Raw genomic sequence first — 229815 nt, forward strand, 5'->3', positions numbered from 1 at the left:
CGGCACCTCGATCGCCGATGCGGGTTCGTCGCTCTGGCTCGTCGCGAGCGCGACGCACGCGGGCATCGGCTGGGCGGTGTCGGTTGCGGGCGGCGTATTGCTCGCGCTGGCGACGGCGACGAGCCGTCCGTTGGGTTCTGCCCGCGTGGCCGTCGCCGTGCTCGGCGCGTTGATCGCGGCATCGGGGAAAGCGGCGATCGGCCATGCCGCCGATGCGGGCGCGTTCTCCATCGCGGAAGCCGTGCAATTGCTGCATTTGCTCGCGACGGGCGTGTGGGGCGGCGTCGTGATCGCGGGCGCGGTCGTCTTGCCCGCGCTCGACGCATCGACTGCGCGCGCGGCGCTACTGCGCGTCGTCGCGCGCATGTCGAGCGTGGCGACGGTCGCGGTGGCGGTCGTCATCGCGACGGGTCTTTTCAACGCATGGCGAGGCACCGGCGGATCGGCTGAAGCGCTGACGCAAAGCGGCTGGGGTCACGCGCTGATCGTGAAACTGGCGTTCGTCGCGGCGGCGCTCTTGCTCGGCGCGCTCAACCGCTGGTCGGCGCTACCGCGCCTGCAACGCACGGCATCGACGACGGACGCGCACACGGTCATCAACCTGATGCGCGTCGAAGCGGTGCTGATGGTGGGCGTATTCGTGGCGGCGTCGGTGCTGTCGCACAGCTTGCCGGGTTTCGCGATGGGCGGTTGAGCGGTTGAGCGGGTGAGCGTGCTGAGCGCCGTCTCACTCGTAACCGAGTTTATGGCTCACGATAGGCGCGCAAAACAGCGCGAGCGCGCATCCGGCCGCTTTGCCCTGAAGCTCGACAAAAGCGGCATGCGAATCCGCGACGAAGAGCACGTCGACGATCTGCGGCAAGCAGAACGCCACCGCGAGCACGATGAACCCGCGCGTCACCATCGAGATGCGCCAGCCGTGCTGCGCGCCCAGCACCGCCGCGAGCACGCGCGCCACGCCGAGCGCCACGAACGCGCCGATAGCAAGCTGCGCGCGGACGGTTTCATCGGGAAGGACGTGCCACATGGTCTTTCTCGCTCCTGGCTGACGGTTCACCCTAGTGTGCAAGAAGCTCGCCAGTTCGGTCTGTTCGTGACAGCGCTTACGGGCGGGCGGTACGGCGCCAAGCAAAAAACGAAAACGATCAGAACGTGTGCTCGGGACCGGGGAAGCTGCCGTCCTTTACCGCGTTCACGTAGGCTTCGACCGCCGCGAGAATGCTCGGCTGGCCCTGCATGAAATCCTTGACGAAGCGCGGACGCTTGCCCGGAAAAATGCCGAGCATGTCGTGCAGAACCAGCACTTGTCCCGAACAATCGATGCCCGCGCCGATGCCGATGGTCGGAATCGCGAGTTGTTGCGTGACCTCGCGCGCGACGAGCGTCGGCACCGCTTCGATCACGAGCAGTTGCGCGCCCGCTTGCTGAAGCGCGAGCGCATCGCGGCGCATCTGTTCCGCGGCCGCTTCTGACTTGCCCTGCACCTTGAAGCCGCCGAATGCATGGACCGACTGCGGCGTGAGCCCGACGTGGCCGCACACCGGAATCGAGCGCTCGACGAGAAAGCGCACGGTATCCGCGAGCCACTCGCCACCTTCGAGCTTCACCATGTGCGCGCCCGCGCGCATCAGCTTTACCGCATTCGCATACGCTTCTTCGCGCGATCCGATGGTGCCGAACGGCATGTCCGCGACGATCAGCGCGCTCTTGGTGCCGCGCGCAACGCATGCCGTGTGGTACGCGATGTCGTCCAGCGTCACCGGCAACGTCGTGCTGTGGCCTTGCAGGACGTTGCCGAGCGAATCGCCGATCAGCATGACATCGACGCCCGCGCGGTCGAGCAGCGCCGCGAAGCTCGCGTCGTAGCACGTGAGCATCGCGATGCGCTGGCCCGCCTCGCGCATGGCTTGCAGCTTCGGAACGGTGATCGTCGAGCGGCTGGTTTCCTGCAGATACGTCATGATGATTTCGCTTGAAATGGCGCGCGGGCATGCAGCACGAACATGAAGTTCGAACTCACACCGAGACGCCTTTGACAAAGAATTCCTTGCGCCCGCGCATGGTCTCGATTCGCTCGACGAGCAGTTCGAGATCGTCGTCCGATGCGACGGGATTCAGATGCTCCGCGTTCACCGTGAGCAGCGGCGTCGCGTCGTAGTGATAGAAGAAGTCGTTGTAGGCGTCGGACAGCGCGCGCAAGTACGAGTCGGAGATTTGCAGTTCCATCGGCAGCGCGCGTTTCTGAATGCGCGAGAACAGCACTTCCGGGCTCGCCTGCAGATACACGACGAGATCCGGCGCAGGCGCGCTCGCGCCGATGCGCGAGGCGATATCGCGGTACAGGTTGAACTCGTCGTCGGGCAGCGTGAGGCGCGCGAACAGATCGCTCTTCTGCGTGAGAAAGTCGGCGATGAGCGGCGTGTTCTGCGTGAGCATGTCCGCCACTTCCCGCGTTTGCGCGACCCGCTGCAACGCGAAACTCAGTTGCGTCGAGAGCGCGTGCCGCGTCGTGTCGCGATAGAAACGCTCGAGGAACGGGTTGTCCTGCGGGCGCTCGAACAGCGTGCGCATGGACCAGCGTTCGGCGAGCCGCGTGGCGAGCGTCGTCTTGCCGACGCCGATCGGCCCTTCGATCGCGATATAACGATGCGGCGGCCGCAACTGCGGCGCCGTGACGGTGAGAGGCGGATTGCTCATCGGCAATTGGCTTTGGTGGAGGCGGTGGAGGCGCTGGAGGCTTGCGCCGCTGCCGGCTGCGCGGCGGGCGCCGCGCACTGGCACAGGGCGACTTTCTCGATGCGCTGGTCGGCGACGCCCGCGACGAACGCATCGGCGCGGCCGCGTTGCGGGATGATGAGATCGGGTTCGAGTTCGATGAGCGGCACGAGCACGAACGCGCGCTCGGTCATGCGCGGATGCGGCACGACGAGATCCATGTCGTCGATGCTGAACGCGCCGTACAGCAGGATATCGAGGTCGAGCGTGCGCGGCGCATTGCGATACGGCCGCTCGCGCCCGAACTGTTCTTCGATGACATGGCACAGGCGCAGCAGCGCGCGCGCAGGCAGCGTCGTTTCGAGCTTCACGACGCAATTGAAGTAATCGTCGCCGGATGCGTCGATGGGCGCGGTGCGATACAGGCTCGACTTGGCGAGCACGGTGATCGTGTGCTGCTGCGCGAGACACACGACTGCGTCTTTCAGCGTTTGGCGCGCATCGCCGAGATTCGCTCCGAGGCCGAGATAAGCAATCGTCATGGCAGAAGTCCTACGCGTAGGTCCTGGGCGAAGCGCGTCGAGGCATCCAAACACATCGAAACGCCGGCACATTGCCCGGGTGCTAACCGTTATCCGCTACTTTAGCGAAAACCGGCTTTATTCGTTGTCTGCGTCTTCGTTTTTCCGTGGCGCGCCGGCTTCATTCGTCACGCGGCGTGGTTCGGGCTCGCGCTCGCCGTCCGCCGCGCCGAGTTCTGCGCCTTCACCGCTTTGACCGCCTTCGCCGCTTTCACTGGCTTTGCGCTTCGCATTGCTGCGCCGGCGACGCTTCTTCGGCGCTGCACGCTCCTTGCCGCCTTGCGAGAGCAGGGCTTCGCGCGTGGCGTGATCACCCTCGATGAAATCGGTCCACCATTGGCCGATGGCCGCATCCAGCTCGCCCGACTCGCAACGCAGCAGCAGGAAATCATAACCCGCACGGAACCGCTGGTGTTCGAGCAGCTTCATCGCGCTGCGGCCGCGCTTTTCCAGCCGATGCTGCAAGCCCCAGATCTCGCGCATGTCGGCGGAATAACGCTTGTGAATGGCGAGTTTTTCCGTCTGCATGTCGAGGACATCGTCCATCGCGCGGTTCAGCGCCGGCACCGGATAATCGCCTGCGGCCGTGTATTTCTGCCAGCGCGTCTGCACGTCGTGCCACAAAAGCGTGGCGAACAGGAAGCTCGGCGAAACCGGCTTGCCCGCGCGCACGCGCTCGTCGGTGCTCGTGAGCGCGAGCGTCACGAACTTCTCGCCGTGTGGCTGTTCCAGCACGACATCGAGCAGCGGCAGCACGCCATGATGCAGCCCTTCCTGACGCAAACGCGTGAGACACGCGAGCGCGTGGCCGGACAGCAGCAGCTTCAGCATCTCGTCGAAGAGACGCGCGGCCGGCACGTTGTCCATCAGATCAGCGAGTTCCTTGATCGGCGCGCGCGTCGCTTCATCGATCTCGAAGCCGAGCTTGGCCGCGAAGCGCACGACGCGCAGCATGCGCACCGGGTCTTCGCGATAACGCGTGGCCGGATCGCCGATCATGCGCAGAAGGCGCGCGCGAATGTCGGCCATGCCGTCGTGATAATCCAGCACCGTTTGCGTTGCCGGATCGTAGTACATCGCGTTGATGGTGAAGTCGCGGCGCGTCGCGTCTTCGTGCTGCTCGCCCCACACGTTGTCGCGCAGCACGCGGCCGCTCGCGTCCACCGCGTGCGTGCGCATGTCGAGCTCGCCGCGCCGGTAGCGTCGCGGCGCTTCGGCGACCGGCTCGGGCGGCGCGTCGACGAGCGCGCGGAACGTGGACGTTTCGATGATCTCCTGCCCGAACTGGACGTGGACGATTTGAAACCGCCGCCCGATGATGCGCGCCCGGCGAAAGAGCCGCTGCACCTGATCGGGCGTGGCGTCGGTGGCGACGTCGAAATCTTTCGGCGCGACGCCGAGCAGCAGATCGCGCACCGCCCCGCCGACGATGAACGCGCGGTGCCCGGCCTGCTGCAAGCCTTCGGTCACGCGGATGGCGTTCTTCGAGATGAGCGACGGATCGATGCCGTGGATGTCCGACGACAGAATCACCGGCACATTCGGGTCGCGCTTGACCGGCGCGGCGGCTTTCTTGCGCGGGGCACGCGTGCTCTTGCGGGCGGCTTTCGCTTCGGTGGCTTCGGTGGCGCCGGTGACATCGGCAGCGGATGCGCCCGGCGTGTCGTTCGAGGCGCCTTCGCTGGATGCGGCGCTCTCTTGTCCGAACAGCTTGCGGATGAGTTTTTTAATCACGTGTATCGAAGAGGTTCAGGATGCGCCAGCCTTTGGCTTGCGCATGCGCGCGCAGGGTGTCGTCCGGATTCGTGGCGATCGGGTCCGTGACGCGCTCGAGCAGCGGGATGTCGTTATGCGAGTCGCTGTAGAAATAGCTGCGCTTGAAGTCACCGAGCGTCTTGCCGAGCGACGCGAGCCATTCCTCCACGCGCACGATCTTGCCCTCGCGATAACTCGGCGTGCCGCGCGGCCTGCCGGTAAACGCGCCTTGCGGATGATCGCCGACGGTTTCGACTTCGCATGCAATCAGCGTGTCGATGCCGAACGCTTCCGCGATGGGCGCGGTGATGAACGCGTTCGTCGCGGTCACGAGGCAGCACAGATCGCCGTTGTCCTGATGCTCGCGCACGAGCGTGACCGCGGCCGGCACGATGCGCGGATTGATGACCTCGTGCATGAACTGCGCGTGCCAGTCGGCGAGTTGCTCACGCGAGTACTTCGCGAGCGGTGCGAGCATCGCGTGCAGGTAAGCGTTGATGTCGAGCACGCCCGCTTTGTAGTCGGCGTAGAAGGCGTCGTTCTGACGCGTGAATTCCGTCGCGTCGACGATGCCGAGCTTCACCATGAAGCGGCCCCATTCGTGGTCGCTGTCGGTGGGAATGAGCGTGTGGTCGAGATCGAAGAGGGCAAGGTTCATGGGAGCGCATTCTACTCGAAGCGGGTGGGAACGTTGTCCGGTGCGGCGTCGGCGTCGGGCGCGCCGGCAGGCGGGGCGGCGCGGTGCTCGCCGTCCGCGTCCTGCGGCGTATCAGGGGCCACGGCCACGAGCGGCGTCACGCGCCCGGTTTGCGAGAGCATCGAGCGCAAAAGCGCGCGCGTGACTCTGCGCTTCTGTTCGAGCGAGAAGCGGTCGAGATCGTCGAAAAGCGCCATCAGGCTCGGCATGTCGCGGCGGAAATGCGTGAGCAGATAGGCGGGGACGTCCTCCGCGAGCACGATGCCGCGCTCGTGCGCCGCGTGCTTGAGAACCGACGCCTTCGCTTCGTCCGAAAGCGGCAGCAGGTGGAAGACGAGGCCCCAGCCGAGACGCGTGCGCAAGTCTTCGCGCACGGCGAGCGTCATCGGCGCGGCGTTGCCGGTGGCGACGAGCGCGCTTGCCGGGTACGCGCGCACTTCGTTGAACAGGTTGAAGACCGCGATCTGCTGCGCGGGCGAGAGGCGGTCGCAGTCGTCGACGGCATACAGCGCGACCTGCGGATCGAAGCCGAACGCATGCAACGCGCTCTGCGGGCTCAAGTAACGCGCCCGGCTGCCCGCCTCATAAACGAGCGCGTGCAGCAGATGACTGCGCCCGCTGCCGGGCTCGCCCCAGACATAGAACGTGCGATCCGCGACCGGGCCGGCCGCGAGCGCGCCTTCGAGCTCGCGCAACCGCGTGACCAGTTCGTGGTTGCCGGCGGCGAAGAAATTGTCGAAGGTGGCGGGCGGCGGGGTGCCGAGGTCGAGCGTCAGTTGGCGTTGCACGGGGAATGGATGTCGTCGGCTGGATGCTGCGTTCTCTCGAAAACAGGCGGCGCGGGCTCGCCGATGCGCGCGAGGCCGCCTGTGGCAAGCGGCCGGGCGCTCGGGCGCGTTTCGTCGGCCGGGCCGTTCTGTCTCGAAAAGGCGCTGCCGCGCGGCGGACAAAGCTGCCGGGCGACCGTCCTCGTATCATCATCGGGTAAAATCGCATTTTACCGACCTTCTCGCTCTCCCCCCATGAATCAACCGAAATCCGCCCCGGACACCCAAGGTTTGTCGTATCGCGATGCAGGTGTCGACATCGACGCGGGCGATGCGCTCGTCGACCGGATCAAGCCGTTCGCCAAGAAGACCTTGCGCGATGGCGTGCTGGGCGGAATCGGCGGGTTCGGCGCGCTCTTCGAGGTGCCGAAGAAGTACAAGGAGCCGGTGCTCGTGTCGGGAACGGACGGCGTCGGCACCAAGCTGCGCCTCGCGTTCCAGTTGAACCGGCACGACACGGTCGGGCAGGATCTCGTCGCCATGAGCGTGAACGACATTCTGGTGCAGGGCGCGGAGCCGCTCTTCTTCCTCGATTATTTCGCGTGCGGCAAGCTGGACGTGGACACCGCGGCGGACGTGGTCAAGGGCATCGCGCAGGGCTGCGAGTTCGCCGGCTGCGCGCTGATCGGCGGCGAGACGGCGGAAATGCCGGGCATGTACCCGGACGGCGAATACGACCTCGCGGGCTTCGCGGTCGGCGCGGTGGAAAAGAGCAAGATCATCGACGGCAGCACCATCGCTCCGGGCGATGTCGTGCTCGGGCTGGCGTCGAGCGGCATTCACTCGAACGGGTATTCGCTCGTGCGCAAGATCATCGAGCGCGCGAATCCGGACCTGAACGCCGATTTCGACGGCCGCTCGCTCGCCGACGCGCTGATGGCGCCGACGCGTATCTACGTGAAGCCGCTGCTGTCCGCGATGCAGAGCATCACGGTGAAGGGCATGGCGCACATCACGGGCGGCGGGCTTGTCGAGAACATTCCGCGCGTGCTGCGCGAGGGTTTGACGGCGGAACTCGACCATCGCGCGTGGCCGTTGCCGCCGCTGTTCGCGTGGCTGCAAAAGCACGGCGGCGTCGCGGATGCGGAGATGCATCGCGTGTTCAATTGCGGGATCGGCATGGCGGTGATCGTCGCGGCCCAGGACGCCGATGCGGCAGCGGGCCTGCTCTCGGCGGCGGGCGAGCAGGTGTGGAAGATCGGCGTCGTGCGCGAGAGCCGCGAGGGCGAGGCGCAGACGGTGGTGATTTAAGCGTCGCCGGTCGCTTTCGAAGACAGAAAACCCTCGCGTTGCGCGAGGGTTTTTTTTCTCAAGCGGCAGCGGTCGGAATAGCGCTTCGACTCCCAGCTGTGGTCAACTCAATAGGGGCAGCTATTAACGAAAGCACCGGCCTGCACATTCTGATAACAATCGGTAGGCCGGTACACGACGTTGTGCGTCTGCGCGGGCGTAGAGCCGAGTTGCCTTGTGAGAAACGCGGCGGCGATCTTGTTGAACGCGGGGCGCGGAGCCGTCAGGTGCTTGCGTCCCTCCGTCGTGACCGGCGAGCTTAGACGATCTCCAGCGGAAATCACTTCGGCCCGATAGACCTTCCCCTGATATTCGGCGACATAATGCCCGTCCATTGTGTCGAAGAAACCGCTACCCCAGCCAGTGCCCACTAGCGCGGAATATTGGTAGCCGCCGAGCGTCATGATTTCTCCAGCCAAGGGAATCCCGGAGCGCTTCAGGATCGGGTCCTGGATGCTACCGTCAAACCAGAGCTTCGAAAGGTCGATGCGAAGGAAAGTCGTCTGTGCCGTGTAAGTTGGCACGAAGACCTGCGAGCCGGCCGGCATGAGCGTGGTGTCCGAGGAAGGAAACACGAGCCGTGGCATGTTCACAGTCAGCGGATTGGCGATGTAGTCCACTGTGGGCCGAACGCTATCGACAGTGATGAGCGGCAGCAGCACGCTCGGCGGGGGAGTGTAGGTGACCGGATCGCCTCCCTGAAACAACTTCACGACGGACTTCACCGATTGACCCGCCACGTCTCGCACATCGAGCGTCACGCGATAAAGCGGCGCCGACATGCCTTGCACGCCGAAATCGAAGCCGTCCGGCAAGCGCTGAAAGATCTTCGTGTGTGGCCCGAGATCGTCGTAAGGCAGGCTGTCGGCCGGAAACGCGCCCTCGGCCGTGATGTACACCATCTTGCTGTATTGCAGCGCGTCGGTTCCGGTAGTCGGAACGTACGATTCGCGTAGCGTGGTGTCGGAACCGTCGATCACGCCGAACCGTGTACGCGTGATGCCCGTGTCGCCGTGCGCGCCGCCGGTCTCGGGGTCCAGTATCGAATTCCACCCGAATATGTAGTAGCCCGAGCCGGACGTGGTGTTGAAGATTCCATCGAAGAAGCTCGCGGACGCGCCCGACGGCGCGCTCTCGCTTTTTGCCACGCTCGCCACGTCGGCAGTTGCGCCCCCGTCCGAACCGCCGCACGCGCTCAGCGCGGAGACGATCGCAGACGCTGCCATTGTGATGACGACCGCGCGTGCCGCGCGTTTCCCATACAACCCGTTTCTCGCCAACATCGTTTTTTTCCTTTTGACTGCTTTTGAAATCTGCCTCGAATCGTTGCCCAACGACATCTAATTCGGATGACTAAATAAACCGGGCAACATCGCGTGCTCAAGGCCGAGCGACCGCCTACGATGTTAAGCGTTCGTAAGGTCGGCCCGCAAGATTCAGCCTCTTTTTTCAGACTTTCGCAGTTCTTTTTATCGCTTCGACTGCCTGCTGCGTCGCATCGGGCGCGCAGCAATCCACCACGACGCGCTCCGGCATCGCGCGCAGCCACGTCAACTGGCGCTTGCACAACTGCCGCGTCGCGAAGATGCCCTTGTCGCGCATCTCGTCGTAGCCGGTCAGGCCGTCGAGGTATTCCCACGCCTGCCGATAGCCGACGCAGCGCATCGACGGCATCGACACATCGAGATCGCCGCGCGCGCGCAGGCGCTTCACTTCGTCGATGAAACCGTGCGCGAGCATCGCGTCGAAGCGCGCCGCGATGCGCGCATGCAGCACCGCGCGGTCCGACGGTTCCAGCGCGATCGGCACGAAGTCATATGGCGCTTCCTGGTCCAGCACGCGCGGCGCGGCGAGCAGCGCGGACATCGGCTGGCCGGTCAGCAGATAGATTTCGAGCGCGCGCTGGATGCGCTGCGAATCGTTCGGCGCGAGGCGCGCCGCGGTTTGCGCATCGACCGCCGCGAGCCGCGCGTGCAGCGCGGGCCAGCCGTCGCGCGCGGCGTCGGCATCGAGCGTGGCGCGCACGGACGGATCGGCGGGCGGCAAGTCGTTGAGGCCCTGCGTCAGCGCCTTGTAGTACAGCATCGTGCCGCCGACCAGCAGCGGCACGTTTCCCCGCGCGACGATCTCGCCGACGAGCCTGAGCGCATCGGCGCGAAATTGCGCGGCCGAGTAAGCGTCGGCCGGATCGATGATATCGATCAGGTGATGCGGCGCGGCCGCGCGCTCCGCCGCGTTCGGCTTGGCCGTGCCGATATCCATCTCGCGATAGACGAGCGCCGAATCCACGCTCACGATTTCCACCGGCCGCGCCGACGCCGCCGCGAAGGCGAGGGCCGCCGCCGTCTTGCCCGACGCCGTCGGCCCGAGCAGACAGGCCACGCGCGAGGCCACGTGCAACGCGGGATTGATCATTGTCCGCGCATGAAGAGGCGGTCGAGGTCCGCGAGCGTCAGCTGATACCACGTCGGGCGGCCGTGATTGCACTGATCGGCGCGTTCGGTGGCTTCCATCTGACGCAAGAGGGCGTTCATTTCGTCGAGCGTGAGGCGGCGATTGGCGCGCACCGCATGGTGGCAGGCGAGCGTGCCGAGCAGTTCGTGCTGACGCTCGGTGAGCACGCGCGATCCGCCGTACGCGTGCAGATCGGCGAGCACGGCGCGGGCGAGCGCGACGAGGTCCGCGTCTTTCAGCAGCGCGGGCACCGCGCGAATCGCGATGGAAGTCGGCGACAGCACCGCGAGATCGAAGCCGAGCGCGTCGAGCGTCTCGCGTTCTTCATCGACGATGCCGATTTCCACCGGATCCGCCGTCATCGAGACGGGAATCAGCAGCGGCTGCACGGCGATGGAGCGGTCCGCGAGCGCGTGCTTGAACTGCTCGTAGAGGATGCGTTCGTGCGCGGCGTGCATGTCCACGATGACGAGTCCGCGCGCGTTCTGCGCCAGCACGTAGATGCCGTGAATCTGCCCGACGGCAAAGCCGAGCGGCTGCTCGTCGGCGTGTGCGTGGCTCGCGGCGGCGTAGGCGGGCGCGCTGTCGTCGTTGGCCCACGCGACGGCGGGCGACGCCGCTTCGACGGGCGTGACCGTCGCGCTTGCGTCCTTGCGCCCGAACAACGCGTCGTAGAGCGCGAGCGGCTGCGCGACCGGCAGCGACCCTTGCGTCATGCGCGACTGGCGCATCCACGTGGTGCCGTTGTCGTTCCTGGCTACCGGTCCCGCGCTCGCGACAGGCCGCGCGCTGAACGATGCCGGCCCGGTCGGTTCGAGTTGCGCCGCGTGCCCGCCCGCTGTCGTTTCCGGCGACGCGCCCGCATGCCGCGCCAGCGCGCGCTGCACCGCGTGAAACACGTACTGATGAATCGAGCGCGAATCGCGAAACCGCACTTCGATCTTCGACGGATGCACGTTCACGTCCACCGACTCCGGCGGCAAGTCAAGAAAAAGGACGTACGCCGGATAGCGGTTGCCGTGCAGCACGTCCTCGTAAGCGGCGCGAACCGCGTGCGTGAGCAGCTTGTCGCGCACGAAGCGGCCGTTCACGAAGAAATACTGCTGGTCCGCGCGTCCGCGGCTCGCGGTCGGCAGGCCCGCGCAGCCGTACGCCGCAAGCGGCCCGGCGCGTTCGTCGAGCGGCAGATGCGAGGTCTCGAACACTTCGCCCAGAATTTTGGCGACGCGCGTGGCCGGATCGCTCGCGTTCCAGTGCTCGACGGCCTTGCCGTTATGCATCACGGAAATGGCGACGTCGGGCCGCGCCAGCGCCACGCGGCGAATGACTTCCAGGCAATGCCCGAGTTCGGTTTGTTCGCTTTTCAGGAACTTTCGGCGCGCCGGCGTGTTGAAGTAAAGCTCGCGCACGTCGATGGTCGTGCCGACCGTGCCCGCCGCGGGGGAAATGACGCCCGTTTGTGCGTCGATGCGCGTTGCGTGCGGGCAGTCTTCTGTGCGGCTCGTGATGAACAGCTCCGCCACCGATGCAATCGACGCGATCGCTTCGCCGCGAAAACCGAGCGTGGCGACGGCTTCGAGATCGGCGAGCGAGCGGATCTTGCTGGTCGCGTGCCGCATGAGCGCGAGCGGGAGTTCCTCGGGAGGCATGCCGCAGCCGTCGTCGGCGATCACGATGCGCTTCACGCCGCCTTCGTCCAGCGTCACGCGCAAGCTGCGCGCGCCGGCATCGAGCGCGTTTTCCAGCAGTTCCTTGACCACGGACGCCGGCCGCTCGACCACTTCGCCCGCGGCAATCTGGCTGATGAGCTGGTCGGGAAGCGGGGCGATGGCGCGCGAACGGCGCGCGACGGCGGCGGTCGAAGCGCCGGCGGAGAGTTCGTTGAGGTCGGCCATGCCGAAATTATAGCCATTCGTATCGGCCGCTTTTGGGGCGCGCATTGTTCCGACAATGCGTCGCAAGATGGCGGCTCGATGCGTGCTTTTTAACCGACGCGCCGGGTCACTTCGGTATCATGGCGCGACCCTCTGCTTCTTGCCGGCTCACTTCTTCGAGGACAGTTTTTTGGACACGCTGCTGCATTTCCTGGGACTCATCCTGCACATCGACAAATCGCTCGGTGACTTCATTCATACGTATGGCGCGTGGGTGTACGCCGTGCTGTTCCTGATCGTGTTCTGCGAAACGGGGCTCGTGGTTTTCCCGTTTCTGCCGGGCGATTCGCTGCTTTTCATCGGCGGCGCGTTCGCGGCCACGCACGAGATGGATCTTGGCGCGCTCATCGCGCTGCTGCTCATTGCGGCTGTCGCGGGCAACACGGTCAATTACTGGATCGGACGCGCCATCGGCCCGAAGGTGTTCGATACGAACATACCGGTGCTCGAGCGTTTTCTGGATCGCAAGGCGCTGCAAAAGACGCATAACTTCTACGATCGTCACGGCGGCAAGACGATCGTGATCGCGCGCTTCGTGCCTGTCGTGCGCACCTTCGCGCCGTTCGTGGCGGGGGCATCCGCGATGAACGCGACGCGCTTCCAGCTCTTCAACATTCTGGGCGCGGCCATCTGGGTGCTGCTTCTCGTGCTGCTCGGCTACTTCTTCGGGAATATCCCGTTCATCCGGCAATATTTGAACGTGATCGTGCTGGTCGGCATTGGCGCCGCCATCGTGCCGATTGCGCTGGGCGCGCTGTGGAAGATGAGCCGTCGCGGCTCGAAGGTGTGAGCGCAGCGGGAGGAGAATTCGGCCGGGCCGGCGCTTTGCATAGCGCGAAGAAACCCGGCCCGACATGCCGATGCGCCCTTACGCGCGCCGGAACAGGCGGATGATGAAGAGCAGCACCACCGCGCCGATCACCGCCGTCAGCAGCGAACCGAGCAAGCCGCCGCCGAGCGAAATGCCGATTGCGCCGAAGAGCCAGTTGCCGAGCACGCCGCCCACGATGCCGACGAGAATATGCACGAACACGCCAAAGCCCGTGCCGTTCATGATGAGGCCGGCGAGCCAGCCGGCGATGCCGCCGATGATGAGGCTGACGATGATTCCATGATGCAGAATTTGCATGCGCTAGTACTCCGGAAAGATGAGGAAAGTGCAGGACTGCAGGAGGCTCCCGCTTTCGAGCGCAGTGAATGTAGCCCAAAGCGCGGTGCCAAAAGCGCGCAAAGTGTCAAGGATTGTGGATTGTCTGTTTGGCTTAGGGCGTGCGAATCTATGGCGTGCCGCGACGTCAACGCGCGGGCGGGCAGAATCGTGAAAAATTTAGAATCCCAAAGGATCGGGCGAAGTTTCGCCTAAAGTGTCTCGTCGACTGGCCTGAGGAAGTGGATTCTGTAATGTTTTATGCTGTCGGAGTTTCGCCCGAAGCGAAGGCGAAACGCGCGGGCGGCCGCGGATCGCGGCTTGCGGTCATATCGTTTTGCGCGCTGGCGCTTTCGCTGCTGCCGGGCTGCGGCATCGTCGGATGTGTCGGTACTTCGGTGTATGGCGTCGGCTTGACCGTGTGTTAGCGCGGCGGCCGGCGGCGGGAAAATCAAAGAGCATTGCACTAGATCAAGACAAAAGCATGGGAAAGTTGGAGTCGATGCACACAGTTGTCATGGGACCGCGCACTCGGGTGGTCATCGCGAGTTTCGGGCTCGCCGCATCCGTCGCGGCGGGTCTTGCCGGATGCACGTCGACGCCGCGCACGCCTGCGCCCATCGTCGACAATTCGATGTCCCCGCCGCCGCCCGTCGTCGTGAGTTCGCCGGTCAGCACGGCGCCCGTTCCCGCGGCGCCGGCAGCGTCGGCATTCGCGCCGGTGGAGGCGGGTTTCTATCGCGTGAAGCCGGGCGACACGCTGTACGGCATCTCGCGTCAGTACAAGCAGAAGCCGGCCGATCTCGCTGCGTGGAACAACCTGCCCGAGAGCAAGCAGGTCAACGTTGGGCAGGTTCTGCGCGTCGTGCCGCCGGGTGCGTCCATGTCGACGGCGGCTGCGGCGTCGAGTTCGTCCTCGAAGAACCTGCCGCCGCTTCTGCCGACGCCGGGCAAGCAGACGGCCGAGAAATCGGGCGAGAAGGCGACCGAGAAATCGACGGAAAAAGCTGCCGAGAAGGCCGCCGCGACGGCGTCGGCGGGCAAGGGCACCTTCGTCTGGCCGGTGAAAGGCGAGATCGTGCGCGGCTTCGGGGCGAGCGGCAGCAAGGGGATCGACATTGCCGGCAAGGTCGGCGAGCCCGTGAAGGCGGCGGCGCCCGGCAAGGTCGTGTATGCGGGAAGCGGCTTGCGGTCGTACGGGCGCATGATCATCGTCCGGCATAGCAACGACTATCTGACCGCTTACGCGTACAACGACAAGCTCCTTGTGCGCGAAGGCGATACGGTCAAACAGGGCGCGACGATCGCCGATATGGGAACCGGCCCGAGCGGGTCGCCGGTGCTGCATTTCGAAATCAGAAAGGCGGGCGCCGCCGTCGATCCCGTGCCGCTGCTCGGCGCGGGCAGTTGAGTCGAAGGAGCCGTATGAAGAGAATCATGTGCGCGGCGTTCGTCGCGGCGTCGTTGCTCGCAGGCTGCGACCAGCAACAGAGCGGGGAAGCGATGAACAAACTCAGTTCGTTCTTCAACTCGGTGAAGCCGGACACACTGCTGCTGAAAGATCTCAAGCCCGGCGTCACGAACGAAGCGCAGATCCGCAAGCAGATGGGCGAGCCGGAAACCGAGCGCACCTACACGGACGGCTCGAAGCGCCTCGAATATCCGCGTGGCCCGGCCGGCACGAACACCTACATGGTGGATCTGGACCCGGATGGCCTGCTCGTTTCGGTCACACAGGTTCTGACGGCCGAGAACATCGCGAAAGTGCGGCCGGGCATGACGCAGGACGAAGTGCGGCGGCTCCTCGGCAAGCCGACGACGGTCGCTGAATACCGGCTGAAGCAGGAACGCGTGTGGAGCTGGCATTGGCTCGAAGACGGCGTGAATCGCGACGCCATGTTCAACGCGCATTTCGGCCCGGACGGCACGGTGGTCACCACATCGCGTTCGGAGGCGGAGGGCGGCGGACGGCATTGACGACAGGGCGTCAGAAGGGGCGAAGGCGTTGAGGCAATGAGCGAACAATATATCGGCAAGAGACAACGCGCATTGATGAACGAAGCGTTGCGATACCGCGAGCGCGCATCCGCGGAAGCGAACGACGACGCGTTCGTCCGCTGGGCATGCACGCGCGGGCATGACTGGGATGACGCGCTCGATGCGTCGCAGAACGTGCGCTGCATGAACTGCGCGACGCAGCGGCGCGAGGCCGAAATGACTCGGGCGCGCGCAATCGCGGAAGTCCGTGGCGGCGCGCTCCTGCCGTCGCGTCACGCGGGCGCGGCGTCGTCGCTGACGTGGCAATGCGCGTTCGGTCACGTCTGGCAAGCGGATGCCGATGCGGCCCAGCGTCGCTGGTGCGACGAGTGCGCGCGGACCATCTTCGCCCGTTACCGCTGAGCGCACGACTCGCGAAAAAGAAAAAGCCGGCGATTGCCGGCTTTTAACTTCGTTGTCGGGGCGATGGCTGTTCACTTCTTCGCCTGCTACTCGCCGGGACGTTGGCAAAGACCTGCGCGAGACATCGCGCCCATTCTTTACCCACGGCTCGGTCGAGTGCCGCCCGTCTTCTTGGTCTCTCGTTGCGCGCTGAAACATCCCCCGTGCGCAAAAACAGTATCGCGCCGGGCGAATTGTATGAATGTACGGTGAGCAACATTTCGTGCCAGATCAGGTTGGGGATGGCGCGAGTTCGCGGGGAGTTGCGCGCGCGGTCATCAGCGATTGGGTGACGGCGCTCGCTTGCGCCCGGGCGATGTGTTCGAGGGACGCGGCGTCGAGCTGTGCTGCGAAGAGCGCGAGGGCATCGCACAGGCGACGATGCGCGGCGGCGTCGAGGTTCCACTGCGAGGTCGCGGCGCGAGAGGCGTCGAGCGCCGTCAGCGTTTCTTCTGCGCGTTCGAGCTCGTTCACGCGTTCGCTCGCATAACCGATGCGAGCAAGTTCCCGCGCAATTAGCACATGACTGCGCAGGGTCGTCAAAAGCGCATGTGATCCTTGCGCGCGGCAGAATGCGTCGAGAGCGGCGTAGCACTTCAACAGCATCAGATCGATGACCGGCTCACGGGCAACTCGGCTCTGGCTGAGCGCTCGCATAAGCGGTGACAGGGTAGGGCGCGCGGCGTGGCGGATCGGCGGTGTCTTTCTCACGGATAAGCTCCCGAAGAAGTTGCATGCGGACCGGTGCGAATGGCTGCGGGCCGCTGGCTGCTTGACGTCGACACCATGATGGCATCGAAGACTTAGCGGCGTATTAAGACGCTTCGGCTGATTCTGCGGGAAGGGCGGCGTTGCAGCGGATGCGGACGACAAAAAAGCCGCTGTCCTTGTGGGAGCAGCGGCTTTTTCTTGAAGCTGGTGGCGAATCAGGGACTCGAACCCCGGACCTGCGGATTATGATTCCGTCGCTCTAACCGACTGAGCTAATTCGCCGAAAGAAGCCGAGATTATGGCGGCGGTTGAAACGTCTGTCAACCCCTGCCGCGCGTTTTTCCTGACACGGCGGCAGGGCAGACTAAACCCGCGCCATCAATCCTCGTGGTACACGTTCGACTTGCGCGTGTCCTTCACGAACAACATGCCGATGACGAACGTCGCGAGCGCGATCACCACCGGGTACCACAAGCCCGAGTAGATGTCGCCGCGCGCCGCCACGATCGCGAAAGCCGTCGCAGGCAGGAAGCCGCCGAACCAGCCATTGCCGATGTGATACGGCAGCGACATCGACGTATAGCGAATCCGCGCCGGGAACATCTCGACGAGCATCGCGGCGATCGGGCCGTACACCATCGTCACGAAGATCACGAGGATGGTCAGAATCACAATCGCCATCGGCCAGTTGATGAGCGCCGGATCGGCCTTCGCCGGGTAGCCCGCGCTCTTGAGCGTGCCGGCGAGCGTCTTGTCGAACGCCGCGCCTTGCGCCTTGGCGTCGGCGGCCTTGCCGTCGTAGGTGTTCACGACCGTTTCGCCGACCTTGATCTGCGCCAGCGTGCCGGCGGGCGCGGCCACGTTCTGATAGTTGAGGCCGGCCTTCGACAACGCGCTTTTCGCGATATCGCACGACGACGTGAACTTCGACGTCCCCACCGGATTGAACTGGAACGAGCACTCGTCCGGATTGGCGATTACCGTGATCGGCGACTTCTGCGTCGCGGCTTCGAGCGTCGGGTTCGTGTAGTGCGCCAGCGCCTTGAAGAGCGGGAAGAAGGTCAGCGCCGCGATCAGGCAGCCCGCCATGATGATCGGCTTGCGCCCGATGCGATCCGACAGCGATCCGAAGAACACGAAGAACGGCGTGCCGATGAGCAGCGCGACCGCCACCATGATGTTCGCGCTCGTGCCGTCCACCTTCAGCGTCTGCGTGAGGAAGAAGAGCGAGTAGAACTGGCCCGTGTACCACACCACCGCCTGGCCCGCCGTCAGACCGAACAGCGCGAGCAGCACGATCTTCAGGTTCTTCCATTCGCCGAACGCTTCCGTGAGCGGCGCCTTCGACGTCTTGCCTTCGGACTTGATGCGCTCGAACACCGGCGATTCGTGCAGTTTCATGCGAATCCAGACCGACACCGCGAGCAGCAGGATCGACACGAGGAAGGGCACGCGCCACGCCCACGCGCCGAACTGCTCTTCGCCGGTCGCCGTGCGTACGGCCAGAATCACGATCAGGGAGATGAAGAGGCCGAGCGTCGCGGTCGTCTGAATCCACGCGGTCCACGCGCCGCGCTTGTTGGCGGGCGCGTGTTCGGCCACGTACGTCGCGGCGCCGCCATACTCGCCGCCGAGCGCGAGCCCTTGCAACAGGCGCATCGCGATGAAGATGATCGGCGCGGCGATGCCGATGGTCGCATAGCCGGGCAAAAAGCCGATCAGAAACGTGGAAAGACCCATGATGACGATCGTCACCAGAAACGTGTACTTGCGGCCGACCATGTCGCCGAGCCGCCCGAACACGATCGCGCCGAACGGACGCACGGCGAAGCCCGCCGCGAAGCCCAGCAAGGTGAAGATGAAGCCGGCCGTCGGGTTGACGCCCGAAAAGAACGTCTTGCTGATGTAGATCGCAAGCGAGCCCGCGAGATAAAAGTCGTACCACTCGAACACGGTGCCGAGCGACGAGGCGAAGATGACCTTCCGCTCCTCGTTCGTCATCGGCGCGTGCGAAATGCGCCCTTCGACCGTTGCCATGAATCGTCTCCTTAGGTTTTCCGTCTGATTCCCGATTCCATCGGGCCGCACGCGCGGCGCCGGTGCAAGGATTATTGGAACGAAAACTTACGGCGTTCTGACTCGGGCTATTTGGGTTCTTGGCGTGGGCGGACCGTTGAAATTCTGCTACTGGTCGATAAAGCGCTGAGATCGGCAGGCAAACCGCGCGTATCGCGCTGATTCATCGGCATGTGTCAGGATGCGCGCTCAGGGTTTGTCCCGGGCAGGATAAACCCGCTGCAAGCTGACGCGAACCAGCGTTCCGGCGAGCCGCGGCGCTTCCTGATAGACGTGATCCTCGATGGCGAGCGTGCCGCCGTGAATCGTCGCGATCTCCTTGACGATGGCAAGGCCGAGGCCGCTTCCATCGCCTTCGCGGCCGAGAATGCGATAGAACCGCTCCACCACGCGCTCGCGTTCGGCCGGCGGAATGCCGAGGCCGGTGTCTTCCACTTCCAGATGCACGAGATCGAGATTCGTGTCGTCGGCCCGCACGCGCACGGTGATGCGCCCGCCGGTCGGCGTGTAGCGGATCGCGTTGTCGATCAGATTGGAGAGCATCTCGCGCAACATCACCGCGTTGCCTTCCACTTCGACCGGATACGGCGGCTCCTCGTAGCCGATGTCCATGCGCTTGGCGAGCGCCGCCTGCACCCAGTCGCGCACGGCGAGGCGCGCGAGATCCGTCAACTCGACGTGCGAGAAGATCTGCCCGTTCGCGCGATTTTCCGCGCGGGCCAGCGCGAGCAGTTGCGTAACGAGCCGCGCGGCGTGTTCCGAACTGGTCGCAATCTGTTCGAGCGAACGCTGCACTTCGTTCGACACGTCCTGCCGCAGCGCGAGTTCCGCCTGCATGCGCAGGCCGGCGAGCGGCGTTTTCATTTGATGCGCGGCATCGGCGATAAAGCGCTTCTGGAACTCCATGTTCTGTTCGAGTCGCGTCAGCAGATCGTTGAACGACGCGACGAGCGGCGCGATCTCGGGCGGCGCGCGGCCGGCTTCGAGCGGCGAGAGATCGTCGGGGCGGCGAGCGCGGATATTCGATTGCAGCGCATGCAGCGGCGCGAGCCCGCGCGACAGCCCGAACCAGACGAGCACGATGGCGAGCGGCAAGATCACGAACTGAGGCAGGATCACGCCCTTGATGATGTCGTTGGCGAGCTGGCTTCGCTTGTCGAGCGTTTCGGCCACTTGCACGAGCACCGGCTGCGCGTTCTGGGCGTCGAGTGCGGGGAGGTCCACGGTCGTGTAGGCGACGCGAATATCGTTGCCGCGCAGCACGTCGTCTCGAAACTCCACGACGCCCGGCTGCGGCCGGTCGTCTTCGTGCGGCAAGGGCATGTCGCGGTCGCCGCCGACCAGCTCGCCGCGCGTGCCGAGCACCTGAAAGAACACGCTGTCGACGTTGTCGGCGCGCAGAAAATCACGCGTCGCGTCGGGCAGGCGCAGTTCCGCGACGCCGTTGACCGGCTGGATCTGACGCGCGATGACATAGGCATCCGCTTCGAGCGCGCGGTCGAACGGTCCGTTCGCGATGGACTTCGCGACCAGATAGGTCACCGCGATGCTCATCGGCCAGAGCAGCAGAAGCGGCGCGAGCATCCAGTCGAGAATCTCGCCGAAGAGCGAGCGCGGATGCGTCTCGCTGTCCGGTTCCAGCTCGTCCTGCGGGGCGAAGGGATTGGCGTAGCGCGCGTCGCGCAGCGCGTCGGAATCGGCCGTGGCTGCGTTGGCTGCGGTCGCGGACGAGGGCGGCGTGCGCGCCGGCTCGTCTGCGCGTTCGCTGGAAACGGGCGAGGCCATGCGTTGCCGGCTCAGTGATGACCCGGCAACGGCGCGCTCGCGCCCGGCCCGGTTACGCCGCTCGACGCTTTTTCGAGCGTGTAGCCGAGCCCGCGCACGGTGATGATGCGCGCGCCGCTCGGCTCGATCTTCTTGCGCAGCCGGTGGACGTAAACCTCGATCGCGTTGTTGCTGACTTCTTCGCCCCATTCGCACAAGTGATTGACGAGCTGTTCCTTCGACACGAGGCGCCCGGTCCGCTGCAGCAGCACTTCGAGCACGCCCAGCTCGCGCGCCGACAAGTCGATTACCTGATCGCCGATATGCGCGATGCGTCCCACCTGATCGAACGACAGCGAACCATGCTTGACGACCGTCGGCCCGCCGCCCGCGCCGCGCCGCGTGAGCGCGCGCACCCGCGCTTCGAGCTCGTTGAGCGCGAAGGGCTTGGCCATATAGTCGTCGGCGCCGAGATCGAGGCCCTTCACGCGCTCGTCGACGCTGTCGGCGGCGGTCAGGATCAGCACGGGCATCTGCGAATTGCGCGCGCGCAGCCGGCGCAACACTTCGAGGCCGGGCATGAGCGGCAGCCCGAGATCGAGAATCAGCAGGTCGAACGGTTGAAGCGTCAGCGCGGTGTCCGCCTCGACGCCATGCTTCACATGGTCGACGGCGTATCCCGATTGGCGGAGTGATCGGACGAGGCCGTCCGCGAGTATGCTGTCGTCTTCGGCAATGAGGATTCGCATCGTCTGTGCGCCTGATGCGCGGTAGCGCATTGCCGGCACCGCATTTCGCCCGGCGCGGCGGTCTCCAGGGTGTTGTGCGGTTTTTGCGCGGTTCGGGCGACGTGGAAAAACGCCACGTCGCCGCAATCGGGCTTGCAAAAACTACTGTTTTTTTATACAGTGTCTGCATCTGTGCGAAAAGCGGGCGAAAGTATGCGGAATCCGCATCACAGCCCGTAAGCACAAGCCTCAGACGCCGTTCATCATAGCAAAGGACGATTCATGGAAGAAAGCAAGAAAGGCCCGGCTGGCATGACTGCGGAAAAAAGCAAGGCCCTCGCTGCCGCGCTCTCGCAGATCGAGAAGCAATTCGGCAAAGGGTCGATCATGCGGCTCGGCGCGGGCGAGGCGGTCGAAGACATTCAGGTGGTGTCCACCGGCTCGCTCGGACTGGATATCGCGCTCGGCGTGGGCGGACTGCCGCGCGGCCGCGTCGTCGAGATCTACGGTCCGGAATCGTCGGGCAAGACCACGCTCACGCTGCAGGTGATCGCCGAAATGCAGAAGATCGGCGGCACGGCGGCATTCATCGACGCGGAACACGCGCTCGACGTGCAATACGCGCAGAAGCTCGGCGTGAACGTGCAGGAACTGCTTATCTCGCAGCCGGACACGGGCGAACAGGCGCTGGAAATCGCGGACGCGCTGGTGCGCTCGGGTTCCATCGACATGATCGTGATCGACTCCGTCGCGGCGCTCGTGCCGAAGGCGGAAATCGAAGGCGAAATGGGCGACTCGCTGCCGGGTCTGCAAGCTCGCCTGATGTCGCAGGCGCTGCGCAAGCTCACCGGTACCATCAAGCGCACGAACTGCCTCGTGATCTTCATCAACCAGATCCGCATGAAGATCGGCGTGATGTTCGGCAACCCGGAAACCACCACGGGCGGTAACGCGCTGAAGTTCTATTCGTCGGTGCGTCTGGACATTCGCCGTATCGGGTCCATCAAGAAGAACGACGAAGTCATCGGCAACGAAACGCGCGTGAAGGTGGTGAAGAACAAGGTGTCGCCGCCGTTCCGCGAAGCCATCTTCGACATTCTGTATGGCGAGGGCATTTCGCGTCAGGGCGAAATCATCGATCTGGGCGTGCAGGCCAAGCTCGTCGACAAGGCGGGCGCGTGGTACAGCTATAACGGCGATCGCATCGGTCAGGGCAAGGACAACGCGCGGGAATTCCTGCGCGAGAACCCGGACATTGCACGCGAGATCGAGAACAAGATACGCGAATCGCTGGGTGTGGCCGCGCTGGCAGATGGCGTCGCCGCGGGCGCAGCAGTCGCGGACGACGAATAAGCGTCGCGCCGCACCGTCGATGTTCAAGCGCCGGTTCGGATCGAAGGCTGGCAGCGCCGATGTTCGGCGGGGCCGTGCGGGCCGGTCTGACGGCGCGGGCGAATCGGGCGACGATGCTGCGTTCGAGTCTTCTGCGCGCGGCGTCGGTGAGTCGGCCGATCACGCCAATGGCATCGACCGTTACGAGCGCAGTAGCGAGCGGCGCGCCGTAGCGACGAAATCACGCTGGTCCACTCGAAGCACTACATCACGCGCCGACGCGAAGCCATTCGCGCCGGCGCGCGGTGTATCTGGAGCGGCGCGAGGGCTCGTAAAGGAACCCGAGCGGGCACCGGCAACGGAAACATTCGCGACGGTCCAGTCGCCGCGCTCGGCTGCCAAGTCGCCAAAGACCGCAAACCCGACGCTCGATGCGAATCCGGGCGCGCCAGCACGCGCCGCACGTGAGCCATTCGCGGCGCAAGACCCCGACCGCGCCGCGCGTCTCGCGCAGGCGCGCTCGCTTCTCGCTCAGGCCACGACGCAACCCGTCCAGAAGCTCGACGCGCCGCCCAAGCCGCCGAAAGAGGCCCGCTTACCGGACGACAGCGCCGATCCCTTCTCCAATCCCTTCGAAGACGCCGATCCGTTCGAGCCATTCGAGCAGTGCGCGCCCGAACCACCATCAGACCCGGCGTACAGCCGCTCGACCGAACGAGCGCGCAAGGCACCGGACGCGAACAACCCAAGACGGCCTCAACGCTCGCTGAAAGGCCGCGCATTGGCCTACCTTTCGCGCCGCGAATACAGCCGTGCGGAGCTGTCGCGCAAACTGCGTCCGTACGTGCAGGAAGCCGACTCGCTCGAAAACACGCTCGACAGCCTGGAGCGCGACGGCTGGCTGTCCAACGAACGTTTCGTGGAGAGCGTCGTTCATCGTCGGGCGCCGCGCATGGGCGGCAGCCGGATCATCAACGAATTGAAGCGGCACGCGGTGGGCGAGGCGTTGATCGGCGAGACGGCGGACAAGCTCGCGCAAACCGAAACCGCGCGCGCTCAGGCCGTATGGGAGAAGAAGTACGGCGTCGTGCCCGAGACGCCCGCCGAGCGTGGAAAACAGGCTCGCTTTCTCGCGGCGCGCGGTTTTTCGGCCAGCACCATCGGAAAAATACTGAAAGGCGGCGACGAAGACTGGATCGACGAGCCAAGCGACGATTGACGCACCCTGCACGCCACGCCACGCGCCGTGCGCCGGCATCCGCCAATCATCAGGCGCATGCACGGCCCGAAATACTTGCTATGCTAAAATTCAACGGTTTCCCCGTTCCGGCTTTGGTCCCATGCCTCTTTCTCCGCCCGTTTCCCGACAGTTGCGCCATCGTCGCGCGATTCGGCTGGAAGCGTTCGAGCGGGACGACGGCCTGTGGGACATCGAAGCCTGTCTAACCGATGACAAGCCCCGCGACTTTCCGCTCGCGGCGGGCGTCCGGCCGCAAGGCCTGCCGATCCATGAACTCTGGCTGCGCATCACCATCGACCGCAAGCTCACCATCGTCAACGCCGAGGCGTCTTCCGAATGGGCGCCTTATGCGGCGTTGTGCGCCGAGTCGAATTCCGCGTATCGCGCGCTCATCGGACTCAATCTGCTCCAGAACTTTCGTCGCGAAGCCGGCGCGCGCCTGCGCGGAACGGCGGGCTGCACGCATCTCACCGAGCTGTGCGCCGTGTTGCCGACCGCCGCTATCCAGGCGTTCTCCGGCGAAGTGTGGTCCATCGAGAGCGGCAGTCCTTTCGCGCAAGGCGGAGCCGAGGCGACGTCGGCTCAGCCGCCGTTCCAGCTCGGCCGCTGCCACGCGCTGCGCTTCGACGGCCCGGCCGTGCGCGAATACTATCCGCGCTGGTTCGGCCATGAGCCATCGCGGGCGGAAGATCGTGGCCAGGCGGAACGCGAAAAGCCGGACACCTGACGCGCGCGCGTTCCCAACGCGGAACGCTCCCGGCAACCGGACAAGAATCAAACAATCAGCGGTTCAAGCAATTCGAAATCGAAGAAGTTCACTCCAACTCTCAGACTGAAGGAATCACGCATGAAGATTCACGAGTACCAGGGTAAGGAAATCCTGCGGAAATTCGGCGTCGCGGTCCCGCGCGGCAAACCCGTGTTCTCGGTGGATGATGCGGTCAAGGCCGCGGAAGAGCTGGGCGGCCCGGTCTGGGTCGTCAAGGCGCAGATTCACGCGGGCGGCCGTGGCAAGGGCGGCGGCGTGAAGGTCGCGAAGTCGATCGAGCAGGTTCGCGAGTACGCGAACCAGATCCTCGGCATGCAGCTCGTCACGCACCAGACCGGTCCGGAAGGCCAAAAGGTGAACCGCCTCCTGATCGAAGAAGGCGCGGACATCAAGAAGGAACTGTACGTCGGCCTCGTGCTGGACCGCGTTTCGCAGAAAATCGTCGTGATGGCGTCGAGCGAAGGCGGCATGGACATCGAGGAAGTCGCGGAAAAGACGCCCGAACTGCTGCACAAGTTCGCCGTCGAGCCGTCGACCGGCCTGCAAGACAAGGACGCGGACGACCTCGCGCGCAAGATCGGCATTCCTGACGCATCGATCCCACAAGCCCGCGCGATCCTGCAAGGCCTGTACAAGGCGTTCTACGAAACCGACGCATCGCTCGCCGAAATCAACCCGCTGATCCTGACCGGCGACGGCAAGGTGATCGCGCTCGACGCCAAGTTCAACTTCGATTCGAACGCGCTCTTCCGTCACCCGGAAATCGTCGCGTATCGCGATCTGGACGAAGAAGATCCGGCTGAAGTCGAAGCGTCGAAGTTCGACCTCGCGTACATCTCGCTCGACGGCAACATCGGCTGCCTCGTGAACGGCGCGGGCCTCGCGATGGCGACGATGGACACCATCAAGCTGTTCGGCGGCGAGCCGGCGAACTTCCTCGACGTCGGCGGCGGCGCGACGACCGAAAAGGTCACCGAAGCCTTCAAGCTGATGCTGAAGAACCCGAACCTGAAGGCGATTCTCGTCAACATCTTCGGCGGCATCATGCGCTGCGACGTCATCGCGGAAGGCGTGATCGCGGCGTCGAAGGCCGTGGACCTGAAGGTGCCGCTCGTCGTGCGCATGAAGGGCACCAACGAAGACCTCGGCAAGAAGATGCTGGCGGAGTCGGGACTGCCGATCATTTCGGCCGACAGCATGGAAGAAGCCGCGCAGAAGGTCGTCGCGGCTGCCGAAGGCAAGTAAGCGCGCTTCGCTTACCGAGCCTAAGAGAGCGTTCCACCAGATACGAATGGCGGCGCAAGGCAACTGCTTTGGCGACGCCAAACGAACAGAGGTCACTACATGTCGATTCTGATCAACAAAGACACGAAGGTCATCACGCAGGGCATCACCGGCAAGACCGGCCAGTTCCACACGCGCGCGTGCCGCGAATACGCGAACGGCCGTGAAGCGTACGTTGCGGGCGTGAACCCGAAGAAGGCCGGCGAAGACTTCGAAGGCATTCCCATCTACGCGTCCGTCAAGGAAGCGAAGGCGGAAACCGGCGCGACCGTTTCGGTCATTTACGTGCCGCCCGCGGGCGCAGCCGCCGCGATCTGGGAAGCCGTCGAGGCCGATCTCGATCTCGCCATCTGCATCACGGAAGGCATTCCGGTTCGCGACATGCTCGAAATCAAGGACCGCATGCGCCGCGAAAATCGCAAGACGCTGCTGCTCGGACCGAACTGCCCCGGCACGATCACGCCGGACGAACTGAAGATCGGCATCATGCCGGGTCACATTCACAAGAAGGGCCGCATCGGTGTCGTGTCGCGTTCGGGCACGCTGACGTACGAAGCAGTCGGCCAACTGACGGCGCTCGGCCTCGGCCAGTCGTCGGCGGTCGGCATCGGCGGCGATCCGATCAACGGTCTGAAGCACATCGACGTGATGAAGATGTTCAACGACGATCCGGAAACGGACGCCGTCATCATGATCGGCGAGATCGGCGGTCCGGATGAAGCGAACGCCGCTTACTGGATCAAGGACAACATGAAAAAGCCGGTCGTCGGCTTTATCGCGGGCGTGACGGCGCCTCCGGGCAAGCGCATGGGCCATGCTGGCGCGCTGATCTCGGGCGGCGCGGACACGGCGGACGCCAAGCTCGAAATCATGGACGCGTGCGGCATCAAGGTCACGAAGAATCCGTCCGAGATGGGCCGCCTGCTGAAGTCGGTGATCTAAGGCAGTCGGGCGCGCAACACGAGGGTTTGGTACTCTTACTGAATCCTTTCGTTAAAGCCGAAGAAAAAGCGAGGGAGCGTTGGCTTCCTCGCTTTTTTGTTTCCGGTCACAGCTCGTTCTGCCCATGCTCGAATTCTTCTCGACGCTCCATTGGGGCGCGGTTCTGCAAATCATCGTCATCGACATTCTGCTCGGGGGCGACAACGCCGTCGTGATCGCGCTCGCCTGCCGCGATCTTCCCGCCACGCAGCGCACGCGCGGCATCGTGCTCGGCACGCTCGGCGCCATTGTTCTGCGCGTCGTGCTGATCGCGTTCGCGGTGTTCCTGCTCGATATCCCGTTCCTCAAGTTCGTCGGCGGCTTGCTGCTTCTGTGGATCGGCATGAAGCTCCTGCAACCCGGCCACGACGAGCCTCACATCAGTTCGTCGGACAAGCTCTGGGCCGCCGTCAAGACGATCATCGTCGCGGACGCGGTGATGAGTCTCGACAACGTGATTGCGATCGCGGGCGCGGCCGAGACCGCGGACCCACAGCACCGCTTCGTGCTTGTGATTTTCGGGCTCGTCGTGAGCATTCCGCTGATCGTGTGGGGCAGCACGCTGGTGCTGAAGCTGCTCGACCGCTTCCCGATCGTCGTGCTGCTCGGCGCGGGCTTGCTCGGATGGATCGCGGGCGGACTCATCATCGACGATCCGTTCATCGACCGCTGGCCCGCGCTCAACACCGAAGTGGCGGGGTATGCCGCGCGCCTCGCCGGCGCGGCGCTCGTGATCGCGGCGGGCTGGCTGATGAAGCGCCGCGCGCTCGCGAGCACGGGCTGACTTCCCACCCACGCCGGCGTTAGCCGAATGGCCGACTGTCGCGGCCTGCGCGCCCTCCCTACCATCGAAGCGTTCGGTTCGCATATCGCGGCCGACGCTTCGTGTCTTTCAGGGAGTGGCAATGACGAGCATGGTTTCGGATGTAAATGCGCCGCGCGAGGGCGACGGCTTCGGTGCATGGCTGAAACGCGCGCAGGCAGGCGCGCGTGGTTTCACGCTGATCGAGTTGATGATCGTGCTGGCGATCGTGGGCGTCGTCGCGGCTTACGCGATTCCCGCGTATCAGGATTATTTGTCGCGTAGCCGCGTGGGCGAGGGCATGTCGCTCGCGTCGTCTGCGCGGCTCGCAGTGGCCGAGAATGCCGCGAGCGGCGCGGATCTGGCGAGCGCGTATGCGTCGCCGCCGGCCACGCGCAATATCGAATCCATCCACGTCGACAGCGACACCGGCCAGATCACGATCGCCTACACGACGCGCGTCGCGCCGGCCGGATCGAATACGCTGGTGCTCGTGCCTTCGGCGCCCGATAACGCCGATACACCGACGGCTCGCGTCGCGCTGACGCGTGGCTCGGTGCAGGCGGGCACGATCACGTGGGAATGCTTCGCGGCAGGCAAGGCCGCTTCGTCGCTGCCTGCGCCGGGCGCGGGACCTGCGCCCACGCAAGCCGCGACGCTGCCGGCGAATCTCGCGCCGCCGGAGTGCCGCGCCTGAGCGACGTGCATGCGGTAAACGGGAGGCGTGAGCGCGGCGCGGGAACCGGTGGATTTCGTAGCATTTGCGGGTGCGCGGCGCACAGCGGACGCAAAGTTTTGTATAGTGCGCCGGTTCCCGACGTTCCCAGCCCCTCATGCCTTCCCAATTCGCGCGCTACCTTTGCTTTGCCGTTCTGTGTCTTGCGTTGACGATTCCGTTCGGCGTCGTCAACCATACGTATCCGATCCCGACGTTCTACGCCGAATACAGCGCGTTGGCCTTGTATCTTGCGCTCGGAGCCACGGTCGCCATACTCGTGCGCGTTTCGGAACCGCGCGTGCCGTTCGCGTCGCCGGTGGTCGCGCTGATGCCGCTCGCGTTCGGCATCGTGCTCGTCGCGCAGACGGTGCTGCTGCCGGTCGCGCAGCCTTCGATGAACTGGCTCGGCGGCGCCTATCTGCTCGCATCGTTCGTGGCCGTGCATACGGGGTTCGGGCTGGTGCGCGCGGGGCTGTCGGAGAAGGCGTTGCGCATCGGCGCTGCCGCGTTGCTGGCGGGCGGCCTTTTCGCGGTGTTCTGCCAGACCGTGCAGTTGTTCCATATGGAAGCGCGATTCGCGCCTTTGGTCGTGGCCTACAACGTCGCGACGGAACGGCGGCTCTTCGGGAACATGGCGCAGGCGAACCATCTCGCGACCGTCATCTCGTTCGGCCTGGCAGGGGCGATGTATCTCGTGCAGACGCGCCGCATGCCGCTCGTGATCTGGCTCGTGGTGTCGGCGGTGCTTTCGTTCGGGCTCGCGCTCACCGTGTCGCGCGGACCGTGGCTGCAAACGGCGGTGATCGTCGTCGCCGGATTGTGGATGGCCTTCATCCGCCGACGCCCCGGCGCGGCTGACGACCTCGACGGCCCGACCGGAAGCGAAGGACGCGAGGGGCGCGACCTCCGCGCATGGGTCGTGCCGTTCGTGCTTGCCGTGCTCTTCGTGGCGGTGAATGCCGTGGTGCGCTGGGTGAACGTGCGCTATCAACTGGATCTCGCGCAATCGGCGGCGGAGCGCATGCAGGACGCCAATCAGATCGCGCCGCGTCTCGCGCTGTGGAAGTATGGCTGGACGATGTTCAAGACGCATCCGCTGCTCGGCGTCGGCTGGGGCGAGTTTCCGCGCTATCAGTTCGACATGGTGCGCGAGCTCGGCGGCGTCGAGATTGCGAACAACGCGCACGATATCTTCATCGACCTGTTGGCGAAGACCGGGCTGCTCGGCGTGGCGGTGCTCGTGGCGGGCATCGTCTTGTGGCTGATCCGCGTGCTGCGGGCGCCGCACACGCCGGCGCGCGTCTTCGCGCTTTCGCTGCTCGGCGTGCTGATGATGCACGCGCTCGTCGAGTATCCGCAGCAGTACATGTTCTTTCTAATGCCCGCGATGCTCGTGATCGGTCTTCTCGAGACGCGGCCGCTGCGGCTCGTGGCGCGGCCGGTCTCGTACGGCGGTTACGTCTTTCTCGTCGTGGCGGGTCTGATCGCGCTGTATCCGACGATGCGCGACTACAACCGCGCCGAGGTGCTGTACTACGGCTCGCGGCCGGCGGAGCAGTATCGCGACGATCCTTCGTTCCTGTTCGGCGCGTGGGGCGAGTATGGCGCGGCGACGCTGCTGCCGATGAACGCGCAGGACATCGAAGCGAAGCTGGCGGCGCATCGGCAGGCCATCGCGTTGTTGCCCGGCGAGACGGTGCTGCGCCGTTACGCGGTGTTGCAGGCGCTCGCGGGTCAGCGCAGCGAAGCAATGGATACGATGGCGCGTCTGCAAATCTTCGCGACCCAACTCCATGACTGGCCGACGCAGCTTGCGTCGGTGTATCGATCCGTCGATGAAATCGGTGCGCCGTTGGCGGGCTTCAGGGCCGATCTGGTCAAGCGGTATGGGGCGCCGGAGGGAACGGATTCCTCGACGGACGACGACGCCGACGAGTAAGCGCCGGCCCGGGCGCGATTCAGGCGGACGGCTGCGAGTCCGCGACCCAGTCCCCGGATTTCCCGCCGTGCTTTTCCATCACGCGCACGTTCGTGATGGTCATGCCGCGATCGACGGCCTTGCACATGTCGTAAATGGTCAGCAGGCCGACTTGCACGGCGGTGAGGGCTTCCATCTCGACGCCCGTGCGCCCCACGGTCTCGACGCGCACTTCGCAATGCACGCCGGGCAGCGCGTCATCGACGGAAAACTCGACGGCCACGCGCGTCAGGGCAAGCGGATGACACAACGGGATCAGATCGGCGGTGCGCTTTGCGCCCTGAATGGCGGCGATGCGCGCGACGCCGAGCACATCGCCCTTTTTCGCGCGTCCTTCGCGGATCAGCGCGAGCGTGTCGTCGCGCATGACGATGGAGCCGCGTGCCACCGCGATGCGCCGCGTCTCGTTCTTGCCGCCGACATCGACCATGTGCGCCTCGCCGGAGGCATCGAAATGTGTGAGTCCGGACATAGCGTCTCCTTGCAGTGGGCGCTTATCTTACCAGCGGGGCCTTCGGCAAAAACGGCGCGAAGCCGTGTCCACAGGTACCGCCGGGCGCGCAACACTTGATACGATAAGCGCGTTTCCGTCCTCACGCTGACCGCCGGCGACGCTCCGGCTTCGCGCCATGTTCCTGAATCGTCCGAGCCGCGGGCTCGTGTTCGCGTTGTGTCTCAGTCTCGCCATGCCGCCGTTCGCTGCGGCGCAGGGGGGCGCGGTTGAGGGTCGCGGGACGAACGCGACGAACTCGACGAACTCGACGAACGCGGCGAACGCGGCGAACGCGACGAACCCGACGAACGCGACGAACGCGGCGAACGCGGCGAACGCGGCGAACGCGTCGAACGCGTCGAACGCGTCGAACGCGGCGAACGGGGCGAACTCGACGAACTCGACCAACGCGGCGAACGCGACCAACGCGACCAACGCGAAGACCGCGACGAACGCGGAGAACGAGGCGAACGCGACTAGTTCGACCAATGGGGCAAACGCGGCACACCCGACCAACGCGAAACGTCCGGGGAACGTGTCAATCGCGGCGACCGCGACCAACGCGACCAGTTCGACCAGCGGAGCAAACGCAGCGAACTCGACCAACGCCAAATATCCGGGGAACGTGTCAATCGCGGCGACCGCGACCAACGCGACCAGGTCGACCAACGGAGCAAACCCGACCAACGCGAAATATTCGGGGAACGCGCCGATCGCGACGACCGCGAGGAACACGACGGCCGCAGCAAGCGTGGCAACCGCAGCAACCGCAGCAAGCGGATTGAACGGACAAGTTGGCGGAAACGCACCAAACGCGAAGAACGGGCCAACTGCGGCAAACGCAATCACCGACCCACCCGCAACCTCCACCGCCACCACGCCACCCAACACCGTCGCCGACGGCATATTCGGCGTCTACGGCGGCGCGGAAAGCCGCTTCGCCAATCGGCCGGGCGCGATGGCCGGCCTGCGCGCGCCGCTTTCGTCCGTGCAACTGCCGGATCTGGGCGACGGCTCCGGCGGCACGCTCTCGCCGCAGGCGGAGCGCAAGCTCGGCGAGCGCATGATGCGCGAAGTCCGCGCCGATCCCGACTACCTCGACGACTGGCTGATCCGCGATTACCTCGACTTCATCGCATCGAAGCTCTCTGCCGCCGCCGCGACGCAGTACCTCGGCGGCTATCGTTCGGACTTCGAACTCTTCGCCGTGCGCGATCCGCAGATCAACGCGTTCTCGATGCCGGGCGGCTTCGTCGGCGTCAACACGGGGCTGATCTCGGCGACGCAGACGGAATCGGAACTGGCGTCCGTGGTCGGCCACGAGATGGGGCACGTGCTCCAGCGTCACATCGCGCGCATGATCGGCGCGCAGGAAAAAAGCGGGTACGCGGCGCTAGCGGCCATGCTCGCCGGCCTGCTGGCGGGCGTCATGACGCACAGCGGCGATCTCGGCATGGGCATCGCGATGGGCGGACAGGCCTTCGCCGTCGACAACCAGCTGCGCTTCTCGCGCGCCGCCGAGCACGAGGCCGACCGCGTCGGCTTCCAAATGCTCGCGGCCGCCGGCTACGACCCGTACGCGATGACCGCGTTCTTCGAGCGGCTCGACCGCGCGTCGATGGCCGACAACGGCGTGCCGGCTTACGCGCGCACGCATCCGCTGACGACCGAGCGTATCGCCGACATGGAGGATCGCGCGCGACGCGTGCCGTACCGGCAGCCGCGGCAGTCGCCGGAATATGCGTTCGTGCGTGCGCGCTCGCGCGTGCTTCAGGTGAACTATGCGAGCGACTATCGCGAGGTCGCGAGCCGTCTGAAGTCCGAAATCGACGATCAGACCGCGCTCAATCCCGCCGCGAACTGGTACGGCATCGCGCTCGCGCGTTCGCTGACGGGCGATTACACCGCCGCGAACGATGCGCTCGCCAACGCGCGGCGGCTCTTCGAAGGCGAGGAGGCGAGCGCGGCGGCGGCTTCGGTTGAGGCGCGGCGCGAACTGGCGCAGACGGTCGAGGGCGGTCAGAGCCGCGATGCGCCTTCCGATGACAAGCGCCACGCGCAGCAGCAAAAGCCTGCGTCGAAAGCGCAAGGCGAAAGCCTTGGCGCATCGCTGCGCGGCGTGCCGGGCTCGGCGGCGAGCACTCGCGCGGGCGTTGGATCTGCGCCTGCGCGTGGCGACGAAGCGCCGTCTTCGCAAGCAGCCAATATGCAAGGCACGTTCGCCTCAACGACGAATGCACGCGCCGGAAAGGAAGTATCACCTGCGCGTGGCGACGGACCGCTCTCCGCGCAAACGTCCACCATGCAAGGCGCGTCCAAGGACAACGCCAACCCGCACTCGACGCCACGAACCGCGACCCCCTCCGCCCCGGCCGTCTCGATGTCCTCGCTCCTGAGCAGCAGCGCATACGGCGCGCTGAACGCAGATGCCGCCGCGCCCGCCGCGGCAAGCGCGCCCATCGCGCTCCCGCCCGTGCGCGTGACCGCCCAGCAAGCCGCCCGCAGCACGCCCAGCCTCGACGTGCTCGCCGCCGACATCGCGCGTCGCGCGGGCCGTTACGACGACGCCGTGCGCCTCGCCGACCTCGCCCAAACGCGCTGGCCGAACTCGCACGCGGCGATCGACGCGCATCTGCAAGCGCTGATGGCCGCGCATCGCTACGAGGAAGCGCAGACGCTCGCGCGCCGCGAAACGCGCGCAGAACCGCAGCGCGCGGACTGGTGGCTGTATCTGGCGCAGGCGAGCGCGGGCATGAACGATCCGCTGGGCCAGCATCAGGCGATGGCCGAGAAACTGGCGCTCGACGGCGCCTGGCCGTCCGCCATTCGCCAGTTGAAGGAAGCACGCGATGTCAAAACCGCGAGCTTCTACGATCTTTCGACGATTTCCGCGCGGCTGCGCGACTTCGAAGCGCGCTACAGGGAAGAGCGCGACGAGGAGAAAAAGAGCTGACGCCTCAGGCTTTCGACGCCGCGCGCGCAGCCGGACTGGCGACGAAACCGAAACGCGTCTCGACGTCGGCGCGCGCGATACGCTGTAAAGGCAGATCGGTTCCATCGCGCCAATGGAAGACGCCGCCGCCCGACGCGTCATCGAACGTCGCGTGGCTCGAGAACAGATCGAGATCGTGATCGTGCAGGGCGGCTACGCGCGGCGGCGTGGCATCGTCGGAAAAGAGCAGGGCGCCTTCGTCGTCGAGAAATGCGTGCGCCGGCTCGAACGGCGCGCCGGTGTGATCCGTCAGCCGCAATGCGCCGTCAGTCACGGAAAGACGCACGATCCACGGCGTATAAGCCAGTTCGACATACACGCGCTGCGGCCCGTTTTGGAAGAACCACTGGCCGTCGGCGTCGCGCTCGTAATTGCGGTTGATGAAGCCGATCAGCGCTTCATGGCGAATGGCATCGCCGAGCGCGCCCGCGGCCTGCGCCGCCTCGTCGCGCATGCGCCACTGACCGCGCCGGTCCAGCAACAGCCAGCCCGTACAATGCGGAACGTTCGGCCACTTGGCCAGCGCCTGCTTGACGATCTCATCCATGATTCATTCGCACGGAAGAAAATGTTCGAGGTAGCCGAACACGCGCGACGACAGCCAGTCGATGCGTCCCGGAAACGGGCCCGTCATGAAGCCGACATGGCCGCCGTGGTTCGGCTGATCGAGCGTGACAGAGGCCGACACTTCGGCCTGCGAAGGCAGCGCGCGCTCGGGCAGGAACGGATCGTTGCGGGCGTTCAAGACGAGCGCCGGCACTTCGATGCGGTTCAGATGCGCGCGGATGGTCGCCGTCGTCCAGTAATGGTCGGTATCGCGAAAACCGTGCAGCGGCGCGGTCACGACGTTGTCGAATTCATAGAGCGTGCGCGCGGCGAGCACGGCGTGGCGGTCGTACAGACCCGGATACTGGTCGAGCTTCGCGAGCGCCTTCTTCTTGAGCGACTTCAGGAAGCTGCGCGTATAGACCATGCCGAAGCCTTGCGAGATCGCGTGACCGCCCGCGTGGACATCGAGCGGCGCGGAAATGGCGGCGGCGCCGCTGATCATCGAAGCGTTCGTGCCGCGCTCGCATAGCCAATGCAGAAGCACATTGCCGCCGAGCGACACGCCCGCCGCGACGATCGGGCCCGCATGCCTTTCGCGCAGACGCCGCAGGATCCAGTCGACCTCCGCACTATCGGCGAGGTGATAAAAGCGCGGCAGCCGGTTCATCGGCCCGCTGCAACTGCGAAAGTGCGGCACCGCGCCGTGCCAGCCGCGCGCCTGGGCGGCCGCCATCATCGTGCGGGCGTAATGCGAGTCGGAGTTGCCTTCGAGGCCATGAAACAGCACGAAAAGCGGAGCGGTCGATGCCGGGCGAGCCGCGTCATCGTGCGCGAGCCAGTCGACATCAATGAAATCGCCGTCCGGCGTATCCCAGCGTTCGCGCCGGTAACGGACCGCCGGCTTGCGCCCGAAGAGCGCGGGCACGATGGTTTGCGCGTGACTCGTCGGCAGCCAGCGCGGCGCGCTGTAGAGCCATTGCGAGACGGGTTCGGCGAGCACGCTGCCTGCGGCTTGCGCGGTTTCCTTCAGCGCGACGGCGGGCGCCTTGTCCACGAACGACGAATCGTGTTTCAACAACGGATCGCGCTTCATGGCCTTCTCCCCGGCGAACGTCTTTCTATGCTTCGTGACTGCGGTATTTCAGTGCAACGGTCCCTGCCCGTGACGCAGCTTTGCGGCGAACTGGCCGGCCGCTTCCATCGGCATCTCGCTCGCGTGAATATGCGCAATGCGCCATTCGCCGCGTTCGTGAACCATCACGTAAGTCGAAAAAATCATGCGCGGCGCGGCGGTGCCCGCCGGCTGATGCGCCTCCGCGATGGCATAGACCACCGTGCCTAAGCTGTCGTACACGCGAATATCGAGCGGCTCGATGCTGACGGCCTGCGCGCCGAACTGCTTGCCGAGGCCCGCGCGAATGCTTTCGAGGCCATGCAGATGCGTGCCGTCCGCGCAGATGCAGGTGGCGAACTCCTCGTCGATCCAAAGCGACATCACAGCGTCGATGCTGTTGTCCGCGACAGCCTGATAGTAAGCGTTGAGAGTGTCGGCGGCGGCTTCGAATAGGCGGGCGAAACGTGGCATGGGCTCGTGGGTCTCTGGCATTCGCGCGCAACGCCGTGTCACGATGGCGTGCCGCATCGGTCATGGTTCAAAGCATGCCTCCGTTCGGAGACACTCGCGTGTCCGCGCCCGCACACGAAAATGCCGATGCCGCCGCAAAGCCGCCGCTGCAAGGCAGGCGTGACGCCTCAGCGATGCGCGAGCAACATGCCGCGCAGATCGGCGAAAACCTGTTCGGCAGAGAGTTCGCGCAGGCAGTTCAGATGGCCGAGCGGACACTCGCGGGAAAAGCACGGACTGCACTCAAGGTGAAGCCATTGTACCTTTGCGACGTCGGACAAGGGCGGCGTGTGGCGCGGATCGGTGGAGCCGTACACCGCGACGAGCGGACGTTTGAGCGCCGCCGCCACGTGCATGAGCCCCGAGTCGTTGGTGACGACGGCGCTCGCCCGGGCGATCAGCGCGCACGCTTCGCCGAGCGATGTCTGGCCGCACAGATTGCGCACGTTCGGCGCGCGGTCCGCGATGGCCTGCGCGACCGCCGAATCTTTTTTCGACCCGAGCGCGACGATGCGGGCATACGGAAACGACTGCGCGACGAACTGCGCGAGCGACGCGAAGTGCTCGGGCGGCCAGCGCTTGGCCGGGCCGTACTCCGCGCCGGGGCAGAACACGACGAGCGGCGCGCGCGTATCCAGATTGAAGCGCGCCGACACGCGGGCCGCTTCGTTCGGATCGGCTTCGAGGCGCGGCACCGGCAACAGCGGCGCGTCGCTTGCCGCTGCGTCGTGAGCTTGCGCGTATCGGTCGATGAACGGCAGCTTCGCGCCCGGCGCATAGGCGAGGGCGGCATACTGCGCGGTCATCGGCGGGCGCTCGGTCTTCGGCGGATTCGGGTGGCGCACGTTCAAGAGCCCGTAACGCGCCTCGCCCTTGTAGCCGATGCGCAGCCGGATGCCCGCCATCCACGGAATGAGCGCGGACTTGGCGGAATTGGGCAGCACGTACGCCGCGTCGTAGCCGACATCGCGCAGGTCGCTCGCAAGCTGCCAGCGGCGCAGCAGTTGCAGCTTGCCGTGCGCGAGATCCGTCGCGTAGACGTCGCGGATTTCCGGCATGCGTTCGAGCACGGGCGCGACCCAACTTGGCGCGACGGCATCGATCGCGATGCGCGGATGGAGCTTTCGCAAAAGCGTGAACAGCGGCTGCGCCATCAACGCGTCACCGATCCAGTTCGGTGCTATAACCAGCGCACGGCGCATCAGTCGTTTTCCGGTCTCAAAATAGTGGCGGCTCGCCGCATCGGGCGGCGGGGCGTCGGTCGTGTGGTGTCATGGCGCGGCGGCCATGCGGCAAAAACAAGCGAGAGCGAACGAAAGCGCGCGCTCGGGACGAGCCCGAAACGCGCGCATCGACGAGGCTCGGAGAGTGCTTCGGCGAGCTTAGTGGCCTTTGACGACTTCGCCGTCCTTCAGCTTGTACCGCGTGCCGCAATACGGGCAGCGCGCTTCGCCGTGCGTGACGTCGAGAAACACGCGGGGATGCGCGCTCCAGCGTTGCATCTTCGGATTCGGGCAGAACGCGGGGATATCTTTCGCCGACAATTCCACCAGCGGCATTTCCTTCAGGTCGCTCATTGCTATCTCTTTCAATGTCGTTCGTTGCTGTCGTCTGTCGCGCGAGGGCAGCGGAGCCCTCGCAGCCTCAGACTTTCGCGAGCCAGCTCGCGTACTTTTCGTTCTTGCCGCCGACCACGTCGAAGAACGCGCTTTGCAGCTTCTCCGTGATCGGGCCGCGCTTGCCCTCGCCGATCGTGCGATTGTCGAGTTCGCGGATCGGCGTGACTTCGGCGGCCGTGCCGGTGAAGAACGCTTCGTCGCACGTATAGACTTCGTCGCGCGTGATACGTTTCTCGATGACCGGGATGCCGAAGTCGCGCGCCAGCGTGATGACCGTGTCGCGCGTGATGCCGTCGAGGCACGACGACAAGTCCGGCGTGTACAGCTTGCCGTTGTTCACGAGGAAGAAGTTTTCGCCGGAGCCTTCGGACACGTAGCCGTCCACGTCGAGCAGCAGGGCTTCGTCATAACCGTCGGTGACGGCTTCCTGATTCGCGAGAATCGAGTTCACGTACCAGCCGGACGCCTTCGCGCGCACCATCGACACGTTGACGTGATGGCGCGTGAACGACGACGTCTTCACGCGGATGCCCTTCGCGAGCCCGTCTTCGCCGAGATACGCGCCCCACGGCCACGCGGCGATGGCCACGTGAATGGTGTTGCCCTTGGCCGAGACCCCGAGCTTCTCCGAACCGACCCAGATGATCGGGCGGATATAGCACGATTCGAGCTTGTTCTCGCGCACGACTTCGAGTTGCGCGGCTTCGAGCGTCGCGTGATCGAACGGGACTTCCATCTGGAAGATTTTCGCCGAGTTCAGAAGGCGCTTGGTGTGCTCCTTCAGGCGGAAAATGGCCGTTCCCTGGGCGGTCTTGTACGCGCGCACGCCCTCGAATACGCCCATGCCGTAGTGCAGCGTGTGCGTCAGAACGTGGATGTTAGCGTCTCGCCAGTCGATGAGCTTGCCATCCATCCAGATCTTGCCGTCGCGGTCGGCCATTGACATACGGTTCTCCTAGCTGTCTCGTTCAGAAATTCGATGAATCCGGGTGAATCTCCGGGTGAATCTTCCTATTCCGCGCGTTGCCGGCGCTGCCGGCTGCAAGAGCGGTCAAAGTTCGTCATTTTAGCGTCTTTTCGCGACCAAACCGGATAGGAAGCGCCTTTCACGCGGCTATACTTTGCCTTTCGCCGCGAACCGGCAAAGCCGCCCGAAAGCGTCGTGCCGACCGGGCAAGCGGCAAGCTGCGCCGAGTCGTCCGTTTCTTCGACGCCGGCGCGCGGCGTTTCCCCCGTTTCCCCATTTCGTCATCGCGGCAACCCGGCCGCGCACCCTTGCATGCTCCACCGGCTATCCGACACGAATCGCCGCGCATTTCTCGACGGTGCCCGCGCTTTCTCTCCCGCCGTCATGGCGACGTTCTCGTGGGGACTCGTCACCGGCGTCGCCATGACGAAATCGGTGCTCACCGTGCCGCAGGCGCTCGGCATGTCGCTCGCGGTGTACGCTGGGTCGTCGCAACTCGCGGTGCTGCCGCTCTTGGCCGCCGGGCTGCCGCTCTGGACCGTGCTCCTCACCGCAGCGATGGTGAATCTGCGCTTCGTCATTTTCAGCGCCGGGCTCGCGCCGCACTTCTCCTATCTGCCGATGTGGCGGCGCCTCGCGATCGGCTACTTCAACGGCGACATCATCTATCTGATGTTCTCCGCGCGGAATTTTCCCGTCGGCCGGCAGCCCGGGAAGGAAGCGTTCTTCTGGGGACTCGCGTTCACGTGCTGGCTCGCGTGGCAGGCGTCGTCGGTGGCGGGGATTCTGCTCGCGAGCCTCATCCCCGACAACTGGGGGCTGGAACTGGCGGGAACGCTGGCGCTGATTCCGCTGATCGTCTCCGCGATCGCCACGCGCTCGACGCTCGCCGCGGTCGTCGTCGCGAGCGTGGTCGCGCTGCTCGCGTTTCATCTGCCGTATCGCTTCGGCTTGCCGCTCGCGGTGCTCGCCGCGTTGCTGGCCGGCACGCTCGCCGATCTGATCGCGGAAAAGGCGCGCCCGGCCGCTCTGCTTTCCGGCGACGCCGAAGCGCCCGCCGCGCCGGATGCAGCGGCCGAGCCCGAACCCGCGAGGCCCGCGCGATGACCACGCTCCAAATCTGGCTCGCGATTCTCGGCATGGGCGTGGTGACCGCGGCGACGCGCGCGTTCTTCCTGATCGGCGGCGAGCGCACCGTGCTGCCGCCGCGCGTGCAACGCGTGCTGCGCTACGCGCCGGCCGCCGCGCTGGCGGGCGTCGTCGTGCCCGATCTGCTCGAAACGTCCGCGGGCTTCTCGATCGCGTTCTCGAATCATGCGGTGTGGGCGTCGCTCGCCGGCCTCGCGTATTACGTGTGGCGGCGCGGCATGATGGGCACCATCGCGGTCGGCATGATCGTCTTCACGCTGCTGCGCCTCGCCGCGTGAGGCGCGCTGCGCGTCAAATACGCATCATCAAGAATCACCGGCTAATAGCGGGCGGGGTGATCGGTTAAAATGTCGGTCTTTCCTGTCGCATGGAGCGAGGTCGAAAGTGAGTCCGGCAGTCACCGCAACGGTTCCGAAGCTCGCCGCCTCCGGCTTGTCCGCTGCGTCCGTGTCTGCGCGCTTGGCGCGTATCTTTCTCCGCGTCTCACTCCACTCGACCCTCGGCACGTCCGCGCGACAGACGCTGTCCGCTCGTTTCGCTTGCGCGTCTTTCAGTTCCCAGTTTCGGTTTTCAGGCCTCGCGCCAAACTCTCAACGAACCGGCCGGCGCTCGTCCGGCCATCTTCGCCCGAACCGCTTTTCTGACTAACGTTGACTCCCATGACGAAAGTACTGCGTTTCACCGATCTGATCGCCGAAGGCAAAGTCTCCGGCAAGCGCGTGTTCATCCGCGCGGACCTCAACGTGCCGCAGGACGACGCCGGCAACATCACCGAGGACACGCGCGTGCGCGCCTCGGTCCCGGCGATCAAGGCAGCGCTCGACGCCGGCGCGGCCGTGATGGTCACGTCCCATCTGGGCCGCCCGACCGAAGGCCAGTTCAAGCCGGAAGACTCGCTCGCGCCGGTCGCGGCGCGCCTGTCGGAACTGCTCGGCCGCGACGTGCCGCTCGTCGCCGACTGGGTGGACGGCGTCGACGTGCAGCCGGGTAATGTCGTGCTGCTCGAAAACTGCCGCTGCAACAAGGGCGAGAAGAAGAACGACGACGGCCTCGCGCAGAAGCTCGCGAAGCTCTGCGACATCTATGTCAACGACGCCTTCGGCACCGCGCACCGCGCCGAAGCGACCACGCACGGCATCGCCAAATACGCGCCCGTCGCGTGCGCCGGCCCGCTGCTCGCCGCCGAACTCGACGCGCTCGGCAAGGCGCTCGGCAACCCGAAGCGCCCGCTCGTGGCCATCGTCGCGGGTTCGAAAGTGTCGACCAAGCTCACCATTCTGAAGTCGCTCGCCGAGAAGGTCGATCAGCTGATCGTCGGCGGCGGCATCGCGAACACGTTCATGCTGGCGTCGGGCCTCAAGATCGGCAAGTCGCTGGCCGAAGCCGATCTCGTCGGCGAGGCGAAGGAAATCATTGAGCAGGCCCGTGCGCGCGGTGCCTCGGTGCCCATTCCGAGCGATGTCGTGACCGCGAAGGAATTCGCCGCGATCGCGAAGGCCGAAACGAAGCCCGTCGCCGATATCGCCGACGACGACATGATTCTCGACATCGGCCCGGATACTGCCAACGCGCTCGCCGCGCAACTCGCGACGGCGGGCACCATCGTGTGGAACGGCCCGGTCGGCGTGTTCGAATTCGACCAGTTCGGCAACGGCACGAAGACGCTGGCGCAGGCCATCGCGAATTCGTCGGCGTTCTCGATCGCGGGCGGCGGCGACACGCTCGCGGCCATCGCGAAGTACGGCATCCACGACAAAGTCAGCTACATCTCGACCGGCGGCGGCGCGTTCCTCGAGTTCCTCGAAGGCAAGACGCTGCCGGCGGTGGAAGTGCTCGAGTCGCGTGCGTAACGCCCGGTGACGGCCCGAGACAATCCGGCGAAAGCAGCAAGGAAGGGCGCGCAAGCAGCCGGCGGCGCGCAAGCGGATGTGATCGGTAACGGCAGTCAACCCGATGCCGCCGCCGTTGCTGCTTCGATCATCGAGGAGGCGGCTCTGAGCGAAGAGCCGCATTTGGAAGAACAGACGGCTGCTGTCGTCACCATAGGCGGCATGCCCGTTCATGCCGCGCAGCCCATCGATAAAGCGACGCCGGCACGAACCGGCGCGCGCGCGCAGCCAGTGAGCAACACGTCACTGCAAGCGCAACGTGCTCGCAGCCTGGTTACGGCCGTTCCCAAAGAGACGAGGAAAGACATGCATCGCGCCACCAAGATTGTCGCCACCATCGGTCCGGCGTCGAGTAATCCGGAAATCCTGCTGCAGATGATGCAGGCCGGGCTCGACGTCGTTCGCTTCAACTTTTCGCACGGCACCGCCGACGATCATCGCCAGCGCGCCGAGTGGGTGCGCGAGGCGGCGCGGCAGGTCGGCCGCGAAGTCGCGATCATGGCGGACCTGCAAGGCCCGAAGATTCGCGTCGGCAAGTTCGAGAACGGCAAAACCATGCTGGTCGCGGGCAACACGTTCATCCTCGATGCCAACTGCGAGATGGGCAACAACGATCGCGTGGGCCTCGACTACAAGGACTTGCCGCGCGATCTGCGCGCGGGCGACGTGCTTCTGCTCAACGACGGCCTGATCGTGCTCGACGTGACGCGCGTGATCGGCGAGGAGATCCACACGACCGTGAAGGTCGGCGGCGAGCTGTCCAACAACAAGGGCATCAACCGGCAGGGCGGCGGCCTGACCGCGCCCGCGCTGACCGAGAAGGACATGGAGGACATCAAGACGGCGATGTCGCTCGGCGCGGATTTCGTCGCGGTGTCGTTCCCGAAGAACGCGACGGACATGGAAATGGCGCGGCAACTGGCGAACATCGCGGGCGCGCCGTACGGCATCAAGCCGAAGATGATCGCGAAGATCGAGCGCGCCGAGGCCATTCCGGCGCTGCAAGGCATTCTGGATGCCTCCGACGGCATCATGGTGGCGCGCGGCGATCTCGCGGTGGAAGTCGGCAACGCCGCGGTGCCCGCGCTGCAAAAGCGCATGATCCGCATGGCGCGCGAGTCGAACAAGCTCGTGATCACGGCCACGCAGATGATGGAATCGATGATCCACGCGCCCGTGCCGACCCGCGCCGAAGTCTCCGACGTGGCGAACGCCGTGCTCGACGGCACCGACGCCGTCATGCTTTCCGCCGAAACGGCGGCGGGCAAATACCCGGTCACGACCATCGAAACGATGGCCGCCGTGTGCATCGAAGCCGAGAAGTCCGAGGAATCGCAACTGGACCGCGATTTTCTGGACCGCACGTTCACGCGCATCGATCAGTCGATCGCGATGGGCGCGTTGTTCACCGCATTTCATCTGGGCGCGAAGGCCGTTGTCGCGCTGACGGAATCCGGCTCGACGGCGCTGTGGATGTCGCGTCACTGGACCCATGTGCCGATCTTCGCGCTGACGCCGCGCGTGGGCAGCGAGCGGACGATGGCGCTGTATCGCAACGTCACGCCGCTGCATCTCGACACCAACATGGATCGCGACACGGCGCTGAATCAGGCGCTCGAAGTGGTCGTGTCCAAAGGCTATGCGGCGCGCGGCGACATGGTCGTGCTCACCGTCGGCGAGCCGATGGGACAGGCGGGCGGCACGAACACGCTGAAGATCGTGCGCGTCGGCGACCATTTCTGATCGGCGCGTTTCAACGCATGGCAAGGCGTTCGCGGTCCGATCCGCGAACGCCCAAGAGCGCGCTGGACGATTCGAACGCAAGTCGTCGCCACGAAGAAGGCGGAAGCTGCCAAAGATGCTGACGGGAAGCAAAGAGCAGAACCGTGCGCGCGAAGGATTTCGTTTCACATCCTGGAGTTTCTCAATGCCTCTCGTATCAATGCGTCAATTGCTGGATCACGCAGCCGAACACGGCTACGGCCTCCCGGCATTCAACGTGAACAATCTGGAACAGGTGCAGGCCATCATGTCGGCGGCGAACGAAGTCAACGCGCCCGTCATCATGCAGGCGTCGGCCGGCGCGCGGAAGTACGCGGGCGAAGCGTTCCTGCGGCATCTGATCGAAGCGGCGGTGGAGTCGTATCCGCACATTCCGGTCGTGATGCATCAGGACCACGGACAGTCGCCGGCCGTGTGCATGGCGGCGATCCGCTCCGGTTTCACGAGCGTGATGATGGACGGCTCGCTCGAAGCGGACGGCAAGACGGTCGCGTCCTACGAGTACAACGTCGATGTGTCGCGCAAGGTGGTCGAGTTCTCGCATTCCATCGGCGTCACGGTCGAAGCCGAACTCGGCGTGCTGGGCTCCTTGGAAACCATGAAGGGCGACAAGGAAGACGGCCACGGCGCGGAAGGCACGATGACGCGCGAGCAGTTGCTGACCGACGTCGAGCAGGCCGCCGACTTCGTGAAGCTCACGCAGTGCGATGCGCTTGCCATTGCCATCGGCACGTCGCACGGCGCGTACAAGTTCTCGAAGAAGCCGACCGGCGATATCCTCGCGATCGACCGCATCAAGCAAATTCACCAGCGCATTCCGAACACGCATCTCGTGATGCACGGGTCGTCGTCGGTGCCGCAGGAGTTGCTGGCCGAAATCCGCGAGTTCGGCGGCGACATGAAGGAAACCTACGGCGTGCCGGTCGAGGAGATTCAGGAAGGCATCAAGCACGGCGTGCGCAAAGTGAACATCGACACGGACCTGCGTCTCGCCATTACCGGCGCGATACGCCGTTATCTGTTCGAAAATCCGTCGAAGTTCGATCCGCGCGACTATCTGAAGCCCGCGCGCGAGGCAGCGAAAGAAATCTGCCGTCAGCGGTACATGCAGTTCGGCTGCGAGGGCATGGCAGGCAAGATCAAGCCCGTCACGCTCGACAGGATGGCCGACAAGTACAAATCCGGCGAACTCGCGCAGATTGTCCGGTGAGCGGCGCAGGTCTGAATTAAGCTCGCTTCATTTGTAAAGTAAAATCAACGGGTTCCGGCAACGGGACCCGTTCGCTTTTTTTCCATCGCCGCCGCGCAAGGCTCGCGGCGGCGATTCACTTTTTTCGGCACCTCTTCGGTACATGACGATGTCCACGCTCTACGAATCCACGATCAAATCGCTGCCGCTCCTCGGCCGTGGCAAGGTCCGCGACAACTACGCCGTCGGCAACGACAAGCTGCTGATCGTGACGACCGACCGCCTTTCCGCCTTCGACGTGGTGATGGGCGAGCCGATCCCGAACAAGGGCCGCGTGCTCAATCAGATGGCCGATTTCTGGTTCGAAAAGCTCGGCCATATCGTGCCGAACCACAATACGGGCATCGATCCGGCTTCGGTGGTCGCGCCGGACGAAGTCGAGCAGGTGAAGGGTCGCGCGGTCGTCGTGAAGCGCCTGGAACCGATTCTCGTGGAAGCAGTGGTGCGCGGCTATCTCGCGGGCAGCGGCTGGAAGGACTATCAGGCGACGGGCGCCGTCTGCGGCGTGCAACTGCCGCCGGGCCTGCAAAACGCCGAGAAGCTGCCCGAGCCGATCTTCACGCCGGCGGCGAAGGCCGAGATGGGCCACCACGACGAAAACATCACCTACGACGAGATGGAGCGCCGCATCGGCACGGAACTGTCGGCGACCATCAAGCGCATCTCCATCCAGCTGTACAAGGAAGCGGCCGAGTACGCGGCCACGCGCGGCATCATCATCGCGGATACGAAGTTCGAGTTCGGCCTCGACAACAAGGGCGAACTGTTCCTGATGGACGAAGTGCTCACCGCCGATTCCTCGCGCTTCTGGCCGGCGGACGGCTACACGGTCGGCACGAATCCGCCGTCGTTCGACAAGCAGTTCGTGCGCGACTGGCTCGAAACGCAGCCGTGGAAGAAGGAACCGCCCGCGCCGAAGCTGCCGGACGACGTGATCGCGAAGACGTCGGAGAAGTATCAGGAAGCGCTGCAACGCATCACGGGCAAGACGCTGTCGTAATGTCGGCACGCGCGCCGTGGCACCGACACCGGCACGGCGCGCTCGGATCGAGGGAAAAGCAATGAGCGAAGTACAGACCGGAGCGCATGCGCACGATGCGCCGCTCGTCGGCGTGTTGATGGGCTCCAGTTCCGACTGGGACGTGATGAAGAACGCGGTCGCGATCCTGCAGGATTTCGGCGTGCCGTACGAGGCGAAGGTCGTCTCCGCGCACCGCATGCCCGACGAGATGTTCGCCTACGCGGAAAGCGCGCGCGAGCGCGGACTGCGCGCGATCATCGCGGGCGCGGGCGGCGCGGCGCATCTGCCGGGCATGCTCGCTGCGAAGACGACGGTGCCGGTGCTCGGCGTGCCGGTGGCGAGCAAGTATCTGAAGGGCGTCGATTCACTGCATTCAATCGTGCAGATGCCCAAGGGCGTGCCGGTCGCGACGTTTGCAATCGGCGAGGCGGGCGCGGCGAATGCGGCGCTCTTCGCGGTGTCCATCCTGAGCGTGACGGATGCGCGCTATGCCGAAGCGCTCGCCGCGTTTCGCGCAAAGCAGAATCAGGCCGCGCACGCCATGACGCTGCCGCCGCTCTGAGCGTTCCGTCGGCCGGGCCGCGCGTCTCGTGCGCGGCGTCGGCGAAACTCCCCATACAGGTTATCCGCCAGTCCCACGATGAACCCACAAAACTCCCCGAATTCCCCCATTCTGCCGGGCGCGTGGCTCGGCATGGTCGGCGGCGGCCAGCTCGGCCGCATGTTCTGCTTCGCGGCGCAATCCATGGGCTATCGCGTGGCCGTGCTCGATCCGGACGAAACCAGCCCGGCGGGCGCGGTGGCGGATCGCCATATCCGCGCGGCGTACGACGACCAAGCTGCGCTCACCGAACTCGGCCGTCTGTGCGCGGCGGTATCGACGGAATTCGAGAACGTGCCGTCCACGAGCCTCGATTTTCTGGCGTCGCTCACGTTCGTGAGTCCGGCGGCGAGTTGCGTCGCGATTGCGCAGGATCGTGTCGCCGAGAAGCGTTTTATCGCGCGAGCCGGCGTGCCGGTCGCGCCGCACGTGGTGATCGAATCGCCGGAAGCACTCGCCGCGTTGTCCGACGATGAAATCGCCGCCGTGCTGCCGGGCATTCTCAAGACCGCGCGCCTGGGCTACGACGGCAAAGGCCAGGTAAGCGTGCGCAACGTCGACGAAGTGCGCACGGCGTACGGGTCGCTTTCGGGCGTGCCGTGCGTGCTGGAAAAGCGCATGCCGTTGAAATACGAAGTGTCCGTGCTGATCGCCCGTGGCGGCGACGGCAAGTCCGCCGTGTTTCCGCTCGCGCAGAACTCGCACGTGAACGGCATTCTCGCGAAGACGGTGGTGCCCGCGCCGGACGCGTCGGACGCGCTCGTCGCGCAGGCGCAGGACGCGGCGCTCACCATCGCCGCGAAGCTCGGCTACGTGGGCGTGCTGTGCGTCGAATTTTTCGTGCTGGAAGACGGCACGCTGATCGCGAACGAAATGGCGCCGCGTCCGCACAATTCCGGCCACTACACGGTCGATGCCTGCGCCACGAGCCAGTTCGAGCAGCAGGTCCGCGCGATGACCGGCATGCCGCTCGGCGACACGCGCCAGCATTCGCCGGCCGCCATGCTGAACCTGCTCGGCGATATCTGGTTCGACGATGGCCAGGACGACAAGCCGCGCCCGCCCGCGTGGACCGAGGTCGTGGCGATGCCGGCGGCGCGGCTGCATCTCTACGGCAAGGAGGAAGCGCGTCCGGGCCGCAAGATGGGGCACATCAACTTCACGGCGGCGACGCTCGAAGAAGCGCGCACGGCGGCGCGCGACTGCGCGCGCATGCTGCACATCGCGACCGACTGAACTCTCAGGCAACCCTTAAGCAGTAGTTAGGCAATGACCATCATTTACCCGAGCGCGGCGCAGATCGACGAAGCCGCGGCTCTGCTCGACGAGGGCGAACTCGTCGCGTTCCCGACCGAAACGGTGTACGGCCTCGGCGCCGATGCCGAGAACCCGGAGGCGGTCGCGCGAATCTATGCCGCGAAGGGCCGGCCGGCGAATCATCCGGTGATCGTCCACCTCGCGCCGCAGGCGGATCCCGGCTACTGGGTGCGCGAGTTGCCCGCCGATGCACAAAAGCTCATCGATGCCTTCTGGCCCGGTCCGTTGACCTTGATTTTGAAGCGTGCCGCGCATATTCCGGCGGCGGTGAGCGGCGGGCAGGACTCGGTCGGGATTCGCTGTCCTTCGCATCCGGTCGCGCAGCAGCTTTTGTCGGCGTTTCATGCGCGGCGTCAGGGATCAGGCAGGCAAGCGGGCGTGGCCGGGCCTTCGGCGAACCGCTTCGGCCACGTCAGCCCGACTACCGCGCAACACGTCCGCGATGAGTTCGGCAGCGCGGTGCATGTGCTCGATGGCGGCGCGGCGGATGTCGGCATCGAATCGACCATTCTGGATTTGTCGCGCGGCTTTCCGGCGTTGCTGCGGCCGGGGCATGTGAGCCCGCAGGCCATTGCCGACGTGATCGGCACCGCGCCGCGTCTGCCCGATGGCGGCGATGCGACCGCGCCGCGCGCGTCGGGCACGCTCAAGGCGCATTACGCGCCGCGCACGCCGCTGGCGCTGTTGCCGTTCGCGGCGATCGAGCCGCTGCTCGCGGCGTTCGATCGCGCGGGTGGAGGGAAGCTTGCGTTGGTCGCGCGGCCGTCGAGCGCGGGGGAGTGGGCGCATGCGCCGCACGTGCATTTCGTCGCCGCGCCGGAAGACCCACAGAGCTATGCGCGCGAGCTATACGGCTTGCTGCGGGCGCTGGACCGGGCGAATGTCGAGCGCATCTTGATCGAGAAGTTGCCCGAGACGGCGGAGTGGGTCGCGGTGAACGATCGGCTGGGAAGGGCGGCCGCGGCGTTCGAGGCGCAGGAATAAATCGGCGCTTCGAATATTTTATCGGGCGATAAAACAACCGTCTGCCGCGCGCAACGCGCGGCTGCGTGCTGACATCCATTATGTCGGCCAGTTGATTCAGCGCTGCTGATCGGACCTTTCTGATAAGCGGTTGTCTTGGCGCAAAGTAATCACTCGTTGACTTGATTAACAGCGGCAATATCGCCGATAAAAGCGCATCGCTCGGAAAAAAATCGCCAGTCTGCGTGAATCGAGTCCTTCGGTCACGCGGTAATATCACGCACTGCGAAAGGATCATGAATTCCCATTTCGCTTTCTCGCGTGCGTTAAAAGCATCTCGTCCGCTTTAGCCGAATCAACAACCTTACCCGCTGCTGGTACTCGATGAACCCTGCCGATTCATTTCTGGACTCGACCGATTTCATCAAAATGAGCGCCGAAGTCGTGGAAGCGCGACGCATGTATAACGGACGCCGGCTCTGGCGCGCGACGAACGGTATTGTTCAACATGGACTTCTCAAAGGCTACTTTCTCGGTGAACGCGCCACCTGGCGTTACGAAGACACCGGAACGAAACTGCTCGGACTTTACGAACTCGAGGTCTGTGAACTCATCGGCAGGATTCATGGTGGCCGCAGCACATTCATCGACCTCGGCGCGGCCGACGGTTTCTACGGGATAGGACTCGTCTCCACGGGCCTCTTCGAGCGTTCCATTTGCTACGAGATCGATCAAGCGAGCCGCGACAACCTGCGACACCTCGCCATCGAACGCGGAATCGCGAACCGGGTGGATATTCGGGGCGCCGCCACTTCCGGTTTTGCCGACGAACTCGCCGCACAAGGCGTCGATTTCAAAGACGCGGTGGTGCTTTGCGATATCGAAGGCCATGAATTCGAGACGCTCACGGGAGAATGCCTTCGCACGCTGAGGCATGCGCATGTCATCGTCGAGATTCACGACTTTATGATCGTGGGCCCGCAGCGGCACGAATGGCTGCCGAGTCTCATCGCCCGCGCAAGCGAATTTTTTGATGTCGCCGAGATCAAAGCCGGCGCCCGCGACTTGTCGCGCATTCCGCTAATTGCCGATCACTGGACCGACTCCGACCGTTGGCTCCTATGTTCGGAAGGGCGCGCAAAGCCGATGACCTGGCTTCATTTCGCACCGAAGCCGGATTCACAATTCAACTGACCGATTGATTTTCGCCACACGAAACTTCACTGCATTCGGGCGCCCTGGCCGGAAGCCGAAACGCAGTGAAACGAGGAGGTACGCACGCATCGTACATTGTAAGGAATAGTTGATATGAATAAAACCAATTTCCCGCTTAAACCCATTCTCGTCGCTCTCGCCACAAGTTTCGCAGGTTTAGCGATGAACTCGGCCTCCGGACAAGCCATCATTGAAGGTAATGGAACGACGACCGCGAATACCGGCGTGCTGATCGGTAACAGCGGGACGCATAACAGCATCGAGGAAAGCGTGGTCGTCGGGGATGGCGCAATCGTGGACGGGGGAAATCAGGCGCCAGCGCAAGCCGCCGTCGCGATCGGCTTCGGTGCGCGATCGCAGGAGAACGGCGTGGTGATCGGCCGCAACGCAATCGCGATGAATAATCAGGCGACCGTTATCGGCGATAACGCCAACGCGGGCTTTCGCGCGCTCGCCTTGGGCATCGATTCCCAAGCGGCGGACGCGGCCGTTGCGGCCGGCGCAGGCAGCACCGCATCGAACGCCGCGGTTGCAGTAGGGCGCAATGCAAGCGGAAGCGGCAGCGGTGCGGTAGCGATCGGCAGCAATGCCTACGGGCAGGGCGCGACGTCGGTTGCCATCGGCAACGGTACGACCTCGGCCGGACAGAGCTCGGTGGCTATTGGCAACTATGCGTTCGCGAAAGGCCAGAACTCCGTGGTTATCGGCGCGAGCAGCTACGACGGCGGCCAGAGCAATGTCGTGAGCGTCGGGCGAGCCGGGGCCGAGCGACGCATCATCAATGTGTCGGCCGGCACGCAAGGCACGGACGCAGTCAACGTGAACCAGCTGCTGCTCCTGGCGGATGGCACGGCGTCGGCACTGGGCGGCGGCGCGGCGGCGCTGCCCGATGGAAGCATCATGGCGCCGTCGTATGTCGTCAACGGCGTCACGTATCGCGATGTCGGCAGCGCGCTCAACGGCGTGGACAGTTCCCTCACGAACATCAACACGGCCATTGCGAACATCGCGAGCTCGACGAACGGCGCCAACGGTGCAGCGCAAGCGACGGACACCGGCGCCGTGCGATACGACACGAAGGGCGGTTCGTCGCCGGATTTCGACAACGTGACGCTCGGCGGGGCGAATGGCACGGCGATCCACAACCTCGCGGCCGGTTCGGCCGACATGGACGCCGTGAATCTCGGCCAACTCGACTCAGCGATGTCCGCGATCAGCAGCAGGATCGCGAATCTGTCGGTGGCGGGCGGCGGCAATCCGCTGTTCGCGGCTGACGGCAACGCATCGACAGAAGCGGCCGTCGCAAGCGGCATCCATGCGACGGCAATGGGCGCGAACGCGACGGCGTCCGCCGATAATTCGGTCGCGATCGGCGCGAACTCGCGTGCGGATCGCGCGAATACCGTTTCCGTCGGCTCGGCGGGTGACGAGCGGCAGATCGTGAATGTGGCGGCCGGCACCCAAGGCACGGATGCCGTCAACGTCAATCAGTTGAACGGCGCGGTGCAGCAGGCGAACGGCTATACGGACCGAGCGGTGTCGGGCGCGAACGCTTACACGGACAGGGCAGTCGCGGCGGGCGTCCAACAGTCCAGGAACTACACCGACAAAGCCGTGGCGACGGTTCTCGCCATGCCGAGCATTCCGATGCTCCAGGCGGGCGAAAAATGGGTGGGGACGAGCGTGGGCGCGTATGGCAGCCGCGTCGGCATCGGCGTGGCGGCGGCGTATCAGGCGTCGGCGAATCTGAACGTCGGAATGGGCGTTTCGACGACCGATAGCGGATCGGCGGGCATCAAGGCGCAAGTCGGATACCGCTGGTAAGCGGACGGATGATATCAACGCGCTTCTTCGCTCTACTTATTTAGTATCCCTGACGAATAGCAGCGCTTGAGGTGTAACGGCAGAGAGAGCTAGCTGACTTCGCATTCGACCGCGTGCGTAAAAGCGCTGAAAAGCAACAAGAAACAGAGCCGCCCAGGCCGAAACCAGGGCGGCTCATTAAAGCGCATCAACGCGAGACGTTATTTCCCCAGTCCCGACTTCGCGATCGTCTGCTCGGCAGTCTGCGCGTAAAGCGCATGCAGATGCGTCGTCGGATGCACGGTATCGGCGTACATGTACGTCTGGTCCGCGCCGGCCACGGTCTGCGTCTGCGGCGAGCAGAACAGCGACGTGGCGAACGCCTGCGGATTCGGCTCGCCGAACTTCTGCGCCGCCGCGGCCATCGCCTGAAGGTTGCACGCGGTGCCCGTATTCGACACCGCGAACCCGTACTGCTGATAGTTCGCCGTGATATTGGCGAGCGCCGGCACGATGTCGAGATAGATCACCTTCGACATGAGTCCGGTTTGCGTCAGCGCGCCCGCGAGCACCTGATTGAACCCGAGCGATGCCTGCGTGAGCAGCGCGCGCGTCGACGCATTGCTCGCCACGCCCTGCGGCGTCGCGCCGATATCCGGCACATTCGACACCAGCACGTGCGTCGCGCCGCTCTGCACGATCTTGCCGATCACGCCCGCGAGATCGATCGCCGCCTGTCCGATCGCCGCCTGCGCCTGCGCGGGGCTGATCTGCCCGGCCTGCACCGCGGTCAGGTTGTAGAGGATGTCGTTCGCGCCGCCGTTAACGATCACGAGCTGATTCGAATTGAAGCTTCCATGCGACGACAGATAGTTCGTCACCTGCTGCACGACCGGCACCGTCAGCGCGCCCGCGTAGTTCGCCGGGTCGGTGCTCTGATGGCCGACGCCGATAGGATTCGTCACGCGCGATCCGCCTTGCGCGTAGCCGAAGCCGGTGAGCGTGGTCGGCGGCGCGCCGAAGCCGCCGCTCATCGCGGGCGTGAGCGTGTCGCCGTAATACTTCGCGACGTCCTGCACCCAGATTTCGCCGGGGTTCGTCGTGAAGCGCCCGCCGCCGAAATTCGCGGCCGCGACCGGCGAATACGTGCCGACATCGGAGAGGCTGTCGCCGAAGGACACGACTTGCAGCTTGATGCCGCCCGCGGGCGTCGAATTGTTGTTGTCGCCGCCGCCGCCGCACGCTGCGATGAAGGCGAATGCCGCGCTCGCGGCCGCAATGCGCGTGGTGCGTACGAATGCGGCGCGCATCGAGAGTTGCTTCTTCATGGACCTCGTCTCCGTTTTCGGTGTTTTGTATTTGTTTCTCGCGGCGCTCGCGGCCGCGTTGCTGCTGTGTCACTGCCGCGTCTCATTGTGCCGCAAAGCAGGCGAATGTCGAGCGATGCGGCCGGCGGCTCATTCATCCGCTCAGCCAGGACGCGCGACCGGCGACGCGCGCCGTCCCGACAGCGTACACGGCGCGCGAGCCCCGGCGCGCGCGACTTCGTAGAAGAAATCTTCGGCTCTCGCGCACGATCGTTCGCGAAATCGCGGGTTTTGCAGGATTGCCGCTCCCGCGACGTCGTGCATGCCCGCCTAGTCTTCGATGCCCGGCTTGCGCGCGCCTTCGTAGACCCATTCGAGCAACGCGTCATGGGCAGCGCGCGCCGCTTCCGCGCGCGGATCGTTGATGAAGCTCACCACGACATAGCTTTCGCCGTTGGCCGCGCCGACGTAGCCCGCGATGGCGCGCACATCTCGCAGCGTGCCGGTCTTGATGTGCGCGTTGCCGCCCGCGCCCGCGTTCGTCAGGCGGTTGCGCATGGTGCCGTCCACGCCCGCGATCGGCAGCGATTCGACGAAGACCTGCGCGACCGGGCTGGCGTTCGCGGCCTGAAGCACGTCGGCAAGCGACGTCGCGGAGATTGCTTCGTCGCGCGAGAGTCCCGAGCCGTTGTCGAGCGAAAGGCCGTCCATCGGCAGCGCGCTGCGGCGCAGGAAGGTCTGGATGGCCTGCGCGGACTTCGCGGTCGTCGCGGGCGGCTTCGACTGCACCGCGCCGATGGTCAGGAACAGGTTGCGCGCCATCACGTTGTTGCTGAACTTGTTGATGTCGCGCACGATGTCTGACAGCACCGGGCTGCGATGCGTGCCGACGAGCCGCGCGCTCGAAGGCGTCGGGCCTTCGCGCGTCGCGCCCTGGAACGTGCCGCCCGCCTGCTTCCATAACGCGAGAAAGCCGCCCGCGAAGAAGGTCGAGTGATCGAGCGCGGCGACGTTGATGGTGCGCGAGCCGCAGCGCAGCGGATAGTCGCCGATGAACGACGCCTGCACGAAGCCGCCCTGCGTCTGCGCGACGCTCGGCGACGCCGCCGGCAGCGTGCCCGCGCACGCGCCGCGCGTGACGCGCAGTTCGTTGTCGATCTGAAGCTGCGCGAGTTGAGGCAGCACGTCGATGGACACTTGCCCGTCCGGATTCGGCGTCAGCGTGAACGAGAGCGACTTGAACGCATACAGCAGCGGATCGGGGCCGACGTTGTACGGCGCGGCTTCGTCGCTATCGAAGGCGGGCAGATCGCGCGTGGAGGCGTCGAAGTAGCGCTTGTCGAGCACCAGCGTGCCGTCGATGCCGGTGATGCCGTTCTTGCGAATCTGCTCGACGAGATCGATCAATTCTTCCGGCACGAGCTTCGGGTCGCCGGTGCCCTGAATGTACAGGTTGCCGTGCAAGACGCCTTGCGCGTCCACGTCGCCGTCGGCGTAGGCGGTCGTCTTCCAGCGGTAGTCCGGCCCGAGCAGCGAAAGGCCCGCATATGTAGTAACGAGCTTCATCGTCGAGGCCGGGAGCATCGGCCGGTCGGCGTTGATCGCGACGAGCGGCTCCGGCGCGCCGATTCGCTGCACGACGACGCTCATCGACGAAAGCGGCACATGCGCGTGGGCGAGCGCGCTCATCACGGAGGCGGGCAGCGGACCGGCCGGCGCGACGCGTGCAACCTTCTCCGCCTTGGCGCTTTTCTTCGCGCCGAAAGCGCCGCGCGCCGCGCGCTCGGGCGCGTGCTTCTGCGAGTCGGACCGCGTGCCGCCGCGGGCGTGGGCGTCCGGTGCGTGGGACAGTCCGGCGCAGGCGAGCGCCGCCGCGAAAGCGAGCGTCGACAGACGCGCGGAAAGTGAACGGGGAATAGCGGAAAAGAGCGGCATACGGACGTGCGTTCTTGGTGTGAGTTCTGAGACTGCCCCGCGCGGCTGGGCCGGGCCGCGCGGGCGAAGCGGCTATTGTAGACAAGCCGGCTTGCGGAAATCGTACGCGGCGGGCCGAGCGCGCTTGCCGTTAAGTCCGGCTTAAGCCTGCCGCCGAGCCGCGCGGCTAAAATGAGCCGCACACCAATCTTCCCGAATCACCATGCGAATCCTGCTAGTCGAAGATGACCGGATGATCGCCGAGGGCGTGCGCAAGGCGCTGCGCGCGGACGGCTTTGCGGTCGATTGGGTGCAGGACGGCGAGGCCGCGCTCACGGCCGTCAGCGGCGAGGCCTACGACCTGATGCTGCTCGACCTCGGCCTGCCCAAGCGCGACGGCCTCGACGTGCTGAAGACGCTGCGCGCCCGCGCGAACGCGCTGCCGGTGCTGATCGTCACGGCACGCGATGCCATCGCGGATCGCGTGAAAGGTCTCGACGCCGGCGCGGACGATTATCTCGTCAAGCCGTTCGATCTCGACGAACTCGGCGCCCGCATGCGCGCGCTGATCCGCCGTCACGCGGGCCGGGGCGAATCGCTCGTGCGGCATGGCAATCTCACGCTCGATCCGGTCGGTCATCAGGTGACGCTCGCGGGTGCGCCCGTCGCGCTCTCGGCGCGCGAGTTCGCGCTCCTCGAAGCGTTGATGGCGCGGCCCGGCGCGGTGCTCTCCAAGAGTCAGCTCGAAGAAAAAATCTACGGCTGGGGCGAGGAAATCGGCAGCAACACGGTCGAGGTCTACATCCATTCGCTGCGCAAGAAGCTCGGCGCCGATCTCATCCGCAACGTGCGCGGCCTCGGCTACATGGTCGCGAAGGACGCCTGATGCGGTCGATTCGCCGCCAGCTTCTCGTCTGGCTGCTCGCGCTCGTGCTCGTGGGCGTGGGCTTCGCCGGATGGCTCATCTACCGGCAGGCGCTCGCCGAAGCCAACGAACTCTTCGATTATCAGCTGCAACAGATCGCCGCGGCGCTGCCTTCCGAGCCGTTCTCGTCGGTGCTCAGTTCGCGCAGCGAGACGGACGAGGGCGTCGTCATCCAGATATGGAACCGCAACGGCGTGCTGATGTACTACTCGCACCCGCGCGTGCCGCTTGCGCCGCATGCCGAACTGGGCTTTTCCACCGAGATGACGCCGCGCGGCGAGTGGCGCGTGTATAGCGCGATCGTCGGCGACAACGTAGTGCAGCTCGCGCAGCCGCTGTCGATCCGAAACCGTGTCGCGGCGGGCGTCGCGTGGCGCACGCTATGGCCGCTCGTGCTGCTGTTGCCGCTGCTCGGGCTCGCGATCTGGATTATCGTCGGGCGGGGACTCGCGCCGCTGCAACGCGTGACGCGCGCGCTCGACTCGCGGCATCCGGAGGCGCTCGATCCGCTGTCGGACCAGCGACTGCCGCAGGAAGTGCGGCCGCTCGTGCGCGCGCTCAATGCGCTGCTCGCGCGGCTTTCCGCAGCGCTCGACACGCAGAAGGCCTTCGTCGCGGATGCCGCCCACGAACTGCGCACGCCGCTCGCCGCCGTGAAGATTCAGGCGCAACTCGTCGGGCGCGCGCAGGACGACGCCGCGCGCCGCGAGGCGCTCGACGATCTGAACGAAGGCATCGGGCGCGCGACGCGGCTTGCCGAGCAACTGCTCGCGCTCGCGCGGTCGGAGCCGGACGGCAAGGCGGTCGCGTCCGCCTTCGACCTGCGCGCGCTCCTCGACGATTGCGTGCGCGCGTACGTGCTCGTGGCGCAGGAACGCGGCGTCGATCTGGGCGTCGAGGCGAGCGAGCCGGCGACGGTCATCGGCGATCCGAATTCGCTGCGCGTGATGTTCAACAATCTCATCGATAACGCGATCAAGTACACGCCGAAGGGCGGGCGCGTCGACGTGTGCCTGAAGGTCGCGGCAGGGCGGCCGGTCGTCGAGATCGCGGATAGCGGGCCGGGCATTCCCGAAGAAGAACGCGAGAGAGTGTTCGACCGGTTTTATCGCGTGGGCGGAGGCGTGAATCGCGCGCGTACCGACGTGGCGGGCAGCGGGCTCGGGCTCGCGATCGTGCGGCGGATCGCGGTTCAGCATGGCGCGGTCGTGTCGCTGGGCGAATCGGTTGCGGGCGGGTTGAAGGTCACGGTCGAGTTCGCGGCGGGAATGCACGGGCGGGATTGAGGGGAGTTTGCTCTGCCTTGGCGCGTGCTGGAGCGGCAGCATCGGCGTCGGTCGGCGGCAGGAGAATTCCTTGTTTGCAAGCACGAACCTTGAGGGACATCGGTAGACCTTCTGGAAACAACGGAATATGCGTGTAGGCTTCGTCGTGCTTACGCTGCCCCGAGGCTTTGTTTGCATTCCTCATATTGCGAGGTGGCAGCGTCCGCGCCCGGTCGATTCGATCTTCGCGCAACGAACGTTCAGCCGGGCGTCCACGGCATGGACGCGCACAAGCCTGATCAGATGAACGCGGTGCAAACTGCGCCGACGCGACTGCGCAGCACGCGTGGCCGTTGTCACGCTGGGCATGCAAACGTTCAGGTCGAGCCTGCCAGACAGCGGTAGTCGTCGGCGACAATGAATTACGGCGACGGGCTTGATGCCACGTATCGGTTTCAGCGACAGCCAATGGCCCGTGAACGATGCCGCGCCGCTTACGCAGCACCGCGAAGTTCATGGGAGCGGTCCGTTCGGCTCTAAACGCCATCGCAACCGAAGCGGACAAAGGGGCGAAGCGGCCCGCGCGACCGCACCGACCCGAGCAGCGCAAGCGGGTAGAGAACCCAAGAGCCCAACCAACGAGTCATCCGAACTGATTGCCGCTTCTCACCGCGCCTCGAACCTCGCCACAACCGCAGCAGCCACGACAGCAAAAGCAAACCCATCTCACGCCATTTGAACCATTTAAGAGACGTTTAAGCCACGCCCCGTAATCTTCGTTCATCCCACTGCGCGAACTTCACAAGCGCATTGCAATCCGTCAGGAGCACACGATGAAAGCGAAGATCCTTACCCGCAGCGCCGTCGCAGCCGCCGTCGCCGTTGCCTTGTCGGCAGGCTATGTCGCCGGTCACAACAACATGCCCGCGCCGCAGGTCATTGCCCCCGCGCAAGCCGCGATGATGCCGGCGGAAGCCGCCGCCAAAACGGGCGTGCCCGACTTCTCCGGCCTCGTCGAAACGTACGGCCCGGCCGTGGTCAACATCAGCGCGAAGCATCTCGTCAAGCAGACGTCCGCGCGCCGCAGCCAGAACCAGTTGCCGATGGACCCGGACGACCCGTTCTACCAGTTCTTCAAGCGCTTCGGCGGCATGCCGGGCTTCGGCGGCGGCGACAACGGCCCCGGCGCGGACCGTCCGAGCGAAGGGCTCGGTTCGGGCTTCATCGTGAGCAGCGATGGCTACATTCTGACGAACGCGCACGTCGTCGATAACGCGAACGTCGTCACCGTCAAGCTCACGGACAAGCGCGAGTATCGCGCGAAAGTGATCGGCTCCGACAAGCAGTCCGACGTCGCCGTGCTGAAGATCGACGCCAAGAACCTGCCGACGGTCAAGATCGGCGATCCGAACGGTAGCAAGGTCGGGCAGTGGGTCGTGGCGATCGGTTCGCCGTACGGCTTCGACAACACCGTGACCTCCGGCATCATCAGCGCGAAGTCGCGCGCGCTGCCGAACGAAAACTACACGCCGTTCATCCAGACCGACGTGCCGGTGAATCCGGGCAATTCGGGCGGGCCGCTCTTCAACCTGCAAGGCGAAGTGATCGGCATCAACTCGATGATCTACTCGCAGACGGGCGGCTTCCAGGGCCTGTCGTTTGCGATCCCGATCAACGAAGCCATCAAGGTCAAGGACGCGCTCATCAAGACCGGTCATGTGGACCGCGGCCGCCTGGGTGTCACCGTGCAGGCGATGAACCAGACGCTCGCGAATTCCTTCGGCATGAAGTCGCCGCAGGGCGCGCTCGTGAGCTCGGTCGAGCCGGGCGGACCCGCCGCGAAGGCCGGCCTGCAACCGGGCGACGTGATCACCGCGCTCAACGGCGTGCCGGTGACGGATTCGACCTCGCTGCCGTCGCAAGTGGCCGGGTTGTCGCCGGGCAGCTCGGCGAAGGTGCAGGTGTGGCGCGACAAGAGCTCGAAGGATTTGACCGTGACCGTCGGCGCGCTCAAGGACGCGAAAACCGCCAGCGCGGACGCGAACGGCGATCAGGGCGGCGGGTCGCAGGATGCGCGGCTCGGCGTCGCGGTGCGGCCGCTCACGCCGGACGAGAAGCAGCAGGCTTCGCTTTCGCGCGGACTCGTCGTGCAGCAGGCGAGCGGCGCGGCGGCGAGCGCGGGCATCCAGCCGGGCGACGTGATTCTCGCGGTGAACGGCCAGCCGGTGACGAGCGTGCAGCAACTCAAGTCGATGATCTCGCACGCCGGCGACAGCATCGCGCTTCTGATCCAGCGCGACGACGCGCAGATCTTCGTTCCGGTCGACCTCGGCTGACGCAGCGACGCGCGATCCGGGCACGGAGCATGCTCGAACGCTCGCCGGGGCCCCATCGCGTGTCACCGCGCATCGGGCGTGACGCCGCTGCGCCGTGGCGCGGCGGCATCGGATAAAGGAGCCAAAAAGATGAAGAGCAAAACGGGCAAACTGGCCGCGACTTTTATCGCGGCCGCATTGAGCGTCGGGCTGGCTGGCGGCGCGTGGGCGCAGCAGTCCGCGGATTCGGCCAATGCAGCGAGCGCGGGCACGAGCGATACCGGCAGCGCCGGCAACGCGAACGGCGGCGGCCTGCCGCAAATCCAGCAACAAGGCGATGTTTCGTACACGTCGGGCGGCGTGGGGCTCGACGAATCGCGGGCGCTGTTGCGCGAACAGGCGCACTGGCCGCTCTCGTTGCGCTTCACGGGACCGACCGCCGATTATCTGTCCGGCGTGACCGTGCGCATCGTCGGCGGGAAGGGCGGTGAAGTGCTGAACACCGAATCGATGGGGCCGTACATGCTCGTCAAGTTGCCGCCGGGCAGCTATACGGTGTACGCCAAGTACAAGGATCAGGAAAAGAAGCAGGCCGTCAACGTGTCCGGGCCGGGCCGGGCGAAGGCCGCGTTCCACTGGAGCATTCAATGACGCGGTAGTCCGCGCATCGAACGCCGCCTCTGTCTCGCGGCGAAAACTTGTCTCATAATGAAGCCACGAGTCGCTCCCGGCTCGTGGCTTTTTTGTGAGCGAGGCGCCACCGCGCCCGCGATTCTCTCGACCGCAGCGCGGAGGACGCACGATGAGCACGGACCTGAACCACGGCCAGGAGGCGCGCCGCATCGAGATCAAGCCGAACGCGCGGCGCTGTCGCGTGATTCATCAGGGCGTCACGTTCGCGGACACGCATGCGTCGATGACGCTCATCGAAAAGGGGCACGAGCCCGTTCATTATTTCCCGCGCGCCGATGTCAACATGGCGCGGCTCCAGCGCTCCGCGCACACCACGCACTGCCCGTTCAAGGGCGAGGCCACGCACTACCATCTGCTGACGGAAGACGGTCCGGTGGAAAACGCGGCGTGGAGCTACGAAAACCCGTTCGACGCTGCCGCGCAGATCAAAGGCTATCTGGCGTTCTATCCGTCGCGCGTGGACCGCATCGACGAGACGGCTTAGCGGCCCGGCCAACAGACGCAATCTTCCCGGCGTGCGATAAAGCACGCAGACGCGTTTCTTGTCCCGGAGGCTCGGATGGAAGTCACCGAAGCGTTGCGCGTGCCGCTCGAGCCGGCACATGTCGAGGACGCGCTCGGCGATCTCGCGTTGTTGCGCGCGAGTCTCGACAATTGCGAATCCTTCACGCGCACGCCGGCCGGCGAGTACGCGCTCACGCTGGTCGTGCCGCTAGGCGCGCTGCGCGCCCGGTACGACGTGCGCGCGCATCCGGCCGGCCGCACGCGGCAGGGCGATGCCGAACAGGACGACGACCGCGCCTACGCCCGCACGCTCAGTTTCAAGGCGCGCGGCGAGGGCGTCGGTTCGTTGCGCGGACAGATCGCCGTGGCGCTCAATCCCGGCGACGGCGGCGAATCGACGTGGATCGAGTACACCGTCTGGGCGACGGTCTCCGGGCCGCTCGCGGGCTTGCCAGCGCGCCAGATCGAAAATGCGCTGCGCGAAGGCGCCGACGATTTCTTCGCGGAATTCTGCGAAGTCGTGCGCGCGAAACACGGCCTGCCGTCGATGCGCGCGGCCGGCGACCGTGCGCGCCGTCACGTGTTCCTGCGCCCCGGCGGCATGTCGGCGGCGTTCTCGCGCCGCGCAGGGGCGACCGCGCGGGCGGTCCACGGCGCGCCGGGCGATGCCGCGCCGAGCGGCGTGCTGCGGCATCGGCTGGGCGGGCATCCGTTCGCGCATCGCGAGCGGCATCACAATCACCATCACGAGCACGATCCGCATCCGTTCGGGCTGCCGGGCTGGGCGTGGGCCGCGATGCTCGTGTTCGTCGCGCTGCTCGCGTTCTTCGCGGAGCGCGCAAGCCTGCAATAAAGGGCGATCGGCGCTAGAGTGCTGCGTTTCTCCCCGACGTTTTCGGAAGGAATCCACCATGCCGCGCCGCGCCCTGATCGTCATCGACGTGCAGAACGAGTATGTCACCGGCAATCTGCCGATCGAATATCCCGATGTGAACGTGTCGCTCGCCAATATCTCGCGCGCGATGGATGCCGCCGACGCCCACGGCGTGCCGATCGTCGTCGTGCAGAACTTCGCGCCCGCGACCGCGCCGATCTTCGCGCGCGGCTCGAAATTGGCAGAGCTACACGAATCGGTCGCGGCGCGCCCGCGCGCTCACTATGTCGAAAAGGCGCTGCCGAGCGCCTTCGCCGGCACGGACCTAGGCGACTGGCTCACCGCGCACGACATCGACACCATCGTGATCGCCGGCTACATGACCCACAATTGCGACGATTCCACGGTGCGGCACGCGGTGCACGCCGGTTTATCGGTCGAATTCCTGACCGACGCCACCGGCGCCGTGCCGTACGAGAACCGCGCGGGGCAGGCGAGCGCGGAGGAAATTCATCGCGTGTTCACGGTCGTCATGCAGTCGCGCTTTGCCGCCGTGCTGACGACGGACGAATGGATCGCGGCGCTCGCAAGCGGCGAGGCGCCGCCGCGCGACAACATCTACGCGTCGAACCAGCGGGCGCGTGGCCGCTGAGCGCAGCGCTCAGACGCTGGCGGTCGTGAGCAGCGCGGGACTCGCGCGCAGCGCGTCGAAACAGGCGTCGATGAGCGCTTCAGCGTCCTTCGACGGATCGACGCGCTCGGGCATCATCAGCGAATCGTGCAGGATGCCCGTGAAGAGCGCGTGCAGGAGCGTCGTGGCGCGGCGCACGTCGAGCGCGGCGGGCAGTTGCGCCTTGTCGATGGCATTGCGCAGCGCCCGCGCGATGCGTTCCATGCCGTCGCGCATGTTGTTTTGCTGGCGCTCGCGCACAGGTCCCATTTCCTCGACGAATTCGCACTTGAGAAACAGGATGTCGAACACGCGGCGGCGTTTTTCGTCCTCGGTGATATTGCGCATGCACCAGATGAAAATCTCGCGGATGCGCGCGAGCGGGTCGGGTTCCTTGCCGTCGAGCGTGGCTTCGACGAGTTCGTCGAGCGGCAGTAGGCTGCGCTCGAACATCGCGTTGAAAAGATCGCCTTTGTTGGTGAAATGCCAGTAGATGGCGCCGCGCGTCACGCCCGCCGCCTGCGCGATGTCCGCGAGCGACGTGCGAGACACGCCTTTTTCATAAAAAACGCGCTCGGCGGCGTCGAGAATGCGGTTGCGCGTCTCCTGCGCTTCTTCCTTGGTTCGTCTGACCATATCCTGGGAATGACGGCTTTCCGCGAGCAAAAATAAATCGCAATGCGGGGTGTGAATGCGGTGAACGAAAAGCTGTACCTTTTTTGTCCAACGGCGGCGCGGGAACGTCTCGTTACGGCCGTAATCTTCGCGGTATCTTATTTTTACATCCATTCGTGAATGTATTTATAATACCAGCCCACACGACGTCAAGACGCAAGCATTTGTCGGCTCGTCAGTTTCGTCATCATCGTTATTCAGATTCGCGTGTGGCGCCGCCGTCGTTCTGATGCGCGCCAGATGCTCGCTCATGTGCGCATCGCCGTTCGAGATAGAAGTGCGTCTCATCACTGAGACGCCGTTCCGGCGATGCGCGTGTTTTTTTCGCTATCAGTCACACACAGAGGTCGCTCCATGCGCTTCGAAAGGGTTCCGTTTCACCTCGTCAGTGCCGCGACGGCTGCCATCCTGCTGGCGGCGTGCGGACAAAAACAGTCGGCGCCGCCGCCGCAGACGCCCGAAGTCGGCGTCGTGACGATCCAGTCGACCGCCGTGCCGGTCACGTCCGAATTGCCGGGCCGCACGAGCGCGTATCTCGTCGCGCAGGTTCGCGCGCGCGTGGACGGCGTCGTGCTGCGTCGCGAGTTCACGGAAGGCAGCATCGTTAAGGCGGGCCAGCGGCTCTATAAGATCGATCCGGCGCCCTACATCGCGCAGTTGAACAACGCGAAGGCGTCGCTCGCGAAGGCGCAGGCGAACCTCGCATCGACGACCGCGCAGGCGAATCGCTACAAGGTGCTGGTCTCGGCGAACGCGGTCAGCAAGCAGGACTACGACAACGCCGTCGCCGCGCAAGGTCAGGCCGCCGCCGACGTGGCCGCCGGCAAGGCCGCGGTCGATACCGCAGCGATCAACCTCGGCTACACGGATGTCGTTGCGCCCGTGACCGGCCAGGTCGGCATCTCGCAGGTCACGCCGGGCGCGTACGTGCAGGCGAGCCAGGCGACGCTGATGGCGACCGTCCAGCAACTCGACCCGATGTACGTCGACCTGACGCAATCGAGCCTCGACGGCCTCAAGCTGCGCCAGCAGATCCAGCAAGGCCGCCTCACGACGAGCGGCCCGAACGCAGCCAAAGTCTCGCTCGTGCTGGAAGACGGCCGCGTGTATTCGGAGAAGGGCAAGCTGCAGTTCACCGACGTGACCGTCGATCCGAGCACCGGCTCGGTCACGGTCCGCGCGATCTTCCAGAACAAGGACCGCGTGCTGTTGCCCGGCATGTTCGTGCGCGCGCGCATCGAGGAAGGCGTGAATCCGAACGCCATCGTCGTGCCGCAGATCGGCATCACGCACGACCAGAAGGGCACGCCGACCGCGCTCGTCGTCGGCGCGGAGAACAAGGTGGCGCTGCGCCAGCTCGTGACGTCCGGCACCTACGGTCAGAACTGGGTGGTCGATAGCGGTCTTGCCGCCGGCGATCGCGTGATCGTGCAGGGCGTCGACAAGGTGCGTCCGGGCATGGAAGTCAAGACCGTGCCCGCGCAACTGCCCGCGGCGCCCGCAGCCGGAGCGTCGCAGGCGAGCGATGCGCAAGCCGCGCAGCCCGCCTCGTCCGCGCAGCCCGCGTCTGCTGCGTCGGGCGCGTAAAACCAGGAGCCCGCCTCATGGCAAAGTTCTTTATCGATCGCCCGATTTTCGCGTGGGTGATCGCCATCGTTTTGATGCTCGCGGGTATCGCGTCCATCTTCACGCTGCCGGTCGCGCAGTATCCGACCATCGCGCCGCCGGCCGTTCAGATCAGCGCGACGTATCCGGGCGCATCGGCGAAGACGGTGGAAAACACCGTCACGCAGGTGATCGAGCAGCAGATGAGCGGTCTCGACCACTTGCTGTATCTGTCCTCCACGTCCGATGACTCCGGCACCGCGACCATCACGCTGACGTTCGCGCCGGGCACGAACCCGGACATCGCGCAGGTTCAGGTCCAGAACAAGCTTCAGCTCGCCACGCCGCTCCTGCCGCAGATCGTGCAGCAGTTGGGCACCAAGGTCACGAAGTCGAGCAACAGCTTCCTGCTCGTGCTGGCGTTCGTCTCGCAGGACGGCAGCATGAGCAAGTACGACCTCGCGAACTACGTGGCGTCGCACATTCAGGATCCCGTGAGCCGTCTGGACGGCGTCGGCACGGTGACGCTCTTCGGCTCGCAGTACGCCATGCGCATCTGGCTCAACGCGAACAAGCTGAACAACTTCGGCCTCACGCCCGTGGACGTGCAGGCGGCGCTCACCGCGCAGAACGTGCAGGTCGCGGGCGGCTCGCTCGGCGGCACGCCGTCGGTGCCGGGGCAGTTGCTGCAGGCGACCATCACGGAAGCGACGCTCCTGACCACGCCGGAACAGTTCGGGAACGTGCTCCTGAAGGTGAATCAGGACGGCTCGCAGGTGCGTCTGAAGGACGTCGCGCGCATCGAGCTCGGCGGCGAAAACTACAACTTCGACACCAAGTACAGCGGCCAGCCGGCGGCGGGCTTCGGTATTCAGCTCGCGACGGGCGCGAACGCGCTCGCCACCGCGAAGGCCGTGCGCCAGAAGATCGACGAGCTCTCGAAGTACTTCCCGAACGGGCTCGTCGTGAAGTATCCGTACGACACCACGCCGTTCGTGCGGTTGTCCATCGAGGACGTGGTCAAGACGCTGATCGAAGGCATCGTGCTGGTGTTCCTCGTGATGTATCTGTTCCTGCAGAACCTGCGGGCCACGCTCATTCCGACCATCGCGGTGCCGGTGGTGTTGCTCGGCACGTTCGCGATCATGGCGGCGGTGGGCTTCTCCATCAACACGCTATCGATGTTCGGTCTCGTGCTCGCGATCGGCTTGCTGGTGGACGATGCGATCGTGGTGGTGGAGAACGTCGAGCGCGTGATGGCGGAGGAGGGCTTATCGCCACGGGAAGCGACTCGCAAGGCGATGGGCCAGATCACCGGCGCGCTGGTGGGCGTGGCGCTGGTGCTGTCGGCGGTGTTCGTGCCGGTGGCGTTGTCGGGCGGCTCGGTGGGCGCGATCTATCGACAGTTCTCGCTGACGATCGTCTCCGCGATGGTGCTCTCCGTGCTGACCGCGCTGATTCTCACGCCGGCGCTGTGTGCGACCATCCTGAAGCCGATTCCGCAAGGGCATCACGAAGCGAAGAAGGGCTTCTTCGGCTGGTTCAACCGCACGTTCGACAAGAGCCGCGAGAAATACCATTCGGGCGTCTATCACGTGATCCGGCGCTCCGGGCGCTGGCTCGTGATCTATCTGGTAGTGATCGTCGCGGTCGGCTTCCTGTTCGTGAAGCTGCCGAAGTCGTTCCTGCCCGACGAAGACCAGGGCACGATGTTCGTGCTCGTGCAGACGCCGGCCGGTTCGACGCAGGAAACCACGGCGCGCGCGCTGAAGGATGTCTCCGACTATCTGCTGAATCAGGAAGCGTCCATCGTCGAATCGACCTTCACGGTCAACGGCTTCAGCTTCGCGGGCCGCGGACAGAACGCGGGTCTCGTGTTCGTGCGCATGAAGGACTACGCGCAGCGCCAGAAGGGCGACCAGAAGGTGCAGGCGCTGGTCGGCCGCTTGTTCGGACGCTTCTCGGGCTACAAGAACGCGGTGGTGTTCCCGGTCAATCCGCCGTCGATTCCTGAACTCGGCACGGCCGCGGGCTTCGACTTCGAGTTGCAGGACCGCGCAGGCGTGGGCCACGACGCGCTGATGGCCGCGCGCAATCAGCTGCTCGGCATGGCCGCGAAGGACCCGACGCTCGCGCAGGTGCGTCCGAACGGCCTGAACGACACGCCGCAGTTCAAGGTGAACATCGACCGTGAGAAGGCGCTCGCGCTCGGCGTGACGGCGGCCGCGATCGACCAGACGTTCTCGATCGCGTGGGCTTCGCAGTACGTGAACAACTTCCTCGATACGGACAGCCGGATCAAGAAGGTGTACCTGCAGGCCGACGCCCCGTTCCGCATGACGCCGGAGAACATGAACGACTGGTACGTGCGCAACGGATCGGGCGGGATGGTGCCGTTCTCCGCCTTCGCCACCGGCGACTGGACGTACGGTTCGCCGAAGCTCGAACGCTACAACGGCATCTCGTCGGTCGAAATCCAGGGCGCGGCTGGCCCCGGCAAGTCCACGGGTCAGGCGATGCAGGCGATGGAAGCCATCGCGGCGAAGCTCCCGGCGGGCATCGGCTACGAATGGACGGGACTCTCGTATCAGGAAATCCAGTCGGGTTCGCAGGCGCCGATTCTGTACGGCATCTCGATTCTCGTCGTGTTCCTGTGTCTCGCGGCGCTGTATGAAAGCTGGTCGATTCCGTTCTCGGTCATCATGGTCGTGCCGCTCGGCGTGATCGGCGCACTGCTTGCCGTCACGTTGCGCGGTCTGGAAAACGACGTGTTCTTCCAGGTCGGTCTGTTGACCACGGTCGGCTTGTCGGCGAAGAACGCGATTCTGATCGTGGAATTCGCCCGCGAACTGCAGATGTCGGAGAAGATGGGCCCGATCGAAGCGGCGATGGAAGCGGCGCGGCTGCGCTTGCGCCCGATCCTGATGACCTCGCTCGCGTTCATTCTCGGCGTGATGCCGCTCGCGATCAGCAACGGCGCGGGTTCCGCGAGCCAGCACGCGATCGGTACCGGCGTGATCGGCGGCATGTTGACCGCGACCTTCCTCGCGATCTTCATGGTCCCGATGTTCTTCGTCGTGATCCGCGCGCAGTTCAGCGGCGAGAAGGAAAATCCGGAGACGGCGCTCGAGCACTACGAGCAGCATCATCCCGATGAGCACCGTCCGCGCGATGGCGGCGGCTCCAACGAAGGACATTGAAATGCGTAGACTTTCCTTGATTGCAGCGGCCGTCGCCGTGCTGGCGGGCTGCTCGTTGGCCCCGAAGTACGAGCGTCCCGCGCCACCGGTCTCGTCGACGTTCCCGACCGGCGGCGTGTATGCCACGCAGCCGGGCGCGGCGGATGCCGGCGCGCGCAGCGCGAACGGCGTCGCGGGCGCGGAGATCGGCTGGCGCGATTTCTTCGTGGATGCGCGTTTGCAGCGGCTCATCGACATCGCGCTGAAGAACAACCGCGATCTGCGCGCGTCGGTGCTCAACATTCAGGCGGCGCAGGCGCAGTACCGCATCGTGCGCTCGGAGCTGTTCCCGTCGATCACGGCGCAGGCGGATCAGTCGAAGCAGCGCACGCCGCGCAATCTGTCGTTCTTCGACCGGACCATCTCGAACACGTATTCGGTGGGCCTGAACGCGTCGTGGGAACTCGACTTGTTCGGCCGCGTGCAGAGCCTGAAGGATCAGGCGCTCGCGCAGTATTTCTCCACGGCTTACGCGCGCAAGGCGTTCGAGATTTCGCTCGTGTCGCAGGTGGCTTCGCAATATCTGCAGGTGCTGCAGGCGGACGACCTGCTGCAAGTCACCGAGCAGACGCTCAAGACCGCGCAGGAGTCGTACAACATCGTCAAGCTGCAATTCGACAACGGCACGGCTTCCGAGCTGGACCTGTCGCAGTCGCAGACGGTGGTGGAAACGGCGGCGGCGAACTTGCAGGCGCAGCAGCGCGCGCGGGCGCAGGCGGTGAACGCGCTGGCGCTCCTGATCGGCGAGCCGATTCCCGACGATCTGCCGACCGGCATGCCGCTCAACGAGCAGGACTTGCTGACGGACATTCCCGCTGGCTTGCCGTCGGACCTGCTCACGCGTCGTCCGGACATCATGGAAGCCGAGCAGAACCTGCTCGCGGCGAACGCGAACATCGGCGCGGCGCGGGCGGCGTTCTTCCCGAGCATTTCGCTCACCGGCAGTTTCGGCACGCTCAGTCCGACGCTCGGCGGCTTGTTCAAGCCCGGTTCTGCGGCGTGGAGTTTCGCGCCGACGATCACACTGCCGATCTTCCAGGGCGGTCAGAATCAGGCGAATCTGGATCTGGCGAACATTCAGAAGAACATCCAGATCGCGGCGTATGAGAAGGCGATTCAGTCTGCTTTCCGCGATGTCGCCGACGGCCTCGCCGCGCGCGGCACCTACGATCAGCAGATCCGGGCGCTCGAACGCGACACGGCGGCCGAGCAGCGCCGGCTCGACTTGTCGACGATGCGGTATCGGCAGGGCGTCGATAGCTATCTGAACGTGCTGACCGCGCAGCAGGACCTGTACTCCGTGCAGCAGACGCTCATCACTGTGCGCACCGAGCGGCTCGCCAACCTCGTCAATCTGTATCAGGCGCTGGGCGGCGGGTGGATCGAGCATACCGGCGATGCGCCGCGCCCGGCCGACGCGCCCGCTACGCCCGCAGCGCCCGCCGACGTCGGCGCGGCGAGTACGCCGCAGGCGGCGTCGGCTGCGGTGGCGGGGTGAGTGGTTTAGTTGATTGTTCGGAAGCCCGGCCGATGTGCCGGGCTTTTATCGCTTAGGACGCCGGCTCGTCCGGCATCACTGACTCTGGCGCAACGGTCGAATAGCCTCTCGCAGATACTCCGCCGTGCGACTCTCCTCGTGACCCGCAACCACGCGCGGTTCGCCCGCGACGAGTATCCGGCCGCCATCCTCTCCCGCGCCCGGACCCATGTCGATGACCCAGTCGCTATCCGCTGCGACGCGCATGTCATGCTCGACAACCACCACGGTATTGCCTGCATCGACGAGCCCTTGCAGTTGCGCCATCAGGCGGTCGACATCCGCGGGGTGAAGGCCGGTGGTCGGTTCGTCGAGAATGTAAAGCGTGTCCGCGCGATGCGCCCGCTGTAATTCGGTTGCGAGCTTGATGCGCTGGGCCTCGCCGCCCGACAGTTCCGTCGCGGGCTGGCCGAGACGCAGATAACCGAGCCCGATGTCGCGCAACACGGTGAGCGCGCGCATCACGGCAGGCTCGGCGGCGAAGAATGTGCATGCGCTATCCACGCTCATCGCAAGCACGTCCGCGATATTCTTGCCTTGCCATTCGATCTCCAGCGTCTGCGGGTTGTAACGCGATCCGTGACACGTCGAGCACGAGGTAAAGACGCTTGGCAGGAAAAGTAGTTCGACGCTCACGAAGCCTTCGCCCTCGCACGTCGGGCAACGCCCCTGCGCCACGTTGAACGAGAAGCGGCCCGCGCCGTAGCGGCGTTTGCGCGCGGCAGGCGTATCGGCGAAGAGCTTGCGCACGTGATCGAAGAGGCCGGTGTAGGTCGCGAGGTTGGAGCGCGGCGTCCGGCCAATCGGCTTCTGGTCGACGCGCACCAGTCGCTTCACGGTTTCCATGCCTCCCGCGATATGTCCGTCCGCGGGCGTTTCCACGCGCGCGAGCAGCGGGTCCTGCTCTTCGTCGCCTTCGTCGTCGAGCAGCCGGCCGAGCCGCGCGGCGACGAGCTCGGGCAGCGCCTGACTCACGAGGCTCGACTTTCCGGAGCCGGATATTCCTGTCACGGTCGTGAAGCAGCCGAGAGGGAACGCGACATCGATTCCATGAAGGTTATTCCGCGTGATGCCCGCAAGCCGCAACCAGTCGCGCGCGGCACGCGGCCGGCGCATCGCGGGCGAACCCTCGGCGAACAGATGCCTTCGCGTCTGCGATGCCTCTATCGCGGCCAGTCCTTGAGGTGGCCCGCTATACAGCACTTCGCCGCCCGCTTCGCCGGCTGCGGGGCCGACATCCACGAGCCAGTCTGCGCGCCGCATCATGTGCAGATCGTGTTCGATCACGAAGAGCGAATTGCCCGCCGACTTCAGGCGCTGCAACGCGACGAAGAGCGCCTCGCTGTCGGCGGGATGCAGGCCGGCGGAAGGCTCGTCCAGCACATACACGACACCGAAAAGCTGGGACGCAAGCTGCGTGGCAAGCCGCAAGCGCTGCAACTCGCCCGACGAGAGCGTGGGCGTCGCCCGATCCAGCGACAGATAGCCGAGCCCCAGATCGGTGAGCGTGACGAGGCGCTCTAACAGATCAGCGGCGATGCGCTCGGCGGCCGCGCGTTTTTCGTCCGAGAGGTTCGGCGTTCGTCGCACGTCCGGCGCCGCCTTGTGCGCCGAACCGCCGGCGGCAACGCGTTTCGCCGTCGCCGCGCGCCGCGCGTCTTCGTCGAGCACATGACCGTCACGGTCGATCTCGGGCCACGTGCCGCGCGCGATCGGTTCGAGCAGTTCAGCTAGCCGGTTGAGCGACAGCCGCGAGAATTCGGCGATATCGAGTCCGGCGAACGTCACCGACAGCGCCTCTTGCTTCAGCCGTTTGCCGTGACACGCGGGGCAATCCTTGCCGACCATGAAGCGCGACACCCGCTTTTTCATCAGCGCGCTTTGCGTGTGAGCGAAGGTGTGCAGGACGTAACGGCGCGCGCTGGTAAACGTGCCCTGATAGCTCGGCTCCGCGCCGCGTTTGAGCGCCGCTTGCGTCTCCTTCGGCGTGAGGCCCGCATAGACCGGTACGGTCGGCTGTTCTTCGGTGAAGAGAATCCAGTCGCGATCCTTCTTCGGCAAGTCACGCCACGGCTTGTCCACGTCGTAGCCCAGCGTCACCAGAATGTCGCGCAGATTCTGCCCGTGCCATGCGGGCGGCCACGCGGCCACGGCGCGCTCGCGGATGGTCAGCGTATCGTCGGGGACCATCGACTTTTCCGTGACCTCGTAGACGCGTCCCAGGCCGTGACAGACCGGGCACGCGCCCTGTACCGTGTTCGGCGAGAAGTCCTCGGCGTAGAGCATCGGCTGCCCGGCCGGATAGCTGCCCGTGCGGGAGTAGAGCATGCGCACGAGACTGGACAGCGTCGTGATGCTCCCCACCGAAGAACGCGCATTAGGCGCGCCGCGCTGCTGCTGGAGCGCGACGGCGGGCGGCAGACCTTCGATCGACCCGACTTGCGGCACGCCGACCTGCTCGATCAGACGGCGTGCATAAGGCGCGACGGATTCGAAGTAACGACGTTGCGCTTCGGCGTACAACGTGCCGAACGCGAGCGACGACTTGCCGGAGCCCGATACGCCCGTGAAGACGACGAGCGCATCGCGGGGAACGTCGACATCGACGTTCTTCAGGTTGTGCTCGCGCGCGCCACGGACGCGCACGAAGCCCGTCAGAACGTCGCTCCCGTCGCTTTTCGGCGACCGCGTCTTCGTCAGTGTTTTAGTCGCTGGCATCCACTCTTTGGAGAATCCGGGAAGCGGGTGATGAAACGAGTCGGCAGCATGTGTCGTGCCATCGTCGAAGGGCAGAGCGGGTCGACTACTCGTGACAAACGGCACACCGGTTGCTGCCATTGTTGTCCCGCCACGCCGTCGTAGCGGGCTCAACGTCACGGTGGTGCGCATATGGGAGTGTTCGGCCAAATCGTCGGCGCCGCGATCATGATCTGCACGCTCGCCGATATCTTTCTCACGATCCTGTACGCGCGCGTCGGTCGGGGACGAGCCAGGCGGCTCGGCGCCGGACTCATCAGCCTTGCCATCGCACGGGGAGTCTGGGCGGCCTTCCGTCGCCTGCCTCTGAAGGACGGCCCGAAGCGGGAGGCGCAGTCATTCGCGGGCCCTTTGATTCTGGTGCTGTTGCTTGTGACCTGGACGCTTTGCCTGACGCTCGGCGATGCGCTGCTGTTGTGGCCCGCGCTGGGAGACAGCGTGCGCTCCAGTTCGGGGCCGACACCGACGGGATTCTTTGCAGCCGTGTACGCCGCGGCGACGAGCCTGTCGATCACGGGCTCCAGCGACTTGATCCCGCACACGAACGGGTACAGGATGGTCTACCTGACCGGCTCGTTCATCGGCACGGCCGTCGTGACTTTGACGCTGTCGTACTTGTTGCAGCTATACGGTGCATTGCAGCGGCAGAATACATTGGGGCAGCAGCTCTTCTTCCTCACGCGAGAAACAGGCGACGCAGTCGAGCTTATTCACGGGCTGGCGGTCGGGCAGCATCCGGAGACGGCCTATTCGATGCTTGCCGACGCTGCCCAGTCGCTGTCGTCGGTGCACGAGTCGCTGAGGATTTACCCGATCACTTTCTTCTTCCGCTATCCCGAGCCGCACTTCTCGCTGGCTGCGATCTGTTTCATGGTGCTCGAGACGGTGTCACTGCTCAGAGCCTGCCTGCGCGACGACGCCTCCGACTTGCTAAGGCATGGCGGTGCTGTAGAAGTGCTTTGGCGGGCCGCGTTGGCCACGCTGGACACGCTGGATGGCGCGTACGTGCACTCGGACCGCCGCGCTCGGGGCTGCGGCACAGAGTTGAGCGATGACACGCGTGTCGCATGGGCCGACCATTTCGGGCGCGCGGCACAAGCGCTGCGCGCTGCGGGACTCAAACAGCTAATCGATGATGGCGGAGCCGACGAGTACGTTAGACAGCGTGCCGTCTGGAATGGCCTGGTGATGAGCATCGCGCAGTATTCGGCGGTGGATCTCGATAATCTCGGCGCGTCGTCAGAGCAGTCGACGGCGGTAGGGCGGGTGGTGTCGTGATGTACGCCGATGCTAATTGCTATCCATCATGGGCTGGCTCGATGGTCTTGTCCGATGCATTCGCTCGTACCGGCATAACTAATTAGTATTTCAAACTGAAATGCGAGCGGTCGCGTTGCTACCGCCCCGGTTGAGCAGCGCTAAAGGCAGTCATGAGACTGACGGACTCGAGGGAGTCGCGATGGTGACAGGGCGGACCTGCAGGTCTGTGATACCGACTGCTGATGCAGTCGATCAATCCTTCTTATAGGGGCTCCACTAATCCTTACATTCCGCCTTTGAACCGGCGAATGACGGCATATTGCTTCGCTCCAACAAAACTGGAATACGCCCGTTGTCGGTTGTGCAGCAAGGCTTTGGACCACTAGTCGTACGACTGCGAATACGCGCCCGCAGCTTACGGTCGACCACCACCGCCGAGTCCAAAAACACATCGAACAAACGCTTTATATAGGGCGCGATTCATAAAACGGGACACGCGCCGTTATCCCATCAATGAAATTGGTATGTGAACAAAACCTCAACGAGCTGTAACTTTGAAAATGTCTTTCGCGAAGAAACTCTGGCTTCCTCTCATCCTTAGTCTGCTCTGCCTGGTCGGCCTTTCCCTTGCAGACGCTTATCACACACGTAACTTGCGGATCGAGGAGCGCCAACTAGACCTCCAGCATGCGTCACAGGTGGTCGACAGCATTGTGAGGGCGTACGCGAGGCGCGTGTCGGCAGGGACGATGACTGCACAGTCGGCGCAAGCCGAAGCGCTCGAAAGCATTCGCCAGGTCCACTACGGCGCCAGCGGCTATTTCACCGTGCTGGACTACAGCGGCAAGATACTCACGCACGGCACGAAACCAGAGATCATCGGTAAGCCGATGCTCGACTTCCGCGATCCCGACGGCGTGTACATTTACCGCGATGCGATCGAAACAGCCAAGCGCGACGGCAGCGGCTATGTCCGTTATGCCTTCTCGAAACCCGGCACAGGCGAACTCGTTCCCAAGTTGTCGTTCGTGCTGGGTTACCAACCGTGGGCCTGGGTCTACATGACCGGCGTGTACATGGATGATATCGACGCCGCGTTTCACGCAACGGTCGCCTGGAGCCTTGCGGCAGTGCTGATCGTGGCGCTCAGCCTGTGTGTCGTTGTCGCACTGCTCAACCGGAGCATCTTGCGCTCGCTTGGCGGCGAGCCGGGCGTCGCGGCGGCGCTCGCAAATCAGATCGCAGACAACAACCTGTCCGTCGCTGTGCAGACCGCCGCCGGTGACGACGCGAGTCTGATGGCGGCCATGTCGAGGATGCAGAAGCAACTGCTCGCCGCTGTCAGCACCGTGAAGCAGTCGGCAAACGCCATCGCCAACGCGAGCAAGGAAATCGCCTCGGGAAACACGGACCTTTCGTCGCGCACGGAACAGCAGGCGGCGTCACTCGAGGAAACGGCTGCAAGCATGGAGGAACTGACCGCGACCGTGCGGCAGAACTCCGAGAACGCGCGACAGGCGAGCGGCTTGGCAGAAAACGCGCGCAGCGTGGCGGAGGAAGGCGCTGAGATCGTTGGCGACGTCGTCAACATGATGGCTTCGATCGAGGAAAGCTCCAGCAAGATCGCGGAGATCATCGCGATGATCGAAGGCATCGCCTTTCAGACGAACATTCTTGCGCTGAACGCAGCGGTGGAAGCAGCGCGCGCGGGCGAACAAGGCCGCGGTTTCGCGGTGGTAGCGAGCGAGGTTCGCAGCCTCGCGCAACGTTCGTCGAGTGCGGCAAAGGACATACGCGCTCTGATCGAAAGCTCGACGAGCCGCGTGCACGTCGGCACTGAACTGGTCGCGAAGGCGGGCGAGACGATGCAGAAGATGACGTCCGCGGTGCAGCGCGTGACCGACATCATGGATGAAATCGCGTCCGCTTCCCAAGAGCAGAGCCGCGGTATCGAACAGGTCAATCAAGCCATCAGCGAGATGGACGAGGTCACACAGCAGAACGCTGCGCTCGTCGAACAGGCCGCCGCAGCCGCTGCCTCGATGGAGGAACAAGCGGCGCATCTGCGAAGCGCGATGGCTGTCTTCAAGACGTCGGAAAGGGATGAGCCGGCACAGCAACTCCCGCCCGCGGTCACTACCGAAGAGCGCGGCCGGTCGACGGGGCGCCAGCGGGCCAAGGCAGCAGCGCTTGCGACGCCACATCATGCGGAAGTCACGGTGAAACCTTCGCGACAGGTCGAGCCCTCGCTGCCGGGCGACTGGTCCGTCTTCTAACAGAGTCGCGCGACGTCGCGGCGCACTGACCGGGAGAGTGCGACCGCGCCATCACGACGCCAGACCTCCGGTTGAACCACATCACGAAGTCATGACGAAGCATAACGACAAACAAGACTCGCGACGGCGGGACGTGTTTCGCTTCACTGGCGGACATGTCCACGGCACCAAAGACGCGGACGGCTTCCACCTGCTGGACCACATCACGGACGGCGTGATGCTGCTGGATCGACAGTGGAGATTTCGCAGCGTCAACGGCACTGCTGCGCGGCTGCTGCAGCTTCCGTCGGCGGAGCTGATCGGTCGTGGCATCTGGGCTGCCTATCCCGAGCTTCTCGGGACAGGTTACGAAAAGGCGTATCGGCAGGCGGCCGAGACCGGGCTGCCTACGACAGTGACCGAGTTCTATGCGCCCCTCGACGCCTGGTTCGAAGCGCGGGCGTTTCCGTGCGAGGACGGCATCACCGTGCTGGTCCGCGATGTCAGCGAGGCACGCAGGATGTCGGAGCGCTTGTCGAATCAAGCCGCGCACGACGCGCTCACGGGCCTCATCAACCGGCGCGAGCTGTTGAACCGCCTGAGCGATCTCGTCGATGGACGCATCGCCCATTCCGTCGATCTGCTCTTCATCGACCTGGACCGCTTCAAGGAGATCAACGATTCGGTCGGCCATGCGGCTGGCGATGAAGTCTTGCGCGTGATCGGCCAGCGCGTGTCGGCTTCGATGGGCGAGCGCGCCCATGCGTCGCGCATCGGTGGCGACGAGTTCGTGGTCTTTCTCGTTGACGCGCCTGATGGCGAAGCCGAGCGCGTCGCGAGCGACATCATCGCGCGCATGCGAGAGCGCATTGACACTCCGTCGGTGCGCGCTTCGGTCAGTGCGAGCATCGGCGTAGCTCGCTACCCGGTGTCGGCCGGCAATGCGGACGAGTTGCTCCGCAATGCCGACACTGCCATGTATCACGCAAAGCGGCTGGGCGGCTCGCGTGTCTGGTCGTTCGGCAGGGAAGACGCACAGCGTCTCTCGACTCGCCTGCGGCTGCGCGCGGACCTGGAAAATGCCAGCGCGACAGGACAGTTCGAACTGCACTATCAGCCGCAACTGGACCTGGCCACGGGCTGCATGGTCGGAGCAGAAGCGCTCCTGCGATGGAACCATCCCGAGCTGGGACTTTTGACGCCAGCCGATTTCCTCGATGTACTGCTCGGGTCGCGAGCGCACGAGGCCACCGGGGAGTGGCTGCTTTGTCTGGCGTTACGCCAGGCGGCGCAATGGCAGGCGTCGGACCGCATGCGGTTCAAGGTCGCCGTCAACCTCTCGGCCGCCACGATACAAGACGCCGATCTCGCTGCGCTGGTCGCGAAGGCCGCCGAGGCTGCCGGCGTGTGCGCTTCGGCGCTTGATATCGAGGTGACGGAGGCGGTCGTCGTCAGCGATTTCCTGGCCGCATCGCGATCGCTTGCGGCGGTGCGAGAACTCGGCGCGACCGTCTCTCTCGACGACTTCGGCACGGGCTATTCGAGCCTCTCGTATCTTGCCCGGCTGCCGGTCGACCGCATCAAGATCGATAAGTCGTTCGTGCAGCAGCTTACCGTTGACGAAACGCGCCGCCAGGGGCGGGCGATGATCGAGGCGATGGTGGCGCTCGCCCGCGCGCTCGGCATGCAAACGGTCGCTGAAGGCGTCGAGAGCGAGAGGCAATTCGCTCTGGTACGCACGCTCGGGTGCGATGCTGCGCAGGGATATTTCATCGGCAGGCCAGTTCCGGCTGCCGCGCTGGACCTTAATCGCACACGCAGCTTCGCGGCCGCGCATGCGTCGTCGTCGCGTGCTTCCCTGGGCAGACAAGACGCGGCACGATAACCTCGTTGTGGCATCGAAGTTTGTCTTCAATGGCAATGTCGACGCCTGCCTCCGCTAGACAACAGAGCGCTTTTCTCGTCCGTCGCCCCGAAGGGCCCAAACAAAAAAGCGCCGCGATTCCCACCGCGGCGCCAACCCGTCACCACCCGCAAGCACTTCCTTCAAGCCATCACTGCACTTCCGATGCGCGCGCCGCGCCGTCGAAATCATGCCCGGCCTGTCGAATCTCGCAGCGCGCTTCGCGTTCCTTGCGCACGCCGTTGAACACGATATTGAGCACGACCGCCGATACCGACGCCAGCAGAATGCCGCTATGAAGAATCGGCTCCAGCGCGTGCGGCAGTTGCGAGAAGAACTTCGGCGCGACCACCGGCACGAGCCCGAGGCCGACGCTCACCGCGACGATAAACAGGTTGTGGTGATTCTTCACGAAGTCCACTTTCGACAGCACCTTGATGCCGTTCGCCGCGACCATGCCGAACATCACGATGCCCGCGCCGCCGAGCACGAACGGCGGCACTGAAGCGACCACTTGCGCCATCTTCGGAAAGAGGCCGAGCACGACGAGAATCACGCCGCCCGTCGCGCAGACGAAGCGGCTCTTCACGCCCGTCACGCCGATCAAGCCCACGTTCTGAGAAAACGACGTATGCGGAAACGAGTTGAACACGCCGCCGATCAGCGTGCCGAGACCATCCACGCGCAAGCCGCGCACGAGCGCTTTCTGATCGACCGGACGCTCGACGAGATCGCCGACCGCGAGGAACATGCCCGTCGATTCGATGAACGTCACGAACATGACGATCACCATCGTCGCGACGGAGAGCGCATCGAAGTGCGGCATGCCGAAGTGAAACGGCAGCACGATGCCGACCCACGGCGCATGCGCGACGCCGTCCATGTTGACGCGCCCGAGCATCGCGGCGATCACGAAGCCCGCGACGATGCCGAGCAGCACCGAGATGTTCGCGATGAAGCCGCGCGCGAACTTGTTGATGAGCAGAATGAGCGAGAGCACGACGAGCGACAGCAACAGATACACCGGATTGCCGTAATCGGGATTGCCGACGCCGCCTGCTGCCCAGTTGATGCCCACGCCCATCAGCGACAGGCCGATCACCGCGATCACCGTGCCGACCACCACCGGCGGAAAGAAGCGCAACAGCTTGCCGATCATCGGCGCGAGAAAGATGCCGATGACGCCGGCCGCGATCGTCGCGCCGAACACATCGAGAATGCCGAGCGACGGATTCGTGCCGATGGCGACCATCGGTCCGACCGCCGCGAACGTGCAGCCCATGATGACCGGCAGCCGGATGCCGAAGATCCACAGGCCGAGCGTCTGGATCAGCGTCGCGACGCCGCAGGAGAACAGGTCCGCGCTGATGAGGAACGCGACCTCATCCTTCGACAGATGCATGGCCGCGCCGAGAATGAGTGGCACCGCGACGGCGCCCGCGTACATCACGAGGACGTGCTGTATGCCGAGCGTGAGCAACTGGCCGGTCGGCAGCCGTTCGTCGCACGGATGAACCTTCGGGTGGCTCGTGCTCGATGCCATATGTGTCTCCTTGATTGCCTTTCCATTTGAATGGCCTCCAAGGTAAGTGCGACAAAAAGCGCGAACAAGACCACGCGGCGCTATACATCGCGTTCGCGGGGCGATATGGAAACGGCGCGATGAGCAGAGCCGAAGCGCGCGGAGGCCCTTGCTGCAAGGGACTTGACGCATCGCGAGGGATTTTTGTCGGCTGCTGCAAGGCCGCCTGAAGGGGCGCGTCGTTATGATGTTCATCACGGCGCGCGTATAGTCCGTTTTTCGTTCATCGCGGCGAGCGGCGGGGTTAACCCGCGTGATTCCGCGCTTACCGCGTTTTCCCTAACGTCTTTTCGAGCGGCTCATCCATGCGTTTTCTCGGCATCGATCTCGGCACGGGTTCCGTGAAACTGGCTATCGTCGACGAATACGCGCGCGAAGTCGCAGCGTCGAGCGCGGCGTATGCGGTGACGAGCGCGCAGCCGGGCTGGGCCGAGACATCCGCCGATGCGTGGTATGCCGCTGTCGTCGATGCCGCCTCTCGCCTGCCCGCGCACGAACGCGAAGCCGTGAGCGCGATCGGCTTCTCAGGGCAGATGCACGGCGTGGTGCCGACCGCCGCCGATGGCCGCGCGCTGCGCCCCGCCATGCTCTGGCCGGACACGCGGGCCCGCGCGCTGCTCGACGCGTGGCCGGAACCGCAGCCGAACCCGGTCGCGCCGGGCATGGCCGGGCCGCTCCTGCGCTGGCTCGCGACGCACGAACCGGCGCTCGCCGGCGACATGCGCTGGGCGTTGCAGCCGAAGGACTGGCTGCGCGCGAAGCTCGGCGGCGCGTTCGTGACCGATCCGTCGGACGCTTGCGCGACCGCGCTCGCTGCCCCATCGGGCGAATGGGACGCGGCGCTCATCGAGAGGCTCGGCTTGTCGCGCGAGTGGTTCGCGCCGCTTGCGGCATCGGATGCGCCGGCGGGCGCGTTGTCCGCCGCGGCCGCTTCGGCGCTCGGCTTGCGCGCGGGCATTCGGATGGCCGTCGGCGCGGGCGATACGCCGTGCGCCGCGCTCGGCAGCGGCCTCATCGCGGATGGCGACGCGCTGCTGACCACGGGCAGCGGCGGGCAGATCGTCGTGATGAGCGACGAAGCGCCGTCGCCGGTGCGCGGACTGCATACGTATCGCGGCGCGGCCAGCAGTGGCGCGCGCTGGTATCGCATGGCGGCGATGCAGAACGTGGGCGTCGCGCTGGAGACGGTGCGCGGCTGGCTCGGCTATGCAGCGTGGCCCGCCGCTTACGAGGACGCCTTCGCATCGGATGCGAGCGCGTCCGTGAGCTTCCTGCCGTACCTGAGCGGCGAGCGTTCTCCGTGGATGAACCCGGCGGCGCGCGGCGGCTGGCTCGGCCTCGGCCTCGACGACACACGCGGCTCGATGATGCGCGCGGCGTTCGAAGGCGTGGCATTTGCATTGCGTGCGGGACTCGACGCGATCCGTGCGAGCGGCACGCCGTTGTCGTCGATGCGGCTTGCAGGCGGCGGCTCGATCGACGCGCGCTGGCGTCAACTGCTCGCCGATGCGCTGCATGTCGAACTGCACGCCTGCGATTGCCCGAACGCGGCGGCGCGCGGCGCGGCGATCATCGGCGGCATGGCGGCGGGGCATTGGCGCGCCGATGACTTGCCGGCGCTTGCGCCTGCCAGCACGCGCGTCGCGAGTCCGCGAGGCGACGCCGCGTTCGACGAAAGGCACGCGCGTTTCATCACGCTCTACGAGCGCGTCGAAGACTGGTTCTGACGTCTTGCGCGCGAGCCCTTAAACTGACGTGCGATTCACATCGGCTTCAGGCAAGGGCCTCGCCGTCGGCTCATTACAACATCAACGACATCCGCTATGTCCGCATCCGTCACGCCGCAACCCGATTTCCGCTCGCGCCAGTTTTTGCTGGATCACGCGCTGCGCACGATGATCTTCTATCACCCGCACTGCATGGACCCGGCAGGCGGCTTCTATCACTTCTACAAGAACGGCGGCACCATCTACGACCGCAAGTCGCGTCATCTCGTGTCGAGCACGCGCTTCGTCTTCAACTACGCGATGGCGTACAAGCACTACGGCCTCGACGAGTATCGCGGCGGCGTGCGGCACGGCATCGACTATCTGCGTGAGGTTCATCGCAATCCGGAAACGGGCGGCTATGCGTGGACGCTCAACGGCCGTGAAGTGACGGATGCGACGAACCATTGCTACGGCCTCGCGTTCGTCGTGCTCGCATATGCAAAGGCAGTGGAAGCGGGCTTCGACGAGGCGCGCGCCTATCTCGACGAAACGTGGAACCTGATGGAGACGCACTTCTGGGACGCGCCGCACGGGCTCTACAAAGACGAGGCGAGCGCGGACTGGAACGTGTCGGACTATCGCGGGCAGAACGCGAACATGCACGCATGCGAAGCGTTTCTCGCCGCGTTCGAAGCGACCGGCGAGACGCGTTATCTGGATCGCGCGGCGCTTCTGGCCGACAACATGGTGAACCGACAGGCCGCGCTCGCGGGCGGGCTCGTGTGGGAGCACTACAAGCCGGACTGGTCGATCGACTGGGACTACAACAAGGGCGACCGCAGCAACATCTTTCGTCCGTGGGGCTTTCAGCCGGGACATCAGACGGAATGGGCGAAGCTGCTGCTGATTCTCGACCGGCATCGGCCACAAGCGTGGCATGCAGAGCGCGCGAGGGAGCTGTTCGATCGCGCGCTCGAACTCTCATGGGATCATGAACACGGCGGCATGGTCTACGGCTTCGATCCGGACGGCAAGTTCTACGACGAAGACAAGTACTTCTGGGTGCAGGCGGAATCGCTCGCGGCGGCGGCGCTACTCGCCGATCGCGCGGCTCGCGATGGCGATCAGTCGGCCGCCGCGCGCTACTGGAGCGATTACGACCGGTTGTGGGCCTATAGCTGGACGCATTTCGTCGATCACAAATACGGCGCGTGGTATCGCATCCTGACGCGCGACAACCGCCAGTACAGCGACGAGAAAAGCCCCGCCGGCAAGACCGACTATCACACGATGGGCGCATGTTACGAAGTCCTGAACGTCTTGCGCTGAACGAAACACTGCCATTGAAACGAGGAACCGAACGATGAAGACAAAAGCCGCAATCGCATGGAAAGCAGGCCAGCCGCTCACCATCGAGGAAGTCGATCTCGAAGGGCCGCGCGCCGGCGAAGTGCTGATCGAAGTGAAGGCGACGGGCATCTGCCATACCGATTACTACACGCTCTCGGGCGCGGACCCGGAAGGCATTTTCCCGGCGATTCTCGGCCACGAAGGCGCGGGCGTGATCGTGGACGTGGGGCCGGGCGTCGGCACCGTGAAGAAGGGCGATCACGTCATTCCGCTCTACACGCCGGAATGCCGCCAGTGCAAGTTCTGCCTCTCGCGCAAAACCAACCTGTGTCAGGCGATCCGAGCGACGCAAGGCAAGGGCCTGATGCCCGATGCGACCTCGCGCTTCTCGCTCGACGGCAAGCCGCTCTTTCACTACATGGGCACGTCCACGTTCTCGAACTACATCGTGGTGCCGGAGATCGCGGTGGCGAAAGTGCGCGAGGACGCGCCGTTCGACAAGATCTGCTACATCGGCTGCGGCGTGACGACGGGCGTGGGCGCGGTCGTGTATTCGGCGAAGGTCGAAGCCGGCGCGAACGTGGTCGTGTTCGGGCTCGGCGGCATCGGCCTGAACGTGATTCAGGGCGCGAAGATGGTGGGCGCGGACAAGATCATCGGCGTCGATATCAATCCGGGCCGTGTCGAGCTGGCGAAGAAGTTCGGCATGACGGATTTCATCAACCCGAACGAGGTGGACAACGTGGTCGATCGCATCGTGCAATTGACCGATGGCGGCGCGGACTATTCGTTCGAGTGCGTCGGCAACGTGAAGCTGATGCGTCAGGCGCTCGAATGCACGCACAAGGGCTGGGGACAGTCGTTCATCATCGGCGTGGCGGCGGCGGGCGAGGAAATCAGCACGCGGCCGTTCCAGCTCGTCACGGGCCGCGAGTGGAAAGGCTCGGCGTTCGGCGGCGCGCGCGGTCGCACGGACGTGCCGAAGATCGTCGACTGGTACATGGAAGGCAAGATCAATATCGACGACCTCATCACGCATCATCTGAAGCTCGATCAGATCAACGACGGCTTCGACCTGATGAAGAAAGGCGAGTCGATCCGCTCGGTCGTCATCTATTGAGCGAGGAGGACGCCATGCTCGAACTCGTCGAGGAACACCGTTGTTTCGATGGCGTGCAGCGCATCTATCGGCACGAGTCGCGGTCGATCGGCCTGCCGATGCGCTTTTCGGTGTTCTTGCCCGCCGCTGCGTCGGCGTCGAAAGTGCCGGCGCTCTTCTATCTCGCCGGTCTCACGTGCACCGAAGAGACGTTTTCGATCAAGGCCGGCGCGCAGCGGTACGCGGCCGAGCATGGCATCGCGCTGATCGCGCCGGATACGTCGCCGCGCGGCGCGGACATTCCCGGCGAGAAGGACGCCTGGGACTTCGGCGTCGGCGCGGGCTTCTATGTCGATGCGACGCGCGAGCCGTGGCGCGACCGGTATCGCATGTATTCGTACGTGACGCAGGATTTGCGCGAAGCGGTGCTGGCCGAATTGCCGGTGCGCGAGGACCGGCTCGGCATTTTCGGGCATTCGATGGGTGGGCACGGCGCGCTCGTGCTCGCGCTGCGCAATCCGGATGTGTACCGCAGCGTGTCGGCGTTCGCGCCGATTGCGGCGCCTTCGCAATGTCCGTGGGGCGTGAAGGCGTTCACCGGCTATCTCGGCGACGACCGCGACGCGTGGAAGCAGTACGACGCGAGCGAGCTCGTGAAGGGCGATGCAGCGTCACGCTTCGAAGGCGGCATTCTGATCGATCAGGGGCTGGCCGATCAGTTTCTCGCCGAGCAGTTGCATCCCGATGTGTTCGAGCGCAACGCGCGCGAGGCGGGGCATAGCGTCACGGTGCGTCGTCACGAAGGGTATGACCACGGGTACTTCTTCATCTCGACGTTCATCGGCGAGCACATCGCGCATCATGCGCGGGTGCTCTGCCGTTGAGCGCGGCGCGGTAGCGGCAGCAGTCGGTCAGCTTCCGCGCCGCGCCACCAGGCTCGCCGCATAGACCACGGCGGCGAGCATCGTGATCCAGAAGCTCGTCGGCCAGTCGGTGTAATAGGCGAGCGTGAGGCCCGCCCACGCTTGCCCCAGCGCGAAGAGCGCGGCGAGCAGCAGGCCCGTCGACAGGCGCGTGGTCACGTTCTGCGCCGCCGCTGCCGGCCCGACCATTAGCGCGAACACCAGCAGCACGCCGACGATCTGCGTGCACGCCGCCACCGCGAGCGCGGTGATCGCGAGAAACAGCACGGAGACGAGGCGCAGCGACACGCCTTTTGCCTCGGCCAGCTCGGGTTGCAACGAAGCGAAGAGCAGCGGCCGCATGATGACGCCCAGCGCAACGAGACTCACCGCCGCGAGTCCGGCGAGTACGACAAGCGTTTCGTGACTCACGCCGAGCACGTTGCCGAACAGGAGCGCGGTGGCTTGCGTCGCGTACGCGGTGAAGAAGTGCAGAAACAGCAGCCCGAAGCCGAGCGACAGCGAAAGAATCACGCCGATGGCCACGTCGCGCCCCGACAGCCGCTCGCCGAGCGCGCCCATGCCGACGCCCGCCGCGAGCGTGAAGCCGACCATGCCCCAGATGGGCGACACGCCGAGCAGCACCGCGCCCGTCGCGCCGGTGAAGCCCACGTGCGACAGCGCGTGTCCCGCGAACGTCTGCCCGCGCATCACCAGAAAATACCCGACGATCCCCGCCAGCACCGCGACGATGCCCGACGCCGCGAAGGCGTTCACCATGAAGTCGTATTCAAACATCGTGCGTGTGCTTTCCCTTCTTGCCGTGGCTGTGCGTATGAGCGTGGTCGTGCTGGTGCTCGTGTTCGTGCTGATGCCCGTTGCCGTTTTCGTGCGCGTGATCGAGCTTGTCGATTTCCACATCGCCCGACATCACGAAGATGCGGCCGTTCACGCGCATGACGTCGATGGTCGAGCCGTAGAGACGCGAAAGCACGGGCTTCGTGATGACTTCATCGACGGTGCCGAGCGCCGCGCGCCCGTTGCCGAGATACAGCACGCGATCGAGCGAATTGAGCAGCGGATTCAGTTCGTGCGCGGAGAAAAGCACCGTGATGTTGAGTTCGCGCTGCACGCGCCGCACGAGTTCCACGACGCCCGTCTGATGGCGCGGATCGAGGCTGATGAGCGGCTCGTCGAGCAGCAAGAGACGCGGGCTGCCGAGCAGACACTGCGCGAGCAGAAGCCGCTGGCGCTCGCCGCCCGATAGCTCCGACAACGGCCGCGCCGCGAGTTGCCGGGCGCCGACGAGATCGAGCACGCGCTCGACGTCGGCGCGGGTGCGCGCGTCGCGATGCGGCAGGCCCCAGCGATGCCCGTCGGCGGCCATCGCGACGAAATCGCGCCCGAGCACGCGGCGATTGGCGAGCCCCGCGCGAATCTGCGGCATGTAGCCGATGGACGGATTGCCGCGCACGACCGCTTCGCCGTTCACGCGAATCGCGCCGGACGCGACGGGCACGAGGCCGAGCAGCGCGCGCATCAGCGTGGTCTTGCCCGCGCCGTTCGGTCCGAGCACGCCGATGAACTCGCCGGTGTGAACGGCGAAGCTCGCATCCTTCAGAATCGCGCGTCCGCCGAGCTCGAGCGTCACGCGATCGACTTCGAGCGCGGCCTTCGACTCGCGGATCATTGCTGCCATCCTTGCAGCGCGCCCGCGAGCGCGTCGAGCTGCGTTTCCATCCATTGCTGATACGTCTTGCCGGCGGGCAGCGTCTCGGTCACGCTGATGCTCGGCACATGTCCGTCTTTCGCGATGCCGAGCAGACGCCGCGTGAGCGCGCCGGTCGCCTGGCTGTTGTAGATCAGGATGTGCACGCGCCGTTCGCGCAGATCTTTCTCGAACGCGGCGATATCGGCCGGGCTCGGCTCCGTCTCGTTCATCGCGGCGGTCTGGAACCGCTGGTTGCGCATTTCGAAGCCGATGGCATCGGCCGTATAGCCGAACACCGGCTCCGTCGCGGTCACGGGCACGCCGCGATAGCGCGACTTCAACTGCGCGATGCGCGCGTCGATGGGCTTCAGCGACGCCAGAAACGCGGCGAGGCGCGCGTCGTAGTCGCTCTTGTGCGCCGGGTCCGCGCTCGCCAGATACGCGCTCACCGCTTTCGCGACGGCGGGCATCGTCGGCGGGTCGTACCAGAGATGCGGATTGTCGCCGGACTTCTTGCCGGTCAACTGCGCCGCGACGATTACCGTGCGCTTGCCGCTGCCCTTGCCGCTACTTTTGGATGCCGCGAGCAGCTTGTCCATCCACGGATCGTAGTCCGCGCCGTTATAGACGACGAGCGCCGCATGCTGCAGCGCGCGCGCCGTCTTCGGGCTGGCTTCGAAGAGATGCGGGTCTTCGTCGGGATTGTTGAGAATGCTCGTGACCTCCACGTGATCGCCGCCGAGCTGGCGCACGACGTCTCCATAGAAGTTTTCGGCCGCGACCACCGGCACGCCAGCGGCATGCGCCACGCTCTGGCCGATGCAAAGCGCGGCCACCATGCAACTCAGGATGTACGCGCGTTTCATCGGCTTCCTTCCGTGTGAGCGTGATCGTTCGCGTGATGCTTGCGCTGGCAGTCGCTGCACAGGCCGCTCAGTTCCACGACCTGATGCCGCAACTGAAAGCCGTGCGCGGGCGGGCTCGCCGACAGCGACGACGCGAGTTCGCGTCCCTGAATTTCGAGCGTCGCGCCGCATTCGTCGCAGATCAGGAACTGGCTTTCGTGCGGGCGGCCGGCGTCGCAACACGCGACGAACGCGTTCTTCGACTCGATGCGATGCACGAGCCCGTTTTCGACCAGAAAGTCGAGCGCGCGATAAACGGTGGTCGGGGGCACGCGCGCGCCGCGCTGCGGCTCCAGCGCGTCGATGAGGTCGTACGCGCCGATGGGCTTGTGCGCCTTCAGCACGAGTTCGTACACGTGCCGGCGCAGCGGCGTGAGCGCGAGGCCGCGCTCGTCGGCTAACGCCTCGGCGCGGGCGAGCATGGTTTCGATTGATGCGGTCATGTCATCGTGGCCGCGCGAGGCGGCGCTATGAGCGAGTGGCGATGATATAACGTATCACGGTGGTTTGCACGTCGGCTTTCCGCTGTGCCCGAAGCGTCCGGCGCGGTGCTGGCCGACCGTTCGTCGAGAGAGCAGGGACTAAGGCTGCGAGAGGGCGCCCGAGCGGGCGTCGCGCATGATCGCGTCGATGAGGGGGTCGTTCGTCACGCGGATCCGACCGGTCTGCGTGATTCTTCCGCCGGTCTGCGTGATACCCATCACGAACTGACAGTCGACATAGCAGGTCAGTGTTCCGGTGCTCGGTCCGTCCTGATAGCGAACGACAGGCTCGTTGCCTTCGCTCACGCCCACATACCAGACCAGAACGGGCGTTTCGGTATCCGCGCCGTCGACCGAGGGTTTTTCGTAGACGAACGCGTCTCCTTGCCTCCCGACGTATGAGCGTTCGGGTCGAGGCGTCGGCGCAACTCTGCCTGCTCGATCCAAATGGAACTCATCGGGCGCAGCGAGCCAATGTGAAACAGCCGCGCGGACAGTGAAGAGAAGGCAAAAGACGGACAAGAACTGTGAGAAACGACGACGGCCTGTGCTCATCGTTTGGTGCTTCGCGAATGAGGCGGCGTCGACTCAGGCGGCCCGCCAAGACTTTTCGCATCGAGGTCGATATTGCTGGCCTTCAGAAATTCCGCCTTCGTCCGCCATTTGACCTTTCCATTCGGCAGCCCGAAAACGAGTTCGGCATCTTTGGGCGTAGCGTATCGGTCCGGCGCCACTAGGAAGCGTGTCTTGCGCCAGGCCAACGCGACCAGTGTCTTGTTCCCGGCGGGCGATACCTTGAACACACGTATCCATGCAGGATGTGCGTCGACCGTGGACGGCTCGGTTGTATCCTCGTCATCTTTTGCCGTGGACGATGTCCAGCCGACAGTGACGATTTCCACCGCCTTGCCGGTTCGGTCGAGCACTTCCTGACGCTGCACTTGCTTGCCAAGTAGCTGGAATCGCACGACCGGCACGTGTGACCCCGCGCGGAAGTACTCGGCAATGACCCAGTCTCCCCCGGAAGAAACAATAGGGACGTCGCGCCGACGATCGTAGCGGTAAATGTCAGTCAGGTTCGACAGCACGGACTGCGGCACGCGAGCTTCAGGGAACGAATACCGTGCGGGCTTGAAGTCTCCGGTCTCTGATCTAATCGAGTTCGCGGCGTTCATGTCGAGCCGCAAGCGCAGCGGCGGCAGCGCAATGGACATCAGATTCCCGTCCGCCACGTTGGCGACATAGGGCGGGTGCGAGGACTGAACCGTCTCGACCGGATGGGCGGCATGTGAGGCGCCGAGCGCCGCGTTCGCAATGAGGGGGAAGGCGAGCGCTATTACGTTCGGTGCGAATCTCGAGCGAGCCAGCAAGTCTACGAGTTGATTGCCATTCATGTGCGGCTAAACCTGCACGGTCCAAAGTGGGTCGCCGGATTCTCACGTCGTATGAGTACGCACAGCGCAGCGCATCAGGTTCCGTCGCAGTGATTCCGGGAAGAAGAGGGTCAAGAACTTAAAGCCGTAGCCGCAAACGCGTCAATGGACGTTTTCTGAGATTCAGCGACTCAAACTTCCGAAGTGATGCCCGCACACGAATCAGCGGCCTGGGATTGCGCATTGCAGCATCGAAACCGCGAAACCACGCCTTGACACGCGCCTCCGCAACACCGATCATTCGATCAAACATAGAGCAATTGATCGGCCGTCGAGCGTTCGCTCACTTTCGCGCCGGTCGGGCAGAGAATCGGAGACATCGGTGAGACTGAAAGACAAGGTCGCGGTCATCACAGGCGCCGCGAGCGGAATCGGCGATTCAGTCGCGCGGCGTTATCTCGACGAAGGCGCGAAGCTCGTCGTAGTCGACGTGAAAGACGCGCAAGGCATGGCGCAGCGTTATGAAAACGCCGCCGGCCGCGTGCTCGCGCTCGAAGCCGACGTCACGCGCCGCGAAGACATCGAGCGCATCGTGGCGAGCGCCGTGGAGCGCTTCGGCGGCATCGACATTCTCTTCAACAACGCGGCGCTCTTCGACATGCGCCCGATCCTCGACGAGTCCTGGGACGTCTACGACCGCCTCTTCGCGGTCAACGTCAAGGGCATGTTCTTTCTGATGCAGGCGGTCGCCCGGCGCATGGTCGAGCAGGGACGCGGCGGCAAGATCATCAACATGTCGTCGCAGGCCGGACGGCGCGGCGAAGCGCTCGTCTCGCACTATTGCGCGACGAAAGCGGCCGTCATCAGTTATACGCAATCGGCGGCGCTCGCGCTCGCGAAATCGCGCATCAACGTGAACGGCATCGCGCCGGGCGTCGTCGATACGCCGATGTGGGAACAGGTCGATGCGCTCTTCGCGCGTTACGAAAACCGGCCGCTCGGCGAAAAGAAGCGCATCGTCGGCGAGGAAGTGCCGCTCGGACGCATGGGCGTGCCGGACGACCTGACCGGCGCGGCGCTGTTCCTCGCATCGGCGGATTCGGATTACATCACCGCGCAGACGATCAACGTCGATGGCGGCAACTGGATGAGTTGACCCGGCGCGTGCGCCTTGCAGCATGAGGCGCACCGTCTATAGTGAAACGGCGTCGCGGCGAAGCATACGCGGGCACGCCTACGAAAACGAGCAACCACGCGGTTCCCAGCGCAGCAGAATCAGGCAGCGGCACAGACGGCACGTGCGCCATGCATGCACGATCCGCTGCACCGTGCAAACGAAAAAGGAGACGAACCCATGAAACGCACCCAACGCACCGTCCAGCCCCAGCCGCGCACGCGGCGTTCCATCGCGGCGGTCTCGGCCGCGCTTGCCGCCGCCGCGCTCGCGCCGCTCGCCGTGCACGCCGCGACGACCATCACCATCGCCACGCTCAACAATCCGGACATGATCGAGCTGAAAAAGCTCTCGCCGGCGTTCGAGAAGGCCAATCCCGACATTCAGCTCAAGTGGGTGATTCTCGAAGAGAACGTGCTGCGCCAGCGCGCGACCACCGACATCACGACCAACAGCGGCCAGTTCGACGTGCTGACCATCGGCACGTACGAAGCGCCGCAGTGGGGCAAGCGCGGCTGGCTGTCGCCGATGTCGAATCTGCCTTCGAACTACGATCTCGACGATGTCGTGAAGACGGCCCGCGACGGTCTCTCGTACAACGGCCAGCTTTACGCGCTGCCGTTCTACGTCGAAAGCTCGATGACGTATTACCGCAAGGACCTGTTCCAGGCCGCGGGCCTGAAGATGCCGGATCAGCCGACCTACGACCAGATCAAGCAGTTCGCCGACAAGCTCACCGACAAGTCGAAGGGCCAGTACGGCATCTGTCTGCGCGGCAAGGCGGGCTGGGGCGAGAACATGGCGTACGTCTCGACGGTCGTGAACACGTTCGGCGGCCGCTGGTTCGACGAGCAGTGGAAGGCGCAGCTCGACACGCCGGAATGGCACAAGGCCGTGTCCTTCTATGCGGACCTGCTGAAGAACGACGGCCCGCCGGGAGCGAGCTCGAACGGCTTCAACGAAAACCTCACGCTGATGTCCTCGGGCAAGTGCGCGATGTGGATCGACGCGACGGTGGCCGCGGGCATGCTCTATAACAAGCAGCAGTCGCAAGTGGCCGACAAGATCGGCTTTGCCGCCGCGCCGACGCAAGTCACGCCGAAGGGCTCGCACTGGCTCTGGTCGTGGTCGCTCGCGATTCCGAAGACGTCGAAGCAGCAGGACGCCGCGAAGAAGTTCGCCGCGTGGGCGACGTCGAAGGAATACATCGAGATGGTCGGCAAGGACGAAGGCTGGGCCTCTGTGCCGCCGGGCACGCGCAAGTCGACCTACGCTCGCCCCGAGTACAAGCAGGCCGCGCCGTTCGGCGACTTCGTGTTGCAGGCGATCGAGTCCGCGAATCCGAACGACGCGACGCTGAAGAAGGTGCCGTATAGCGGCATCCAGTTCGTCGGCATTCCGGAGTTCCAGTCGTTCGGCACGGTGGTCGGGCAGTCCATCGCGGGCGTCGTCGCCGGACAGACGAGCGTCGACAATGCGCTGAAGGCTGCCAACGCCACCGCCGATCGCGCGGTGAAACAGGCCGGCTATCAGAAGTAAGCGGCAGATAAGCAGCAAGCAAGCGGGCTGTTCACACAGATCGGCCCGCCGGCATCATCGAGAGGTGACACGATCATGCGCCAACTGAATCCCCCCATCGCCGATCACTTCGACGTGTCCGCCGCCGAGCGCGACAAGAAGCGCGCGAAGTCGGTCCGCTGGCTGATTACGCCGTCGTCCGGGCTGCTGTTCCTGTGGATGGCCATTCCGCTCGCGATGACCATCTGGTACTCGTTCTCGCGCTACAACCTGCTGAATCCCGATGTCAAAGGCTTCGCGGGGCTCGACAACTTCCAGTTCCTCGTCACCGATCCCGCGTTCGGGCCGTCCATCGCGCATACGCTGACGCTGATCGCGTCCGTGCTGGCGATCACGGTGATCGGCGGGGTGCTGCTCGCGGTGCTGTTCGACCGCAAGTTCATCGGGCAGGGCATCGCGCGGCTGCTCGTCATCGCGCCATTCTTCGTGATGCCGACGGTCTCCGCGCTGATCTGGAAGAACATGATCCTGCATCCGGTGTACGGCCTCGTCGCCTCGCTGATGCGATCTCTCGGCATGCAGCCCATCGACTGGTTCGCCGAGTATCCGCTCTTCGCGGTAATCGTGATCGTCGCGTGGCAGTGGTTGCCGTTCGCGTTCCTCATTCTGTTCACCGCCATTCAGTCGCTCGATCAGGAGCAGAAGGAAGCCGCGCGCATCGACGGCGCGGGTCCGTTCGCGATGTTCTTCTTCATCACGCTGCCGCACCTGAAGCGCGCGATCGCGGTCGTCGTGATGATGGAAACCATCTTCCTGCTGTCGATTTTCGCGGAGATCTACACGACGACGGGCGGCGGCCCCGGCACCGCGACGACCAACCTGTCGTACCTGATCTATGCGCTCGGCCTGCAACAGTTCGATGTCGGCCTCGCCTCGGCAGGCGGCATTCTCGCGGTGATTCTCGCCAATATCGTCGCGTTCTTCCTCGTGAGAATGCTCGCGAAGAACCTCAAAGGGGAGTACGAGTCATGAGCACGCATCCCGTTACCTCCACGACTTCGGTGCCCGTGCTGGATCATGTAAAGCGCATCGTGCCCGGCGTCCTCGCGTGGCTCGTCTCCATCCTGCTGTTCTTCCCGATCTTCTGGATGACGATCACCGCGTTCAAGACCGAGCAGCAGGCGTATTCGTCGTCGCTCATCTTCTCGCCGACGCTAGACAGCTTCCGCGAAGTCTTCGCGCGCAGCAACTACTTCGGCTTCGCGTGGAATTCGGTGCTGATCTCACTCGGCGTCACGGTGGTCTGCCTGTTGCTCGCGGTGCCGTGCGCCTACGCGATGGCCTTCTTCCCCACGCGCAAGACGCAGAAGCTGCTCTTGTGGATGCTTTCCACGAAGATGATGCCGTCGGTCGGCGTGCTCGTGCCCATCTACCTCTTGTGGAAGAACTCGGGGCTGCTGGATACGGTAAGCGGTCTCATCATCGTGTACACGCTCATCAATCTGCCGATTGCCGTGTGGATGGCCTACACGTACTTCAACGAAGTGCCGAAGGACATTCTGGAAGCCGGCCGCATCGACGGCGCGACGACATGGCAGGAGATCGTCTACCTGCTGATGCCGATGGCGCTGCCGGGCCTCGCATCGACCGCGCTCTTGCTCGTGATCCTCTCGTGGAACGAGGCGTTCTGGAGCATCAACCTGTCGAGCTCGAATGCCGCGCCGCTCACCGTGTTCATCGCGTCGTATTCGAGTCCGGAAGGGCTCTTCTGGGCGAAGCTCTCGGCGGCTTCGCTGCTCGCGGTGGCGCCGATCCTGATCGTCGGCTGGCTCTCGCAGAAGCAGCTCGTGCGCGGTCTCACCTTCGGCGCGGTCAAGTGAGGGCGGGCTCGTGAACCTGACTTTCCCACACGACCGCCTGATGATCTGCGATTGCGACGGCGTCTTGATCGACAGCGAAGCCGTGGCGGCGCGCATGCTCGTCACCGAATTGCAGGCGCTGTGGCCGGGCGTCGATGTCGAGCCGGTGGTGCTGCCGCTGCTCGGCCTGCGCATCGAGGCCGTGCTCGCGAGCGCCGCCGACAGCGTCAATCGTACCTTGACGCCGGAGCAGGTCATCGCGATCCGGCGTTCGGTCGAGGCGGCGGCGGTGCAGGCGCCGCCCGTCGCGGGCATCGCCGAGGCGCTGGCCGCCGTGCCGCTCACGAAAGCCTGCGCGAGCAACAGCTTCTCGTCGTACGTGGATACCGCGTTGCAACGCACCGGCCTCGTGCGCTTCTTCGGCGAGCGGCGCTTCTGCGCGGACATGGTCGCCAATCCGAAGCCCGCGCCGGACGTGTATCTGGCGGCGGCGCGCGCAATGAACGCCGAGCCGTCGATGTGCCTCGTCGTCGAAGACAGCGTGACGGGCGTCACGGCGGCGCGGGCGGCGGGCATGCCGGTGCTCGGTTTCATCGGCGGCGGACACGCGACCGAAGGGCAGGTGGACACGCTCAGGCGCGCGGGCGCGGCACTCGTCTTCGACGACATGGCGCGCCTGCCCGCGCTCGTCGATCGCTGGCTGCAACACGCGTCGTTCGAAACGAATTAGCGCGCACAGGCACACGTGCGCCGCACATGACTCGGCGAAAGCAAGGCCGACAGGAGACACATCATGGCTAGCCTGACGTTACGCAACATCAACAAGCGTTATGAAGACACGGAGGTGATGCGCAGCGTCAACCTCGATATCGAAGACGGCGAGTTCGTCGTGTTCGTGGGGCCGTCGGGCTGCGGCAAGTCCACGCTCATGCGCATGATCGCGGGTCTCGAAGACATCAGCGGCGGCGACCTGATGATCGACGGCGCGCGCGTGAACGACCTGCCGCCCGCCAAGCGCGGCATCGCGATGGTGTTCCAGTCGTACGCGCTCTATCCGCACATGACGCTGTACGACAACATGGCCTTCGGCCTGAAGCTCGCGGGCGAGAAGAAGCCCGCCATCGACGCAGCCGTGAAGCAGGCCGCGAAGATTCTGCATATCGACCATCTGCTCGACCGCAAGCCGAAGCAGTTGTCGGGCGGTCAGCGCCAGCGCGTGGCGATCGGCCGCGCGATCACGCGCAAGCCGAAAGTCTTTCTCTTCGACGAGCCGCTCTCGAATCTCGACGCCGCGCTGCGCGTGAAGATGCGCCTCGAATTCGCGCGCCTGCACGATGATCTCAAGACGACGATGATCTACGTGACGCACGATCAGGTCGAAGCGATGACGCTCGCGGACAAGATCGTCGTGCTGTCCGCGGGCAACGTCGAGCAGGTCGGCACGCCGAACACGCTGTATCACGCGCCGGCGAACAAGTTCGTCGCGGGTTTCATCGGTTCGCCGAAGATGAACTTCCTGTCGGGCACGGTCGCGCTGGTTCAGAGCGACGGCGTGCTCGTCAAGTACGAAACCGGTGAGACGCAATTGGTCGGCGTGCTGCCGGGCAACGCGAAGCCGGGCGATGCGGTGACCGTCGGCATTCGTCCGGAGCACTTGCAGCCGATGCCCGCCACGAGCGACTACGGCGTGTCCGCGAGCACGATGACCGTCGAAACGCTCGGCGATGCCGCTTATCTCTATGCGGAAACGTCGGTGGCGCCGGATGGCCTCATCTCGCGGATTCCGCCGCTGGAAAAGCACGCGCGCGGCCAGAAGCTGAAGCTCGGCGCGGAGCCGGACCACTGCCATATGTTCGACGCAGCAGGGCAGGCGTTCGCGCGCAATGCGGTGCAGGCGTATCTCGCGGAGCATCCCGAGGTAAAGATGCCGCGCGTGCAAAGCGCGTCGGCGTGACGCGGCGCGTGTTTTCTTCGCATGTCGGCAGGCGATAATGCGGCTCCTCCCGCCACCGCACCGACACGCGCCATGCACGTTCTGAACGAGCTCTACGTTTATCCGATCAAGTCCTGCGCCGGCATCGCGCTGCAACGCGCGATGCTGCGGGAAACCGGTCTCGAATACGACCGCAACTGGATGGTCACCGACGCGTCGGGCGGCATGCTGACGCAGCGCGCGCATCCGCGCATGGCGCTGATCCGCACGGCGTTCGATGGCGGCGATCTCGTCATCGACGCGCCCGGCATGCCGACGCTGCGCACGCCGCTGGATGCTGCCGCGCTGTCGATTGCCGAACCGATGCGCGCGACCGTCTGGCGCGATACCGTCGATGCGCTCGACACCGGCGCGCAGACCGCGCAATGGTTCAGCGAACTCCTCGGCATGCCCGCGCGCCTGGCGCGCTTCGCACCGCAGGCGCGGCGCAACGTCGATCAAAAGTGGACCGCGCCGCTCACCACGCACACGCGTTTCGCCGATGGCTTTCCGCTGCTCGTGCTCGGTCAGGCATCGCTCGATGATCTCAACGCACGGCTTGCGCAGAAGGGCGCGCCCGCCATTGCCGCGAACCGTTTCCGCCCGAATCTCGTGATCGGCGGGCTCGATGCCTATGACGAAGATTTCGTCGAAGACATGCTGATTCGCGCGGACGGCCGCGACGTGCAATTGCGCCTCGTGAAGCTCTGCACGCGCTGCCCGGTGCCGACCATCGACCAACTCACCGGCGCGCCGAATCCCGATTGGCCGCACGAACCGCTCGACACCATGAGCGCGTATCGCGCAAGCGCGCAGCACGACGGCAAGCTCACGTTCGGCAAGAACGCGATGGTGGTGGAAGGCGAAGGCGCGATGCTCGAAACGGGCCAAGCGGTGGACGCGCAGATCGCGTTCTAACGGCTCAGGCGTCGAGCGCGGCTTTCGCGCACAGCTCATCGGTCACGAGTCCCGACAGCCACTGACCTTTGAGCGCCGCGATCAACGCTTCGCGCTTGCGCTCGCCGCCCGCGAAGCCGATGGTCGGCCGCTTCGGCGGCGCATCGAGCTTCAGGCTCGTGACGCGCGCGCCGGTCTTCGACTGCACGCGCTTGCCGTTCACGTCGATCGGCAAGCCGAGCCATTCCGCGACCGCGCCGGCCTTCATCATCTCGTCCACTTCGGCGCGCGTGATGAAGCCGTCCTGATGCAGCGGGCAATTGACGCCCACATTGCCGATGCCGACGAACGCCACGTCCGCTTTCTGCGCGAGCTCATCGACGATACGGTACAGCCGGTGATTGACCCATTGCGCGCGCTCGGCTTCGTTGTCGGCCATGAGCGGCGCGGGCAGCATGAAGTGCTTGCCGCCGGTCTTCTCCGATAGCTGTTGCGCGACGTCATAGCGATTCGATGATCCGTCCTGCGCGATGGCGCCGACCATCGACACGAATCGATGCTGCGGGCGGTCGATCTGTCCGATCTGCTCGACGACCGCCTTCAGCGTGCGCCCGCTGCCGATGGACACGACGATCGGCTTCTCATCGACCAGATAGCGCTCCATCACCTGCGCGCCCGCGACGGCGAGCTTGCGGTCGACTTGTTCTTTCGAATCGCCGTCGATGGGCACCACTTCGCACATCGCGAGGCCGTAGCGGTCGCACAGTTGCTTCGCGAGCGACAGGCAATCCGCGATGCGGTGATCCACCCGCACGCGGATCAGATTCTTTTCCACCGCGAACGCGACGAGCCGCTGCGCCACGGGACGCGAGATCTGGAGCTTTTCTGCGATCTCGTTCTGCGTGTTGCCGGCGACGTAGTAGAGCCACGCCGCGCGGGTCGCCAGGTCGAGTTTTTCGGTTGATTTAGGCACTGAGGTCTTTTCTTTTCCTTCGCGAATTCGCTGGTTCGTCAGTGCGCGGCGTGGCTGGCGCCCTACGTCAGCTACGCCAGGCGAGGGCGCGCCGGATCGAACAGCGGCCGCACGTGCTGATACAGCTCCCGGAAGCTCTTCAGCCGCTGTCGCAAGGCCTGATGCCGCTCGCCGTTCGGCGTGAACTCCTGCTTCACCGCCGGTTTCGCGAGCACGACCGACGGATCGCCGCCCGCCGCGAGCCAGCCGAGGCGCGCCGCGCCCAACGCCGCGCCGGTTTCCCCGCCGCCGTGCGTGCGCGTCGGGGTATCGAAGGCATCGGCGAACATTTGGCCCCAGTATGCGCTTCTCGCGCCGCCGCCGAGCATCGACAATGCGCGCGTTTGCGTGCCCGCCGATTGCAGCGCATCCAGCCCGTCCGTGAGCGCGAGCGTCACGCCTTCGAGCACCGAATAGCCGAGAAGCGCGCGGTCCGTTGCGTGCGTCATGCCGAAGAACACGCCTTGCGCGTACGGGTCGTTGTGCGGCGTGCGTTCGCCGCTGAGATACGGCAGAAAGAGCGGGGCGGTCGCGAGCGCGTCCGGAGGCAACGCCTCGACTTCGGCGAGCAGCGTGGGCTCGTCGGTGGACGTCAGCTTGCAGACCCAGCGCAGGCAGCTCGCGGCCGACAACACCACGCTCATCTGATGCCAGCGGTCCGGAATCGCGTGGCAGAACGCGTGCACGGCGGACGCCGGATTCGGCCGGAAGCGGTCGCCGACCACGCACAGCACGCCGGACGTGCCGAGCGACAGGAAGCCATCGCCCGGTTCGGTCGCGCCGATGCCGACCGCGCTCGCCGCGTTGTCCCCGCCGCCCGCCGCCACGACGACGTCATCGCGCAAGCCGAGTTCGGCCGCGAGTTCGGGCCGCAGCGTGCCCGACGGCTCGCTGCCTTCGGCAAGCGACGGCATCTGCTGACGCGACATGCCACACGCGGCGAGCAGTTCGTCGGACCAGTCGCGGCGCGCGACATCGAGCCAGAGCGTGCCGGCGGCATCCGATGGATCGGACACCTTCGTGCCCGTCAGATGCATGCGCAGATAGTCCTTCGGCAACAGCACGCACGCGGTCTGATGGAAGATGGCGGGTTCGTTGTGCGCGACCCACAGCAGCTTGGGCGCGGTGAAGCCGGGCATCGCGAGATTGCCGGCGATTTCATGCAGGTTCGGCGCGCGCTCGTACAACTCGGCGCATTCCTTGTCGCTGCGCATGTCGTTCCAGAGGATCGCGGGACGCAGCACGCGATCGCTCGAATCGAGCAGCACCGCGCCGTGCATCTGACCGGACAGGCCGATGCCGCGAACCTGCGCGAACTCCGACGGAAACTTCTCGCGCAACTGGACGAGCGCGGCGCGCGTGCCTTCCCACCAGTCGAGCGGATTCTGTTCCGACCAGCGCGGCTTCGGACGCGAGACGGTGAACGGCGTGCCCGCCGTGCCGATGACGCTGCCGTCGCTCGCGAGCAGCAGCACTTTCACTTCGGAGGTGCCGAGGTCGATGCCTAAGTACATGAACGAGCCCTTGGTCGTTGCCGGAGCGCATGTCCGGCGAAAACGTGAAATTTACCGCCCGGCGCGACGGCGCGCCATGAGCACAATACCGGAGCTTCAGGTGCTTGCGGATGAACTCATGGACGGTTCGCGAGCCACGCATCGACGCGCGCGATGGCCGCGCGCATCACGCGCTCGAGGCTCTCGCTCTGCGCCATGCTGCCCCAAAGCAGCTTGTCGCCGGTGAACGCCTTGATCGGATCGGCTGCCGTGAAGAAGCCGTGCGCGACGGCCGGGTCCATCACGCCGTCCTGATACGTGTACGGCAGCTTGCCTTCGTGCCAGCGTTCGAGGAAGCGGAAAAAGAGCGCGGGCAGCATGGCCGTCGCGTTCGGATCGATGCCGCGCGCGAAGCATTCCGAGAGCGTCGGCGCGATGAAGCCTGGCAGCTTCGAGAAGCCGTCGGCCGCGACGCGCTGGTTCGTATCCTTGATATACGGATTGCTGAAGCGGTCGAGCACCACGTCGCGATACTTCGCGAGGTCGATCGGGCTCGGCGTGAGGCACGGAATCACGTCTTCGGTGACATAGGCTTCGGCGAGCGCGCGAATCTCCATGTCCTGCGTGCCTTCGTGAATGTATTGCAGGCCGACGAGCGTGCCCGCCCACGCGATGCAGCTATGGCTCGCGTTGAGAATGCGGATCTTCGCCTCCTCATACGGATGCACAGACTGCACCATCTCCGCGCCGACCTTCTCCCACGCGGGACGCCCCGCGCAGAACTTGTCTTCGATGACCCACTGGATGAACTTCTCGCCCATCACCGGCGCGCGATCGTCGAAGCCGGTGGCCGCCTTCACGCGCTCGGCGACATCGGGCGTGGGGCGCGGCGTGATGCGATCGACCATCGCGTTCGGACACGACGTGTTCGCAATCATCCAGTCGCGCAGCGCCGTCTGTCCGCGCCGTTGCAGGAATTCGAGCATGCCGGCCTTGAAGCGGTCGCCGTTGCTGCGCAGGTTGTCGCAGTTCTGCAGCGAGACCTTGCCCGCATTGTCTTGCATGCGCGCTTCGAGGATGGCGGCGAGCGCGCCGTAGATGGTCGTTTTCGCGCCGTTGAGGTCGGCGGCGAGATCGGGGTTGGCGGTGTCGAGCTTGTCGTGCTCGTCGAGGTAATAGCCGCCTTCGGTCACGGTGAACGAGACGATCTTGCAGGCGGGCGCGGCGCCGGTCGCGATCAGTTCGCCGAGATCGGCCGACCACGGCACGACCTTCTTGATCGAGCGCACGACTTCGTACTCGCGCTCGCCTTGCGGCGTGACCGTCTCCAGCGTGTATTCGCCGTGTTGCGCGGCGAGCGCGTCGAGCACGGCGTTCATGTCACCGCGAATGTTGCCGACGGCGAGCGACCATTGCGCATCGCCCGATTCGATCAGCTTGTGCAGATACCACGCCTGATGCGCGCGATGAAACGACCCCGCGCCGATATGCAGGATCACGTTCGCGCTCGCCGTGCCTTCGCTGGATACGCTGCTCATGTCTTGTCTTCCTCTGATTGGCTGATGCGCCCGTTCTGCGCGGACGGTTCGTGAGCATTTGCTCGATGGGTGGTCGAATGATCGTATTCGCCCGGTTGAAAGTCAAGGCGCGCGGCGGGCGCGTCGTCGCTGCGGTGCGGCGTGGATCGCCGCGCTATGCCATGCGCGCGAGCTTCGCGGGGCGCGTTGCAATGCACCATCGAACGCGGGCAGACGGATTGGGACATACCCGGATAGTCAACGCGGCTCGCATTGACGGAAGGTGCATGCGGCTTCGACGAAACCAACAGCAGCGGCAGCGGCAAGCACAACCATAACGCGAGACACGGACATGGACTATGTGATCGGCATCGACATCGGCACGCAGAGCACGAAGGCGCTCGTCGTGGATACGGAAGGCGCGATCGTCGCGCAGCATTCGAGCGCCTATCATCCGGATACGCCCAAGCCGCTCTGGGCCGAGCAGTGGCCGTCCGTCTGGTTCGATGCGGTGACCGAGTGCATCGCCGGATGCGTCGAGAAGACGAAGGCGCAGGGCATCGACGCGCGGCAGATCAAGGCGCTGTGCGTGAGCAGCCTCTACGGCGGCTCGGGCATTCCGGTGGACGAGCATATGGAGGCGCTTCATCCGTGCCTGATCTGGATGGATCGCCGCGCCACCGCCGAAGTGAACTGGGTGCGCGAAAAGGTGGACGTGCCGCGCCTCGAAGCGATCACCGGCAACGGCGTGGACAGCTACTACGGCTTCACGAAGATGCTGTGGCTGCGCGAGCACAAGCCGGATGTCTGGCAGAAGACGCGCTATTTGCTGCCGCCCAACGCCTTCGTGATTCAGCGGCTCACGGGCGAGCTTGCCGTCGATCACAGCTCGGCGGGCAATCTCGGCGGCGTGTACGACGTCAACGCGCGCGCGTGGTCACATGAAGCACTGGGGATGCTCGGCATTCCCGTTTCGATGATGCCCGAGCGTCTCGTAGAATCGTCGGAGGTGGTCGGCGGGCTTCTGCCGCAATGGGCCGACAAGCTCGGGCTCGCCGCGAACACGCCGGTCGTCGCGGGCGGCGTCGATGCGGCCGTCGCCACGTTCGCCGCGGGCGTCACGCAAGCGGGCCACCACGTCGCGATGATCGGCACGAGCATGTGCTGGGGCTACGTCAACCAGAGCGTCGATGCGCGGCACGGCCTCGTTTCCATGCCGCACGTCTACAACGGCAAGCGCGATCTCTATGTGTTCGGCGGCGCGAGTACGGCGGGCGCGTGCGTCGCGTGGTATCGCGACCAGTTCTGTCAGGCGGAAATCGAAGCCGCGAAAGCGACGCCGCACGGCGACCCGCATCGGCTGCTGGAGGATGCGGCAGCGAACGTGGCGGCGGGCGCGGACGGCGTCGTGTTCCTGCCGTATCTGATGGGCGAGCGCAGCCCCGTGTGGGACGCGCACGCGAGCGGCACGTTCGTCGGCCTGAATCTCTTTCATACGCGCGCCACGCTGTATCGCGCGGTGCTGGAAGGCGTCGCGTTCGCGCTCAGGCACAACATGGAAGCGGGGCGGCGCGGCGCGCAATCGCTGGATGACCGGCTGATCGTCGTCGGCGGCGCGGCGCATTCGGATCTATGGATGCAGATCATCGCGGACGTGACGGGCTTTCCGGTCTTGTCGATCGAACAGGAAGTGGAAGCCGCGATGGGCGCTGCGCTGCTCGCGGCGCTCGGCGCGGGGCTGATTTCGCGCGAGACGGCGGAGGGCGGCTGGGTCACGCTCGTCGAGCGCGCGAAGCCCGATGCCGCGCGACAACGCGTGTACGACGCGCGGTTCGGCGTGTACCTCGACCTTTATCCCGCGCTCAAGGACGCGATGCATCGGCTGCGCGACGCCTGACGCCGGCCTTCACGTTCACGGCTCGCGCATCTGCGTCGGATGCGCGTCGAACACCGGTCCCTGCACGAAGTGGACATCGAACTGTTGAAGCGCGTCGAACTGCGCTTCGTCGGACACGTTCGAGAAGATGAGCGGAATCTTCAGCCGGTGCGCATACGCGACGAGATGCTTCACGACCGAATCGCGCAACGCGGCCCCCGCATCCATCTTGATGAAATCGAGCCGCGCCATCTCCGATACCGCCATGATCTGCCCGGCATTGGGCAGATTGCCCGCCACCTTGAATCCGTAGCGCTGATAGCTCTTGGTCAGATAGCCGAGAAACGTCTTGTGCGCGACCGCCGCCGCGGGCAGCTCGATCACCACGCGCGCCGGGTTCATGCCGAACTTGCGCAGCACCGACGAGAAAACCAAGCCGTGGTCGTACTTCACGCTTTTGAGAAGCCGCTCGTGCACGCGCAGGAACAGCAAGCCCGGCCGCTGCGGACCGAAGAAATTGAACGCATGCAGCGCGCGCGATAGACGGTCCAGCGTGACGAGCTCGTTGTCGTCTTCGAGGTGCGCGAACGGATCGCGCGGCATGTCGCCCTGAATCAACGTCAGCGCCTGCAAGCCGAGTTCGTCGCCGAAGCGTTGCGCGCTTTCGGCCGATGCGGACAGCGTTTGCGGAAAGCTGTGCGTGCCGACATCGAAGATCGGTTCGTACGCGCTCGCCACCGTCAGTTCGCCGTAGCGCGCGATGGCCTGCCGCGCCTGTCCGTCGCCGTCCAGCACGATATGCGCGCCGAGAAACGGATGTTCGGCGGCGCGGGCGACGAGTTCCGGCAGGGACGGGGAGATCATGGATGTGGGTTCGGGTGCGGGCCGACCGGACGCTTGTGATTATTCGGATGGTATCAGCGCGCGCGATGGCCGCTTGCACCGAACTGACATATTGATATGCCGCCGGGTCGCATCGAATCAGGGTATACGAGCTATTTCACTAAACGTAATCGGTTTAACATTCGTAAAACCTTGTCGAGGAGATCCGTCGATGCCCCCGTTCGACACGCACACCGACGCGAGCCGGCACTATCAGTCCGGCTTCGCGAACGACTTCGCCACGGAAGCGCTGCCCGGCGCGCTGCCTATCGGCCGTAACTCGCCGCAGCGCGCGGCGTACGGCCTCTACGCCGAGCAGCTTTCCGGCACCGCGTTCACCGCGCCGCGCGCGCACAACCGGCGCTCGTGGCTGTATCGCATCCGGCCGGCGGCGGTTCACAAGCCGTTCACGCGGGTGAGGGACAACGCGCGGCTGGTTGCCAATTTCGCCGACGTTCCGCCGACGCCGCCAAATCAATTGCGCTGGGACCCGCTGCCGATGCCCGACGCGCCGACGGATTTCATCGACGGCTGGGTGACGATGGCCGGCAACGGCGCGGCCGAGTCGATGACCGGCTGCGCGATTCATCTGTACGCGGCCAACCGCCCGATGCGCGACCGCTTCTTCTACAACGCGGACGGCGAACTGCTGATCGTGCCGCAGCAGGGACGGCTTTCGATTGCGACGGAACTCGGCCGCCTCGATATCGCGCCGTTCGAGATCGCGGTGATTCCGCGCGGCGTGCGCTTTGCCGTGACGCTGCCCGACGGCGAGGCGCGCGGCTACATCTGCGAGAACTTCGGCGCGTTGCTGCAACTGCCGGATCTCGGGCCGATCGGCTCGAACGGGCTCGCGAACCCGCGCGACTTTCTCACGCCGCACGCCGCCTACGAGGACCGCGAGGGCGACTTCGAACTCGTTGCGAAGCTGAACGGCGTGCTGTGGCGCGCGGATATCGGCCATTCGCCGCTGGATGTGGTCGCGTGGCACGGCAACTATGCGCCCTACAAGTACGATCTGCGGCACTTCAACACCATCGGCTCGATCAGCTTCGATCATCCCGATCCGTCCATCTTTCTCGTGCTGCAATCGCCGAGCGACACGCCGGGCGTCGATTCCATCGACTTCGTGATCTTTCCGCCGCGCTGGCTCGCCGCCGAGGACACGTTCCGGCCGCCGTGGTTTCACCGCAATGTCGCGAGCGAGTTCATGGGCCTCGTGCACGGCGTGTACGACGCGAAGGCGGAAGGCTTCGTGCCCGGCGGCGCGAGCCTACACAACTGCATGTCCGGACACGGACCGGACGCGGATACGTTCGAGAAGGCATCCGCGAGCGATACGTCGAGGCCCTCGAAAGTCGGCGACACGATGGCCTTCATGTTCGAAACGCGCACGCTCATCAAGCCCACGCAGTTCGCGCTCGAAACCGCGCAGCTGCAGGCGCATTACTACGAGTGCTGGCAGGGCCTCACGAAACATTTCAACCCGGAGCAACGATGAACGATGCGCTAAAGGCGACGCTCGCCCCGACGCTCAAAAGCTGGATCGAATCCGCGAACGATCCCAGGAGCGACTTTCCGATTCAGAACCTGCCGTTCGGCGTCTTCAGCGACGCGGTGAACGAGCGGCCGCGCGCGGGCGTGGCGATCGGCGACTGGATCGTGGATCTGGCGGCGCTGAAAGACGCGCGGCTGATCGACGCGCACGGCACATTCAGCGAGCCGCGCCTGAACGCCTTCATCGCGCTGGGACGCGAGTCGTGGCGCGCGGTCCGTGTCGCGCTCTCCGCCTTGCTTGCGCGTGATACGCCGACGCTGCGCGACGATGCCGCGCTGCGCCGCCGCGCGCTCGTGCCGCGCGAGACGGCGACGATGCATCTGCCGGTCGAGATTCCCGGCTATGCGGACTTCTATTCGTCGAAGGAGCACGCGACGAATGTCGGCTCCATGTTCCGCGATCCGAAGAACGCACTCCTGCCGAACTGGTCCGAGATGCCGATCGCCTATAACGGACGCGCGTCGTCGGTCGTGGTGAGTGGCACGCCGGTGCGCCGGCCCAACGGCCAGTTGAAGCTGCCCGACGAGCCGCGCCCGATTTTCGGCGCGTGCCGCAAGCTGGATATCGAGCTGGAGACGGGCTTTATCGTCGGGCAAGGCAATGCGCTCGGCGAACCGATCCCGTGCGAAGAAGCCGAGGCGCATATCTTCGGCATGGTGCTGCTCAACGACTGGAGCGCGCGCGACATCCAGCAATGGGAATACGTGCCGCTCGGCCCGTTCAACTCGAAGACGTTCGCGACGACCATCTCGCCGTGGATCGTCACGCTGGATGCGCTCGAACCGTTTCGCACCGCGACGCCCGCGCAGGAGCCAGAGCCGCTCGCGTATCTGCGCCATGCGGGCGATCACGCCTTCGATATCGAGCTGTCCGTTGACCTGCGGCCCGAAGGCGCGGCCACCGCGACGACCATCTCGCGCACCAACTTCAAGCTGATGTACTGGTCGATGGCGCAGCAGTTGGCGCATCACACGGTATCGGGCTGCAACACGCGCGTGGGCGACCTCTTGGGCTCCGGCACGATCAGCGGGCCGACGCCCGACTCGTGCGGCAGCCTTTTGGAAGCGACATGGAATGGCCAGCGGCCCGTGCGGCTCGAAGAAGGCGGCGAGCGCGCGTTCCTTCAGGACGGCGATGAAATCACGCTGCGCGGCTGGTGTCAGGGCGAGGGTTATCGCGTGGGCTTCGGCGAGTGCGTGGGGCGCATCCTCCCGGCGCGTTCCTTGACGTGAGGCATAGAACATGACGAAGACGACAATCGACGTCGAGCGCGCGCTCGGCGATGCGCACCGGCCCGCGTTTCACTTCATGCTGCTCGCGCTGTGCGGGCTGTGCCTCGTGATCGACGGCTTCGACGCGCAGGCGATGGGCTACGTCGCGCCGGCCGTCATCGCCGAATGGGGCGTGCCGAAGTCCGCGCTCGGGCCGGTGTTCAGCGCGAGCCTCTTCGGCATGCTGCTCGGCGCGCTCGGCTTGTCCGTGCTGGCCGACCGCATCGGCCGACGGCCGGTGCTGATCGGCGCGACGCTGTTCTTCGGACTCACGATGATCGCGACCGCCTTCACGCACAGCCTGCCGGTGCTGACCGCGCTGCGCTTCGTGACCGGCCTCGGCCTCGGCTGCATCATGCCGAACGCGATGGCGCTGGTCGGCGAATTCTCCAGCACGCAGCACCGCGTCAAGCGCATGATGCTGGTCTCCTGCGGCTTCACGCTCGGCGCGGCGCTCGGCGGTTTCCTGAGCGCGGCGCTGATTCCGTCGCTCGGCTGGCGCTCGGTCTTCTGGGTCGGCGGCGCGGTGCCGCTCGTGCTCGCGCTCGCCATGTTCGTCGGGTTGCCCGAATCGCTGCAGTTTCTCGTGCTGAAGGGGCATGAAGCCCGGGCGCGCGCGTGGCTCGCGAAGTTCGATCCGTCGCTTCGAATCGACTCGACGACGCGCCTCATCGTCCGGGAAAAAGGCGGCGAGGGCGCGCCGGTGGCCGAGCTTTTCCGCTCGGGCCGTGCGCCTGTCACGCTGATCTTGTGGTCGATCAGCTTCATGAATCTGATCGACCTGTACTTCCTCTCGAACTGGCTGCCGACCGTCATGCGCGATGCGGGGTATTCGCCCGGCATGGCGGTGCTCGTCGGCACGCTGTTGCAGACGGGCGGCGTGCTCGGGACCTTGCTGCTCGGCTGGTTCATCGAGCGCTTCGGCTTCGTGCGCGTGCTGCTCGGGTGCTTCTGCGTCGGCGCGGTTTGCGTCGGGGTGATCGGCGGCGTCGCGCACGTCCAGATGTGGCTCTTCGTGGCCGTGTTCGCCGCTGGCTTTTGCATCGTCGGCGGCCAGCCTGCCGTCAACGCGCTCGCCGGCCATTACTATCCGACGACGCTGCGTTCCACCGGCATCGGCTGGAGTCTGGGCATCGGGCGCGTGGGATCGGTGATCGGACCGCTCGTCGGCGGGCAGATGATCGCGCTCGGATGGAGCAACGTCGAACTGTTTCACGCGGCGGCCGTGCCGGTGTTCTGTTCGGCGATGTTGGTGGTGCTGCTCGCGGTGGTGCGCAGGGAACGGGGTAGCGTGGTGACGGCAGCCTAGTCGGGCAAGGCTGTTCCATCAATCGAAAAAGACAGCCGCGCGATACGCCGATTCGTGCTTGAAAACGCACGGTCGGTAGCCAACAATGAAGTCATCTACACAGCCGGGCGCAGACCCGGCTGCGTCGTATCAATGCCATGCCGTGACGCAACGCGAAACATGCGCAAGCAAGAGCGCATGAGCGCGATGCATTGAGCCGGCCCAGTCGACCTCGGTTTTTCCGGAAAGTGAACATCGAACGCGATTTGGCGTTCGCTTAGTAGTACGTAGGTCATGCATAGCAATGCCTCGTCGAATCACATTAACAAGGAAAAAGATGAAAACCGACCGCATGAGAAAGGCGCTCATTATGGCTGCGGCTGTCGTCGGCATGGCGTTCATGCCGATAAGCGGCATGGCTGGCAATCCCACGCCGAATCCGTATTTATCCGCGCCCAAAGGCGCAATGACACACTTCGATCCCGCGCAAACCGATGCCTTCACGCAAGCGATACCCGCCGGCACGCGAACCGCTTATGGACCGCTCGGCGTCACCCCGCAAGCATCGAATGGATTTCTGAACTTCGTCACGCTCAAATCGACTTCGCCCGATCATGTGTGGGCGGTTTCGAGCACAGGCGTGTCTTATCTCAAAGTCGCGAAGGACGCCGTGACGCAAATGGGCACAACGCTGGCTTTTCCGGGCGCCGTCGTCGTTGCGCAGAATCTATTGACGGCCGTATTGACGCAGCCTTTCACGACCGTGCAGCAGGTTCAGGCCGCGCTTCAGTCGCTCGGGCTTTTGACGGCGGGACAATCGCTCGGTCCGGCTTATAGCCTCGTGGACGCGGACAACGTGCTGTATTCCGGTGCGGTCAACAGCATTGTCGCGGTGGGCCTGATTTCGCCAGATGTGCCCGCGTTGGGCGTCCGCATATTGCGCTCGATGCCGTCATCCGCATTCGTTCAGTCGGGCGAGTCCGTCACGGGGCTGTCGCTGACTTACGACGGCAAACTCGTCGTGCAGGGAACGCGTTCCGTTTCCGTCGTGGATCGCAATTTCAATTCGACGCCGCAAACGCTTCGCTTCGGCAGCGACGAAACCATCTCCAATTCACTGGCCATCGACGAGAATAACGGCATCTATATCGTCAGCGACAAGAAGATGCACAAGGTTGTCTGGACCGGCAGCGTCTTGTCGAATCAGTCGACCGACGGCGCGTGGGAATCGCCGTATCCGACGGGTGATACGTATCCCACGCTATTCGGTTCAGGCTCCGGTTCGACGCCCACGCTCATGGGATTCGGCAGCGATCCGGACAAACTCGTCGTCATTACGGACGGCCTCAAGCGCATGAGTCTCGTCGCATTCTGGCGAGATGCCATTCCGTCGGGATTCACCAATCGCATCGCGGGGCAAATTCCAGTGACGGCAGGCTTGCCGCCCGATACGCAGTACATCCAGTCCGATCAATCCGTCACGGTGGATGGTTATGGCGCTTTCGTCGTAAATAACGTGGGTCCGGGCGGACTGCGAGACACCATAGGCACCATCATTCCCGATGCGATTGCGCGCGGGCCCATTCTCGATTCGCCGCTGGGCGTCGAGCGATTCGAATGGAATCCGTCGACGCATACGTGGGCTTCGGTTTGGGCGCGCGGCGATATCTCGTCCAATACGATGATTCCGGGAAAGAGCATCGCGTCCAATACGGTTTTTGTCAGCGGCTATTACCGGACGAACAATAGCGGATGGGAAATCACGGGGCTCGACTGGAATACCGGGCAAACCGTGCATCGCACGATTCTCGGCACCAGCATTTACGGGAACGGAATGTATGCGCCGATCGAGTTTCTGCCGGACGGCGATTTGTTCTTCAACGGCATTCTCGGCTTCATTCGCGTTCAGTTGCCAAGCGGTCTGGTTTATCCGGCCGGTTTGCCGCTCTGATTCGCGAGGGCGCGCATCAACTCACGCTGGCGGTCGCTCGCCGTTCCCACGCGGCCGCCGCCACGAACGCGAGCGCCGCGGCGAACAGCACCGCGATCAGCGCGTTTGCGCCCGCGCGCCGCATCAAGGTGCCCGCGACGATCGGCCCGCCGAAACTCGCGACGCTCCACGAAGCGCCGACGATCGCCGTCGCCGATACGAGCGCCGGGCCGCGAAAGCGCTCGCCGCACGCGACGATCGAGAGCGTGTAGACGCTGCCCGCCGCCGCGCCGACCACGAACAGCAGCGGCCAGCAGAGCCACGGATACGCGATGGCCCACGGCAGCGCCGGCAGCAGCGCGACGACCACCACGCCCGCGCCCATGTGCACTTTCGCGCGCCCGATGCGATCGGCGAGCCAGCCGATCGGGAACTGCATCGTCGTGTCGCCGAGCAGGATCGCGGAGGCGAACAGCACGCCGGTAGTCGCGCTCACGCCATGCGAGATCGCGAACAGCGGCAACAGCGAAAGCGCGAGCGTGTCGAAGAGCGCGAAGAAGCCCGTGCCGATCACGAGCGCCGGCATGCGCGGCAGCACGCGCCGCCAGTCGCTGTGTCCCGCGTGCTCGATGCCGTCGGCACCTAGGCCCTGCGGCGACACGCGGATCGTCCCGAGCGCGGGCAAGGCAAGCAGAAAGATCGCGCCGCACAGGGCGAAGCGCGTCGACTGCCAGCCGCCCGCCACGCTCACGAGCACCGGCCCGGTCATCTGGAACAGCGTGAAATTCGTCGCGTAAAGCGCGACGACGCGGCCGCGCGTGGAATCGTCCGCGAGCGCGGCGACCCACGCCTCGCCGATGGTGAAGAGCAGCATCAGCGCCGCGCCGCACGCAAAACGCAGCGCGGCCCAGAGCCGCAGGTCGATGGAAAACTGTATCGCGATGGTCGCGAGCGCCGCGACGACGACCGCGCCCATGATCGTGCCGCGCGCGCCGTATCGCGACGCGATGCGGCTCGCGAACGGCGCGACGACGAGTCCGCCGCCGGCCTGCATCGCCGTCATGATGCCGACGACGTCCGACCCGTAGCCCGCCTGCGTCAGCGCGAGCGCGGTGAGCGGCAGCGTCGCGCCGAGGCCCAGGCCCACCACCGCGACGCTCGAAATCAGCGCGAAGAAGTCGCGCGAGAGGACGCCTCTCATCGACCGCGGGCAGCGAGACTCAGGCAGCCTGCCCGATGGCGAGACGGCGCGCGCGCTTGTCGAGCGTCGCGGAGAGCAGCGTCAGCCCGAACGCGCCGCACGCCATCGCGACGCCGACCCACGGCAGCGAGGTCAGCGGCGCGCCGGCGCTGATCGCGCAGCCGCCGAGCCACGCGCCCGTCGCGTTGCCGAGGTTGAACGCGCCCTGATTGAGCGTCGAGGCGAGATTCGGCGCATCGCTTGCGCGGTTGACGATCAGGATTTGCAGCGGCGGCACGATGGCGAACGCGAGCACGCCCCACAGGAAGATGGTGATCATCGCGGAGATCGACTCGTGCATCGTCGCGGCGAACACCGTCAGGATCACCACGATCGACAGCAGGAACGACAGCAGCGAGCGCAGGAGCTTCCAGTCGGCGAGCTTGCCGCCGAGCGTGCTGCCCACCGTCAGCCCGAGGCCGAAGAGCAGAAGCACGTAGGTGACGGCGTGCGGCGAAACGCCCGTCACGTCTTCGAGGATCGGCGTGATATACGTGAACACCGAAAAGAGGCTCGCCGAAGCCAGCACGCTGATGCCGAGCACCATCAGCACTTGTGGGTTCCTGAGCACGTTGAATTCGCGCAGGATGCTGGTTTCGCGCATCTCGATGTGCTTCGGCAGGCACACCGCCAGCGCGCCCGCCGCCGCGATGCCGATGAGCGTCACGACCCAGAACGTCGCGCGCCAGCCGGCGGCCTGACCGAGCGCGGTGCCGAGCGGCACGCCGAGCACGTTGGCGAGCGTGAGGCCGGTGAACATCAGCGCGATGGCTTGCGCGCGACGGTTCGGCGCGACGAGATCGGCGGCGACCACCGAGCCGATGCCGAAGAACGCGCCGTGGCAGAACGCCGTGACGATGCGCGCGCCCATCAGCACCCAGTAGTTCGGCGCGAGCGCGCACAGCAGATTGCCGACGATGAACACGCCGATCAGGCCCATCAGCGCCTTCTTGCGCGGCATCTTCGCGGTGACGATGGCGAGAATCGGCGCGCCGATGGTCACGCCGAGCGCATAGCCCGAGACGAGCATGCCGGCGGCGGGAATCGACACGGCGAGATCGCGCGCGACGTTGGGCAACAAACCCATGATGACGAATTCGGTCGTGCCGATGCCGAACGCGGCAATTGCAAGAGCGAGGAGAGGCAAGGGCATGGCAAAAGGCGGGCAAATGGGCGCGCCGGCCTGCATGGCGACGCAAGGAAGGCTCGAATTCTACCGAAAGGTGATTTTTGGTGCTGGTAGAAACCCTGAGATTGCGCCGCGCCGACAATGCCGGATCATGAGCGGTTCGTTTTATGATCGGCCCGCGCGGCGCAGGATTCTGCATGATTCGGAGTTAGCGGCGCCGCCCAAGTTCTGCATTCTTGCCCGGCACGCGCGAATCGTTGCGCGGCGCGGGTGTTGGAAAAACACAGCACTGACTGAAGAGATATGTCGCCTTTGCAAACCTGCCTGCGCGCGGCCATCGCCTGCGCGGTCCTGCTTGCCACGCACGTTCACGCCCAGAGCGATGCCGCCGGCCCCGTCGCAACGCAAGCGGGCACCGTCTACTTCCTGCGCGACGAGTCGGGCTTCGCGGCGATGCTCGGCACCCAGGCGTTCGACCGCTTCGACGCCCGCCGTCTCGCGCATTTCGATGAAACGGGCAGCAACGGTTCCATCACGCGCGCCCTGATGCAGACGGACGCCGGCCCGGTGCTTTACGACTTCCGCCGCAATCCGCCGCTGGTTCAGCGCGCGGGCAAGCGCATGACGGTGCAGCGCGTGTTCTGGCAAGGCGACGAAGTCGTCATGCAGACGACGGCGGGCTGGTACAAGCTGGAACGCGGGGCGCTGACGAAGCTGCAATCTTCGACGAAGACGTATCACTGAGCGTACGCGGTCACGCGGTCAGGTCCGCACGCCGAACACGCGCTCGCCCGCGACCACGTACACGGCTTCGTTCGCGCGGCGCACGGCGTCGTTGACTTCGAAGCCGCCGGTGAACGCGCCGAACGCCGGCAGCACGCCCGCGCGGCGGCCGAACCGGAAGCACGGCAGCCGCACGCTGTCGACCCGTGTCGCGAGCCGATACACCGGGTGCTCGTGACCGGCGAGCGCGTAGCCGTCGTCCACGTTCTGCGGGTGATGGCACAGCGCCCACGGTCCGAGCCGATACGGCTCCTGCACCAGTTCCACGCCGAAGCGCGACGGCAATTGGCCCGCATGCCGGTCGTGATTGCCCTCCACGAGAATCAGCCGCAACGCTCGATGCGTCACGCGCCACGCATCGAGCGCGGCGAGGGTTTCTTCGGCGTGGGATTCGCGTGCGTGCAGCAGGTCGCCGAGAAACACGATCGACTCCGGGCGATGCGTCGCGATGAGCGCATCGAGCCGCGTCAGATTGTCGGCCGTGGCGCCCGCCGGCACCGGAATGCCGCGCGCGCGAAACACGGCGTCCTTGCCGAAATGCGCATCGGCGATGAAGAGGCTCTTTTCGAGCGGATCGAATGCGGCTCGCTCGGCTGAGAGCACGAGCGCGTGGCCGTTCACATCGATGGTCAGGGCTTCTACTGCCATTGTCCTCGTAGATTCAAGAGCCGGAACTGAACGGCGACTCGGGCGCGGCGCGCAGCGTCTCGCCGAGCAGCTTGCCCATTGCCGCGCCGCATTCCTGCGCCCGGCGCGCGGTCAGAAAACACGCGTCGCCTTCCGCGCGCATTTCGTAGATCGGGATCGTCTTGATGCTCGTGCCGGACGGCTTTCCGTCGATGGCCGCGAATCGCCTGATCGACACATCGGCGACTTCGAGCACCCAAGTGTAGCGGACCGGCATCCCATTCACCGACGAACTCGCCGATGGCGCGATGCGGATGAGATGGCTCGGGCGCATATCGATGAGCGTTTTCGCCGGAGGGCGGCTGTCCGTCGTCGCGGTGCTATCGAGGAGCTGAGTTAGCATGGGCGTGAGCGCTTCCTGCACGGCCTCGCTCATGGACTGCGTGTAAGCGTGGATTTCGTCGGTCAGCGTCGGATCGCTCACGGCTTTGCTATCCACGACGATGAGCACCTTCGTCGCGGGCCTCTTGGCGGATTCATAGAGCGCGTGCTGATCCAGCAGGCGCGGATCGCTGGCGCAGGCGGCGGTGGCGAAAGCGGTGAGCGCGAGAGCGAGCGTACGTATTGTTCTTTTCATGTTGGATGAAGCGTGGTTCGACTGAGAAGCCGCGGCTCGAATGCCGCTGCACGGCCGAAGCGGCCAGCGCGACAGCGTAAAGGCCGATGCCATCGCACGTCATTCGAAGGAGTTCGAAATGTCTCGCAGCGGCCGAGTCAAAGACCGTCCGCACGATGCTTCAGGCTTGCGCCGCCTTCTCCAACTCCGCCAGCATCCGCTCGACGCGATCCGCGAGCTTCTCCGTGCTCACCTTTTCCCGCAGCCGCCCGACGATCAGCGGGAACGCGAACGGCGTCGGCTTCTTCGGATGCGTGAGCGCGAGGCGGCTTTCGCTCATCCGCACGAGCGCGTGGCGCAAACGGCTCAATTCGAGTTCCTGAAGCATCACTTCCTGATCGGCTTGCGTGAGCAGCAGATTGCCGCTGTCGTGCTTGCGAAAGACTTCGTAGAAGAGGCCGCTCGACGCCTGCAATTGCCGCGCGCTTTTCTGCTGCCCCGGATGGCCCTGATAGATGAGCCCCGACACCCGCGCGATCTCGCGAAAGCGCCGCGCCGAGAGTTCCGATGCGTTCAGGCTCGCGAGAATGTCGTGCTCCAGATTGTCGGGCGAGAAGAGTCCTTCCGCGATCAGCGTTTCCCAGTCGAACGGACGCGCCGACAGCAACTCGAAGCCGTAATCGTTCATCGAGATGGAGAACGTGCTCGGCTGATCGCGCGCCACGCGCCAGCCGATCAGCGATCCCAGCCCGATATGCGCCATACGCCCCGCGAACGGATAGCAGAAGAAGTGATGCCCCTCGCGCGATCGCACCGTCTCCACGACCAGCACGCCCGGTCCCGGCAGCGCGGACCACTTCGCCTGCAAGTCGAGCAGCGGCTTGACGGCCTGCATCTCGGGCTCGTCGTAGATGCCGTCGTTCGCGCGGGCGAGCATCACCAGCGCGGCTTCCGCCAGTTCGGACGACAGCGGCATCTTGCTGCCTGCCCATTGCGGCATGGCGCCGCGCGAGGACGTCGCGCGCTTCACGTAAGCGGTCATGTCGCGCACGCGCACGAGTTCCAGCGCGCGTCCGCCGAACGTGAACACGTCGCCGGGCTTCAGTCGCGAGATGAACGATTCCTCCATCGCGCCGATGCGCCCGCCCGTCATATACGCGACGTTGATCGTGGCGTTCGCGACGATGGTGCCGACATTGTTCCGATGCCGCCGCACGAGGTCTTCGCGCGGCACGCGATACACGGCGTCATCGCCCAAAACGACGCGGTGATAGTCCGGATACGCCGCCAGAGAAGCGCCGCCGCGCTCGACAAATGCGAGCGCCCAGTCGAATTCGGCTTGCGTCAGATCTCGATACGCGTAGGCGGTGCGCACTTCGTCGAACATCTCGGCCGCCTTGAATCCGCCGCCGATCGCCACCGTGACCAGATGCTGCACGAGCACGTCGAGCGGCTTCAGCGGCATGTCGCGCCCTTCGATGCGATGTTCGCCGATCGCCCAGCGCGCCGCCGCCGCTTCGACCAGTTCGAGCGCATGCGTCGGCACGATCGTCACGCGCGACACGCGGCCCGGCGCGTGGCCGGAGCGCCCGGCGCGCTGCATCAGCCGCGCGACGCCCTTGGGCGAGCCGATCTGGAACACGCGATCCACCGGCAGAAAATCGACGCCGAGATCGAGGCTCGACGTGCAGACGACCGCCTTCAGTTGTCCGTTCTTGAGCCCGAGTTCGACCCAGTCGCGGACTTCCTTGTCGAGCGAGCCGTGATGCAGCGCGATGAGCCCCGCCCAGTCTGGCCGCAGATCCAGCAGCGCGCGATACCAGATCTCCGACTGCGACCGCGTGTTGGTGAAAACGAGGGAGCTTTGCGCATGTTCGATTTCGTCGGCGACCGGCCCGACCTGTCGCACGCCGAGATGCCCGCCCCACGGAAAGCGTTCGATGGTCTCGGGAATCAGCGTATCGACGACGAGCGTTTTCGGCTGCGCGCCCTGCACGACGACGCGCGGCGTCTTCACCGGATGCAGCAGCGCGTCGTGGGCGAGCGCGAGATTGCCGAGCGTCGCGGACAAGCCCCAGATTTGCAGATCGGCCCGCCAGTGCGCGAGGCGCGCGAGCGCCAGTTGCGTCTGCGTGCCGCGCTTGTTGCCGAGCAGCTCGTGCCATTCGTCGATCACGACGAGCCGCACGTGCGCGAGTTCTTCGCGGGCGTTCGCGCGCGTGAGCATCAGCGTGAGGCTTTCGGGCGTCGTGACGAGCGCGGACGGCATGCGGCGGTTTTGCCGCGCGCGTTCCGTCGACGACGTGTCGCCCGTGCGCAACCCGACGGTCCACGGCACCGCCAGCGCGCTGACCGCGGTTTGCAGGGCGCGGGCGGTGTCGGCGGCGAGCGCGCGCATCGGCGTGATCCAGAGCACGGTGAGCGGGGCGGGGAGCGGCGTCTTTGCGATGTCGGCGGTCGAGTCCGTGGGCTGCGTATCTTGGCGGCGCTTGCGGTTTGCCTTCCCCTTCGGCGGGCCGGCGAACGCGCTCAACGCGCCGAGCCAGATCGCCCATGTCTTGCCCGCGCCGGTCGTCGCATGCAGCAGGCCGCTCGCGCCACGCTCGACCTCGCGCCACACTTCGCGCTGAAATGGAAACGGCTGCCAGCCGCGCGCATCGAACCAGCGCGCGATGCGTTCGTCCATCGGCTTCGCGGCTTCTATCGCGTCGTAGACGAACGGCGCGGGCCGGAAGAGCTCGGCGGCGGCATCCAGCTTGGCTTGCGCGGCCTGCGTGCGCGGCACGCGGCGGGGGCGCGGGGCGCGGCGTCTGGCGCGGGCCGCCGGTTCGGGCGGTTGCTCGTCGCCATATTCGGTTGAGAGTTGATCGTCGCGATTCATGCGGCCGCCTCGCTCGCGTATTCGAAGCGATCGGAAACGCGACGGTCGCCGGGAACGCGAAAGCACTCGCGAACGCGAGAGCCGTCGCGAATGCGAAAGCCGCCGGGAACGCGAGAGCCGTCGCGGACGCGAAGCTCCCTACGAACGCCAGCGCAATCGCGAATGCGAGACACGCTGCGAACGCGAAGCCCGCCACGAACGCAAGAGCCGTCGCGAATGCGGAAACCGCCAAGAACGCGCACGCAATCCCAACCGCCAAACCCACGACAAACGCGAACCCCTCCGCCCGATGCCGTCGCATGCGACGACCTTCCGCGCTTCCCCGCCTCGTCACATGAACAGCGCCCGCTCATGCCATCGCCTCGTTCAAAAAGCCTTTGAGCATGTCGAGCGTATCCGCATCGTCGATGCTTTTATCCGTCCGCCAGCGCAACATGCGCGGAAAACGCACCGCGATGCCCGACTTGTGACGCGGGCTCGCCTGAATGCCTTCGAAGCCGATCTCGAAGACGAGCGTCGGCGTCAGGCTGCGCACCGGCCCGAACTTCTCGACGGTCGTCTTGCGCACGATGGCATCGACCTGGCGCATCTCCTCGTCGGTCAGGCCCGAGTACGCCTTCGCGAACGGCACCAGCGTGCGCACGCCGTCCGCTTCGTCCCAGACCGCGAAGGTGAAATCCGTGTAGAGGCTCGCGCGCCGGCCGTGGCCCGGCTGCGCGTAGAGCAGCACGGCATCGACGGAATACGGGTCGATCTTCCACTTCCACCACGTCCCGGACGCCTTCGTGCGGCCGACGCCGTACATCGACGCGCGCTCCTTCAACATGAGCCCTTCGACACCGCGCGCCCGGCTCTCGTCGCGCAACGCGGCGAGCGCGTCCCAGTCCGAAGCTTCGACAACGGGCGACACGCGCAGCAGATCGACCGCGAGCGTCGACGAAAGCGTATGCGCAAGCGCATCGAGCTTCGCGCGGCGCGCGTGTAGCGGCTCGGTGCGCAGGTCGCGTCCGTCGGCTTCGAGCAGGTCGTAGGCGAGCAGCGCGGCCGGGGAATCGGCGAGCACTTTCTTCGTCAGCGATTTGCGCGTGATGCGCGGCTGAAGACGCGCGAACGGCAACGGCATGGTGGCGCCCGGCTCCCACGCGAGAATCTCGCCGTCGATCACCGTGCCGTCCGGCAGCGCCGCGCCGAGCGACGCCAGTTCGGGAAAGCGCTCGGTCAGCAGATCCTCGCCGCGCGACCAAATCCACACGCGGCCGCTGCGCTTCACGAGTTGCGCGCGAATGCCGTCCCACTTCCATTCGGCGATCCAGTCGGCGGGCGCGCCGAGCGTCGCCGGATCGGCCTGCAACGGATGCGCGAGAAAGAACGGATACGGCAAGCCGATGTCGCTTTCGTGCGGCGTGTCGATGTCGTCGCCCTCGGCCGCCGGCGCGATCAGCCGAAGATAGCGCGCGGCGCTCGGCGCCTGCCGCGAATCGGTCCAGCCGACCATGCGTTGCGCGATGCGCTTGTGATCCACGCCCGCCACCTGCGCGAGCGCGCGCACGACGAGCTGCCGCGCCACGCCCACGCGAAACCCGCCGCCGATCAGCTTGGTCAGCAGGAACCGCTCGCTCCAGTTGAGTTCGTCCCAATAGCCGAGCATGCGCTCGCGCAGCTCGACGGGATTCGCGCCGCGCAGCGTCAGCACGCGATCCTCGATCCATTGCGCGAGGCCGAGCTCCGATTCGCGCTGCGGCGGCGGCAGCACATGCGCGATGGTTTCCGCAAGATCGCCGACCGCCTGATACGACTCTTCGAAGAGCCATTCCGGCAAGCCCGCGCGCTCGCGCGCGAATTCGATCAGAAGACGCGTCGGCACCGACTGGCGCGGCTTGCCGCCCGCGAGAAAGTACGAGGCCCACGCCGCGTCTTCCGGTTCCGCGCCAGAGAAATACGCGATCAGCGCCTCGAGCTTCTCGTTGGTCGAAGTCGTCGCGTCGAGCGCGGCATAGAGCGTCGCGAAGCGTCTCATTGCGACGGCGTCTCCGTCGTGGTTTCGGTGGGCATGTCGGCTTCGATGGTGTCGTCGCCGTATTCGGTCTTGAACGCGCCCGCGTCGAGCCCTTGCTCGCACAGCCAGCGCACCATCGGCTCGATCTGGCCGTGCGTGACGATCACGCGTTGTGCGCCCGTCGCGCCGATGGCCGTTTGCAGTCCGGGCCAGTCCGCGTGATCCGACAGCACGAAGCCGCGATCGACGCCCTTGCGCCGCCGCGTGCCGCGCAGGCGCATCCAGCCGGAGGCGAACGCATCGCTGTAATCGCCGAAGCGGCGCATCCACGTGCTGCCCTGCGCGGACGGCGGCGCGACGATCAGCGCGCCTTGAAACGCCGCCTTGTCGCGCGCGGCGATCTCGCTCACGAGCCGCGTCTCTGGCAGCGCGACGCCCGATTCACGGTACGCGCGATTGAGCGGCTCCACCGCGCCATGACAGAAGATCGGACCGATGCCCGCGTCGATGCCCGCGAGCAGCCGCTGCGCCTTGCCGAACGAATAGCAGAAGAGCACCGACGCGCGGCCTTCTGCCGCGTTGTGCCGCCACCATGAATCGATGCCTTCGAACACGGCGCGCGACGGTTCCCATCGGTAGATCGGCAGGCCGAAGGTCGATTCGGTGATGAAGGTATCGCAGGGAACGGGCTCGAACGGCGCGCAGGTCGGATCGGGCTCGACCTTGTAATCGCCGGACGCGACCCACACGCGCCCGCCGTGCTCCACGCGCACTTGCGCCGAGCCAAGCACATGCCCCGCCGGATGAAGCGACACCCGCACGCCGTTTACATCGATGCGCTCGCCGTAAGCGAGCCCTTGCACGTCGATGCCCGGCAGCCGCGAGAGCAGCACGCCGAGTCCCGCTTCGGCCGTGAGATAGCGCGCGTGACCGAAGCGCGCGTGATCGGCATGGGCGTGCGTGATGACCGCGCGCTCGACGGGCCGCCACGGATCGATATAGAAGTTGCCCGGCGGACAGTACAGGCCCTCGGGACGCGCGACGATGAGATCGGCGGATGTGTTCACGGGCTTTTCGGTCGTGCTCCTGAGAAGTGTCGTGCAGGCAACAAAGCACGTGACATGCCCGTCATGGCGCTTTCATGAAGAGCGACTACGGTGTAAAAGGTTTGTTCAGCATCGTCTTATTTTCGTCCGAGAACGAAGGAGCCGGTTCGAGCCGCGAGGCTCGTTGCAATGCCTTGTCTCACGTGATCTTCCGCTGGTGTTTTGGAATGAAGCCGAATATGGACACGATGGTTGCGTCGACTGCCGCAGAGGCGGTCTGGATTGTCAGGCTCAGGAGCCATCCGCAGTATGACTTCGTGCGTCTGAAGCGGGTGTTTGCCGAGCCCGGGTCGCGCCATCAGGTCGTGCTCGTGGATGTCAAACGGCTCCTGCAATGCGCCGACCGCGACGACACCGACTACGTGCTCAAGGCCGTCGACGACTGGCACGCGGGCAAGGTGCGCGGCATCCGCGAATTCCTCGACCCGGACAACCCGCGCGTGCCCGAAATGCCGTACGTGACCATCAGCGTGCGGCGCGCGGAAGGCTTGCTCGGGCTGATCGGCGTGCATCGGGAGGGCGTCGTCGCGTTTCGCAACGGACAGCATCGCGCGCGCTACATGGCGCACGCCGGCGCGCTTTGCATGCCGGTGGAAGTGCACGAACGCGAGGCCGATCTTTTGCGCGCGATGTGCGCCGCGCCGGGCGATGCGGTCGCGGAGTACGGCGAGGTCTGATGCCGTGGCGATGTGTCACGCAGGCGACGCGTCGACGACATTACGCGGCGCGCCGTCTGCCCATGCTTTCACGTTGCCGAGCGTCGTCGTCGCGATTTCGATGAGCGCCTCGCGCGTGAAGAACGCCTGATGCGCGGTGATGATGACGTTCGGAAACGTGAGCAGCCGCGCAAGCACGTCGTCCTGCAAAAGGCGGTCCGAGTGGTCCTCGAAAAAGAGGCCGCCTTCTTCCTCGTACACGTCGAGCCCCAGATGCCCGAGCTGGCCGCTCTTGAGCGCGCCGACGAGCGCGTTGCTTTCCACGAGCCCGCCGCGGCCGGTGTTGATGAGCATGGCGCCGCGCTTCATGCTGGCGAGCGCGCGTTTGTCGATCAGGTGATACGTCGAAGGCAGAAGCGGGCAGTGCAGCGACACGATATCCGAGTTCGCGAGCAGTTCGTCGAGCGACACGTAGCGCGCGCCGCGCGCGAGCAGGTCTTGCGCGGGCGGGCCGGGATCGTACGCGAGCACTCGCGTGCCGAAGCCCGCCATGATGTTGCCGAACACGCGCCCGATGATGCCCGTGCCGATCACGCCGACAGTCTTGCCGTGCAGATCGAAGCCGAGCAGGCCGGTGAGCGAGAAGTCGCCTTCGCGCGTGCGGGCCACCGCGCGATGCAACCGGCGATTGAGCGTGAGGATCATGCCCACGGCGTGTTCCGCCACCGCATGCGGCGAATACGCGGGCACGCGCGTCACCGTGATGCCGAGGCGCTTCGCCGCGTTCAGATCGACGTGATTGAAGCCCGCCGAGCGCAACGCGAGCAATCGCGTGCCGCCCGCGTGCAGCTTTTCGAGCACGGCTTCGTCCACGCTGTCGTTCACGAACGGGCACACGGCCGTGTAGCCCTGCGCGAGCACGGCCGTCTGCGCATCGAGATGCGCTTCCTGAAAGTCGAGTTCGATGCCGAAGGCTTCGCTCGCCTGCCTGAAGGTGTCGGCGTCGTACGGTCGCGCGCTGAAGAGAATGAGGCAGTGCGGGTTCGGGCGGGTGTTTGTTGTGGTCATGTCGGGCCGGCTGCGTTCAGGTTGAGGGAACGCGCGCCGGCCCGGAATGCCAGGAGCCGGCGGTGCGCGTCAGTGCGTCGTCGGGCTGCCGGAGGTCAGGCCAACGTTTGCGCCGGCGGTCTGAAAAGCGGCCGGCGTCTGTCGATAGATCTCGTCGGGCTTGTTATTGGCGGCGTTGACTTCCTTGGTGAGTCTTTCGAGCGCGTAGTCGATAAAGAAGCGCGTCTTGGCGGGCAGATACTGCCGCCCCGGATAGACGATCGACAGCTTCATCTCGGGGTCGTCCACGGAATAGTCCGGCAAGAGGCGCACGAGCGTGCCGTCGTTGATGTCGCCCGCCACGATGCCTTCCGGCAGGATCGAAAAGCCCATGCCGCGCAGCGTCGCGAGACGCACCATCAACGCGCTGTTGACCGAATAGACCGCCGAGAGCGTCACCTGTTCCGATGACCCGTGGCGGTGCCTGAAGTGCCACGACGAACTGCGGATCTCATTCGGAAGCGCGACGCACGGCATGCCTTGCAGGTCGGCCGGCGAGGCGGGCATGCCGTGCTCGGCCACGAAAGCCGGTGTGGCGACCGGAATGAGCGCGCTCACGCCGATGGGCCGTTCGACGAGCGCCGTGCTCGACACCATGAACGCCGCGACGATACCGACGTCGTATCCGTCCTCGACAAGATCGACGTGACGCTCGGCAAGCGTGAGGCGCACGTTGACTTTCGGATACAACTTGCGGAAGCCGTCGATGAGCGGCGTCAAAGTAAGAAGCGAAAGCGCGCTCGATGCGACTACGCGAAGCGTTCCGCTCGGCTCGCCTTCCGTATGCGTCACCGCGGATTCCAGATGATCGAGTTCTTCCAGTAATGCGCGGCAGCCCTCCAGATAACGCGTGCCGGCTTCAGTCAACGACAGATTGCGAGTCGTGCGGTTAATAAGGCGTGTCCTCAGATGCGCTTCAAGCATCGCAATTGCGCGAGTAACGAGCGCATTCGAAACGTCGAGTTGCTGTGCCGCGCGCCGAAAACTTTCTGTGTCGGCAACACGGACAAATACGCGCATAGCATGAATTTGGTTCATCTGAATGCCCTCTCTCTCTGTTGTGCCACGGTGACGTGGGCTGATAAATCTCCCCGTTTCACGCCCACTTTTCGATGTACCACCACTGCATAATATTGACAGAATGAAGAAGTTGCAATATCAGAATAAATAATCGGTCCCGCCGAGGAAATAGTTTCCGGATCCAGAGGATTTTAGTCGTGATTGTGCTAGCTATGGTATTCCATACTGACAGCATTGATATTTGTGGTAGTTCTTTTTAAATCTTGTTCGCGCATGGCGTCGCTGTCGGCTTTCCCATGGGGAAAACGATATAAGAGCAGCGTATTTATACGGATGTGCTTAATTAGTCCGGTTATTGCGCTACTGGTTTATCGGTTGCTTAATTAAAACTCATCGGGCGCGAAGCGAGCAAAGCTTTTATCAATGGCGCGCTAGATATTTAGGCGCGGCCGTTGTTTCAGAAAGCGCGGCCTTATCCTCCAAAAGCCGAAAGGATGAACCGACTCATGCTATGGCACCTTCTTGCGACACAACCGGAAATCGCGCTTTTCGCCAGTTTGGCCATTGGTTTTTTTATCGGCTCGTTCAAGTTCGGTCCCATTCAGCTTGGCGGTGTCTGCGGCACGTTGATCGTCGCGCTGATTCTCGGTCAGAGCGGCGCGCGCATATCGCCGGATCTGAAAAACACTGCCTTCGCGCTGTTCATTTTCGCGCTCGGTTTTACGGGCGGTCCGCAGTTTTTCGCGAACATCGGGCGCGGCTGGCGGTACGGCGCGCTGTCGCTTGTCGAGGTCATTGTCGTGGTCGCGCTCGTGCTCGGCATCGCGGCGATGCTCAAGCTCGATCCGGGCACGGCGGCCGGTCTGCTCGCGGGCGGCGCGACGGAATCGGCGGTGATCGGCACGGCGTCGGAGGCGGTCGCGCGGCTCGGCTTGCCCGCCGCCGAGACTGCGCGCCTTCAGGCAAATATCGTCACCGCGTACAGCGTCAGCTATCTCTTCGGGCTCGTGACGATCGTGCTTTTCGCGAGCCAGTTCGCGCCGCTCATCTTGCGCGTGAATCTGCGCGACGAAGCCGAGCGCGCCTGGCGCAAGCTCGGCGGCGACGGCGCGCTCGCGGAAGGGCAGACGCCCGCCATCATGCCGCTCGCCGCGCGGGACCTGAAGGTGACGGCCGCGGCCGGCAGCAGCATCGGTGAGCTGGAGAAGCGCTTCGGCCACAACATCAGCGTGCAGCGCGTGGTGCGCGACCGTTCGGTCATCAAGGGGCAGCCTTCGGTGACGCTGAAAGCGGGCGATCGCATCGTGATCGCGGGGCGGCGCGAGGCGCTCGTCGAGGCGATTCCGTGGGTCGGCGAAGAAGTGTTCAACGGCGGCGGCTCGGATTACTTCGTCGAAAAAGTCGACGTGATGCTCACGAACCGCGCGCTGCACGGACTCACGCTCGCGCAGGCGCGCGCCCGCGCGAATCCGGCGGATGGGCGCGGCGTGTTCGTCGCGGCCGTGACGCGTCTGGACAGCACGGTGCCCGCGCTGCCCGGCACGCAGGTGCAGCGCGGCGACGTGCTCACGCTCGTCGGCAGCAAGGAAGACGTGACGCGCGGCGCGGCGAAGCTCGGCTACATCATTCGCGCGACGCAGAAGACCGACTTCGTGTTCCTCGGGCTCGGCGTGCTGGTCGGCATCGGCATCGGGCGGCTGTCGGCGCACGTCGGCGGCATCGACCTGTCGCTCGGCACGGGCGGCGGCTGTCTGCTCGCGGGGCTCGTATTCGGCTGGATCCGCTCGCGCTATCCGGTGATCGGCTCGCTGCCGTCGGCGGCGGCGCAAATCCTGAAGGACTTCGGGCTATGCACGTTCATCGCGGCGGTCGGCCTCTCGGCGGGCGCGGACGCGCTGCGGCTGATCCGCGAATTCGGCATCGCGCTGCCGCTGGCGGGCATCGTCATCACGCTCGTGCCGGCGCTCGCGTCGCTCGTCGTCGGGCGCGTGCTGCTCAAGCTCGACGTGCCGATGCTGCTCGGCGCGATCGCGGGCCAGCAGTGCAGCACGCCGGCGATCAGCGCGCTCGTCGGCGTGACCGGCAACGCGACGCCCGTCATCGGCTACACCATCACCTACGCCGTTTCGAACGTGCTGCTGCCGCTGCTCGGGCCGCTCGTCGTCGGACTGGTGAGCAAGCTCGGCTAGAACGATGAACATCGGGGGTTCAATGGACTGGCTCCACGCGATCTTCGCGAAGTCACCCGAAACGGCGCTGTTTCTGTCGCTCGCGACGGGCTATCTGATCGGCCAGATCAACTTCGGCAAATTTCAGTTGGGCGGCGTCGGCGGCTCGCTGATCGCCGCGGTCGTCGTGAGCCAGGTCGGCGTGCAGATCGACAACGGCGTGAAGTCCGTGATGTTCGCCGTATTCATCTACGCAGTCGGCTACGACTCGGGGCCGCAGTTCTTCAACTCGCTGAACCGGCAGACCTTACGCGAGATCGCGATGGCCGTTTTTCTCGCGGTGACGGCGCTCGTCACGGTGATCGTCTGCGCGAAGGTGTTCGGCCTGAACAAAGGACTCGCGGCAGGACTGGCGGGCGGCGCGCTCACGCAGTCCGCGATCATCGGCACGGCGGGCGACGCCATCGCGCGGCTCGGCTTGCCCGCCGCCAAAACGAAGGCGCTGCAGGGCGATGTGGCGATTGCCTACGCGGTGACGTACGTGTTCGGCTCGCTCGGCGCGATCATCGTGTGCGTGAACATCCTGCCGAAATTCATGGGGCAGAGCCTGAAGGACGCATCGATCGAGGCGGAGAAGTCGCTTGCTGGCGATGCCGGTCCCGCGCCGGGGCAAGTCTCTGCGTTGCCGCCGCTCGTCGGGCGCGCGTATCGCGTGACGGCGGCAGGCGCGGCGGGACGCACGGTCGCGCAGATCGAGATGGCGGAGCAGGATCTGATCACCGTCGAGCGCGTGCGGCGCGCGGGCCACGCGCTGGAACCGCGCCCGGACGCGACGCTCGAAGCGGGCGATATCGTGCTCGTCGTCGGGCGACGCGAGGCGATGGCCGGCGCGGCGTCGCACATCGGCGACGAAGTCGCGGACAGCGACGGCATCAGCATCGTGATGCAAAAGCGCCAGGGCGTGTTCGCGCGGCGCGGCATGAATCACACGACGATCGCCGCCGTGCGCGCGACGGTCGACCGCGAGATGCGCCACGGCGTCTATCTGCAGGCGATTTCGCGCGCCGGCATGCCGCTGCCCGTGCTGCCGGAAACGCGGCTCGAACATGGCGACGTGCTCACGTTCTACGGCTCGCCGCAGGACACGAAGCGCGCCGTCGACGCAGCCGGCTACGAACTGCCGTACAGCAACAAGACCGATTTCATCTATATGGGCGTGGGCATCGTGATCGGGCTGTTGCTCGGGCTCGTCGTCGTGCGCGTGGGCGGCATTCCGATCACGCTCGGCTCGGGCGGCGGCTGCCTGCTCGCGGGTCTCGTCTTCGGCTGGATGCGCGGCAAGCATCCGATGTACGGCGTCATGCCGCCTGCCGCGTCGCAGTTGCTCAAGGACTTCGGCCTTGCGGCGTTCGTCGCGGTGGTTGGACTGAACTCGGGCTTGCAGGCCGTCGTCACGGTGAAGCAGAGCGGCCTCACGATCTTCCTGCTCGGCGTGTTCGTCACGCTGTTTCCGCTGCTCTTGACGATGCTCTTTGGCCGCTACGTGCTGCGCTACGACAACGCAGCGGTGTTCGCGGGCGCGCTGTCCGGTTCGCGCAGCGCGAACCCGGCGTTCGGCGGCGTGCTCGACAAGGCGGAAAGCCCGGTGCCGACGGCCGCCTTCGCGGTCACGTATGCGCTCGCGAACGTGCTGTTGACGCTGCTCGGGCCGCTCGTGGTTGGGCTGGTGTAGGGGCTGGTGTAGCGGCTCGGGCGTGCTCCTTGCGCCATCATCGGCGGGCGAACAAGGAGGCATTTCATGGCGAATACCTTACCCGTCGTCACGCTGCCCGACGGCGAAGCGATCCCGAAACTCGGTCAGGGCACATGGGAGATGGGCGAGCGTCCGAACGCGCGCAAGGCGGAGATTGCGGCGCTGCGTGAAGGCGTCGAACTGGGGATGACGCTCATCGACACCGCCGAGATGTACGGCGACGGCGAGAGCGAGAAGCTCATCGCCGAGGCGCTGTCGGACGTGCGCGACGACGTATTTATCGTGAGCAAGGTGTATCCGCATAACGGCAGCGAGCGCGGCGTGCAAGCGGCGTGTGAGCGCAGTCTGAAGCGGCTGAAGACCGATCGCATCGATCTGTACTTGCTGCACTGGCGCGGCGGCGAAGATTTGCAGGGCGTGGTCGCGGGCTTCGAGAAGCTGCGGCGCGACGGCAAGATTCGTCATTGGGGCGTGAGCAATTTCGACACCGACGACATGGAGGAGCTTTTCTCGCTCGATGGCGGCGATGCCTGCGCGACCGATCAGATTCTCTACAACGTCGCGCGACGCGGGCCGGAGTTCGACTTGCTGCCGTGGCTGCGCGAACGCCGGCTGCCTGCGATGGCGTACAGCCCGGTCGATCATGCGCGGCTGCCGCGCGGCGGCGTGCTCGAGAAGATCGCGGCGGCGCGCGGCGTGTCGGCGTTTCAGGTGGCGCTTGCCTGGGTGCTGCAACAGCCCGAGGTGTTCGCGATTCCGAAGGCCGCGGATGTCGCGCATGTGCGGGAGAATCGCGCGGCGGTGGACTTGCGGTTGTCGGCGGAGGAGTTGGCGCAGATCGACGGCGAGTTCAGCCCGCCCACGAGAAAGAGGGGGTTGGAGATGCTTTAGTGGCGATATCGGCGTTGCTAAAGAACAGCAGCGAGCAGAATAGTCGGTCATCCCGACTATTGCTCGCTGGCTGTGATGAGACGTGATTGCCTCCGCGGGCCTTCCCAGAGCGGCCGCTAACCGCCCCTAATCACGAACACGCATGATGCGCATGCACCGACCCCAGCACCGCCACTTCGGCCGGCGTGCGCCTGAGATCCGCCTCGCTGACCTGCTTAGCGTCGGAAAGAAAATCATCGACGATCGACGACACCGTCGTATCCGTCAAACACAGCGACACGCGCCGCGTTTCGTTCGCCGGCATCGACGCGCGTTGCGACAGGAACAGCACGCCGTACTGATACCCGCGCACGATGCCCCGCACCGCGCCGACGCATTGTCCCTGCGCGGCGTTGTCGCCTTTCTGGCCGCACTGCTGCGCGAGCGACCACGCGGAAAAGCTCGGATCCGATGCGCCGGGCGTCGGCGCGGACTGCGCGTGAGCGGCCGTGGCTACGCAAAGCGCGAGGGAAGCGGCGAGCGAGAGAGCGCGTTTCATCGTGGGTATCCTCTTGTATGAACAGTGAACCGTTGAGAGGCGAAGCGGCGCGCTTTGGTTCCGGCGACCGTTTGCTTCAGGTCACGTTTTCGCGCGATCGCAGCGTTCGCAGTTCGGCCACGGGAATATGGCAATGGATGACGTGGCCGTTTCCGGCATCGCGGCTGGGCGGCGTCTCGCGCTCGCAAATCTCGCCGATCTTGCGCGGACAGCGCGTGTGAAACACGCAGCCCGACGGCGGATTCGCCGCGCTCGGCAATTCGCCCGACAGCCGGATGCGCTGATGCGCCGCGTGTGTGTCGTCGAGCGATGGCGCCGACGACAGCAACGCTTCCGTGTACGGATGCTGCGGGCCGTCGAACACATCGGCGGCGCGGCCGATTTCCATGATGCGCCCGAGATACAGCACGGCGATGCGGTCCGACAAATAGCGCACGACATGCAGATCGTGCGAGATGAACACATAGCTCACGCGGCGCTCGCGCTGCAAATCCGCGAGCAGATTCAGAATCGCGGCCTGCACGGAGACATCGAGCGCGGAAGTCGGCTCGTCGCAGACGACCACGCGCGGATCGCCCGCGAAGGCGCGCGCAATCGCGACGCGCTGCTTGAGTCCGCCCGATAGTTGCCGCGTGCGCGAGCCGAGGTAACGCTCGGGCAGCCGCACCGCCTCGGTCAGCGTATGCAGCCGCCGCTCTTTCGCTTCGCCGTGCAGCGCGCCGAGCTTCGCGAGCGACCGCGCAATGAGCCTGCGCACCGAATGCGCGCGGTTCAGCGCCGAATCCGGATTCTGGAAGACGATCTGCAGCGACTTGACCTGCTCGCCGCTGCGCCGCGTGACGCGCTCGGCGAGGCGCTGGCCATCGAGTTCGAGCGTCGCGCCTTCATCCGGCGAGACGAGGCCGAGCAGCAGTTTCGCGAGCGTCGTCTTGCCGCTGCCCGACTCGCCGACGAGCCCGAGCGTTTCGCCCTGCGCGAGATCGAGCGAGACATCGTGGACGGCGCGCACGTCCTCATCGCCGACACGGAAGGTCTTCGACACGTGACGGGCCGACAGCGCGAGCGGCGCGTCGTCGCGCGGCGGCGCGGGCGGCGGCGTTTCGCCGGTCGAGCGGGGCAACAGGTGCGCGCGCTCGTGGTAATGACAGCGCGACATCTGATCGCCGTGAAGCGATGCCACGCGATACGGCGGCGGCGCTTGCTTCACGCAGCGTTCGTCCGCCATCTTGCAGCGCGGCGCGAAAATGCAGCCTTGCACGACCGATCCCGGCAGCGGCAGCGAGCCGGGAATCGTGTCGAGGCGGCCGGTTTCCTTCGTGCGCGTGCTCGTCGGCAGGCAGCGCAAGAGGCCGACCGTGTACGGATGGCGCGGCTTCGCGAAGACGTCGGCGGTCGCGCCTTCTTCCACGAGCCGGCCCGCGTACAGCACGCCGACGCGGTCGCACATGCGCCCGATCACCGCGAGGTTGTGGCTGATGAACAGCACCGCAGTGCCCAGTTCCGCGCGCAACTGGGCGATCAGATCGAGCACTTCGGCTTCGACGGTGGCATCCAGTCCGGTCGTCGGTTCGTCGAGAATGAGCAGTTCGGGATTGCACGCGAGCGCCATCGCGATCACGACGCGCTGCTGCATGCCGCCCGACAATTGATGCGGATAACTCTCCATCACCCGCTCCGGCGACGCGATGCGCACGCGGCGCAGCATCTCGACGGTACGGGCGAGCGCGTCGTCGGCGGAGGCGCCCGCTGCTTCGAATGCTTCGGACACCTGACGCGCGATCGTCAGCGATGGATTGAGCGCGCGGCCCGGGTCCTGATAGACCATCGACACGGCGTTGGCGCGCAGCACGCGAAGCGCTTCGGCGGGCAGCGACGCCACGTCGTGTCCGCCGACCGTGATGCGGCCCGCCTTCACGCGGCCGTTGCGCGGCAGATAGCGCAGGATCGCGAGCGCGGCCGTCGATTTGCCGCAGCCGGATTCACCGACGAGCCCGTACGCTTCGCCGCGCCGCACGCGCAGCGTCACGTCTTGCAGGACATCGCGGTCGTGCCAGCGCGTGCGATACGCGACCGTCAGGCCGACCACCGTCAGCGCGTCCGTCTCGCTGCCCTTGGCCGCGCCGAACGCGGGGAAAGCCGATGGCGGCGGTCCGTTCATCGGTCGAGCACTCCTTGCACGGCATCCGCGACTAGATTCACGGCGACGACGAGCGACGCGATCGCCGCCGCGTCGAACACGACCGTCCACCACGCGCCGCCCGCCATCAGCGTGTAGCTTTCTGAGAGCGCCAGGCCCCAGTCGGCGGAAGGCGGCTGAATGCCGAAGCCGAGAAACGACAGCGTCGCGACCGCGAAGATCGCGTAGCCGAGGCGCACCGTCGCTTCCACGATGATCGGCGGCAGCACGTTCGGCAGAATCTCCGCGAACATGATGTAGAAGGCGTTCTCGCCGCGCAGTTGCGCCGCGAGCACGTAGTCGAGATGCCGCTCGCCGAGCACGGCCGCGCGGACCGTGCGCGCGGTGATCGGCGCGAACGTGAGGCCGATGACGAGAATCACCGTCGTGTTGCTTGCGCCGACCGCGGCCAGCGCGAGCAGCGCCACGATCACGAGCGGCAGCGCGAGCAGCGCGTCGATCGCGCGGCCGACCACGGCATCCACCCAGCCGCCGAAATAGCCGACCACGAGCCCGAGCGCCGTGCCCGCCGCCGTGCCGAGGAGCGTCGCGAGCGGCGCAATGGTGAGAATGTCGCGCGAGCCGACGATCACGCGGGCGAACACATCGCGGCCGAGTTGGTCCGTGCCGAACCAGTGTTCCGCGGAAGGCGGGGTGAGCGAATTCAGCGGGTCCGACGCGTACGGATCCTGCGGCGTGAGCCAGTGCCCGAACAGCGCGCACGCAACCCAGAAGAGCAGGATCAGCACGCCGACGTCGAACGTGGCCGAACGCGCGAGCGCGCCGAGGGCGTCGAACCGCTTCGGTTTGACGGCGGCGACCGTGCTCATCGCGCGCCTCCGGTGCGAAGGCGCGGATTGAGCACGACATAGAGCGCATCCGCGATCAGATTCGCCGCCGTGTAGATCACGCCGATGGTCAGCACGCCGGCTTCAAGCATCGGAAAGTCCTTGGCCTTCGCGGCGTTGTAGATAAGCGAGCCGATGCCCTGATAGTGAAACAGCGTCTCCACGACGACGAGCCCGCCGATCATGTAGCCGAGCTGCGTCGCGGCGACCGTGACCGTCGGCAGAAGCGCATTGCGCAGCACATGGCGCAGGATCACGACGCGGCGCGGCAAGCCTTTGAGAATCGCGGTGCGCGTGTAGTCGGCGTCGAGCGCCTCGACCGTGCCTGCGCGCGCCATCCGCGCGATATAGCCGAAGAACACGAAGACGAGCGGCAGCACCGGCAGAATCAGATGCTTCAGTTGCACGAGCGCGCTCGCGTTGGCGGGCGCGCTCGCTTCGATCGGCAGCCATTGCAGCCACACGCCGAAGATCAGAATCAGCACGATGGACGACACGAACTCCGGCACGACCGTCGCCGTGAGTCCGCCGATGCTGATGAACCGGTCGATCCAGCGCCCGGCGTGCAGCGCCGCGTAGACGCCGCCCGCGATGCCGAGCGGCACCACCACCACGAACGCGAGCGCGCCGAGCTTCGCCGAATTCCACAGCGCGCCGCCGATGAACGGCGCAACCGGCGCGCGAAACGCGTAGGACTCGCCCATGTCGCCGCGCAGAAAGTGCGTGATCCAGCCGGTGTATTGCGTGAGAAGCGGCCGGTCCACGCCCAGTTGATGATTGAGCGCCGCGACGGCGCGCGCATCGGCGAGCGGGCCGAGAATCGCGCGGCCCACGTCGCCGGGCAAGAGTTGGCCGCCCGCGAACACGATCATCGACAGAAGCCACAGCGTGACGAGCGCGAGCAGCACGCGCACGCCGACGAAGCGCAGCACGCGCCGCGCCTTCGCCGTGCCGTTGCGCTTGCCGCCGATGCCGGCCGGTGACGTGATCGTGCTCAAGCGGCCACCGTCGCGCGGTCGAACCACATCTGCGAAATGGCGTTGAAGCGCACGCCCGACACGTTCGCGCGCGTGACGATCAACTGGTCGTAGAAGTACGGAATCACGACGGGCGTTTCGTCGAGCAAGAGCCGCTGAATCTGCCCGGAGAGCTTCTTCTGCGAGGCGACGTCGAGCGCCGCGACGAACTGCGCGACGAGTTTGTCGTATTCCGCGTTCTTGAAATGCGCGGCGTTCCACGTGCCGCTGCTCGTGAGCGGCGCATTGAGAAACACGTTCGGCACGCCGCGATGTCCGTAATCCGTGATGCCGAGCGGCGAATCCAGCCAGTCCGACTTGCCGAACGTGCCCGAGCCGTAATACAGATCCTGGCTCTCCACCTTCAGCGCGATGCGAATGCCGATGGCCTTCGCCGCGTTCTGCACGACCACGGCGAGGTCGGGAATCTCCATGTACTTTTCGGTCGTGAGCGTGATGTCGAAGCCGTTGGCCGCGCCCGCTTCGCTCATCAGCTGCTTCGCTTTCGCGATGTCGAGATGCCGCTGCGGCACGGTGAGATCGCTCGACGGGAAGACCGGCGCGAACGGGCTGTCGTTGCCGACGACCGCCCGTCCGCGAAACAGGCCCTTCACGATGACTTCGCGATTGATCGCGAGCGCGAGCGCCTGACGCACGCGCTTGTCCTTGAACGCGCCCATGTCGCAGCGCATGTGGATCTGCCGATGCGAACTCGACTTCGCGCCCAGCACCTTGAACTGCGGGTTCGACAGCATCGAGACGCCGCCCTGCACGGTGAAGTCGCCCATCACGTCGGCCTGGCGGCCTTGCATCGCGAGGAGTTGCGCCTGCTGGTCGGCGTAGAACGAGAACTGCACGCGGTCGGGCAGCGATTTGTCGCCCCAGTAGTCCGGATTGCGCACGAACGACGCGCCGACCTTCGGCGTGTACTTTTCCAGCTTCAGCGCGCCCGTTCCCATGAACGACTTCTCGTACGGGCCGCTGAAGTTCGCGGGCAGAATCACCGCGTTGTAGTTGTCGGAGGAAACGTAGTACGGGAAATTGCCGTTGGGCGCGTCGAGATGGAACTCGACGGTGTGGTCGTCGACCGCTTTCGCCGAATCCTTCGACAGCACGCCCTTCAGCACCGAGAGTGCCGCCGAGCCCGCGCCCGGATCGGCCAGACGATTGAAGGTCGCCGCGACGTCTTTCGCGGTCATCGGCTGGCCGTCGTGGAACTTGACGTTCGGGCGCAGCTTGAACGTCCAGACATCGCCCGTTGCGTTGGACGACCACGAGAGCGCGAGGGCAGGGCGCAGCGTGAGCGTCTCGCTGTCGTCGTCGATCAGGAATTCGCCCGTCTGGTTGATGAGCACGAGACCGGCCGCATCGGTGACGGTCAGCGGATCGACCGCGCCCGCCGGCGTCATGTGCGCGACGCGGATCGTGCCGCCGGGCTTGCCCGCGCCCTGCGCGCGCGCCGCCGGCATGCCGAAGAGCCCGCCCGCCGACAGCGCGAAGCCGAGCACGCTTGCGTGCCGCAGCAGTTCGCGCCGCGTGAGGCGGCCGGCCATGAACTCGTCGATCGCGTGATTGCCCAGCTCGCCCGCGTTGCCGCGCGCAAGCTCCAGGTGATGCGCGCCCGTCGATGCTTTCTTCATCGGTGATCGTTTCCTGTGCGTGTTGTCGTGTTGTCGCGATGTCGTTGTCTGGCGCGCTTCGCCGATGTCACGCGAAGTCAGCGCGTCTCGGCGTGGAAGCAAGGAACGCGCCGCTTAGTTGCGCGGCGCCTCAATGCTCGTGCGGATGCTTGTGGATGGGATCGACCCAGAAGACTTCTTCCGGCGTTTCCACCGCGTCGATGTTCAGGTTCACGACGACCGCTTCGTTGTCGCTGCGCACGAGCACGCATTCGAGCGGCTCATCCGTGCTCGCGTTGATTTCCTGATGCGGCACGTACGGCGGCACGAAGATGAAATCGCCCGGACCAGCTTCCGCCGTGAATTCGAGGTGCTCGCCCCAGCGCATGCGCGCCTGGCCGCGCACGATGTAGATCACGCTTTCGAGCGCGCCATGATGGTGCGCGCCGGTCTTCGCATTCGGATGAATGGTGACCGTTCCCGCCCAGATCTTCTGCGCGCCGACGCGCGCGGCGTCGATGGCGGCCGCGCGGTTCATGCCCGGCGTCTGCGGCGTGTTGGTGTCGAGCTGATCGCCCTTGATGACCTTGACGCCGTTCTCGCGCCAATCGATATGATGTGCGTCGCTCATGGTGCCTCTGGTCTCTCGGATAGACAAAGTCCGTTGCCGCCGACACCGCGCGAGCAACGGACTTCCGATATTACACGGCGAAGCGCCTCAACCGGGCGGCGATCATTTCCCCTTCGAGTTGATGATCGCTTCCGACACGTTGGTCGGCGTCTCGGCGTAGTGCTTGAACTCCATCGTGTAGGTCGCGCGGCCTTGCGTCAGGGAGCGCAGCGACGTCGAGTAGCCGAACATCTCGGCAAGCGGCACCTCGGCGCGCACGATCTTGCCGCCGCCGCCCGCGATGTCTTCCATGCCCTGCACGATGCCGCGCCGGCTCGACAAGTCGCCCATCACGTTGCCCATGAATTCCTCGGGCGTTTCCACTTCGACGGCCATCGTCGGTTCGAGCAGCACGGGCTTCGCGCGACGCATCGCTTCCTTGAAGGCCATCGAGCCGGCCATGCGGAACGCGTTTTCGTTCGAATCGACATCGTGATAGGAGCCGAAGGTCAGCGTCACTTTCGTGTCGACGACCGGATAGCCCGCCAGCACGCCCGACTTGAGCGATTCCTGAATGCCCTTGTCCACCGCCGGAATGTACTCGCGCGGAATCACGCCGCCCTTGATGGCGTCGACGAACTCGTAGCCCTTGCCCGGGTCCGGTTCCAGCGTGATGACGGCGTGTCCGTACTGGCCGCGCCCGCCCGACTGCTTGACGAACTTGCCTTCGACATCCGTCACCTTGTTGCGCACGGTCTCGCGATACGCCACCTGCGGCTTGCCGACCGTCGCCTCCACGCCGAACTCGCGCTTCATGCGGTCGACGAGAATTTCGAGGTGCAGCTCGCCCATGCCGGAGATGATCGTCTGCCCGGATTCCTCGTCGGTCGTGACGCGGAACGACGGGTCTTCCTGCGCGAGTCGATTGAGCGCGATGCCCATCTTCTCCTGGTCGGCTTTCGTCTTCGGCTCGACGGCCTGCGAGATCACCGGCTCCGGGAAGATCATCCGTTCGAGGATGATGATGTTGCCCGGATCGCACAGCGTATCGCCGGTCGTGGCTTCCTTCAGGCCGACCGCCGCCGCGATGTCGCCCGCGCGCACTTCCTTGATTTCCTTGCGTTCGTTCGCGTGCATCTGAAGGATGCGCCCGAGCCGCTCTTTCTTTTCCTTCACCGGGTTGTAGACCGTATCGCCCGAATTCACGACGCCCGAATACACGCGGAAGAAGATCAACTGGCCGACGAAGGGGTCGGTCATGATCTTGAACGCGAGCGCGGAGAACGGCTCGTCGTCGCTTGGGTGGCGCTCCGCTTCCTGGTCGTCTTCGGTGTGGCCGAGAATAGCCGGGACGTCCACCGGCGAGGGCAGATAGTCGATGACTGCGTCGAGCATCGCCTGGACGCCCTTGTTCTTGAACGCGCTGCCGCACAGCATCGGCACGATTTCGTTCGCGATGGTGCGCTTTCTGAGCGCCGTCTTGATCTCTTCCTCGGTCAGGCTTTCGTGGTCCTCGAGATACTTTTCGAGCAGTTCTTCGCTCGATTCCGCTGCGGCCTCGACCATCTTTTCGCGCCATTCATGCGCGACATCCTTGAGATTGTCGGGAATGTCTTCGTACGTGAACTTGATGCCCTGGCTCTCGTCGTCCCAGACGATCGCCTTCATCTTCACGAGGTCGACCACGCCCTGGAAGTGCTCTTCCGCGCCGATTGGAATCTGGATCGGCACCGCGACGCCTTTCAGACGCTCGCCGATCTGCCGCTGCACGCGGAAAAAGTCCGCGCCGACGCGATCCATCTTGTTGACGAACGCGATGCGCGGCACCTTGTACTTGTTCGCCTGACGCCACACGGTTTCCGACTGCGGCTGCACGCCGCCGACCGAGTCGTAGACCATGCAGGCGCCGTCGAGCACGCGCATGGAACGCTCGACTTCGATGGTGAAGTCGACGTGTCCCGGCGTATCGATAATGTTGATGCGATGTTCCGGATAATTGCCGGCCATGCCTTTCCAGAAGGCGGTCGTCGCGGCGGACGTGATCGTGATGCCGCGTTCCTGCTCCTGCTCCATCCAGTCCATCGTCGCCGCGCCGTCGTGGACCTCGCCGATCTTGTGCGTCACGCCGGTGTAGAAAAGGATGCGTTCGGTAGTGGTCGTTTTGCCGGCATCGATGTGGGCGCTAATACCGATATTGCGATAGCGCTCGATGGGAGTCTTGCGGGGCACGTGAACCTCCTGTGTGGTGTGTCGACCGCAGTTAGGGCTTCAGCCCTTACTGCGGTCCCATGCAAAGCTGTCGACCGCAGTCAGGGTTCAGGGTTTCAACCTCTACTGCCGTCCCATGCAATCCTTTTAGGATAGCGCGTAGACCAGCTTCTTGCAGGAATCTTGCCAGCCCTGCCGAACGTTGCGACAAACGGTTCGTACTGTCCCGCCGCGCCCCGCGCGGGCGAAAAAAAACGGCGCGTCAGGCGACACGCCGTTTGTATCGTTCAGGCAGACTTGCGCTTACTGCGCGCCCGGCAATCCCTTGATTTTCATGCCGGGCTTGATTCCCTTCGCCGTAAACCATCCCTTGCTCATCTCCAGCGCGTAGACGCCGTTGTTGCGCGGGCAATGGTTATTCGTGGTTTCGGCATCCATTTCGTCGATGTCGGTGATCGTGCCGTCCGCGCGAATGAACGCGATCGACAGCGGGATCAGCGTGTTCTTCATCCAGAAGCAATGCACCGCATTTTCATTGAAGACGAAAAGCATGCCTTCGTTCGCGGCGAGTTGCGTGCGATACATGAGACCCTGCTCGCGATCGGCGTCGTTGGCGGCCACGGCGGCGTCGATCACGAACATGCCGGCGGTGAGCTTCGCGCGCGGAAACTCCGACGGCTGCTTCGCGCCGGGCGGCATCGTCTGGGCCTGCGCGAGCGAAAGTGCGGCGAACGGCAGCAGAATCGCGATGACGAGCGTGCGTAGTCGTCGAATGACGGTCGCGCGGCGAATCGATTCAGCAAAAAGAAATGGCACGCGCAACGCGCGCAGAGAAAGCAACAGCGAATTCACACGATGCTCCTTGGATATCGGTCGTCCGCGCTAAGAAAGAAACAGCAGCCCCGCGCATGTTACTTGAAGCGCGACGCGAATGTAAAAAGCGCGGGCGAAGGCGGCGAACGTAGCTCACGGCGCAAATACGAAACGATGCAAAGGCCGGATGCAAAACAAAAGGGCAGATTGCCATTCGGCCATCTGCCCTTTAACGCCGTGAAGACGGCGGTAATGCTCGTTTTTAGCTTCGCTATACCGCGTCTTACAACGAACTTACTGAGCTGCGGAAGCAGCTTCCGGTGCCGAAGCGGCAGCCTTGTGCGACTTCTTGTGCGAATGCTTCTTGTGCGAATGCTTCTTCGCAGCCTTGTGAGCCGGTGCCGATGCCGTTGCCGACGCAGCAGCCGGAGCAGCCGCTTCCGGAGCCGAAGCTTGTGCGAATGCAGCCGTTGCGAACAGGCCAGCGACGAGAGCAGCGATCAGTTTGTTCATTTGTGAATCCTCAGCTTGAGTTAATTAACCAAACGACCCGGTCATTGAGTCATGTCGGTAAACGAGCCATCCACCTTTCGGTTGACAGTCGTATCGGCAAAAACTCGATACGGCTGTGAACGCTTGTTCCTTTCAAAAAGCCTGGAGCACACAGGATAATCGAAAGGGTGTTTCGTTCATGCCGGATAGCTTTGTGCGGCATCTGAGGCCCTTAACGCCTTGCCGAAAGAGTCGGTTGACGCGATTTCGCAGCGATTCACTGCCGAGATGCAAAAAATCTTCGCGGGTAGGTACGGGGCTAATCCGCGCATTTCACACAAGCGCCTGGCGCGATAGGTGATTCCGATTCAACGCACGGTTTTCCATGGAGATTGCGCCGGCACTTCGACGCTTTCGCCGGGCGCGAGTCCGAGCGAAAACACGTCGAGCGCGCCGATCGACACGCGCACGAGCCGCAGCGTCGGAAAGCCGACGGCCGCCGTCATGCGCCGGACCTGGCGGTTCTTCCCTTCGGTGATGGCGAGCTCGATCCACGTCGTCGGGATGGCGGCGCGGTAGCGGATCGGCGGATTGCGCTGCCACAGCCGCTCGACGTCCTGCTCCGCGACGAAGGCCGCCTTGCATGGCCGCGTCACGTAATCGCCGAGATCGACGCCTTTCGCGAGACGCGCGAGCGTATCGTCGCCGGGCGCGCCTTCGACCTGCGCCCAATAGCGCTTGATGAGCTTGTGGCGCGGCTCCGCGATGCGCGCCTGCAACGCGCCGTCGTCGGTGAGCAGCAGGAGGCCCTCGCTGTCCGCATCGAGCCGGCCCGCCGGATAGACGCCCGGCACCTTCACGAAGTCGCCGAGCGACGCGCGCGTTTCGTGCGCGGAGAACTGGCAGATCGTGCCGAACGGTTTATTCAGAGCGATGAGCGGCATCGGCAGACGAGCGGAACAGGTGGCAGGCGTGCGCGCCGCGCGGCAGGGCGGCGGGGCGTGAATGCGGCATCTTAATGCATAATGGATCGCGATCCGTTTCTCTCATTGCCGCGCCGGGCGAGGGCCTTCCGTGCGCCCGCCGTGGCTAGAATGAAAGCGCTGGCGCAGCGAGCGTCCGCGCAACCAATCATCAAGTCCGGCCTTCATTGGAGTCGACCATGTCGTATCAGCACATCCAGGTTCCGGCGGGCGGTGAAAAAATCACCGTCAACGCGGATTTCTCGCTCAACGTTCCGGATCAGCCGATCATTCCGTACATCGAGGGCGACGGCACGGGCGTCGACATCACGCCGGTCATGCTCAAGGTGGTGGATGCCGCGGTCGAGAAGGCCTACGGCGGGAAGCGCAAGATTCACTGGATGGAAATCTTTGCCGGCGAAAAGGCCACGCGCGTCTACGGTCCGGACGTCTGGCTGCCGGACGAAACGCTCGATGTCGTGAAGGATTACGTCGTTTCGATCAAGGGACCGCTCACGACGCCCGTCGGCGGCGGCATCCGGTCGCTGAATGTTGCGCTTCGGCAGCAACTCGACCTGTATGTCTGCCTGCGCCCGGTGCGCTACTTCAAGGGCGTGCCGTCGCCGCTGCGCGAGCCGGACAAGGTCGACATGGTGATCTTCCGCGAGAACTCGGAAGATATTTACGCGGGCATCGAATGGCCGGCCGAATCGGCGGAAGCGAAGAAGGTGATCGCGTTCCTGCGCGATGAAATGGGCGTGAAGAAGATCCGCTTCCCGGAGTCGTCGGGGCTCGGCATCAAGCCGGTGTCGCGCGAAGGCACCGAGCGGCTCGTGCGCAAGGCGATCCAGTATGCGATCGACAACAACCGGCGCTCGGTCACGCTCGTGCACAAGGGCAACATCATGAAGTTCACCGAAGGCGCGTTCCGCGACTACGGTTACGCGCTCGCGCAGAAGGAGTTCAACGCCGAACTGATCGACGGCGGCCCATGGATGAAGGTGAAGAACCCGAAGACGGGCGCGGACGTCGTCGTGAAAGACGTGATCGCCGATGCGTTCCTTCAGCAGATCCTGCTGCGTCCGGCGGAATACGACGTGATCGCCACGCTCAACCTGAACGGCGATTACATCTCCGATGCGCTCGCGGCGCAGGTCGGCGGCATCGGCATTGCGCCGGGCGCGAACATGTCGGACTCCGTTGCAATGTTCGAGGCCACGCACGGCACCGCGCCCAAGTACGCCGGTAAGGATTACGTGAACCCGGGCTCGGAAATTCTGTCCGCCGAAATGATGCTGCGCCATCTGGGCTGGACAGAGGCGGCGGATCGCATCATCGCGTCGATGGAGCAGTCGATTCTTTCGAAGCGCGTGACGTACGACTTCGCGCGGCTGATGGAAGGCGCGACGCAGGTGTCGTGCTCGGGATTCGGCGAGGTGATGATCGAGAACATGTGACGCCGCGCTGGCGGCGCGCATTCTACGGTTGAGCAAGCATAAAAAACCCGGCGCGAAGCCGGGTTTTACGGGCTCATGGCACCCGAACGGTCAGGCTGCGTCCTGGATGTTCGATGCCTGCTTGCCCTTCGGCCCCTGGACGATCTCGAAAGTGACCTTTTGGCCTTCCTTGAGCGTCTTGAAACCGTTCATCTGAATCGCCGAGAAATGTGCGAACAGATCCTCGCCGCCTTCGTCGGGCGTGATGAATCCGTAGCCTTTCGCGTCATTGAACCACTTGACCGTACCAGTAGACATTCGTACTTCCCCTCTAACTCTCGTCGCAACCAGAGCACGCTCGAAAAGCTCGACGGCCCACCCCACAGCGAACCGCCCCCTCCTCACTGCTCCCCTCGGCCTTTTTTGCCCGATGCCCCCGGAAAAAAGTGCCAGTTTGATTGTTAAATCTCTTAAATCGAGTGTCAAGGAATTTTTGGGATGGCCGATAAGCTCGTTGCAAAGTCCACATTCGTAGGGTAATTCCTGCTTTCGCATGTGCGCCGCCGTCCAAGCAAGGCATCTTGAAAAGTCGCATAATCGTCTCACTTGTGTGATACGCCGGCAGCGCGCCACCGTCGTGCGGTTTGTTTTTTTTGAAGCTGTGCGATACTGGATTCGACGAGGTGCAAGCGGGCCGCGCCGAAGGTTGGGCGCCGGCAGGATTCGATGGACGGTCGCTGCGCGACGCGTGTTTTCCAGCCATACCATAGGGCCGTGCGGCCAGTGCTGGAGCGGCAATTGCGAAGGCGTCCGTGTTGTTTAGAATGGGTGTATGGCGATAAATCCCAACAAGCAGGATGGCACGGTACTCGAGCGGCAGGAGCAGAAGCTCAAAAAGCCGGCGATGTACAAGGTGGTGCTGCTGAATGACGACTTCACGCCGATGGAATTCGTCGTGATGATCGTGCAGGAATACTTCAATAAAGATCGTGAGACTGCGACGCAGATCATGCTGAAGGTTCATCGCGAGGGCAGGGGAGTTTGTGGGGTCTATACGCGGGATATTGCGTCGACCAAAGTTGAGCAAGTCGTTAGCCATGCACGGCAAGCGGGGCATCCGCTGCAGTGCGTGATGGAGGAAGCATGATTGCCCAGGAACTGGAAGTCAGTCTGCACATGGCGTTTATGGAAGCACGTCAGGCGCGGCACGAGTTCATAACGGTCGAGCATCTCTTACTGGCCTTGTTGGACAATCCGACCGCGGCTGAAGTGCTGCGCGCCTGCGCAGCAAATATCGAGGATTTGCGTCAGAACCTGCGCAATTTCATTCATGACAACACGCCGACCGTGCCCGGCACGGACGACGTCGATACCCAGCCGACGCTTGGTTTCCAGCGCGTGATTCAGCGCGCGATCATGCATGTGCAATCGACTTCGAACGGCAAGAAGGAAGTGACGGGCGCGAACGTGCTCGTCGCGATCTTCGGCGAGAAAGACTCGCACGCGGTCTACTACCTGCAGCAGCAGGGCGTGACGCGTCTGGATGTCGTGAATTTCATTTCGCACGGCATCGCGAAGACGAACAGCGGCGACGCCGCGAAGGCGAACAGCGAAGCGAATCCGGAATCGGAAGACGCCGCCGCCCAGAAGGAAACGCCGCTCGCGCAGTTCACGCAGAACCTGAACCAGCAGGCGAAGGACGGCAAGATCGATCCTTTGATCGGCCGCGAGCTGGAAGTCGAACGCGTCGTGCAGGTGCTCTGCCGCCGCCGCAAGAACAATCCGCTGCTCGTGGGCGAAGCGGGCGTCGGCAAGACGGCCATCGCCGAAGGTCTCGCCTGGCGCATTACGCGCGGCGAAGTGCCGGACATCCTCGCGGATGCGCAGGTCTACTCGCTCGACATGGGCGCGTTGCTCGCGGGCACGAAGTATCGCGGCGATTTCGAGCAGCGTCTCAAGACGGTGCTGAAGGAACTGAAGGAGCGTCCGCACGCCATTCTGTTCATCGACGAAATTCACACGCTGATCGGCGCGGGCGCGGCATCGGGCGGCACGCTCGACGCATCGAACCTGCTGAAGCCGGCGTTGTCGTCCGGACAGCTGAAGTGCATCGGCGCGACGACGTTCACGGAATATCGCGGCATCTTCGAGAAGGACGCGGCGCTGTCGCGGCGCTTCCAGAAGGTGGATGTCACGGAGCCTTCGGTCGAGCAGACGGTCGCGATTCTGCGCGGTCTCAAGTCGCGCTTCGAGGAACACCACGGCGTGAAGTACTCGTCGGGTGCGCTCTCGGCGGCGGCTGAACTGTCGGCACGCTTCATCACGGACCGTCATCTGCCCGACAAGGCGATCGACGTGATCGACGAAGCGGGCGCGGCGCAACGCATTCTGCCGAAGTCCAAGCAGAAGAAGACCATCGGCAAGAGCGAGATCGAAGAGATCATCTCGAAGATCGCGCGCGTGCCGGCGCAAAGCGTGTCGCAGGACGATCGCAGCAAGCTGCAGACGCTGGACCGCGATCTGAAGGCCGTCGTGTTCGGTCAGGATCCGGCCATCGACGCGCTGTCGGCGTCGATTAAGATGGCGCGCGCGGGTCTCGGCAAGACGGACAAGCCGATCGGCGCGTTCCTCTTCTCCGGCCCCACGGGCGTCGGCAAGACGGAAGTGGCGAAGCAGCTCGCGTTCACGCTCGGCATCGAACTGCTGCGCTTCGACATGTCGGAATACATGGAGCGCCATGCGGTGAGCCGGCTGATCGGCGCGCCGCCGGGCTACGTCGGTTTCGATCAGGGCGGTCTGCTGACCGAGGCCGTCACGAAGAAGCCGCATTGCGTGCTGCTGCTGGACGAAATCGAGAAGGCGCACCCGGACATCTACAACGTGCTCTTGCAGGTGATGGACCACGGCACGCTGACGGATAACAACGGGCGCAAGGCGGATTTCCGCAACGTCATCATCATCATGACGACGAACGCGGGCGCCGAGGCGATGGGCAAGGCGGTGATCGGCTTCACGTCGCGCCGTGAGTCGGGCGATGAAATGGCCGACATCAAGCGCATGTTCACGCCGGAGTTCCGCAACCGTCTGGATGCGATCATCAGCTTCCGCTCGCTGGACGAGGAAATCATCCTGCGCGTGGTCGACAAGTTCCTCATGCAACTGGAAGATCAGCTGCACGAGAAGAAGGTCGATGCGGTGTTCACGGACGCGCTGCGCAAGCACCTGGCGAAGCACGGTTTCGATCCGCTGATGGGCGCGCGTCCGATGCAGCGTCTGATTCAGGACACGATTCGCCGCGCGCTCGCCGACGAGTTGCTCTTCGGCAAGCTGCTCAACGGCGGCCGCGTGACCGTGGACGTCGATGCGGAAGACAAGGTGCAACTGACGTTCGACGAGAACTCGGCGCCGCCGCGTAATCCGAATCCGGAAGCGATCGAAGTCGACTGATCGTGAGCTAGCCTCAAAGAAAAACGGCGCGTTCTTGATGAACGCGCCGTTTTTTTTCGTCCCGAGAAAGCTCAGTGCTTGCCCGTGCTGCCGAATCCGCCCGCGCCCCGTTCGCTCGCCTCAAAGTCATCGACGATATTGAACTGCGCCTGCACCACCGGCACGATGACCAGTTGCGCGAGCCGTTCCATCGGATTCAGCGTGAACGCCGTGTCGCCGCGATTCCACGTCGAAACCATCAGTTGCCCTTGATAATCCGAATCGATCAGGCCGACGAGATTGCCCAGCACGATGCCGTGCTTATGACCGAGACCCGAGCGCGGCAGAATAAGCGCCGCATAGCCGGGATCGGCGAGGTGAATGGCGAGGCCGGTGGGCACGAGCACCGTCTGATGCGGCTCGATGACGAGCGGCGCATCCAGACACGCGCGCAGGTCGAGGCCGGCGCTGCCGGGCGTAGCATAAGCGGGCAGGAAATCGCGCATGCGCGCGTCGAGAATCTTGACGTCGAGTTTCATGGTCAGGCTGAACGGCCGAGCGCGAACGCGTCGGCGAGGAGTTGATAGGACCGCGTGCGTGCGGCGTAGCTGCCGGCGACCGTTAGAACGATCAGTTCGTCCGCGTCGAATTGTTCTTGCAGCGCGTGGAGTTTTTCGGTGACGCGCTCCGGCGTGCCGATGATGCTGCGCGCCTTCTCATGCGCGATCACCGCCCGCTCGCGCTCGCCGTATTGCTGCGCGACGCCCTGCGCGATCGACGGAATCGGCTGGTTCAGACCATACGCCATCTGCACGCGACGCAGATCGACGGCCTTTTCCAGCGCCTCGGCTTCGTCTTCGGTATCGGCGCAGATTGCGAAGACTGCCGCCGCGAGATACGGCTTCTCTTCGTGACCCGCGACGAACCGCTCGCGATACGCCTCGGCCACGTGATGCCCCATGTGGGCGTTGATGAAATGCGCGAACGCGAAGCGAATGCCGAGTTGCGCGGCGAGCAGGCCGCCGAAATCGCTCGATCCGAGCATCCACAGTTCGGGACACGTGTCGATCTGCGGTTGCAGCAGCACGCCCTTGGCGAGCGAATCGTCGGGAATCTTGCCGTCGAAGAGCGCGATGAGTTCCGCCACTTGCTGCGGAAAGATATCGCCGCGATTGTACGAACCGGCGGCCACCGCCTGCGCGGTGCGCATGTCGCCGCCCGGCGCGCGCCCGACGCCCAGATCGACGCGATTCGGGAACAGCGCCTCCAGCATCAGGAACTGCTCGGCGACCTTGAACGGGCTGTAGTACGGCAGCATGACGCCGCCCGAGCCGATGCGAATGCGCTTCGTCAGGCTGCCGATACGCGCGAGCATCACTTCCGGGCACGGGTTCGACACGCCGTACAGCCCGTGATGCTCCGCGCACCAGTAGCGCGTGTAGCCGAGATCGTCGGCGAGTTGCGCGAGGTCCAGCGTCGCGGCGATGGCGTCCGCCGTCGTGTGGCCGTGGATGACCGGCGTCTGGTCGAGAACGGATAACTTCGTCATGTCGAGCCTACGAGAGAAGCGAGCCGCCGCTCGGCGCGCGCTTGGCAATTTCCGCGATGAGCGTGCGCGCGAGCGACTGTTTATCGGCGCGCGGCAACGGCGTTCTGCCCGATGCTTCGAAAAGCACGACTTCGTTGTCGTCGCGGCCGAAGGTGAGCGGCCCGAGATTGCCGATCAAGAGCGGCACGTTCTTGCGCTTGCGCTTTTCCTCGCCGTGCAAGTCGAGGTCGCCGCTTTCGGCCGCGAAGCCGACGCAATACGGCGGATTCGGCAGATTCGCAACGGACGCGAGAATGTCTGGATTCTCGACGAAGTTGAACGCCGGCAACGCATCGCCGGACTTCTTGATCTTGTGCTCGCTCGCGTGATCGACGCGCCAGTCCGCCACTGCCGCCACCGCGATGAAAATCTCGGCATCGGACGCGGCCTGCATGACGGCATCGTGCATCTGCTGCGCGGTTTGCACGTCTTCGCGATAGACGCCCCACGGCGTCGCCAGCGAAACCGGACCGGCGACGAGATGCACGTCCGCGCCCGCCTGCGCCGCCGCGCGCGCGAGCGCAAAGCCCATCTTGCCCGACGAGCGATTCGTGAGGCCGCGCACGGGATCCAGCGGCTCGAACGTCGGGCCCGCGGTAATCAGCACGCGGCGGCCGCGCAGAATCTTCGGCTGAAACGACGCGCAGATCGCTTCGAACGCGGCTTCCGGCTCGATCATGCGGCCGTCGCCGACTTCGCCGCACGCCTGCGAACCCGAATCCGGGCCGAGCACTTCCACGCCGTCCGCGCGGATCTGCGCGACGTTGCGCTGAGTCGCCGGGTTCTGCCACATCTGGCGGTTCATTGCGGGCACCACGAGCAGCGGGCAATCACGCGCGACGCAGAGCGTGGAGAGCAGGTCGTCGCACATGCCGTGCGCGAGCTTCGCGATGAAGTCGGTCGAGGCGGGCGCGATGACGATGGCATGCGCCTCGCGCGACAGATCGATATGCGCCATGTTGTTCGGCATGCGCGCATCCCATTGCGAGACGTACACTGGACGGCCCGAGAGCGCCTGCATGGTGACGGGCGTGATGAATTCCGTGGCCGCTTCCGTCATCACGATCTGCACGGTCGCGCCTGCCTTCACGAGCAGCCGCGTCAGCTCCGCGATCTTGTAGCACGCGATGCCGCCGGTCAATCCCAGCACGAGATGTTTGCCTGCGAGTTCCAACTTGCCTCCGTCGCAAAAAAACGCGGCTCCGGGAAGGAGCCGCGCCTGAGCACTTCACTTCGAGCCGCGTACGCGCCGCAGTTCGTCGAAAATTAGCAGCACCGCGCCGACCGTGATCGCGCTGTCAGCGAGATTGAACGCCGGCCAGTGCCACGTCTTCACGTGGAAGTCGAGAAAGTCGATCACATGACCGTAGGCCAGCCGGTCGATCACGTTGCCGATCGCGCCGCCCATGATGAGCGCGAGCGCCGTGCAGAAAAGCCGCTGCGCCGAATGCTTCTTGAGCAGATAGCAAATGACGGCCGCCGCCACGACGCCGAGCGCAGTGAACGCCCAGCGCTGCCAGCCGCCCGCCGCCGCAAGAAAGCTGAACGCGGCTCCGCGGTTATAGACGAGCAGCAGATTGAAGAAGGGCGCGAGCGCATGCGGCTCGCCGTACGCGAACACCTTCTGCACCGCGATTTTCGTCAACTGGTCGAACAGAATCACGATGAGCGCGACGCCGATCCACGGCGCGAGCGAACCGCTCGAAGTACTTTGTTTCGCCATAGTCCTTGCCATTATGCTGCGCCTCGCGTTTCGCCAGCGCCGAAGAGGTTGGAGAAGCAGCGGCCGCAGAGACCCGGATGCTCAGGGTGCGAGCCGACGTCGGCGCAGTAGTGCCAGCAGCGTTCGCACTTCAGGTAGCGGGATGCGGTCACGTCGACGCCTTCTTCCGCTTCGCTCGCCACGCGCTCGACCGACGCCTGCGACGTGATGAGCACGAAGTGCAGCGCATCGCCGAGGCTTGCGAGCGCGTCGTACCGCGCGCCGCTCGCACGAACGACGACTTCCGCCTGCAACGACGAGCCGATCAGATTCGCGGTGCGCGCTTCTTCCAGCGCCTTCGTCACGTCGCCGCGCGCCGAGCGGATCAGCGACCACTTGTCCAGCAACTCGCCGCCGTTCGGAATGTCCGGGTACGTCGCGTAGACCTCGGCGAAGATCGTGTCCTGACCGGGCTTCAGCACCTTGTACGCTTCTTCCGCCGTGAACGAGAGATACGGCGCCACGAGTCGCAGCAAGCCATGCGCGATGTAGAAGAGCGCGGTCTGCGCGCTGCGGCGCTCGCGCGAATCGGGCTTCGTCGTGTAGAGACGGTCCTTCAGCACGTCGAGATAGAAGCCGCCCAGGTCTTCGGAGCAGAACGTTGCGATCTTCGCGACGACCGGATGGAACTCGTACTTCTCGTAGTGCGAGAGCGCGTCGTCCTGCAAATTGCGCGTAAGCGCCACGGCGTAGCGGTCGATTTCGAGCCAATCCGCGACCGGCACCGCGTTCTTCTCGAAGTCGAAATCCGAGAGATTCGCGAGCAGGAAGCGCAGCGTGTTGCGGATACGGCGATACGTCTCCGTCACGCGCTTGAGAATCTCTTCGGAGATGGCGAGCTCGCCGGAATAGTCCGTCGATGCGATCCACAAGCGGATGATTTCCGCGCCGAGGCGATTCGCCACTTCGTGCGGATCGACGCCGTTGCCGAGCGACTTCGACATCTTGCGGCCTTCGCCATCGACGGTGAAGCCGTGCGTGAGCAGCGCGTCGTAGGGCGGGCGGCCGTCGAGCATGGAAGCCGTGAGCAGCGACGAATGGAACCAGCCGCGATGCTGGTCCGAGCCTTCCAGATACAAGTCAGCCGGGAATTGCAGCTCGTCCTTGTGCGAGCCGCGCAGCACGTGCCAGTGCGTCGTGCCGGAGTCGAACCAGACGTCGAGCGTGTCGCGATTCTTTTCGTACATGTTGGCGTCGTCGCCGATCAGCTCGCGCGCGTCGAGCGTTTGCCACGTCTCGATGCCGCCTTGCTCCACGCGCTTCGCCACTTCCTCCAGCAATTCGATCGTGCGCGGGTGCAGTTCGCCCGTTTCCTTGTGCACGAAGAACGCCATCGGCACGCCCCATTGACGCTGACGCGAGAGCGTCCAGTCCGGGCGGTTCGCGATCATGCTGAAAAGGCGCTGCTTGCCCCACGACGGATAGAACGCCGTGTTCTCGACGCCTTCGAGCGCCGTTTCGCGCAGCGTCTTGCCGCCGTCTTTCGGCGTCACGTCCATGCCCGCGAACCATTGCGAGGTCGCGCGATAGATGATCGGCGTCTTGTGACGCCAGCAGTGCATGTAGCTGTGCGTGTACTTCTCGGTCTTGAGGAGCGACCCGGCGTTGTTCAGCGCTTCCACGATTTCGGGATTCGCCTTCCAGATCGACAAGCCGCCGAACAGCGGCAGGGATTCGATGTAGCGGCCATCGCCCATCACGGGGTTGATGATGTCCGAATCCGCCATGCCGTGCGCCTTGCACGACACGAAGTCTTCCACGCCATAAGCCGGCGACGAATGCACGACGCCCGTGCCGCTCTCAGTGGTGACGTACTCGCCGAGATAGACGGGCGACGTGCGCTTGTAGCCCGGATGCGCCGCCGCGAGCGGATGATGGAAGCGCACGTTGGCGAGCTTCGCGCCGGTCGTCGTGGCGATCACTTCACCGGGCAAGCCGTAGTTTTGCAGGCACGCTTCGACGCGCTCGGCCGCGAGAATCAGCAAACCGCGCGGCGAATCCACGAGCGCGTACACGATCTCCGGATGAACGTTCAGCGCCTGGTTCGCCGGAATGGTCCACGGCGTCGTCGTCCAGATGACGATGCCGCCTTCCGTCTTCGGCAGCGCGGGCAGGCCGAACGCCTGCGCGGTCTTGTCCGGTTCGGCGAACGAGAACAGCACGTCGATCGTCGGATCGGTCTTGTCCTTGTACTCGACTTCCGCTTCGGCCAGCGCCGAGCCGCAGTCGAAGCACCAGTTCACGGGCTTCAGGCCACGGAACACGAAACCCTTTTCCATGATCTTCGCCAGCGCGCGGATTTCGCCCGCTTCGTTGACGAAGTTCATCGTCTTGTACGGATTGTCCCAGTCGCCGAGCACGCCCAGACGCCGGAAGCCGACCTTCTGCTTCTCGATCTGCTCGCTCGCGTAGGCGCGCGCCTTCTGCATGACTTCGGCGGCGGGCAGCGACTTGCCGAACTGCTTTTCGATCTGGATCTCGATCGGCATGCCGTGGCAGTCCCAGCCCGGCACGTACACGGCGTCGAAGCCCGCGAGATTGCGCGCCTTGACGATCATGTCCTTCAGGATCTTGTTGACCGCGTGACCCAAGTGGATGTCGCCGTTCGCATACGGCGGGCCGTCGTGCACGATGAACTTCTTGCGGCCGCGGCTCGCCGCGCGGATTCTCTCGTAGACCTTGTTCTCCTGCCATTCCTTGACCCACGCGGGTTCGCGCTTGGGCAGATCGCCGCGCATCGGGAACGGCGTGTCGAGCAGGTTGACGGGATATTTCGAGGAGGCTTTCTCTTTCTTGTCGCTCATGGGTGACTCAGTGAATTCGGTGAGACGGCGCGTTGGCGCGCGATAATTCGGAGGCGGGGCAGCGGGCGATGCGCGCATGGATCATGCGGCACGGCGCGCTCACCTAATTCGGTCGGTGGCCGAAATGGCGAAGCCCGTCGCGCGGCTGCCGGCGTTGCTGGCGGGCGGCAGGCCGAAATAGGCGCGCGCGTTGTCGACGTCCCTCGCGATGGCGGCGGACAGCGTTTCGAGGTCGACGTACTTCTCCTCGTCGCGCAGCTTCTTCAGAAACTCCACGCGCACGAGCTTGCCGTACGCGTCGCCGTGCCAGTCCAGCACGAAGACTTCGAGCAGCACGCGGCCGGAATCGTCCACGGTCGGACGCAGGCCGAGGCTCGCGACGGCGGGCAGCGGTTCGTCTGCCAAACCGTGCACGCGCACGACGAAAATGCCCGCGAGCGCCGGGCGCTTGTGGGCAATCGGAAGGTTGAGCGTGGGAAAGCCGAGATCGCGGCCGAGCTTCGCGCCATGCACGACGTGGCCGCTGATGATATACGGACGCCCGAGCGCGACGTTCGCGGCGTCGAGATCGCCCGCGACGAGCGACGCCCGCACCGACGACGACGAAATGCGCGCGCCGTTCGGATGCGCGACGGTGGCCATCTGCTCGACTTCGAAGCCGTACTTGTCGCCCGCGGCCTTGAGGGAATCGAAATTGCCCGCGCGTTTCGCGCCGTAGCAGAAGTCGTCGCCGACCATGACCCAGCGCGCGTGCAGGCCGTCGACGATGACGTTCTTGACGAACGTGTCCGGCGGCTGGCTGGCGAACGTGTGATTGAAATGCTCGACCACCACGCGGTCGACGCCGTTCGTGCGCAGCGCTTCGAGCTTGTCGCGCAGCATGGCGATGCGCGGCGGCGCGCCGGCCGGATTGAAGAACTCGCGCGGATGCGGCTCGAAGGTCATGACGCACACCGGCAGCCCGCGAGCGTCCGCAGCGGCCCGCACGCGCGCGAGCAGCGCCTGGTGCCCGCGATGGACACCGTCGAAGTTGCCGATGGTCAGTGCGCAGGGCGCCCGGCTTTCGGCATTGGGGAGGCCGCGAAAGACTCTCACGATAGGCGTTGGTCGGTGGGAGGGCTGATGCTGCAAAGCGTTCGATTATAAACGCTCACACGGATGCACGGGCGCGCGGGCCGGGCAGCGGCGTCGGAGCGCCCGGCACGCCGCCGTCGTCTTACTGGCACGATTTTCGCCGTCCCAGGAATGATAAAATCCGCGGATGAAAAAAATCGTCATTCTGATCTCCGGACGCGGGAGCAACATGGAGGCCGTCGTGCGTGCTTGCGCGCGCGAGGGCTGGCCGGCGCGCGTCTGTGCGGTCATTTCAAACCGGCCGGATGCCGCCGGGCTCGGCTTCGCGGCCGCGAACGGCATCGAAACTGTGGTGGTGGATCATTGCGAATTCGACGGCCGCGAAGCGTTCGACGCCGCGCTCGCGCGTGAAATCGATCGCTTCGAGCCGGATTGCGTCGTGCTGGCCGGCTTCATGCGCGTGCTCACCGATGCGTTCGTCGAACGCTACGCCGGGCGCATGCTGAACGTGCATCCGTCGCTCTTGCCGTGCTTTGCCGGGCTGCGCACGCACCAGCAGGCGCTCGATGCCGGCGTGCGCGTGCACGGCGCGAGCGTGCATTTCGTGACGGCGAAGCTGGATCACGGGCCGATCGTCGCGCAGGGCGCGGTGCCGGTCATCGCGGGCGACGACGCCGCCGCGCTCGCGGCGCGCGTGCTCGCCGTCGAACACATCATTTACCCGCGCGCGGTGCGCTGGTTCGTGGAAGGGCGTCTTTCTATCGAGGGCGAACGAGTCGCCCTCACGCCGTCTGAGCCGCAGTGGCTCTTTGCCGACATTGCCGGGGAGGGCGCATGAGGCTGCATGGATTTCTGATTGGTCAAACCGAAACGTTGCTGGCGGACGTGCTCCGCTTTTCCGGCCCCGCCGATGCGGCGACGAGCCGTTTCTTCCGAGCGCATCCGAAGCTCGGTCACGGCGAGCGCGGCGTGATCGCGGAGGCGGTCTTCGCCGTGCTGCGGCGGAAGATGGAGTTCTCGCATCTGGCGGAAAGCGGCACCGGCAATCAGGCGCGGCGTCTCGCGCTGCTCGGGCTGATGCAGACCGCGGGCCTGACCGCGCTCAAGCCGTTCGTCTCGGCGGACGAGCATCAGTGGCTCGCGCAAGTGTCGAAGATCGATCCGGCGAGCCTGCCGGTGCGCGTGCGCACGAACCTGCCGCAGTGGATCTACGACGCGATGGCCAAGCGCTTCGAGCCGGACGAGCTCGCGCAGCTTGCCGCCGCGCTGAACTATCCGGCGCCGCTCGACTTGCGCGCGAATCCGATCAAGGCGAGCCGCGACGTCGTGCGCAAGGCGCTCATCGAAGCTGGCATCGACGCATTCGACATGCCGTTCGCGCCTTTCGGCATCCGCGTGGAAGGCAAGCCCGCGCTCACGCGCTTGCAGCCGTTTCAAGAAGGCTGGATCGAAGTGCAGGACGAGGGCAGCCAGTTGCTGTGCTCGCTGGTGGCCCCGCGACGCGGCGAGATGATCGTCGATTTCTGCGCGGGCGCGGGCGGCAAGACCCTCGCGCTCGGCGCGATGATGCGCTCCACCGGCCGTTTGTATGCCTTCGACGTGTCCGACCGGCGGCTCGCGAAGCTGAAGCCGCGTCTTGCGCGCAGCGGTCTGTCGAACGTGAATCCGGTGCTGATCGACAGCGAACACGACGCGAAGATCAAGCGCCTCGCGGGCAAGATCGACCGCGTGCTCGTCGATGCGCCGTGCTCCGGCTTGGGCACGCTGCGCCGCAATCCCGACCTCAAGTGGCGGCAGTCGCCTGCGACCGTGGCGGAACTGACGCCGAAGCAGCTTTCCATTCTCACGAGCGCCGCGCGGCTCGTGAAGACGGGCGGCCGTCTCGTCTACGCGACGTGCAGCATGCTCGAAGCGGAAAACGAAGGCGTCGTCGCGCAGTTCCTGGAAACGCATCCGAACTTCCGCGTGGTGCCGGCGCGCGACGTGCTGGCCGAGCAGCGCATCGAGCTCGACACGGGCGAGTATCTGTCGCTGTGGCCGCACAAGCACGGCACGGACGGCTTCTTCGCGGCCGTGCTGGAGCGCGTGCCCGGGGCAAAGGCGCAAGCGGCGGATGAAAACGCCGGAGAAGCAAGCGCCGGAGAAGCAAGCGCCGGGGAAGAGAGCGCATAAGCGCGCGATGCAGAACCGCTTCCTGAGCCACCTGTCGGAACGGCTCGTCCGGGACTTCGGCGAGCCGGAAGTGCTGTGGCAAGTCGGCGCGCTGATCGCGCTGCTGGCCATCGCGTGGTGGTGCGCGGGTCTCTTGCGCAAACAGCTCGACGTGCGGCGGCAGTCGCGCTTCGAAGCCGTCCGCTTCGGCGCCGAAAGTCTCAACAAGGCGCTGTTTCCGCTGCTCGGAACAGTCTTCGTCTCGGTCGCGCAACTCGCGCTCGCGCCCGTCATGCACACGGCGCTGCTGCGGCTCGCGCTGGTGCCGCTGTGCGGCATTACCGTGATCTACACGATGTTCTACGTGGTGCGCCGCGTCTTCAGCAAGAGCGCCACGGGCGGCGCGGACCACGAGGCCGGCGCGCTGCTTTTTCTGTTCGAGAAAGTCGTGACGGTGCTCGTCTGGGTCGCGATGCTGCTCACGGTGATGGGCATTCAGGACGACGTCGTGCGCTGGATGGCGAGCGTGCGCTTTAACTTCGCCAACGCGCACATGACGCTGCTCTCGCTCGCCTCGGGCGTGCTCTGGGTGTGCGTGACGCTGATCGTCGCGATGTGGGCAGGCGCGCTGCTCGACGACCGCCTCATGCGTTCGCGCTCGCTCGACGCGAATCTGAAGGTGGTGCTCGGGCGCGTCGCGCGGGCGCTGATGTTTCTCGCGGCGATTCTCGTGAGCCTGTCCATCGTCGGCATCGACATCACGGTGCTCGGCGTGTTCGGCGGCGCGCTCGGCGTCGGGCTCGGCTTCGGGCTGCAAAAGATCGCCAGCAATTACGTGTCGGGCTTCATCATTCTGCTCGACCGGTCGCTCAGGCTCGGCGACATGATCAACGTCAGCGGCTTTCAGGGCACCGTCACGCAGATTCGCACGCGGTACACGGTTGTGCGCGGGCTGGACGGCATTGAAACGCTGATTCCGAACGAAAAGCTGATTACCGATGTCGTACAGAATCACTCGTCGTATCTGACGCGCGGCAACGCGAAAATCGCGGTGCAGGTGAGTTATCGCTCGGACGTGGAACGCGCGATGCGACTTCTCGTCGAAGCAACGCAGGGTGTCGAGCGTGTGTTGCAGGATCCGGCGCCCGCGGCGCTGCTCGCGAGTTTCGGCGCGGACGGCATCAATCTGGAGCTGAGCTTCTGGATCGAGGACGCGGCGAAGGGCACGGGCGGCGTTAAGTCGCAAGTCAACCGCAGCGTGTGGCGGTTATTCTGCGAGCATGGCATCGAGATTCCGTACGCGCAGCGCGAAGTGCGGATCGTCGGCGGTGCGCAGAGTGAATCGGTAGGAAATGCCGGCTTTCCGGGCGATGCACCCTCGTCAAAGGCTGGAAGCGCCGCCTGAAGCAACAGCAGTGCGCCATTCCTTCCGTTTTTGCAAGGGTGACGCCAATCTCGGCCGCGTGAGATTTTTCTCGTAGGGCCGAGATTCAAAAAAATTCACCTTTACGACAACGACTTGGAACGCATGCAGTAGAATGCGATCGAACTTCGGCGCGGACCTTTCACGCGCCCGACATGCGGCGATGCAGTCGATTTTCGACAGTTTTCGTCGGCCATTTTTTCCGAATTTCACAGCTACATAGGTAAATTGCCTTGCTGAATTCCTCCCTCGAATTTCTCGCCAACGGATTGCTGGATTTCTCCTGGTGGCAGATTCTGCTGTTCACGCTGGCGATGACGCACGTCACCATCGCGGGCGTCACCATTTATTTGCACCGCTGCCAGGCGCATCGCGCGCTGGACCTGCACCCCATCGCGAGCCACTTCTTCCGCCTGTGGCTGTGGATGACCACCGGCATGCTGACCGGCCAGTGGGCGGCCATCCACCGCAAGCACCACGCGAAGTGCGAGACCGAAGAAGATCCGCACAGCCCGCAAACGCGCGGCATCTGGAAGGTGCTGCTCGAAGGCGCGGAACTGTATCGCGCGGAAGCGAAGAACGAAGAAACGCTGCGCCGCTTCAGCCACGGCACGCCGAACGACTGGATGGAGCGCAACGTGTACACGCGTTATCCGATCCTCGGCATCAGCATCATGATGGTCATCGACGTGGCGCTCTTCGGCATCGTCGGGCTGTCAGTGTGGGCCGTGCAGATGATCTGGATTCCGTTCTGGGCGGCGGGCGTCGTCAACGGTCTCGCGCACTTCTGGGGTTATCGCAACTTCAATTCGAGCGATGCAAGCACGAACATCTTCCCGCTCGGCATCCTGATCGGCGGCGAAGAACTGCACAACAATCACCACACGTACGCGACGTCGGCGAAGCTGTCGAGCAAGTGGTACGAGTTCGATATCGGCTGGCTGTACATCCGCATTCTGTCGGCAGTTGGGCTCGCGAAGGTGAAGAAGCTCGCGCCCACGCCGCGCCTGTCGGAATCGAAGTCGGTGCCGGATCACGACACCCTGCAAGCCGTGCTCGCGAACCGTTACGAAGTCATGGCGCGTTACGGCAAGGCGCTCAAGCGTGCGTACAAGCAGGAACTCGTGAAGCTGAAGGAAGCCGGCGCGCGCGAGAAGTATCAGCTGATGCGCGGCGCGCGCAAGTGGTTCCACAAGGACGAGGACGGCCTGAACGAGCCGCAACGCAAGCAGCTGCCGGAACTGTTCTCGGACAACCAGAAACTGCGCACTTACATCGAACTGCGCAAAGACCTGGCGGCGATGTGGGACCGCTCAAACGCATCGCGCGAGCAACTGCTGGCGCAGTTGCAGGACTGGTGTCATCGCGCGGAACAAAGCGGCATCAAGGCGTTGCAGGACTTCGCGTTGCGCCTGCGTCGCTACGCCCTGTAAGCGATATCCGCTAAAATTCGAAGACGTCACAAGACCCCGCTCTGGCGGGGTTTTTGTTTATGGGCGACGGATTTTCGCTGGATTCGGCAGGAGGCAGGGGACATGCAGGCAATCAAAAGCGTCGAGTACGACCGGCCGCAAGGGCTGACGTGTGGAGTTGGCGAGGCGTGGGCGCGCGTGCCGCAAGCGCCGTCGCCGGAGGAAAAGCGCGCGTTGAAGGAGCGCATTCGCGCGCTGTTGCGGCGGGAACAGGCCGTATTGGTCGCGCACTATTACGTCGATGCGGAGCTACAGGAACTCGCCGACGAAACCGGCGGCTGCGTCGCCGATTCGCTCGAAATGGCGCGTTTCGGCCGCGATCATGCGGCAAAGACGCTGGTTGTCGCGGGTGTGCGGTTCATGGGCGAGACCGCCAAAATTCTGAGCCCGGACAAGCGCGTGTTGATGCCTGACCTCGACGCCACGTGCTCGCTCGATCTCGGCTGTCCCGCCGACGAATTCGCCGCGTTCTGCGACGCGCATCCGGACCGCACGGTCGTCGTGTACGCGAACACGAGCGCCGCCGTGAAAGCGCGCGCCGACTGGATGGTCACGTCGTCCATCGGGCTCGAGATCGTCGCGGACTTGCACGCGCGCGGCGAAAAGATTCTGTGGGCGCCCGATCGTCACCTCGGCGGCTACATCCAGAGAAAGACGGGCGCGGACATGCTGCTGTGGCAGGGCTCCTGTCTGGTTCACGACGAGTTCAAGGGCATCGAACTGGATCTGCTGCGCGCCGAGTATCCGGACGCGAAGATTCTCGTGCATCCCGAGTCGCCGGAAGCGGTCGTGAAGCTGGCCGATGTCGTCGGCTCGACCACGCAACTGATCGATGCCGCCGTGCGCCTCGACGCGAGCCGCTTCATCGTCGCGACGGACCTCGGCATTCTGCACAAGATGCGGCTCGCCGCGCCGGGGAAGACGTTCATCGAAGCGCCGACGGCCGGCAACAGCGCCACGTGCAAGAGCTGCGCGCATTGTCCGTGGATGGCGATGAACGGTCTCGCGAACCTCGCCGACGTGCTCGAACGCGGGCATAACGAGATTCACGTCGACGCGGCCATCGGGCAGCGCGCGCGCGTGCCGATCGACCGGATGCTCGATTTCGCCGCGCGTCACAAGAAACGCGTGCAGGCGAGCGGCGATCTGGCGAAGGACACCGCGCTGTTTTCGAACGTGGGAGCCGCGTGATGCCGTACTCACCGATTTTCGACGAAGTCCGTTCGCAATACGGCGAAGCGTTCGACGCGGCGCTCGCGCGTAATGTCGCCGATGCGCTCGCCGAAGACATCGGCACCGGCGATGTGACCGGCCGCCTCGTCCCGGCGGACGCGCGGCGCACGGCGCGGATCATCGTGCGGGAAGAAGCCGTGCTGTGCGGCGCGCCGTGGTTCGACGAAGTGATGCGGCGCGTCGACGCGTCCATCGAAGTGGAATGGCAGTATCGCGAAGGGCAGCGCATGGCCGCCGATACGCCCGTCGTGCTGCTGCACGGCCCCGCGCGCTCGCTGCTCACGGCCGAGCGCAATGGCCTCAACTTTCTGCAACTGCTCTCGGGCGTGGCGAGCGCGACGCGCCGTTACGTCGACGCGATCGAAGGCACGCGCGCGCGGATCCTCGATACGCGCAAGACGCTGCCAGGCCTGCGGCTCGCGCAGAAGTACGCCGTGCGGGTGGGCGGCGGGGCGAACCAGCGGCTCGCGCTCTACGACGGCATTTTGATCAAGGAAAACCACATCGCGGCGGCGGGCGGCGTCGGCGCAGCGATGGACGCGGCCCTTGCGCTGAACGCGGGCGTGCCGGTTCAGATCGAAGTCGAGACGCTCGCGCAACTCGAAACGGCGCTCGCGCACCGCGCGGAGTCCATTCTGCTCGACAACTTCACGCTCGACGCCATGCGCGACGCCGTGCGGGTGACGGCGGGCCGCGCGTTGCTGGAAGTGTCGGGCGGCGTGAATTTCGAAACTGTGCGGGCGATAGCGGAGACCGGCGTCGATCGCATTTCGATCGGCGCGCTCACGAAAGACGTGCGCGCCACCGATTATTCGATGCGCCTTATCTAGCCGTCAGACCGCGCGCCGCCGCGCCGCCGGCGGCGTCAGCACGGTCGGCAGCGCCTTCGGCAAGGTTTCGGGCCAGTCGCGGCTGTAGTGCAGGCCGCGGCTTTCGCGTCGCGAACACGCGCTTTCGACGATCAGCGACGCCACATCCACCAGATTGCGCAGTTCCAGCAAGTCGCGGCTCACCTTGAAATTCGCGTAGTACTCGTGGATTTCGTCGCGAAGGAGCGCAATGCGATGCCGGGCGCGCGCGAGCCGCTTGTCCGTGCGCACGATGCCGACGTAGTTCCACATCAGAAGCCGCAGTTCGTCCCAGTTATGCGCGACGACGACTTCCTCGTCCGGATCGGAGACGCGGCTTTCGTCCCAGTCGGGGAGGGGCGCGTGGCATCCGGCGGAGAAACCGTCTGCTTCGATGGCGGCCGCCGCCGCCCGGCCGACCACGATGCATTCCAGCAACGAATTGCTCGCCAGCCGGTTCGCCCCGTGCAGCCCCGTGCACGACGTTTCCCCGACCGCATACAGCCCGGGACGGTCGGTGCGCCCGGCGAGATCGGTCACGACGCCGCCGCAGGTATAGTGCGCGGCCGGCACGACGGGAATCGGCTCCTTCGCGATATCGATGCCGAACTCGCGGCAGCGGGCGAGGATCGTCGGGAAGTGTTCTTCGAGGAACGCGCGCGGCTGGTGGCTGATATCCAGATACACGCAGTCGATGCCGCGCTTCTTGATCTCGAAGTCGATCGCCCGGGCGACGATATCGCGCGGGGCAAGCTCGGCGCGTTCGTCGTGCGCGGGCATGAAGCGCGTGCCGTCCGGCAGGCGCAGCACGCCGCCTTCGCCGCGCACGGCTTCCGAGATGAGAAACGACTTCGCGTACGGATGGAAGAGGCAGGTCGGATGGAACTGGATGAACTCCATGTTCGCGACGCGGCAGCCCGCGCGCCACGCCATCGCGATGCCGTCGCCGGTCGCTGTGTCTGGATTCGTCGTATAGAGATAGACCTTGCCCGCGCCGCCCGTCGCGAGGACCGTATGCGGCGCCTCGATCGTGACGGTGCGGCCGCTTTTCAGGTCGAGCGCGTACAGACCGTGGCAGCGATGGCCTGGCAGCCCGAGCCGGTCGGACGTAATAAGGTCGATCGCGTAGTGATCTTCCAGAACGGTGATGTTCGGATGATTGCGCACGCGCTCGCCGAGCGTCGTGACGACCGCGTGGCCGGTGGCGTCCGCGGCGTGGATGATGCGGCGATGGCTATGTCCGCCTTCGCGCGTCAGATGGAAGCCGAGTTCGGCGGAGACGTCGCGCGTGAAGGGCACGCCTTCGTCGATGAGCCATTGAATCGCGGCGCGCCCGTTTTCGACGATGTAGCGCGTCGCCGCCTCGTCGCACAGGCCGCCGCCCGCGATGAGCGTGTCGGCCACGTGGTCGTCGACGCTGTCCGCCGAATCCAGCACCGCCGCAATGCCGCCTTGCGCCCAGTCGCTCGCGCCTTCGCTCACCGCGCGCTTCGCGATGATCGCCACGCGCCGCGTCTCGGCCAGATTCAGCGCGACGCTCAGGCCCGCGAGTCCGCTCCCCACGATCGCTACATCGAAGTTCATGCCGCCGTGTCTCCGTCGCTGTCGTTGTCGATAGCCGGCAAGCATAACGCGCAAGCGCCGGGAAACCGCGAAAACCCATGCACGACCATGTGAAACGCGCATGAAAAGCGCGCCGCAAAACAAAAAGCCCCGCGTGAGCGGGGCTTTTTGCTGTCTTCGTCAGGCACTCAATCTCAAGTGCGGTCCGTCTTCCGCTTGCGCGGAGCAACGCCGCTTTACTTGATCTTGGTTTCCTTGTACTCAACGTGCTTGCGGACGACCGGATCAAATTTCTTGATCAGCATCTTTTCCGGCATGTTGCGCTTGTTCTTGGTCGTCGTATAGAAGTGACCCGTGCCTGCGGTCGATTCCAACTTGATCTTGTCGCGTGCGCCCTTGGCCATGTGCGTGCTCCTTAGATTTCACCGCGTGCGCGCAGATCTGCGAGCACGGAGTCGATACCGTTCTTGTCGATCAGGCGCAGACCGGCGTTCGAGACGCGCAGACGGACCCAGCGATTTTCGCTTTCAACGAAGAAACGGCGGTTCTGCAGGTTCGGCAGGAAACGACGCTTGGTCTTGTTGTTGGCGTGGGAAACGTTGTTGCCGGACATCGGCCCTTTCCCAGTTACTTGGCATACGCGTGCCATGCGAGCACTCCTAATACAGTCTGATTCCTACGCTCGGTGCAGCGGGTGCTGCAAGCCGACCTCTTTTTCCCTGGTTGCCTTTACCGGGAACTTGGCAGCACGGTTATGCCAATGAGGACCGCGTAAGCTCAGAACAGGTGGGTTGAGAAAAGCAAACGCGGATTCTAGCAGGAAAAGCCGTGCGTTATCAAGACGTTTCGGCTTTTTTGCTGGTCCGCGAATCCACTTTGAAGCCCGTCTCACAGCCAGCCTTCCCGCGCGAACGAAAAAATGTCATTCGACGCGACGATCATGTGATCCAGCAGCTTCACGTCGACGAGCGCGAGCGCGTCGAGTAGCGTGCGCGTGAGCTTGCGGTCGCCCGCGCTCGGCTGATTGGCGCCGGAAGGGTGATTATGCGCGACGATCAGCGCGGCCGCATTCAGCGAGAGCGCGCGCTTGACGATTTCGCGCGGATACACGGCTACGCGCGTGAGCGAGCCCCGTGCTTCCTCGCAAATGTCCAGTAACTGATGGCGCGCGTCGAGATAGATGCAAATGAACACTTCGTTCGGCCGCGTGCCGATTTTCAGGCGCAGAAAGTCTTCGACCGCGCCCGGCGAATTCAGGAGCATGCGATCCCGCGCCCGCTCCGCCAGCGCGCGTCGGCACAATTCAGATACCGCGATGAGCGTCGCGGCGCGCGCCTCGCCGATGCCGCGTTCGGCGCTGAGTTCGACCGCGGAAGCGCCCAGCATGGACCGCAGCGAGCCGAAGCGCCGCAGCAGTGCACGCGCGACATCGACGGCCGTGAGGCCTGGCACGCCGGTGCGCAGGAACAGCGCGAGGAGTTCGGCGTCGGAAAGCGTCTCGGCACCGGATTTGAGCAGGCGTTCGCGCGGCCGGTCGGCCTTGTCCCATTGCGAGATGGCGAGTGTGCCGAGCCGGGCTGTCGTCGCGGGCTCCGCTGGCGCGTTCGGAACCGGTGCGGCAACCGGCTCGTCAACTGACGCGGAAAGCGGTCCGTCAACCGCATCGGCGCCTGACGCGGCAATCGGCTCGTCAACTGACGCGGAAACCGGCTCACCAACCAGCCCGGCACCTGACCCCGCATTCCCCCCGGCCACCGGCTCGACAGCGCCCATCATTGCCCACATTCCACAGACCGCGTTTCGCGCGCCGCCGCACCAACGCCGCACGCGCCTGACGCGTCGCCGGACCACTCTGTCTTACAATAGCGGTTTTGGCGCCCGTTTCGACCCTGCGCCACGCGGTTCGCAGCTTCGCGCCGACGAGCCGCCGCTCGCCCGGCCCACGCCGCGCTTTCGACTGAACCGCCACATCCAATACTCATGAGCATCATCGATATCTCCGAGGTCAAGCCCGGCTCCCATGTCACGCTGCATTACCGGCTGGCGCTGGCCGACGGCGCCGACATCGTCAACACCTTTACCGACAAGCCCGCCACGCTTCTACTCGGCGCGGGCCAGCTCGCCCCGCCGCTCGAAGAAATTCTGCTCGGGCTCAAGGTCGGCCACCATTCGACCTTTCGGCTAACGCCGGAGCAGGCGTTCGGGCCGCGTAATCCGGAACTGCTGCAGCGGGTGTCGCTCGCGACGCTGCGCGAAAACAGCATGGTCGGTGAGGATTTTTCTCCCGGCGATCTCGTCGAATTCAACGCGCCCAACGGCGGGCGTTACGCGGGCGTGCTCAAGGAAGTGGGCGAGACGTCGGCGCTCTTCGACTTCAATCACCCGCTCGCCGGCCAGACGCTGGCGTTCGAAGTGAAAATCATCGGAATTCTGTAGCCATGAGCCTGATCGAAAGCCTCACCGATATCGAAACCGACGTCGAAATCCTGCTCGCGCAGCCGCGCGGCTTCTGCGCGGGCGTGGACCGCGCGATCGAGATCGTCGAGCGCGCGATCAAGCTGTTCGGCGCGCCGATCTACGTGCGCCACGAGATCGTGCATAACGCGTACGTGGTCGCGGATCTGCGCAAGAAGGGCGCGATTTTCATCGAGGAACTGTCGGACGTTCCCGAGGGCAGCACGTTGATTTTCAGCGCGCACGGCGTCTCGAAAGCCGTGCGCGTCGAAGCGGAAACGCGCGGGCTGCGCGTGTTCGACGCCACGTGCCCGCTCGTGACCAAGGTGCACATGGAAGTCGCGAAGATGCGGCAGGAAGGCTTCGACATCGTGATGATCGGCCACAAGGGACACCCGGAAGTCGAAGGCACGATGGGGCAGTCCGGCGAGGGCATGCATCTGGTCGAAGATATCGAGGACGTGCTGAAGCTCGATCTGCCCGACCCGAACCGCATTGCGTACGTGACGCAGACGACGCTTTCGGTCGACGACGCCTCGGCCATCATCGACGCGCTCAAGAACAAGTATCCCGCGATCAAGGAGCCGAAGAAGCAGGACATCTGCTACGCGACGCAGAATCGCCAGGACGCGGTGAAGTTTCTCGCGCCGCAGTGCGATGTCGTGATCGTGGTCGGCAGCCCGAACAGCTCGAATTCGAGCCGGCTGCGCGAAGTGGCCGAGCGCAGCGGCATCCCCGCCTATATGGTGGATTCGCCGACGCAGATCGATCCGAACTGGGTCGAGGGCAAAAAGCGCATCGGCGTGACGGCGGGCGCGTCGGCGCCGGAAGTGCTCGCGCAGGCCGTGATCGCGCGGCTACGCGAACTCGGCGTGCGCAGCGTGCGCTCGCTCGAAGGGATCGAAGAGACCATCTCGTTCCCGCTGCCGCGCGGCTTGTCGTTGCCGCAATAAAGTTAGACGAAACCTTCGAAAAAGCGCCTGCGGGCGCTTTTTTTTCGCCTGCGCGCATTGTCGGGCTAAGAGACGGATGCACCATTAGGGGGCGCCGCCATATGTAGGCAATCGCGCAAACGTACTCGTCGCCGAACCGATTAAACCCCGCTCCCGGAATGGTGCAACTACTGCACAAAACCGGATCGCAACCGGGTTGCGCTTTTGCGCGAAAATCGCCGAAAAATGCGGGTTGCAATGCTGGAAAACCCCGCCACGCAAGAATATTGCTCGTCTCATATTTAGCGTTACAATTCGCGCGTCCTGAGTCCGGAAGGGCCTCTGGCAACGGTTCTGAAAGGCGCAGGAGGTCTCATTTGATGCGATTCAAGTTTGCTTACGCCGTGTCCATCGCGGCTGCGGTTGCAATGGCAACCGCATGCGGCAAGAAGGACGAAGGCGGAGCGAGCGGAGCAGCACCGGCGGCAAGCGCCCCGACGGCGGCGACGGCTGCGCCGGCACCGGCGAGCGAAGCGACGGTAGTGAAGATCGGCCATGTCGCGCCGTTGTCCGGCACGCAGGCGCATTTAGGGAAAGACAACGAAAACGGCGCGCGGCTCGCGCTGGAGGAAATAAGCGCGCAGGGTCTCACCATCGACGGCCGCTCCATTCGCCTCGTGCTCGACAGCCAGGACGACGCAGCCGACCCGCGCACCGGCGAAGAAGCCGCGCAGCGCCTGGTAGATGACCATGTGGTCGCGGTGATCGGCCATTTGAATTCGGGCGTATCGATTCCGGCGTCCAAAATTTATAGCGATGCGGGCATCGCGGAGATTTCGCCGTCGACGACGAACCCGCAGTACACGAAGCAGGGTTACAAGACGACCTTCCGCGTGGTCGCAACCGATGCGCTGCAGGGCCCCGTGCTGGCCGGCTACGCCATCAAGACGCTGCACGCGAAGAAAGTGGTGATCGTGGACGACGCGACCGCCTACGGCCGCGGCCTCGCCGACGAGTTCGCGAAGACGGCGCAGGCGGGCGGGGTGAAGGTCGCCGCGCGCGAGACGACATCGGAGAAGGCGCGCAACTTCAAGGCGATCCTCTTGAAGATCAAGCGCATGCAGCCGGACGCCGTGATGTACGGCGGCATGGACGCAACGGGCGGCCCGTTCGCGAAAGAAGCGGCGGCGCTCGGCGTGAAGGCGAAGATTCTGGCGGGCGACGGCGTCTGCACGCAGCAACTGCCCGAACTGGCGGGCGACGCGGTGCAGAACGTCGTGTGTTCCGAAGCGGGGCCCGCGCTCGCGAAGATGGACAAGGGCGCGGACTTCGCGCAGAAGTACGAGGCACGGTTTCACACGCCAGTGCAGATTTACGCGCCGTTCACGTACGACGCGGTGTACGTGATCGTCGATGCGATGAAGCGCGCCAATTCCATCGAGGCGAGCAAGGTGCTCGCGGCGATGGCCACGACGGATTTCAACGGTCTGACGGGGCATATCGCTTTCGACGACAAAGGCGATCTGAAGACCAGCACCATCACGCTTTACGACTTCAAGGACAAAAAGAAGGACGTGCTCGACGTCGTGAAGCAGTAGCAGCAGGCGTTTGCAGTCTTGCGGCGCCTATCCGACAAGCGCCGTTTCGCATCCGTCTGGCGGACGCCCGCACCTATCCGGCGGCGGGCGCAACGACAGGCGATTAACCCTTTCCGGTTTTTTTAAAAGTACGCGCAGTGCCGCTCCAGATTTCGCTTCACACCGGTTTATCGGCCGGTGATAAAAGCGTCATCCGGTCGCACGGGGCTAAGGAGCTTTAAATGGATATTTTCATCCAGCAGATCCTCAACGGTCTGGTGCTTGGCAGCGTCTACGCCATCATCGCGTTGGGTTACACGATGGTGTACGGCATTCTCGGCATCATCAACTTCGCGCACGGCGACGTGCTGATGGTGGGCGCGATGGTGGCGCTTTCAGCCATCGGCGTCATGCAGAACCACTTTCCCTCGATGCCCGGCCCGATCATGCTGACGATCGCGCTTATCGTCGCGGCGATCGTCTGCGCGATCGTCGGCTACACCATCGAACGCGTCGCGTACCGGCCGCTGCGCAAGGCGCCGCGTCTCGCGCCGCTCATCACCGCAATCGGCGTGTCGATCCTGCTGCAAACGGTCGCCATGATGATCTGGGGCCGCAACCCGCTCGCGTTCCCGCAGCTTCTGCCGACCGACCCGATCAACGTCATCACCGCGACTGAAACGCGTCCCGGCGCGGTCATCTCGATGACGGAAATCGTGATCATCGTGGTCGCGTTCCTTGTGATGGGCGGCCTCCTGCTGCTCGTGCACAAGACCAAGCTCGGCCGCGCGATGCGCGCGATCGCGGAAAACCCCGGCGTCGCTTCGCTGATGGGCGTGAACCCGAACTTCGTGATCTCGGCGACCTTCATGATCGGCTCGGCGCTTGCTGCGCTCGCCGGCGTGATGATCGCGTCCGAATACGGCAACGCGCACTTCTACATGGGCTTCATTCCCGGCCTGAAGGCGTTCACGGCGGCGGTCTTGGGCGGCATCGGCAACCTGGGCGGCGCGATGGTCGGCGGCGTGCTTCTCGGTTTGATCGAACAGTTGGGCGCCGGTTACATCGGCAATCTGACGGGCGGCGTCTTCGGCAGTAACTATCAGGACGTGTTCGCCTTCATCGTGCTGATCATCGTGCTCGTGTTCCGTCCGTCGGGTCTGCTCGGCGAACGTGTCGCGGACCGCGCTTAAAGACCGTGTGAGGAGCTCTACAAAATGACTTCGATTCAACCGATTGAGCCGTCCACGACGCTCATCCCCGAGAAAAACACGGGCAAGACGCTCGTCGTCGGCATCATCGTCGCCGCGTTCGTGATCGCCGCGCCGATGGTGATCGGCGCAGCCGGCGGCAACTACTGGGTCCGCGTGCTCGACTTCGCGATGCTTTACGTGATGCTCGCGCTCGGCCTCAACGTCGTGGTCGGTTTCGCCGGCCTGCTCGATTTGGGCTACATCGCGTTCTATGCGGTCGGCGCGTACACGGCGGCGCTCTTGTCTTCGCCGCAACTGACCTCGCAGTTCGAATGGATCGCGCATCTCGCGCCGGGCGGGCTGCATGTGCCGTTCCTTCTGATCGTGCCGGTCGCGATGGCGCTCGCCGCCACGTTCGGCGTGCTGCTCGGCGCACCGACGCTGCGTCTGCGTGGCGACTACCTCGCTATCGTGACGCTCGGCTTCGGTGAAATCGTGCGGATCTTCATGAACAACCTCGACCGTCCGGTGAACATCACGAACGGCCCGAAGGGCATTACGGGCATCGATCCGGTGACGGTGGCGGGCTTCAATCTGTCGCAGACGCACGAGCTGTTCGGCATGAAGTTCCCGTCGGTGTACATGTACTACTACCTGTTCGTGATCGGCGCGCTCATCGTGATCTGGGTCTGTACGCGCCTGCAACACTCGCGTATCGGCCGCGCATGGGCCGCGATCCGCGAAGACGAAATCGCCGCGAAGGCCATGGGCATCAACACGCGTAACGTGAAGCTGCTCGCGTTTGCAATGGGCGCGTCGTTCGGCGGCCTGTCGGGCGCGATGTTCGGCGCGTTCCAAGGCTTCGTGTCGCCGGAATCGTTCACGTTCTGGGAATCGATCGTCGTGCTGGCGTGCGTGGTGCTCGGCGGCATGGGCCACATTCCGGGCGTGATTCTCGGCGCGGTGCTGCTCGCCGTGTTCCCCGAATTCCTGCGCTCGACGATGGGTCCGCTGCAAAACGCCGTCTTCGGCCATCAGATCGTGGATACCGAAGTTATCCGCCAGTTGCTGTACGGTCTGGCGATGGTGCTGATCATGCTGTATCGCTCGGAAGGCCTGTGGCCCGCCGCGAAACACGAAGACAAGATCGCGAAGATCGCGAAGCGCAACGGCAAGAAGCCGGTGCGCGCCTAAGCGGGGGAATCAAAAATGAGCGACAAACGTACTCGATTGTCCGTGAAGGGCGTGAACAAGCGTTTCGGCGGCTTGCAGGCGCTGTCGGAAGTGGGCCTCGAAATCAAGGAAGGCGAAATCTACGGCCTGATCGGCCCGAACGGCGCGGGCAAGACGACGTTCTTCAACGTCATCACCGGCCTCTATACGCCGGATTCCGGCGAATTCAAGCTCGACGGCGAAGCCTACACGCCGACCGCCGTGTATCAGGTAGCGAAGGCGGGCATTGCGCGCACGTTCCAGAACATTCGCCTCTTCGGCGGCATGACCGCGCTGGAGAACGTGATGGTCGGCCGCCATGTGCGCACGAAGCACGGGCTGATCGGCGCGGTGTTCCAGACGCCCGCCGAACGTCGTGAAGAGAAGGAAATCAAGGAGCGCGCGCTCGAACTGCTGGAGTACGTCGGCGTGCTGCAATACGCGGACTACACGTCGCGCAATCTGTCGTATGGCCACCAGCGTCGTCTGGAAATCGCGCGTGCTTTGGCGACCGATCCGAAGCTCCTCGCGCTCGACGAACCGGCAGCCGGCATGAACGCGACGGAGAAGGTCGAACTGACGCGCCTGCTCGACAAGATTCGCGCGGACGGCAAGACGATTCTGTTGATCGAACACGACGTGAAACTCGTGATGGGATTGTGCAACCGCATGACGGTGCTCGATTACGGCAAGGTGATCGCCGAGGGTCTGCCGCAGGACGTGCAGAAGGACCCGAAGGTGATCGAGGCATATCTGGGTGCGGGGGTGCACTAAATGGCGACCACAAGCGCAATGTTGAAGGTCAAGGGTCTGCAGGTGAACTACGGCGGCATCCAGGCGGTGAAGGGTGTCGATCTGGAAGTCGGGCAGGGCGAACTGGTTACGCTGATCGGCGCGAACGGCGCGGGCAAGACCACGACGATGAAGGCCATCACGGGGCTGAAGCCGTTCTCGGGCGGCGACATCGAGTACATGGGCCAGTCGATCAAGGGCGTGCCCACGCACGAGCTGTTGAAGCGCGGCCTCGCGATGGTGCCGGAAGGCCGCGGCATTTTCGCGCGCATGTCGATTCTCGAGAACATGCAGATGGGCGCGTATCTGCGCAACGATTCGGACGGTATTCAGAAGGACACCGAACGGATGTTCGGCTTCTTCCCGCGCCTGAAGGAGCGGGCGTCGCAGTATGCGGGCACGCTGTCCGGCGGCGAGCAGCAGATGCTGGCGATGGCGCGCGCGTTGTTGTCGCGGCCCAAGCTGCTGTTGCTCGATGAGCCTTCGATGGGACTATCGCCGATCATGGTCGAGAAGATCTTTGAAGTCGTTCGCGAGATTTCCAGCGAAGGGCTGACGGTGCTGCTCGTCGAACAGAATGCTCGGCTCGCGCTTCAGGCAGCTAATCGCGGGTATGTGATGGATTCGGGTACCGTCACCATGTCCGGCGATGCTAAGGTCATGCTCGATGATCCTAAGGTTCGGGCTGCTTATTTGGGCGAGTGACGGGGTTTTCTTTCCTCGCGGGGCGGGGGTTTTGTTTTACTCCCGCTTCGTTTCTTGGTTCTCTCGTGAAACTTGTTTTGTCGTCGGTCTATTAGCGTTGCCCCTCCCCGGGGCGGGGGTCACTTTCTTTGCTGCTGCAAAGAAAGTAACCAAAGAAAGCAGCTTTTTTTGGCCCGCAGCAGTAATAGCGTGGTCACTCCGCAGAAGAACCGTGGCACTCAGCTAATCCGCAGCCCTGAATCACCTTCCACGCCCGCTGAGCGCCACGTCCCCCGAGCCCCTTGGCTCGTTAACACCACACCCCCGTCTTACGCTCCGCCTGCGATCCAGGCTTAGTTGAAGACCGCCCAAACGCTGTTCGGCATACTAACGTTATGCGGACGCGCATTCGCGCGGACAAGCGCGCGTACCTATGCAACCGTTCGGTGTTAACGAGCCAAGGGGCTCGGAGGACGTGGCGCTCAGTGGGCGCGGAGGGTGATTCAAGGCTGCTTATAGCTGAGCGCCACCGCGTATCTGCGGAGTGACCGCACTCTTGCTGCTGCGGGCCAGAAAAAAGCTGCTTTCTTTGGTTACTTTCTTTGCAGCAGCAAAGAAAGTGACCCCCGCCCCGGGGAGGGGCAACGCTAATAGACCGACGCGAAAACAAGTTCCACGAATAAAGCAGCCAGCAACCCCGCCCCGGGAAGGGGCAACGCAATTAGACCGACACGAAAGAACGAAGCAAAAAACTAAAGCCGCTTCCCAAGACTAACAACGTCATCAACGCGATACCCAAGCCGCTCATAAAACGGCAAAAGATCCGTCCGAGCAGAAAGAATCTGCAGATTGACCTTAGGGCATCCAGCCCGAACAAGCGCCGCTTCCGCATGAAGCATCAGAGCGCGCCCGAACCCGCGCCCCCTCATGGCAGGCGAAACGGCGAGCGAATAAATCCACCCGCGATGCCCGTCATACCCGCACATCACGGTGCCGACGACATCCCCGTCGGAAACTCCGACAAAGAACAACTCCGGCTGCGTGCGCAGCTTATTAGCAATCGACAACGCCGGATCGCGCTGTGGCCGCGATGCATCCGCGTACTCCGGAAACACATCGCGCCACAGGGCGATCACGGCATCGCGATCGCTCGCATCGAACGTGCGGATGATCACAGCGAATCGAGCACCGAGCGCAGCATCGACATCATCTGGTCGATCTCGTCCCTGGTCACATTGAGCGCAGGCATGAAGCGCAGCAGATTCGGCCGCGCCGCGTTCAGCAAGAGTCCATCGGGCTGCATCAGCCGAGCCTTCTCGACGATCTGCGGCCCCTGATCGCCATCCAGCAGCAACGCGCGCAACAGACCTTCGCCGCGCTCGCCGTTGAAACCGCGTTCGTCGGATAGCTTCAGCAATTCCGAACGCAAATACTCGCCGCGTTCGCGCACGCCTTCGAGAAAGCCCGGTGCCGTCAGTTGCGAAATCACCGAGTAGCCCACCGCCGTCATCAGCGGATTGCCGTTGTACGTGCCGCCCTGATCGCCCGCTTCGAAGCACGCCACATCCGCCGTGGACAGCAGCGCCGCGAGCGGCACGCCGCCGCCGATGCCCTTGCCGAGCGTCATGATGTCCGGCTCGATGCCCGACAGCTCGTACGCGAACAACGTCCCCGCGCGACCGCAGCCGCTTTGCACTTCATCGACGATCAACAGGATGTTGTGCCGCTTCGTCAGCGCGCGCAGCTCTTGCATGAATTCGCGCGTCGCGGGAATCACGCCGCCTTCGCCCTGAATCGGCTCCAGCATCACGGCCACGGTCTTCTCGGTGATGAGCTTTTCGACCGATGCGATGTCGTTCAAATCCGCCTTCGGAAAGCCCGGCACCTGTGGCGCATAGATGGTGTCCCAACCCGCCTTGCCGCTCGCGGACATGGTCGCGAGCGTGCGGCCGTGGAAACTGTGATCGAACGTGATGATCTCGTACGCACCGTTGCGGAACTTGCGGCCCCACTTGCGCGCGAGCTTGATCGCGCCTTCGTTCGCTTCCGCGCCGCTGTTGGCGAAGAACACCTTGTCGAAGCAACTGTGCTGCGTAAGCAGCGCGGCGAGCTTCGCCATCGGCTCGTTATAGAACGCGGGCGACGGATTGATCAGCGTGCGCGCCTGTTTCTCGAGCGCCTCGATCACGCCGTCGTTGCAGTGGCCGAGCGAATTGACGGCCCAGCCCTGGATGAAGTCGAGATAGCGTTTGCCGGTGTTGTCGTAAAGCCAGGAGCCCTTGCCGTGCGTGAACACGATCTCGGGGCGGTTCGTGATGTACATCAGCGAATCGACGGGGTACTCATTGAAATTCATGACAGCGGGCTCCGGGCGTTGACTCAGGTAAAAAAACGGCGCGCAAAAAACGAAAGCCACGGTGTTTCCGTGGCTTCATTCTCTGCGCTTCAGACTAACCGAACATGACGAGCGCGAATGCATGACGAGCCAGCGGCATCCCTAGGGAAGCGGCGAGCGGCGGCGTCGGACGATGGTTGCGATTCGGTTCATTCGCGAAGGATACGTGATGACGTTCGTGCCTGTAAACCGCCGGCGTCGATTTGTTGCGCGCCGGCGGCATGCGAGGCCCGCGCCGGCCGTCAGACCGGATGCGCGAGGTCCGCTGCGCTCGTGAACGAATCCGCGTAGAACTCGTCCTCCGGCAAGCGGTGATGCTGCGTGAAATCGCGCTGCGCCGATTCCACCATCACGGGCGCGCCGCACGCATAGACCTGATACGCGCTCAAGTCTGGCAGATCTTCGATGACAGCGCGATGAACGAAGCCCGTGCGGCCGGTCCAGCCGTCATGCGGATCGGGTTCGGACAGCACCGGCACGAACTTGAAGTTGGGCACTTCCTTCGCCCATTGCTCGGCGAGGTCCATCATGTACAGGTCTTTCTTGCGGCGGCCGCCCCAATAGAGCGTCATCGGGCGGTTCAGGTTCTTGAAGACCGCATGTTCGATGATCGCCTTGATCGGCGCGAAGCCCGTGCCCGAAGCGAGCAGCACGATAGGCTTGTCCGATTCGTCGCGCAGAAAGAACGTCCCGAGCGGACCTTCGAAGCGCAGGATGTCGCGCTCTTTCATCGCGCCGAACACGTGGTCCGTGAACGTGCCGCCCGGCATGTGGCGAATGTGCAGTTCGAGCGGGCCCTCGTGATGCGGCGGGCTCGCCATCGAATAGCTGCGGCGCTTGCCGTCCTTCAGAATGAATTCGATGTACTGCCCCGCGAGATATTGCAGGCGCTCGTTGGCGGGCAGTTGCAGCTTCATTTCGATGACGTCGTCGGCCTTGCGCTGAAGCGCGTTCACGCGGCACGGCAGCTTCTTGACCTGCACGTCGCCGACGCCCGCGACTTCGCGCACGTCGATCGTGAGATCGCTCTGCGCGGTCGCGCAGCAGAAGAGCGCCATGCCGCGCGTTTTTTCGTCGTTGGAGAGCGCGGACGACGAATGCGGCGCCTGCTCGACTTCGCCTTCGACGACCGCGCCCTTGCAGGAACCGCACGCGCCGTTCTTGCAGCCGTAAGGCAAGCCGATGCCCTGGCGCAGCGCCGCGGTCAGCACCGGCTCGTCGGGTTCCACCTGAAACTGCCGGCCGCTTTGCCGGAGCGTTACGTTGAATGCCATAGATCGATTTCTTGCGATGTGTGAATGTGTCTTACGATGACGCCGGAACGGGTCAGGCAAGCGGCGGATACAATGCTCGGCATGATCGCCACTCGAACCTTGCGCCGCCCGCGCGTCTTGATCGTCGGATGCGGCGATGTCGGGCTGCGCGTGTTGCCGCTCTTGCGTTCGCGCGCCGCGTCGCCCCGCGTGATCGCGCTCACGCATCATCCGGAACGCGCCGCCGAACTTCGTGCCGCGGGCGCGTTGCCGATTGCCGGCGACCTCGATGCGAAGCGCAGCCTTCGCAGGCTCGCGGGCATCGCGCCGCACGTGCTGCATCTTGCGCCGCCTCAGCGCGAAGGCGACACCGACCGCCGCACGCGTGCGTTGCTCGCGGCCTTGCGCGCGCCGCGCCGTTCGGTCGCGCGTGGCGCTCAGGCCGCCGTTGCCCGGCATCGTGCTTGGCGCGCATCGACTTTCATTGTACCCGACGCCCCTTTTGGAGCCACATCGGGAGCCATGCCTTATCGCTTCGTGTATGCGAGCACGACGGGCGTCTACGGCGACTGCGGCGGCGCGCTGATCGACGAAACGCGGCCTGCGCGGCCGGAGAACGAGCGCGCGCGGCGGCGCGTGTCGGCGGAGCAGCAGTTGCGCCGCGTGGGCGCGCGAAGCGGCTGGCGCGTTTCCATCGTCCGGATTCCCGGCATTTACGCGGAGAATCGCCTGCCGCTTGCGCGCATCGAACGGGCGATGCCCGCGCTCATCGAACGCGACGATGTCTACACGAATCACATTCACGCCGGCGATCTCGCCGCGATTCTCGTGCGCGCGCTCGGGCGCGGGCGGGCGCAGCGCGTCGTGAACGCATCGGACGACACGGACTTGCGCATGGCCGACTATTTCGATCGCGTCGCCGACGCGTACGGTTTGCCGCGGGTGCCGCGCATTACGCGCGAGGAGGCGGAGGCGCGTCTGGAACCGGTGACGCTTTCGTTCATGCGCGAGTCGCGCCGTTTGTCCAACGAACGGATGAAGCGCGAGTTAGGCTACGCGCTGCGTCATCCGACCGTGGACGACTTCTTGCGCTCTCGCGCCGGCACGACGCGGCGCTAGATCAGCGCGGGAATCGTTTCGAGCAGGACGAAGCACATCAGCGCGCCGATCAATGCGCCGATGAGGTTCGGCGAGTAGCGGTGACGCACGTGCATGACGACACCCAGTACCCCGATCACGACCGCGCTCAACGCCACGAACGCGATCAGCGCGACGCTCATGTGGGAAGCCATGATGCCCTCCTGCTTTCTTCTAGTGATTTTGATTCCGTAAGACGAGTATATGAGCGCGGCGCGCAGAAGGCATGCTGCGGCGCAGCGGCGAGGCATCGGGGCTTGTACTGATTGGCGTGAAGATTGATGGCTGCGGGGCGGCGTGCATTGCCTTATACCTGAGCGCGCAGTGCAGCGAGATCGTCGCTATCGAGCCAGCGCCATTCGCCTTCCGCGAGCGACGTCGGGAGCGCATAACCGCCCACGCGCTCCCGATGCAGCTTCTCCACGCGATTCCCCGCTGCCGCGACCATTCGCTTCACCTGATGGTATTTGCCTTCGAGCACCGTCAATTCGAGCAGCCGTTCGTCGCGGCGCTGGGCGGCGAGCGCCGCGCTGGGTTTCGTTTCGCCGTGCAGCAGCACGCCGTCGCGCAGGCTGGCGAGTTGGGCGTCGTCGAGCGGGTGGCGCAGCGTCGCGAGATACACCTTCGGCACTTTGCGTTTGGGCGACGTGAAGGCGTGGACGAACGGGCCGTCGTCGGAGAAAAGGAGCAGGCCCGTCGTATCCTGATCGAGCCGGCCAACCGGCTGCACGCCGCGTTCGATGAGCTGCCGCGGCAACAGGTGAAACACGCTCAGGTGATGTTGCGGATCGCGCGAGCATTCGTAGCCCGCCGGCTTGTTCATCGCGATGTACGCCTTCTCGCGATACGTCCACACGATGCCGTCGACTTCGAAGTCCGGCGATTCAGCGACCGCGACACCGGCGTTCGGGTCGCTGCATATCTCGCCGCCGATGCGCACGCGGCCCTCCGCGATGATGCCGCGACATTGACGGCGCGAGCCGAAGCCTTGCGAGAAGAGGAGTGATTCGAGGTCCATCGGGCGAGTGGGGACGGAGGGCGCATTTTACCAAGCGGGACGTCGTGAACGCGCGAGGTCCGTTACCGGCATGCGCTGTCGGGTAAGCCATGCGGCTGCGGATTGCCCTCGGCGGAGAGGCGCGCGGACAGCCGATCGCCGCATGACATGCGCGTTCCCGGCTGTCGGCTAAGCCGCGCGGCTGCGGGTCGCCCGCGTCGAACAGGCGCGCGGACGGCCGATCGCCGGATCGCATGCGCGTTGGGCGCTGTCGGTGAAGCCGCGCATCTTCCGGTTACCCGCTCCGAACAGGCGCGAACCGCGCAGCTTCTCAATGCGCGTCGCCGCGGCCCTTCGCCACCGTCGGCACGCCCAAGCCGAAGATCGTGAACGTCGACGGCGAGCGGTCCTGCTGGCTCGCCGTGGCGCCGTGCCTGCCTGCGGCGCTCCAGCGTCCGTCGAAGGTCATGGCCGCCGGCATCGGCGCGGGCAGCGCGCTCGCCTGACGGAAATAGGCGGTGTTGGCTTCGGCCTGGGCGGCGGTGGCCTGACGCAGCAGCGTCTGCGCCTGCGGATTGCGCGGATCGAGCGCCACCGCGCGGCGCGCGTTGCGCACGGCGCAGGCGGGCTCCTGCTTCACCGAGCATGAGCGGGCGTTGGCCATCGCGCTGTCGCGTGCGCGCTCCTGACGCGCGACATCGGCGGCCAGTTGTTGAATCTCCGGGCTCAGCGCCTGATTCGCGTCCAGGCCGCGCATGTGGCGGCGCGCTGCGGTTAAGTCGTGAGCGGCTAGCGCCTGCTTCACCGCGACGATGTTTCGCGCGACCGCGGGCGATGCTTTTTGCGGCGAGTTGTCGTGGGGGCGTGCGGTTGTGCTTGCGTTGGCGGCTGGTGGCGTTGCTGTCTGCGGCTGCGGCGTGAGACTCGCACGGTTTGCCGGCAGCGATGCCATCGACGAAGGTTGTGCCGGACGCGCCGCCGTCGCTTGGGCCTGCGGTCCGGCGTTGGCCGCTGGGGGAGTCATCGGCAACGAAGCCATCGGCGCATGGGAACCGCTCGGCGTCGCATCGGCCTTTGACTGCGCGCGTTCGCTCGCAGCCGGACCAACAGGAACGTTGGCCGCGAGAGCGGACCCAGGCGGCACGGACCTGGCGGAGGCTGTCGGCGCGGCGCGAGTGAGCGGAGCTGCTGCTGCCGACGCGGAGAAGCCTGCACCGGCTGCTGCAGTGGCATCGGCTACCGACGTTGGCGTCGACGAGCGCGGCGCAGTGCCGTTCTTCGACGCAGTCTTCTCCGTCGACGGCGTGACCGTAGTCCCGACCGCCGCGACCGCGTTGGCAGGCGCAGACGTGCGCGCGTGCACATCAATCGCCGACGCTGCTGGCGGGACCGCCGCGCCTGCTAACCCAGCCGCGCTGGCAGACGCCGAGGCGCGCGCTTGAGCCGAAGTCGCGGACATTGACGATGCCGTGGCGTTGTCCGTCGTTCGCGCGATTGTGGGTGCGGCCGGCGCGACCGCGCTTGCAGACGCGGAGGCGCGCGGTTGCGCCGAAGTCGCCGACGTTGACGTCGCGGCGCTGTCCGTCGATCGCGCGATTGTGGGCGGGACGGTCGCGGAAGCGCGTGCTTGCGCCGAAGTGGCCGATCCCGACGTAATAGCCGTTTTATCCGTCGCTGGCGCAACCGTAGGTTGAGCCGTCGCGCTCGCGGACGCGAACGTGCGTGCATGCGAACCTGCCGCGGTTGAAACATCCGCCGACCGTCGCTGAGAAACGACGGGTCCGGCCGCAGTGTCACCCTTCAAGGACGCTTGGCCTTGTACGAGAGAATCCGCCGCCGATCCGCTCCGCGATGCGCTCCCAGTCGCGGCGTGCGCCTGCGCGTCGTCGCTCGACGCATCGCTCCCGCGACGCTCCAGCGCCGGACGCACCGCGTCGGCATGGCTGTGCGCTTCCGAAGCTCGATCGCCGACCGATCCGGCCGCGCTGGCCGACTTCGTCGGCGCGACGCCCGCATCCTGCTGCGCATAGAAGTACGCGCCCGCCGCCGCGCCTGCGACGACGCCGCTCACCAGCACCGCCAGCATCTTGCGCGCCGGCCGTCGCGCCGGGGCGGCCGGCTCGTCGCCCGGCTCGACGAGGCTCGGATAAGACGTCACCATCTTTCGACGCGCGAGCCGCGTGAGCCAGTTGGTGTTGCGCAGATCGACGAAGTCGTATCTCTCCTCGATGGGCGCAACGGCCGCCGCGTCGGCGACGCTCGTAAAGACAGCACCGTGGCGATCCGCGCCGCAGTACGGGCAGGTCGCCTCGCCGGTAGGCGAAATGGCGTGGCAGCGGCCGCAGATGACGGCGTCCAGCGTCAGTGAAGATTCGGATTGCGTCATGGCGCGCTCGTTCGAGTTATGGCTCGCGCAACGCGCGAAGCGAGGTCACGGCAGCGGTATATCCATGGCAACCGAAACCAGGTTGCCCGCAGGCGCGTGTCCTCGTGACACGCCCCGCGCCGGGATGCCGCGACGCCGATGCAGAGCCCATTCTTGCGACGCAAGCGGCAACGCGTCTAAGCGATTGCGCACATTCGCGTCATCATCGCGTCAGGGAAAACGCGGGTGCGTGCGTTGGGCATCTCGCGACGAACGCACGTGCTGTCGTGCGTTCGGGAGCGGGCGGAACGATGAGTACGCCTGTGCTTTGTCGGACGGCTTCGCGCGCCAATAGGGCGATAGGCGCGGCAACGCCGTCGATAAGTGCCGGACCGGACAGCCTGAAGACCGAATGCGTCGAGTTCGGTAAGGACCGCGAAGCAATGCGCAAGGCGACGTGAGCGTGGACTCGGCGGTTTTGTCCGTGCGCCGAGTGTCCGCGATACAAAGCGCGAAGGTCAGACGCGCCGCCCATCGCCTCTCACTGCCAGCGAACCGCGAGCAACGCAAACACCGCACCCCGCGCGGCCCAAACGCAAAAAAGCCGCTCGACGAGCGGCTTCTTCGAAAAATCTGTGGTGCCCAGGGCCGGAATGCGATGGCACTAGGGCAGGCCGCAAAGCCTTACAGGGCGGGGCTGCTGCTGCGGTAGGGTTGAGAAGTTACCACCGAGCTTACCACGCGCTGGTGTAATTGCTCTCGATGTGAGACCTTTCAATCACTTGCTGGGCGCGCTCCAACGCGTTAAAACTGCGGTAGAGAAGGAAGAGCAGCTTCCTCGATTCAGGCACGACTTTGCCTTTCCGAACTTGCCGAGTGATCGAATCAAGCTGGTCGTCAATCTGCTTCTGGCAGATCTGAAGCGATATTTCTGTGCCGCTCAGGTCTGGAGGTTTTTGATGCATGCTTTCTTCTACTGTGAACGTGGCTGGTGACACGAGTTAGCATAAAGCGCGCCATGCAGTAGGCCCCTGTGCGAAGTTGGATTCAACAAACGCGGCGATGACCGCAAGACCTTCCATTCATTTCGGCATGGATTTGCCACCGCATGCAGGGCCGCACAAGTTCCGAAACGGACGCAGTACGGGATTGCGGGGGCACACGGACGGCAGCGCAGTGGTCACCTATGGCGAATTGCCGTTGAAAGGCTAACGCGGCGGCTATGGCGCGAATCCGGTTCGATGGATTCCCTATCAAATAGTCGTATTCACCGCAGGCCTCTCGATATCTCCGCCAAGCAGTCTAGTGGCCGACCACTGTAAGGGGGTAACGAAACGTTATGCCCCCACCAAAGGAGGAGCCCAGGAGCTCACGTTCATCCCTGAGCGTGATGTCTACCGCCTCGTGATGCGCTCCAAGCTCCCCGCTGCCGAAGCCTTCGAAGAGTGGGTAGTGGGCGAAATTCCCCCTGTGGGGCCTCAACGCTCAAGCCGCAACCTTCAGGCGCTACTAGGCGACGCATCATAAATTACGCGCAATACTCGGCACGCACGCGAGTTATAACTTCCTCCAAGCTCTGGCGAGTTCTCACGTCACTTTCCATCGCGCCTATCGATTGCCTTGCGCGCGCCCTCAGGCAGCGCAGCAAACACATCGGCAACCATCTTAGGCCGCGTTATGCGGTCCTCAACAATCAGGTTGACCAGTGCAAAGAGACTGGCGGAGATTTCCGCTACGTCCTCCGGGTCCATCTTGCCAGGATGCACGGCGTTATTCCCAACAACACGGACAACATCAAGGGCCTGCTGTATCTGAGCAGGCATACCTTGCTTAACTAGGTCCCCAATCTGGGCATTGATGCTGTCACCAGGTCTGACGCTATGTGGTTTGCGTCTTACCGTGGCGGTAAAACGGCAATCCCTGAAGACCTCAGCCATCCGAAGAACATCCGAGTTTGGTTCCGGGAGCAGGAATCGAACGACCCTCCAGCCCCCGACCTGGACCTCTCAGCCTACCCTGCGCCCCGCCAGCGCATCTCCATCGAGACAGCAAAGAAGGTCAACAAGCTCGTAGCGATGGTCGAGGGCGGTGAAGGTCAGGAGCAGCAGACCGCCAAGAAGTACCTGAAGAAGCAAGCTGAAAAGTTCGGGATGGCTGCTGAGGAGCTCACTGAGCTTGCCAAGAAGACAGACCCGATGCGGGGAGTAGGCCCTGACCAGGCCAAAGCGCGCGACCAGAACCTGACCACCATCGGAGCAAAGCTCGCAGAGATTGCAGCTTTCCTCAAGGCAACCCAAGCGATGAACCAGGCAGCACCGCTGACCCGTGAAGTGGTCATCGCCCTTCTGGATCAGGTCTGTGACCAACTGAACGTTATCTGAGGCAAACAACATGGCGCGGGGTAATGAGCTGTGTACCCGCGTCAATCCCTGAGCGCCTTTACTGACAACCCTCAGCGGCCATAAGGCCACCCCTCGCATTTCCCGTTAGTCCTTTTCCAATCGTGACGCTCCTTCATCGGGCGGGTGTCGCCACGCCCATATTCGCCCGGTTCCCTTTATTCACCCACCACCATGCCACCTAACGACACCCAGCAAATCACTCCACGGGGCCAAGCGGCTCCATCAGGCCTGCAGGTAGCTGATGCCGTGTCTGCATTGCACCGCTCCTCGTTTGTGTATCTCGGGAAGGCGAACCGCTGGCCGGGACGGGCGTTCTCTTTGATCCGTTGCGCTGCCCATAGAGACGCACCCAGTAGAGGCACCTCTCGGGCCGTGAAGCTGGTCTTGAGAGACCGCCAGGGGTGCTCTCGAATAACGATGTGGGGGATGGGACCATCCAGCACCAAGTCATCAAGTAGCAGCCCTGTCACCTCACCGATGCGCGTTCCAGTATCAGACAAGAGAGCGATGAGCCAGCGGATGTAATCATCGACCTCTCGGCACTTTGCCTGTACAGCGGTGAGCTCATCGGGCGTGAAGGGAACCCGCTTCTTCTTGTCGGAGCCTTCCCCGGCGATTTGGAGGGATTCGAAGGGGTTGGTGCGGGTCAGCTCCTTCTCGCTGATATAGGAGTTCATGACCGCATTGACGGTGCTGAGGCGTCTACGGATAGTTCCGGTCTTGAGCCCCGCAGCCTGCTGCTTCGCTACGAATGCCCGCGCATCAGCACGAGAGACCGCTTCAACGGGCTTATCACCAACGGCATCAATCAACGTCTGGAAGGCAGCGCGCGAAAAGTTGGCGAACTTCTCATCGTCCCGCTTCTTGTGATGCTCTAGATAGAGCTCGAAGGCATCGCTAAGGGAATCCCTCAGGGTGCCTGCAAGCATCTGCATGGCCGTGCTTTCGACCTTGGAGAGATAGTCGCCGCCATTGGCATCCCGATAGACCTCCTCATCCCCTGCTGCATGGGCTACGCGCTTCTTATCGAGATGGTCATGCAGGAGCTCAATGGCGTGCTCCATCTCCTCGTCACGCTCACCGCTCACCGCAATGCCCCAAGCAGCCAAGAAAGCCTCAGCGTGCTTCTTGGTGGCCCTCAGTGAGGAGTCGGGGTCTGCTCGCAGGGATTCCCATTCCTTCTCTAGCTGGCGATTGAGGGCCCCAATCTTGCGCGCCGCCTCACTGATATCAGACGTGTGCAGGTTGAGCTTGATCGTCGTTTTGCCGTATTGGGCCTGAAGGTCCCTAGGCACTGGGCGCTGGAAGTAGTGGGTACTACCACGCTGGTAACAGTACTTCAAGGTAATGGAAAGTACGCCAGAGCGTATCTGCATGTTGGTAACTACCACATAAGTTACCACAGAAACACGCCCTTATGAGCCGGAGAGGCTTACTGCGTAAGGCATTGCGGGGAGAGGGGTGGTGCCCAGGGCCGGAATCGAACCGGCACGCCTTGCGGCGGGGGATTTTGAGTCCCCTGCGTCTACCAATTTCACCACCTGGGCATGCTGAGTCGGCGATTATGACCCAAAACCGCGCGCTCGGCAAGCAGCGCCGGTTGTCCGCGAATTACTGGCTCAGATACGTAAACGCCCCGTTGCGGACGATGCCCATGACGCTCGCGCGCTGATCGAGACCGACGTGGTCGCTCGCGCTCGTATTGACGACGCCGTTCGGCACCACCAGCTCATGCGCGTGCTCCAGTTCCGACCGCAACGCCACGCGGAACTCCTTCGTTCCCGGCTTGCCCGCCTTCAGCGCGCGCGTCGCCGCGTCCTGCAAACGCGGATAGACGCCCGCCGCGTCGCCGGCGAACTGCGTCACCGTGCCCTTGCCGTACTTGTCCTCGTAAGCATCGACGAACGCGAGCGCCGCCTTCTTCGACGGATGATCCGCCGGCAGCGTGCGCGCGACGACCACCGGCTGCGTCGGAAAGAGCGTGCCTTCGACATCTTTGCCGCCGAGCTTGATGAACTCCGGCGTCGCGATGCCGTGCGTCTGGTAGATCGCGCCCTTGTAGCCGCGCTCGACGAGCGTGCGCTGCGGCAGCACGGTCGGCGTGCCCGCGCCCGCGATCAGCACGGCATCGGGCTTCGCGGCCATAAGCTTCAGAATCTGGCCGGTGACGCTCGCGTCCGTCCGGTTGAAGCGTTCGGTCGCGACTATCTTGATGTGGCGGAGATCCGCGAACTTCGTGAATTCGGAGAGCCAGCTATCGCCGTAGCTGTCCGCGAAACCGATGAAGCCGACCGTCTTCACGCCGTGGTTGGACATGTAGCGCGTCATCACGTCGGCCATCGCGCGGTCGGTCTGCGCCATCTTGAACGCCCAGACCTTCTTGCCTTCCTGCGGTTCGACCACCGACGCCGAGCCGATCAGCGTGATCATCGGCGTCTGATATTCGGCGACCGGATCGAGCGCCGCGAGCGCGGCCGGCGTGATGTTCGGCCCGACGATCACGTCCACCTTGTCCTCGGTGATCAGCTTGCGGATATTGCGCACCGCCGCGCCGGGGTCCGAGCCGTCGTCGAGAATGATGTACTGCGCATCCTGTCCCGCGATGGTCTTCGGCCACATCAGCATCGCGTTCTTGCTCGTGATGCCGATAGCAGCGGCAGGCCCCGTGCTCGACAGATCCACGCCTACCTTGATCTGCGCGTGCGCGGCGGCGGACAACACCGCCAGCGCGGCGCCGGCGGCGAGCCGGCGCGTGAATTTCGACAACGTCATCGGAAAGCTCTCCAGGGAAGTTCGTGTTTTTGTGATCGGCGTTGCGCCGTCGCCTTCAGAGTCAGAGTTCGTAGCTTTCATGCTCGCCGGAGAGCGCCTGTTCGATCAGCTTCCGGTTCATCGAGGGCGAAAGCAGCTCGACGAGCGTATACACATAGCTGCGCAAATAAGCGCCTTGCTTGAGCGCGAGCCGCGTGACGTTCGTGCCGAACAAATGCCCGACCGGCATCGCGCGCAGATGGCGGTCGCGCTCCGGATTGAACGCAATATCCGCCAAGATCCCGACGCCGAGCCCCAGTTCGACGTAAGTCTTGATGACGTCCGCGTCGATGGCTTCGAGCACGATATCCGGCGTCAGATTGCGCAACTGGAACGCGTGGTTGATCTTCGTGCGCCCGGCGAAAGCCGCTTCGTACGTGATGAGCGGGTACTGCACGAGATCGTCGAGCGTGAGAAGCTTGCGTTCCAGCAGCGGATGCTCGGGCAGCATGACCGCCAGATGCTGCCACTGGAAGCAGGGCAGCGACACGAGTTCCTTATAGTTGGCAATGGCTTCGGTGGCGATGGCGATGTCCGCCTGATCGTGAATGACCATCTCGGCGACCTGCGTCGGGCTGCCTTGCAGGATGGACAGATGCACTTTCGGGAAGCGTTTCTTGAATTCCGCGATGGCCGACGGCAGCGAGTAGCGCGCCTGCGTGTGGGTCGCGGCGATCACGAGATTGCCCTGGTCCTGCGCCGCGTAATCCTTGCCGACGCGCTTCAGGCTTTCCACTTCCTGCAGGATTTTCTCGACGGAAGCGAGAATGATGCGCCCGGGTTCCGTCAGCGACCGGACGCGCTTGCCGTGCCGCGTAAAGATTTCGACGCCCAGCTCGTCTTCCAGCTCGATGATCGCCTTCGACACGCCCGGCTGCGATGTATAGAGCGCCTTCGCGGCTTCGGTCAGGTTGAAGTTCTGCCGCACGGCCTCCCGCACGAAGCGGAACTGATGCAGATTCATTTATAACCCACGCGCATATCAAAGTAATTTTTCAGTCGTTTGCAATATATAGCAGGTTTATTACTATCAGTCCAATTTTTCCAATATCCATAGCTGTTTTCGTCATTAGCAAATGAGCGTTCCGTCTGAACGCTGTGCGCGCCGGCGAATCAATGGATATCTGACGCGCGGCGCAACCTAGGGCGCCGGCGGCTAAACAAAAACTTGGGGCCCCCGAATGTACCAATACGATCAGATCGACCAGCGAATCGTTGACGAACGAGTCGCGCAGTACGCCGATCAGGTTCGCCGGCGTCTGTCGGGCGAGTTGAGCGAGGAAGAATTCCGTCCGCTGCGGCTGCAAAACGGCCTGTACATGCAGCGCCACGCGTACATGCACCGCATCGCGATTCCGTACGGCAACCTGCGCAGCGACCAGTTGCGCATGCTCGCCACCATCGCGCGGGAGCACGACCGCGGCTACGGCCACTTCTCGACGCGCACGAACATCCAGTTCAACTGGATCGAGCTGGAAGAAACGCCGGAAATCCTGCGCAAGCTGGCATCGGTGCAGATGCACGCGATCCAGACGTCGGGCAACTGCATCCGCAACATCACGGCGGACCAGTTCGCGGGCGTGGCGCCGGACGAAACCGTCGATCCGCGTCCGTGGGCCGAAATCATGCGCCAGTGGTCCACGTTCCACCCGGAATTCGCGTGGCTGCCGCGCAAGTTCAAGATCGCCGTGTGCGGCTCGGCGGAAGACCGCGCGGCCGTGCAGATCCACGATCTCGGCGTGTATCTGAAGAAGAACGCGCAGGGCGAAGTCGTCGCGAGCATTCTCGCGGGCGGCGGGCTCGGCCGCACCCCGATCATCGGCGCGGTCATCAAGGAAGACCTGCCGTGGCAGCACTTGCTCACGTACTGCGAAGCCGTGCTGCGCGTCTATAACCGCTACGGCCGCCGCGACAACATGTACAAGGCGCGCATCAAGATTCTCGTGAAGGCGCTGTCGCCCGAAAAGTTCGCGAAGCAGGTGGAAGAAGAGTGGGCGCACCTGAAGGATGGTCCCTCGACGCTCACGCAGGACGAAGTGGACCGCGTGTCGAAGTTCTTCGCGCCGCCCGTCTACGAAAAGCTGCCGGACACGGACGCCTCGTATGAGAAGCACCTGATCGAAAGCAAGCCGTTCGCGCGCTGGGTCGAGCGCAACGTGCGCCCGCACAAGATTGCCGGCTACGCGGCGGTCACGCTGTCGCTGAAGCCGACGGGCGTCGCGCCCGGCGACGCCACCGACAAGCAGATGGACGAAGTCGCCAATCTCGCCGATGAGTTCTCTTACGGCGAAATCCGCGTCTCGCACGAGCAGAACCTGATTCTCGCGAACGTGAAGAAGCGCGATCTGTTCGCCGTCTGGGAGCGCGCGAAGGCGATCGGCCTCGCGGCGGCGAACATCGGCCTGCTGACGGACATCATCTCGTGCCCGGGCGGCGATTTCTGCTCGCTCGCGAATGCGAAGTCGATCCCGATCGCGCAAGCCATTCAGGAGCGCTTCGACAACGCCGACTATGTCTACGACCTCGGCGACCTGTCGATCAACATTTCGGGCTGCATGAACGCGTGCGGTCATCACCACGTCGGCAACATCGGCGTGCTGGGCGTCGATAAGGACGGCTCGGAGTGGTATCAGGTGACGCTCGGCGGCGAGCAAAGCTCGGGCGCGACCGGCGCGCATCTCGGCAAGGTCATCGGACCGTCGTTCTCGGCGCACGAAATGCCGGACGTCGTCTCGAGCGTGATCGACACCTTCGTCGAGAACCGCCTCGAAGGCGAGCGCTTCATCGAGACGTTCGGCCGCATCGGCATCGCGCCGTTCAAGGAGCGCGTGTACGCATCGCGCCAAGCCCACGCTTAAGGATCTGCAGATGACGTTGATTATCAAAAACCGCGCGGTCGTCGAAGACGATTTCACCGTCGTGCGCGCAGCCGAAGACGGCGCGCTGCCGACAGTCGATGCGCTTCCCGCAGGCAAGGTGATCGTGCCCTTCGCGCTGTGGAAGGACGCGAAGGACGCGCTCGTGGCGTCGCGCGCGAAGGAATCGATCGGTGTGTGGCTCGCGCCTGACGACGAACCCGCCGACCTCGCGCCGGATTTCGACAAGATCGCGGTGATCGCGGTCGATTTCCCGGTGTTTCGCGATGGCCGCGGCTTTTCCATCGGCCGCCTGCTGCGCGAGCGATACAACTGGACGGGCGAGTTGCGCGCCATCGGCGACGTGCTGCGCGATCAGGTGTTCTTCCACTACCGCTGCGGCTTCGACGCTTTCGCCGTGCGCGCGGACAAGGACATCAACGACGCGCTCAACGCGTTCAACGAATTCAGCGAGCTGTACCAAGGCGCGACCGACAACCCGGAACCGCTGTTCCGCCGCCGCGCCGCGGTGCTCGCCACGCTCGGAGCCTGAGGCATGACGCCAGAACTGCAAGCCAAGGTTGAACGCCTCGACGCGCTGCTCGATTCGATCGCAGCGCGCCACGAGCGCGTCAAGCTAGCCAGCAGCCTCGCCGCCGAAGACATGGTGCTCACGCACGCCATTCTTTCGCGCAAGGTCGGCATCGGCATCTTTTCGCTGAACACGGGGCGTCTGCACGCGGAAACGCTCGGCATGATCGATCGCGTGAAGGAACGCTACGGCTACGACATCGAGCAGTTTCATCCGCAGCAAGCCGCTGTCGATGAATACGTGCGCGATCATGGTCTGAATGCGTTCTACGAGAGCATCGACCTGCGCAAGAGTTGCTGCCATATCCGCAAGGTCGAGCCGCTCAACCGCGCGCTCGCCGATGTCTCCGCTTGGGTCACGGGCCAGCGCCGCGAGCAGTCGGTGACGCGCGCCGAACTGCACGAAGAAGAGCACGACGCGCCGCGCGGCATCGCGAAGTTCAATCCGCTGGCGGACTGGACCGAAGCGGACGTGTGGGACTACCTGAAAGCGTTCGACGTGCCGGTGAACCCGCTGCATGCGCGCGGCTATCCGAGCATCGGCTGCGAGCCCTGCACGCGCGCCGTGCGCCCCGGCGAGGACAGCCGCGCGGGCCGCTGGTGGTGGGAATCGCGCGATACGAAGGAATGCGGCCTGCACATGACCAACATCAGCAGCATCAAGATCGTCCAGGAAGCGCCGAGCTCCGCGATCTGACAAGGCGCACAGACGCCGCCTGAACCCTGTTACCGAACGCGGCTTGGCGAACCATGCCGCACAAAAAAGGATCGACGAACATGAGCACCACGCTCGACCCCAACGTCACCGCCCCGATCGTCAATCAGGCGACGCGGATGGACCACCTCGACTGGCTCGAAGCCGAGTCGATCCACATCCTGCGCGAACTCGTCGCGGAGTGCAGCAAGCCCGCGCTGCTGTTCTCGGGCGGCAAGGATTCGGTCGTCGTGCTGGCGCTCGCGTTGAAGGCGTTCGGCCTCGGCGGCAACCGCAAGACCGTGCTGCCGTTCCCGCTCGTGCATATCGACACGGGCCACAATTTCCAGGAAGTGATCGACTTCCGCGACCGTCGCGCGGCCGAGATCGGCGCGGAACTGGTCGTCGGCCACGTCGAGGATTCGATCAAGAAGGGCACCGTGCGCCTGCGCCGCGAGACGGATTCGCGCAACGCCGCGCAAGCGGTCACGCTGCTCGAAACCATCGAGCAATACGGCTACACGGCGATGATCGGCGGCGCGCGCCGCGACGAAGAGAAGGCGCGCGCGAAAGAGCGCATCTTCTCGTTCCGCGATGAATTCGGCCAGTGGGACCCGAAGGCGCAGCGCCCCGAACTGTGGAGCATCTACAACGCGCGTCTGCATGCGGGCGAGCATCTGCGCGTGTTCCCAATCTCGAACTGGACCGAACTCGACGTGTGGCAGTACATCGCGCGCGAGAAGCTGGAACTGCCGTCCATCTACTACGCGCACGATCGCGAAATCGTGCGTCGCAATGGGCTGCTCGTGCCGGTGACGCCGCTCACGCCGGTGCGCGAAGGCGAGACGCCGGAGATCGCGCAGGTGCGCTTCCGTACCGTCGGCGATATCAGCTGCACGTGCCCGGTGGCGAGCGACGCCGACGACGTCGAGAAGATCATCGCCGAAACGGCCGTGACCGAGATTACCGAGCGTGGCGCCACGCGCATGGACGACCAAGCGTCCGAAGCCGCGATGGAACAGCGCAAGAAGCAAGGCTATTTCTAAGCATCACGCTCCGAGGAACCAACGAATCATGAGCATCTATCAAGCGGAAGACCTGGGCGTGTTGCGCTTCATCACGGCGGGCAGCGTCGACGACGGCAAGAGCACGCTGATCGGCCGCCTGCTGTACGACAGCAAGGCGGTTCTGTCCGACCAGTTATCGGCCATTTCGCGTGCGAAAAACAAGCGCACCGTCGGCGATGAAATCGACCTGTCGCTGCTCACGGACGGTCTCGAAGCCGAGCGCGAGCAGGGCATCACCATCGACGTCGCGTATCGCTACTTCGCGACCGCCAAGCGCAAGTTCATCATCGCGGACACGCCGGGACACGAGCAGTACACGCGCAACATGGTGACGGGCGCATCGACCGCGCACGCCGCGATCATTCTCGTCGACGCGACGCGCGTCACGTTCGAGAACGGCGAAGCGCAACTGCTGCCGCAGACCAAGCGCCACAGCGCCATCGTGAAGCTGCTCGGCCTGCAGCACGTGATCGTCGCGATCAATAAAATGGATTTGGTCGAGTACAGCGAGACGCGCTTCAACGAGATCCGCGACGCGTATGTCGCGCTCGCGCGTCAGCTCGGGCTGGAACATGTGCGCTTCGTGCCGGTGTCGGCGCTGAAGGGCGACAACATCGTGAGCGCGAGCGAGCGCATGCCGTGGTACGCGGGCGAGCCGCTGCTCGATCTGCTCGAATCGCTGCCGGTCGCGCAGCCGAACGAACAGGCGCTGCGGTTCCCGGTGCAATGGGTCGCGCGTCAGGACGGCTCGCAGGCCGACGACTTCCGCGGCTACATGGGCCGCGTGGAGGCGGGCGAAGTGCGCGTGGGCGACGCGATCAACGTGCTGCCCGCGAATCGCCAGGCGACGGTCGCGGAGATCATCGCGCCGGTGCCGGGCGGCGTCGCGTCGGTGAATCGCGCGTTCGCGGGCCAGACGGTGACCATTCGTCTCGCCGAAGACGTGGACGTGTCGCGCGGCGATACCTTCGTCCCGGCGACGGCGACGGTGGCCCCGGCGAAGAAGCTCGAAGCCGACCTGTGCTGGTTCGACGAAGAGCCGCTTTCGCCGCAGCGCAAGTATCTGCTGAAGCAGACGACCAATACCGTTTTCGCGCGCATCGGCGCGGTGAAAGAGGTGCTGGACGTGCACACGCTGTCGCATTCGGTGGACCGCACGACGCTCGCGATGAACGACATCGGCCGCGTGGCGCTCACGCTGCAAAAGCCGATCGTCGCGGACGAGTACGATACGCATCAGGGCACCGGCGCGTTCGTGCTGATCGACGAGGCGACGCATCACACGGTTGCGGCCGGTATGATCCGCGAAATCGCGGCTTGATGCTTGATGACGGACGGAATGCACATGGGTAAGGTCTATCTGATCGGAGCGGGACCGGGCGCGGCGGATCTCATCACCGTGCGCGGCATGCGCTTGCTTGAACAGGCGGATGTCGTGCTGCACGACGCGCTGATCGAGCCGGCGATGCTCGACTATGCGCCGAACGCAAAGCGGATCGCAGTCGGCAAGCGCTGCGGACAGCGTTCGACCGCCCAGCATTTCATCAACAAGCAGATCGTCGATGCGGCGCGGGAGCATGGCGTCGTCGTGCGGCTGAAGGGCGGCGATCCGATGCTGTTCGGCCGTGCTGACGAGGAGATGCGCGCGCTCGAAGCGGCGGGCATCGAGTACGAAGTGGTGCCGGGCATCACGGCGGCGCTCGCGAGTGCCGCGACGCTGCGGCGCTCGCTGACGTTGCGCGGCGTATCGCGCAGCGTGGCGCTCGCCACGCACAGCCGCGCGGCGGACAGCGAGGACATTCGCGAGCAGGCGAAGGCCGATTCGCTCGTCTTCTACATGGGCCGCGACAGCGCGGCGGATATCGCGCAGCAGTTGATCGACGCGGGGCGGCCCGGCTCGACGCCGGTGGCGATCGTGGAGGCGTGCAGCACGCCGCGCGAACGCACGCTCACGCTGACGCTCGCGCGCATGGCCCTCGGCGAGGCGCAGGCGTGGCTCGACCCGTCGCAGCCGAGTCTGTTGATGATCGGCGAGGCGTTCAAGGAAAGGGCGTCGGCGGGAAAGCCGAAGGTGCACCTTAAGGGGATGCAGGCGGCGGCTTGATTTTCAGGCTCGCGAAAGACAAAAAGCGCATCGGGCACGATGCGCTTTTTCTTTGTGCGCGCGTTAAACGTCCGTTTGCCGCACGCAGTACGCGGCCACCGCATCCAGCACCGCATCATCCTCGCCGACCGCCGTTGCGCAGTGAATGACCACCTGCGGATGCGCCTCCCGACACTTCGCCACCACTTCGGGCAAATCCCGCCGCACATGTCCGCCTTGCCCGAAGAACACCGGAACGACGGTGATCGCATCACACCCGTCCGCGGCTTGCGCGGCGACCGCTGCAGGCAAATCCGGCGTCATCAATTCGAGAAACGCGAGCGACACCGGATCGCCCCGCAACGCGCGCAGCTTCGCCGCTAGGCGTTCGAACGGCTCGGCCCAGCGCGGATCGCGTGCGCCGTGTCCGAAAAGGATGATGCCGTGTCTGCTCATCGCGTTGTCCTCCGCTAAGCGGCCGTCAGTGCCGCTCGACCCATTTGAGACCCAGCAAGCCGATTGCCAGATAAGCCAGCGCGGGCGCTGCCGCCGTGATCGGCGCGGGCCACGTGTTCAACGTGCCGATATGCGAGAACAGCGTATTGAACAACTGGAAGCTCATGCCGATCATGATGCCGCCGAACACCTTCACGCCCACCACGCCCGCGCGCGTATGCAGATACGCGAACGGCAGCGACAGCACCAGCATCACGAATACCGCGAACGGATACAGAATCTTGCGCCAGAACGCGATCTGATACCGCTGCGTGTCCTGATGATTCTCCGTCAAGTGCTGGATATAGCGGAAGAGATTGAACATCGACATGCGATCCGGCGACACCAGCAGCACCGAAAGAATCTGCGGCGTCAGCTCCGAGCGCAGCGAGAACTGCGGCAGCGTCGTTTCTTTTGCGCGATACACGGGATTGAGCGCATCGCCGGAGTTCGCGCTCTGCGGTTGCGCATCGACCAGCTGCGTCTCCGTCACGCCCGTCAGCTTCCAGTGGCCCGGCGGCTGGTACACGCCGCTCTTCGCAATGCGCACGCTCGAGAGCCGGAACTTCGAATCGAATTCGTAGATGCGCACGTTCGCGATCGTCGTGTCCGGGTTCAGCGTTCCGACATTGACGAAGCGCGTGACCTGTTCGCCGTTTTCCTTCGCGGAGAGCGTGTCCTTCACCCACACGCCCGACTCGAAATTGGACGACACCGACGAGCCCAGCGCCTCCAGCCGCACGCGCTCGGACAATTGATCGGCATAGGGCCCGACCACTTCGCCGATGATGTACGTCACCAGCACGAGCGGCACGCCGATCTTCAAAAGGGAGCGCAGCGCCGCGCCGGTCGAGAGCCCGGACACGCGAAAGATGGTGAACTCGGAGGCCGCCGCCATCTGCGCGAAAACGTAGATGGCGGAAATGAGCGCGGCGACCGGAATGATTTCGTAGAAGCGCGAAGGCGTCTGCAAGGCCACGCGCAGCACCGCGAGCGTGAACTTGTAGTTGCCGTGCCCGACCGTGTTCAGTTCGTTGATCAGGTCGAAGAAAAAGAACAGGCCCGAGAACGCGAACAGAATAAAGATGAAGGCGAGATAGATCTGGCGCGCAAAGTATCGTTCGTAAATGCGCATGGGCTCAGGCTCCCTTCGAGCGCGTGAAGCTCGCTCGCGTGAAGAGCGGCCGGTTGCGCACGCGCAGCCAGAAAATGAATGCGACGAGCGCGAGCACCAGCACATGCAGTCCGACAATGCCGACGCCGAACGAGAGCTTGCCCTGTTCGATCCACGACTGCACCACATTTAGCAGATTCGAGTACGTGAGATAGATCAGCACGGCCATCACGAGATTGATGGTCCGGCTGCGGCGGGGATTCTGATAAGACAGCGGAATGGCAAGCAGCATCAGGTTGATGGCGATGAGCGGCAGGCCCATGCGCCAGGCGAATTCCGCGAGGTTTTCTTTCGTCGGATTAGCAAGCAGGTCGGGCGTGGAGATGCCGGTCGTGGTCGGCGTATTGACCACCTGATGGCTCATGATCTTCACGCCATACCGCGCGAACTCCATGATGCGGAAGTTCGGCTGGCCGGGCGTGCCGTCGTAGCGCCGCCCGTCTTCCAGCACGATGAAGCGGTCGCCGTCCGCGCGCGTTTCCGTGTGGCCGTTCTTCGACACGATCACGTTGACCTTGCCGCCTTCGGTGCTCGTGACGAACACGTTTTCCACGTGCCCCTGATCCGGCGACATCTTCTCGATGAAGAACACCCGGTGGCTCGACGGCGATTCGCGGAACTGGCCGGGCGCGAGCAGTGACACTTCGTCGCGCTGCTGAAAGCGCGCCTTGATGAGCTTGCTTTGCTGGTTCGACCACGGCCAGCCGATGAACGCGAAGAAGATGATGAGAATGATGATCGGCGTGGAGAACATGGCGATCGGCTTGATGAGCTGCGTCTGGCTCACGCCCGAGGCGAGCCACACGACCATCTCCGAATCGCGATACCAGCGCGTGAGCACGAAAAGAATCGAGACGAAGAGCGTCACGATCAGCATGACGGCGAGATAGCCGATGACGGTGAGGCCGATCAGCACGACGACATCGCGCGGGTCGACCTGACCTTGCGCCGCGAAGCCGACGATGCGGATCATCATCGTCGTGAGCATGATCGTGAGCAGCACCATGAATACGGCGCCGGCCGTATACGCGAGTTCGCGCTGCAGGGAGCGTTCGAAGATCATTGATTTCTGCTTGGGGCCGGCGGCGATGCGGCTACGCGTTGACTGACCCGGGAAACGCAGCTTCGTTCCCCGGCGCCGCGAGCCTGTGACCGCCGCGGTAAAAATAGCGGATAATTGCGGCTTTCATCCTTCAGCCTGGATTTTACCGAGGATAAGCGCGATGGACTTTAGCATAAAAGCCTGTGATTGGAGCAAAGGCGAGTCAAATGGTTTCCTGACCGGAAAGGCCGATGTCGTGGTGCTCGGCGTCTTCGAAGCACAGACGCTCTCGGGCGCGGCCCTCGCCTTGGATCTCGCGACGAAGGGCTTGATTTCGCGCATCGTGAAGGCAGGCGACATGAGCGGTCGCGCGGGCACCACGCTGCTGGTGCCGGAAGTCACGGGCATCGGCGCGGCGCGCGTGCTGCTCGTCGGCCTCGGCAAGCAGGACGCCTTCAATCAGAAAGCGTATGGCGAAGCCGTGCGCGCGGCGTGGCGCGTCATTCTCGGCACGAAGATCGCGCAAGTCACGTTCACGCTCGCGCAACTGCCCATCCAGGAGCGCAGCGGCGACTGGGCGGTGCGCGCTGCTATCCTCGCGCTGCGCGAGCTCACCTACAAGTTCACGCAGATGAAGAGCAAGCCCGAAAACGGCGCGCGCTCGCTGAAGAAGATCGTCTTCAGCATCGACCCGGCGGACGAGAAAGCCGGCCGCATCGCGATCAGGCAGAGCGTCGCGATCGCGAACGGCATGGACCTGACGCGCGATCTCGGCAATTTGCCGCCGAATGTCTGCACGCCGACCTATCTCGGCCAGACCGCGAAGCAACTCGGCCGCGACTGGAAGCTGAAAGTGGACGTGCTCGGCCTCAAGCAGATCGAAGCGCTCAACATGGGCTCGTTCCTTTCCGTGGCCAAGGGCTCGGTGCAGCCGCCGCAGTTCATCGTCATGCAGTATCAGGGCGCGGGCGCGGCTTCGAGCGAATCGGGCAAGGGCAAGAACAAGAACGCGCCGATCGTGCTCGTGGGCAAGGGCATCACATTCGATTCGGGCGGCATCTCGATCAAGCCCGGCGAGGCGATGGACGAGATGAAGTACGACATGTGCGGCGCGGGTTCGGTCTTCGGCACGCTGCGCGCGGTCGCGGAAATGGGCCTGAAGCTGAACGTGATCGGCATCGTGCCGACGTGCGAGAACATGCCCGCGGGCAACGCGCTGAAACCGGGCGACATCGTCACCGCAATGAACGGCACGACCATCGAAGTGCTGAACACGGACGCCGAAGGCCGCCTCATTCTGTGCGATGCGCTTACCTACGCGGAGCGCTTCAAGCCGGCTGCGGTCGTCGACATCGCGACGCTGACGGGCGCGTGCATCATCGCGCTCGGCCATCACAACACGGGCCTCTTCTCGAAAAACGACGCGCTCGCGGGCGAGTTGCTCGACGCATCGCGCGAGGCGGTCGATCCGGCGTGGCGTCTGCCGCTCGACGAGGAGTATCAGGATCAGCTCAAGTCGAATTTCGCGGATGTCGCGAACATCGGCGGGCGTCCGGCGGGCAGCGTGACGGCAGCGTGCTTCCTGTCGCGCTTCGCGCAGAACTATCCGTGGGCGCATCTGGATATCGCCGGGACCGCGTGGAAGAGCGGGGCGGCGAAGGGCGCGACGGGCCGTCCGGTGCCGCTCCTCTCGCAGTTCCTGATCGACCGCGCGGGGCAGTGATCGCGCCATGACGCGCATCGACTTTCACACGAACGTCGGCGATCCGCTCGCCTATGCCTGCCGCCTCGCGCGCAAGGCGTATGCGAGCGGGCGCTCGGTCGTCGTGCTCGCGGACCCGGCGCGCCTCGCCGCGTTCGACGAACAGTTGTGGACCTTCGCGCCGCTCGAGTTCGTGCCGCACTGCATGGCGAAGAGCGCGCTCGCGCAGGAAACGCCGGTCGTGCTCGCCGCCGATCTCGACGACGTGCCGCATCATCAGGTGCTCGTGAATCTGGGCGCGCCGGTGCCCGCGCAGTTCGCGCGCTTCGAGCGTCTGGTGGAAATCATCGGCGACGACGCTGACGAACTCACGGCGGGGCGCGAGCGCTTTCGCTTCTATCGCGATCGCGGCTACGCCATCGAAACGCACAAGCAAGGCGGTTGAGCGAACAGTGCGTAACCTCGCGCCGCGTTAGCATCGGCGGTGGAGACCACTGAGAGACCATCCGACATCATGACCGACAACACGCACACGCCCGAATCGTTCGATTCGTCCATTCCCGTTCTCACCGATGTCGTCGTGCCCGGCAAGCCGGAGTTCGCGCGCGCCCCGGGCGTCAACGACGCGGCGGCCGCTTACGAGGCGCAACGCGTCGGCGAGCGGCTGCAAGGCCGTGTCACGCAGTTTCTGACCGGCGACGCCCGCGCGATCATCGAGGCGCGTTGCCAGGACGTGCTGCGCGAGCATTCGGCGAAGATGGTGCAGGAGATCACGCGCGAAGTGTCGCTGGCGCTCGAAAGCAAGATGCGCGAGTGGGTGGCCGTCGCGGTCGAGGAAGAGTTGCAGCGGCAGCGGGGCGGTTGAGTCTCGCGTTGCCGGGAATGACGAAAGGGGCGCATCGAGCGCCCCTTTTGCTTTGATCAGCGAAGACTGTCGGTCAGCTTCAGCCCGTCACCGCTCCGCGATTCGCCGGCAGCGCCAGCGCCGCGAACTTCGCCAGCACGCCGCGCGTGTACTTCGGCGCGGGCTTCTTCCAGGCGGCGCGGCGGCGCGCGATTTCCGCGTCGTCCACGTTCAGTTGAAGCAGCAGCTTGTGCGCGTCGATGGTGATGGAATCGCCTTCCTGCACGAGCCCGATCGTGCCGCCCGCGTACGCTTCCGGCGCGACGTGGCCGACCACCATGCCCCACGTGCCGCCGGAAAAACGCCCGTCGGTAATGAGCCCGACCGATTCGCCCAGCCCCTTGCCGATGATCGCCGACGTCGGCGCCAGCATCTCCGGCATGCCGGGGCCGCCCTGCGGGCCGAGATAGCGCAGCACGACGACATCGCCGGCCTTGATCTTGTCGGCGAGAATCGCTTCCATCGCGGTTTGCTCGTCGTCGAACACGCGCGCCGGGCCGGTGATCACCGGGTTCTTGAGGCCCGTGATCTTCGCGACCGCGCCGTCTTCCGCAAGATTGCCGCGCAGAATGGCGAGGTGGCCTTCCTTGTAGAGCGCCTGCTCGATCGGGAAAATCACCTTCTGATCCGCGCGCGGCTTGCTCGGCACGTCCTTCAGTTCTTCAGCGAGCGTGCGGCCCGTGATGGTGATGCAGTCACCGTGCAGCAGACCCGCGTCGAGCAGGATCTTCATCACTTGCGGGATGCCGCCGGCCTTGTGCAGGTCCGTCGCGACATACTGGCCCGAAGGCTTCAGATCGCAGATGACCGGCACTTTCTTGCGCATGCGCTCGAAGTCGTCGATGCTCCATTCCACTTCCGCCGCGTGCGCGATGGCGAGGTAGTGCAGCACGGCGTTGGTCGAGCCGCCCGTCGCCATGATGAGCGCGACCGCGTTCTCGATCGACTTCTTCGTGATGATGTCGCGCGGCTTCAAGTCCTTCTTCACGGCTTCGACGAGCACGCGCGCCGATTCGGCGGCGGAGTCCACTTTCTCGTCGTCGGGGTTCGCCATCGTCGACGAATACAGGAGCGACATGCCGAGCGCCTCGAACGACGAGCTCATGGTGTTGGCCGTGTACATGCCGCCGCAGGAGCCGGTGGACGGGCACGCGTTCTTCTCGACGCCCTTGAAGTCCTCTTCCGACATGCGGCCCGCCGTGAACTCGCCGACCGCCTCGAACGACGACACGATGGTCAGGTCCTTGCCCTTCCAGTTGCCCGGACGAATGGTGCCGCCGTACACGTAGATGCCCGGCACGTTCATGCGCGCCAGGCCGATCATGCCGCCCGGCATGTTCTTGTCGCAGCCGCCGATCACCACGACGCCGTCCATCCACTGGCCCTGCACGGCCGTCTCGATACAGTCCGCGATCACCTCGCGCGACACCAGCGAGTACTTCATGCCTTCGGTGCCCATCGACATGCCGTCGGAGATCGTCGGCGTGCCGAACACTTGCGGATTCGCGTTCGACTGCTTGATCGCCGCGATGGCGGCATCGGCGAGGCGCTGCAGGCCGGCGTTGCACGGCGTGATCGTCGAGTGGCCGTTGGCGACGCCGATCATCGGATTGTCGAAATCCTCTTCCTTGTAGCCGAGGGCGTAGTACATCGAACGATTGGGCGAACGCGCGACGCCCTGCGTCACGTTTTTCGAGCGGCGATTGAAGGCCATGTTGGGGCTCCTTGAAGATTCTTTTGTCTAGTGGCGCAAGAATGCAGCGTCGGCTTGTATCTGTCCAATATATTATTCAGGGTCTATTAGGTCGGAGAAGATATTGATGGACGAGCGAAACGCGCCGATCGAACTGCGTTTGCTGCGCTACTTCGTGACCGTGGCGGAAGAGATGCATTTCGGCCGCGCCGCCGCGCGTCTCGCGATGACGCAGCCGCCGCTTTCGCAGGCGATTCGCGCGCTCGAGGACGCGCTCGGCGTCGCGCTCTTCGCGCGCACGAAGCGCACGGTCGAATTGACGCCGGTCGGCAAGGATCTGCTGCCGGAGGTGCGGCGCATTCTCGCCGCCGCCGATGCGCTACGTCCGCTCGCGCAGTCGCTTTCGCGCGGCGAGGCGGGCGTGCTGTCGCTCGCGTTCGTGTCCACCGCGGACTACGGCCTCTTGCCCGCGCTGCTGCGTGATTTCGGCGCGCGCTATCCCGGCGTGCGGCTGCAATTGACCGAAGCGACGAGCGACGTGCAGATCGAAGAACTCGTCGCCGGGCGCGTGGACGCGGGGCTCGTCATTCCGCCGCTGCCGCCGCGCCACGCGATGTCGCTGTCGTATCTCGCGATTGCCCGCGAGCCGCTCGTCGTCGCCATGTCCGCGGACGCCGCCGAGCAATTGCAGCAGGGCACGGCCGAATGGGCCGACACGCCCGTCGATCTGCGCGATCTCGCCGCCGCGCCGCTCGTCGTGTTTCCGAGGCGTCTCGCGCCGGGTTTGTATGACATCATTATGGGCTGCTACGGCGCAGCGGGACTCACGCCGCGCATCGGGCAGGAGGCGATCCAGATGCAGACCATCGTGAGCCTCGTGTCCGCCGGCATGGGCGTCGCGCTCGTGCCGCAGTCGCTGCGGCATTTGCGGCGCACGGGCGTGGTGTATCGTCCGCTGCGGCCGGTGGCGGATGCGCCGGTCGTCGAAACCGGACTCGTGTGGCGCGCGGCCGAGGTGAGCCCGGTGCTCGCCGGCTTCATCGAGATCGTGCGCGCGCGGGCGGCCGCCGTCTCTGCTTTATGATTCGTGCCTGACTTCGCTTGGCTCTAGAACTCTACGATGCTCATTCACCCCAATTTCGATCCCGTCGCGGTTCACCTCGGACCGCTCGCCGTGCGCTGGTACGGCCTCATGTATCTGGTCGCGTTCATTTCCGCCATCGTCATCGGACGGCTGCGGCTACGGTTGCCGTATGTCGCCGCGCAAGGCTGGAGCGCGAAGGACATCGACGACATGCTGTTCTACGGCGTGCTCGGCACGATCCTCGGCGGACGCATCGGCTATGTGCTGTTTTACAAGGCGAGCTATTACGCGGCGCATCCGCTCGATATCTTCAAGGTGTGGGAAGGCGGCATGTCGTTTCACGGCGGCTTTCTCGGCGTGACCTTCGCGATGGTGCTGTTCGCCTACCAGCGCAAACGCACGTGGCTGCAAGTGACCGATTTCGTCGCGCCGATGGTGCCGCTCGGCCTCGCGGCGGGGCGTCTCGGCAACTTCATCAACGGCGAGCTGTGGGGCCGCGTGACCGATCCTGCCGCGCCCTGGGCGATGCTGTTCCAGAACTCGACGAACGACGACGCCATCTGGCTCGCGAAGAACCCGCAACTCGACGCGAAGTGGCATCTGATGGAAATCTTCCAGCGTTATCACATGCTGCCGCGCCATCCGTCGCAGTTGTATGAGATTGCGCTGGAAGGCATCGTGCTATTCATCGTGATCTGGACGTTCTCGCGCAAGCCGCGCCCGGTCGGCGCCATCTCCGCGCTCTTTTTGATCGGCTATGGACTCGCGCGCTTCACGGTCGAATTCGCCCGCGAACCGGACGATTATCTCGGCCTGCTCGCGCTCGGGCTCTCGATGGGCCAGTGGCTGTCGCTGCCGATGATCGTCGCCGGCGTCATCATGATGGTGTGGGCCTACAAGCGGCATCGTCGCGTGGCGGCGAACGCGGCGTGATCTCGCGCGGGGCCGCGATCGCGGTCCCGCTTACCTCGCTCGATCAGCGGCCCATCTGCACGGAGCCGGACACATCCACAGTGACGGTCGTCGTGCCGGCTTCGAGCGCCATCGGCGCGGCCATCTTGGCATCGGCGCCCATGGCGCGCGATTGCATCATCATCACCGGGCGCGGCGCCACGCCGCTATGCCCGACGTTCACCTCGCGAATCGAATAGCTGCTGTAGCCGAACGCCTGCGAGGCGGCTTGCGCCTGCTTGCGGAACGAATCGATGGCCTGCGTCGAGAGCTTCTGCTCCGCGGCGCGCTGCGCTTCCGGCGACAGCGAGAACGTGACGTTGCCAACTTGCATCGACGAACTCATCTTGCCCGCGAGCTTCGAGGCCGCCGCGAAGTCGTGCGATTCGAGCACGATCTCCGTGCGTCCGCGCCATGCGGATATCTTGCCGTCGCGGTCGGTGGACGGATACACCGTGAACGAGCCGCTTTTCGCGGTGACGCCATCGACACCCTTCGCTTCGCGCAATGCAGCTTCGGCGCGCTGATTGAGCGTCGCGGTAAGCGATGAAGGATCGGCGGCTTCCTGCTCGTAGAAGAGCGTAATGGTGACGACATCCTGCGGCACCTGCGCGCTCGCCTGCGCCGAAAGCGAGAGCACGCCCGCGGGTTGCGGATTGGCGATGACCGTCTGCGCGGCGGCCGAGGCGGAATAGGCGAGAGTGGCGCTCGACATCGCGAGGGCGAGGGCGGCGGCGGTTTTCTTGTTCATCATCGAAGGACTCCAACGCAAGGCGTCGCGTGATTCGCGACCGCACTTAGGCGTCCGCCTCGAGCCCTTAGTTCCTGCTCTAGACGAGGCGTTCGGTAATAAAGCGCCATTCGTCCTCGGTGACCGGCGTGATCGACAGCCGGTTGCCGCGCGCGAGCACTTGCATGCCGGCGAGTTCCGCATGCTCCCGCAGTTCGGCGAGCGGAATGAGCCGCGTCTTCTTCACGAAGCGCACATCCACGAGCATCCAGCGCGGCGTGTCCTGCTTGGACTTGGGATCGTAATAGGCGCTCTTGGGATCGAACTGCGTGGGGTCGGGATACGCCGTCGAGCAGACCTTCGCGATTCCCGCGATACCGGGCTCCGGGCAACTCGAATGGTAGAAGAGCACGCCGTCGCCGATTTGCATCTGGTCGCGCATGAAGTTGCGCGCCTGATAGTTGCGCACGCCGGTCCACGGCAGCGTCTTCTTGGGCGCGTGCGCGAGATGATCGATGCTCGCTTCGTCCGGTTCGGACTTCATCAGCCAGTAGCGCATGAGTTCGGCGTGAAGGAGTGTGCGTGCGGTTTCGGGCGATGCAAATGAAAACGGCACCGGTAAGAACCGATGCCGTTCGTGCTTCCAGAAATAAGGTCCCCGCCTCAGCCGCTAGGCCGGCATCCTGAACCTGGGTTCAAGATTGGTCGCGGTAAGCAACACTTCGGGTACATCAGACAGAGTGACGCGCGCGCCCGTGCTGCAACGTTCCGCAACCGTGCCAATGTAGCATTGGTTCAAGGAATATATGACCTTGGCGTACCAGGCAGGGAAACCTCACTGTACACCAAACGTTTGGTCCTTGCAGCCCTTGCCTGCGTTTCTCGCGGTATCTTTTTTTGATGGATATCGCGACGCTGATTAGATCAGCGCATGACCGTCAGTGCGCTTCATATTGCGCAATGACAGCGCCGAGCTGCTCGTTCATCGAATGCATGGTGCGGCGGATTTCCTCGGCCGGAAATGCTTCGCCGTGGCGCACGCTTTCCTGCAGCTTCAGTAATTCGGACGCGAGCGAAAGCGCGGCCATGACGGCAATACGGTCCGTTCCGCGCACGCTGCTTGCGTTGCGCACCTTGTTCATTTCGGCATCCACGCGGGCCACGGCTTCGCGCAGCGCGGCCTCGGTTTCCGGCGAGCACGCGAGACGATACTGCTGGCCGAGAATGGATACTTCGATCTGCGTGGTCGTCATGCCTTCTCTCCTTGATGTTGCTCGCCGTGCACTTCTTCCGCGTGCGCATGTTCGTGCTGCGCTTCGCGCGACGCGCTGGATTCGGCGTTCAGAAGATCGAGCTGATTGTCGCTCTCGGCATGATGCGCTTTGCCGCGCGGCAGTTTTTCGAGGATCGCGTTGAGGCGCACTTGCGCGTCGTCGATCTTCGCGGACAGCGAATCGCGTTCGCCTTGCAGCGTGTCGCGCTCGTGGCGAACCTGCGCGAGTTCGGCCTGAACGCTGGCGTAATCGGCGCGCAGCTGTTCGATTTGTGCTTCGAGCGCGAGACGCGCCTGATTGTGGCGCTCGCTGATCTTGATCAGCCGGCCGATGTTCCCTGACAGTGATTCGAGTTCGTTGAGCATGTGCTGCGTCCTCTAAAGACCTGGCATTTTAGCGCGGTTCAACGGTGCTTCCGATAATTGTCTCGTTTCGAGACGTAACAACACGCGATCTTGCGCGCATCGCCGCGTATTCATGTGCGGAATGGCCGCGCGTGACGCACTCGGATGCGTGGCTGACGACGCTTGCTCGTTGCTCGCTCGTCGCTCAAGCCTCGCGATGACGGGGCGCGCGCCTTCTTGACGGCCCCCATGCGCGCTCCTACACTTGCCGCACTTTTGGTGCTCGCGCCGCCTTTCTTGCGGCGCAGTCAAACGGGAAACAGGAAGCGTTGTCTCGCCTCGCGCGGCTCGCCAACCTGTGCTGCCCCCGCAACGGTAAGCGACCGCAACGCAAGTTGCAAGTCGTCCCTCGCGCGTTTCTTCTTGTTGCTCCGTGGTCGTTTGCCATCCGAGACGCGACTGCAAGAAACGTGTCGGCGCCACTGCGCTTCGAAGCGCGGGAAGGCGGGACGATGCGTCGCCAGCCCGGATACCGGCCAATCGTCCAGCGCGCCGATGCTTTGCAAGACGGCGCGTGCGTCGCGCACAGACCTCGCGGGGAGCGGGGCACGCGCCAGTCTCCAACGGGAACGCTCCACACATGCTTTTGCCTTCGTCCGGCCTCATTCGTCGCGCGGCGCGCGTCGTGATGTGCGCCGCCGCGAGTGCGCCGCTTGTCCAGGCCGCGCACGCCGATTCCGATTCTCCGTCGCAGACGCTCGCGCCCGTCGTCGTCACGGCGACGCGCGGCGCGCAACCGCTCGCCGATTCCATCCCGCAGGCGACGCTCTTCGACGCGCAAGACATCGCCGACAGCAATGCAAACGATGTGCTCGGGCTCATCGCGCTTGCGCCCGGCGTGCAGATCACGCGCAACGGCGGGCCGGGCGCAACCTCGGGCGTCTTCATACGCGGCGCGTCGTCGACGCAATCGCTGGTGCTGATCGACGGCGTGCGCGTCGAATCCGTCTCTCTGGGCGCGGCCCAGTTGTCGCAATTGATGCTCGATCAGACCGGCCGCGTGGAAGTGGTCAACGGCAACGTGTCGGCGCTGTATGGGTCCAACGCGATCGGCGGCGTCGTGCAGATTTTCACAAAGGAGGGCGAAGCACATCCGCCGCGCTTTCACTTCGAAGCCGAATACGGCAGCTATCACACGCAGCGGCAGTCGGCGGGCGTCGACGGCGCGCTCGATGCCGGGGGCCGCACCACGTTCAGCCTGAACGTGTCGCGCGAGAAGACCGACGGCTTCTCGTCGATCGATCCCGCGCTCGCGCCCGCCGCGAATCCGAACGCGAACGGTTATCTGAACGAAAGCGTCGCCGCGACGCTGCGCCACAAGTTCAGCGACAAGTGGGACGCAGGCGTGCGCTTTCTGCAATCGAACGGCGTGAACAGCTTCGACGATCCCTACGGCGTGCCGACCGATCTCAACGAATCGCATGATCGCGTGCGCTCGGCGTCGGTGTTCGCGAACGGCAAGCTGACCGACAACTGGACGACGCACTTCACCGTCGCGCAAGGGCAAGACCGGGCGAATATCGAGCACAACGGCGTCTACACGAGCCGCTTCGACTCGGAGAATCATCAGTATCTGTGGCAGAACGACTTCCGGCTCACCGAGGCGCATAAGCTCGTGTTCGGCTACGAGCATCTCGACCAGTCGCTCGACTCCGATCAGTTCAGCGCGCCCGACCGGCATGTGAACTCCGTCTTCGCGGGCTATGTCGGCCGCTTCGGTCCGAGTGAAGTGCAGGCCAACGTGCGCCGCGACCAGTATTCCGACTTCGGCAGCGCGAACAGCTACTATCTGGGCTACGCGTACAACTTCGATTCGCACTGGCGCGCGAGCGCGAGCTACGCGGCGGCGTTTCGCGCGCCGAGCTTCGACGATCTCTACTATCCGTTCAGCGGCAATCCGTCGATACAGCCGGAGCGCAGCCATTCGGCCGAGGCCGCGTTGCAGTACGCATCGGACCAGATCGGCGTGGTGCGCGTGACGGCGTTCGAGACGCGCTATTCGAATCTGATCGACTACGTGGGCGACAGCAGCGGCTTCTATACCGCGCAGAACGTCGGGCGCGCGAAGGTGCAGGGCGTCGAGGGATCGTGGGCGGGACACGTGGGCGCAACCGACGTGCGCGCGAGTGTGACGTTTCAGAATCCGGTCGACGAGACGAATCACGAAGACCTCACGCGTCGCGCAAGGCGCTTCGCGTCGCTGTCGGCGCATCGCTCGATCGGGCGCTGGCGCGTGGGCGGCGAATGGATCGTGAGCGGCGCGCGCAGCGACTACGATTCGACGCTCGCGGGCTACGGCGTCGTCAATCTTTCGGCGCAATACGACATCACGAAGTCGTGGTACGTGAATGCGCGCATCGACAACCTGTTCGACCGCAACTATGAACTGGCTTACTCGTACAACACGCCGCGTCGCGGCGCTTACGTCACGATCGGCTGGCATCCGTCGTGAGCCACGCCGCTGACGCGCGCCGCCCGATGAAGGCGATGCACGCAGGCCGCGCCGCCGCGATCTGGCTCGCGCTCGCGGCGGCGGCCCTTGGCGTGCTGGCGGCGTCGCTCGCGCTCGGAAGCGTCGCGCTGCCGCCATCGCGCGCCATCGCCGCGCTGCTGCACGCGCATGCGGCCACGCCCGATATCGCCGACGAAATCGTGCTGAATTTGCGATTGCCGCGCGCGCTCGCGGGCTTCGCGTCGGGCGCGCTGCTCGCGCTCGCCGGGGCGCTGCTGCAAGTGCTGCTGCGCAATCCGCTCGCTGAACCCTACGTGCTCGGTGTATCCGGCGGCGCGGCGGCGTTCGCGCTTTCCGCGATGCTCGCGTCGATGCCGTGGTGGGGCGTGGATCTCGCCGCGTGCGCGGGCGCGCTCGCATCCATCGTTCTGGTGCTCGGACTCGCGCGCACGCACGTGTGGCACGGCGAACAGGACGCATCGCCACGGCTCTTGCTCACGGGCGTCGTGGTCGCGGCGGGGTGGGGCGCGCTCATCACGCTGATACTCAGCGTGGCGCCGGAGAACCGGCTGCGCGGCATGATCTTCTGGCTGACCGGCGACCTCAACGGCGCATCGACGCCGTGGCCCGCGATGCTCGCGCTCGGCGTGGCGCTCGCGTTGATCGTGCCGTGCGCGCCGCAGTTGAACGTGCTGCTGCGCGGCGAAGCCACGGCGCGTTCGCTCGGCGTGCCGGTGGAACGCGTGCGGCTGCGGGTGTATCTGGTGGCATCGCTCGCGGCGGCGGCGGCCGTCACGACGGCGGGGACCATCGGCTTCGTCGGGCTCGTGGTGCCGCATCTGCTGCGGCTCGCGTTCGGCAACGACCAGCGCATGCTCGTGCCGGCCGCCGCGCTCGCGGGCGGGCTCGCCGTGATGAGCGCGGACCTCGCCGCGCGCACGGTCATCGCGCCGGCGCAGTTGCCGGTGGGCGTTGTCACGGCGCTGATCGGCGTGCCCATGTTCCTGTGGATGCTGCTGCGAAGGTCGCGATGAAGCCGCTCTCGATCGACAATCTCGTCTTGCGCGCGGGCGCCCGAACGCTCGTCGATGGCCTTTCTGCGATCATCGCGGCGGGCGAAGTATGGTGTATCGCAGGGCCGAACGGCGCGGGCAAGACCACGCTCATCAGCGTGCTGGCGGGACTCGCGAAGCCGGCATCTGGCGCGATCACGCTCGGCGGCCGCGCGCTCGCGTCATGGCGCGCGGCGGACCTCGCCCGCGAACGCGCGCTGATGCCGCAAAGCACGCACGACGCCTTCAGCGCGACCGTGCTCGACACCGTGCTGCTCAACCGCTTTCCGTATCTGACGGGCTGGGGCTGGGAAAGCGAAGACGACCGCGCCGCCGCGCACGCCGCGCTCGCGGCGCTCGGTCTCGCAGACCTGGCTTCGCGCGACGTGCTCACGTTGTCGGGCGGCGAAAGGCAGCGCGTGGCGCTCGCCGCCGCGATATGCCAGCAAGCGCCGCTCTTGCTGCTCGACGAACCGCTCGCGCATCTGGACCTGCATCATCAGATCGACTGCCTGCATGCGCTCGCGGCAGCCGCGCGCGACGAGGGACGCGCGATCGTCTTTTCGTGCCACGACCTGAATCTCGCGCGCCGCTTCGCTACGCACGCGCTCTTGCTCGACGGCCAGGGCGGCGCGCATGTCGGTGCTGTCGCCGACGTGCTGACGCCCGCGCGCGCGAGCGCGGCGTTCGGCTATCCGCTGGTCCTGATCCGCGATGGCGAGCATGAAGCGCTCGTGCCTTCGCTTCACCCTTTCTGACGAGGAACGCCGATGTCCACTGCTCACGCGCTGCCCAAGCCCCGCCCGCTCGACCGCAGCATCGAACCGGAGCTGCGCCGCATCATCGACATGAAGACGAAGCCGCCCGGCAGCCTCGGCCGGCTCGAAACGCTCGCGCTGCAAATGGGATTGATCCAGCAGACGACGAAGCCGCGCATCGAGCGTCCCGCGATGATCGTCTTCGCGGGCGATCACGGCATCGCGGCCGAAGGCGTGAGCCCGTATCCGCAGGAAGTGACGGCGCAGATGGTCGCGAATTTTCTGGCGGGCGGCGCGGCGATCAACGCGCTGTCGCGCTCCGTCGGCATGGCGCTCGAAGTGGTCGATGCGGGCGTCGCGACGCCGATTCCGGTCGATCACGGCTACGAGCGCTTGTCGCTGGGTCTCGGCACGCGCAACTTCGCGCGCGAAGCGGCGATGTCGCGTGAGACGGCGCTCGAAGGCATCGCGCGGGGCGCGGCGCGCGTGCGACACCACGCGTCGCTCGGGACGAACGTGATCGGCTTCGGCGAAATGGGCATCGCGAACACGTCGGCGGCGGCGTGTCTGATGAGCCGCTTGTGCGCGTTGCCTATCGACGAATGCGTCGGCCGCGGCACGGGCCTCGACGATCGCGGCCTCGCGCATAAACGCGACGTGCTCGGGCGCGCACTCGCATCGCATGCGGCGAGCGGCGACGCTATCGACACGCTCGCCACGTTCGGCGGCTTCGAAATAGCGATGATGACGGGCGCGTATCTCGCGGCGGCAGAAGCGCGCATGACCGTTCTCGTCGATGGCTTCATCGCGACGTCCGCGCTGCTGGTCGCGTCGCGGATCGCGCCGGACGTGCGCGAGTACTGCGTGTTCGCGCATGCTTCGAACGAAGCGGGGCATCAGCGCATGCTCGCGCATCTGGACGCCGCGCCGCTCTTGCAACTCGACATGCGTCTGGGCGAAGGCACGGGCGCGGCGCTCGCGCTGCCGATCCTGCGCGCGGCCGTGGCTTTCGTCGATGAGATGGCGAGCTTCGATGCGGCGGGCGTCTCGAACAAACACGCCTGACATGAACCGGCCGCTCGACGAACTGCGCTATTTCTTTACCGCGCTCGGCTATTTCACGCGCGTGCCGGTGCCGCGTTGGGTCGGCTTCGAGCGCGACTATCTGAACGCGGCGGCGCGGTACTTTCCGCTCGTCGGCGCGATGGTCGGCGGCGTCGCGGCGCTCGTGTATCTCGCCGCGCTGCGCGTGTTTCCCGCAGGCATCGCGGTGCTGCTTTCGATGGCCGCGACGCTTTTGCTCACCGGCGCTTTCCACGAAGACGGACTCGCCGATTGCGCCGATGCCTTCGGCGGCGGCTACACGCGCGACGACGTGCTGCGCATCATGCACGATTCGCGCATCGGCGCGTTTGGCGCGACTGCGCTCGTCATCGCGCTCGCGCTGAAGTGGCAAAGCCTCGCCGCGTTGCCGCCGATGCGCGCAGTAGTCCTGATGATTTCCGGGCACGCTGCGAGCCGGGCGTTCGCGATCAGCTATCTGCTCACGCTCGATTACGTGCGTGCCGAAGGCAAGGCGAAGCCGGTCGCGCAGCGCATGAGCGTGATGTCCTTCGCGACCGCGATGCTCTTCGGTTTGCCGTGGCTCTTGTGCTTCGGCTGGAAGTTCGCCTGCGTCTCGATTGCCGTGCTCGCGTTGCTGCGCGTGGTCGCCGGGCGCTACTTCGTGCGGCGCATCGGCGGTTATACGGGCGATTGCCTCGGCTGCGCGCAGCAGGTTTTCGAAATCGCGATCTATCTCGTCGGGCTTGCATGGACCTCGTACTGATACGTCACCCGGCTGTGGCCGTCGATGAAGGCGTCTGCTACGGCCAAAGCGATGTGCCGCTTGCCCGCGATGCGCGAGCTTCGGCGCATGAGATCGACGCGCGCATGCGTTCGCTCGATGTTCCCGCTTGCGTCGATGGATGGCACACGAGTCCTTTGCGTCGATGCGCTTTGCTGGCCGAGGCGCTCGGCGCGGCCCGCATCGACGCGCGGCTCTCCGAACTGCATTTCGGCGCATGGGAAGGCCGGGCGTGGAACGATATCGACCGCGCGCTCATCGACGCGTGGGCCGCCGATATCGAGCACGCGCGTCCGCACGGCGGCGAGAGTCTCGCGCAGTTCGGCGAGCGCGTGACGGGGTGGTTCGATGAGACGTGCGCCACGGCGTCGAATGCGGTGCATGTGGTCGCGCATGCGGGCGTGGTGCGGGTGCTCGTGGCGTATCTGCTGCGCGTGGATCGGGCGAGCGTGCTGCAATGGCCGATCGCGTTTGGTGGGATCGTGCAGCTTCGGCGGTTCGGTACCGGGTGGGGGCTCGTGCGGTGGAATGGGTAGCGCTTTGCTAACGCCGCTTCCGCGCCACGTCCAGATCACGACAAAGCTGCGCCGCCCCGAGCGCCAGACGCGGCGTCGGCCGATTGATCAGATCGCCGTCGATGCCGAACAGATTGCCACGCGCGACCGCCGTCAGCGACGTCCACTGCTTCCACCGGTCGAGTGCGGGCAATGGGCGCTCGGGCTTCGTCGCGCCGGGCGTCGCCGTGACGATCGCCTCGGGGTTCGCGGCGAGCACGGCTTCGGTCGAAACGGTCGGCACGCGCGGCGCTTCGGCAGCGAACACGTTCACGCCGCCGCATAGCCCGATCACTTCGCTGAATACGTTCTCGCGATTGAGCGTCATCACCGGATCGTCCCAGACTTGATAGAACACGCGCACCGGCGGCAGTCGCGCGTACTGCGCGCGCAGTGCCGCGATATCGCGCGTGAAAGCCGTCGATGCGGCGCGCGCCGTGTCTTCCGTGCCGAGCAGCGCGCCCAGCTTGTCGATGCTCGCGGGGATATCGGCGAGGCGCTTCGGCTCGCTGAAGAAGAGCGGGATGCCGAGCGTCTTCAGCTTATCCGTCTGACGCGCCGCATTGCCGTGCCGCCACACGACGATTAGATCCGGATGCAGCGCGACGATTCGCTCTAGATCGAGCGCCTTGTTGTCGCCGACGCGCGGGATCGACTGCGCTTCCTTCGGATAGTCGCTATAGCTCACCGTGCCGACGATGCGCGCGCCGCCGCCCGCTGCGTACAGCAACTCGGTGACATGCGGCGCGAGGCTTACGACGCGCGTCGCGGGCGCGGTGAGCGTGACGGGAGCGCCAGTGTCGTCCGTGACGGTCAGCGACGCGTGCGCGTGATTCATCGCGAAGAGGGCGGCGCATGCGCAAAGATTCAGCCGCACGTTCATCCGACGATCTCCGCAAGCCCGCGTTCGAGCCGCGCCCAATCGCCTTCGCTGCCCGGCAGACCGATGCGCACACTCGGCGTCATATCGGACCGGTCGAAGAGCCGCGTCCAGATGCCGCGCATCGCCAGTTCGTGTTGCAGCGACCGCGCCCGCGACGTTTGCGTCCATGCGAAGAGCGGCGTGCCGCGCACCTCGAACCCATGTCGCGCGATGATTGCAGCGAGTCGCGCGCCGTCGCGCTGCAAACGCTCGCGCGTCTCCGCCTGCCATGCGTTATCGCCAAAAGCGGCTATGACCGCATGCCGCGCCGGTCCGCCGACCGTCCACGCGCCCAGCATGTCGCGCAACGCGTCGAGCAACGCAGGCGCGGCGAGCACGAAGCCCGCGCGGATGCCCGCCAGCCCGAAGAACTTGCCGACCGAACGCAGCACGACGAGACCATCGCGGGCGCTTTCATCGGCGAGTGACGCGGCGGGATCGGCGTCGGCGAACGCTTCATCGACGATCAGCGTGCCGCCGCGCGACGCCAGCCGCGCGTGCCAGCGCAGCAGTGTTTCGCGGTCGAGCCGCTCGGCCGTCGGGTTATTCGGATTCGCGACGATCACGTGATCGAGCAACGCGGGCAGCTCCGCGCAGGCGATATCGAGCGGCACCACGCGATGCCCCGCGCGCGCGAACGCCGGCGCATATTCGCCGTACGTCAGCGGCGCGACGCCCACCGTGCCGCGCTGTAGCAGAAACGGCAGCGCGCGGATCGCCGCTTGCGAGCCCGCCACCGGCAGCGCGAGCGGCGCGCCGTAGTAACGCGCGGCGCAATCGGCGAGGCCGTCGTCGTCTTCGGGCAGGCGTCGCCACGCGTCCGGCGGCACGGGCGGCACCGGATAGCCGCGCGGATTGATGCCCGTCGAAAGGTCGAGCCAGTCGTCGAGCGGTATCGAATAGCGGCGCGCGGCGTAGCGCAAGTTGCCGCCGTGTGGAATCGGATCAGGCATTCGTCGTCACACTCAGGATGGCGAGGACCAGAAACACGGCGAGCCACAGCAGCACCGAACGGTCGATGAGCCGTAGCGCCGCCACGACATGCCGGGGCGTCGCGTTATGGCCCGCGCCGAGCGTCGGCCGCGCTTCGAGCACGCCGTGATAGACCGCCGCGCCGCCGATCAGCACGTTCAGGCTGCCCGCGCCCGCGGCCATCACCGGGCCGGCGTTCGGGCTGTCCCACGAACGCGCCTGCGTGCGCCAGCAATGCCACGCCATGCCGGTGTCGCCGGTGAGCGCGTAGCTCGCGGCCGTGAGACGCGCGGGCAGGTAGTTGAGCACGTCGTCGAAGCGCGCCGCTGCCCAGCCGAAACGCAGATAGCGCGGCGTGCGATAACCCCACATCGCGTCGAGCGTGTTCGCGAGCCGGAACGCGAGCGCGCCCGGCCCGCCCGCGATCGCGAACCAGAAGAGCGCGCCGAAGATCGCGTCGTTGCCGTTCTCCAGCGCCGATTCGACCGCCGCGCGCGACAACGCCAGCTCGTCGGCCTGCGACGTATCGCGCGACACGATCCGCGACGTGAGCGTTCTCGCGCTGTCGAGATCGCCGAGACTCAGCGCCCGCGCAATCGGCGCGATATGTTGGCGCAGGCTCTTTGCGCCGAGCGCGAACCACAGCAGCATCACGTGAACGATGCATGCATACGCGAACGGCAGCACGCTGACCAGCAACCACGCAATACAGACGGGGGGCGCGACCGCGACGATCCACGCGAGAATCCCCGCTGGCCGCGCGCGATGCCCGGTGTTGAGCCGCGCTTCGAGCTTCGTCGCCAACTGGCCGAACGCGACGAGCGGATGCCGCCCGCGCGGCTCGCCGACGATGCGATCGACGATCACGCCGAGCACGGCGAGCAGCGACATCGCGTAGACGGAAAGAAGGAGCATGCTTCAGTCCTTCAGGATGAGCGGCAGGCCCGCGACCATCAACATGGCGCGCGTGCTGGCGGCCGCGACGCGCTGGTTCAGCCGGCCGAGCTCGTCCACATAGAGGCGCGTGACCGAGCCGAGCGGCACCACGCCGAGCCCGATCTCGTTGCTCACGACGATGACCTTGCCGCGCGCATCGGCGAGGGCGCGGGCGAAGGCATCGAATGCTTCGATGGCGGCGGGCGGCAGCGTGGCGGGTTCGTCGAAGGAGGCATCGGAAGGGCAGAGCAGATTCGCGAGCCAGAGCGTGAGGCAGTCGATCAGCACGCAGTGTCCCGCGCGATCCGCTTCGCGCAACGCGCCCGCGAGATCGAGCGGCGCTTCGGCGAGCGTCCAGTGCGCGGGCCGGCGCAAGCGATGATGCCGCACGCGCTCGGCGAACTCGGAATCGCCGATACGCGCGGTCGCGATATACGTGACGGGCAGGCCGCTTTCGTCGGCGAGGCGTTCGGCGTGCGCGCTCTTGCCGGAACGAGCGCCGCCGAGGATGAACGTGATGTCGGGGATCATCGCAATATTGTACTGACGGGCTAAGATAGCGCGTCGTTATTCATGGGAATCCTCCGATGCCCTTCACTCCGCGCGGCACGTTGATGATTCAGGGCACCACGTCCGATGCCGGCAAGAGCACGCTCGTCGCGGGCCTATGCCGTCTCGCGCGGCGCGGCGGCGCGCGCGTTGCGCCGTTCAAGCCGCAGAACATGGCGCTCAACAGCGCGGTGACGATCGACGGCGGCGAGATCGGCCGCGCGCAGGCGTTGCAGGCGGTGGCGGCGGGCGTGCCGGCGCGCATCGACTTCAATCCGGTGCTGCTCAAGCCGACGAGCGATCGCGGCGCGCAGGTCATCATCCACGGCCACGCGCATGCCAATCTCGACGCGCGCGCTTATCACGCGTACAAGAGCATTGCCTTCGATGCCGTATTGCAGTCCTACGCGCGCTTGCAGGCCGACTTCGACGCGGTGATCGTGGAAGGCGCGGGCAGTCCCGCCGAGATCAACTTGCGCGACCGCGATATCGCGAATATGGGCTTCGCCGAGCGCGTCGATTGTCCGGTGGTGCTGGTGGCGGACATCGATCGCGGCGGCGTGTTCGCCCATCTCGTCGGCACGCTCGCGTGCTTGTCGGAGAGCGAGCGGGCGCGCGTGCGCGGCTTCGTCATCAACCGGTTTCGCGGCGATATCGGCCTCTTGAAGCCGGGGCTCGACTGGCTCGAAGCGCAGACTGGCAAGCCCGTGCTCGGCGTGCTCCCGTATCTGCACGGCCTGACGCTCGATGCCGAAGACATGCTGCCGCGCGATTCCCGTACGCCGAGCGAAAGGGCGGCGCTGAAGGTGATCGTGCCCGCGTTGCCGCGCATCAGCAATCACACCGACTTCGACGCGCTGCGGGCGCATCCTCAGGTCGATTTCGAGTACGTGCGCGCGGGCGTCGCGCCGCCGCCTGCGGATCTGATCGTGCTGCCGGGGTCGAAAAGCGTGCAGCGCGATCTCGCGTGGCTGCGCGAACACGGTTGGGATCGCGCGATCACCCGGCATCTTCGATACGGCGGGAAAGTGCTCGGCATTTGCGGCGGCATGCAGATGCTCGGCCGCGAGATCGACGATCCGGAAGGCGTGGAAAGCGCGGTGGGGCGTGTTGCGGGTCTCGGCCTGCTCGATCTGTACACGGTGCTCACGCCGCAGAAGCAGTTGGAGAACGTCACTGGACGGCTCCTGATCGGCGCGACGAACGCGCCCGTGCGCGGCTACGAGATCCACATGGGCCGCACGCGCGGCGCGGCGCTGGACCGGCCGTTGGTCGCACTGGAGTCGGGGCGCGTCGATGGCGCGATATCGGACGATGGACAGATCGCCGCGACATATCTGCACGGTGTCTTCGATACGCCCGAGGCCTGCGCCGCGCTGCTCGCGTGGGCCGGCGTCGATGATGCCGCGCCGCTCGACTATCCCGCGCTGCGCGAGGCGTCGCTGGAACGACTCGCGGATGCGTTCGCGAAGTCGCTCGATATGGATGCGGTCGCGGCGTTGTTCGCCTGAACGCGTCAGTACAAGATCATCTGCGTACACCGAAACATCGCGATCAGCTTGCCATCGCCGTTCGTCACCGTCGCGTCCCAGACGTGCGTGCTGCGTCCGAGATGCACCGCGCTCGCCTTCGCGACGATCTTCCCTTCGCGCGCCGTCGAAACGTGATTGCTCTTGAGTTCGAGCGTCGTGAAGTTCTGCGCCTTCTCCGGCAGATGCGCGATGCACGCGTAGCCGCAGCACGTATCCGCGAGCCCGACGACGGTCGCCGCGTGCAGAAAGCCGTTCGGCGCGAGCAGTTCCGGGCGGATCTCGAGTTCGCCGGTGAGCGCGCCTTCATCGAGCGAAAGCAACTGGATGCCGAGCAGATCGGGCAGGCGGCCTTTTTGGCGGTTGCGCAGGAAATCGAGCGTGACGTCGGGGCGAAGGGGCATGAGCGATCATCCGGTCGAGTAGAGAAAGCGCGCGCCATTGGCCAACCGGCCAGCGTGCCGCGCGTGTCGTTTGCCGATATTATCAACGGCTCGAATCATGTATCCGTTCTATAACGACGAAACCGTGCGCGCGGCTTCCGCACTTTCTCGCGCGCCGTACAAATATCAGGACATTCCATGACCGTGATCGTGGTGGCAAATCCGAAAGGCGGCGTCGGCAAGAGCACGCTCGCAACGAACCTGGCAGGCTATTTCGCCGCGAACGGCGAATGGGTCGCGCTCGCCGATCTCGACAAACAGCGCTCGGCGCACGGCTGGCTCTCGCTGCGCGTCGAGACGCTGCCGAAAATCGAGGAATGGGGCGTGAATCCCGATGCGCCCGTGAAGCCGCCGAAAGGTCTGGAAAAAGCCATCGTCGATACACCGGCCGGCGTGCACGGCAACCGGCTCGCGCTGGCGCTGCAACTGGCCGACAAGGTCATCGTGCCGTTGCAGCCGTCCATGTTCGACATTCTCGCGACGCAGGATTTTCTCGCGAAGCTGGCGAAGGAAAAGGCGGTGCGCAAAGGCTCGATACAGGTGGGCGTGGTCGGCATGCGCGTCGATGCGCGCACGCGCTCGGCGGACCAGCTGCATCGTTTCGTGGAAGGGCTCGATCTGCCGGTGCTGGCGTTTCTGCGCGACACGCAGAATTACGTGCAACTCGCCGCGCACGGTCTCACCATCTGGGATGTCGCGCAAAGCCGCGTCGAGAAAGACCTGGAGCAGTGGCAGCCGATCATCGACTGGGCGCAGAAGAAATGAAAAAAGCCGGCGCTCCACGACGGATGCGCCGGCTTCGTGCGGACAAAGCTCCGACGATTCACGTCCAGTTCTGCGTCGGCACGTGATCGCGGCTGCCCTTGATGCGGTTGTTTTCATCGACGAACACGAGATTCGGCTTCCAGCCCGCCGCGATCTCCTTTTCGTCCACCTGCGCGAATGCCGCGATGATGACGAGATCGCCCAGTTGCGCGCGCCGCGCCGCCGACCCGTTCAGCGAAATCATGCCGCTGCCGCGCTCGCCCTTGATCGCATACGTGGTCAGGCGCTCGCCGTTGTTCACGTTCCAGATGTCGATCTGCTCGTTCTCCAGGAGATTGGCCGCTTCGAGCAGATCCTCGTCGATGGCGCACGAGCCTTCGTAGTGCAGCTCGCAGTGCGTGACCGTCGCGCGATGAATCTTCGATTTGAGCATGGTGCGTTGCATGTTGCGGACTTCCTTCAGATTTCCAGATTGTCGATGAGGCGCGTCGCGCCGAGCTTCGCCGCCGCGAGCACGACGAGCGGCGCATCCGCGTCCGCCTCGCCCGGCGCGAGCAGGTCGGCGCGCTTGCGCACGCTCACGTAGTCGGGCTTCCAGCCGCGCTCGGCGAGCGCGTTCATGGCGTCGCGTTCGAGCGCGGCGATATCGCGGTTGCCCGACAGCACGGCTTCGCGCACGCGCTGCAGTTGCGCGGCAAGCTGCGGCGCCTCCGCGCGCTCGGCAGGCGACAGAAAGCGGTTGCGCGATGACAGCGCGAGGCCGTCTTCGTCCCGCACGGTCTCGGCGGCGACGATCTCCGTCGGCAGCGCGAACTGATGGCACATCTGCCGCACGATCATCAACTGCTGGTAGTCCTTCTTGCCGAACACCGCGACGCGCGGCTGCACGCACGACATCAGCTTCATCACGACCGTGCACACGCCATGAAAGAAGCCAGGGCGGAATTCGCCTTCGAGAATGTCGCCGAGATTGTGCGGCGGATGCACGCGATACTGCTGCGGCTCCGGATACATGTCCTTCTCGGTCGGCGCGAACAGCACGTAGACGTTCTCGCGCTGCAGCTTTTCGATGTCGTCCTGCAACGTGCGCGGATATTTGTCGAAGTCTTCGTTCGGCCCGAATTGCAGGCGGTTCACGAAGATGCTCGCGACCACGGGATCGCCATGCTGACGCGCGAGCCGCATCAGCGAGAGATGGCCTTCGTGAAGATTGCCCATCGTCGGGACGAAGGCGGTTCGGTTCTGGCCGCGCAACTGGTCGCGCAGTTCATGGATCGAGCTGATGACTTTCATCGAGCGGGTGTCTCCTGGCGGGCGGCGTGAAAATCGGCTGCCCCGAGGCAAATGTGGGAGAAAAGCGGGTTCTTAGGCAGGAGAGTACGCCAGCCGGACGTAGATGGGCGCATACGGCTCGGCCTGCGTGATTTCGAGCAGCGATTCGCGCGACAACTCCAGCATCGCGATGAAGTTCACGACGACCACCGGCACGCCGCGCGACGTATCGAAAAGCTCCGTGAACTCCATGAAGCGCGCGGTTTGCAGGCGGCGCAGAATGATGCTCATGTGCTCGCGCACCGAAAGCTCTTCGCGCGAAATCTTGTGATGCTGCACGAGCTTGGCGCGCTTGATGACGTCGGCCCAGGCGGCGCGCAGGTCGTTCATGTCGACGTCCGGGAAGCGTTGCACCGACGCCTGCTCGATATACACCTCCGCGCGCAGGAAGTCGCGGCCGAGTTGCGGCAACTGGTCGATGCGCTGCGCCGCGAGCTTCATCTGCTCGTATTCCAACAGCCGGCGCACGAGTTCGGCGCGCGGGTCTTCGGCGTCCTCGCCAGTGTCGGCCTTCTTGACCGGCAGCAGCATGCGCGACTTGATCTCGATGAGCATGGCCGCCATCAGCAGATATTCCGACGCCAGTTCCAGATTCGACTGGCGAATCTGGTCCACGTAGCCGAGATACTGCGCGGTGACATCCGCCATCGGAATGTCGAGCACGTTGAAATTCTGCTTGCGGATCAGGTAGAGCAGCAGGTCCAGCGGGCCTTCGAACGCTTCCAGAAAGACTTCGAGCGCGTCCGGCGGAATGTACAAATCCGTCGGCAGCTTCCAGAGCGGCTCGCCGTACAGATGCGCGATCGCGACGCCGTCGATGGTGTCGGGCGTCGAATCGGTCGCGGGCGCGGCGAGCGCCACGTCGCGATTTTCGCGTGCATCTTCCCGCGCTGCTTGCGGCTCCTGGCCGGCGCTCACGTTCAGAAGTTCTGGTAGTACACGTAAGGCGTCTGCTTCACGCGCGATGTCTGCTGACGCGCGCGCTCGTCCAGATCGACGGGCTGTTTGTCCCACAAGAGCGCGCGGCCGCGGCGCTGTTCGTCTTCCAGCGAGGGTTTCTGCGCTTTCAGCTGATTGATGAACTGGGTGATGTCCGACTGATACATGATCCGGCTTCCGTTGAGTCGATTCGGTTCGATGAGGGCGGCGCGCCCGGGCAAACGGGCGCGCGAGTTCGTCGGCGATTTTACCGCAAGGAGAGGCGCGGTCCACGCATATCGGCACTTGCCGCGCTCGCGCACGGAACCCGCCGGGCCTCCGAGCCGTCCAACGGCGCACGGCTCTCGCGCCGTACCGTGCTTTTTTACGTCGCCCGCGCGCATCGATGTGGTGAAATAGCGCCTGCGCCGTGCGGCGCAAGCCGTACCGAAGCCGCATCGAAGCCGCACCCGCTGGACCGCTTCACCTTTCGATTCCCACTCATCCCGATGCCGGAGGTCACGTTTGGCGGGGCGTTTGTCTGATTCGCTGCGCGCGCTGCGCAACCTGGCCGCAACACCGCGCACAGCGAAACCGTTTGCGCCTCCTGGCCGCAATCGCCCGGCCGCCGTCGCCGGGTTCCGTCTGGCGTCGGCTGCGCTCGCGGTGCTTGCATTGCTCGCGGCCGCGACGCCCGCCTTCGCGAAATACGACGTGGATATCGACGCCCCGCGCAGCATCAAGAAGCTGTTGCAGGATCATCTCGACCTCGCGCGGTTCGCCAAGCGCGACGACGTGAGCGACGACCAGTTCCAGTTCCTCGTCACCGCGACGCCGAAAGACGTGCGCGATCTCGTCGCGACCGAGGGCTATTTCACGCCGGTCGTGCGCACGGACGTCAACACGGCGGGCGAGAAGCGTTCGGTGAAAGTCAGCGTCGATCCCGGTCCGCAGACGAAAGTCGCGTCGGTGGACCTGAAGTTCACGGGCGCGGTAACGACGGAAGACCGCAAGCAAGAAAACGCCGCGCGGTTCGCGTTTTCGGTCAACGAAGGCGACGCCTTCTCGCAGCACGCCTGGGACGACGCGAAGAGCGCGGCGCTGCGCGCGCTGCAATCGCGCCGCTATCTCGGCGCGCGCATCGTGCGGTCGCAGGCGCGCATCAATCCGCGCACGCAGATGGCGGATCTCTCGGTCACGTTCGACAGCGGCCCGACTTTCACCTTCGGCAAGCTCGACATCAGCGGCACGAAGCGTTATCCGCAGAAGATCATCGAGAACGTGAATCCGATCCACGAAGGCGAAATCTACGACATCGCCCGCGTCAACGAGCTTCAGCGGCAGGTGCAGAACACGCCGTATTACGCGAGCGTCGCAATCGACGCGAGCAACGACGTCACCAAACCTATCGAGACGCCGCTGCATATCAAGGTGAGCGAGTATCCGTACAACAGCGTGCGCTACGGCGTCGGCTACGCGACGGACACGGGCTTCCACATTCAGGGCGCTTACAGCTACCTGAATACGTTCGGCGCGGCGTACCCGTTCACCATCTCCGGACGCCTCGACCAGACGCAGCAGTACGGCCGCGTGCAGCTCGCCATGCCGCCGGATTCGCGCGGCTGGGTCAACGCCGTGTTCGGCTCGTACACGATCACGGACGTATCGGATACGAAGATCTACAGCGCGCGCGTCGGCGTGCAGCGTTCACGCTCGACGCAGAACATCGACACCACGTACTCCCTGACCTTTTACGACGACCGTCTCACGCAGAACGAGCCGAACCCGTCGACCGCGCGCGCGCTCGTGCCCGCGTGGACGTGGGTGCGCCGCGACGTCGACGATCCGCTATTCCCGCGCCGCGGCAACGTGATTCGAGCGGAAGCGGGCTTCGCCGTGAAAAACGTCATGACCGATCAGACGTTCGCGCGCCTCTACACGAACGCGCAGCAGTACCTGCCGCTCGGCAAGAACGATTTGCTGGTGTTTCGCGCCGAGTTCGGCGGCGTGTTTACGACGGGGCCGTCGAGCGGCGTGCCGGCGTCGCTGCTGTTCCGCGCGGGCGGCGCGAATTCGGTGCGCGGCTATAGCTATCTGGGTATCGGCCACAATGTGTCCGGTTCGGTGTTGCCGACCAAGTACATGGTGACGGGCAGCAGCGAGTATCAGCACTGGTTCACGCACGACTGGGGCGGCGCGGTGTTCTTCGACATCGGCACGGCGACCGATACGTGGCACGAGCGCGTGTTCCAGCCCGGCGTGGGCGTCGGCGCACGCTGGCGCAGCCCGGTCGGGCCGGTCAACGTGGACGTCGCCTACGGCCTGAAGAACAAGAGCATCAAGCCGTATCTGACGCTCGGCATCGCGTTCTGAGCACGCCATGAGCGATCTTCCCGACAACGAACGCATGACGGAACCCGACGCGCAAGCAGGCGGCAATGGCAACGGCAACGGCGAAGCGCCGAAAACGCCGCCGCGCCGCAGCGGCGGGCGGCGCGCGCTGCGCTGGCTCGCGGCGCTGGTGCTCATCGTTCTGATCATCGTCGTGCTGGCGCTCGGCACGGTGTTCTTCGCGCTCACGACCGAGCCGGGCACGCGCTATCTGTGGCAGGCGGCGACCTCGCTCCTCGGCGGCCGGCTCACCGGCAAGCTGGACGGCGGCGCGGTCGCCACGGGCCTGCAATTGCGCGATGTCCACTGGAAGAGTCTCGACGGCAAGGGCACCGACATCGCCGTCGACAGCGTGTCGGGCCGCTGGTCGCTCACGCGCGAACCGCTGCGCTTTACCATCGACTATCTGCATGTCGGTACCATCGACGCGCGCATCGCGCCATCGAATGAGCCGAGCAAGAAGACTGAACTGCCGAAGGACCTGCGCCTGCCGATCCAGCTGGTCGTCCGCGATCTCAGCGTCGAAAAACTCCGGCTGCATCAGGGGACGACGACCACCGAATTCTCGCGCCTGCTCTTCAACGGGCGCAGCGACGGCCGGCATCACGAGGCGACGGTGCAGCGTCTCGACACGCCGTTCGGCGCGGTGACGGCGGCCGCGAAGCTCGACGGCGGCGCGCGGCCGTTCCCGCTCACGGGCGACGTGACCTACGCGGGCAAGGTCAGCGGCGAGACGGTGCAGGTCGGCGCGCGCCTTTCGGGTTCGCTCGAAGACCTCGTCGCGGACGTGAATGCGAGCGGCCTGAAGCTCGCGGGCCAGGCGCACGTCGAAGCGACGCCGTTCGCCGACGTGCCGCTCAAGCTCGCCATCGTCACCGCCGATCACATCAATCCGCAGGCGTTCAGCGCGGGCGCGCCCGCCGCCGATCTCGCCGTGCGCGCGGAAGTGAAGCCGGTGCCGGACGCGAAAACCTTCGTGGTGAGCGGGCCGGTGTCGATCGTCAACGCGAAACCCGGTTCCATCGACAAGAAGCTGCTGCCGCTCATCGACGCGCGGGCGAACGTGCGGCTCGACGCGTCGGCGCAGCGCATCGCGGATCTGAACGTGCGGCTTCTGAAGAACGCGACGATCACGGGCGGCGGCGCGCTGTCGGGCGGCAACGGACAGTTCGACCTGAACGTGGCGAAGCTCGACCTGAACGCCATCGAGCCGAGCGTGCGGCCGACGGACTTCGCGGGTCCCGTGCGCGTCGTGCTGGCGGGCGATACGCAAACCGTCACCGCCGATCTCAACGATCCGCGCGCCGCCATCCGCGCGCAGGCGAAGGTGAAACTCGATCCTAAAGCGACCACGCTCGACGACGTGAAGCTGATCGTCGCGAAGGGCCGCGTGGAGGCGAGCGGCGCGCTGAAGAAAGACGCGAATTCGAGCTACGACGTCAAAGCGAAGTTCATCGACTTCAATCCGCTGCAACTGACGCAGCAACTCGTTCAGCCGAAGCCTGCCGCGAAGAAAGGACCGCCGCCGCGCGTGATCGAGGCCCGCGTGAACGGCACGCTCGCCGCCTCGGGCATGCTCGCGCCGACGCTCACGACGAAAGCCACGTTCAAGCTGAACGACAGCACATACGACAACCTGCCGCTCACCGGCGCAGGCACGGTGCAGGTGGCGGGCATGCGCCTGCTGCCGAGCACGGCGCAGCTTTCGATTGCGGGTAACGATGTCGATCTGAACGGCAGTTTCGGCGCGCCCGGCGACCGGCTGCGCTTTCGCGTCGACGCGCCGCAACTGGAGCGGCTCGGCTTCGGCATCGCCGGCACCGTGAAGGCGGACGGCGATCTCACCGGCTCGCTCGCGCATCCAAATGTCGCGGCGAACTATCAGGCCGATGGCGTGGTGTTCGGCGCGAATCGGCTCGGCCACGCCGAAGGCCGCGCCGATATCCGCGACGGCGCAAACGGCGCGCTGAACTTCACGCTGAAGGCGCGCGACGCGAGCACGACGGGCATCGAAGTCGCGACGCTCGACGCCAATCTGAACGGCACGCGCATGCAGCACACGCTCGCTGTCACCGCCACCGGCAAGGTTCAGGGTCAGGCCGTGAACCTGGCGCTCGGCGCGAACGGCAAGTTCACCGACGCCGCCGACGGCCCGCACTGGGACGGCACCATCACGAAGCTGTCGAACAAGGGCACGCCGTCGGTGAATCTCGAAGCGCCGCTCGCGGTGAGCTACGGGCCGAAGCGCATCGTGCTCGGCGCGACGCGGCTCGTCGCGGAGGGCGCGGTGCTCGATCTCAAGTCGTTCGCGCTGGAGAACGGGCGCATGCAATCAGCCGGCACGCTCACGAATCTCTCGGTGCCGCGTTTGATGGAAGTGCGGCGGGAGATGACGGGCGAGGAATCGTCGCTGCGCACCGATCTCGTTTTCGACGGCGACTGGAACTTCTCGCTCGGCTCGACGGCAACCGGCTACGCGCAGATCAAACGCCGCGCCGGGGACGTGACCATCGACGGCACGCGCGGCGTCGCGGCGCTCGGCATTTCCGATATCGTCGCGCGCGCGGATTTCACCGGCGGCAATCGCCTGAACGCGACGCTGCATGCGCAGGCGAGCCGCATCGGCGTGATCGACGCGAACGCGCACACGACGCTCGTCACCCGCGACGGCGCGCTCACCGTCGCGGACGAAGCGCCGCTCACCGGCGCCATCGACGCAAACATTCCCGAACTGCGCACGACCGGCGGCCTGCTCGGCGCGAACTATCTGCTCGGCGGCAGACTCGCGCTGAAACTGACGATCGCGGGCATCGTCGCGAAGCCGACGCTCTCCGGTTCGCTGACGGGCGACAACGTGTCCGCGACGGTCGTGGATCAGGGCGTGCAGTTGAAGGACGGCATCATCCGGATCGCGCTGTCGGAGAATCTCGTCGACTTCCGGCAAGTGGAGTTCCACGGCGCGAGCGGCACCTTGCGCGCGACCGGCAAGGTGCGGCTCGACCAGCAGCAGCCCGACCTGACGGCGAGCATCATCGCGGACAAGCTCGAACTCTTCGCGTCGCCGGACCGGCAACTCATGCTCTCGGGCAGCGCGAGCATCGCGAATGCGGGTCTGCAAGGCGGCATGGCGATCAACGGCAAGTTTACCGTCGATCACGGATTGTTCGACTTGCCGGAAAGTTCGGCGCCCGCGCTCGGCGACGACGTCGTGGTCATGCGTCCGGACGGCACGGTGAAGGGCGAGAACGCGAAATCGTTCGAAGCCGCGACGGAGAAACCGGTCGGGCCGTTCACGCCGCGCGCGAATATCGATATCGACCTCGGGCAGCGGTTCCGTTTCAAGGGCGCGGGCGCCGACCTCGGCCTTGCCGGCACGATCACCGCGATGAGCGCGCCGAACATGCCGCTGCGCGCGGTCGGCAACGTGCGCGTGACGCCCGGATCGACCTACACGGCGTTCGGCCGCAAGCTGAACATCGAGAACGGCTTCTTCACGTTCAACGGCCCGGTGACGAATCCCGGCCTGAATATTCTCGCGATGCGCCGCAATCAGGAAATCGAGGCGGGCGTGCAGGTGACGGGCACCGTGCAGTCGCCGGTGGCGAAGCTCATTTCGGAGCCGAACGTGCCGGACAATGAAAAGCTTTCGTGGCTGCTGTTCGGCCACGGCACGGATCAGGGCAACAACATCGGCCAGCAAAGCGCGATGACGAGCGCGCTCGCGCTTCTCGGCGGGTCGAGCGGCAAGCGCATCGCGCAGACGTTCGGGCTCGACGAGTTCTCCATCGGATCCAGCGAAGTCGGGCTGACGGATCAGCAGGTCGTGCTGATTTCTAAGGCGATCAACGAGCGGCTCGTGATCGGCTACGAGCAGGGGCTGCAGTCGGCGGCCAACGCGGTCAAGGCGACGTTGAGCCTGTCGCGCTTCTGGTCCGTGACGGCGTATGGCGGCACGTATCAGGGCGTCGATCTGTCGTACACGCGGCGGTTCAATTCGTGGATGCGGCTCTTTGCGTCGAGCTCGCCGGATTCGCGGTCGGCGGAGCAGCCTTCGGCGGCATCGGGCGCGTCGGGCGTGTCAGCGCCGTTCGGGGCATCGGCGACGGCGGTGGATTCGGACTAAGCGCCGCGCGTCGCGCTCTTCGCAGATTCGCCGGGGACCGTTTGCGACAGGTTATCGGGCCACTTTCAGTCGCATCCCTCTCATCTCAAGTTGCCCAGCGGCGCCCACGCCTGCCACCGAAACACGATCATCGCCTCGATGTCCTGATCGTTGATCCCACCAAGCAGCCGCAGCCTCCTGAAACGTGGCTTCGGCTGATCACCACATTTCGTCCAATGCTTCGCTGACTGCGACTCGTTGCGCCGTTTTCATAACGGCGTTATGATTTTTCGAAAGCCACGGCGCGGTCGTTAATGCGCGGAGCGGTCCACGAATCAGCATGGATGTCTTGCCTCTGATGGCATGCGTGCATCCGAGAGGCGGGCGATGAAAGCGGAACCAACCAAGCAAGCCCCGGCACAGCCGGCTCCCAAGGCGTTGCGGCGATACTTGTCGCTCGATGACTTCGAGATCGCCGCGCGGCGGCATCTTCCGCGGCCCATATTCGGGTACATCTCGGGTGCGGCCGAGCGCAACGCATCGCTGGACGACAACGAACGGGCGTATTCGGAATATCGCTTCGTGACGCGCGTGCTTCGAGACGTGTCCCGGCGCACGCAAGCGACGACACTGCTCGGCAAGACGTATCGCGCTCCGTTCGGCATCGCGCCGATGGGCATTTCCGCATTGTCCGCTTACCGTGGCGACCTCGTGCAAGCACAAGCCGCTCGCGATGCCGGCATCCCGATGATCATGAGCGGCTCGTCGCTCATTCCTCTTGAGACAGTGGCCAAGGAAGCGTCCGGCACATGGTTTCAGGCCTATCTTCCCGGCGAGCCCGAGAAGATTCGCGCGCTGATCGAACGTGTCGAACGCGCCGGCTACGACACGCTCGTTCTGACAGTCGACACGGCCGTGCTGGCCAATCGCGAGAACAATATCCGCACGGGATTTTCGACACCGCTTAAGCCGAGCATGCGGCTCGCGTGGGACGGCGTCACGCGCCCTCGGTGGCTCTTCGGCACCGCGCTCAGAACGCTCGTCAATCACGGCATGCCGCACTTCGAGAACTCGTATGCGACGAGGGGCGCGCCCATCTTCTCGGGCCGCGTGGTGCGCGATTTCGGCGCGAAGGACCACCTGAACTGGAGCCATGTGCGTCAGATCCGGGCGCAATGGACCGGAAAGCTCGTGATCAAAGGCATCATGGCAACCGACGACGCGATCGCCGCGCGAGATTACGGCGCCGATGGAATCATCATCTCGAACCACGGCGGGCGACAGCTGGACGGCACCGCCGCGCCGCTTCGCGTGCTGCCTGGAATCGCGAATGCAGTCGGTCACGACATCGCGGTGATGATCGACGGAGGCGTCCGGCGGGGTACCGATGTTCTGAAGGCGCTCGCGCTCGGCGCGGATTTCGTCTTCGTCGGCCGGCCGTTCAACTATGCCGCCTCGGTGGCCGGCAAGGCGGGCGTCGGGCACGCAATCGCAATCCTGCAAGCAGAGGTGCAACGCAATCTCGGCTTGCTCGGCGTCGTTGGCATCGACGAATTGACGCCGGACGTCCTGATCAGGTTGCCGGAAGGCGTGGCTGCAAGCCAAAGGTACGGGCAATGAAATCGCACAATAAGGATGACGAACAAATAGACCGGTCAGTGGCCGCTGTCGACAGGACGCTTTCCTTGCTCGAAGCGTTTCTGTGCGAACCTGGCGGCCGGTCGCTGTCGGATCTGGAACAGCAAACGGGGCTCTTCAAGAGCGTCATTCTCCGATACATGCTTTCGCTCGAAGCACGCGGCTTCGTGCACAAGGAGCAAAACGGCATGTACCGGTTGGGCTACAAGGCCGCCCAGCTCGGCCGTGCATTCGAAAGCAGCGTGGGGCTCGTGACGACATTGCAGCCGGTCGTCGAGCGGCTCAGCGAGAAAACCGGCGCGAGCGCGTCAGTCTATGTGCGGGACGGCGACGCGCGCCTTTGTCTGCTGCGGGCGGAACCCGAGCGTGATGTTCGCGTGGCGATCCGCGCCGGCACGCGGCGTCCAATGGACAAGTCGGCGTCGAGTCTCGCTTTCAAACGCTTCGAGCGCAAAACCGTGCAGGCATTCGCGAGCGCGGGCGTGGCGGGCATCGTTTCGTCGGCGGGCGTCGGTGACCCGCTGCTCGCGTCGATGGCCGCGCCGCTTTTCGGTATGTCCGATGCGTTCGTCGGCGTGCTGACGCTTTCGGGCGTGATTGGCCACTTCGATGTGGACGATGAACGTATCCGCTCGCAACTCTTCGACGAAGCGCTCGCTGCCAGCGCATTGCTTGGCGCGGCGCCGTGATTCAGCGTCGTCGATCTGCGTCATAAATCTGCCGAGCCGGCCGCTGCGTGGGCTCAGGCCTGACGGCGCTCGCCGGTGCCGTACATGCGCTCGCAAAACGCCATGCTTGCCCCGAGCCGTCGTGAAAGATCGGACGCAGCCTGAAGTTGCGGCGCAATCAGCTCGCCGGTTTCGCGCGCCTCGTTCAAGCGCGAGGCGGGGCCGGACAACGTCAACGCGGCCATGAATTCGGCATCGGGTCCGAAGACCGGCGTGGCGAATGCCGCCGTATGCACGTCCCGCGCACCTGATGTGAAAAGCGGAAGCTGCGGCGGCTCCGAAAAGATCGGTTCGCGCAGTCCCCAGTAACGGATCACCTGGCCGATCGCGGTGTCGTCGAGCGGAAGCGATGTTCCCGCGAGCCGGGTCTCGCGCAGACCCTCGGACGGCTCCGCGCGGAACAGGCATAGACGCTGGTTTTTCTCGAGCACGTAATACGAGGCGCTTTCCTTCGTTTGCGCCGCGAGCGCGAAGAGTATGGGCTCGACCACTGACGACAGATGAAACGACTGCTCATACAGCTTGCCCAGATAAAGCACGCGCGCGCCGAGTCCGTACATGCCGTCGTCGGAACGCACGACGTAACCCATGCGTTCGAGCGAGTTCATTAGCCGATAAACCGTCGTTTTGTGCATGCCCGACGCGCTTGCGAGCGCAGCAAGTGAAAGTTTTTCCTTGCCGAGCCTGAAGCAGTCGAGCAGGCCGAGCGCTCGTTCGACCGCGACCACACCGTCGTTTCCCATCTCGTCCCCTTGACGTTCATCCTCTCGGCGCATTGTACACAGTAAAACAATGGTGCGCACCGTAAAAGGGTTAACGCTACTGGCTCGCACATCGAGCGCGCGTTAAAGTGGTTTCACTTCGTACACCACTGTTGCACACAGTACAACTCTCCCCTGAGGTTAGTCCATGAGCACCGACACGAATCAATCGATCATCCGCGACATCGAGCGCGTTTCACCCGAACTCGTCCAAGCTGCGGCGAAGTTCCAGGCCGCCATCCTCGCCGACGTCGCAGGCCGGCGCGGCACCGTGCACGGCCGCGTGAAGCCGCTGTCCCCAAAGATGAAAGTCGCGGGACCGGCGATCACCGTCGAGGTGCGACAAGGCGACAATCTCGCGATCCACGCCGCGCTGGCGGTCGCGAAGCCGGGCGATGTGATCGTCGTGGACGGCAAGGGCGACGTGAGCTGCGCGCTGCTCGGCGAGATCATGGCGACGCAGGCGAAGGTCAGCGGCATCGCGGGCATCGTCATCGACGCAGCGGTGCGCGACGCGCACGAACTCGCGAACGGCGACTATCCGATCTTCTCCGCCGGCCTGAATCCGTGCGGCCCGACCAAGAGCGTGGCCGGTCTCGTCAACCATCCGATTTCCGCAGGCGGCACGGCGGTCAATCCCGGCGATCTCGTGGTCGGCGATGCCGACGGCGTCGTCGTGATTCCGCGCGCGGACGTCGCGCGCATCGTCGAACTCGCGCAGAAGAAGCTGGATATGGAAACGGCGCGTATCGCGGCGATCCACAAGGGGGATGTGCGTCCTGGCTGGCTCGACAAGGAACTGCGCGCGGCGGGCATGCTGGCCGAATGCGAGGTTCTGTAATGAACACGACTGCTCAGGAGCCCGTCGTTCTCGTCACGGCCGCCGATCTCGCGCCGCAAGCGCTCGACATGCTGCACGCGTTCAAGGTCGTGTTCGCCGGCAAGCAGCCGACCGAAGACGACATCGTTGCGCTGTGTGAGAAGACGAAGCCGGTCGCGATCATCGTCCGTTACGGCAAGATCAACGCGCGCATCATGGATGCAGCGGAAAACTTGCAAGTGATTTCGAAGCACGGCAGCGGCATCGACGTGATCGATCAGGATGCCGCCGCCGCGCGCGGCATCGCGGTGCGCGCGGCAGTCGGCGCGAACGCGGCGGCGGTCGCCGAGCACGCGTGGGCGCTCATTCTTGCGTGCGCGAAGTCGGTGCCGCAGCTCGACGTTCGCATGCGCGCCGGTCACTGGGACAAGTCCACGCACAAGTCCTTCGAACTCGACGGCCGCACGCTCGGCGTGGTCGGGCTGGGTTCGATCGGCCGTCGCGTCGCGGCCATCGGCGTCGCGTTCGGCATGAACGTGCTCGCGTTCGATCCGTTCGCGAAGGAAGCGCCGCACGGCGTGACGCTCGCGTCGATGGACGACATCTACGCCGCGGCCGACGTGCTCTCGCTCAACTGCCCGCTGACGGACGAAAACCGCAACATGATCAATCGCGACACGCTTGCTTGCATGAAGCAGGGCGCGATTCTCGTGAACACCGCGCGCGGCGGGCTGATCGACGAAGCCGCGCTCGTCGAGGCGCTCGCGAGCGGCCGGTTGCGCTCGGCGGGCGTCGATAGCTTCGCGGTCGAGCCGATGACGCATCCGCACCCGTTCCAGTCCGTGCCGAATCTGATTTTGTCGCCGCACGTCGGCGGCGTCAGCGAAGCGGCCTACGTGAACATGGGCAAGGGCGCTGCAGCCAACGTGCTCGCGGTCATCGAGGAAAACGCCCGCAAGGTGGCGTGACATTCGCAGGAATACTGAGCATGTACTATCTCACGTCGCCCGAAGTGCGCGAAGCGCAGGTGTTCACGCGCATGCCGGAGAAGTACCGCAAGGCGGATGTGCAGACGGATTGGGCACGCGCCAATCGCGGCGGCATGACCACCGATTCGTTTCTCGAAGGTCCTGTATGGGACCCGCGCGGCCACCTTTACGTGACCGACATCCCTTACGGCCGCATCTTTCGCATTTCGCTCTCGGGCGAGTGGGATCTCGTCGCGCAGTACGACGGCGAGCCCAACGGGATGAAGTTGTTCGACGACGCGCACCTTCTCATCACCGACTATCGCAACGGCCTGATGTTGCTCGACATCGAGCGCGGGGAAGTGAAGCCTTACCTCGAGCGCCGCAACTCCGAGCGCTTCAAGGGCGTGAACGACCTGACCTTCGATTCGCACGGCAACCTGTATTTCACGGATCAGGGCCAGTCCGGCCTGCACGATCCGACAGGCCGCGTGTATCGGCTGTCGCCGGACGGCAAGCTCGACATGCTGCTCGGTAATTGCCCGAGCCCGAACGGACTCGTGCTGTCGCCGGACGAGAAGGTGCTTTACGTCGGCATGACGCGCGGCAACTGCGTGTGGCGCGTGCCGTTGCAGGCGGACGGCTCGGTCAGCAAGGTCGGGCAGTTCTTCACGTCCTACGGCCCGAGCGGCCCCGACGGTCTCACGATCGACTCGGACGGCCGGTTGTTCATCGCGAATCCGGGGCTTGGCCGCGTGTGGGTGCTCAATCGCCGCGCCGAGCCGGTCGAGATTCTGACCGCGCAGGAAGGCGTGTCGCTCACGAATCTGTGTTTCGGCGGCGCGGACATGAAGACGCTCTACATGACGGAGTCGACGAACGGTCTGGTGTTGAAAGCCGACATGAGCGTTTGCGGACCGCTTCCCAAACAAGCGAAGAAATACTAAGGCTTTGTCGTCGACGGGCCATGCACGCCTGCGCGACGAGAAGTCGAGACATTGCGCCCAAGCAGCGCGATGGAGGAGCCACTCATGCAACTCTCGCAAACCATCGATGAAACCCGCAGCGCGCGTTCGAAGAACGCGGCGAGCGGCACCGTGCTCGCCAGCGAAGACTTCGCGGCCAGCGAACGCACGCTCGCGAAGGCGTTCCGGCGCATTCTTCCGTTCATCTTCCTCTGCTACGTCGTCAGCTATCTCGACCGAACGAATGTCGGCTTCGCCGCGCTGACGATGAACAAAGACCTCGGTCTCACAGGCGAGCAATTCGGCCTCGCTGCCGGACTGTTTTCGATCGGCTACTTCCTGTTCGAGATTCCGAGCAACCTCATCATGCAGAGGGTCGGGGCGCGGGTCTGGATCGCGCGCATCATGATCACCTGGGGCGTGTGCTCGATGCTGACCGCGTTCGTCGTCGGCCCGAAGAGCTTCGCCGGCGCGCGGTTCCTGCTCGGCATCGCGGAAGCCGGATTCACGCCCGGCATCTATCTCTATTTCACGCACTGGTTTCCCGGCAAATGGCGCGCCAAGGTGACGGCCGCGTTCCTCGTCGGCATTCCCGTCGCGAACATGATCGGCTCGCCGATCTCCGGCGCGCTGCTTCAGCTGGGCGGACTGCACGGCCTGAAAAGCTGGCAATGGCTGCTGCTGATCGAAGGCCTGCCCGCCGTGCTGCTCGGCGTTGCATGTTTGTTCATCCTCGCGGATCGTCCCGACAAGGCCAGCTGGCTCAGCGACGAGGAGAAGGCCACGCTCGCCCGGCGCCTCGCCGCGGAACAGAAGGATATCGGCAGCAAGCACGGCAGCACGTTGCGCGACGCCATGACCAACTGGCGGGTGTTCGTGCTCGCGTTCATCAACTTCTGCGGGATCGTCGGATCGGTGGGCGTCGGCTTGTGGATGCCGCAGATCATCAAGCAGTTCGGCGTCACGCACTCGGTCGTCGGCTGGCTGACGGCGCTTCCTTACCTGATCGGCGCGTTCGCGATGCTGTGGTGGGCGCGCGTGGCGAACAAGGCGCAAAAGCGCGTGCCGTACGTCGCCGGCGCTTTGCTGGTCGCCGCCGCCGCGCTCGCATGCAGCGCGCTGACCGACGTGCCGCTCCTCAAGCTCATCGCCCTGTGTTTCACCGTCAGCGGAATTCTCGCGTTCCAGGCGACGTACTGGGCGATTCCCTCCAGCTTTCTCACCGGCCGCGCCGCGGCGGGCGGCCTCGCGCTCATCGTGTCCGTCGGCAATCTCGGCGGCTTCGCGGGACCGTCGATGATCGGCGCGCTCAAGCAGATGTCCGGCGGCTTCACGCTGCCGCTGCTGGCCGTCTCCGCCGTGCTGCTGATCGGCGCGCTGACGATCGCATGGCTCGGCGATCCCGGCGCGAATGCCGGCGAAGCCAGCGCCGCGCGCAAGTCGTGAAAGCCTGCGTCCACAAAATTTATAACCCTGTTTGGAGACGAAATGTCCGTGAAGAAGGCTCACAAGAAAGCCAAGCTTAGAACCGGTCTTGCGCTTGGGACGGTCGCAGTCGCAAGCATGACGTGCGCGTCCGGCGCGGCGCGCGCGCAAAGCAGCGTGACGCTGTACGGCATCGCCGATGTCGGCGTCGAGTATCTGAACAACACCAGTGCCGGCGGATCGCAAGTGAGAGAAGTGTCCGGCAATCTCTCCGGCTCGCGCTGGGGCCTGAAGGGCGTCGAAGACATGGGCGGCGGGCTGAAGGCGCTGTTCAACCTCGAGGCCGGCTTCAATATCAACGACGGAACGAGCTCGCAGTCGACCCGCGGCCTCGGCACGAACCCGACGACGACCTCGCGCCTCTTCGGTCGGCAGGCGTGGGTCGGTCTCAGCTACAAAGGGCAGCAGTTGACGCTGGGTCGCCAGAACGCGCTGATTTACGAACAGTCGGTGACGTTCGATCCGATGGGCGTCTCGTCGCGGTACTCAGCGCTGTCGCTCGACTATGCGCTCGCCGCTCGCATCGACAATTCGGTGAAGTACACCGGCAAGTTCGGTCCGCTGACCGCGCAGGCGATGTACAGCACGCGCTACGACACGGGCTACGGTTCCGAAGTGCCCGGCGCGCTCATCACCGGCCGGTTCTTCAGCGGCGCGTTGACCTATGCGAGCGGCCCGATCGCGGCGACCGCCGTCTACGAACAGCGCAACAGCAACACGCTGACCACTAACACGAGCACTGAGCGCCGCGCGCTCGCCGCCGCGACGTATAGCTTCGGTCCGGTGACGGCTTATGCGGGCTACCGCTATCTGCGGGCATCGAACACATTCCTGCCGGCCAATCCGATCGCCGTCGCCAACGGTTCGGCCGCCAATGCCGCCAACCTGTACTGGCTCGGCGCGCAATATCTGATCACGCCGTCGTTCCAGTTGACCGCGGTCGGCTACTACCACGACGTTCATTCGACCGGCGCCGATCCGTGGCTGGCCGTCATCAACGCCGACTACTTCCTGTCGAAGCGCACCGACCTCTACGCGACCGTCGGTTACGCGCACAACAAGGACAAGTCGGCGCTTGGCGTGAACGGCTACGGCACGGTCGCGCCCGGCTACAACCAGACCGGCGTCACAGTCGGCCTGCGCCAGAAGTTCTGACGAGGAAACCGCCGTGCAGATCGTCCATGCGCCTCACTTGCCCGTCCGCGAAGAATGGCTCGCGCGCCGTCAGGAGCCGATTCTGGAGCCGGATCTCCCCATCGTCGATGCGCATCATCATCTGTGGGACCGGCAGAGCGGGCGCTATCTGACGGACGAGTTCGCGCGCGATGTCGGCAGCGGGCATCGCATCGTAGCGAGCGTGTATGTGCAATGCCGCTCGATGCTGCGCGAGCACGGTCCCGCGGCGATGAAGCCGGTCGGCGAAGCGGAGTTCGC

206 protein-coding genes, 2 tRNA genes, 1 other RNA gene and 1 riboswitch (2 of these 210 only partly in view) are annotated in these 229815 nt (G+C 64.9%); of the genes, 110 read left to right on the plus strand and 99 right to left on the minus strand.

Annotation, left to right across the window (positions count from 1 at the left end; all coding sequences use genetic code 11):
* Positions 1-694, plus strand: partial view of a CopD family protein gene (locus tag NCR34_RS02980; RefSeq protein ID WP_248321274.1) — the 3' portion only. It extends 239 nt beyond the left edge of the window; 694 of the gene's 933 nt are visible here — the last part of the coding sequence; its start codon lies beyond the left edge, outside the window; it ends in the stop codon at positions 692-694.
* A 33-nt stretch (positions 695-727) separates the two neighbouring features.
* On the opposite strand, the gene NCR34_RS02985 is transcribed toward NCR34_RS02980, so the two are convergent.
* The 7 genes from NCR34_RS02985 to hda form a co-directional block, all read right to left on the minus strand.
* A complete protein-coding gene (locus tag NCR34_RS02985) occupies positions 728-1027 on the minus strand; it encodes a hypothetical protein (protein WP_248321275.1) in 300 nt (99 codons plus the stop codon).
* Between the two features lie 118 nt (positions 1028-1145).
* Positions 1146-1961 carry a 3-methyl-2-oxobutanoate hydroxymethyltransferase gene (gene panB / locus NCR34_RS02990; protein WP_248321277.1) on the minus strand — a complete coding sequence of 272 codons (816 nt, stop codon included), beginning with the start codon at positions 1959-1961 and terminating at the stop codon, positions 1146-1148.
* A 55-nt stretch (positions 1962-2016) separates the two neighbouring features.
* Positions 2017-2697 carry a deoxynucleoside kinase gene (locus NCR34_RS02995; protein ID WP_248321279.1) on the minus strand — a complete coding sequence of 227 codons (681 nt, stop codon included), beginning with the start codon at positions 2695-2697 and terminating at the stop codon, positions 2017-2019.
* The gene (gene folK, locus NCR34_RS03000; RefSeq protein WP_248321280.1) at positions 2694-3257 is read right to left on the minus strand and encodes a 2-amino-4-hydroxy-6-hydroxymethyldihydropteridine diphosphokinase; all 564 of its coding nucleotides are present in this window, start codon (positions 3255-3257) and stop codon (positions 2694-2696) included. Before folK ends, NCR34_RS02995 begins: the two co-directional genes overlap by 4 nt.
* Before the next feature lie 117 nt (positions 3258-3374).
* Positions 3375-5030, minus strand: coding sequence for a polynucleotide adenylyltransferase PcnB (gene pcnB / locus NCR34_RS03005; RefSeq protein WP_248321281.1), 1656 nt, complete (start codon positions 5028-5030; stop codon positions 3375-3377).
* Positions 5023-5709 (minus strand): histidinol-phosphatase, encoded by a 687-nt coding sequence (locus tag NCR34_RS03010; protein ID WP_175939534.1) that lies wholly within the window; start codon positions 5707-5709, stop codon positions 5023-5025. The genes pcnB and NCR34_RS03010 overlap by 8 nt, the downstream gene beginning before the upstream one ends.
* Before the next feature lie 11 nt (positions 5710-5720).
* Positions 5721-6536, minus strand: coding sequence for a DnaA regulatory inactivator Hda (hda, locus tag NCR34_RS03015; RefSeq protein ID WP_248321283.1), 816 nt, complete (start codon positions 6534-6536; stop codon positions 5721-5723).
* Positions 6537-6770: 234 nt separating this feature from the next.
* On the opposite strand from hda, the gene purM reads away from it, so the two are divergent.
* Positions 6771-7826 carry a phosphoribosylformylglycinamidine cyclo-ligase gene (gene purM, locus NCR34_RS03020; protein WP_248321284.1) on the plus strand — a complete coding sequence of 352 codons (1056 nt, stop codon included), beginning with the start codon at positions 6771-6773 and terminating at the stop codon, positions 7824-7826.
* 107 nt (positions 7827-7933) lie between these two features.
* Here purM and NCR34_RS03025 read toward each other — a convergent pair whose 3' ends face one another.
* The 3 genes from NCR34_RS03025 to mutL all read right to left on the minus strand — a co-directional run bounded on the left by NCR34_RS03025 (position 7934) and on the right by mutL (position 12214).
* Positions 7934-9199: a hypothetical protein gene (locus NCR34_RS03025; protein WP_248321286.1), complete on the minus strand. Its 1266-nt coding sequence runs from the start codon at positions 9197-9199 to the stop codon at positions 7934-7936.
* A gap of 115 nt (positions 9200-9314) precedes the next feature.
* A complete protein-coding gene (gene miaA / locus NCR34_RS03030; protein ID WP_250499033.1) occupies positions 9315-10280 on the minus strand; it encodes a tRNA (adenosine(37)-N6)-dimethylallyltransferase MiaA in 966 nt (321 codons plus the stop codon).
* A complete protein-coding gene (gene mutL / locus NCR34_RS03035; RefSeq protein ID WP_250499034.1) occupies positions 10277-12214 on the minus strand; it encodes a DNA mismatch repair endonuclease MutL in 1938 nt (645 codons plus the stop codon). Before mutL ends, miaA begins: the two co-directional genes overlap by 4 nt.
* A 169-nt stretch (positions 12215-12383) precedes the next feature.
* On the opposite strand from mutL, the gene NCR34_RS03040 reads away from it, so the two are divergent.
* Positions 12384-13043: a VTT domain-containing protein gene (locus NCR34_RS03040; RefSeq protein WP_206467606.1), complete on the plus strand. Its 660-nt coding sequence runs from the start codon at positions 12384-12386 to the stop codon at positions 13041-13043.
* Between the two features lie 78 nt (positions 13044-13121).
* Here the strand turns inward: NCR34_RS03040 and NCR34_RS03045 are convergent, their stop codons facing one another.
* Positions 13122-13373, minus strand: a complete 252-nt coding sequence (locus NCR34_RS03045) for a GlsB/YeaQ/YmgE family stress response membrane protein (RefSeq protein WP_248322250.1) — start codon at positions 13371-13373, stop codon at positions 13122-13124.
* A gap of 529 nt (positions 13374-13902) precedes the next feature.
* On the opposite strand from NCR34_RS03045, the gene NCR34_RS03050 reads away from it, so the two are divergent.
* The 3 genes from NCR34_RS03050 to NCR34_RS03060 are packed head-to-tail and all read left to right on the plus strand — an operon-like array spanning position 13903 to position 15800.
* Complete coding sequence (locus NCR34_RS03050) at positions 13903-14811, plus strand: peptidoglycan DD-metalloendopeptidase family protein (protein WP_250499035.1); 909 nt, start codon at positions 13903-13905, stop codon at positions 14809-14811.
* A 14-nt stretch (positions 14812-14825) separates the two neighbouring features.
* Positions 14826-15377 carry an outer membrane protein assembly factor BamE domain-containing protein gene (gene bamE, locus NCR34_RS03055; protein WP_248321292.1) on the plus strand — a complete coding sequence of 184 codons (552 nt, stop codon included), beginning with the start codon at positions 14826-14828 and terminating at the stop codon, positions 15375-15377.
* Positions 15378-15413: 36 nt separating this feature from the next.
* Positions 15414-15800, plus strand: a complete 387-nt coding sequence (locus NCR34_RS03060) for a hypothetical protein (protein WP_248321293.1) — start codon at positions 15414-15416, stop codon at positions 15798-15800.
* A gap of 270 nt (positions 15801-16070) precedes the next feature.
* Here NCR34_RS03060 and NCR34_RS03065 read toward each other — a convergent pair whose 3' ends face one another.
* From NCR34_RS03065 to NCR34_RS03085, 5 genes are all read right to left on the minus strand, one after another.
* Positions 16071-16712: a hypothetical protein gene (locus NCR34_RS03065; RefSeq protein WP_250499036.1), complete on the minus strand. Its 642-nt coding sequence runs from the start codon at positions 16710-16712 to the stop codon at positions 16071-16073.
* Between the two features lie 43 nt (positions 16713-16755).
* A tRNA-Met gene (locus NCR34_RS03070) sits at positions 16756-16832 on the minus strand.
* 96 nt (positions 16833-16928) lie between these two features.
* Entirely contained in the window at positions 16929-18587 is a 1659-nt protein-coding gene (locus NCR34_RS03075; protein WP_175939545.1) for an MFS transporter, read from the minus strand.
* A 228-nt stretch (positions 18588-18815) separates the two neighbouring features.
* Positions 18816-20411 carry a sensor histidine kinase gene (locus NCR34_RS03080; RefSeq protein ID WP_250499037.1) on the minus strand — a complete coding sequence of 532 codons (1596 nt, stop codon included), beginning with the start codon at positions 20409-20411 and terminating at the stop codon, positions 18816-18818.
* A gap of 11 nt (positions 20412-20422) precedes the next feature.
* Positions 20423-21139, minus strand: a complete 717-nt coding sequence (locus tag NCR34_RS03085; RefSeq protein ID WP_248321297.1) for a response regulator transcription factor — start codon at positions 21137-21139, stop codon at positions 20423-20425.
* A gap of 261 nt (positions 21140-21400) precedes the next feature.
* Between NCR34_RS03085 and recA the strand changes: the two genes are divergently transcribed.
* The 8 genes from recA (at position 21401) to NCR34_RS03125 (ending at position 30183) form a co-directional block, all read left to right on the plus strand.
* Positions 21401-22471: a recombinase RecA gene (gene recA / locus NCR34_RS03090; RefSeq protein ID WP_175939548.1), complete on the plus strand. Its 1071-nt coding sequence runs from the start codon at positions 21401-21403 to the stop codon at positions 22469-22471.
* Positions 22472-23231: 760 nt separating this feature from the next.
* Positions 23232-23669: a recombination regulator RecX gene (recX, locus tag NCR34_RS28320; protein ID WP_502800039.1), complete on the plus strand. Its 438-nt coding sequence runs from the start codon at positions 23232-23234 to the stop codon at positions 23667-23669.
* Positions 23670-23790: 121 nt separating this feature from the next.
* Positions 23791-24417: a DUF2889 domain-containing protein gene (locus tag NCR34_RS03100; protein ID WP_248321299.1), complete on the plus strand. Its 627-nt coding sequence runs from the start codon at positions 23791-23793 to the stop codon at positions 24415-24417.
* Positions 24418-24537: 120 nt separating this feature from the next.
* Positions 24538-25704: an ADP-forming succinate--CoA ligase subunit beta gene (gene sucC, locus NCR34_RS03105; protein ID WP_248321301.1), complete on the plus strand. Its 1167-nt coding sequence runs from the start codon at positions 24538-24540 to the stop codon at positions 25702-25704.
* Positions 25705-25803: 99 nt separating this feature from the next.
* Complete coding sequence (gene sucD / locus NCR34_RS03110; RefSeq protein ID WP_175939552.1) at positions 25804-26685, plus strand: succinate--CoA ligase subunit alpha; 882 nt, start codon at positions 25804-25806, stop codon at positions 26683-26685.
* Positions 26686-26809: 124 nt separating this feature from the next.
* On the plus strand, positions 26810-27508 hold the full coding sequence (locus NCR34_RS03115) for a TerC family protein (protein WP_248321302.1): 699 nt from the start codon (positions 26810-26812) through the stop codon (positions 27506-27508).
* A gap of 121 nt (positions 27509-27629) precedes the next feature.
* Positions 27630-28223 carry a pilin gene (locus NCR34_RS03120; RefSeq protein WP_256465379.1) on the plus strand — a complete coding sequence of 198 codons (594 nt, stop codon included), beginning with the start codon at positions 27630-27632 and terminating at the stop codon, positions 28221-28223.
* Positions 28224-28359: 136 nt separating this feature from the next.
* Positions 28360-30183, plus strand: a complete 1824-nt coding sequence (locus tag NCR34_RS03125) for a PglL family O-oligosaccharyltransferase (protein ID WP_248321304.1) — start codon at positions 28360-28362, stop codon at positions 30181-30183.
* A gap of 19 nt (positions 30184-30202) precedes the next feature.
* Here NCR34_RS03125 and moaC read toward each other — a convergent pair whose 3' ends face one another.
* Entirely contained in the window at positions 30203-30694 is a 492-nt protein-coding gene (moaC, locus tag NCR34_RS03130; RefSeq protein ID WP_248321305.1) for a cyclic pyranopterin monophosphate synthase MoaC, read from the minus strand.
* A gap of 157 nt (positions 30695-30851) precedes the next feature.
* Between moaC and NCR34_RS28325 the strand changes: the two genes are divergently transcribed.
* Positions 30852-33668, plus strand: a complete 2817-nt coding sequence (locus NCR34_RS28325; RefSeq protein ID WP_250499038.1) for a M48 family metalloprotease — start codon at positions 30852-30854, stop codon at positions 33666-33668.
* 4 nt (positions 33669-33672) lie between these two features.
* On the opposite strand, the gene NCR34_RS03140 is transcribed toward NCR34_RS28325, so the two are convergent.
* From NCR34_RS03140 to NCR34_RS03165, 6 genes are all read right to left on the minus strand, one after another.
* Positions 33673-34254 (minus strand): DUF2946 family protein, encoded by a 582-nt coding sequence (locus tag NCR34_RS03140; RefSeq protein ID WP_248321307.1) that lies wholly within the window; start codon positions 34252-34254, stop codon positions 33673-33675.
* 3 nt (positions 34255-34257) lie between these two features.
* Positions 34258-35349 (minus strand): YheT family hydrolase, encoded by a 1092-nt coding sequence (locus tag NCR34_RS03145; RefSeq protein WP_250499039.1) that lies wholly within the window; start codon positions 35347-35349, stop codon positions 34258-34260.
* Positions 35350-35397: 48 nt separating this feature from the next.
* Positions 35398-35841 carry a nuclear transport factor 2 family protein gene (locus NCR34_RS03150; protein ID WP_175939561.1) on the minus strand — a complete coding sequence of 148 codons (444 nt, stop codon included), beginning with the start codon at positions 35839-35841 and terminating at the stop codon, positions 35398-35400.
* 167 nt (positions 35842-36008) lie between these two features.
* On the minus strand, positions 36009-37082 hold the full coding sequence (gene waaF, locus NCR34_RS03155; protein WP_248321310.1) for a lipopolysaccharide heptosyltransferase II: 1074 nt from the start codon (positions 37080-37082) through the stop codon (positions 36009-36011).
* 180 nt (positions 37083-37262) lie between these two features.
* Positions 37263-37457, minus strand: coding sequence for a zinc-finger domain-containing protein (locus NCR34_RS03160; RefSeq protein WP_244847974.1), 195 nt, complete (start codon positions 37455-37457; stop codon positions 37263-37265).
* Positions 37458-37524: 67 nt separating this feature from the next.
* Positions 37525-38445 (minus strand): branched-chain amino acid transaminase, encoded by a 921-nt coding sequence (locus NCR34_RS03165; protein ID WP_244847975.1) that lies wholly within the window; start codon positions 38443-38445, stop codon positions 37525-37527.
* 333 nt (positions 38446-38778) lie between these two features.
* Between NCR34_RS03165 and NCR34_RS03170 the strand changes: the two genes are divergently transcribed.
* From NCR34_RS03170 to NCR34_RS03220, 11 genes are all read left to right on the plus strand, one after another.
* Complete coding sequence (locus NCR34_RS03170; RefSeq protein WP_248321311.1) at positions 38779-39573, plus strand: AzlC family ABC transporter permease; 795 nt, start codon at positions 38779-38781, stop codon at positions 39571-39573.
* Complete coding sequence (locus tag NCR34_RS03175) at positions 39570-39893, plus strand: AzlD domain-containing protein (RefSeq protein ID WP_175939566.1); 324 nt, start codon at positions 39570-39572, stop codon at positions 39891-39893. The genes NCR34_RS03170 and NCR34_RS03175 overlap by 4 nt, the downstream gene beginning before the upstream one ends.
* A gap of 381 nt (positions 39894-40274) precedes the next feature.
* Complete coding sequence (locus NCR34_RS03180) at positions 40275-41465, plus strand: phosphoglycerate kinase (RefSeq protein WP_248321313.1); 1191 nt, start codon at positions 40275-40277, stop codon at positions 41463-41465.
* Positions 41466-41810: 345 nt separating this feature from the next.
* Positions 41811-43247, plus strand: coding sequence for a pyruvate kinase (pyk, locus tag NCR34_RS03185; RefSeq protein WP_175940593.1), 1437 nt, complete (start codon positions 41811-41813; stop codon positions 43245-43247).
* 184 nt (positions 43248-43431) lie between these two features.
* Complete coding sequence (gene fba / locus NCR34_RS03190; protein ID WP_248321314.1) at positions 43432-44496, plus strand: class II fructose-bisphosphate aldolase; 1065 nt, start codon at positions 43432-43434, stop codon at positions 44494-44496.
* A gap of 148 nt (positions 44497-44644) precedes the next feature.
* Positions 44645-45535, plus strand: a complete 891-nt coding sequence (locus NCR34_RS03195) for a phosphoribosylaminoimidazolesuccinocarboxamide synthase (protein WP_175939569.1) — start codon at positions 44645-44647, stop codon at positions 45533-45535.
* 61 nt (positions 45536-45596) lie between these two features.
* A complete protein-coding gene (purE, locus tag NCR34_RS03200) occupies positions 45597-46118 on the plus strand; it encodes a 5-(carboxyamino)imidazole ribonucleotide mutase (RefSeq protein WP_248321315.1) in 522 nt (173 codons plus the stop codon).
* Positions 46119-46196: 78 nt separating this feature from the next.
* Complete coding sequence (locus tag NCR34_RS03205; protein WP_248321317.1) at positions 46197-47393, plus strand: 5-(carboxyamino)imidazole ribonucleotide synthase; 1197 nt, start codon at positions 46197-46199, stop codon at positions 47391-47393.
* 33 nt (positions 47394-47426) lie between these two features.
* The gene (locus tag NCR34_RS03210) at positions 47427-48458 is read left to right on the plus strand and encodes an L-threonylcarbamoyladenylate synthase (RefSeq protein WP_248321319.1); all 1032 of its coding nucleotides are present in this window, start codon (positions 47427-47429) and stop codon (positions 48456-48458) included.
* Positions 48459-48821: 363 nt separating this feature from the next.
* Positions 48822-49631 carry a hypothetical protein gene (locus NCR34_RS03215; protein ID WP_248321321.1) on the plus strand — a complete coding sequence of 270 codons (810 nt, stop codon included), beginning with the start codon at positions 48822-48824 and terminating at the stop codon, positions 49629-49631.
* A gap of 183 nt (positions 49632-49814) precedes the next feature.
* Positions 49815-51476: a YadA family autotransporter adhesin gene (locus NCR34_RS03220; RefSeq protein WP_250499040.1), complete on the plus strand. Its 1662-nt coding sequence runs from the start codon at positions 49815-49817 to the stop codon at positions 51474-51476.
* Positions 51477-51676: 200 nt separating this feature from the next.
* Here the strand turns inward: NCR34_RS03220 and NCR34_RS03225 are convergent, their stop codons facing one another.
* On the minus strand, positions 51677-52783 hold the full coding sequence (locus NCR34_RS03225) for an SGNH/GDSL hydrolase family protein (RefSeq protein ID WP_248321324.1): 1107 nt from the start codon (positions 52781-52783) through the stop codon (positions 51677-51679).
* Between the two features lie 309 nt (positions 52784-53092).
* Entirely contained in the window at positions 53093-54697 is a 1605-nt protein-coding gene (gene dacB, locus NCR34_RS03230; RefSeq protein WP_248321325.1) for a D-alanyl-D-alanine carboxypeptidase/D-alanyl-D-alanine endopeptidase, read from the minus strand.
* A gap of 202 nt (positions 54698-54899) precedes the next feature.
* On the opposite strand from dacB, the gene NCR34_RS03235 reads away from it, so the two are divergent.
* The 7 genes from NCR34_RS03235 to NCR34_RS03265 all read left to right on the plus strand — a co-directional run bounded on the left by NCR34_RS03235 (position 54900) and on the right by NCR34_RS03265 (position 61904).
* A complete protein-coding gene (locus NCR34_RS03235; protein ID WP_040051669.1) occupies positions 54900-55562 on the plus strand; it encodes a response regulator in 663 nt (220 codons plus the stop codon).
* Positions 55562-56887 carry an ATP-binding protein gene (locus tag NCR34_RS03240; protein ID WP_248321326.1) on the plus strand — a complete coding sequence of 442 codons (1326 nt, stop codon included), beginning with the start codon at positions 55562-55564 and terminating at the stop codon, positions 56885-56887. The genes NCR34_RS03235 and NCR34_RS03240 overlap by 1 nt, the downstream gene beginning before the upstream one ends.
* An 812-nt stretch (positions 56888-57699) precedes the next feature.
* Positions 57700-59202 carry a DegQ family serine endoprotease gene (locus NCR34_RS03245; RefSeq protein WP_248321328.1) on the plus strand — a complete coding sequence of 501 codons (1503 nt, stop codon included), beginning with the start codon at positions 57700-57702 and terminating at the stop codon, positions 59200-59202.
* A 129-nt stretch (positions 59203-59331) separates the two neighbouring features.
* Positions 59332-59832, plus strand: coding sequence for a carboxypeptidase regulatory-like domain-containing protein (locus NCR34_RS03250; RefSeq protein WP_248321330.1), 501 nt, complete (start codon positions 59332-59334; stop codon positions 59830-59832).
* Positions 59833-59983: 151 nt separating this feature from the next.
* Positions 59984-60358, plus strand: a complete 375-nt coding sequence (locus NCR34_RS03255) for a DUF427 domain-containing protein (protein WP_248321332.1) — start codon at positions 59984-59986, stop codon at positions 60356-60358.
* 75 nt (positions 60359-60433) lie between these two features.
* Positions 60434-61231 (plus strand): SRPBCC family protein, encoded by a 798-nt coding sequence (locus NCR34_RS03260; protein WP_248321334.1) that lies wholly within the window; start codon positions 60434-60436, stop codon positions 61229-61231.
* Positions 61232-61289: 58 nt separating this feature from the next.
* The gene (locus NCR34_RS03265) at positions 61290-61904 is read left to right on the plus strand and encodes a cysteine hydrolase family protein (RefSeq protein ID WP_250499041.1); all 615 of its coding nucleotides are present in this window, start codon (positions 61290-61292) and stop codon (positions 61902-61904) included.
* Positions 61905-61913: 9 nt separating this feature from the next.
* Here NCR34_RS03265 and NCR34_RS03270 read toward each other — a convergent pair whose 3' ends face one another.
* A complete protein-coding gene (locus NCR34_RS03270; protein ID WP_248321337.1) occupies positions 61914-62558 on the minus strand; it encodes a TetR family transcriptional regulator in 645 nt (214 codons plus the stop codon).
* 393 nt (positions 62559-62951) lie between these two features.
* Here NCR34_RS03270 and NCR34_RS03275 point away from each other — a divergent pair, with 393 nt between their 5' ends.
* From NCR34_RS03275 to NCR34_RS03285, 3 genes are read left to right on the plus strand one after another with little or no spacing between them, the layout of a single operon-like run.
* A complete protein-coding gene (locus tag NCR34_RS03275; protein ID WP_248321339.1) occupies positions 62952-64184 on the plus strand; it encodes an efflux RND transporter periplasmic adaptor subunit in 1233 nt (410 codons plus the stop codon).
* 17 nt (positions 64185-64201) lie between these two features.
* Positions 64202-67402 carry an efflux RND transporter permease subunit gene (locus NCR34_RS03280; RefSeq protein ID WP_250499042.1) on the plus strand — a complete coding sequence of 1067 codons (3201 nt, stop codon included), beginning with the start codon at positions 64202-64204 and terminating at the stop codon, positions 67400-67402.
* 1 nt (position 67403) lies between these two features.
* The gene (locus NCR34_RS03285; RefSeq protein WP_248321343.1) at positions 67404-68939 is read left to right on the plus strand and encodes an efflux transporter outer membrane subunit; all 1536 of its coding nucleotides are present in this window, start codon (positions 67404-67406) and stop codon (positions 68937-68939) included.
* 75 nt (positions 68940-69014) lie between these two features.
* Here the strand turns inward: NCR34_RS03285 and NCR34_RS03290 are convergent, their stop codons facing one another.
* Entirely contained in the window at positions 69015-71696 is a 2682-nt protein-coding gene (locus tag NCR34_RS03290) for an excinuclease ABC subunit UvrA (RefSeq protein ID WP_248321345.1), read from the minus strand.
* Positions 71697-71867: 171 nt separating this feature from the next.
* On the opposite strand from NCR34_RS03290, the gene NCR34_RS03295 reads away from it, so the two are divergent.
* The 3 genes from NCR34_RS03295 (at position 71868) to NCR34_RS03310 (ending at position 77135) form a co-directional block, all read left to right on the plus strand.
* Positions 71868-73013: a hypothetical protein gene (locus NCR34_RS03295; protein ID WP_250499043.1), complete on the plus strand. Its 1146-nt coding sequence runs from the start codon at positions 71868-71870 to the stop codon at positions 73011-73013.
* Between the two features lie 542 nt (positions 73014-73555).
* On the plus strand, positions 73556-75271 hold the full coding sequence (locus NCR34_RS28010; protein WP_284506474.1) for a methyl-accepting chemotaxis protein: 1716 nt from the start codon (positions 73556-73558) through the stop codon (positions 75269-75271).
* A 133-nt stretch (positions 75272-75404) separates the two neighbouring features.
* A complete protein-coding gene (locus NCR34_RS03310; RefSeq protein WP_248321349.1) occupies positions 75405-77135 on the plus strand; it encodes a putative bifunctional diguanylate cyclase/phosphodiesterase in 1731 nt (576 codons plus the stop codon).
* A 169-nt stretch (positions 77136-77304) separates the two neighbouring features.
* On the opposite strand, the gene NCR34_RS03315 is transcribed toward NCR34_RS03310, so the two are convergent.
* On the minus strand, positions 77305-78696 hold the full coding sequence (locus NCR34_RS03315; RefSeq protein ID WP_248321351.1) for a nucleobase:cation symporter-2 family protein: 1392 nt from the start codon (positions 78694-78696) through the stop codon (positions 77305-77307).
* A gap of 344 nt (positions 78697-79040) precedes the next feature.
* On the opposite strand from NCR34_RS03315, the gene NCR34_RS03320 reads away from it, so the two are divergent.
* The 4 genes from NCR34_RS03320 (at position 79041) to fghA (ending at position 83777) form a co-directional block, all read left to right on the plus strand.
* A complete protein-coding gene (locus NCR34_RS03320) occupies positions 79041-80462 on the plus strand; it encodes an FGGY family carbohydrate kinase (RefSeq protein WP_248321353.1) in 1422 nt (473 codons plus the stop codon).
* A gap of 96 nt (positions 80463-80558) precedes the next feature.
* On the plus strand, positions 80559-81773 hold the full coding sequence (locus NCR34_RS03325) for an AGE family epimerase/isomerase (protein WP_248321355.1): 1215 nt from the start codon (positions 80559-80561) through the stop codon (positions 81771-81773).
* A 34-nt stretch (positions 81774-81807) separates the two neighbouring features.
* Complete coding sequence (locus NCR34_RS03330; protein ID WP_248321357.1) at positions 81808-82914, plus strand: S-(hydroxymethyl)glutathione dehydrogenase/class III alcohol dehydrogenase; 1107 nt, start codon at positions 81808-81810, stop codon at positions 82912-82914.
* 14 nt (positions 82915-82928) lie between these two features.
* The gene (gene fghA / locus NCR34_RS03335) at positions 82929-83777 is read left to right on the plus strand and encodes an S-formylglutathione hydrolase (protein ID WP_250499044.1); all 849 of its coding nucleotides are present in this window, start codon (positions 82929-82931) and stop codon (positions 83775-83777) included.
* A 27-nt stretch (positions 83778-83804) separates the two neighbouring features.
* Here the strand turns inward: fghA and NCR34_RS03340 are convergent, their stop codons facing one another.
* From NCR34_RS03340 to NCR34_RS03365, 6 genes are all read right to left on the minus strand, one after another.
* The gene (locus tag NCR34_RS03340; protein WP_248321360.1) at positions 83805-84593 is read right to left on the minus strand and encodes a metal ABC transporter permease; all 789 of its coding nucleotides are present in this window, start codon (positions 84591-84593) and stop codon (positions 83805-83807) included.
* Complete coding sequence (locus tag NCR34_RS03345; protein WP_371747378.1) at positions 84586-85485, minus strand: ATP-binding cassette domain-containing protein; 900 nt, start codon at positions 85483-85485, stop codon at positions 84586-84588. Before NCR34_RS03345 ends, NCR34_RS03340 begins: the two co-directional genes overlap by 8 nt.
* Positions 85482-86372, minus strand: coding sequence for a metal ABC transporter solute-binding protein (locus NCR34_RS03350; RefSeq protein WP_248321363.1), 891 nt, complete (start codon positions 86370-86372; stop codon positions 85482-85484). The genes NCR34_RS03345 and NCR34_RS03350 overlap by 4 nt, the downstream gene beginning before the upstream one ends.
* Positions 86369-86854 carry a Fur family transcriptional regulator gene (locus NCR34_RS03355; RefSeq protein ID WP_248321365.1) on the minus strand — a complete coding sequence of 162 codons (486 nt, stop codon included), beginning with the start codon at positions 86852-86854 and terminating at the stop codon, positions 86369-86371. The genes NCR34_RS03350 and NCR34_RS03355 overlap by 4 nt, the downstream gene beginning before the upstream one ends.
* Positions 86855-86992: 138 nt before the next feature.
* Entirely contained in the window at positions 86993-87448 is a 456-nt protein-coding gene (locus NCR34_RS03360) for a hypothetical protein (protein ID WP_250499045.1), read from the minus strand.
* Complete coding sequence (locus NCR34_RS03365; RefSeq protein WP_250499046.1) at positions 87445-88287, minus strand: hypothetical protein; 843 nt, start codon at positions 88285-88287, stop codon at positions 87445-87447. Before NCR34_RS03365 ends, NCR34_RS03360 begins: the two co-directional genes overlap by 4 nt.
* Before the next feature lie 361 nt (positions 88288-88648).
* On the opposite strand from NCR34_RS03365, the gene NCR34_RS03370 reads away from it, so the two are divergent.
* From NCR34_RS03370 to NCR34_RS03400, 7 genes are all read left to right on the plus strand, one after another.
* Complete coding sequence (locus NCR34_RS03370; RefSeq protein WP_248321371.1) at positions 88649-89422, plus strand: L-iditol 2-dehydrogenase; 774 nt, start codon at positions 88649-88651, stop codon at positions 89420-89422.
* A 198-nt stretch (positions 89423-89620) separates the two neighbouring features.
* Positions 89621-90979: an ABC transporter substrate-binding protein gene (locus tag NCR34_RS03375; protein ID WP_248321373.1), complete on the plus strand. Its 1359-nt coding sequence runs from the start codon at positions 89621-89623 to the stop codon at positions 90977-90979.
* A 75-nt stretch (positions 90980-91054) separates the two neighbouring features.
* Positions 91055-91990, plus strand: coding sequence for a carbohydrate ABC transporter permease (locus tag NCR34_RS03380; protein ID WP_206467656.1), 936 nt, complete (start codon positions 91055-91057; stop codon positions 91988-91990).
* Positions 91987-92838, plus strand: coding sequence for a carbohydrate ABC transporter permease (locus NCR34_RS03385; RefSeq protein ID WP_175939603.1), 852 nt, complete (start codon positions 91987-91989; stop codon positions 92836-92838). Before NCR34_RS03380 ends, NCR34_RS03385 begins: the two co-directional genes overlap by 4 nt.
* 40 nt (positions 92839-92878) lie before the next feature.
* The gene (locus tag NCR34_RS03390; protein WP_248322253.1) at positions 92879-93547 is read left to right on the plus strand and encodes an HAD family hydrolase; all 669 of its coding nucleotides are present in this window, start codon (positions 92879-92881) and stop codon (positions 93545-93547) included.
* Between the two features lie 63 nt (positions 93548-93610).
* Positions 93611-94771, plus strand: coding sequence for an ABC transporter ATP-binding protein (locus NCR34_RS03395; RefSeq protein ID WP_248321374.1), 1161 nt, complete (start codon positions 93611-93613; stop codon positions 94769-94771).
* Between the two features lie 72 nt (positions 94772-94843).
* Complete coding sequence (locus NCR34_RS03400; protein WP_248321375.1) at positions 94844-95707, plus strand: MOSC domain-containing protein; 864 nt, start codon at positions 94844-94846, stop codon at positions 95705-95707.
* 4 nt (positions 95708-95711) lie between these two features.
* Here NCR34_RS03400 and NCR34_RS03405 read toward each other — a convergent pair whose 3' ends face one another.
* From NCR34_RS03405 to dalD, 3 genes are all read right to left on the minus strand, one after another.
* Entirely contained in the window at positions 95712-96659 is a 948-nt protein-coding gene (locus tag NCR34_RS03405; protein WP_248321377.1) for a sugar-binding transcriptional regulator, read from the minus strand.
* Between the two features lie 71 nt (positions 96660-96730).
* A complete protein-coding gene (gene xylB / locus NCR34_RS03410; protein ID WP_206467660.1) occupies positions 96731-98212 on the minus strand; it encodes a xylulokinase in 1482 nt (493 codons plus the stop codon).
* 116 nt (positions 98213-98328) lie between these two features.
* The gene (gene dalD, locus NCR34_RS03415; protein WP_248321379.1) at positions 98329-99729 is read right to left on the minus strand and encodes a D-arabinitol 4-dehydrogenase; all 1401 of its coding nucleotides are present in this window, start codon (positions 99727-99729) and stop codon (positions 98329-98331) included.
* Between the two features lie 331 nt (positions 99730-100060).
* Here dalD and NCR34_RS03420 point away from each other — a divergent pair, with 331 nt between their 5' ends.
* Positions 100061-101605 (plus strand): FGGY-family carbohydrate kinase, encoded by a 1545-nt coding sequence (locus tag NCR34_RS03420; RefSeq protein WP_248321381.1) that lies wholly within the window; start codon positions 100061-100063, stop codon positions 101603-101605.
* A 15-nt stretch (positions 101606-101620) separates the two neighbouring features.
* Here the strand turns inward: NCR34_RS03420 and NCR34_RS03425 are convergent, their stop codons facing one another.
* Complete coding sequence (locus NCR34_RS03425) at positions 101621-102448, minus strand: EAL domain-containing protein (RefSeq protein WP_248321382.1); 828 nt, start codon at positions 102446-102448, stop codon at positions 101621-101623.
* A gap of 190 nt (positions 102449-102638) precedes the next feature.
* Here NCR34_RS03425 and hmgA point away from each other — a divergent pair, with 190 nt between their 5' ends.
* From hmgA to NCR34_RS03445, 4 genes are all read left to right on the plus strand, one after another.
* A complete protein-coding gene (gene hmgA, locus NCR34_RS03430; RefSeq protein WP_248321384.1) occupies positions 102639-103967 on the plus strand; it encodes a homogentisate 1,2-dioxygenase in 1329 nt (442 codons plus the stop codon).
* Complete coding sequence (gene fahA, locus NCR34_RS03435; protein WP_250499047.1) at positions 103964-105256, plus strand: fumarylacetoacetase; 1293 nt, start codon at positions 103964-103966, stop codon at positions 105254-105256. Before hmgA ends, fahA begins: the two co-directional genes overlap by 4 nt.
* Before the next feature lie 10 nt (positions 105257-105266).
* Positions 105267-106604, plus strand: coding sequence for an MFS transporter (locus NCR34_RS03440; protein WP_250499048.1), 1338 nt, complete (start codon positions 105267-105269; stop codon positions 106602-106604).
* A gap of 316 nt (positions 106605-106920) precedes the next feature.
* Entirely contained in the window at positions 106921-108534 is a 1614-nt protein-coding gene (locus tag NCR34_RS03445; RefSeq protein ID WP_250499049.1) for a hypothetical protein, read from the plus strand.
* Positions 108535-108550: 16 nt separating this feature from the next.
* Here the strand turns inward: NCR34_RS03445 and NCR34_RS03450 are convergent, their stop codons facing one another.
* Both NCR34_RS03450 and NCR34_RS03455 read right to left on the minus strand, forming a co-directional pair.
* Positions 108551-109714 carry an MFS transporter gene (locus NCR34_RS03450; protein WP_250499050.1) on the minus strand — a complete coding sequence of 388 codons (1164 nt, stop codon included), beginning with the start codon at positions 109712-109714 and terminating at the stop codon, positions 108551-108553.
* Between the two features lie 19 nt (positions 109715-109733).
* Positions 109734-110906, minus strand: coding sequence for an MFS transporter (locus NCR34_RS03455; protein ID WP_250499051.1), 1173 nt, complete (start codon positions 110904-110906; stop codon positions 109734-109736).
* Positions 110907-111185: 279 nt separating this feature from the next.
* On the opposite strand from NCR34_RS03455, the gene NCR34_RS03460 reads away from it, so the two are divergent.
* Complete coding sequence (locus tag NCR34_RS03460) at positions 111186-111626, plus strand: hypothetical protein (RefSeq protein ID WP_250499052.1); 441 nt, start codon at positions 111186-111188, stop codon at positions 111624-111626.
* Positions 111627-111644: 18 nt separating this feature from the next.
* Here the strand turns inward: NCR34_RS03460 and pdeM are convergent, their stop codons facing one another.
* From pdeM to NCR34_RS03485, 5 genes are all read right to left on the minus strand, one after another.
* On the minus strand, positions 111645-112313 hold the full coding sequence (gene pdeM / locus NCR34_RS03465) for a ligase-associated DNA damage response endonuclease PdeM (protein WP_250499053.1): 669 nt from the start codon (positions 112311-112313) through the stop codon (positions 111645-111647).
* Positions 112314-112326: 13 nt separating this feature from the next.
* Positions 112327-112929 carry a hypothetical protein gene (locus NCR34_RS03470; RefSeq protein ID WP_250499054.1) on the minus strand — a complete coding sequence of 201 codons (603 nt, stop codon included), beginning with the start codon at positions 112927-112929 and terminating at the stop codon, positions 112327-112329.
* Between the two features lie 160 nt (positions 112930-113089).
* Positions 113090-115789, minus strand: a complete 2700-nt coding sequence (locus tag NCR34_RS03475) for a ligase-associated DNA damage response DEXH box helicase (protein ID WP_250499055.1) — start codon at positions 115787-115789, stop codon at positions 113090-113092.
* A gap of 349 nt (positions 115790-116138) precedes the next feature.
* Positions 116139-117806, minus strand: coding sequence for an ATP-dependent DNA ligase (locus tag NCR34_RS03480; RefSeq protein ID WP_250499056.1), 1668 nt, complete (start codon positions 117804-117806; stop codon positions 116139-116141).
* Entirely contained in the window at positions 117803-118852 is a 1050-nt protein-coding gene (locus tag NCR34_RS03485) for a ligase-associated DNA damage response exonuclease (RefSeq protein ID WP_250499057.1), read from the minus strand. Before NCR34_RS03485 ends, NCR34_RS03480 begins: the two co-directional genes overlap by 4 nt.
* A gap of 218 nt (positions 118853-119070) precedes the next feature.
* Between NCR34_RS03485 and NCR34_RS03490 the strand changes: the two genes are divergently transcribed.
* The gene (locus NCR34_RS03490) at positions 119071-119568 is read left to right on the plus strand and encodes a plasmid fertility inhibition factor family protein (RefSeq protein WP_248321400.1); all 498 of its coding nucleotides are present in this window, start codon (positions 119071-119073) and stop codon (positions 119566-119568) included.
* A gap of 15 nt (positions 119569-119583) precedes the next feature.
* On the opposite strand, the gene NCR34_RS03495 is transcribed toward NCR34_RS03490, so the two are convergent.
* Entirely contained in the window at positions 119584-120615 is a 1032-nt protein-coding gene (locus NCR34_RS03495) for a 2-hydroxyacid dehydrogenase (RefSeq protein WP_250499058.1), read from the minus strand.
* 69 nt (positions 120616-120684) lie between these two features.
* The gene (locus NCR34_RS03500; protein ID WP_250499059.1) at positions 120685-121692 is read right to left on the minus strand and encodes a LysR family transcriptional regulator; all 1008 of its coding nucleotides are present in this window, start codon (positions 121690-121692) and stop codon (positions 120685-120687) included.
* A gap of 488 nt (positions 121693-122180) precedes the next feature.
* Between NCR34_RS03500 and aspT (NCR34_RS03505) the strand changes: the two genes are divergently transcribed.
* The 3 genes from aspT (NCR34_RS03505) (at position 122181) to NCR34_RS03515 (ending at position 126486) form a co-directional block, all read left to right on the plus strand.
* A complete protein-coding gene (aspT, locus tag NCR34_RS03505; protein WP_250499060.1) occupies positions 122181-123863 on the plus strand; it encodes an aspartate-alanine antiporter in 1683 nt (560 codons plus the stop codon).
* Positions 123864-123885: 22 nt separating this feature from the next.
* A complete protein-coding gene (gene aspT / locus NCR34_RS03510; protein WP_250499061.1) occupies positions 123886-125574 on the plus strand; it encodes an aspartate-alanine antiporter in 1689 nt (562 codons plus the stop codon).
* A gap of 66 nt (positions 125575-125640) precedes the next feature.
* Positions 125641-126486 carry an aldo/keto reductase gene (locus NCR34_RS03515; RefSeq protein ID WP_250499062.1) on the plus strand — a complete coding sequence of 282 codons (846 nt, stop codon included), beginning with the start codon at positions 125641-125643 and terminating at the stop codon, positions 126484-126486.
* Between the two features lie 130 nt (positions 126487-126616).
* Here the strand turns inward: NCR34_RS03515 and NCR34_RS03520 are convergent, their stop codons facing one another.
* The 10 genes from NCR34_RS03520 to NCR34_RS03565 all read right to left on the minus strand — a co-directional run bounded on the left by NCR34_RS03520 (position 126617) and on the right by NCR34_RS03565 (position 137750).
* Complete coding sequence (locus tag NCR34_RS03520) at positions 126617-127024, minus strand: Rap1a/Tai family immunity protein (RefSeq protein WP_250499063.1); 408 nt, start codon at positions 127022-127024, stop codon at positions 126617-126619.
* A gap of 76 nt (positions 127025-127100) precedes the next feature.
* Positions 127101-129182 (minus strand): ABC transporter ATP-binding protein, encoded by a 2082-nt coding sequence (locus NCR34_RS03525; protein WP_250499064.1) that lies wholly within the window; start codon positions 129180-129182, stop codon positions 127101-127103.
* Positions 129179-130030: an ABC transporter permease gene (locus NCR34_RS03530; protein WP_250499065.1), complete on the minus strand. Its 852-nt coding sequence runs from the start codon at positions 130028-130030 to the stop codon at positions 129179-129181. Before NCR34_RS03530 ends, NCR34_RS03525 begins: the two co-directional genes overlap by 4 nt.
* The gene (locus NCR34_RS03535) at positions 130027-131046 is read right to left on the minus strand and encodes an ABC transporter permease (protein WP_502800040.1); all 1020 of its coding nucleotides are present in this window, start codon (positions 131044-131046) and stop codon (positions 130027-130029) included. The genes NCR34_RS03530 and NCR34_RS03535 overlap by 4 nt, the downstream gene beginning before the upstream one ends.
* On the minus strand, positions 131043-132704 hold the full coding sequence (locus tag NCR34_RS03540) for an ABC transporter substrate-binding protein (protein ID WP_250499066.1): 1662 nt from the start codon (positions 132702-132704) through the stop codon (positions 131043-131045). The genes NCR34_RS03535 and NCR34_RS03540 overlap by 4 nt, the downstream gene beginning before the upstream one ends.
* Before the next feature lie 130 nt (positions 132705-132834).
* A complete protein-coding gene (locus NCR34_RS03545) occupies positions 132835-133314 on the minus strand; it encodes a cupin domain-containing protein (RefSeq protein ID WP_206467685.1) in 480 nt (159 codons plus the stop codon).
* Between the two features lie 102 nt (positions 133315-133416).
* Entirely contained in the window at positions 133417-135522 is a 2106-nt protein-coding gene (fusA, locus tag NCR34_RS03550) for an elongation factor G (protein ID WP_248321419.1), read from the minus strand.
* A gap of 282 nt (positions 135523-135804) precedes the next feature.
* Positions 135805-136275 carry a DUF192 domain-containing protein gene (locus NCR34_RS03555; RefSeq protein ID WP_502800048.1) on the minus strand — a complete coding sequence of 157 codons (471 nt, stop codon included), beginning with the start codon at positions 136273-136275 and terminating at the stop codon, positions 135805-135807.
* A gap of 333 nt (positions 136276-136608) precedes the next feature.
* Complete coding sequence (locus NCR34_RS03560) at positions 136609-136827, minus strand: hypothetical protein (protein ID WP_248321421.1); 219 nt, start codon at positions 136825-136827, stop codon at positions 136609-136611.
* A gap of 347 nt (positions 136828-137174) precedes the next feature.
* On the minus strand, positions 137175-137750 hold the full coding sequence (locus NCR34_RS03565) for a pseudouridine synthase (RefSeq protein ID WP_250499067.1): 576 nt from the start codon (positions 137748-137750) through the stop codon (positions 137175-137177).
* 218 nt (positions 137751-137968) lie between these two features.
* Between NCR34_RS03565 and icd the strand changes: the two genes are divergently transcribed.
* The gene (gene icd / locus NCR34_RS03570; RefSeq protein WP_250499068.1) at positions 137969-139225 is read left to right on the plus strand and encodes an NADP-dependent isocitrate dehydrogenase; all 1257 of its coding nucleotides are present in this window, start codon (positions 137969-137971) and stop codon (positions 139223-139225) included.
* Positions 139226-139315: 90 nt separating this feature from the next.
* Here the strand turns inward: icd and NCR34_RS03575 are convergent, their stop codons facing one another.
* Positions 139316-139522 carry a cold-shock protein gene (locus NCR34_RS03575; protein WP_175939638.1) on the minus strand — a complete coding sequence of 69 codons (207 nt, stop codon included), beginning with the start codon at positions 139520-139522 and terminating at the stop codon, positions 139316-139318.
* A gap of 514 nt (positions 139523-140036) precedes the next feature.
* On the opposite strand from NCR34_RS03575, the gene clpS reads away from it, so the two are divergent.
* Both clpS and clpA read left to right on the plus strand, forming a co-directional pair.
* Positions 140037-140351 (plus strand): ATP-dependent Clp protease adapter ClpS, encoded by a 315-nt coding sequence (gene clpS / locus NCR34_RS03580; protein ID WP_008351199.1) that lies wholly within the window; start codon positions 140037-140039, stop codon positions 140349-140351.
* Positions 140348-142651 (plus strand): ATP-dependent Clp protease ATP-binding subunit ClpA, encoded by a 2304-nt coding sequence (gene clpA, locus NCR34_RS03585; protein ID WP_175939639.1) that lies wholly within the window; start codon positions 140348-140350, stop codon positions 142649-142651. Before clpS ends, clpA begins: the two co-directional genes overlap by 4 nt.
* Positions 142652-142722: 71 nt before the next feature.
* On the opposite strand, the gene dut is transcribed toward clpA, so the two are convergent.
* From dut to NCR34_RS03615, 6 genes are all read right to left on the minus strand, one after another.
* The gene (gene dut / locus NCR34_RS03590) at positions 142723-143169 is read right to left on the minus strand and encodes a dUTP diphosphatase (protein ID WP_175939640.1); all 447 of its coding nucleotides are present in this window, start codon (positions 143167-143169) and stop codon (positions 142723-142725) included.
* A 2-nt stretch (positions 143170-143171) separates the two neighbouring features.
* Positions 143172-144179: an LLM class flavin-dependent oxidoreductase gene (locus tag NCR34_RS03595; RefSeq protein WP_250499069.1), complete on the minus strand. Its 1008-nt coding sequence runs from the start codon at positions 144177-144179 to the stop codon at positions 143172-143174.
* A gap of 7 nt (positions 144180-144186) precedes the next feature.
* Entirely contained in the window at positions 144187-145392 is a 1206-nt protein-coding gene (gene coaBC / locus NCR34_RS03600) for a bifunctional phosphopantothenoylcysteine decarboxylase/phosphopantothenate--cysteine ligase CoaBC (RefSeq protein WP_250499070.1), read from the minus strand.
* Positions 145393-145446: 54 nt separating this feature from the next.
* Positions 145447-145953: a signal peptidase II gene (lspA, locus tag NCR34_RS03605; protein WP_175939642.1), complete on the minus strand. Its 507-nt coding sequence runs from the start codon at positions 145951-145953 to the stop codon at positions 145447-145449.
* Positions 145953-148784: an isoleucine--tRNA ligase gene (gene ileS, locus NCR34_RS03610; RefSeq protein ID WP_250499071.1), complete on the minus strand. Its 2832-nt coding sequence runs from the start codon at positions 148782-148784 to the stop codon at positions 145953-145955. Before ileS ends, lspA begins: the two co-directional genes overlap by 1 nt.
* Positions 148785-148883: 99 nt before the next feature.
* Entirely contained in the window at positions 148884-149879 is a 996-nt protein-coding gene (locus NCR34_RS03615) for a bifunctional riboflavin kinase/FAD synthetase (RefSeq protein WP_175939644.1), read from the minus strand.
* Between the two features lie 166 nt (positions 149880-150045).
* Here NCR34_RS03615 and purN point away from each other — a divergent pair, with 166 nt between their 5' ends.
* The 6 genes from purN to nadC all read left to right on the plus strand — a co-directional run bounded on the left by purN (position 150046) and on the right by nadC (position 156967).
* On the plus strand, positions 150046-150696 hold the full coding sequence (gene purN / locus NCR34_RS03620; protein ID WP_250499072.1) for a phosphoribosylglycinamide formyltransferase: 651 nt from the start codon (positions 150046-150048) through the stop codon (positions 150694-150696).
* A complete protein-coding gene (locus NCR34_RS03625) occupies positions 150693-152030 on the plus strand; it encodes an RsmB/NOP family class I SAM-dependent RNA methyltransferase (protein ID WP_248321433.1) in 1338 nt (445 codons plus the stop codon). The genes purN and NCR34_RS03625 overlap by 4 nt, the downstream gene beginning before the upstream one ends.
* 7 nt (positions 152031-152037) lie before the next feature.
* Positions 152038-153414 (plus strand): mechanosensitive ion channel family protein, encoded by a 1377-nt coding sequence (locus NCR34_RS03630; RefSeq protein WP_250499073.1) that lies wholly within the window; start codon positions 152038-152040, stop codon positions 153412-153414.
* 251 nt (positions 153415-153665) lie between these two features.
* Positions 153666-154865 (plus strand): DesA family fatty acid desaturase, encoded by a 1200-nt coding sequence (locus NCR34_RS03635; protein WP_250499074.1) that lies wholly within the window; start codon positions 153666-153668, stop codon positions 154863-154865.
* A 102-nt stretch (positions 154866-154967) separates the two neighbouring features.
* The gene (nadA, locus tag NCR34_RS03640; RefSeq protein WP_250499075.1) at positions 154968-156095 is read left to right on the plus strand and encodes a quinolinate synthase NadA; all 1128 of its coding nucleotides are present in this window, start codon (positions 154968-154970) and stop codon (positions 156093-156095) included.
* Entirely contained in the window at positions 156095-156967 is an 873-nt protein-coding gene (nadC, locus tag NCR34_RS03645; protein ID WP_250499076.1) for a carboxylating nicotinate-nucleotide diphosphorylase, read from the plus strand. Before nadA ends, nadC begins: the two co-directional genes overlap by 1 nt.
* 3 nt (positions 156968-156970) lie before the next feature.
* On the opposite strand, the gene nadB is transcribed toward nadC, so the two are convergent.
* The 4 genes from nadB to radC form a co-directional block, all read right to left on the minus strand.
* Positions 156971-158569: an L-aspartate oxidase gene (nadB, locus tag NCR34_RS03650; RefSeq protein WP_250499077.1), complete on the minus strand. Its 1599-nt coding sequence runs from the start codon at positions 158567-158569 to the stop codon at positions 156971-156973.
* 215 nt (positions 158570-158784) lie between these two features.
* Positions 158785-158952 (minus strand): 50S ribosomal protein L33, encoded by a 168-nt coding sequence (gene rpmG, locus NCR34_RS03655; protein WP_007180630.1) that lies wholly within the window; start codon positions 158950-158952, stop codon positions 158785-158787.
* Between the two features lie 11 nt (positions 158953-158963).
* The gene (rpmB, locus tag NCR34_RS03660) at positions 158964-159197 is read right to left on the minus strand and encodes a 50S ribosomal protein L28 (protein ID WP_175939651.1); all 234 of its coding nucleotides are present in this window, start codon (positions 159195-159197) and stop codon (positions 158964-158966) included.
* Positions 159198-159436: 239 nt separating this feature from the next.
* Positions 159437-160324 carry a RadC family protein gene (gene radC / locus NCR34_RS03665; protein ID WP_250499078.1) on the minus strand — a complete coding sequence of 296 codons (888 nt, stop codon included), beginning with the start codon at positions 160322-160324 and terminating at the stop codon, positions 159437-159439.
* A 204-nt stretch (positions 160325-160528) separates the two neighbouring features.
* Between radC and NCR34_RS03670 the strand changes: the two genes are divergently transcribed.
* The 7 genes from NCR34_RS03670 (at position 160529) to NCR34_RS03700 (ending at position 167413) form a co-directional block, all read left to right on the plus strand.
* A complete protein-coding gene (locus NCR34_RS03670) occupies positions 160529-160984 on the plus strand; it encodes an FKBP-type peptidyl-prolyl cis-trans isomerase (protein WP_206467698.1) in 456 nt (151 codons plus the stop codon).
* A gap of 2 nt (positions 160985-160986) precedes the next feature.
* Positions 160987-161955, plus strand: coding sequence for a 4-hydroxy-3-methylbut-2-enyl diphosphate reductase (gene ispH / locus NCR34_RS03675; RefSeq protein ID WP_248321446.1), 969 nt, complete (start codon positions 160987-160989; stop codon positions 161953-161955).
* A 359-nt stretch (positions 161956-162314) separates the two neighbouring features.
* Positions 162315-163532 (plus strand): branched-chain amino acid ABC transporter substrate-binding protein, encoded by a 1218-nt coding sequence (locus NCR34_RS03680; protein WP_248321447.1) that lies wholly within the window; start codon positions 162315-162317, stop codon positions 163530-163532.
* Positions 163533-163753: 221 nt separating this feature from the next.
* Positions 163754-164704: a branched-chain amino acid ABC transporter permease gene (locus NCR34_RS03685; RefSeq protein ID WP_175939656.1), complete on the plus strand. Its 951-nt coding sequence runs from the start codon at positions 163754-163756 to the stop codon at positions 164702-164704.
* A gap of 24 nt (positions 164705-164728) precedes the next feature.
* Complete coding sequence (locus tag NCR34_RS03690; protein ID WP_248321451.1) at positions 164729-165898, plus strand: ABC transporter permease subunit; 1170 nt, start codon at positions 164729-164731, stop codon at positions 165896-165898.
* Positions 165899-165913: 15 nt separating this feature from the next.
* Positions 165914-166690 carry an ABC transporter ATP-binding protein gene (locus NCR34_RS03695; protein WP_175939658.1) on the plus strand — a complete coding sequence of 259 codons (777 nt, stop codon included), beginning with the start codon at positions 165914-165916 and terminating at the stop codon, positions 166688-166690.
* An 18-nt stretch (positions 166691-166708) separates the two neighbouring features.
* The gene (locus tag NCR34_RS03700) at positions 166709-167413 is read left to right on the plus strand and encodes an ABC transporter ATP-binding protein (protein ID WP_159837870.1); all 705 of its coding nucleotides are present in this window, start codon (positions 166709-166711) and stop codon (positions 167411-167413) included.
* A 731-nt stretch (positions 167414-168144) separates the two neighbouring features.
* On the opposite strand, the gene NCR34_RS03705 is transcribed toward NCR34_RS03700, so the two are convergent.
* From NCR34_RS03705 to NCR34_RS03715, 3 genes are all read right to left on the minus strand, one after another.
* Positions 168145-168567 (minus strand): GNAT family acetyltransferase, encoded by a 423-nt coding sequence (locus tag NCR34_RS03705; RefSeq protein ID WP_250499079.1) that lies wholly within the window; start codon positions 168565-168567, stop codon positions 168145-168147.
* A complete protein-coding gene (locus NCR34_RS03710; protein ID WP_250499080.1) occupies positions 168564-169748 on the minus strand; it encodes an acetylornithine transaminase in 1185 nt (394 codons plus the stop codon). Before NCR34_RS03710 ends, NCR34_RS03705 begins: the two co-directional genes overlap by 4 nt.
* Positions 169749-170029: 281 nt before the next feature.
* Positions 170030-171061 (minus strand): CDP-6-deoxy-delta-3,4-glucoseen reductase, encoded by a 1032-nt coding sequence (locus NCR34_RS03715; RefSeq protein WP_175939662.1) that lies wholly within the window; start codon positions 171059-171061, stop codon positions 170030-170032.
* Between the two features lie 81 nt (positions 171062-171142).
* Here NCR34_RS03715 and NCR34_RS03720 point away from each other — a divergent pair, with 81 nt between their 5' ends.
* Entirely contained in the window at positions 171143-172159 is a 1017-nt protein-coding gene (locus NCR34_RS03720) for an NAD-dependent epimerase/dehydratase family protein (protein ID WP_250499081.1), read from the plus strand.
* Here NCR34_RS03720 and NCR34_RS03725 read toward each other — a convergent pair.
* The 3 genes from NCR34_RS03725 to NCR34_RS03735 form a co-directional block, all read right to left on the minus strand.
* Complete coding sequence (locus NCR34_RS03725) at positions 172156-172332, minus strand: hypothetical protein (RefSeq protein ID WP_206467705.1); 177 nt, start codon at positions 172330-172332, stop codon at positions 172156-172158. The two genes, NCR34_RS03720 and NCR34_RS03725, sit on opposite strands and share 4 nt — an antisense overlap.
* Positions 172333-172484: 152 nt before the next feature.
* Positions 172485-173195, minus strand: a complete 711-nt coding sequence (locus NCR34_RS03730; RefSeq protein ID WP_250499082.1) for a pseudouridine synthase — start codon at positions 173193-173195, stop codon at positions 172485-172487.
* Positions 173196-173505: 310 nt separating this feature from the next.
* Positions 173506-173931 carry a hypothetical protein gene (locus NCR34_RS03735; RefSeq protein WP_250499083.1) on the minus strand — a complete coding sequence of 142 codons (426 nt, stop codon included), beginning with the start codon at positions 173929-173931 and terminating at the stop codon, positions 173506-173508.
* Between the two features lie 55 nt (positions 173932-173986).
* Here NCR34_RS03735 and NCR34_RS03740 point away from each other — a divergent pair, with 55 nt between their 5' ends.
* Both NCR34_RS03740 and NCR34_RS03745 read left to right on the plus strand, forming a co-directional pair.
* Positions 173987-174616: a hypothetical protein gene (locus NCR34_RS03740; protein WP_250499084.1), complete on the plus strand. Its 630-nt coding sequence runs from the start codon at positions 173987-173989 to the stop codon at positions 174614-174616.
* Positions 174617-175113: 497 nt separating this feature from the next.
* Positions 175114-175542 (plus strand): hypothetical protein, encoded by a 429-nt coding sequence (locus tag NCR34_RS03745; RefSeq protein WP_250499085.1) that lies wholly within the window; start codon positions 175114-175116, stop codon positions 175540-175542.
* Positions 175543-176273: 731 nt separating this feature from the next.
* Here the strand turns inward: NCR34_RS03745 and NCR34_RS03750 are convergent.
* Positions 176274-176504, minus strand: a complete 231-nt coding sequence (locus tag NCR34_RS03750) for a hypothetical protein (protein ID WP_250499086.1) — start codon at positions 176502-176504, stop codon at positions 176274-176276.
* Positions 176505-176844: 340 nt separating this feature from the next.
* On the opposite strand from NCR34_RS03750, the gene NCR34_RS03755 reads away from it, so the two are divergent.
* Positions 176845-177066 carry a BRO family protein gene (locus NCR34_RS03755; protein ID WP_250499087.1) on the plus strand — a complete coding sequence of 74 codons (222 nt, stop codon included), beginning with the start codon at positions 176845-176847 and terminating at the stop codon, positions 177064-177066.
* A gap of 65 nt (positions 177067-177131) precedes the next feature.
* Here NCR34_RS03755 and NCR34_RS03760 read toward each other — a convergent pair whose 3' ends face one another.
* Complete coding sequence (locus NCR34_RS03760) at positions 177132-177476, minus strand: DUF4145 domain-containing protein (RefSeq protein ID WP_284506464.1); 345 nt, start codon at positions 177474-177476, stop codon at positions 177132-177134.
* Here NCR34_RS03760 and NCR34_RS03765 point away from each other — a divergent pair.
* Positions 177420-177920, plus strand: coding sequence for a hypothetical protein (locus NCR34_RS03765; protein WP_250499089.1), 501 nt, complete (start codon positions 177420-177422; stop codon positions 177918-177920). The genes NCR34_RS03760 and NCR34_RS03765 overlap by 57 nt on opposite strands.
* A 176-nt stretch (positions 177921-178096) precedes the next feature.
* On the opposite strand, the gene NCR34_RS03770 is transcribed toward NCR34_RS03765, so the two are convergent.
* The 4 genes from NCR34_RS03770 to NCR34_RS03785 all read right to left on the minus strand — a co-directional run bounded on the left by NCR34_RS03770 (position 178097) and on the right by NCR34_RS03785 (position 181716).
* Complete coding sequence (locus tag NCR34_RS03770) at positions 178097-179317, minus strand: DUF6538 domain-containing protein (RefSeq protein WP_250499090.1); 1221 nt, start codon at positions 179315-179317, stop codon at positions 178097-178099.
* Positions 179318-179403: 86 nt separating this feature from the next.
* Positions 179404-179488: transfer RNA gene (locus NCR34_RS03775), tRNA-Leu, on the minus strand.
* 64 nt (positions 179489-179552) lie between these two features.
* Positions 179553-180713: an ABC transporter substrate-binding protein gene (locus NCR34_RS03780; protein WP_250499091.1), complete on the minus strand. Its 1161-nt coding sequence runs from the start codon at positions 180711-180713 to the stop codon at positions 179553-179555.
* A 61-nt stretch (positions 180714-180774) separates the two neighbouring features.
* The gene (locus tag NCR34_RS03785) at positions 180775-181716 is read right to left on the minus strand and encodes a CysB family HTH-type transcriptional regulator (RefSeq protein WP_250499092.1); all 942 of its coding nucleotides are present in this window, start codon (positions 181714-181716) and stop codon (positions 180775-180777) included.
* A gap of 217 nt (positions 181717-181933) precedes the next feature.
* Here NCR34_RS03785 and NCR34_RS03790 point away from each other — a divergent pair, with 217 nt between their 5' ends.
* From NCR34_RS03790 to cobA, 6 genes are all read left to right on the plus strand, one after another.
* The gene (locus NCR34_RS03790) at positions 181934-183610 is read left to right on the plus strand and encodes a nitrite/sulfite reductase (RefSeq protein WP_250499093.1); all 1677 of its coding nucleotides are present in this window, start codon (positions 181934-181936) and stop codon (positions 183608-183610) included.
* Positions 183611-183620: 10 nt separating this feature from the next.
* Complete coding sequence (locus NCR34_RS03795; RefSeq protein ID WP_250499094.1) at positions 183621-184160, plus strand: DUF934 domain-containing protein; 540 nt, start codon at positions 183621-183623, stop codon at positions 184158-184160.
* 3 nt (positions 184161-184163) lie between these two features.
* Positions 184164-184895: a phosphoadenylyl-sulfate reductase gene (locus NCR34_RS03800; RefSeq protein ID WP_206467712.1), complete on the plus strand. Its 732-nt coding sequence runs from the start codon at positions 184164-184166 to the stop codon at positions 184893-184895.
* Positions 184896-184975: 80 nt separating this feature from the next.
* On the plus strand, positions 184976-185938 hold the full coding sequence (cysD, locus tag NCR34_RS03805) for a sulfate adenylyltransferase subunit CysD (RefSeq protein WP_206467713.1): 963 nt from the start codon (positions 184976-184978) through the stop codon (positions 185936-185938).
* 28 nt (positions 185939-185966) lie between these two features.
* Positions 185967-187280 carry a sulfate adenylyltransferase subunit 1 gene (locus NCR34_RS03810; protein WP_284506465.1) on the plus strand — a complete coding sequence of 438 codons (1314 nt, stop codon included), beginning with the start codon at positions 185967-185969 and terminating at the stop codon, positions 187278-187280.
* 24 nt (positions 187281-187304) lie between these two features.
* On the plus strand, positions 187305-188063 hold the full coding sequence (cobA, locus tag NCR34_RS03815) for a uroporphyrinogen-III C-methyltransferase (protein ID WP_206468189.1): 759 nt from the start codon (positions 187305-187307) through the stop codon (positions 188061-188063).
* Between the two features lie 63 nt (positions 188064-188126).
* Here cobA and NCR34_RS03820 read toward each other — a convergent pair whose 3' ends face one another.
* Genes NCR34_RS03820 through lptF form a run of 3 tightly spaced genes read right to left on the minus strand, consistent with a single transcriptional unit; the run spans position 188127 to position 190774 of the window.
* Positions 188127-188498 (minus strand): sirohydrochlorin chelatase, encoded by a 372-nt coding sequence (locus NCR34_RS03820; RefSeq protein WP_250499095.1) that lies wholly within the window; start codon positions 188496-188498, stop codon positions 188127-188129.
* 25 nt (positions 188499-188523) lie between these two features.
* Entirely contained in the window at positions 188524-189672 is a 1149-nt protein-coding gene (gene lptG, locus NCR34_RS03825) for an LPS export ABC transporter permease LptG (RefSeq protein WP_250499096.1), read from the minus strand.
* A 4-nt stretch (positions 189673-189676) separates the two neighbouring features.
* On the minus strand, positions 189677-190774 hold the full coding sequence (gene lptF / locus NCR34_RS03830; RefSeq protein ID WP_250499097.1) for an LPS export ABC transporter permease LptF: 1098 nt from the start codon (positions 190772-190774) through the stop codon (positions 189677-189679).
* A gap of 160 nt (positions 190775-190934) precedes the next feature.
* Here lptF and NCR34_RS03835 point away from each other — a divergent pair, with 160 nt between their 5' ends.
* The 3 genes from NCR34_RS03835 to NCR34_RS03845 all read left to right on the plus strand — a co-directional run bounded on the left by NCR34_RS03835 (position 190935) and on the right by NCR34_RS03845 (position 193320).
* Positions 190935-192476 carry a leucyl aminopeptidase gene (locus NCR34_RS03835; RefSeq protein ID WP_250499098.1) on the plus strand — a complete coding sequence of 514 codons (1542 nt, stop codon included), beginning with the start codon at positions 190935-190937 and terminating at the stop codon, positions 192474-192476.
* 7 nt (positions 192477-192483) lie between these two features.
* Positions 192484-192900, plus strand: a complete 417-nt coding sequence (locus tag NCR34_RS03840) for a DNA polymerase III subunit chi (protein ID WP_250499099.1) — start codon at positions 192484-192486, stop codon at positions 192898-192900.
* Positions 192901-192969: 69 nt separating this feature from the next.
* Positions 192970-193320 (plus strand): DUF2486 family protein, encoded by a 351-nt coding sequence (locus NCR34_RS03845; protein ID WP_248321483.1) that lies wholly within the window; start codon positions 192970-192972, stop codon positions 193318-193320.
* A gap of 79 nt (positions 193321-193399) precedes the next feature.
* Here the strand turns inward: NCR34_RS03845 and ilvD are convergent, their stop codons facing one another.
* Positions 193400-195073, minus strand: coding sequence for a dihydroxy-acid dehydratase (gene ilvD, locus NCR34_RS03850; RefSeq protein WP_250499100.1), 1674 nt, complete (start codon positions 195071-195073; stop codon positions 193400-193402).
* Positions 195074-195179: 106 nt separating this feature from the next.
* Here ilvD and NCR34_RS03855 point away from each other — a divergent pair, with 106 nt between their 5' ends.
* A complete protein-coding gene (locus tag NCR34_RS03855; protein ID WP_250499101.1) occupies positions 195180-196136 on the plus strand; it encodes a LysR family transcriptional regulator in 957 nt (318 codons plus the stop codon).
* 36 nt (positions 196137-196172) lie between these two features.
* Entirely contained in the window at positions 196173-197069 is an 897-nt protein-coding gene (gene lgt / locus NCR34_RS03860; protein WP_250499102.1) for a prolipoprotein diacylglyceryl transferase, read from the plus strand.
* Positions 197070-197112: 43 nt separating this feature from the next.
* Here the strand turns inward: lgt and NCR34_RS03865 are convergent, their stop codons facing one another.
* The 5 genes from NCR34_RS03865 to NCR34_RS03885 all read right to left on the minus strand — a co-directional run bounded on the left by NCR34_RS03865 (position 197113) and on the right by NCR34_RS03885 (position 199456).
* Positions 197113-197838 (minus strand): SIMPL domain-containing protein, encoded by a 726-nt coding sequence (locus tag NCR34_RS03865; protein WP_250499253.1) that lies wholly within the window; start codon positions 197836-197838, stop codon positions 197113-197115.
* A 79-nt stretch (positions 197839-197917) separates the two neighbouring features.
* Positions 197918-198376: an EVE domain-containing protein gene (locus NCR34_RS03870; RefSeq protein WP_175939685.1), complete on the minus strand. Its 459-nt coding sequence runs from the start codon at positions 198374-198376 to the stop codon at positions 197918-197920.
* A 92-nt stretch (positions 198377-198468) separates the two neighbouring features.
* Positions 198469-198651: non-coding RNA, 6S RNA (gene ssrS / locus NCR34_RS03875), on the minus strand.
* Positions 198652-198755: 104 nt separating this feature from the next.
* Positions 198756-199070, minus strand: a complete 315-nt coding sequence (locus NCR34_RS03880; protein WP_175939686.1) for a cell division protein ZapA — start codon at positions 199068-199070, stop codon at positions 198756-198758.
* A complete protein-coding gene (locus tag NCR34_RS03885; protein ID WP_250499103.1) occupies positions 199067-199456 on the minus strand; it encodes an ATPase in 390 nt (129 codons plus the stop codon). The genes NCR34_RS03880 and NCR34_RS03885 overlap by 4 nt, the downstream gene beginning before the upstream one ends.
* Before the next feature lie 239 nt (positions 199457-199695).
* Positions 199696-199990, plus strand: a riboswitch (cobalamin riboswitch).
* A gap of 85 nt (positions 199991-200075) precedes the next feature.
* Between NCR34_RS03885 and NCR34_RS03890 the strand changes: the two genes are divergently transcribed.
* The 6 genes from NCR34_RS03890 to NCR34_RS03915 are packed head-to-tail and all read left to right on the plus strand — an operon-like array spanning position 200076 to position 206139.
* Positions 200076-201947 carry a TonB-dependent receptor domain-containing protein gene (locus NCR34_RS03890; protein ID WP_250499104.1) on the plus strand — a complete coding sequence of 624 codons (1872 nt, stop codon included), beginning with the start codon at positions 200076-200078 and terminating at the stop codon, positions 201945-201947.
* Between the two features lie 35 nt (positions 201948-201982).
* Positions 201983-202981 (plus strand): FecCD family ABC transporter permease, encoded by a 999-nt coding sequence (locus NCR34_RS03895; RefSeq protein ID WP_502800049.1) that lies wholly within the window; start codon positions 201983-201985, stop codon positions 202979-202981.
* Entirely contained in the window at positions 202978-203757 is a 780-nt protein-coding gene (locus NCR34_RS03900) for an ABC transporter ATP-binding protein (protein ID WP_250499105.1), read from the plus strand. Before NCR34_RS03895 ends, NCR34_RS03900 begins: the two co-directional genes overlap by 4 nt.
* Positions 203758-203769: 12 nt before the next feature.
* Positions 203770-204822 carry a nicotinate-nucleotide--dimethylbenzimidazole phosphoribosyltransferase gene (gene cobT / locus NCR34_RS03905; RefSeq protein ID WP_250499106.1) on the plus strand — a complete coding sequence of 351 codons (1053 nt, stop codon included), beginning with the start codon at positions 203770-203772 and terminating at the stop codon, positions 204820-204822.
* A gap of 1 nt (position 204823) precedes the next feature.
* Entirely contained in the window at positions 204824-205585 is a 762-nt protein-coding gene (locus NCR34_RS03910; RefSeq protein ID WP_250499107.1) for an adenosylcobinamide-GDP ribazoletransferase, read from the plus strand.
* The gene (locus NCR34_RS03915; protein WP_250499108.1) at positions 205570-206139 is read left to right on the plus strand and encodes a histidine phosphatase family protein; all 570 of its coding nucleotides are present in this window, start codon (positions 205570-205572) and stop codon (positions 206137-206139) included. Before NCR34_RS03910 ends, NCR34_RS03915 begins: the two co-directional genes overlap by 16 nt.
* Positions 206140-206146: 7 nt before the next feature.
* Here NCR34_RS03915 and NCR34_RS03920 read toward each other — a convergent pair whose 3' ends face one another.
* Genes NCR34_RS03920 through cobU form a run of 4 tightly spaced genes read right to left on the minus strand, consistent with a single transcriptional unit; the run spans position 206147 to position 209518 of the window.
* Positions 206147-207040, minus strand: a complete 894-nt coding sequence (locus NCR34_RS03920; protein WP_250499109.1) for a cobalamin-binding protein — start codon at positions 207038-207040, stop codon at positions 206147-206149.
* A complete protein-coding gene (gene cobD, locus NCR34_RS03925; RefSeq protein ID WP_250499110.1) occupies positions 207037-208032 on the minus strand; it encodes a threonine-phosphate decarboxylase CobD in 996 nt (331 codons plus the stop codon). The genes NCR34_RS03920 and cobD overlap by 4 nt, the downstream gene beginning before the upstream one ends.
* On the minus strand, positions 208025-208966 hold the full coding sequence (cbiB, locus tag NCR34_RS03930) for an adenosylcobinamide-phosphate synthase CbiB (RefSeq protein ID WP_250499111.1): 942 nt from the start codon (positions 208964-208966) through the stop codon (positions 208025-208027). Before cbiB ends, cobD begins: the two co-directional genes overlap by 8 nt.
* A gap of 3 nt (positions 208967-208969) precedes the next feature.
* Positions 208970-209518, minus strand: coding sequence for a bifunctional adenosylcobinamide kinase/adenosylcobinamide-phosphate guanylyltransferase (gene cobU, locus NCR34_RS03935; RefSeq protein WP_250499112.1), 549 nt, complete (start codon positions 209516-209518; stop codon positions 208970-208972).
* A gap of 56 nt (positions 209519-209574) precedes the next feature.
* On the opposite strand from cobU, the gene NCR34_RS03940 reads away from it, so the two are divergent.
* A complete protein-coding gene (locus NCR34_RS03940) occupies positions 209575-211047 on the plus strand; it encodes a cobyric acid synthase (protein WP_250499113.1) in 1473 nt (490 codons plus the stop codon).
* Positions 211048-211052: 5 nt separating this feature from the next.
* Here NCR34_RS03940 and NCR34_RS03945 read toward each other — a convergent pair whose 3' ends face one another.
* Complete coding sequence (locus NCR34_RS03945; RefSeq protein WP_250499114.1) at positions 211053-211469, minus strand: PaaI family thioesterase; 417 nt, start codon at positions 211467-211469, stop codon at positions 211053-211055.
* Between the two features lie 177 nt (positions 211470-211646).
* Here NCR34_RS03945 and NCR34_RS03950 point away from each other — a divergent pair, with 177 nt between their 5' ends.
* Positions 211647-212273, plus strand: coding sequence for a nucleotide-binding protein (locus tag NCR34_RS03950; protein ID WP_250499115.1), 627 nt, complete (start codon positions 211647-211649; stop codon positions 212271-212273).
* 58 nt (positions 212274-212331) lie between these two features.
* Here the strand turns inward: NCR34_RS03950 and panD are convergent, their stop codons facing one another.
* The 4 genes from panD to NCR34_RS03970 form a co-directional block, all read right to left on the minus strand.
* A complete protein-coding gene (gene panD, locus NCR34_RS03955; protein ID WP_250499116.1) occupies positions 212332-212718 on the minus strand; it encodes an aspartate 1-decarboxylase in 387 nt (128 codons plus the stop codon).
* A gap of 14 nt (positions 212719-212732) precedes the next feature.
* Positions 212733-213566 (minus strand): pantoate--beta-alanine ligase, encoded by an 834-nt coding sequence (gene panC, locus NCR34_RS03960; RefSeq protein ID WP_248321513.1) that lies wholly within the window; start codon positions 213564-213566, stop codon positions 212733-212735.
* Between the two features lie 72 nt (positions 213567-213638).
* Complete coding sequence (locus NCR34_RS03965) at positions 213639-214466, minus strand: segregation and condensation protein A (protein ID WP_175940607.1); 828 nt, start codon at positions 214464-214466, stop codon at positions 213639-213641.
* 59 nt (positions 214467-214525) lie between these two features.
* Positions 214526-214714, minus strand: coding sequence for a DUF3460 family protein (locus tag NCR34_RS03970; protein WP_250499255.1), 189 nt, complete (start codon positions 214712-214714; stop codon positions 214526-214528).
* Positions 214715-215168: 454 nt separating this feature from the next.
* Here NCR34_RS03970 and NCR34_RS03975 point away from each other — a divergent pair, with 454 nt between their 5' ends.
* The 4 genes from NCR34_RS03975 to NCR34_RS03990 all read left to right on the plus strand — a co-directional run bounded on the left by NCR34_RS03975 (position 215169) and on the right by NCR34_RS03990 (position 223343).
* Positions 215169-216896 carry an autotransporter assembly complex protein TamA gene (locus NCR34_RS03975; RefSeq protein WP_284506479.1) on the plus strand — a complete coding sequence of 576 codons (1728 nt, stop codon included), beginning with the start codon at positions 215169-215171 and terminating at the stop codon, positions 216894-216896.
* Between the two features lie 7 nt (positions 216897-216903).
* A complete protein-coding gene (locus NCR34_RS03980) occupies positions 216904-221037 on the plus strand; it encodes a translocation/assembly module TamB domain-containing protein (protein WP_250499117.1) in 4134 nt (1377 codons plus the stop codon).
* 366 nt (positions 221038-221403) lie between these two features.
* On the plus strand, positions 221404-222636 hold the full coding sequence (locus NCR34_RS03985; protein WP_250499118.1) for an alpha-hydroxy acid oxidase: 1233 nt from the start codon (positions 221404-221406) through the stop codon (positions 222634-222636).
* Positions 222633-223343 (plus strand): IclR family transcriptional regulator, encoded by a 711-nt coding sequence (locus tag NCR34_RS03990; RefSeq protein WP_250499119.1) that lies wholly within the window; start codon positions 222633-222635, stop codon positions 223341-223343. The genes NCR34_RS03985 and NCR34_RS03990 overlap by 4 nt, the downstream gene beginning before the upstream one ends.
* A 53-nt stretch (positions 223344-223396) precedes the next feature.
* On the opposite strand, the gene NCR34_RS03995 is transcribed toward NCR34_RS03990, so the two are convergent.
* Positions 223397-224125, minus strand: a complete 729-nt coding sequence (locus tag NCR34_RS03995; protein WP_206470315.1) for an IclR family transcriptional regulator — start codon at positions 224123-224125, stop codon at positions 223397-223399.
* A gap of 166 nt (positions 224126-224291) precedes the next feature.
* Between NCR34_RS03995 and NCR34_RS04000 the strand changes: the two genes are divergently transcribed.
* From NCR34_RS04000 to NCR34_RS04025, 6 genes are all read left to right on the plus strand, one after another.
* Positions 224292-224984 (plus strand): RraA family protein, encoded by a 693-nt coding sequence (locus NCR34_RS04000; RefSeq protein ID WP_250499120.1) that lies wholly within the window; start codon positions 224292-224294, stop codon positions 224982-224984.
* A complete protein-coding gene (locus NCR34_RS04005; RefSeq protein ID WP_250499121.1) occupies positions 224984-225931 on the plus strand; it encodes a hydroxyacid dehydrogenase in 948 nt (315 codons plus the stop codon). Before NCR34_RS04000 ends, NCR34_RS04005 begins: the two co-directional genes overlap by 1 nt.
* A 20-nt stretch (positions 225932-225951) precedes the next feature.
* Positions 225952-226878, plus strand: a complete 927-nt coding sequence (locus tag NCR34_RS04010) for an SMP-30/gluconolactonase/LRE family protein (protein WP_250499122.1) — start codon at positions 225952-225954, stop codon at positions 226876-226878.
* A gap of 84 nt (positions 226879-226962) precedes the next feature.
* On the plus strand, positions 226963-228342 hold the full coding sequence (locus NCR34_RS04015; RefSeq protein ID WP_250499123.1) for an MFS transporter: 1380 nt from the start codon (positions 226963-226965) through the stop codon (positions 228340-228342).
* A 42-nt stretch (positions 228343-228384) separates the two neighbouring features.
* A complete protein-coding gene (locus NCR34_RS04020; RefSeq protein WP_502800041.1) occupies positions 228385-229536 on the plus strand; it encodes a porin in 1152 nt (383 codons plus the stop codon).
* A gap of 13 nt (positions 229537-229549) precedes the next feature.
* Positions 229550-229815: the beginning of an amidohydrolase family protein gene (locus tag NCR34_RS04025; RefSeq protein ID WP_250499125.1), read on the plus strand. It continues 799 nt past the right edge of the window; only the first 266 of its 1065 coding nucleotides appear in the window; the start codon lies at positions 229550-229552; its stop codon lies off the right edge, out of view.

Source organism: Caballeronia sp. GAWG1-5s-s (assembly GCF_023631445.1).
GTDB lineage: Bacteria > Pseudomonadota > Gammaproteobacteria > Burkholderiales > Burkholderiaceae > Caballeronia.

Bases quoted from the DNA above. Each gene is read 5' to 3' on its own strand.
- NCR34_RS03245 (WP_248321328.1), top strand. From the start codon at position 57,700: ATGAAAGCGAAGATCCTTACCCGCAGCGCCGTCGCAGCCGCCGTCGCC.
- NCR34_RS04015 (WP_250499123.1), top strand. From the start codon at position 226,963: ATGCAACTCTCGCAAACCATCGATGAAACCCGCAGCGCGCGTTCGAAG.
- cbiB (WP_250499111.1), bottom strand. From the start codon at position 208,966: ATGCTCCTTCTTTCCGTCTACGCGATGTCGCTGCTCGCCGTGCTCGGC.
- moaC (WP_248321305.1), bottom strand. From the start codon at position 30,694: ATGTCCGGACTCACACATTTCGATGCCTCCGGCGAGGCGCACATGGTC.
- NCR34_RS03480 (WP_250499056.1), bottom strand. From the start codon at position 117,806: ATGAGACGCTTCGCGACGCTCTATGCCGCGCTCGACGCGACGACTTCG.
- NCR34_RS03545 (WP_206467685.1), bottom strand. From the start codon at position 133,314: ATGAGCGACGCACATCATATCGATTGGCGCGAGAACGGCGTCAAGGTC.
- NCR34_RS04000 (WP_250499120.1), top strand. From the start codon at position 224,292: ATGAGCACCGACACGAATCAATCGATCATCCGCGACATCGAGCGCGTT.
- NCR34_RS03845 (WP_248321483.1), top strand. From the start codon at position 192,970: ATGACCGACAACACGCACACGCCCGAATCGTTCGATTCGTCCATTCCC.
- NCR34_RS03790 (WP_250499093.1), top strand. From the start codon at position 181,934: ATGTACCAATACGATCAGATCGACCAGCGAATCGTTGACGAACGAGTC.
- NCR34_RS03420 (WP_248321381.1), top strand. From the start codon at position 100,061: ATGGACTATGTGATCGGCATCGACATCGGCACGCAGAGCACGAAGGCG.
- NCR34_RS03445 (WP_250499049.1), top strand. From the start codon at position 106,921: ATGAAAACCGACCGCATGAGAAAGGCGCTCATTATGGCTGCGGCTGTC.
- bamE (WP_248321292.1), top strand. From the start codon at position 14,826: ATGAAGAGAATCATGTGCGCGGCGTTCGTCGCGGCGTCGTTGCTCGCA.
- NCR34_RS03205 (WP_248321317.1), top strand. From the start codon at position 46,197: ATGAACCCACAAAACTCCCCGAATTCCCCCATTCTGCCGGGCGCGTGG.
- NCR34_RS03390 (WP_248322253.1), top strand. From the start codon at position 92,879: ATGATCTGCGATTGCGACGGCGTCTTGATCGACAGCGAAGCCGTGGCG.
- NCR34_RS03840 (WP_250499099.1), top strand. From the start codon at position 192,484: ATGACGCGCATCGACTTTCACACGAACGTCGGCGATCCGCTCGCCTAT.
- NCR34_RS03080 (WP_250499037.1), bottom strand. From the start codon at position 20,411: ATGGCCTCGCCCGTTTCCAGCGAACGCGCAGACGAGCCGGCGCGCACG.
- NCR34_RS03195 (WP_175939569.1), top strand. From the start codon at position 44,645: ATGTCCACGCTCTACGAATCCACGATCAAATCGCTGCCGCTCCTCGGC.
- NCR34_RS03360 (WP_250499045.1), bottom strand. From the start codon at position 87,448: ATGAGCACAGGCCGTCGTCGTTTCTCACAGTTCTTGTCCGTCTTTTGC.
- aspT (WP_250499060.1), top strand. From the start codon at position 122,181: ATGCTATGGCACCTTCTTGCGACACAACCGGAAATCGCGCTTTTCGCC.
- NCR34_RS04005 (WP_250499121.1), top strand. From the start codon at position 224,984: ATGAACACGACTGCTCAGGAGCCCGTCGTTCTCGTCACGGCCGCCGAT.
- NCR34_RS03060 (WP_248321293.1), top strand. From the start codon at position 15,414: ATGAGCGAACAATATATCGGCAAGAGACAACGCGCATTGATGAACGAA.
- NCR34_RS03345 (WP_371747378.1), bottom strand. From the start codon at position 85,485: ATGATCCGCGAGTCGAAGGCCGCGCTCGAAGTCGATCGCGTGACGCTC.
- NCR34_RS03325 (WP_248321355.1), top strand. From the start codon at position 80,559: ATGTCCGCATCCGTCACGCCGCAACCCGATTTCCGCTCGCGCCAGTTT.
- clpA (WP_175939639.1), top strand. From the start codon at position 140,348: ATGATTGCCCAGGAACTGGAAGTCAGTCTGCACATGGCGTTTATGGAA.
- NCR34_RS03160 (WP_244847974.1), bottom strand. From the start codon at position 37,457: ATGAGCGACCTGAAGGAAATGCCGCTGGTGGAATTGTCGGCGAAAGAT.
- NCR34_RS03890 (WP_250499104.1), top strand. From the start codon at position 200,076: ATGCTTTTGCCTTCGTCCGGCCTCATTCGTCGCGCGGCGCGCGTCGTG.
- lgt (WP_250499102.1), top strand. From the start codon at position 196,173: ATGCTCATTCACCCCAATTTCGATCCCGTCGCGGTTCACCTCGGACCG.
- NCR34_RS03690 (WP_248321451.1), top strand. From the start codon at position 164,729: ATGACTTCGATTCAACCGATTGAGCCGTCCACGACGCTCATCCCCGAG.
- panD (WP_250499116.1), bottom strand. From the start codon at position 212,718: ATGCAACGCACCATGCTCAAATCGAAGATTCATCGCGCGACGGTCACG.
- NCR34_RS03920 (WP_250499109.1), bottom strand. From the start codon at position 207,040: ATGAACGTGCGGCTGAATCTTTGCGCATGCGCCGCCCTCTTCGCGATG.
- NCR34_RS03945 (WP_250499114.1), bottom strand. From the start codon at position 211,469: ATGCCCCTTCGCCCCGACGTCACGCTCGATTTCCTGCGCAACCGCCAA.
- NCR34_RS03710 (WP_250499080.1), bottom strand. From the start codon at position 169,748: ATGAATTTCAATGAGTACCCCGTCGATTCGCTGATGTACATCACGAAC.
- ilvD (WP_250499100.1), bottom strand. From the start codon at position 195,073: ATGGCCTTCAATCGCCGCTCGAAAAACGTGACGCAGGGCGTCGCGCGT.
- sucD (WP_175939552.1), top strand. From the start codon at position 25,804: ATGTCGATTCTGATCAACAAAGACACGAAGGTCATCACGCAGGGCATC.
- NCR34_RS03765 (WP_250499089.1), top strand. From the start codon at position 177,420: ATGTGGTTTGCGTCTTACCGTGGCGGTAAAACGGCAATCCCTGAAGAC.
- NCR34_RS03150 (WP_175939561.1), bottom strand. From the start codon at position 35,841: ATGCCACGTTTCGCCCGCCTATTCGAAGCCGCCGCCGACACTCTCAAC.
- NCR34_RS03270 (WP_248321337.1), bottom strand. From the start codon at position 62,558: ATGGTCAGACGAACCAAGGAAGAAGCGCAGGAGACGCGCAACCGCATT.
- NCR34_RS03250 (WP_248321330.1), top strand. From the start codon at position 59,332: ATGAAGAGCAAAACGGGCAAACTGGCCGCGACTTTTATCGCGGCCGCA.
- NCR34_RS03475 (WP_250499055.1), bottom strand. From the start codon at position 115,789: ATGAATCGCGACGATCAACTCTCAACCGAATATGGCGACGAGCAACCG.
- NCR34_RS03125 (WP_248321304.1), top strand. From the start codon at position 28,360: ATGCCTTCCCAATTCGCGCGCTACCTTTGCTTTGCCGTTCTGTGTCTT.
- NCR34_RS02985 (WP_248321275.1), bottom strand. From the start codon at position 1,027: ATGTGGCACGTCCTTCCCGATGAAACCGTCCGCGCGCAGCTTGCTATC.
- NCR34_RS03215 (WP_248321321.1), top strand. From the start codon at position 48,822: ATGAACCCTGCCGATTCATTTCTGGACTCGACCGATTTCATCAAAATG.
- clpS (WP_008351199.1), top strand. From the start codon at position 140,037: ATGGCGATAAATCCCAACAAGCAGGATGGCACGGTACTCGAGCGGCAG.
- cobD (WP_250499110.1), bottom strand. From the start codon at position 208,032: ATGCCTGATCCGATTCCACACGGCGGCAACTTGCGCTACGCCGCGCGC.
- NCR34_RS03315 (WP_248321351.1), bottom strand. From the start codon at position 78,696: ATGGCATCGAGCACGAGCCACCCGAAGGTTCATCCGTGCGACGAACGG.
- NCR34_RS03425 (WP_248321382.1), bottom strand. From the start codon at position 102,448: ATGATCTCCCCGTCCCTGCCGGAACTCGTCGCCCGCGCCGCCGAACAT.
- NCR34_RS03180 (WP_248321313.1), top strand. From the start codon at position 40,275: ATGACGAAAGTACTGCGTTTCACCGATCTGATCGCCGAAGGCAAAGTC.
- NCR34_RS03835 (WP_250499098.1), top strand. From the start codon at position 190,935: ATGGACTTTAGCATAAAAGCCTGTGATTGGAGCAAAGGCGAGTCAAAT.
- NCR34_RS03575 (WP_175939638.1), bottom strand. From the start codon at position 139,522: ATGTCTACTGGTACGGTCAAGTGGTTCAATGACGCGAAAGGCTACGGA.
- NCR34_RS03725 (WP_206467705.1), bottom strand. From the start codon at position 172,332: ATGGCTTCCCACATGAGCGTCGCGCTGATCGCGTTCGTGGCGTTGAGC.
- NCR34_RS28010 (WP_284506474.1), top strand. From the start codon at position 73,556: ATGTCTTTCGCGAAGAAACTCTGGCTTCCTCTCATCCTTAGTCTGCTC.
- NCR34_RS03730 (WP_250499082.1), bottom strand. From the start codon at position 173,195: ATGGACCTCGAATCACTCCTCTTCTCGCAAGGCTTCGGCTCGCGCCGT.
- NCR34_RS03990 (WP_250499119.1), top strand. From the start codon at position 222,633: ATGAAATCGCACAATAAGGATGACGAACAAATAGACCGGTCAGTGGCC.
- nadA (WP_250499075.1), top strand. From the start codon at position 154,968: ATGCAGGCAATCAAAAGCGTCGAGTACGACCGGCCGCAAGGGCTGACG.
- NCR34_RS03470 (WP_250499054.1), bottom strand. From the start codon at position 112,929: ATGAAAAGAACAATACGTACGCTCGCTCTCGCGCTCACCGCTTTCGCC.
- fba (WP_248321314.1), top strand. From the start codon at position 43,432: ATGCCTCTCGTATCAATGCGTCAATTGCTGGATCACGCAGCCGAACAC.
- NCR34_RS03260 (WP_248321334.1), top strand. From the start codon at position 60,434: ATGGAAGTCACCGAAGCGTTGCGCGTGCCGCTCGAGCCGGCACATGTC.
- NCR34_RS28325 (WP_250499038.1), top strand. From the start codon at position 30,852: ATGTTCCTGAATCGTCCGAGCCGCGGGCTCGTGTTCGCGTTGTGTCTC.
- NCR34_RS03685 (WP_175939656.1), top strand. From the start codon at position 163,754: ATGGATATTTTCATCCAGCAGATCCTCAACGGTCTGGTGCTTGGCAGC.
- NCR34_RS03515 (WP_250499062.1), top strand. From the start codon at position 125,641: ATGGCGAATACCTTACCCGTCGTCACGCTGCCCGACGGCGAAGCGATC.
- NCR34_RS03330 (WP_248321357.1), top strand. From the start codon at position 81,808: ATGAAGACAAAAGCCGCAATCGCATGGAAAGCAGGCCAGCCGCTCACC.
- NCR34_RS04010 (WP_250499122.1), top strand. From the start codon at position 225,952: ATGTACTATCTCACGTCGCCCGAAGTGCGCGAAGCGCAGGTGTTCACG.
- dut (WP_175939640.1), bottom strand. From the start codon at position 143,169: ATGAAACTCGACGTCAAGATTCTCGACGCGCGCATGCGCGATTTCCTG.
- NCR34_RS03170 (WP_248321311.1), top strand. From the start codon at position 38,779: ATGCTCCACCGGCTATCCGACACGAATCGCCGCGCATTTCTCGACGGT.
- NCR34_RS03795 (WP_250499094.1), top strand. From the start codon at position 183,621: ATGACGTTGATTATCAAAAACCGCGCGGTCGTCGAAGACGATTTCACC.
- NCR34_RS03985 (WP_250499118.1), top strand. From the start codon at position 221,404: ATGAAAGCGGAACCAACCAAGCAAGCCCCGGCACAGCCGGCTCCCAAG.
- NCR34_RS03895 (WP_502800049.1), top strand. From the start codon at position 201,983: ATGCACGCAGGCCGCGCCGCCGCGATCTGGCTCGCGCTCGCGGCGGCG.
- NCR34_RS03855 (WP_250499101.1), top strand. From the start codon at position 195,180: ATGGACGAGCGAAACGCGCCGATCGAACTGCGTTTGCTGCGCTACTTC.
- NCR34_RS03715 (WP_175939662.1), bottom strand. From the start codon at position 171,061: ATGGCATTCAACGTAACGCTCCGGCAAAGCGGCCGGCAGTTTCAGGTG.
- NCR34_RS03750 (WP_250499086.1), bottom strand. From the start codon at position 176,504: ATGCATCAAAAACCTCCAGACCTGAGCGGCACAGAAATATCGCTTCAG.
- NCR34_RS03120 (WP_256465379.1), top strand. From the start codon at position 27,630: ATGACGAGCATGGTTTCGGATGTAAATGCGCCGCGCGAGGGCGACGGC.
- NCR34_RS03880 (WP_175939686.1), bottom strand. From the start codon at position 199,070: ATGACGACCACGCAGATCGAAGTATCCATTCTCGGCCAGCAGTATCGT.
- NCR34_RS03800 (WP_206467712.1), top strand. From the start codon at position 184,164: ATGACGCCAGAACTGCAAGCCAAGGTTGAACGCCTCGACGCGCTGCTC.
- rpmG (WP_007180630.1), bottom strand. From the start codon at position 158,952: ATGGCCAAGGGCGCACGCGACAAGATCAAGTTGGAATCGACCGCAGGC.
- NCR34_RS03740 (WP_250499084.1), top strand. From the start codon at position 173,987: ATGTTTCGCGCGACCGCGGGCGATGCTTTTTGCGGCGAGTTGTCGTGG.
- purN (WP_250499072.1), top strand. From the start codon at position 150,046: ATGAAAAAAATCGTCATTCTGATCTCCGGACGCGGGAGCAACATGGAG.
- dalD (WP_248321379.1), bottom strand. From the start codon at position 99,729: ATGAGCAGCGTATCCAGCGAAGGCACGGCGAGCGCGAACGTGATCCTG.
- NCR34_RS03355 (WP_248321365.1), bottom strand. From the start codon at position 86,854: ATGACCGCATCAATCGAAACCATGCTCGCCCGCGCCGAGGCGTTAGCC.
- cobT (WP_250499106.1), top strand. From the start codon at position 203,770: ATGTCCACTGCTCACGCGCTGCCCAAGCCCCGCCCGCTCGACCGCAGC.
- NCR34_RS03220 (WP_250499040.1), top strand. From the start codon at position 49,815: ATGAACTCGGCCTCCGGACAAGCCATCATTGAAGGTAATGGAACGACG.
- NCR34_RS03720 (WP_250499081.1), top strand. From the start codon at position 171,143: ATGATCGCCACTCGAACCTTGCGCCGCCCGCGCGTCTTGATCGTCGGA.
- NCR34_RS03520 (WP_250499063.1), bottom strand. From the start codon at position 127,024: ATGAAACGCGCTCTCTCGCTCGCCGCTTCCCTCGCGCTTTGCGTAGCC.
- NCR34_RS03380 (WP_206467656.1), top strand. From the start codon at position 91,055: ATGCGCCAACTGAATCCCCCCATCGCCGATCACTTCGACGTGTCCGCC.
- NCR34_RS03695 (WP_175939658.1), top strand. From the start codon at position 165,914: ATGAGCGACAAACGTACTCGATTGTCCGTGAAGGGCGTGAACAAGCGT.
- NCR34_RS03175 (WP_175939566.1), top strand. From the start codon at position 39,570: ATGACCACGCTCCAAATCTGGCTCGCGATTCTCGGCATGGGCGTGGTG.
- NCR34_RS03085 (WP_248321297.1), bottom strand. From the start codon at position 21,139: ATGCGAATCCTCATTGCCGAAGACGACAGCATACTCGCGGACGGCCTC.
- NCR34_RS03910 (WP_250499107.1), top strand. From the start codon at position 204,824: ATGAACCGGCCGCTCGACGAACTGCGCTATTTCTTTACCGCGCTCGGC.
- NCR34_RS03745 (WP_250499085.1), top strand. From the start codon at position 175,114: ATGGCTGTGCGCTTCCGAAGCTCGATCGCCGACCGATCCGGCCGCGCT.
- NCR34_RS03820 (WP_250499095.1), bottom strand. From the start codon at position 188,498: ATGAGCAGACACGGCATCATCCTTTTCGGACACGGCGCACGCGATCCG.
- NCR34_RS03885 (WP_250499103.1), bottom strand. From the start codon at position 199,456: ATGCTCAACGAACTCGAATCACTGTCAGGGAACATCGGCCGGCTGATC.
- NCR34_RS03385 (WP_175939603.1), top strand. From the start codon at position 91,987: ATGAGCACGCATCCCGTTACCTCCACGACTTCGGTGCCCGTGCTGGAT.
- NCR34_RS03770 (WP_250499090.1), bottom strand. From the start codon at position 179,317: ATGCAGATACGCTCTGGCGTACTTTCCATTACCTTGAAGTACTGTTAC.
- lptF (WP_250499097.1), bottom strand. From the start codon at position 190,774: ATGATCTTCGAACGCTCCCTGCAGCGCGAACTCGCGTATACGGCCGGC.
- pdeM (WP_250499053.1), bottom strand. From the start codon at position 112,313: ATGGCAGTAGAAGCCCTGACCATCGATGTGAACGGCCACGCGCTCGTG.
- cobA (WP_206468189.1), top strand. From the start codon at position 187,305: ATGGGTAAGGTCTATCTGATCGGAGCGGGACCGGGCGCGGCGGATCTC.
- NCR34_RS03075 (WP_175939545.1), bottom strand. From the start codon at position 18,587: ATGGCAACGGTCGAAGGGCGCATTTCGCACGCGCCGATGACGAACGAG.
- mutL (WP_250499034.1), bottom strand. From the start codon at position 12,214: ATGGCCGACCTCAACGAACTCTCCGCCGGCGCTTCGACCGCCGCCGTC.
- NCR34_RS03940 (WP_250499113.1), top strand. From the start codon at position 209,575: ATGCCCTTCACTCCGCGCGGCACGTTGATGATTCAGGGCACCACGTCC.
- NCR34_RS03100 (WP_248321299.1), top strand. From the start codon at position 23,791: ATGCCTCTTTCTCCGCCCGTTTCCCGACAGTTGCGCCATCGTCGCGCG.
- NCR34_RS03010 (WP_175939534.1), bottom strand. From the start codon at position 5,709: ATGAACCTTGCCCTCTTCGATCTCGACCACACGCTCATTCCCACCGAC.
- NCR34_RS03400 (WP_248321375.1), top strand. From the start codon at position 94,844: ATGCACGTTCTGAACGAGCTCTACGTTTATCCGATCAAGTCCTGCGCC.
- nadC (WP_250499076.1), top strand. From the start codon at position 156,095: ATGCCGTACTCACCGATTTTCGACGAAGTCCGTTCGCAATACGGCGAA.
- panB (WP_248321277.1), bottom strand. From the start codon at position 1,961: ATGACGTATCTGCAGGAAACCAGCCGCTCGACGATCACCGTTCCGAAG.
- NCR34_RS03540 (WP_250499066.1), bottom strand. From the start codon at position 132,704: ATGAAGAAAGCATCGACGGGCGCGCATCACCTGGAGCTTGCGCGCGGC.
- cobU (WP_250499112.1), bottom strand. From the start codon at position 209,518: ATGATCCCCGACATCACGTTCATCCTCGGCGGCGCTCGTTCCGGCAAG.
- NCR34_RS03530 (WP_250499065.1), bottom strand. From the start codon at position 130,030: ATGAGCACGGTCGCCGCCGTCAAACCGAAGCGGTTCGACGCCCTCGGC.
- NCR34_RS03500 (WP_250499059.1), bottom strand. From the start codon at position 121,692: ATGAACCAAATTCATGCTATGCGCGTATTTGTCCGTGTTGCCGACACA.
- NCR34_RS03950 (WP_250499115.1), top strand. From the start codon at position 211,647: ATGACCGTGATCGTGGTGGCAAATCCGAAAGGCGGCGTCGGCAAGAGC.
- recA (WP_175939548.1), top strand. From the start codon at position 21,401: ATGGAAGAAAGCAAGAAAGGCCCGGCTGGCATGACTGCGGAAAAAAGC.
- NCR34_RS03440 (WP_250499048.1), top strand. From the start codon at position 105,267: ATGACGAAGACGACAATCGACGTCGAGCGCGCGCTCGGCGATGCGCAC.
- NCR34_RS03680 (WP_248321447.1), top strand. From the start codon at position 162,315: ATGCGATTCAAGTTTGCTTACGCCGTGTCCATCGCGGCTGCGGTTGCA.
- NCR34_RS03915 (WP_250499108.1), top strand. From the start codon at position 205,570: ATGGACCTCGTACTGATACGTCACCCGGCTGTGGCCGTCGATGAAGGC.
- NCR34_RS03670 (WP_206467698.1), top strand. From the start codon at position 160,529: ATGAGCATCATCGATATCTCCGAGGTCAAGCCCGGCTCCCATGTCACG.
- NCR34_RS03210 (WP_248321319.1), top strand. From the start codon at position 47,427: ATGACCATCATTTACCCGAGCGCGGCGCAGATCGACGAAGCCGCGGCT.
- NCR34_RS03565 (WP_250499067.1), bottom strand. From the start codon at position 137,750: ATGCCGCTCATCGCTCTGAATAAACCGTTCGGCACGATCTGCCAGTTC.
- NCR34_RS03165 (WP_244847975.1), bottom strand. From the start codon at position 38,445: ATGTCAATGGCCGACCGCGACGGCAAGATCTGGATGGATGGCAAGCTC.
- NCR34_RS03865 (WP_250499253.1), bottom strand. From the start codon at position 197,838: ATGAACAAGAAAACCGCCGCCGCCCTCGCCCTCGCGATGTCGAGCGCC.
- NCR34_RS03280 (WP_250499042.1), top strand. From the start codon at position 64,202: ATGGCAAAGTTCTTTATCGATCGCCCGATTTTCGCGTGGGTGATCGCC.
- miaA (WP_250499033.1), bottom strand. From the start codon at position 10,280: ATGATCAATCCCGCGTTGCACGTGGCCTCGCGCGTGGCCTGTCTGCTC.
- NCR34_RS03235 (WP_040051669.1), top strand. From the start codon at position 54,900: ATGCGAATCCTGCTAGTCGAAGATGACCGGATGATCGCCGAGGGCGTG.
- NCR34_RS03275 (WP_248321339.1), top strand. From the start codon at position 62,952: ATGCGCTTCGAAAGGGTTCCGTTTCACCTCGTCAGTGCCGCGACGGCT.
- lptG (WP_250499096.1), bottom strand. From the start codon at position 189,672: ATGCGCATTTACGAACGATACTTTGCGCGCCAGATCTATCTCGCCTTC.
- fghA (WP_250499044.1), top strand. From the start codon at position 82,929: ATGCTCGAACTCGTCGAGGAACACCGTTGTTTCGATGGCGTGCAGCGC.
- ileS (WP_250499071.1), bottom strand. From the start codon at position 148,784: ATGAGCGACAAGAAAGAGAAAGCCTCCTCGAAATATCCCGTCAACCTG.
- NCR34_RS03490 (WP_248321400.1), top strand. From the start codon at position 119,071: ATGGACACGATGGTTGCGTCGACTGCCGCAGAGGCGGTCTGGATTGTC.
- NCR34_RS03395 (WP_248321374.1), top strand. From the start codon at position 93,611: ATGGCTAGCCTGACGTTACGCAACATCAACAAGCGTTATGAAGACACG.
- icd (WP_250499068.1), top strand. From the start codon at position 137,969: ATGTCGTATCAGCACATCCAGGTTCCGGCGGGCGGTGAAAAAATCACC.
- NCR34_RS03455 (WP_250499051.1), bottom strand. From the start codon at position 110,906: ATGCCCTTGCCTCTCCTCGCTCTTGCAATTGCCGCGTTCGGCATCGGC.
- fahA (WP_250499047.1), top strand. From the start codon at position 103,964: ATGAACGATGCGCTAAAGGCGACGCTCGCCCCGACGCTCAAAAGCTGG.
- NCR34_RS03525 (WP_250499064.1), bottom strand. From the start codon at position 129,182: ATGAACGGACCGCCGCCATCGGCTTTCCCCGCGTTCGGCGCGGCCAAG.
- NCR34_RS03700 (WP_159837870.1), top strand. From the start codon at position 166,709: ATGTTGAAGGTCAAGGGTCTGCAGGTGAACTACGGCGGCATCCAGGCG.
- NCR34_RS03785 (WP_250499092.1), bottom strand. From the start codon at position 181,716: ATGAATCTGCATCAGTTCCGCTTCGTGCGGGAGGCCGTGCGGCAGAAC.
- NCR34_RS03340 (WP_248321360.1), bottom strand. From the start codon at position 84,593: ATGTTTGAATACGACTTCATGGTGAACGCCTTCGCGGCGTCGGGCATC.
- NCR34_RS03350 (WP_248321363.1), bottom strand. From the start codon at position 86,372: ATGAAACGCGCGTACATCCTGAGTTGCATGGTGGCCGCGCTTTGCATC.
- sucC (WP_248321301.1), top strand. From the start codon at position 24,538: ATGAAGATTCACGAGTACCAGGGTAAGGAAATCCTGCGGAAATTCGGC.
- ispH (WP_248321446.1), top strand. From the start codon at position 160,987: ATGAGCCTGATCGAAAGCCTCACCGATATCGAAACCGACGTCGAAATC.
- hmgA (WP_248321384.1), top strand. From the start codon at position 102,639: ATGCCCCCGTTCGACACGCACACCGACGCGAGCCGGCACTATCAGTCC.
- NCR34_RS03980 (WP_250499117.1), top strand. From the start codon at position 216,904: ATGAGCGATCTTCCCGACAACGAACGCATGACGGAACCCGACGCGCAA.
- NCR34_RS04020 (WP_502800041.1), top strand. From the start codon at position 228,385: ATGTCCGTGAAGAAGGCTCACAAGAAAGCCAAGCTTAGAACCGGTCTT.
- xylB (WP_206467660.1), bottom strand. From the start codon at position 98,212: ATGTACTTAGGCATCGACCTCGGCACCTCCGAAGTGAAAGTGCTGCTG.
- NCR34_RS03290 (WP_248321345.1), bottom strand. From the start codon at position 71,696: ATGCCAGCGACTAAAACACTGACGAAGACGCGGTCGCCGAAAAGCGAC.
- NCR34_RS03240 (WP_248321326.1), top strand. From the start codon at position 55,562: ATGCGGTCGATTCGCCGCCAGCTTCTCGTCTGGCTGCTCGCGCTCGTG.
- NCR34_RS03460 (WP_250499052.1), top strand. From the start codon at position 111,186: ATGTCGCCTTTGCAAACCTGCCTGCGCGCGGCCATCGCCTGCGCGGTC.
- NCR34_RS03255 (WP_248321332.1), top strand. From the start codon at position 59,984: ATGAGCACGGACCTGAACCACGGCCAGGAGGCGCGCCGCATCGAGATC.
- NCR34_RS03780 (WP_250499091.1), bottom strand. From the start codon at position 180,713: ATGACGTTGTCGAAATTCACGCGCCGGCTCGCCGCCGGCGCCGCGCTG.
- NCR34_RS03870 (WP_175939685.1), bottom strand. From the start codon at position 198,376: ATGCGCTACTGGCTGATGAAGTCCGAACCGGACGAAGCGAGCATCGAT.
- rpmB (WP_175939651.1), bottom strand. From the start codon at position 159,197: ATGGCACGCGTATGCCAAGTAACTGGGAAAGGGCCGATGTCCGGCAAC.
- NCR34_RS03050 (WP_250499035.1), top strand. From the start codon at position 13,903: ATGCACACAGTTGTCATGGGACCGCGCACTCGGGTGGTCATCGCGAGT.
- NCR34_RS03295 (WP_250499043.1), top strand. From the start codon at position 71,868: ATGGGAGTGTTCGGCCAAATCGTCGGCGCCGCGATCATGATCTGCACG.
- purE (WP_248321315.1), top strand. From the start codon at position 45,597: ATGAGCGAAGTACAGACCGGAGCGCATGCGCACGATGCGCCGCTCGTC.
- NCR34_RS03450 (WP_250499050.1), bottom strand. From the start codon at position 109,714: ATGAGAGGCGTCCTCTCGCGCGACTTCTTCGCGCTGATTTCGAGCGTC.
- dacB (WP_248321325.1), bottom strand. From the start codon at position 54,697: ATGCCGCTCTTTTCCGCTATTCCCCGTTCACTTTCCGCGCGTCTGTCG.
- radC (WP_250499078.1), bottom strand. From the start codon at position 160,324: ATGATGGGCGCTGTCGAGCCGGTGGCCGGGGGGAATGCGGGGTCAGGT.
- NCR34_RS03495 (WP_250499058.1), bottom strand. From the start codon at position 120,615: ATGACCACAACAAACACCCGCCCGAACCCGCACTGCCTCATTCTCTTC.
- waaF (WP_248321310.1), bottom strand. From the start codon at position 37,082: ATGCGCCGTGCGCTGGTTATAGCACCGAACTGGATCGGTGACGCGTTG.
- NCR34_RS03140 (WP_248321307.1), bottom strand. From the start codon at position 34,254: ATGGATGAGATCGTCAAGCAGGCGCTGGCCAAGTGGCCGAACGTTCCG.
- NCR34_RS03320 (WP_248321353.1), top strand. From the start codon at position 79,041: ATGCGTTTTCTCGGCATCGATCTCGGCACGGGTTCCGTGAAACTGGCT.
- NCR34_RS03625 (WP_248321433.1), top strand. From the start codon at position 150,693: ATGAGGCTGCATGGATTTCTGATTGGTCAAACCGAAACGTTGCTGGCG.
- NCR34_RS03900 (WP_250499105.1), top strand. From the start codon at position 202,978: ATGAAGCCGCTCTCGATCGACAATCTCGTCTTGCGCGCGGGCGCCCGA.
- NCR34_RS03630 (WP_250499073.1), top strand. From the start codon at position 152,038: ATGCAGAACCGCTTCCTGAGCCACCTGTCGGAACGGCTCGTCCGGGAC.
- lspA (WP_175939642.1), bottom strand. From the start codon at position 145,953: ATGGCAAGGACTATGGCGAAACAAAGTACTTCGAGCGGTTCGCTCGCG.
- NCR34_RS03365 (WP_250499046.1), bottom strand. From the start codon at position 88,287: ATGAATGGCAATCAACTCGTAGACTTGCTGGCTCGCTCGAGATTCGCA.
- NCR34_RS03285 (WP_248321343.1), top strand. From the start codon at position 67,404: ATGCGTAGACTTTCCTTGATTGCAGCGGCCGTCGCCGTGCTGGCGGGC.
- cysD (WP_206467713.1), top strand. From the start codon at position 184,976: ATGAGCACCACGCTCGACCCCAACGTCACCGCCCCGATCGTCAATCAG.
- NCR34_RS03595 (WP_250499069.1), bottom strand. From the start codon at position 144,179: ATGACGAAGTTATCCGTTCTCGACCAGACGCCGGTCATCCACGGCCAC.
- panC (WP_248321513.1), bottom strand. From the start codon at position 213,566: ATGAAAGTCATCAGCTCGATCCATGAACTGCGCGACCAGTTGCGCGGC.
- nadB (WP_250499077.1), bottom strand. From the start codon at position 158,569: ATGAACTTCGATGTAGCGATCGTGGGGAGCGGACTCGCGGGCCTGAGC.
- NCR34_RS03810 (WP_284506465.1), top strand. From the start codon at position 185,967: ATGAGCATCTATCAAGCGGAAGACCTGGGCGTGTTGCGCTTCATCACG.
- NCR34_RS03560 (WP_248321421.1), bottom strand. From the start codon at position 136,827: ATGAACAAACTGATCGCTGCTCTCGTCGCTGGCCTGTTCGCAACGGCT.
- pyk (WP_175940593.1), top strand. From the start codon at position 41,811: ATGCATCGCGCCACCAAGATTGTCGCCACCATCGGTCCGGCGTCGAGT.
- aspT (WP_250499061.1), top strand. From the start codon at position 123,886: ATGGACTGGCTCCACGCGATCTTCGCGAAGTCACCCGAAACGGCGCTG.
- NCR34_RS03265 (WP_250499041.1), top strand. From the start codon at position 61,290: ATGCCGCGCCGCGCCCTGATCGTCATCGACGTGCAGAACGAGTATGTC.
- folK (WP_248321280.1), bottom strand. From the start codon at position 3,257: ATGACGATTGCTTATCTCGGCCTCGGAGCGAATCTCGGCGATGCGCGC.
- NCR34_RS03735 (WP_250499083.1), bottom strand. From the start codon at position 173,931: ATGCGCGGCCTGGACGCGAATCAGGCGCTGAGCCCGGAGATTCAACAA.
- NCR34_RS03225 (WP_248321324.1), bottom strand. From the start codon at position 52,783: ATGAAGAAGCAACTCTCGATGCGCGCCGCATTCGTACGCACCACGCGC.
- NCR34_RS03145 (WP_250499039.1), bottom strand. From the start codon at position 35,349: ATGAAGCGCGATCCGTTGTTGAAACACGATTCGTCGTTCGTGGACAAG.
- NCR34_RS03995 (WP_206470315.1), bottom strand. From the start codon at position 224,125: ATGGGAAACGACGGTGTGGTCGCGGTCGAACGAGCGCTCGGCCTGCTC.
- NCR34_RS03760 (WP_284506464.1), bottom strand. From the start codon at position 177,476: ATGGCTGAGGTCTTCAGGGATTGCCGTTTTACCGCCACGGTAAGACGC.
- NCR34_RS02995 (WP_248321279.1), bottom strand. From the start codon at position 2,697: ATGAGCAATCCGCCTCTCACCGTCACGGCGCCGCAGTTGCGGCCGCCG.
- NCR34_RS03375 (WP_248321373.1), top strand. From the start codon at position 89,621: ATGAAACGCACCCAACGCACCGTCCAGCCCCAGCCGCGCACGCGGCGT.
- purM (WP_248321284.1), top strand. From the start codon at position 6,771: ATGAATCAACCGAAATCCGCCCCGGACACCCAAGGTTTGTCGTATCGC.
- NCR34_RS03115 (WP_248321302.1), top strand. From the start codon at position 26,810: ATGCTCGAATTCTTCTCGACGCTCCATTGGGGCGCGGTTCTGCAAATC.